Annotated in this window: 200 protein-coding genes, 2 tRNA genes, 1 other RNA gene and 1 pseudogene; 115 read left to right on the top strand and 89 right to left on the bottom strand. The window is 66.4% G+C overall.

The genetic code is table 11. From position 1 onward, the window contains the following. The coding region (locus CRM90_RS14140) for a cbb3-type cytochrome c oxidase subunit I (RefSeq protein WP_199189896.1) at positions 1 to 497 on the top strand (497 nt) is incomplete at its 5' end. A 123-nt stretch (positions 498 to 620) separates the two neighbouring features. Here the strand turns inward: CRM90_RS14140 and CRM90_RS14135 are convergent. Further along, positions 621 to 1,349: a TetR/AcrR family transcriptional regulator C-terminal domain-containing protein gene (locus CRM90_RS14135; protein ID WP_102807563.1), complete on the bottom strand. Its 729-nt coding sequence runs from the start codon at positions 1,347 to 1,349 to the stop codon at positions 621 to 623. A gap of 161 nt (positions 1,350 to 1,510) precedes the next feature. On the opposite strand from CRM90_RS14135, the gene CRM90_RS14130 reads away from it, so the two are divergent. The 6 genes from CRM90_RS14130 to mgtA all read left to right on the top strand — a co-directional run bounded on the left by CRM90_RS14130 (position 1,511) and on the right by mgtA (position 6,551). After that, positions 1,511 to 1,963: a hypothetical protein gene (locus CRM90_RS14130; protein WP_233209314.1), complete on the top strand. Its 453-nt coding sequence runs from the start codon at positions 1,511 to 1,513 to the stop codon at positions 1,961 to 1,963. Between the two features lie 65 nt (positions 1,964 to 2,028). Further along, a complete protein-coding gene (locus CRM90_RS14125) occupies positions 2,029 to 2,202 on the top strand; it encodes a CsbD family protein (RefSeq protein WP_102807562.1) in 174 nt (57 codons plus the stop codon). Between the two features lie 50 nt (positions 2,203 to 2,252). Beyond that, positions 2,253 to 2,432: a DUF6131 family protein gene (locus tag CRM90_RS14120; RefSeq protein ID WP_102807561.1), complete on the top strand. Its 180-nt coding sequence runs from the start codon at positions 2,253 to 2,255 to the stop codon at positions 2,430 to 2,432. Positions 2,433 to 2,570: 138 nt separating this feature from the next. Next, entirely contained in the window at positions 2,571 to 3,005 is a 435-nt protein-coding gene (locus tag CRM90_RS14115) for a hypothetical protein (protein WP_199189895.1), read from the top strand. Positions 3,006 to 3,214: 209 nt separating this feature from the next. Beyond that, positions 3,215 to 3,631, top strand: a complete 417-nt coding sequence (locus CRM90_RS14110; RefSeq protein WP_102807560.1) for a hypothetical protein — start codon at positions 3,215 to 3,217, stop codon at positions 3,629 to 3,631. Positions 3,632 to 3,908: 277 nt separating this feature from the next. After that, a complete protein-coding gene (mgtA, locus tag CRM90_RS14105; RefSeq protein ID WP_502693274.1) occupies positions 3,909 to 6,551 on the top strand; it encodes a magnesium-translocating P-type ATPase in 2,643 nt (880 codons plus the stop codon). A gap of 68 nt (positions 6,552 to 6,619) precedes the next feature. On the opposite strand, the gene CRM90_RS14100 is transcribed toward mgtA, so the two are convergent. Next, complete coding sequence (locus CRM90_RS14100; protein ID WP_102807558.1) at positions 6,620 to 7,141, bottom strand: DUF5994 family protein; 522 nt, start codon at positions 7,139 to 7,141, stop codon at positions 6,620 to 6,622. Positions 7,142 to 7,306: 165 nt separating this feature from the next. Next, on the bottom strand, positions 7,307 to 7,564 hold the full coding sequence (locus CRM90_RS14095) for a DUF3297 family protein (protein ID WP_102807557.1): 258 nt from the start codon (positions 7,562 to 7,564) through the stop codon (positions 7,307 to 7,309). 114 nt (positions 7,565 to 7,678) lie between these two features. On the opposite strand from CRM90_RS14095, the gene CRM90_RS14090 reads away from it, so the two are divergent. Then, positions 7,679 to 8,491 carry an ABC transporter permease gene (locus CRM90_RS14090; RefSeq protein WP_102807556.1) on the top strand — a complete coding sequence of 271 codons (813 nt, stop codon included), beginning with the start codon at positions 7,679 to 7,681 and terminating at the stop codon, positions 8,489 to 8,491. A 73-nt stretch (positions 8,492 to 8,564) separates the two neighbouring features. On the opposite strand, the gene CRM90_RS14085 is transcribed toward CRM90_RS14090, so the two are convergent. Beyond that, the gene (locus CRM90_RS14085) at positions 8,565 to 9,830 is read right to left on the bottom strand and encodes a COG4705 family protein (RefSeq protein ID WP_502693270.1); all 1,266 of its coding nucleotides are present in this window, start codon (positions 9,828 to 9,830) and stop codon (positions 8,565 to 8,567) included. A gap of 398 nt (positions 9,831 to 10,228) precedes the next feature. Between CRM90_RS14085 and CRM90_RS14080 the strand changes: the two genes are divergently transcribed. Next, positions 10,229 to 11,653 carry a sensor histidine kinase gene (locus tag CRM90_RS14080; RefSeq protein ID WP_502693269.1) on the top strand — a complete coding sequence of 475 codons (1,425 nt, stop codon included), beginning with the start codon at positions 10,229 to 10,231 and terminating at the stop codon, positions 11,651 to 11,653. On the opposite strand, the gene CRM90_RS14075 is transcribed toward CRM90_RS14080, so the two are convergent. The 6 genes from CRM90_RS14075 to CRM90_RS14050 all read right to left on the bottom strand — a co-directional run bounded on the left by CRM90_RS14075 (position 11,614) and on the right by CRM90_RS14050 (position 17,852). Continuing rightward, positions 11,614 to 12,303: a response regulator transcription factor gene (locus CRM90_RS14075; protein ID WP_102807553.1), complete on the bottom strand. Its 690-nt coding sequence runs from the start codon at positions 12,301 to 12,303 to the stop codon at positions 11,614 to 11,616. The genes CRM90_RS14080 and CRM90_RS14075 overlap by 40 nt on opposite strands. 262 nt (positions 12,304 to 12,565) lie before the next feature. Next, positions 12,566 to 13,204 carry a porin MspA gene (mspA, locus tag CRM90_RS14070; RefSeq protein WP_102807552.1) on the bottom strand — a complete coding sequence of 213 codons (639 nt, stop codon included), beginning with the start codon at positions 13,202 to 13,204 and terminating at the stop codon, positions 12,566 to 12,568. Positions 13,205 to 13,406: 202 nt separating this feature from the next. Further along, complete coding sequence (locus tag CRM90_RS14065) at positions 13,407 to 16,049, bottom strand: FtsX-like permease family protein (RefSeq protein WP_102807551.1); 2,643 nt, start codon at positions 16,047 to 16,049, stop codon at positions 13,407 to 13,409. After that, entirely contained in the window at positions 16,046 to 16,717 is a 672-nt protein-coding gene (locus CRM90_RS14060) for an ABC transporter ATP-binding protein (protein ID WP_102807550.1), read from the bottom strand. The genes CRM90_RS14065 and CRM90_RS14060 overlap by 4 nt, the downstream gene beginning before the upstream one ends. Beyond that, a complete protein-coding gene (locus CRM90_RS14055) occupies positions 16,714 to 17,385 on the bottom strand; it encodes an ABC transporter ATP-binding protein (protein ID WP_102807588.1) in 672 nt (223 codons plus the stop codon). Before CRM90_RS14055 ends, CRM90_RS14060 begins: the two co-directional genes overlap by 4 nt. Continuing rightward, positions 17,382 to 17,852 (bottom strand): hypothetical protein, encoded by a 471-nt coding sequence (locus CRM90_RS14050; protein WP_199189894.1) that lies wholly within the window; start codon positions 17,850 to 17,852, stop codon positions 17,382 to 17,384. Before CRM90_RS14050 ends, CRM90_RS14055 begins: the two co-directional genes overlap by 4 nt. A gap of 518 nt (positions 17,853 to 18,370) precedes the next feature. Here CRM90_RS14050 and CRM90_RS14045 point away from each other — a divergent pair. Beyond that, positions 18,371 to 19,291, top strand: a complete 921-nt coding sequence (locus tag CRM90_RS14045; protein ID WP_102807549.1) for an undecaprenyl-diphosphate phosphatase — start codon at positions 18,371 to 18,373, stop codon at positions 19,289 to 19,291. 121 nt (positions 19,292 to 19,412) lie between these two features. On the opposite strand, the gene CRM90_RS30240 is transcribed toward CRM90_RS14045, so the two are convergent. The 4 genes from CRM90_RS30240 to CRM90_RS14030 form a co-directional block, all read right to left on the bottom strand. Next, entirely contained in the window at positions 19,413 to 19,637 is a 225-nt protein-coding gene (locus tag CRM90_RS30240) for a hypothetical protein (protein WP_142391371.1), read from the bottom strand. A gap of 510 nt (positions 19,638 to 20,147) precedes the next feature. Continuing rightward, positions 20,148 to 21,419, bottom strand: coding sequence for an ATP-binding protein (locus tag CRM90_RS14040; protein WP_102807548.1), 1,272 nt, complete (start codon positions 21,417 to 21,419; stop codon positions 20,148 to 20,150). 323 nt (positions 21,420 to 21,742) lie between these two features. Next, positions 21,743 to 21,815, bottom strand: a tRNA-Ala gene (locus CRM90_RS14035). Positions 21,816 to 21,978: 163 nt separating this feature from the next. Further along, positions 21,979 to 23,241, bottom strand: a complete 1,263-nt coding sequence (locus CRM90_RS14030; RefSeq protein ID WP_102807547.1) for an MFS transporter — start codon at positions 23,239 to 23,241, stop codon at positions 21,979 to 21,981. A 20-nt stretch (positions 23,242 to 23,261) separates the two neighbouring features. Between CRM90_RS14030 and CRM90_RS30235 the strand changes: the two genes are divergently transcribed. Then, positions 23,262 to 24,035: a hypothetical protein gene (locus CRM90_RS30235; protein ID WP_142391370.1), complete on the top strand. Its 774-nt coding sequence runs from the start codon at positions 23,262 to 23,264 to the stop codon at positions 24,033 to 24,035. On the opposite strand, the gene pgm is transcribed toward CRM90_RS30235, so the two are convergent. Continuing rightward, entirely contained in the window at positions 24,021 to 25,655 is a 1,635-nt protein-coding gene (gene pgm, locus CRM90_RS14020) for a phosphoglucomutase (alpha-D-glucose-1,6-bisphosphate-dependent) (RefSeq protein WP_102807545.1), read from the bottom strand. The genes CRM90_RS30235 and pgm overlap by 15 nt on opposite strands. A 68-nt stretch (positions 25,656 to 25,723) precedes the next feature. Between pgm and crcB (CRM90_RS14015) the strand changes: the two genes are divergently transcribed. From crcB (CRM90_RS14015) to CRM90_RS14005, 3 genes are read left to right on the top strand one after another with little or no spacing between them, the layout of a single operon-like run. Beyond that, positions 25,724 to 26,122, top strand: coding sequence for a fluoride efflux transporter CrcB (gene crcB, locus CRM90_RS14015; RefSeq protein WP_102807544.1), 399 nt, complete (start codon positions 25,724 to 25,726; stop codon positions 26,120 to 26,122). Positions 26,123 to 26,145: 23 nt separating this feature from the next. Beyond that, positions 26,146 to 26,484: a fluoride efflux transporter CrcB gene (gene crcB / locus CRM90_RS14010; RefSeq protein WP_233209319.1), complete on the top strand. Its 339-nt coding sequence runs from the start codon at positions 26,146 to 26,148 to the stop codon at positions 26,482 to 26,484. After that, on the top strand, positions 26,481 to 27,542 hold the full coding sequence (locus tag CRM90_RS14005) for a DUF190 domain-containing protein (RefSeq protein WP_102807542.1): 1,062 nt from the start codon (positions 26,481 to 26,483) through the stop codon (positions 27,540 to 27,542). The genes crcB (CRM90_RS14010) and CRM90_RS14005 overlap by 4 nt, the downstream gene beginning before the upstream one ends. Positions 27,543 to 27,546: 4 nt before the next feature. Here CRM90_RS14005 and CRM90_RS14000 read toward each other — a convergent pair whose 3' ends face one another. From CRM90_RS14000 to CRM90_RS13990, 3 genes are read right to left on the bottom strand one after another with little or no spacing between them, the layout of a single operon-like run. Then, positions 27,547 to 27,879 (bottom strand): cupin domain-containing protein, encoded by a 333-nt coding sequence (locus tag CRM90_RS14000; RefSeq protein ID WP_102807541.1) that lies wholly within the window; start codon positions 27,877 to 27,879, stop codon positions 27,547 to 27,549. A gap of 23 nt (positions 27,880 to 27,902) precedes the next feature. Further along, on the bottom strand, positions 27,903 to 28,286 hold the full coding sequence (locus CRM90_RS13995; protein WP_502693273.1) for a hypothetical protein: 384 nt from the start codon (positions 28,284 to 28,286) through the stop codon (positions 27,903 to 27,905). 60 nt (positions 28,287 to 28,346) lie between these two features. After that, positions 28,347 to 29,201, bottom strand: coding sequence for an LLM class F420-dependent oxidoreductase (locus CRM90_RS13990; protein WP_102807539.1), 855 nt, complete (start codon positions 29,199 to 29,201; stop codon positions 28,347 to 28,349). A gap of 33 nt (positions 29,202 to 29,234) precedes the next feature. On the opposite strand from CRM90_RS13990, the gene CRM90_RS13985 reads away from it, so the two are divergent. Next, a complete protein-coding gene (locus CRM90_RS13985; protein ID WP_233209313.1) occupies positions 29,235 to 29,432 on the top strand; it encodes a hypothetical protein in 198 nt (65 codons plus the stop codon). A 5-nt stretch (positions 29,433 to 29,437) separates the two neighbouring features. On the opposite strand, the gene CRM90_RS30705 is transcribed toward CRM90_RS13985, so the two are convergent. Next, a complete protein-coding gene (locus tag CRM90_RS30705; RefSeq protein ID WP_199189893.1) occupies positions 29,438 to 29,815 on the bottom strand; it encodes a hypothetical protein in 378 nt (125 codons plus the stop codon). Positions 29,816 to 29,862: 47 nt separating this feature from the next. Between CRM90_RS30705 and CRM90_RS13975 the strand changes: the two genes are divergently transcribed. The 12 genes from CRM90_RS13975 (at position 29,863) to CRM90_RS13920 (ending at position 43,183) form a co-directional block, all read left to right on the top strand. Then, positions 29,863 to 30,369 (top strand): hypothetical protein, encoded by a 507-nt coding sequence (locus CRM90_RS13975; protein WP_102807537.1) that lies wholly within the window; start codon positions 29,863 to 29,865, stop codon positions 30,367 to 30,369. Between the two features lie 119 nt (positions 30,370 to 30,488). Further along, positions 30,489 to 31,700, top strand: a complete 1,212-nt coding sequence (locus CRM90_RS13970) for a PP2C family protein-serine/threonine phosphatase (RefSeq protein ID WP_102807536.1) — start codon at positions 30,489 to 30,491, stop codon at positions 31,698 to 31,700. After that, positions 31,697 to 33,289: a sensor histidine kinase gene (locus CRM90_RS13965; protein ID WP_102807535.1), complete on the top strand. Its 1,593-nt coding sequence runs from the start codon at positions 31,697 to 31,699 to the stop codon at positions 33,287 to 33,289. The genes CRM90_RS13970 and CRM90_RS13965 overlap by 4 nt, the downstream gene beginning before the upstream one ends. After that, the gene (locus tag CRM90_RS13960; RefSeq protein ID WP_102807534.1) at positions 33,286 to 33,738 is read left to right on the top strand and encodes a response regulator; all 453 of its coding nucleotides are present in this window, start codon (positions 33,286 to 33,288) and stop codon (positions 33,736 to 33,738) included. The genes CRM90_RS13965 and CRM90_RS13960 overlap by 4 nt, the downstream gene beginning before the upstream one ends. A gap of 293 nt (positions 33,739 to 34,031) precedes the next feature. After that, on the top strand, positions 34,032 to 34,745 hold the full coding sequence (locus CRM90_RS13955; RefSeq protein WP_102807586.1) for an MlaE family ABC transporter permease: 714 nt from the start codon (positions 34,032 to 34,034) through the stop codon (positions 34,743 to 34,745). 10 nt (positions 34,746 to 34,755) lie between these two features. Then, positions 34,756 to 35,610 carry an ABC transporter permease gene (locus CRM90_RS13950; RefSeq protein ID WP_102807533.1) on the top strand — a complete coding sequence of 285 codons (855 nt, stop codon included), beginning with the start codon at positions 34,756 to 34,758 and terminating at the stop codon, positions 35,608 to 35,610. 1 nt (position 35,611) lies between these two features. Continuing rightward, on the top strand, positions 35,612 to 36,994 hold the full coding sequence (locus CRM90_RS13945) for an MCE family protein (protein WP_102807532.1): 1,383 nt from the start codon (positions 35,612 to 35,614) through the stop codon (positions 36,992 to 36,994). Next, on the top strand, positions 36,991 to 38,019 hold the full coding sequence (locus CRM90_RS13940) for an MCE family protein (protein WP_102807531.1): 1,029 nt from the start codon (positions 36,991 to 36,993) through the stop codon (positions 38,017 to 38,019). Before CRM90_RS13945 ends, CRM90_RS13940 begins: the two co-directional genes overlap by 4 nt. Continuing rightward, positions 38,016 to 39,314 carry an MCE family protein gene (locus CRM90_RS13935; protein WP_199189899.1) on the top strand — a complete coding sequence of 433 codons (1,299 nt, stop codon included), beginning with the start codon at positions 38,016 to 38,018 and terminating at the stop codon, positions 39,312 to 39,314. Before CRM90_RS13940 ends, CRM90_RS13935 begins: the two co-directional genes overlap by 4 nt. Further along, positions 39,311 to 40,594 (top strand): MCE family protein, encoded by a 1,284-nt coding sequence (locus tag CRM90_RS13930; RefSeq protein WP_102807529.1) that lies wholly within the window; start codon positions 39,311 to 39,313, stop codon positions 40,592 to 40,594. The genes CRM90_RS13935 and CRM90_RS13930 overlap by 4 nt, the downstream gene beginning before the upstream one ends. Beyond that, positions 40,591 to 41,730: a virulence factor Mce family protein gene (locus CRM90_RS13925; RefSeq protein ID WP_102807528.1), complete on the top strand. Its 1,140-nt coding sequence runs from the start codon at positions 40,591 to 40,593 to the stop codon at positions 41,728 to 41,730. The genes CRM90_RS13930 and CRM90_RS13925 overlap by 4 nt, the downstream gene beginning before the upstream one ends. 1 nt (position 41,731) lies before the next feature. After that, positions 41,732 to 43,183, top strand: coding sequence for an MCE family protein (locus tag CRM90_RS13920; protein ID WP_102807527.1), 1,452 nt, complete (start codon positions 41,732 to 41,734; stop codon positions 43,181 to 43,183). Positions 43,184 to 43,194: 11 nt separating this feature from the next. Here the strand turns inward: CRM90_RS13920 and CRM90_RS13915 are convergent, their stop codons facing one another. Together CRM90_RS13915 and CRM90_RS13910 are read right to left on the bottom strand one after the other, a co-directional pair. Next, positions 43,195 to 44,052, bottom strand: coding sequence for an extracellular catalytic domain type 1 short-chain-length polyhydroxyalkanoate depolymerase (locus tag CRM90_RS13915; RefSeq protein WP_102807585.1), 858 nt, complete (start codon positions 44,050 to 44,052; stop codon positions 43,195 to 43,197). A gap of 36 nt (positions 44,053 to 44,088) precedes the next feature. Next, entirely contained in the window at positions 44,089 to 44,826 is a 738-nt protein-coding gene (locus CRM90_RS13910) for a ribonuclease T2 family protein (protein WP_233209312.1), read from the bottom strand. Between the two features lie 55 nt (positions 44,827 to 44,881). On the opposite strand from CRM90_RS13910, the gene CRM90_RS13905 reads away from it, so the two are divergent. Both CRM90_RS13905 and CRM90_RS13900 read left to right on the top strand, forming a co-directional pair. Beyond that, positions 44,882 to 46,990, top strand: a complete 2,109-nt coding sequence (locus CRM90_RS13905) for a hypothetical protein (RefSeq protein ID WP_233209311.1) — start codon at positions 44,882 to 44,884, stop codon at positions 46,988 to 46,990. Continuing rightward, the gene (locus CRM90_RS13900) at positions 46,983 to 48,317 is read left to right on the top strand and encodes a reverse transcriptase family protein (protein ID WP_102807525.1); all 1,335 of its coding nucleotides are present in this window, start codon (positions 46,983 to 46,985) and stop codon (positions 48,315 to 48,317) included. The genes CRM90_RS13905 and CRM90_RS13900 overlap by 8 nt, the downstream gene beginning before the upstream one ends. A gap of 180 nt (positions 48,318 to 48,497) precedes the next feature. Here the strand turns inward: CRM90_RS13900 and CRM90_RS13895 are convergent, their stop codons facing one another. Next, positions 48,498 to 49,013 (bottom strand): hypothetical protein, encoded by a 516-nt coding sequence (locus tag CRM90_RS13895; RefSeq protein ID WP_102807583.1) that lies wholly within the window; start codon positions 49,011 to 49,013, stop codon positions 48,498 to 48,500. Positions 49,014 to 49,193: 180 nt separating this feature from the next. On the opposite strand from CRM90_RS13895, the gene CRM90_RS13890 reads away from it, so the two are divergent. Next, positions 49,194 to 50,585: a glycoside hydrolase family 183 protein gene (locus CRM90_RS13890; RefSeq protein ID WP_102807524.1), complete on the top strand. Its 1,392-nt coding sequence runs from the start codon at positions 49,194 to 49,196 to the stop codon at positions 50,583 to 50,585. Positions 50,586 to 50,632: 47 nt separating this feature from the next. After that, positions 50,633 to 51,463 (top strand): GAF and ANTAR domain-containing protein, encoded by an 831-nt coding sequence (locus CRM90_RS13885; RefSeq protein ID WP_102807523.1) that lies wholly within the window; start codon positions 50,633 to 50,635, stop codon positions 51,461 to 51,463. On the opposite strand, the gene CRM90_RS13880 is transcribed toward CRM90_RS13885, so the two are convergent. Continuing rightward, positions 51,460 to 53,019, bottom strand: a complete 1,560-nt coding sequence (locus tag CRM90_RS13880) for a B12-binding domain-containing radical SAM protein (protein ID WP_102807522.1) — start codon at positions 53,017 to 53,019, stop codon at positions 51,460 to 51,462. The two genes, CRM90_RS13885 and CRM90_RS13880, sit on opposite strands and share 4 nt — an antisense overlap. A gap of 208 nt (positions 53,020 to 53,227) precedes the next feature. Between CRM90_RS13880 and CRM90_RS13875 the strand changes: the two genes are divergently transcribed. Next, on the top strand, positions 53,228 to 53,497 hold the full coding sequence (locus tag CRM90_RS13875; protein WP_102807521.1) for a hypothetical protein: 270 nt from the start codon (positions 53,228 to 53,230) through the stop codon (positions 53,495 to 53,497). Positions 53,498 to 53,507: 10 nt separating this feature from the next. On the opposite strand, the gene CRM90_RS13870 is transcribed toward CRM90_RS13875, so the two are convergent. From CRM90_RS13870 to CRM90_RS13860, 3 genes are all read right to left on the bottom strand, one after another. Then, a complete protein-coding gene (locus CRM90_RS13870; RefSeq protein ID WP_102807520.1) occupies positions 53,508 to 54,926 on the bottom strand; it encodes an SDR family NAD(P)-dependent oxidoreductase in 1,419 nt (472 codons plus the stop codon). Between the two features lie 45 nt (positions 54,927 to 54,971). Then, on the bottom strand, positions 54,972 to 55,892 hold the full coding sequence (locus tag CRM90_RS13865; RefSeq protein WP_102807519.1) for a cutinase family protein: 921 nt from the start codon (positions 55,890 to 55,892) through the stop codon (positions 54,972 to 54,974). 135 nt (positions 55,893 to 56,027) lie between these two features. Next, the gene (locus CRM90_RS13860; protein WP_158249017.1) at positions 56,028 to 56,639 is read right to left on the bottom strand and encodes a TetR/AcrR family transcriptional regulator; all 612 of its coding nucleotides are present in this window, start codon (positions 56,637 to 56,639) and stop codon (positions 56,028 to 56,030) included. Between the two features lie 80 nt (positions 56,640 to 56,719). Between CRM90_RS13860 and CRM90_RS13855 the strand changes: the two genes are divergently transcribed. The 6 genes and pseudogenes from CRM90_RS13855 to CRM90_RS13835 all read left to right on the top strand — a co-directional run bounded on the left by CRM90_RS13855 (position 56,720) and on the right by CRM90_RS13835 (position 62,141). Next, complete coding sequence (locus tag CRM90_RS13855; RefSeq protein ID WP_102807517.1) at positions 56,720 to 57,412, top strand: hypothetical protein; 693 nt, start codon at positions 56,720 to 56,722, stop codon at positions 57,410 to 57,412. Between the two features lie 3 nt (positions 57,413 to 57,415). Then, positions 57,416 to 59,362 carry a YhgE/Pip domain-containing protein gene (locus tag CRM90_RS13850; RefSeq protein WP_102807516.1) on the top strand — a complete coding sequence of 649 codons (1,947 nt, stop codon included), beginning with the start codon at positions 57,416 to 57,418 and terminating at the stop codon, positions 59,360 to 59,362. A 187-nt stretch (positions 59,363 to 59,549) separates the two neighbouring features. Then, a pseudogene (locus tag CRM90_RS31455) lies at positions 59,550 to 59,645 on the top strand (DUF2510 domain-containing protein); the annotation flags it as partial. A gap of 33 nt (positions 59,646 to 59,678) precedes the next feature. Continuing rightward, the gene (locus tag CRM90_RS13845) at positions 59,679 to 60,452 is read left to right on the top strand and encodes a hypothetical protein (RefSeq protein WP_233209310.1); all 774 of its coding nucleotides are present in this window, start codon (positions 59,679 to 59,681) and stop codon (positions 60,450 to 60,452) included. Positions 60,453 to 60,962: 510 nt separating this feature from the next. Beyond that, a complete protein-coding gene (locus CRM90_RS30495) occupies positions 60,963 to 61,205 on the top strand; it encodes a PASTA domain-containing protein (RefSeq protein WP_158249016.1) in 243 nt (80 codons plus the stop codon). 51 nt (positions 61,206 to 61,256) lie between these two features. After that, entirely contained in the window at positions 61,257 to 62,141 is an 885-nt protein-coding gene (locus CRM90_RS13835; RefSeq protein WP_102807513.1) for a DUF2510 domain-containing protein, read from the top strand. A 143-nt stretch (positions 62,142 to 62,284) separates the two neighbouring features. On the opposite strand, the gene ssrA is transcribed toward CRM90_RS13835, so the two are convergent. After that, positions 62,285 to 62,652, bottom strand: a transfer-messenger RNA (tmRNA) gene (ssrA, locus tag CRM90_RS13830). Between the two features lie 173 nt (positions 62,653 to 62,825). Between ssrA and CRM90_RS13825 the strand changes: the two genes are divergently transcribed. From CRM90_RS13825 to CRM90_RS13815, 3 genes are read left to right on the top strand one after another with little or no spacing between them, the layout of a single operon-like run. Then, positions 62,826 to 63,416 carry a TetR family transcriptional regulator gene (locus tag CRM90_RS13825; protein ID WP_102807512.1) on the top strand — a complete coding sequence of 197 codons (591 nt, stop codon included), beginning with the start codon at positions 62,826 to 62,828 and terminating at the stop codon, positions 63,414 to 63,416. A gap of 7 nt (positions 63,417 to 63,423) precedes the next feature. Then, entirely contained in the window at positions 63,424 to 64,503 is a 1,080-nt protein-coding gene (locus CRM90_RS13820) for a DUF1214 domain-containing protein (RefSeq protein WP_102807511.1), read from the top strand. After that, positions 64,500 to 65,681, top strand: a complete 1,182-nt coding sequence (locus CRM90_RS13815) for a sulfotransferase family protein (protein ID WP_102807510.1) — start codon at positions 64,500 to 64,502, stop codon at positions 65,679 to 65,681. The genes CRM90_RS13820 and CRM90_RS13815 overlap by 4 nt, the downstream gene beginning before the upstream one ends. Before the next feature lie 137 nt (positions 65,682 to 65,818). On the opposite strand, the gene CRM90_RS13810 is transcribed toward CRM90_RS13815, so the two are convergent. Genes CRM90_RS13810 through prfB form a run of 7 tightly spaced genes read right to left on the bottom strand, consistent with a single transcriptional unit; the run spans position 65,819 to position 71,316 of the window. After that, a complete protein-coding gene (locus tag CRM90_RS13810; RefSeq protein WP_502693272.1) occupies positions 65,819 to 66,664 on the bottom strand; it encodes an EamA family transporter in 846 nt (281 codons plus the stop codon). Beyond that, positions 66,661 to 67,149 (bottom strand): SsrA-binding protein SmpB, encoded by a 489-nt coding sequence (gene smpB, locus CRM90_RS13805; RefSeq protein ID WP_102807508.1) that lies wholly within the window; start codon positions 67,147 to 67,149, stop codon positions 66,661 to 66,663. Before smpB ends, CRM90_RS13810 begins: the two co-directional genes overlap by 4 nt. Positions 67,150 to 67,151: 2 nt before the next feature. Next, positions 67,152 to 68,045 (bottom strand): permease-like cell division protein FtsX, encoded by an 894-nt coding sequence (ftsX, locus tag CRM90_RS13800; RefSeq protein ID WP_102807507.1) that lies wholly within the window; start codon positions 68,043 to 68,045, stop codon positions 67,152 to 67,154. Continuing rightward, positions 68,046 to 68,735: a cell division ATP-binding protein FtsE gene (gene ftsE / locus CRM90_RS13795; protein WP_036339815.1), complete on the bottom strand. Its 690-nt coding sequence runs from the start codon at positions 68,733 to 68,735 to the stop codon at positions 68,046 to 68,048. It lies immediately after the preceding gene. Positions 68,736 to 68,775: 40 nt separating this feature from the next. Further along, a complete protein-coding gene (locus tag CRM90_RS13790; protein ID WP_102807506.1) occupies positions 68,776 to 69,255 on the bottom strand; it encodes an Rv3103c family proline-rich protein in 480 nt (159 codons plus the stop codon). Beyond that, positions 69,252 to 70,220 carry a mechanosensitive ion channel family protein gene (locus CRM90_RS13785; protein WP_102807505.1) on the bottom strand — a complete coding sequence of 323 codons (969 nt, stop codon included), beginning with the start codon at positions 70,218 to 70,220 and terminating at the stop codon, positions 69,252 to 69,254. Before CRM90_RS13785 ends, CRM90_RS13790 begins: the two co-directional genes overlap by 4 nt. Then, on the bottom strand, positions 70,207 to 71,316 hold the full coding sequence (prfB, locus tag CRM90_RS13780; protein WP_102807504.1) for a peptide chain release factor 2: 1,110 nt from the start codon (positions 71,314 to 71,316) through the stop codon (positions 70,207 to 70,209). Before prfB ends, CRM90_RS13785 begins: the two co-directional genes overlap by 14 nt. 195 nt (positions 71,317 to 71,511) lie before the next feature. Between prfB and CRM90_RS13775 the strand changes: the two genes are divergently transcribed. Further along, positions 71,512 to 72,885, top strand: coding sequence for an FAD-dependent oxidoreductase (locus CRM90_RS13775; RefSeq protein WP_102807503.1), 1,374 nt, complete (start codon positions 71,512 to 71,514; stop codon positions 72,883 to 72,885). Here CRM90_RS13775 and CRM90_RS13770 read toward each other — a convergent pair. Next, positions 72,882 to 74,072: an MFS transporter gene (locus tag CRM90_RS13770; RefSeq protein WP_102807502.1), complete on the bottom strand. Its 1,191-nt coding sequence runs from the start codon at positions 74,070 to 74,072 to the stop codon at positions 72,882 to 72,884. The genes CRM90_RS13775 and CRM90_RS13770 overlap by 4 nt on opposite strands. A gap of 91 nt (positions 74,073 to 74,163) precedes the next feature. Between CRM90_RS13770 and CRM90_RS13765 the strand changes: the two genes are divergently transcribed. Together CRM90_RS13765 and CRM90_RS13760 are read left to right on the top strand one after the other, a co-directional pair. Beyond that, positions 74,164 to 74,712, top strand: coding sequence for a TetR/AcrR family transcriptional regulator (locus CRM90_RS13765; RefSeq protein WP_102807501.1), 549 nt, complete (start codon positions 74,164 to 74,166; stop codon positions 74,710 to 74,712). 42 nt (positions 74,713 to 74,754) lie between these two features. Continuing rightward, positions 74,755 to 75,993 carry an MFS transporter gene (locus CRM90_RS13760; RefSeq protein WP_102807500.1) on the top strand — a complete coding sequence of 413 codons (1,239 nt, stop codon included), beginning with the start codon at positions 74,755 to 74,757 and terminating at the stop codon, positions 75,991 to 75,993. Here CRM90_RS13760 and CRM90_RS13755 read toward each other — a convergent pair whose 3' ends face one another. Both CRM90_RS13755 and CRM90_RS13750 read right to left on the bottom strand, forming a co-directional pair. Continuing rightward, the gene (locus CRM90_RS13755; RefSeq protein WP_036339837.1) at positions 75,994 to 76,401 is read right to left on the bottom strand and encodes a PPOX class F420-dependent oxidoreductase; all 408 of its coding nucleotides are present in this window, start codon (positions 76,399 to 76,401) and stop codon (positions 75,994 to 75,996) included. Between the two features lie 7 nt (positions 76,402 to 76,408). After that, positions 76,409 to 76,753, bottom strand: coding sequence for a hypothetical protein (locus CRM90_RS13750; RefSeq protein WP_102807582.1), 345 nt, complete (start codon positions 76,751 to 76,753; stop codon positions 76,409 to 76,411). Between the two features lie 23 nt (positions 76,754 to 76,776). Here CRM90_RS13750 and hisN point away from each other — a divergent pair, with 23 nt between their 5' ends. Next, entirely contained in the window at positions 76,777 to 77,571 is a 795-nt protein-coding gene (hisN, locus tag CRM90_RS13745; protein WP_102807499.1) for a histidinol-phosphatase, read from the top strand. Here the strand turns inward: hisN and CRM90_RS13740 are convergent. Then, entirely contained in the window at positions 77,568 to 78,806 is a 1,239-nt protein-coding gene (locus CRM90_RS13740; RefSeq protein WP_102807498.1) for a cytochrome P450, read from the bottom strand. The genes hisN and CRM90_RS13740 overlap by 4 nt on opposite strands. A gap of 214 nt (positions 78,807 to 79,020) precedes the next feature. On the opposite strand from CRM90_RS13740, the gene CRM90_RS13735 reads away from it, so the two are divergent. Further along, positions 79,021 to 80,403 carry an acyl-CoA dehydrogenase family protein gene (locus tag CRM90_RS13735; RefSeq protein WP_102807497.1) on the top strand — a complete coding sequence of 461 codons (1,383 nt, stop codon included), beginning with the start codon at positions 79,021 to 79,023 and terminating at the stop codon, positions 80,401 to 80,403. A gap of 33 nt (positions 80,404 to 80,436) precedes the next feature. Further along, a complete protein-coding gene (locus CRM90_RS13730) occupies positions 80,437 to 81,651 on the top strand; it encodes an acyl-CoA dehydrogenase family protein (protein WP_102807496.1) in 1,215 nt (404 codons plus the stop codon). Here the strand turns inward: CRM90_RS13730 and CRM90_RS13725 are convergent, their stop codons facing one another. Then, positions 81,652 to 82,503, bottom strand: a complete 852-nt coding sequence (locus tag CRM90_RS13725; protein WP_102807495.1) for an oxidoreductase — start codon at positions 82,501 to 82,503, stop codon at positions 81,652 to 81,654. A 186-nt stretch (positions 82,504 to 82,689) separates the two neighbouring features. On the opposite strand from CRM90_RS13725, the gene CRM90_RS13720 reads away from it, so the two are divergent. Continuing rightward, positions 82,690 to 83,061, top strand: coding sequence for a MarR family winged helix-turn-helix transcriptional regulator (locus CRM90_RS13720; RefSeq protein ID WP_286145633.1), 372 nt, complete (start codon positions 82,690 to 82,692; stop codon positions 83,059 to 83,061). 3 nt (positions 83,062 to 83,064) lie between these two features. Here the strand turns inward: CRM90_RS13720 and CRM90_RS13715 are convergent, their stop codons facing one another. Then, positions 83,065 to 85,347 carry a molybdopterin-dependent oxidoreductase gene (locus CRM90_RS13715; RefSeq protein WP_286145632.1) on the bottom strand — a complete coding sequence of 761 codons (2,283 nt, stop codon included), beginning with the start codon at positions 85,345 to 85,347 and terminating at the stop codon, positions 83,065 to 83,067. A gap of 39 nt (positions 85,348 to 85,386) precedes the next feature. Then, positions 85,387 to 86,052, bottom strand: coding sequence for an FMN-binding negative transcriptional regulator (locus tag CRM90_RS13710; protein ID WP_102807580.1), 666 nt, complete (start codon positions 86,050 to 86,052; stop codon positions 85,387 to 85,389). 97 nt (positions 86,053 to 86,149) lie between these two features. Between CRM90_RS13710 and CRM90_RS13705 the strand changes: the two genes are divergently transcribed. Then, positions 86,150 to 87,148 (top strand): oxidoreductase, encoded by a 999-nt coding sequence (locus CRM90_RS13705; protein WP_102807493.1) that lies wholly within the window; start codon positions 86,150 to 86,152, stop codon positions 87,146 to 87,148. A gap of 63 nt (positions 87,149 to 87,211) precedes the next feature. Here the strand turns inward: CRM90_RS13705 and CRM90_RS13700 are convergent, their stop codons facing one another. Beyond that, positions 87,212 to 88,195 carry an esterase family protein gene (locus CRM90_RS13700; protein WP_199189892.1) on the bottom strand — a complete coding sequence of 328 codons (984 nt, stop codon included), beginning with the start codon at positions 88,193 to 88,195 and terminating at the stop codon, positions 87,212 to 87,214. Positions 88,196 to 88,386: 191 nt separating this feature from the next. Between CRM90_RS13700 and CRM90_RS13695 the strand changes: the two genes are divergently transcribed. From CRM90_RS13695 to CRM90_RS13675, 5 genes are read left to right on the top strand one after another with little or no spacing between them, the layout of a single operon-like run. Next, positions 88,387 to 89,517: a homogentisate 1,2-dioxygenase gene (locus tag CRM90_RS13695; RefSeq protein ID WP_102807492.1), complete on the top strand. Its 1,131-nt coding sequence runs from the start codon at positions 88,387 to 88,389 to the stop codon at positions 89,515 to 89,517. After that, positions 89,517 to 90,701, top strand: coding sequence for an alpha/beta hydrolase family protein (locus CRM90_RS13690; RefSeq protein WP_102807491.1), 1,185 nt, complete (start codon positions 89,517 to 89,519; stop codon positions 90,699 to 90,701). Before CRM90_RS13695 ends, CRM90_RS13690 begins: the two co-directional genes overlap by 1 nt. Further along, positions 90,701 to 91,942 (top strand): CaiB/BaiF CoA transferase family protein, encoded by a 1,242-nt coding sequence (locus CRM90_RS13685; protein WP_102807490.1) that lies wholly within the window; start codon positions 90,701 to 90,703, stop codon positions 91,940 to 91,942. Before CRM90_RS13690 ends, CRM90_RS13685 begins: the two co-directional genes overlap by 1 nt. Further along, positions 91,939 to 92,844 (top strand): hydroxymethylglutaryl-CoA lyase, encoded by a 906-nt coding sequence (locus tag CRM90_RS13680; protein ID WP_102807489.1) that lies wholly within the window; start codon positions 91,939 to 91,941, stop codon positions 92,842 to 92,844. Before CRM90_RS13685 ends, CRM90_RS13680 begins: the two co-directional genes overlap by 4 nt. A gap of 14 nt (positions 92,845 to 92,858) precedes the next feature. Continuing rightward, positions 92,859 to 93,224 (top strand): RNA-binding S4 domain-containing protein, encoded by a 366-nt coding sequence (locus CRM90_RS13675; protein WP_102807488.1) that lies wholly within the window; start codon positions 92,859 to 92,861, stop codon positions 93,222 to 93,224. A 14-nt stretch (positions 93,225 to 93,238) separates the two neighbouring features. On the opposite strand, the gene CRM90_RS13670 is transcribed toward CRM90_RS13675, so the two are convergent. Beyond that, entirely contained in the window at positions 93,239 to 94,120 is an 882-nt protein-coding gene (locus CRM90_RS13670) for a cyclopropane mycolic acid synthase family methyltransferase (RefSeq protein WP_158249015.1), read from the bottom strand. A gap of 222 nt (positions 94,121 to 94,342) precedes the next feature. Between CRM90_RS13670 and CRM90_RS13665 the strand changes: the two genes are divergently transcribed. The 23 genes from CRM90_RS13665 to CRM90_RS13555 all read left to right on the top strand — a co-directional run bounded on the left by CRM90_RS13665 (position 94,343) and on the right by CRM90_RS13555 (position 116,059). After that, the gene (locus CRM90_RS13665; RefSeq protein WP_102807487.1) at positions 94,343 to 95,002 is read left to right on the top strand and encodes a TetR/AcrR family transcriptional regulator; all 660 of its coding nucleotides are present in this window, start codon (positions 94,343 to 94,345) and stop codon (positions 95,000 to 95,002) included. 17 nt (positions 95,003 to 95,019) lie between these two features. Beyond that, a complete protein-coding gene (locus CRM90_RS13660) occupies positions 95,020 to 96,264 on the top strand; it encodes an acyl-CoA dehydrogenase family protein (RefSeq protein ID WP_102807486.1) in 1,245 nt (414 codons plus the stop codon). A 1-nt stretch (position 96,265) separates the two neighbouring features. Continuing rightward, positions 96,266 to 97,237 carry a phosphotransferase family protein gene (locus CRM90_RS13655; RefSeq protein ID WP_102807485.1) on the top strand — a complete coding sequence of 324 codons (972 nt, stop codon included), beginning with the start codon at positions 96,266 to 96,268 and terminating at the stop codon, positions 97,235 to 97,237. Further along, the gene (locus CRM90_RS30970; protein WP_102807484.1) at positions 97,234 to 97,590 is read left to right on the top strand and encodes a DUF6285 domain-containing protein; all 357 of its coding nucleotides are present in this window, start codon (positions 97,234 to 97,236) and stop codon (positions 97,588 to 97,590) included. The genes CRM90_RS13655 and CRM90_RS30970 overlap by 4 nt, the downstream gene beginning before the upstream one ends. Next, positions 97,587 to 97,970 (top strand): nuclear transport factor 2 family protein, encoded by a 384-nt coding sequence (locus CRM90_RS13645; RefSeq protein WP_102807483.1) that lies wholly within the window; start codon positions 97,587 to 97,589, stop codon positions 97,968 to 97,970. The genes CRM90_RS30970 and CRM90_RS13645 overlap by 4 nt, the downstream gene beginning before the upstream one ends. A 15-nt stretch (positions 97,971 to 97,985) precedes the next feature. Beyond that, positions 97,986 to 98,516, top strand: a complete 531-nt coding sequence (locus CRM90_RS13640) for a YceI family protein (RefSeq protein ID WP_102807482.1) — start codon at positions 97,986 to 97,988, stop codon at positions 98,514 to 98,516. A gap of 73 nt (positions 98,517 to 98,589) precedes the next feature. Further along, positions 98,590 to 98,994, top strand: coding sequence for an Rv3143 family two-component system response regulator (locus tag CRM90_RS13635; RefSeq protein WP_102807481.1), 405 nt, complete (start codon positions 98,590 to 98,592; stop codon positions 98,992 to 98,994). A gap of 159 nt (positions 98,995 to 99,153) precedes the next feature. Then, positions 99,154 to 99,513, top strand: coding sequence for an NADH-quinone oxidoreductase subunit A (locus CRM90_RS13630; RefSeq protein ID WP_102807480.1), 360 nt, complete (start codon positions 99,154 to 99,156; stop codon positions 99,511 to 99,513). Beyond that, the gene (locus tag CRM90_RS13625) at positions 99,504 to 100,058 is read left to right on the top strand and encodes a NuoB/complex I 20 kDa subunit family protein (RefSeq protein ID WP_036339917.1); all 555 of its coding nucleotides are present in this window, start codon (positions 99,504 to 99,506) and stop codon (positions 100,056 to 100,058) included. Before CRM90_RS13630 ends, CRM90_RS13625 begins: the two co-directional genes overlap by 10 nt. After that, positions 100,055 to 100,750 carry an NADH-quinone oxidoreductase subunit C gene (locus CRM90_RS13620; RefSeq protein ID WP_102807479.1) on the top strand — a complete coding sequence of 232 codons (696 nt, stop codon included), beginning with the start codon at positions 100,055 to 100,057 and terminating at the stop codon, positions 100,748 to 100,750. The genes CRM90_RS13625 and CRM90_RS13620 overlap by 4 nt, the downstream gene beginning before the upstream one ends. Beyond that, positions 100,750 to 102,048, top strand: coding sequence for an NADH dehydrogenase (quinone) subunit D (gene nuoD / locus CRM90_RS13615; protein WP_102807478.1), 1,299 nt, complete (start codon positions 100,750 to 100,752; stop codon positions 102,046 to 102,048). The genes CRM90_RS13620 and nuoD overlap by 1 nt, the downstream gene beginning before the upstream one ends. A 7-nt stretch (positions 102,049 to 102,055) precedes the next feature. Continuing rightward, complete coding sequence (gene nuoE / locus CRM90_RS13610; RefSeq protein WP_102807477.1) at positions 102,056 to 102,790, top strand: NADH-quinone oxidoreductase subunit NuoE; 735 nt, start codon at positions 102,056 to 102,058, stop codon at positions 102,788 to 102,790. Further along, a complete protein-coding gene (gene nuoF / locus CRM90_RS13605) occupies positions 102,787 to 104,112 on the top strand; it encodes an NADH-quinone oxidoreductase subunit NuoF (protein ID WP_102807476.1) in 1,326 nt (441 codons plus the stop codon). Before nuoE ends, nuoF begins: the two co-directional genes overlap by 4 nt. Then, entirely contained in the window at positions 104,112 to 106,493 is a 2,382-nt protein-coding gene (locus tag CRM90_RS13600) for an NADH-quinone oxidoreductase subunit G (protein ID WP_102807475.1), read from the top strand. The genes nuoF and CRM90_RS13600 overlap by 1 nt, the downstream gene beginning before the upstream one ends. After that, positions 106,490 to 107,716, top strand: a complete 1,227-nt coding sequence (gene nuoH / locus CRM90_RS13595; RefSeq protein WP_102807474.1) for an NADH-quinone oxidoreductase subunit NuoH — start codon at positions 106,490 to 106,492, stop codon at positions 107,714 to 107,716. Before CRM90_RS13600 ends, nuoH begins: the two co-directional genes overlap by 4 nt. Further along, positions 107,709 to 108,227 (top strand): NADH-quinone oxidoreductase subunit NuoI, encoded by a 519-nt coding sequence (gene nuoI, locus CRM90_RS13590; protein WP_102807473.1) that lies wholly within the window; start codon positions 107,709 to 107,711, stop codon positions 108,225 to 108,227. Before nuoH ends, nuoI begins: the two co-directional genes overlap by 8 nt. Then, positions 108,224 to 108,970, top strand: a complete 747-nt coding sequence (locus CRM90_RS13585; protein WP_102807472.1) for an NADH-quinone oxidoreductase subunit J — start codon at positions 108,224 to 108,226, stop codon at positions 108,968 to 108,970. The genes nuoI and CRM90_RS13585 overlap by 4 nt, the downstream gene beginning before the upstream one ends. After that, complete coding sequence (gene nuoK, locus CRM90_RS13580; RefSeq protein ID WP_036339939.1) at positions 108,967 to 109,266, top strand: NADH-quinone oxidoreductase subunit NuoK; 300 nt, start codon at positions 108,967 to 108,969, stop codon at positions 109,264 to 109,266. The genes CRM90_RS13585 and nuoK overlap by 4 nt, the downstream gene beginning before the upstream one ends. Before the next feature lie 11 nt (positions 109,267 to 109,277). Then, a complete protein-coding gene (gene nuoL, locus CRM90_RS13575) occupies positions 109,278 to 111,161 on the top strand; it encodes an NADH-quinone oxidoreductase subunit L (protein ID WP_102807577.1) in 1,884 nt (627 codons plus the stop codon). Between the two features lie 5 nt (positions 111,162 to 111,166). After that, entirely contained in the window at positions 111,167 to 112,759 is a 1,593-nt protein-coding gene (locus CRM90_RS13570) for an NADH-quinone oxidoreductase subunit M (RefSeq protein ID WP_102807576.1), read from the top strand. Further along, a complete protein-coding gene (gene nuoN, locus CRM90_RS13565; protein ID WP_102807471.1) occupies positions 112,756 to 114,318 on the top strand; it encodes an NADH-quinone oxidoreductase subunit NuoN in 1,563 nt (520 codons plus the stop codon). Before CRM90_RS13570 ends, nuoN begins: the two co-directional genes overlap by 4 nt. After that, positions 114,318 to 115,076, top strand: a complete 759-nt coding sequence (locus CRM90_RS13560; RefSeq protein ID WP_199189891.1) for an enoyl-CoA hydratase — start codon at positions 114,318 to 114,320, stop codon at positions 115,074 to 115,076. The genes nuoN and CRM90_RS13560 overlap by 1 nt, the downstream gene beginning before the upstream one ends. Before the next feature lie 89 nt (positions 115,077 to 115,165). Further along, on the top strand, positions 115,166 to 116,059 hold the full coding sequence (locus tag CRM90_RS13555; protein ID WP_233209308.1) for a DUF4344 domain-containing metallopeptidase: 894 nt from the start codon (positions 115,166 to 115,168) through the stop codon (positions 116,057 to 116,059). A 24-nt stretch (positions 116,060 to 116,083) separates the two neighbouring features. Here the strand turns inward: CRM90_RS13555 and CRM90_RS13550 are convergent, their stop codons facing one another. Both CRM90_RS13550 and CRM90_RS13545 read right to left on the bottom strand, forming a co-directional pair. After that, positions 116,084 to 116,971 (bottom strand): SDR family NAD(P)-dependent oxidoreductase, encoded by an 888-nt coding sequence (locus CRM90_RS13550; protein WP_102807469.1) that lies wholly within the window; start codon positions 116,969 to 116,971, stop codon positions 116,084 to 116,086. A 13-nt stretch (positions 116,972 to 116,984) separates the two neighbouring features. After that, the gene (locus tag CRM90_RS13545) at positions 116,985 to 117,587 is read right to left on the bottom strand and encodes a TetR/AcrR family transcriptional regulator C-terminal ligand-binding domain-containing protein (RefSeq protein ID WP_102807468.1); all 603 of its coding nucleotides are present in this window, start codon (positions 117,585 to 117,587) and stop codon (positions 116,985 to 116,987) included. Between the two features lie 42 nt (positions 117,588 to 117,629). Between CRM90_RS13545 and CRM90_RS13540 the strand changes: the two genes are divergently transcribed. From CRM90_RS13540 to CRM90_RS13530, 3 genes are all read left to right on the top strand, one after another. Continuing rightward, positions 117,630 to 118,769, top strand: coding sequence for a phosphotransferase family protein (locus CRM90_RS13540; RefSeq protein ID WP_102807467.1), 1,140 nt, complete (start codon positions 117,630 to 117,632; stop codon positions 118,767 to 118,769). A gap of 6 nt (positions 118,770 to 118,775) precedes the next feature. After that, positions 118,776 to 119,888: an Rv3169 family protein gene (locus CRM90_RS13535; RefSeq protein WP_102807466.1), complete on the top strand. Its 1,113-nt coding sequence runs from the start codon at positions 118,776 to 118,778 to the stop codon at positions 119,886 to 119,888. 143 nt (positions 119,889 to 120,031) lie between these two features. Then, the gene (locus CRM90_RS13530; protein WP_102807465.1) at positions 120,032 to 121,372 is read left to right on the top strand and encodes a flavin monoamine oxidase family protein; all 1,341 of its coding nucleotides are present in this window, start codon (positions 120,032 to 120,034) and stop codon (positions 121,370 to 121,372) included. On the opposite strand, the gene CRM90_RS13525 is transcribed toward CRM90_RS13530, so the two are convergent. After that, positions 121,362 to 122,306 (bottom strand): alpha/beta fold hydrolase, encoded by a 945-nt coding sequence (locus tag CRM90_RS13525; protein ID WP_102807464.1) that lies wholly within the window; start codon positions 122,304 to 122,306, stop codon positions 121,362 to 121,364. The two genes, CRM90_RS13530 and CRM90_RS13525, sit on opposite strands and share 11 nt — an antisense overlap. A gap of 124 nt (positions 122,307 to 122,430) precedes the next feature. Between CRM90_RS13525 and bluB the strand changes: the two genes are divergently transcribed. Further along, the gene (bluB, locus tag CRM90_RS13520; protein WP_102807463.1) at positions 122,431 to 123,075 is read left to right on the top strand and encodes a 5,6-dimethylbenzimidazole synthase; all 645 of its coding nucleotides are present in this window, start codon (positions 122,431 to 122,433) and stop codon (positions 123,073 to 123,075) included. Between the two features lie 10 nt (positions 123,076 to 123,085). On the opposite strand, the gene CRM90_RS13515 is transcribed toward bluB, so the two are convergent. Then, the gene (locus CRM90_RS13515) at positions 123,086 to 123,490 is read right to left on the bottom strand and encodes a hypothetical protein (protein ID WP_102807574.1); all 405 of its coding nucleotides are present in this window, start codon (positions 123,488 to 123,490) and stop codon (positions 123,086 to 123,088) included. A gap of 203 nt (positions 123,491 to 123,693) precedes the next feature. Here CRM90_RS13515 and CRM90_RS13510 point away from each other — a divergent pair, with 203 nt between their 5' ends. Both CRM90_RS13510 and CRM90_RS31450 read left to right on the top strand, forming a co-directional pair. Beyond that, positions 123,694 to 123,978: a hypothetical protein gene (locus CRM90_RS13510; protein WP_102807462.1), complete on the top strand. Its 285-nt coding sequence runs from the start codon at positions 123,694 to 123,696 to the stop codon at positions 123,976 to 123,978. Positions 123,979 to 124,226: 248 nt separating this feature from the next. After that, a complete protein-coding gene (locus tag CRM90_RS31450) occupies positions 124,227 to 124,562 on the top strand; it encodes an STAS domain-containing protein (RefSeq protein WP_102807461.1) in 336 nt (111 codons plus the stop codon). A gap of 10 nt (positions 124,563 to 124,572) precedes the next feature. Here CRM90_RS31450 and CRM90_RS13500 read toward each other — a convergent pair whose 3' ends face one another. Both CRM90_RS13500 and CRM90_RS13495 read right to left on the bottom strand, forming a co-directional pair. Further along, on the bottom strand, positions 124,573 to 127,218 hold the full coding sequence (locus tag CRM90_RS13500; protein ID WP_142391368.1) for a LuxR C-terminal-related transcriptional regulator: 2,646 nt from the start codon (positions 127,216 to 127,218) through the stop codon (positions 124,573 to 124,575). A gap of 58 nt (positions 127,219 to 127,276) precedes the next feature. Further along, positions 127,277 to 128,476, bottom strand: a complete 1,200-nt coding sequence (locus CRM90_RS13495) for a serine/threonine-protein kinase (protein ID WP_102807459.1) — start codon at positions 128,474 to 128,476, stop codon at positions 127,277 to 127,279. A 357-nt stretch (positions 128,477 to 128,833) separates the two neighbouring features. Between CRM90_RS13495 and CRM90_RS30230 the strand changes: the two genes are divergently transcribed. Together CRM90_RS30230 and CRM90_RS13490 are read left to right on the top strand one after the other, a co-directional pair. Beyond that, the gene (locus CRM90_RS30230; protein ID WP_142391367.1) at positions 128,834 to 129,145 is read left to right on the top strand and encodes a hypothetical protein; all 312 of its coding nucleotides are present in this window, start codon (positions 128,834 to 128,836) and stop codon (positions 129,143 to 129,145) included. A 178-nt stretch (positions 129,146 to 129,323) separates the two neighbouring features. Then, entirely contained in the window at positions 129,324 to 130,535 is a 1,212-nt protein-coding gene (locus tag CRM90_RS13490) for a pyridoxal phosphate-dependent aminotransferase (protein WP_102807458.1), read from the top strand. A 32-nt stretch (positions 130,536 to 130,567) separates the two neighbouring features. Here the strand turns inward: CRM90_RS13490 and CRM90_RS13485 are convergent, their stop codons facing one another. The 9 genes from CRM90_RS13485 to CRM90_RS13445 are packed head-to-tail and all read right to left on the bottom strand — an operon-like array spanning position 130,568 to position 141,166. Continuing rightward, positions 130,568 to 131,872, bottom strand: a complete 1,305-nt coding sequence (locus CRM90_RS13485; protein WP_102807457.1) for a cytochrome P450 — start codon at positions 131,870 to 131,872, stop codon at positions 130,568 to 130,570. Further along, positions 131,869 to 132,609 (bottom strand): class I SAM-dependent methyltransferase, encoded by a 741-nt coding sequence (locus CRM90_RS13480; protein WP_102807456.1) that lies wholly within the window; start codon positions 132,607 to 132,609, stop codon positions 131,869 to 131,871. Before CRM90_RS13480 ends, CRM90_RS13485 begins: the two co-directional genes overlap by 4 nt. 14 nt (positions 132,610 to 132,623) lie before the next feature. Further along, a complete protein-coding gene (locus tag CRM90_RS13475; protein WP_102807455.1) occupies positions 132,624 to 133,730 on the bottom strand; it encodes a methyltransferase in 1,107 nt (368 codons plus the stop codon). Continuing rightward, positions 133,723 to 135,933 (bottom strand): MMPL family transporter, encoded by a 2,211-nt coding sequence (locus tag CRM90_RS13470; protein WP_102807573.1) that lies wholly within the window; start codon positions 135,931 to 135,933, stop codon positions 133,723 to 133,725. Before CRM90_RS13470 ends, CRM90_RS13475 begins: the two co-directional genes overlap by 8 nt. Beyond that, positions 135,927 to 137,537: an AMP-binding protein gene (locus tag CRM90_RS13465; protein WP_102807454.1), complete on the bottom strand. Its 1,611-nt coding sequence runs from the start codon at positions 137,535 to 137,537 to the stop codon at positions 135,927 to 135,929. The genes CRM90_RS13470 and CRM90_RS13465 overlap by 7 nt, the downstream gene beginning before the upstream one ends. Continuing rightward, positions 137,534 to 137,803 (bottom strand): acyl carrier protein, encoded by a 270-nt coding sequence (locus CRM90_RS13460; protein WP_102807453.1) that lies wholly within the window; start codon positions 137,801 to 137,803, stop codon positions 137,534 to 137,536. Before CRM90_RS13460 ends, CRM90_RS13465 begins: the two co-directional genes overlap by 4 nt. Beyond that, entirely contained in the window at positions 137,800 to 138,822 is a 1,023-nt protein-coding gene (locus CRM90_RS13455; protein ID WP_102807452.1) for a 3-oxoacyl-ACP synthase III family protein, read from the bottom strand. The genes CRM90_RS13460 and CRM90_RS13455 overlap by 4 nt, the downstream gene beginning before the upstream one ends. Continuing rightward, on the bottom strand, positions 138,819 to 139,472 hold the full coding sequence (locus tag CRM90_RS13450; protein WP_102807451.1) for a DUF8713 domain-containing protein: 654 nt from the start codon (positions 139,470 to 139,472) through the stop codon (positions 138,819 to 138,821). Before CRM90_RS13450 ends, CRM90_RS13455 begins: the two co-directional genes overlap by 4 nt. Then, a complete protein-coding gene (locus CRM90_RS13445; RefSeq protein WP_102807450.1) occupies positions 139,472 to 141,166 on the bottom strand; it encodes a thiamine pyrophosphate-binding protein in 1,695 nt (564 codons plus the stop codon). Before CRM90_RS13445 ends, CRM90_RS13450 begins: the two co-directional genes overlap by 1 nt. Positions 141,167 to 141,823: 657 nt before the next feature. Here CRM90_RS13445 and CRM90_RS13440 point away from each other — a divergent pair. From CRM90_RS13440 to CRM90_RS13395, 10 genes are read left to right on the top strand one after another with little or no spacing between them, the layout of a single operon-like run. Continuing rightward, on the top strand, positions 141,824 to 142,801 hold the full coding sequence (locus CRM90_RS13440; protein ID WP_502693268.1) for an MlaE family ABC transporter permease: 978 nt from the start codon (positions 141,824 to 141,826) through the stop codon (positions 142,799 to 142,801). Between the two features lie 8 nt (positions 142,802 to 142,809). Beyond that, positions 142,810 to 143,670: an MlaE family ABC transporter permease gene (locus tag CRM90_RS13435; protein WP_233209315.1), complete on the top strand. Its 861-nt coding sequence runs from the start codon at positions 142,810 to 142,812 to the stop codon at positions 143,668 to 143,670. A 3-nt stretch (positions 143,671 to 143,673) separates the two neighbouring features. Next, the gene (locus tag CRM90_RS13430; protein WP_102807448.1) at positions 143,674 to 144,726 is read left to right on the top strand and encodes an MlaD family protein; all 1,053 of its coding nucleotides are present in this window, start codon (positions 143,674 to 143,676) and stop codon (positions 144,724 to 144,726) included. Continuing rightward, positions 144,723 to 145,733 (top strand): MlaD family protein, encoded by a 1,011-nt coding sequence (locus CRM90_RS13425; RefSeq protein WP_102807447.1) that lies wholly within the window; start codon positions 144,723 to 144,725, stop codon positions 145,731 to 145,733. The genes CRM90_RS13430 and CRM90_RS13425 overlap by 4 nt, the downstream gene beginning before the upstream one ends. After that, positions 145,733 to 146,773: an MlaD family protein gene (locus CRM90_RS13420; protein WP_102807446.1), complete on the top strand. Its 1,041-nt coding sequence runs from the start codon at positions 145,733 to 145,735 to the stop codon at positions 146,771 to 146,773. Before CRM90_RS13425 ends, CRM90_RS13420 begins: the two co-directional genes overlap by 1 nt. Position 146,774: 1 nt before the next feature. Further along, positions 146,775 to 147,938, top strand: coding sequence for an MlaD family protein (locus CRM90_RS13415; RefSeq protein ID WP_102807445.1), 1,164 nt, complete (start codon positions 146,775 to 146,777; stop codon positions 147,936 to 147,938). Then, on the top strand, positions 147,935 to 148,981 hold the full coding sequence (locus CRM90_RS13410; protein WP_102807444.1) for an MlaD family protein: 1,047 nt from the start codon (positions 147,935 to 147,937) through the stop codon (positions 148,979 to 148,981). Before CRM90_RS13415 ends, CRM90_RS13410 begins: the two co-directional genes overlap by 4 nt. After that, positions 148,978 to 149,943: an MlaD family protein gene (locus CRM90_RS13405; protein ID WP_102807443.1), complete on the top strand. Its 966-nt coding sequence runs from the start codon at positions 148,978 to 148,980 to the stop codon at positions 149,941 to 149,943. The genes CRM90_RS13410 and CRM90_RS13405 overlap by 4 nt, the downstream gene beginning before the upstream one ends. Next, on the top strand, positions 149,940 to 150,674 hold the full coding sequence (locus CRM90_RS13400; protein ID WP_102807442.1) for a hypothetical protein: 735 nt from the start codon (positions 149,940 to 149,942) through the stop codon (positions 150,672 to 150,674). The genes CRM90_RS13405 and CRM90_RS13400 overlap by 4 nt, the downstream gene beginning before the upstream one ends. An 11-nt stretch (positions 150,675 to 150,685) precedes the next feature. After that, entirely contained in the window at positions 150,686 to 151,513 is an 828-nt protein-coding gene (locus CRM90_RS13395; RefSeq protein WP_102807441.1) for a hypothetical protein, read from the top strand. 3 nt (positions 151,514 to 151,516) lie between these two features. Here the strand turns inward: CRM90_RS13395 and CRM90_RS13390 are convergent, their stop codons facing one another. The 5 genes from CRM90_RS13390 to CRM90_RS13370 form a co-directional block, all read right to left on the bottom strand. Next, positions 151,517 to 152,359, bottom strand: coding sequence for a nitroreductase (locus CRM90_RS13390; protein WP_102807571.1), 843 nt, complete (start codon positions 152,357 to 152,359; stop codon positions 151,517 to 151,519). A 90-nt stretch (positions 152,360 to 152,449) separates the two neighbouring features. Then, positions 152,450 to 152,827, bottom strand: a complete 378-nt coding sequence (locus CRM90_RS13385; protein ID WP_102807440.1) for a hypothetical protein — start codon at positions 152,825 to 152,827, stop codon at positions 152,450 to 152,452. Between the two features lie 71 nt (positions 152,828 to 152,898). Next, entirely contained in the window at positions 152,899 to 154,119 is a 1,221-nt protein-coding gene (locus tag CRM90_RS13380) for an MFS transporter (RefSeq protein ID WP_102807439.1), read from the bottom strand. A 100-nt stretch (positions 154,120 to 154,219) separates the two neighbouring features. Then, the gene (locus tag CRM90_RS13375; RefSeq protein WP_102807438.1) at positions 154,220 to 155,089 is read right to left on the bottom strand and encodes a LysR family transcriptional regulator; all 870 of its coding nucleotides are present in this window, start codon (positions 155,087 to 155,089) and stop codon (positions 154,220 to 154,222) included. Positions 155,090 to 155,099: 10 nt separating this feature from the next. Next, entirely contained in the window at positions 155,100 to 155,693 is a 594-nt protein-coding gene (locus CRM90_RS13370; protein WP_102807437.1) for a TetR/AcrR family transcriptional regulator, read from the bottom strand. A 125-nt stretch (positions 155,694 to 155,818) separates the two neighbouring features. Between CRM90_RS13370 and CRM90_RS13365 the strand changes: the two genes are divergently transcribed. Both CRM90_RS13365 and CRM90_RS13360 read left to right on the top strand, forming a co-directional pair. Beyond that, entirely contained in the window at positions 155,819 to 156,895 is a 1,077-nt protein-coding gene (locus CRM90_RS13365; RefSeq protein ID WP_102807570.1) for a phosphotransferase, read from the top strand. Between the two features lie 11 nt (positions 156,896 to 156,906). After that, a complete protein-coding gene (locus CRM90_RS13360) occupies positions 156,907 to 157,284 on the top strand; it encodes a hypothetical protein (protein WP_102807436.1) in 378 nt (125 codons plus the stop codon). A gap of 103 nt (positions 157,285 to 157,387) precedes the next feature. Here the strand turns inward: CRM90_RS13360 and CRM90_RS13355 are convergent, their stop codons facing one another. Genes CRM90_RS13355 through CRM90_RS13345 form a run of 3 tightly spaced genes read right to left on the bottom strand, consistent with a single transcriptional unit; the run spans position 157,388 to position 159,943 of the window. After that, complete coding sequence (locus CRM90_RS13355; protein WP_502693271.1) at positions 157,388 to 157,897, bottom strand: lipoprotein LppJ family protein; 510 nt, start codon at positions 157,895 to 157,897, stop codon at positions 157,388 to 157,390. Between the two features lie 17 nt (positions 157,898 to 157,914). Then, positions 157,915 to 159,627, bottom strand: a complete 1,713-nt coding sequence (locus tag CRM90_RS13350; RefSeq protein ID WP_233209306.1) for an alpha/beta hydrolase — start codon at positions 159,625 to 159,627, stop codon at positions 157,915 to 157,917. Then, complete coding sequence (locus tag CRM90_RS13345) at positions 159,617 to 159,943, bottom strand: WXG100 family type VII secretion target (protein ID WP_102807435.1); 327 nt, start codon at positions 159,941 to 159,943, stop codon at positions 159,617 to 159,619. The genes CRM90_RS13350 and CRM90_RS13345 overlap by 11 nt, the downstream gene beginning before the upstream one ends. A 325-nt stretch (positions 159,944 to 160,268) precedes the next feature. Between CRM90_RS13345 and CRM90_RS13340 the strand changes: the two genes are divergently transcribed. Continuing rightward, positions 160,269 to 160,958, top strand: a complete 690-nt coding sequence (locus CRM90_RS13340) for a PAS and ANTAR domain-containing protein (protein WP_102807434.1) — start codon at positions 160,269 to 160,271, stop codon at positions 160,956 to 160,958. Here the strand turns inward: CRM90_RS13340 and CRM90_RS13335 are convergent. Both CRM90_RS13335 and CRM90_RS13330 read right to left on the bottom strand, forming a co-directional pair. After that, positions 160,955 to 161,248: a DUF4873 domain-containing protein gene (locus CRM90_RS13335; protein ID WP_102807433.1), complete on the bottom strand. Its 294-nt coding sequence runs from the start codon at positions 161,246 to 161,248 to the stop codon at positions 160,955 to 160,957. The genes CRM90_RS13340 and CRM90_RS13335 overlap by 4 nt on opposite strands. Further along, positions 161,245 to 162,150 (bottom strand): AurF N-oxygenase family protein, encoded by a 906-nt coding sequence (locus tag CRM90_RS13330; protein ID WP_199189897.1) that lies wholly within the window; start codon positions 162,148 to 162,150, stop codon positions 161,245 to 161,247. Before CRM90_RS13330 ends, CRM90_RS13335 begins: the two co-directional genes overlap by 4 nt. A 115-nt stretch (positions 162,151 to 162,265) precedes the next feature. Between CRM90_RS13330 and CRM90_RS13325 the strand changes: the two genes are divergently transcribed. Together CRM90_RS13325 and htpG are read left to right on the top strand one after the other, a co-directional pair. Next, on the top strand, positions 162,266 to 162,898 hold the full coding sequence (locus CRM90_RS13325; RefSeq protein WP_102807431.1) for a TetR/AcrR family transcriptional regulator: 633 nt from the start codon (positions 162,266 to 162,268) through the stop codon (positions 162,896 to 162,898). Between the two features lie 78 nt (positions 162,899 to 162,976). Then, positions 162,977 to 164,902 (top strand): molecular chaperone HtpG, encoded by a 1,926-nt coding sequence (gene htpG, locus CRM90_RS13320; RefSeq protein WP_102807430.1) that lies wholly within the window; start codon positions 162,977 to 162,979, stop codon positions 164,900 to 164,902. A 307-nt stretch (positions 164,903 to 165,209) separates the two neighbouring features. Here the strand turns inward: htpG and CRM90_RS13310 are convergent, their stop codons facing one another. From CRM90_RS13310 to CRM90_RS13285, 6 genes are all read right to left on the bottom strand, one after another. Beyond that, positions 165,210 to 165,875, bottom strand: coding sequence for a DsbA family protein (locus CRM90_RS13310; protein ID WP_102807429.1), 666 nt, complete (start codon positions 165,873 to 165,875; stop codon positions 165,210 to 165,212). A gap of 112 nt (positions 165,876 to 165,987) precedes the next feature. Next, on the bottom strand, positions 165,988 to 166,731 hold the full coding sequence (locus tag CRM90_RS13305; RefSeq protein WP_233209305.1) for a spermidine synthase: 744 nt from the start codon (positions 166,729 to 166,731) through the stop codon (positions 165,988 to 165,990). Positions 166,732 to 166,845: 114 nt separating this feature from the next. Next, positions 166,846 to 167,334, bottom strand: a complete 489-nt coding sequence (locus CRM90_RS13300) for a hypothetical protein (protein WP_102807428.1) — start codon at positions 167,332 to 167,334, stop codon at positions 166,846 to 166,848. A 128-nt stretch (positions 167,335 to 167,462) separates the two neighbouring features. Next, positions 167,463 to 169,124 carry an Rv0964c family protein gene (locus CRM90_RS13295; RefSeq protein ID WP_233209304.1) on the bottom strand — a complete coding sequence of 554 codons (1,662 nt, stop codon included), beginning with the start codon at positions 169,122 to 169,124 and terminating at the stop codon, positions 167,463 to 167,465. Positions 169,125 to 169,130: 6 nt separating this feature from the next. Further along, on the bottom strand, positions 169,131 to 169,460 hold the full coding sequence (locus tag CRM90_RS13290; protein ID WP_102807427.1) for a WXG100 family type VII secretion target: 330 nt from the start codon (positions 169,458 to 169,460) through the stop codon (positions 169,131 to 169,133). A 175-nt stretch (positions 169,461 to 169,635) separates the two neighbouring features. Continuing rightward, a tRNA-Met gene (locus tag CRM90_RS13285) sits at positions 169,636 to 169,712 on the bottom strand. Between the two features lie 173 nt (positions 169,713 to 169,885). Between CRM90_RS13285 and CRM90_RS13280 the strand changes: the two genes are divergently transcribed. After that, on the top strand, positions 169,886 to 170,515 hold the full coding sequence (locus tag CRM90_RS13280) for a hypothetical protein (protein WP_102807426.1): 630 nt from the start codon (positions 169,886 to 169,888) through the stop codon (positions 170,513 to 170,515). Here the strand turns inward: CRM90_RS13280 and CRM90_RS13275 are convergent. The 3 genes from CRM90_RS13275 to CRM90_RS13265 all read right to left on the bottom strand — a co-directional run bounded on the left by CRM90_RS13275 (position 170,512) and on the right by CRM90_RS13265 (position 175,561). Continuing rightward, positions 170,512 to 171,423, bottom strand: a complete 912-nt coding sequence (locus CRM90_RS13275; RefSeq protein WP_102807425.1) for a ribonuclease Z — start codon at positions 171,421 to 171,423, stop codon at positions 170,512 to 170,514. The genes CRM90_RS13280 and CRM90_RS13275 overlap by 4 nt on opposite strands. A 12-nt stretch (positions 171,424 to 171,435) precedes the next feature. Next, positions 171,436 to 174,435: a UPF0182 family protein gene (locus tag CRM90_RS13270; protein WP_102807424.1), complete on the bottom strand. Its 3,000-nt coding sequence runs from the start codon at positions 174,433 to 174,435 to the stop codon at positions 171,436 to 171,438. 103 nt (positions 174,436 to 174,538) lie between these two features. Further along, the gene (locus CRM90_RS13265; protein ID WP_102807423.1) at positions 174,539 to 175,561 is read right to left on the bottom strand and encodes a YlbL family protein; all 1,023 of its coding nucleotides are present in this window, start codon (positions 175,559 to 175,561) and stop codon (positions 174,539 to 174,541) included. 133 nt (positions 175,562 to 175,694) lie between these two features. Between CRM90_RS13265 and CRM90_RS13260 the strand changes: the two genes are divergently transcribed. From CRM90_RS13260 to CRM90_RS13250, 3 genes are read left to right on the top strand one after another with little or no spacing between them, the layout of a single operon-like run. After that, the gene (locus tag CRM90_RS13260; RefSeq protein WP_102807422.1) at positions 175,695 to 177,071 is read left to right on the top strand and encodes a zinc-dependent metalloprotease; all 1,377 of its coding nucleotides are present in this window, start codon (positions 175,695 to 175,697) and stop codon (positions 177,069 to 177,071) included. A 59-nt stretch (positions 177,072 to 177,130) separates the two neighbouring features. Beyond that, positions 177,131 to 177,937 carry a TOMM precursor leader peptide-binding protein gene (locus tag CRM90_RS13255; RefSeq protein ID WP_142391372.1) on the top strand — a complete coding sequence of 269 codons (807 nt, stop codon included), beginning with the start codon at positions 177,131 to 177,133 and terminating at the stop codon, positions 177,935 to 177,937. Between the two features lies 1 nt (position 177,938). Continuing rightward, entirely contained in the window at positions 177,939 to 179,306 is a 1,368-nt protein-coding gene (locus CRM90_RS13250) for a macrolide-binding ATPase MABP-1 (RefSeq protein WP_102807420.1), read from the top strand. Positions 179,307 to 179,325: 19 nt separating this feature from the next. Here CRM90_RS13250 and CRM90_RS13245 read toward each other — a convergent pair whose 3' ends face one another. Continuing rightward, complete coding sequence (locus CRM90_RS13245; protein WP_036340081.1) at positions 179,326 to 179,595, bottom strand: WhiB family transcriptional regulator; 270 nt, start codon at positions 179,593 to 179,595, stop codon at positions 179,326 to 179,328. Between the two features lie 134 nt (positions 179,596 to 179,729). Further along, the gene (locus CRM90_RS31325) at positions 179,730 to 179,858 is read right to left on the bottom strand and encodes a hypothetical protein (RefSeq protein ID WP_286145631.1); all 129 of its coding nucleotides are present in this window, start codon (positions 179,856 to 179,858) and stop codon (positions 179,730 to 179,732) included. Between the two features lie 342 nt (positions 179,859 to 180,200). On the opposite strand from CRM90_RS31325, the gene tpx reads away from it, so the two are divergent. The 3 genes from tpx to CRM90_RS13225 all read left to right on the top strand — a co-directional run bounded on the left by tpx (position 180,201) and on the right by CRM90_RS13225 (position 181,893). After that, on the top strand, positions 180,201 to 180,695 hold the full coding sequence (tpx, locus tag CRM90_RS13235; RefSeq protein WP_102807418.1) for a thiol peroxidase: 495 nt from the start codon (positions 180,201 to 180,203) through the stop codon (positions 180,693 to 180,695). 231 nt (positions 180,696 to 180,926) lie between these two features. Further along, positions 180,927 to 181,367, top strand: a complete 441-nt coding sequence (locus tag CRM90_RS13230) for a hypothetical protein (RefSeq protein WP_102807417.1) — start codon at positions 180,927 to 180,929, stop codon at positions 181,365 to 181,367. 85 nt (positions 181,368 to 181,452) lie between these two features. After that, a complete protein-coding gene (locus CRM90_RS13225) occupies positions 181,453 to 181,893 on the top strand; it encodes a hypothetical protein (protein ID WP_102807416.1) in 441 nt (146 codons plus the stop codon). Position 181,894: 1 nt separating this feature from the next. On the opposite strand, the gene CRM90_RS13220 is transcribed toward CRM90_RS13225, so the two are convergent. Continuing rightward, the gene (locus tag CRM90_RS13220; RefSeq protein WP_199189890.1) at positions 181,895 to 183,991 is read right to left on the bottom strand and encodes an ATP-dependent DNA helicase UvrD2; all 2,097 of its coding nucleotides are present in this window, start codon (positions 183,989 to 183,991) and stop codon (positions 181,895 to 181,897) included. Positions 183,992 to 184,054: 63 nt separating this feature from the next. Between CRM90_RS13220 and CRM90_RS13215 the strand changes: the two genes are divergently transcribed. Beyond that, the gene (locus CRM90_RS13215; RefSeq protein WP_036340096.1) at positions 184,055 to 184,306 is read left to right on the top strand and encodes a mycoredoxin; all 252 of its coding nucleotides are present in this window, start codon (positions 184,055 to 184,057) and stop codon (positions 184,304 to 184,306) included. Between the two features lie 68 nt (positions 184,307 to 184,374). Here the strand turns inward: CRM90_RS13215 and nudC are convergent, their stop codons facing one another. Then, positions 184,375 to 185,292 (bottom strand): NAD(+) diphosphatase, encoded by a 918-nt coding sequence (gene nudC / locus CRM90_RS13210; RefSeq protein WP_370508532.1) that lies wholly within the window; start codon positions 185,290 to 185,292, stop codon positions 184,375 to 184,377. Between the two features lie 4 nt (positions 185,293 to 185,296). After that, complete coding sequence (locus CRM90_RS13205; protein ID WP_102807413.1) at positions 185,297 to 186,373, bottom strand: potassium channel family protein; 1,077 nt, start codon at positions 186,371 to 186,373, stop codon at positions 185,297 to 185,299. Positions 186,374 to 186,436: 63 nt separating this feature from the next. On the opposite strand from CRM90_RS13205, the gene CRM90_RS13200 reads away from it, so the two are divergent. Further along, positions 186,437 to 186,847 (top strand): DoxX family protein, encoded by a 411-nt coding sequence (locus CRM90_RS13200; protein WP_102807412.1) that lies wholly within the window; start codon positions 186,437 to 186,439, stop codon positions 186,845 to 186,847. Here the strand turns inward: CRM90_RS13200 and CRM90_RS13195 are convergent. Further along, positions 186,822 to 190,055, bottom strand: a complete 3,234-nt coding sequence (locus CRM90_RS13195; RefSeq protein WP_102807411.1) for an ATP-dependent helicase — start codon at positions 190,053 to 190,055, stop codon at positions 186,822 to 186,824. The genes CRM90_RS13200 and CRM90_RS13195 overlap by 26 nt on opposite strands. After that, complete coding sequence (locus tag CRM90_RS13190) at positions 190,052 to 193,180, bottom strand: ATP-dependent helicase (RefSeq protein ID WP_102807410.1); 3,129 nt, start codon at positions 193,178 to 193,180, stop codon at positions 190,052 to 190,054. The genes CRM90_RS13195 and CRM90_RS13190 overlap by 4 nt, the downstream gene beginning before the upstream one ends. Positions 193,181 to 193,298: 118 nt before the next feature. On the opposite strand from CRM90_RS13190, the gene CRM90_RS13185 reads away from it, so the two are divergent. Together CRM90_RS13185 and CRM90_RS13180 are read left to right on the top strand one after the other, a co-directional pair. Continuing rightward, positions 193,299 to 194,084 (top strand): alpha/beta fold hydrolase, encoded by a 786-nt coding sequence (locus tag CRM90_RS13185; protein WP_199189889.1) that lies wholly within the window; start codon positions 193,299 to 193,301, stop codon positions 194,082 to 194,084. Between the two features lie 2 nt (positions 194,085 to 194,086). Then, entirely contained in the window at positions 194,087 to 194,383 is a 297-nt protein-coding gene (locus CRM90_RS13180) for an MGMT family protein (protein ID WP_102807408.1), read from the top strand. Here the strand turns inward: CRM90_RS13180 and CRM90_RS13175 are convergent. Genes CRM90_RS13175 through CRM90_RS13165 form a run of 3 tightly spaced genes read right to left on the bottom strand, consistent with a single transcriptional unit; the run spans position 194,380 to position 197,513 of the window. Beyond that, on the bottom strand, positions 194,380 to 195,234 hold the full coding sequence (locus tag CRM90_RS13175) for a TIGR02569 family protein (protein WP_102807407.1): 855 nt from the start codon (positions 195,232 to 195,234) through the stop codon (positions 194,380 to 194,382). The two genes, CRM90_RS13180 and CRM90_RS13175, sit on opposite strands and share 4 nt — an antisense overlap. 48 nt (positions 195,235 to 195,282) lie before the next feature. Beyond that, entirely contained in the window at positions 195,283 to 196,458 is a 1,176-nt protein-coding gene (gene moeZ, locus CRM90_RS13170; protein WP_102807564.1) for an adenylyltransferase/sulfurtransferase MoeZ, read from the bottom strand. A gap of 17 nt (positions 196,459 to 196,475) precedes the next feature. Beyond that, positions 196,476 to 197,513, bottom strand: a complete 1,038-nt coding sequence (locus CRM90_RS13165; RefSeq protein WP_102807406.1) for a DUF3152 domain-containing protein — start codon at positions 197,511 to 197,513, stop codon at positions 196,476 to 196,478. Between the two features lie 161 nt (positions 197,514 to 197,674). Between CRM90_RS13165 and fasR the strand changes: the two genes are divergently transcribed. Next, positions 197,675 to 198,349, top strand: coding sequence for an HTH-type transcriptional activator FasR (gene fasR, locus CRM90_RS13160; RefSeq protein ID WP_102807405.1), 675 nt, complete (start codon positions 197,675 to 197,677; stop codon positions 198,347 to 198,349). A 12-nt stretch (positions 198,350 to 198,361) separates the two neighbouring features. Here the strand turns inward: fasR and CRM90_RS13155 are convergent, their stop codons facing one another. Continuing rightward, positions 198,362 to 198,613, bottom strand: coding sequence for a DUF3107 domain-containing protein (locus tag CRM90_RS13155; protein WP_036340122.1), 252 nt, complete (start codon positions 198,611 to 198,613; stop codon positions 198,362 to 198,364). 197 nt (positions 198,614 to 198,810) lie between these two features. Here CRM90_RS13155 and CRM90_RS13150 point away from each other — a divergent pair, with 197 nt between their 5' ends. Next, on the top strand, positions 198,811 to 199,377 hold the full coding sequence (locus tag CRM90_RS13150) for an MmpS family transport accessory protein (RefSeq protein WP_102807404.1): 567 nt from the start codon (positions 198,811 to 198,813) through the stop codon (positions 199,375 to 199,377). Between the two features lie 13 nt (positions 199,378 to 199,390). Here the strand turns inward: CRM90_RS13150 and CRM90_RS13145 are convergent, their stop codons facing one another. Next, positions 199,391 to 200,074 (bottom strand): ferritin-like fold-containing protein, encoded by a 684-nt coding sequence (locus CRM90_RS13145; protein ID WP_102807403.1) that lies wholly within the window; start codon positions 200,072 to 200,074, stop codon positions 199,391 to 199,393. Positions 200,075 to 200,325: 251 nt separating this feature from the next. Here CRM90_RS13145 and CRM90_RS13140 point away from each other — a divergent pair, with 251 nt between their 5' ends. Continuing rightward, positions 200,326 to 201,855 carry a DEAD/DEAH box helicase gene (locus CRM90_RS13140; RefSeq protein ID WP_102807402.1) on the top strand — a complete coding sequence of 510 codons (1,530 nt, stop codon included), beginning with the start codon at positions 200,326 to 200,328 and terminating at the stop codon, positions 201,853 to 201,855. Positions 201,856 to 201,875: 20 nt separating this feature from the next. Beyond that, the gene (locus CRM90_RS13135) at positions 201,876 to 203,105 is read left to right on the top strand and encodes an Rv3212 family protein (protein WP_102807401.1); all 1,230 of its coding nucleotides are present in this window, start codon (positions 201,876 to 201,878) and stop codon (positions 203,103 to 203,105) included. Positions 203,106 to 203,161: the final 56 nt, after the last annotated feature.

Raw genomic sequence — 203,161 nt, 5'->3', positions numbered from 1 at the left:
TCGTGTTCGCGACCTACGCCGGGATCTACTTCTGGTTCCCGAAGATGACCGGCCGCCTGCTCGACGAGCGGCTGGGCAAGGTGCATTTCTGGCTGACACTCATCGGCTTCCACACCACGTTCCTGGTGCAGCACTGGCTCGGCAACGCGGGCATGCCCCGCCGCTACGCCGACTACCTACCCACCGACGGATTCACCACACTCAACATCATCTCGACCGTCGGTGCCTTCATTCTCGGCGTGTCGGTGCTCCCGTTCGTGTGGAACATCTTCAAGAGCTGGCGCTACGGCGAGGTCGTCACGGTCGATGATCCGTGGGGTTACGGCAACTCGTTGGAGTGGGCCACCTCGTGCCCGCCGCCGCGGCACAACTTCACCGAGCTGCCCCGAATCCGTTCGGAGCGACCGGCATTCGAACTGCACTACCCGCACATGATCGAGCGGATGCGCGCGGAGTCTCACGTCGGTAGCGCGCACGGTCCGCAAGCGGGGACATGACCCGGGCCGACGAGAACGTCCGCACCTAAGCATTGACTACTGTCCCAGCCGCTGGGCAGACCGAGCCCTCGACGGGAGGCAGCCGATCGTGCGCCTGCATCGACTCCGGGGCATCGGGATCGTTTAACCGCCTGGAGTGAGATTCACAGCCAACCCGTGAAGAAGCAGATCGAGGAAGCGGTCCAGTTCGGCGGCGCCGTCGTAGGAGGCCAGGGCGGGTGCGACTGCGCGTACAAGGGGGAATTCGGTGATCGCGAGCCGATGCAGACCGAGACGCAGTACGTGGTCGGTCTCCTCGGGTCGCTCGATGACCTCCTGCAACTCGTTGAGGATATGGCCGTAGAGGAAGCCGAACAGCAGCCGGTAGATGTGGAGCGCCTCGTCGCCGGTGAACCCGGCGGAGGTGAGCAGTGCGAGGACGTCTTCGAGAGGGCGCAGCATGCCTGGTGGTCGCTGTCCAAGCGGAGTGGCCAACGGTCGAGTGACCAGCAGCGGCACCACATTCGGATGGGTCAGGGCCAATTGCCGGAAGGAGTGCGCGACGGTGCGCAGTTGACCTGCCCAGTCGGGGTCTGCGGTGTCCACCGATAGCTGCGCGAGCACGATCTCGGCGACGCCGTCGAGCACCGCGGCTTTGTTGGGTACGTGCCGGTAGATCATCACCGGATCGCGGCCCAGTGCCTCGCTGAGGCGGCGCATGGACAATCGATCCACGCCGTCACGGTCGACGATCGCCTGCGCCGTTTGCAGGATCATCGACCGGGTGAGCTGATCGTTGTCTCGAGCGGCCGCCGGCGCGACCTGTTCGCCATCGCCAGCGCCTGCAGTTGGCTCGCCCGGCGGTCTCGTCATTGCCGTTGCACTTCCTTCCGCTTCCCGCATCGTCGTGGGGTCCTAAGGGGCATGTCCACGCTACAGGTCAACGACGTAAGTCAACACTGTGTTCACAGTGTTGACTTCAACGAACATGCAGCGTGTACTGGAGGTCTAACACCCGGATCAGAGGCCTCAACATGATCGTCATCATTGGATTGGTCGTTCTGCTCATCGCAGTGTTCGTGGGGTTCACCGGCGTACTGGCCAACGCGGGGGCTGCACATCCGTTGACCGAGAACTTCTCTGTGCTCGGCTATCACGTGACCGGCTCGACCGGGACGTTGTTTCTCTTCGGCATCGTCGTCGGCTTGGTAGCGATGCTGGGACTTTCAGTGTTACTCGCCGGCGCGCGACGCACTGCCGGCCGCGGCCGCGACGCCCGAAATCAACTCGCCAGGTCACAGCGCGAAACAGCGGTTCTCAACCACGAACGCGACGAAAGGGTTGAACGGCAGCCCATCGCTACGACCACCGGCCCAGAGACGAACCCCCAACCGGCACCGACCCGCCGCGCCAGGACTCGCCTGCTCAGTCGATTCTCGCGCGACACAAGATCAACCGAAACCCCACACGTCGCCGAACGCCGTTAACCGCTCACCCGAGCCGAATTCTGTTGCACACAATGGTTTTTGACCTACGAAAGAGAGACTCCGCAATGAGCATCGGTAAAAAGCTCGCACACAAGGCCCAGGCCGCCAAAGGTGCCACGAAGAAATATCTCGGCCGCGCCACCGGTAGCACCCGGCTGCGCACCGAGGGACGCGTCGATCAGTTCAAGGGCAACACCAAACAGGCAGGAGACAAAATCGTCGACGCCTTCAAACCATGACACAACAGCGCCTACGCCACAAACCGCCGCATCGAAATCAGGTAAACGTCATGATCGTCCTCGGAATCATCCTCATCGTGCTGGGGTTGCTGCTGCCCAGCCTCCTACCCACCTTCGCCTTCGCGCACATAGTTCTGGTCATCGGAGTCATCCTCCTGGTGGTCGGTTTGCTGCTCATGCTCATGGGGCGGATGGGACATGCGGTCGGCGGCCGACGTCACTACTACTGATCGGACCACTGAATCACCGGGGCGCAGAATCGCGCGACGACGAATTGCCAGATGCCCCAGCTCAGTTCAGAACGCCGAGACAGCTCCATCGCAATCGATGCCAACTAACGAACCACTCAACAAATTCAAGGAACCGCCATGACAACAAGCACCATCCTTCTGATCGTCGTCATCGTGGTCGCGGCACTTGTGCTCGTCGCCGCAATCGCGGTGGTGGCACGCAACAAACGCATCCAAAGCCGTCGAGCCGAAGCCGCAGACATCCGCGACAAAGCCACCGAGGACGCGCACATGGTCCGGCAACGCGAGGCGCTCGCCGATGAGATCGCCGCCAGGGGCCGTGTCGCTCAGGCCGAGGCCGACGCCAAAGCAGCTCATGCCGAGGGCCTGGAGCATCAAGCGCACATACGTCGCAATGACGCCAGCACCGCCCGCGACAAAGTGAATGAGGATTTCGAGCGCGCCGACAAGATCGATCCGGACACCCACCGCGACGACACACCGCGGGAGGACGCCGAATCCCAAGGCAGCGTTCGTGATATCCCCGCGTCAAGCAACGCAGCCCATCGGTGACCAGACTGCGTAGCCTCGTCAACCTCCGCTAGCCCGCCATGGCCCCACGCACCAAAATGTAGGGGCGTCTGGCAATTCCGGGGCTCGGCGCCGGACATCTTGGGCTCAAGGCGCTCAGTGACTCACCGAGGTGTTCCCCCAGATCAGCCGTGACTAACCGAGCCGATTAAGACCCAGCGACGACAAATAGACCACGGAAAGGACCAACGATGTCAGAAAAATGGGACATATCCAGAATTGGTAAGCCGGAGCTTGAAGTCGGTGAAAGCCTTCAGGAAGCGATCATTCGGCTTCAGATCCTGCCTCTCCCCCCGTTTGCCTGGACGGATTGCTTCCTGCAAACGGTTCGCGGACATCAAGTCACGATCACCGGGACAGAGAACCACCCCGACAAAATTGAGGCCGTCGCGCGTCCCGCGGATGTCGAGGAAGTCCTTCGAAAGATCGACTCCGCGATTGACAATGCCAACAAGTACGTGGAGAAGGTCGTGCACGCCAGGCGCCTCACTGACACTGGCATCACGGAGGTCGCGGCCGATGACAGGAAGAAGCTTCAATCTGAGCTCAACCAGCTCGCGGAGCGACTCGCCAAGCCTGAATATGCAGGTGTCACAGGCTCCGAGTGAGCGCATCAATTCTGGCGGACGGCCCCTGGAGGCACCGGGCCGTGGCTGCTGTGGACTACGGCCTGCGTCGTCGATTCCGCGGACTTGGAGCCCGTTGCGCGATGGATAGTCAAGATTAATTCGGCGGGAATCGGTTTGCCTGCAGATGGCATCGCGGTGAACGCCGAATCTTCGTGGCGCGGGCTGAACGATGAGGCTACAGTTCGCTCGGCGAGGCCAACTCGTTAAGACGCCTCACCACGTTCGTCAGCCGATCCTCGGGAGAGCTGCCATGTCGATGACGCCGAAGGCGCCCGTCACGGCACTGCCGGCGATGCTGACCGCCACACAGGTCGCGGCAGCTCCGGTCGATGAGGTCCTCGGCTGGCTGAATAGTTCCGCGCAGGGATTGTCCAGTGCGCAGGCCTCTGAGCGACTGCAGCGTTTCGGCCCCAATGCCGTTCGGACCCATCATGTCAACGCGCTCGCGGTGCTCGGCCGTCAGTTGCGCAGCGCGGTTCTGATCTTGTTGGCGGCCACCGCCGTTGTCTCGTATTTTCTCGGGGACAGCGTGCAGGCGATCATCATCGGCGTGATCTTGGCCGCCAGTGTCGGGCTGGGCTTTGTCAACGAATACCGCGCCGAGCGGGCCGCAGCGGCTCTGCACTCGGGTGTGCACCACACCGCGGTCGTTCGCCGCGACGGCATGTTCGCGGCGCTCGATGTCACCCAACTGGTGCCCGGCGATGTGATTCGGCTGTCGCTGGGCGAGGCCGTGCCTGCAGACCTGCGCATGATCGAGGCGACCGGTCTGGAATGCAATGAGAGCATCCTGACTGGGGAGTCAACAGGCTCGGAGAAGTCGCCCCACCCGGTGGCTGCCGATGCCGAGCTGGCCGAATCCACCGATCTGGCATTCATGGGCACGATCGTCAGCGCCGGCGAGGGAGTTGGGGTGGTGTATGCCACCGGGCGAAACGCCGAATTCGGCCGTATCGCGGCCGGTCTGGGTGAGCGGCAGCCCGAGACCGACTTTCAGGTCGGTCTGCGCCGGTTCTCCTATCTGCTGTTGCAAGTGGCGATCGCGTTGACGGTGCTGATCTTGGTCAGCAACCTGTTGCTGCGTAAACCGGTGATCGATTCAGTGCTCTTCTCACTCGCCATCGCTGTGGGGATCACTCCGCAACTTCTGCCGGCGGTCGTCAGCGCCAGCCTGGCGACAGGGTCACGCCAACTGGCCAAAGCCAGGGTGTTGGTCAAACGCTTGGTGTGTATCGAAGACCTCGGCGACATCGACATCCTGATCACCGACAAGACCGGTACGTTGACCGAAGGCCGGATCAGCCTGGTCGACGCAGTCGACCACGCCGGCACGCACAGCGACTCAGTCCTGCGTCTTGGGCTGCTCGCCACTGATGTCGACCCGACCTCGGGTGGGGTCAGCGCAAATGCGTTGGACGCCGCACTCTGGGAATCGCCCGAGGCCAAGGATCTGGTGGGCGCCGGAGTACGACGTGTTGGGAGCGTGCCCTTCGACCACATCCGCCGAGCCACCTCGGTATTGGTCGATGACAACGGCAAACAGATCGTGGTCCTCAAGGGTGCACCTGAGCAAGTGCTGGCCCGATGCCGGATGACCCCGCAGAACACACAGGGCACGCAGGAAACGCTTGACTCGTTGTTCGCCGCCGGCCGCCGGGTGGTCGCGGTGGCCGCCAAACCAGCGGCCGAACTGACCACGATCACAACTGACGACGAGTGCGATTTGACGTTGGCCGGGTTCGTCGTCTTCGCCGACGAACCCAAAGCCGCTGCGCGCCAGTCCCTGAACCAACTGGCCGCCCTGGGCATCGAGCTCAAGATCGCCACCGGCGACAACCCCCGGGTGGCCGAAAAAGTCTGCGCCGACTTGGGTTTGGCGTCCAAGGGCACCATCACCGGTGCGCAACTGGAGGCACTCGGCGCCGACGACTTCAGCGATGCCGCGCAGAATCACACGATCTTCGCCCGCATCTCCCCGGAGCAGAAGGCGCAGCTGATCACCTCCGCGCGGCGCACTGGTCGATCGGTCGGCTTCCTCGGGGACGGTGTCAACGATGCCTTGGCACTGCACGCCGCCGATGTTGGAATCTCGGTCGAAAGCGCCACCGACGTCGCCAAAGACGCCGCCGATGTGGTGCTGTTGGAGAAGGACCTCAGTGTGCTGGCAACGGGGGTGGCCGAGGGCCGGCGGATCTTCGCCAACACCATCAAATACGTGCTCATGGGCACCTCGAGCAACTTCGGAAACATGTTCAGCGCCGCCGCCGCGTCGGCCCTTCTGCCGTTCCTGCCGATGCTGCCCAGCCAGATCCTGTTGAACAATCTGCTCTACGACAGCTCACAGCTCGCCATTCCCACCGACCGCGTCGACGAGGACCAACTGCAGGCACCCTCACACTGGAACATCGGCTTCATCCGGCGATTCATGCTCACTTTCGGCCCGATCAGTTCGCTGTTCGATTTCCTGACCTTCGGCCTGATGTTGGGCGTGCTGCACGCAGGTGCCACCGAATTCCGCACCGGCTGGTTCGTGGAATCGCTTGCCACACAAACGTTGATCATCTTCGCGATCCGTACGCGCAGGGTGCCGTTCTTCCGCAGCCGGGCCAGTGTTCCTTTAACGCTCACCAGTGTCGCCGTGGTTGCAATTGGCATCCTGATCACGATTTCGCCGCTGGCGCGCCCCCTTGGCTTCGCCGCGCTGCCGCTGCAGTTCTTCGCCGCCCTCGGCGGGTTCGTCGTCGTCTACCTGATCCTGGTGGAGTTGACGAAGAAGTGGTTTTACGCCGAACAGACCCGCCTGGCCGAAAAGCCGCAGCGCACCCGCGGCCGCGAACATCGCATCCATCGAAGGGCCGCACGATTCAGTCACTCAGGCGCCATCAGCGCAAGCCCCTGAACGGTCGCATTCCCCAACCCCGAAAACGGCTTGACCGAACGTGCACCACAACCATTGAGCGCTGGAAGCTATTGCAGCGCACCACCTTCTGAATCCCAACGCTCCTGCGCAGCGGCTCTTTGGGTGCGAGATTCCCTATCTCGCAGGCTGATCATGAGAAGGCCATCGACGGTCGAGTCGTCGTCCGGGGCCGCCGCGGCCATCATGGCGGCATGCGCGCGGTCCGGCTGGGTGTGGGGCGGGACCACCAGCAGCACGATCCTGCTGCCGCCGAGTCCGAGAACTTCGACAGTATTGGGCGGCTGGAGACGGTATCCGTCGAGGTGTACGGCGCCGTCGGCCGTCCCGAACTTGGCGGGTGCATTCGCCCAGTCGCTGAACTTGTACAGCACCCGGTCGACGCGACCCAGTCGCACCGAGAGGACCGCGAGCAAATCGGGAAGCTCCGCGGCCAGGTCATCACTGTGCGGCCACCATGCCCCGTCGACATATCCACTGTGTGGCGCTTTGGGTTTTAGGCGTAGGCGCGGGGTGTGTTCGGGCGGTGTCGGGTGTCGACCCGCATCGGTTCGGAACTGTCGCGGCGTCATGGTGTCACTCCTGACGCAGAATCCCAGATTTCTCGCGGACCGCGATTCTGGCTCTGCATCTCCAGTAAACGCCGTTCTCGGCCGGTTGGGCGATGTCCTGGCGACGTCGTCAGCGCGGGCGATCAGGAACGACGAGAGTCATGCGGGTTGATATCCCCGCATCCGCTATTCCGCTTGGCGGAAATACGGCTCGACCGTGCCGCTGACCTTGACGACCATCGGATTGCCGCGGCGGTCCTTGGCGGTCGGGACTTCCACGCGCACCCAACCCTCGTCGACGTTGTATTCGTGAACGTTGGTCTTTTCGGCGCCGTTGAAGCGAATGCCCACGTCGCGCAGGAGCACCTCTTCGTTGTAGAAGGGGCTGCGCGGATCAATGGAGAGGTGATTCGGCGGAACGTCTGGGTTCTGATCCTCGGACATTATGGCTTTCGCTAAATCCTGCGTGTTGGTTTGACGTCCTAGAAACTACGCGCCGCTGACCGGCGCGACCAAACCAGCAGCCTCAGCGATCTCGTCTGCCGGAGAATCGACCGTGTGCAGCTGTCGCAACCCATCGTTAGCCCGACACTCGTCGTCATATGCCTGGTGATGGTGCTTGCCGCCGGCGCCGTGTACTGGTCAACGGCGCTCGGCTCGCCGTGGACAGTCCCGCGCGCCGCGGTGCGGGCAGTCCTACAGTTAGCCGCCGTCGCCGCCATCCTGACCACCGCACTGACCAACCTGCGGACGTCGCTCGCGGTACTGGTGGTCATGTTCGTCGCAGCAACGATCACTGCAGCGCGCCGCAGCCAATCCAACCGTTCCTGGCTGCTGGGGGCGGCACTCGCCACCGGCATGATCTCGGTAGTGCCATTGTTGCTCGCGTCCGGTCTGGTGCCCATGACTGGAGTCGCCATCGTGCCCATCGTCGGGATCCTGTTGGGCAGCACGATGACCGCCGTCGCGGTCGCAGCGCGGCGCGCGCTCGACACCCTCGGCACCCGCGCTGGTGAGGTCGAGGCGTTACTCAGCCTAGGATTCAGCGACCGGCTCGCGCGCATGGAAATGATTGGGCCCACGGCTGCCGATGCACTCCTGCCGAATCTCGACCAAACCAGAACGGTGGGTTTGGTCACGCTCCCAGGCGCTTTCGTCGGCGTGCTACTCAGCACAGGGTCGGCAATGCAAGCCGGCGCAGTACAAATACTGATCCTGCTGTCCATCCTTTTATCGCAAACCTGTGCGGTCGCCGTGACACTGGAGCTGATCGCGAGGGGCAATATCGTCCGCGACCATGGCGCACCGGTGCCAGCGCGGAGAGGGTTCTCGCTGCGACGCCGGTCATCCACGGGCGATACACGATCCTGAGGGCGGATAGTTCGGTCCCGGACCGGAGGCGGTCGGTGCGCTTGCCGCACGTCTCAACTACGGGCAAACCGCGTCACTGCAATAACTTGGAAAGCGCTGTCAGGCTTTGCACCTCGGTCGTTGGGTCGGGATTGTTCTTCCGTACCGCATGTAATGCGCTGTCGATCTGACTGTCGAGGTGGTGCCAAGCGGTTTCGTCCATCGGCCGCAACGTAGATTCGTCGGCGTCCCAAGCGGTTTCGAGGTCGGTGATTTGATTCTTCGCTCCGATTTGGTCGCCGGCCGTGACCTTGGCAAGGGTGTCATCCACGATCGAGCGGAGGCGAGCGATCTCGGGGGCTGGGAAGTGGGCGCTTGCTGGGCCTGCGTTCCCTGGTAGAGCAGGCGCACTCGCCACCGGACTGTCTGGCTCTTCGTCGCTGTTGGCGGTCTCGTGAGGCCGCATACCGGCCCAAGCCAGAACTGCGACGGTCACCACCGCGGCAACCAGGTAATAGCCGAGTAGAACACGCTCGCGACGGGGGGTAGTGGTGACCAGCGGGGCGTGGCTGCGGTCGTAATCCTCTACTACGTCGGTGCGGCTGAAAGTGAGGTAGCCGACGGTCGCGAGGATCGCGGCCAGAAAGACGATGCTGGTCACGGCGGTACCGATTCCAAGGCCACCCTGCGACCAGGGCGAGGCCAACCAGTCGCCGAGATTGGCACCCAGTGGACGGGTGAGGATATAGGCGAGCCAGAACGACAACACCGCGTTTGCACCCATACGCCAGCCAATGGCGATCACGACGATCAGGCTGGCGGGTAGGAGCACCGACATTCCTGGACTCCAGCCGGTGATTTCCAGCGTCCAGTCGCCTGCCGCCGTCCCAAGGGCGAAGGTGACCAGAACCGCAAGCCAGTAGAACAGCTCTCTAGGCAGACTCACGATGCTGTGTATCGAAAGCGTCCGTTCTCGGGCGTACCAGATGGCGAACACGACACCCAAGGTCAGGGCAAAGGTGCTGGTGCTCAGCACAAGTGGGACACCGAACTGGTCAGTGAGAATATCGGTGTACAGGGTGCCGGTCACCGAGAGCATCACGACGGCGAGCCAATACACAAACGGGACGTAGCTGCGCAGACTCAGTTGCCAGGCCAAGACGACGGCGAGGACTGCGGTAAAGATGAGCGCGGTGACGATCAGCCCGACGCCGAGCGTCATGTTGATCCAGTCGGCGAAGCTTTCGCCGACCGTGGTGCAGAGGATCTTGATAACCCAGAACCACACGGTGACTTCGGGAACCTTACTGAGCAGGTTGCGTCCGGTCATCGAACTAGTGGTGTCGGCCGTTTCTGTCACGACACGAACCGTAGGTAGCGCTCGCTGAGCACACGCTGAGAGGCAGTAAATACAACACCGTTCAATCTGCTTCGTTGAGGCTCACCGTCGTTATCGTCAGTCGGCCGGTACGACCGCAGTGAGCGAGAGTCATGTCAACCAGTCAGATCACCCTGCTCGGCGCCTTTGCCGGGTTCACCATCCTTCTCGGTCTGCCGATCGGGCGGTCATCGAGTTGCTCGGCGTCACCCGCACTGCCGATCTGAAGATGGTCACCACCCGGGGTGTGTTCCTCGGGTGCTCGAGGCGCCCTGAGGCCCAGCGCGGAGTCGCTTGTGATGCGTGATGAGTATCAGCTGGGAGCAGGCCAGGTAGTTTGTCGCGCCGCTGATTGCCCGAGACTGCTGCACAGTAGAGGAGTGAACGAGGCAACCTTGTCAAGGTCCGGACTATCGCGGCTGGGGTCTCGTCTGCGACTGCCGCACTGGAGCATTGCGGCCCGATCTGCCTTTATCGCAGGAACCGTCGTCTTTGTCGCGTACACCTTGACCGGCGCGGCGTTGACCGGCGTCTTTTATCGCTCGCTGATCGCCGGGGTCGATGCAGCCGCCGCGGCGAGGGTCCGAGACGTCTCTGCCGGCTTGATCGAGGACACGCCCGCTGATCTTGACGACCCACTGTTGGCGACCGACCAACGCATCGATGCGGTGCAGGTCATCAGTCGCGACGGCCTCGTTCTGCGTCGCTCTGACAGCGTCTCCGACACCCCGTTGATCCCTCTGCAACAGGTGAGCGCCACCCTGCGGACGGGGATGACCCCGACGTCCTCCCCCGACGGCGACATGCGGATAAGCGCCCAATCGATCACTACCCCCAAGGGCTCCTTCGTCGTCCTGGTCGGCGGTGGTGATGACGCGGCCGAAACCACCGTACGTACCGCAGTCATACTGCTGTTGCTGGCCGCGCCGGTGGTCGTCGCCGTCGCCGCTGGGGCGACGTATCGCTTGGTGCGACGATCTCTGAGTTCTGTGGACGCCATGCGCGCCCGGGTGGCAGCGATCAGCACCTCGGAATTGGCCGAGCGCGTGCCGGTTCCACCTGGCCGCGACGAGATCTCGGCACTTGCCCTGACGATGAACGACATGCTCGATCGCATCGAAGCGGGCCACCTGGCGCAGCGCCAGTTTGTGGGAGATGCCTCCCACGAGTTGCGCAGTCCTTTGACGGCGATCATCTCCGCACTCGACGTGGCGGTGGCTCATCCAGAATTTCTCGACATCGAATTAGCCAGGGACACTTTAGTTCCCGAGGCACAACGGATGCGCACACTGGTCGAGGATCTGCTGCTTCTGGCACGCGCTGATGAACGTGGCCTCGCATTTGACCGCGACCAGACCCGCCTCGACGAGATCGCCGCCGGCGAGGTTGTTCGGCTGAGGCGAAGCAGCACGCATACGGTGCATGTCGCCACCACTCCGGTCGAGGTATGGGGCGACGGTCCCGCGCTGTCGCGAGTAGTGCGCAATCTGCTCGACAACGCTGCCCGCCATGCTGTTTCAGCGATCGACGTGACAGTTGCCACCCGCAGCGGCCAAGCAATCCTGACCGTGGCCGACGACGGTCCGGGAATCCCGGCTGCTGATCGTCAGCGGGTGTTCAACAGATTCGTCCGCCTGGACACTTCCCGGTCGCGGGGCGGCGGCGGGAGCGGGTTAGGCCTGTCTATCGTCGCCGAGATCGTCGCCGCCCATCACGGCGATATCACCATCGCCGACCGGCCAGGCGGGGGCACTGTCATCAACGTTCAGCTTCCCGTTGCAAATATCCCAGATTCCAGCCGGTAGCCCACGCCGCGAATCGTCTCAATAGTGTTGGCTCCGAACGGTATATCGATCTTTCGCCTCACATAGCGGACGTATACCTCGACAATGTTGTCCGGGCCTTCGTAGTGTGGATCCCACACATTGTGCAGGATGTCAGCCTTGGTGCAGACTGCGTCTTTGTTGCGCATCAGATAGGCCAACAAACTGAACTCTCTGGGGCTCAGATCAATCGATGTACCGTCTCGCGCCACCACATGTCGAACCGGGTCGAGAGTCAGATCGCCGGCCGTCATGACGACCGGTCGTTCTGGCGCACCGCGGCGAGCCAGGGCGTGCAGCCGAGCGACGAGAACCACGAATGAGAATGGTTTGACGAGGTAGTCGTCGGCACCCAGATCGAAGGCGTCGGCTTGGTCGTATTCGCCGTCCTTCGCGGTCAACATCAATATCGGCGTCCATATGCCGCGAGCGCGCAGCCGACGCAGCACTTCGTAGCCACTCAGCTCGGGCACCATGATGTCCAACACGACCACGTCGAACCGGTTCTCGGTCGCCTGCCACAGGCCCTCGGTGCCGGTTGCGGCATGGACGACCATGAATCCTTCTGCACCTAAACCCAGTTTGAGGCTGGACGCGACGTGGGGTTCATCTTCGACGAGCAGAATTTTCACCCTGACACCCCTCTACTGGGTCATGGCAACGGTAGTGCAAGTATGCCGAACGGCCGGCGCGCCGCCGCTAGGTTTAGAGCATCCGCGCATCGGGGTCAACGAGAGCGCAACGGATCTCCACGGCGGCACGCCGGCCTCCATCGGCGGACCTAACGGGGTGCAGTCGCGCGACGGCGATGCCGCGCCGAGTCATTTCCGACACTGCACACGATGCCAGGAGTGCGCTGAGAATTCGCTGAGCAGGGGTCGCGGCCGAATTGTGTCAATTCATGTTCCAGGGTTCGCCGTAGGTGGTGACGCTGTCGCCGGCCTTGGAGATCAGGCGAGCGAAGGGGCGCAGCAGCACGCCGCCGGCCGCACCGGTGACGGTGCCGTGGGCGTTGGCCACCGCGACCGAGCCGTTGGGGCCCGAGACGTCGACGGAGAACGTGGCGACTTCCTGGATGCCGGGGCCGTTGCCCAGGTCAGCGGAGATCGACACACCCGGGAACAGGTTCGGGGTGATCACCTGGTTGAGCGGGGCGAAATTCCTCGGCGAGATACTGACGTCGTCGAGCAGGATGTTGGGGGTGGTGTAGCTGAAGTTGATGCCCACACCCAGCGACCACGGGAAGCCCACCTGGTAACCCAGCTCCAAGGTGCCCGCGAACTCATCGGCACCCGGGCCGACCACGCTGTAGACAGCCTTGCCGGAGTGGAACCACTCCCGAGTCAGCCGGTTGCGGTCCAGCGGGAACACCCCGTTGAGGAAGGTGTCCCACTGCTGAATCGTCATCGTGCGGCCACCGCCGTCGACCAGACTCAGCTCATTGTCCAAACCTGCGTGCGACGTGCCCGTCCCGACGAACAACGCCGCGACAGCAGCGATCACCGCCACCAGCAACCGACCGATAAGCCTCATATTCCTCCGTCACCCTTGCCGTGACCGCACTGGCAGCCGTGGCCACCGTGTGTGGAAATCGTCAGAGCCACGCCTACCGATCGCGAGCGAGCGAGCGGGTGGGTAGCTCGATATCCGGGCGCTCACCGCTGAACCGTCCGGGGCGGCGAGCATCGCACCAACGCGCTGAGAGGACGCTGAAAGCGGGCGCACTACTCCTCGGTTAGAGGCCCCGCAACGCCGCAAGGGGCGCTCGGCCCGCAGATTTGATCGCGACGGTGGCGGTAGCTGCGATCGTCACCATGATCGCGGCGACGAGGGCACCGAGATACCACCACGGGATCGCGAGGGCTTCCGGTGGTGGATCGAACACCCCTTTGAGCAGAGCGACCAACATTGCAGCGACAGCCCACATCACGGCCGACCCACACGCCAGACCGACTACCGCCACGAGCACGGCATCCGCGACCACGAAGGCTCGGAGCCGCTGTGGCCCGGCGCCCAGGGCGGTTGCGATCGCAAAATTGCGCCGCCGTTCGCCGAGGCGCAGCACGAGTACCAATGCGGCAGCTGCTGCCGCCAGCAACAGGCCGAAGCCAAGCTCGATGCGGCTCAACCCGCCCAGGTCGACCGCGGTGAGGCTGGACCCGACGGTGCCGCGCACAGTCGCGATATCGGTCACGATGGCACTGGTTCCGACCAGCGCCCGCACCCGGGCGGCTACCGCACCGGTGTCGCGACCACCGGTATCGATCAGAAAGGCTCCCACGGCGTCGCTTCCGGTGTGTGCGGCGACGTAGCTGCTGTTGGCGACGAAGAAGCTGTCCTTGGGCGCTGTGGGGAATTCGGAGACCACGCCGATATAGCGAAACGGCACCATCACAGGCTGATGGCTTTGGGTGTCGGTGAGTCGCAGATTTATTGTGTCGCCGGGACGCAGTTGGTAGTCCTTGACAGTTTCGGCGCTGACCAGAATCGAATTAGGCTGTGCAGCAAGCTGACTGAGTAGCCGCTTGGCGGTACCGCCTTGAAAGTAGTTGTTCTGCAGGGCCGTAACACTACCGATCGTGTCGGGGTTGACTCCGAAGAGATCCTGAAGGTCGGCACCGATGTAGGCGAAACGGTGTTGGATCCGTTCGACCCCACGTACACCGGGAATTGCGCTCAGCGAGGACGCGGTCTGTGCCGGCACCGAGGATGCCGGGGGTTCGGTCACCGTCACGTCGGCGCCATTGGTCAGCAGTGCATCCACCTCGGCTTGAGTGCGGTAGGTCGCGTTGAAGACGGCGGTCGACCCCGCGAATGCCGTGGCGAGAGCCAGCAGCACCATCGCCGACGCCAGGGAACGCCGTCGCCGTGCGATGGTGTTCGTGATGACCGGCGCGAGCGGGCCGGCCAGTGGCCGCAACGCGGCGCCGACCAGTCGCTTGCCGCGGCCCATCAGTAGATCGGCGAGCCGCCAGGTCAGCAGCGCGGCGCCGACCCACAGCAGCGCGGGCGCGGCGAAGGCCCAGTACGACACCGAAATCGTGGGTGTCCCTTCGGGTGCCAGCACCAGCTGGTAGCCGGCGTGGCGCAGTGCTAAGAACACCGCCACGCACGTCGCCAGGGCAACGATGTCCAGGCCCCACCGTGCCCACGCCGGCAGACCGGCGGGCGCATGGGTGGTCGGGTCGGCCGGTGCGTGGCTTCGCCGTAGGTCGCGCCAGGCCGGCAACACCATGGCCAGACCGGCGATGAGCATGCCTGCCAACACCGCACCCACCGTCCACCACAAGGTGCCACCAGTGCCGAATACGCCATGTCCGACGGCGACCGCGGCGCCCAGTCCGACGACCGCCCCGCCCACTCCGACGACTGCGGCTTCGGCCGTGGCGACGCGCAGCAGTTGTCGCGTAGTCGCCCCGCGGGCACGCAGCAAGGCTTGCTCGCCCCGACGTCGGGTGACGCCGGCGGCCACCACCGTCGCAGTGAGCATTCCGGCGAGCACAACCGCGGGCGCTCCGAGGAATAGGAACAGGATTTGCGCGTAGGCAGCGTCACTGCGGGCTGCGGCCAGCGTCGCGCCGAGATTGTCGCCGACCACAGCACCCCCGGCGCTGCGAGCCTCCAGATTATGCGCTGCCCCCGCCACCTGACGGTAGGCGGCACCAGGATCTGATGGCAGGTCATGCTGAATGGAGGCATGGATCTGGGTGAACACCAGATCCGGTCGCGCGGCCGCCAGCGGATCGAATATTTCGTGCCACTGCGGCCTTCCAACAAGCACGACGTTGTCCGGCGGCGCTGGCGACTGCGTACCCGGCGGGGCACCGACGTTCTGGAACAGCTGATCGGCGGTCGGCAGGTCGATGACTCCGTTGACGACTACGGCGACGGGCTGCAGGCCTGCGCGTCCAATCTGCACCGTGTCACCCGGCTTGACGTGAAGGTTCGCAGCGGCCTGCTGGGCGACGAGGACTCCCCTGTCGGCTCCCGCCAGTGGCCGGATCACCCCGTGAAAAAGCGACGAGTAGTCCGATGGAACGCCGAGGACCAGGCCGGGCCCCGTAGCCTGCGCCGTGTCGGAGGTCTTCGCTGTCAAGCCCGTGCTATGGGCGTAATCGACAGTCACCGCGGCGCGGACGATGGGTGTCGAGCGCACCTCGTTGAGCACGGTAGCGCCGGTGCCGGCCTGAGGTTGTACCTGCACCTGCCAATCGACGACACTGCGGGCCGCGGCGCGATGGGTCATGGTGGCCTGCGCCGAGGCGACGAACGAGCCCAGGGTGGCCAGCAATGCGACCGCGACGGCCACTCCGATGGCGGTGAATGTCAGGCGACCGCCGCGTCGCCGCAACAGTCCGCAGGTCCACAGGCCGATCACGATGCATAGTCCAGTCGCCCATCGCGCATGGTCCAGCGACTGGTCAAACGCGCCGCCACTGCGTCGTCGTGGGTGGCGATGATGATTGCCGCACCAGTGCTGTCAGCTGCGGCCAGTAGCGCAGTGATCACGCGCTCGCCGGTGCGGCGGTCCAGACGCCCGGTCGGCTCGTCGGCAAGGATCAGTTGAGGCCGGCCCGCCAGCACCCGAGCTACCGCGACGCGCTGAGCTTGACCGCTGGAGAGGTCCTCCGGCAGACAGTCGGCCAGCTCGGCAATGTCGACTTCCGCGAGCGCCAGGTGCGCGCGCCGGTGCGCATCGGTAGCCGAGATTCCTTCGAACAGCATTGGTAGACAGACATTTTCGACTACATCAAGGTCATCGAGGAGGCTTGTTCCCTGAAACACGACGCCGACGCCGGCAGGCCTGCCGCACTGTCCAATGCTCAGCGCAGGCCAGCGCACGGTCCCGCTAGTCGGGATGTCGAGGCCCGCGATGAGGTGCAGAAGGGTCGACTTGCCCGACCCGGAACGACCGGTCAGCGCAATGCGCGCGGCCGGCGGAACGCGGCAGGTGACATCGCGCACTGCCGCCACACCGCTTGCGTAGAGCCGATTTACATCTGCGCAATGCACCACGTCGGTGTCGGTGCGGTCATCGATGGTCACCCGACCATCCGCCCATCGCGTAGGCGGATCACTCGGTCGGCGGCATCCGTGACCGCCACGCTGTGGCTGGCGACCACCACAGCGGCACCCCGGTCGGCTGCCTGGCGCAGCAAGTCCAGCACCACCGCCTCGGTGACGCTGTCGAGCTCGCCAGTCGGCTCATCGGCCAGCAGCACCGCGGGATCGTTGACCAGTGCCGCCCCGAGCCCGGCGCGCGCGAGTTCGCCACCGGAGAGCTGGGACGGGTATGCGCCCGCACGTGCGCCTATTCCCAATCCGGTCAGCAGTTCATCGACTCGGTGGGAGTTCGTATTCTTAGCCAGTGCGCCGATGAGTGTCAGATTCTGCGTAATGGTCAGGTGCTCAAAAAGATTCGTCGATTGAAACAGCAACCCGATGCTGCTTGCTCGAATCGCGCATCGGGCACGCTCGGGCCGATGACTGATTCGCACGCCGGCGATATGCACAGAACCACCGTCGGGGTCGTCGGTGCCTGCCAGACATGACAGCAGGGTAGATTTCCCCGAGCCCGACGGTCCGGTGACGGCGACCAATTCCCCGCCGGCGACCGATAGGGACACTCCGCGCAGTGCCTGTGTTTCCTCGTCCTCGCTGCGATAGAACCGGTACAACTCGTGGGCAGTCAGAGCCGCGCACGGGTTCATCATTGCCACGCAAAGGAATTGATGATGGTGTTCCACGGGTCGACGTTGTCCGCACCAACGGGCCCGGACAGGGTGATCACGGCAGTGTGACCGTTGCGCCAGAACTCATAGCGCTGCACTTCGTCGGTCGCGCTCTTTCCGGTCACCGGGTTCGGTGTCCCGGTGGCTTTATAACTGGCCAGGATCGCCGGACCGGGCTTAGCCTGCACGACGCTGACCACACCCGGCTGATAGCCGGGCGTGGCAGCAGCAAGTGCGGGAAGTACCTGTGTGGTCACCGATTCGACGGTGGGCGCGCTCGGTTGCGTCCCAGTTTCCAGACGCACCATATTGGTCTTGTCCGTGAATACCGTCGCATCGCCCTGTGCGCTGCGTGCCCAACCTTCCGGCACCGACACGGTGAAAGTTCCAGCCGGAACAGTGAAAGGGACATAGGCCTGGGTATCGGGAATGTCCCCGGCAGGGTTCACCTCCGATACTGCCGCACTGGGCCCGCGCGCAGGCGGCCCCGATGGCGCACCGGCACAACCACTTAGCAGCACGAAAGAGGCGAGTGCCGCGACCCCGGCGGCGTGTCTCCGGACGTGCGTGCTGACCATTTCATCTCCCATCGCAGCCGCTTTGCTCATTCGAGGCTGCCGCTTCGGCGCTGAGGCGACGCTGAGAGTCACCGACGCAGGGCGCTCCGGGCGTATCCGAGTCCAATTGCTCCCGCGCCCGCCCGCGTGACCGCCGAGCAGCACGGGCAACCATGCTCTAAATCGCTTGGCTGCCAGGGCAGCCCCAATACGTGACGCACAAGCAGCTCGGTCAACCACAAGTCACGGTGGTGCACCGGCCACCGCGTAGGCCGGTGATGGATCCTCCGAACCACCGCTGTTGAGAGATCGCTGAGAAGCGTTGGCTCCACGACCGTCAGCGGGGTAGCGTGCCGCCGTGCACTACCCACACGACCAGACCCGATGACCACGCGAAGGTACCCCTCGCCGTGAATTCGCACCTGAGTTACGTCGAAGCCCTGCTGGTCGGTGCGCTTCAGGGTGTCACCGAACTGTTCCCGGTCTCCAGCCTCGGCCACTCGGTGCTTCTGCCAGCACTCGTCGGCGGGCGGTGGGCGGCCGACCTCAACGTCTCGTCGCACGAATCGCCGTACCTGGCGTTCATCGTTGGTCTGCACGTGGCCACCGCGGCGGCGCTGCTGGTGTTCTTCTGGCGCGACTGGCTGCACATCGTTTCAGGTTTCGTCACGTCCGTGCGGTATCGCCGGATCGAAACCCCGGCCGAGCGGTTGGCATGGTTGATCGTGTTAGCGACGATCCCGGTGGGCCTGTCCGGGCTGGCGCTCGAGCACGTGTTTCGCACGACTCTGGGCAAACCCGTCCCCGCCGCGATCTTCTTGATCCTCAATGGGCTGATCCTGTACGGCGGAGAGCGGATGCGCCGCCGCACGCCCGTACTGGTGTCTGCCGAGCACGCCGAGCACCAGGAACTGACCGGGTCGACGGGCAACGCCGTTGACGACCGCCTGGCCGGGCTTTCCCTGGCTCAAGGTGTTCTCATCGGCTGTGCGCAAATCCTGGCACTCTTGCCCGGCATCAGCCGCTCGGGTGTCACGATGGTCGCAGGCATGTGGCGTGGGCTGTCACACGAGGAGGCTGCACGATTCTCCTTCCTACTGGCCACGCCGATCATCCTGGCCGCGGGTCTCCTGAAGATCCCGGATCTGTTCGGCCCGCTGGGCACCGGGATACATGGCCAGGTATTGGCCGGCAGCTTGGCATCCTTCGCCGCCGCCTATTTCTCGGTGCGGTTTCTGACCCGGTACTTCGAAACACGCACGCTCACACCATTTGCCATCTATTGCGTGCTGGCCGGCGGAGCCAGCCTCTTGTGGCTGTCGTGTCGATAGCTCACCGGCATCTAGCGTTTCCCGGACCGTCGAAATCGGCGGAAGGACACCTCATCCTCGGTGGCGATCAAGCTCCCAAACAACCCGTCGCTGGGCGCCTCACGAATTCCTGCGAGGCTGGCTAGGACGTGACGCCGCCGGGGTGGGCTCGCGCGATGAGGTCCTGGATGACCTCGAAAGTCTTGCTGTACCAGGGTTCGCTCGACGGATCTGTCACGAGCGCCACCACAATCACCGCGGAGATCAGGAGGGTGACCACCGCCACCCGGGTCGACCAGCGCTCCCAGAACTCTTTCCGGGGCGGCAGAATCTGACCATGTGGCGCGGACCTTGGGTTTGACGACACAGCTTAAACATAGCTAGCCCTGCTGTGACGACGCTGAAGACAGCAGGTTTCGCCCGCATCTACACGCGAGTGTGGTTGGCACGTTCACCCTCGTAGTCGCTCGCCGCCCGGCCTGAGCAGCCAGAAGGATGTCTCGGCGGCTACCGACACCATGAGTGCCACATTGCCCGACCGACGCCGGAGGGACGAGATAGTCGCGAGACAATCTGAGGTGCCGCCACACTGTCGCACGTCAAATGGCTGTGCCGCGCGCCCGCAAAATTAGAACGTCGTGCCTGGTGGAGCTAAGGGGATTCGAACCCCTGACCCCCACACTGCCAGGACCGGGCAGGCTCCAGGACCAGGCAGTCAATGGCCAATTCGGCCCGTAGATCACGTCGTTTGCAGTCGTCACTGTCGTCAGCGTTGTCGTCAGGGCGCGACTTCCACACAGGTCGGCAAAGAACCAACGGCCGTCTCGGCTTTGCGGTCGGCTGGTCTTGATCGAACACGCTTCGGAGTTTCGATCCGCTACGGGCCAAGTAGCGCCAGCGGAACCACTCCAATGCCGTCGGGACGACGGTAGGCGTTGGGCCCGGTATTGATGATTACCGCGTCGAGCAGGTCCTCGCCGAGGTGGTCGGCCAGCCAGCGCAAGTGCGCGATATCTCGACCGTCGACCGTGGCGGCCAGCTTCACCTCGACCGCGAGCACTTTGCCGTCGTCGCGCACCAAAACCAGATCTATTTCGTGGTCGCCGTTGCGTGTCCGGAGATGACCCACAGTGGCCTCGACGGCCTGGGCAGCAACCCGTACACACAGTGTGACCAGGGATTCGAAGAGATGTCCGAGCATGCCACCGGCCTGAGGCCCGATCGGCCTACCTTCACCGTTGAGGAGCGCATCCACGGACAAGCCGAGTAGACGCGCCGCTAACGCCGGATCGGCCAGGTGATGCTTCGGCGATTGAGCCAAGCGCGCCAACGGGTTTCCCGCGGGACCCCAAGCAGGCACCCGGTCCAGCAACCATAGCTGGGTGAGCACATCTCGGTACGAGATAGTCGTTGAACGTGCCGGCTTGTCACTGACTCCGCCGGTGGCTGCGTCAAGGATCGCAGAGTAGCTGGCAGTCGTGGATGTCGCTGCCGCGTAGGCGCGCAGCCACCCCAACATCGCGTCAGGCTTGCGAACCGCGAGCCCTTGCTCCGGCACATCTCGGTCAACGGCATTGCGCAGATATGAATCAAGCTGAAACTTCAGGGCCCTGGCACTGAGGTTCCGCATGCCCGGGAAACCCGAAGCGACGATCTCATGCGCGTAATCGACCAGCCGAACGTCCGTCACCCCGTCGAGCGGCAGCGCGCTGCCAGTGAGCAGTTCGGCGAGACTCACTGTAGGTGAGGCGATCCCCCGCTCCGACAGCGTCATCGGACGCATGCGCAACCGCCCAATCCGTCCCGCGCCGGAATGAGCCGTCGCCCCAGGACGGGGTGAAGCACTGCCGGCAAGTAAAAACTGACCGCCAGTCGGGTCGTCATCGACAGCACGCCGCACGACATCCCATACCTCTGGAACCTTCTGCCACTCGTCGATAAGCAGCGGTCGCGGTCGACGCAACAGCAGACTCGGGTCAGCGTGCACCGCTTCACGGTTGGGCTTTCCGTCGAGCCTCAGCAGGCCGAGGGCCCGTTGCTCGGCTGTCGTCGTCTTCCCCACAGCCTTCGCGCCGTCGATCGCGATGGCCGGTATCTGCCCGAAGAGCTCATCCAGTTCATCATCGATGATGCGTCTGGCGTAGCGCATGCGTCGATCATACATTTAGCACGGCTTGAATCAGTCAGATAGCAGACACTGAATCAGTCAGTTCGCATTACTATCAGTCAGCCGCGCACACGCGGGATGCTGGTCCCAGTTCGGCGATCTCAACCGCGACGTGGAAGTGGCGCCGACGGCACTGCGCCAGACAACCCGAACACCATCGTGTCCCAACACCTCGATGTGGGGGAACTCGAAATCAACCCACGTTCATCAACGAAGCCACCATTGTCGTCACATCTTGACTGGCCCGATCCGACCGAAAACCAGGAAACCCGCCCCGACCGAAGTCGGAGCGGGTTTTCCAAAAGTGGAGCTAAGGGGATTCGAACCCCTGACCCCCACACTGCCAGTGTGGTGCGCTACCAACTGCGCCATAGCCCCAGGTGTGCCCACCGAAGTTACACCACGGGCGCCCGCGCCTCAAAATCGCTGCTCAGAGCAGGCAGCGGCCGGCACCACGCGGCGAGACGGCGTCGAGATTGAACTCACGCAAACGCCTACTCGCGCTTTCCTGCCTCAGTGCAATCTCACTGAGGCCACCGCGCTACGGCAGCTCACCGGCGGCCTCCGGCCCCAGCGGCCGGGGTGGGGTGTGCTCCAACGGCGGCCGGTCCCGCGTCTCCGGCGCCAGCAGCCACCCGATCGACGCCAACACCAGGATGGCGCCGCTGACCGCGAATGCCCACTCGAACGACAGGTGCTGGGCGATCTCCCCCACACCAAGCGATCCGACGATCGACCCAAGATCCGACATCATCTGGAATGTCGCCACCGCCGTCCCACCGCGAGCCTTGCCGATGATGTCGGCCACCGCTGCCTGCTGCGGCGCGGTGAATACGCCGGTGCCCGCTCCGGCGATGAATGCGCCGATCAGAAATACCGGCAGCGACGTCGCAGCCCCGACCACCGCCGTCGTCAACCCGGACGCCGCCAGTCCGATGATCAGCAGCGGTCGCCGACCGGTCCGGTCCGACAATCGCCCCGACGGAATCACCGCCGCGACATTGCCGGCGGCGAAGGTGGCCAGTGCCGCGCCTGCGACACCCGGCCCGCGGTGCAGCGCCTCGGTGATGAACAGGGGCACCAGCGCCACCCGCAGCCCGAAGGCCGACCACCCGGTCGCGAAGTTCGACAGCAGCGCCGCCCGGTAGGCCCGGTGCCGCAGCGCCACCCGGAGAGTCACCGTCAGTTCGTCGGCGGGTGCCGGGGCGGCCAGATGCGAGTGCCGCAGGTTGATGAACACCACCGCCGCCGCGATCAAGAGTGCGGCTCCATAGATAAGGAACGGCGCCGCCAGGCCGAGACCCGCGGTCAGGCTGCCGAGCAGCGGGCCGGCTACCGAGCCGACCAGGAACGCCGATGAGAACATGCCCGCCACCCGGCCGCGGGCGTTGTGCGGGCTGATCCGAATCATCAGTCCCAGCGCGGAGACGAAGAACATCGTCGAGCCGATTCCGCCCATCGCCCGGAACACCAACAGCTGCCAGTAGGTGTGCGCGAACGCGCAGGCCCCGGTCGACAAGGCCACGATCAGCAGACCGCTGACATAGATCCGGCGCTCCCCCAGCTTCTGCACCAACATGCCCGACGCGGGGGCGAAGCACAGCCGCATCAACGCGAACGCGGTGATCACGAAGGTCGCGGCGCTGATGCTCACGCCGAAGTTGCGGGCGAACTGCGGCAGCACCGGCGCCACCACGCCATAACCAAGGGCGATCACCGCGTTGGCGGCGATCAGAACCCAGACCTCCCGAGGGAGCGTGGCCTCGGCTTCCGAGGAGCAGTCACCCTCCGCGACAGAACTCACGTTATGACTGTAGTGACCGGGTGAGACGGCAGCGCGGCGGTGTTGCGCGGGCCGTATCGATCTGCCTGAAACCTGAGAAAATCCTGATAAAGTCCGCGCCTATGCGGATGGCACCTCGTCAATCGGTTTGCGCTCTTGGGATTTCGGCCGTGCTGATTGCAGGTGTGGTGGCGGCACCTCCGGCCGTGACAACCCGCGCAGAGCCTGTTCACGTGGTGCGTGTCAGCGATGTGACCTTGGCCGCGGTTTCTTCGGCGTCACCAACGGCCACTGCGGTCAACCCCGCGGGTCTGGTGCTGGTGGCTCTGGTGAAGACATTCACGTTCGTGGAGCTGTGGGCAATCGTGGCGGTCGACATCGTCGCTGCGCCCGTGCTCGCGCCGTTGTACTGGTTTGCCTCATCGTTCATCGGCTGGGGCCCGCGCAACCCGGTCGACGCAATTTCCCGGTACCTGGACGTGGTCGCACAAGATGTGGTGAGAGCGATTCAATACCCGTTCACGGGCATCAGCGGAGCGGCGGCCGCCACGGGAGACAACAATCCGACGTCGGCGCCCGTAGCGTCACAGAAGTCTCGCTCCGCCGTCTCGACGTCCGACAACCTGGGCGGACGCGACCTCCCTCGGGCAGGTACGGGAAAGGGTCACTCAGCGTTGGCAGTTCGTCGCGGCGCATCGACGCCCACCGCCAGCACAACGGCCGGCACGCGCAAGACCGCAACCAGCTCCACGGCCGAACATCGATCCCCTCGGGGACACGGGGCACGCGTCCACGCGAACTCACGAGATGACTGAGTTCACCACTTCACGGGCCGCTTCCTGCACCTCGGCCAGGTGCTCAGGCCCCTTGAATGACTCGGCGTAGATCTTGTAGACGTCCTCGGTGCCCGACGGCCGCGCGGCGAACCAGCCGTCGGCGGTGGTCACCTTCAGCCCGCCCAGCGGCGCGCCGTTGCCCGGCGCGGTGGTCAGCTTGGCAGTGATCGGCTCACCGGCCAGTTCGGTGGCGGTGACCTGTTCCGGGGACAGCTTGGCCAGCCGCGCTTTCTGCTCCCGGTTGGCGGGGGCGTCGACGCGGGCATAGACCGGTGCACCGTACTTGCCGGCCAGCTCGGCGTAGCGCTGTGACGGCGACGACCCGGTGACCGCCTGGATCTCCGACGCCAGCAGGGCCAGGATGATGCCGTCCTTATCGGTGGTCCACACCGAGCCGTCGCGGCGCAAGAACGACGCTCCTGCCGACTCTTCGCCCCCGAAACCGATTGTGCCGCTGATCAATCCGTCGACAAACCATTTGAAGCCCACCGGCACCTCGAGCAGCTTGCGGCCCAGCCCGGCCACCACCCGGTCGATGATCGACGAGCTGACCGCCGTCTTGCCGACGGCCACACTGGCCGGCCAGTCCGGCCGGTGCGAGAACAGGTAGTCGATCGCCACGGCCAGGTAGTGGTTGGGGTTCATCAGCCCCGCATCCGGGGTGACGATGCCGTGCCGGTCGGAGTCGGCGTCATTGCCGGTGGCGATTTGGTAGGCGTCCCGGCTGGCAATCAGCGAGGCCATCGCGTTCGGCGAGCTGCAGTCCATCCGGATCTTGCCGTCGGTGTCGAGCGTCATGAACCGCCACGTCGCGTCGACCAACGGGTTGACCACGGTGAGGTCGAGATCGTGGCGTTCGGCGATGGCCGCCCAGTAGTCCACGCTGGCCCCGCCCAACGGGTCGGCCCCGATGCGGATCTTCTCGGCGCGGATCGCGTGGATGTCGACGACGTTGGGCAGATCGGCGACGTAGGCGTCGAGGTAGTCATGGCGCTGCGCGCTGTGCAGGGCCCGGGAAAGCGGCATCCGCTTCACCTCTTTGAGACCACCGCGCAGAATCTCGTTGGCACGCTTGGCGATCGCCCCGGTGGCATCCGTGTCGGCCGGACCGCCGTTGGGCGGGTTGTACTTGAACCCGCCGTCACGCGGCGGATTGTGCGACGGTGTGACGACGATACCGTCGGCCAGACCCGAGCTCAGTCCGCGATTGAAGGTCAGGATGGCATGGCTGACCGCCGGGGTCGGGGTATAGCGGTCGGCCGAATCGATCATCGCCACAACGTCATTGGCGGCGAGCACCTCCAACGCCGACACCCAGGCCGGTTCGGACAGCCCGTGGGTGTCGCGTCCGATGAACAGCGGCCCGGTGGTGCCCTGCGCGGCGCGGTACTCGACGATCGCCTGGGTGGTGGCCAGGATGTGCGCCTCGTTGAACGCCCCGTCCAGGCTGGAGCCGCGGTGCCCCGACGTGCCGAACACCACCTGCTGGTCGATGTCGTCGGGGTCGGGGTTCACCGCGTAATACGAGGTGACCAGATGGGGCAGATCGACGAGGTCTTCGGGGAGCGCCGGCTTACCGGCGCGGGGGTTAGCCGCCATGGCGCCAATTCTGCCTTCCCTAGGGTGATACTTGCTCGCGGATTCATCGACGGTTAAGGGGATTGCCCGTGTTCGGTCATGACAACCGGGAACTGGCGGCCGTTTTCGTCGGCGGCGCGGTGGGAACCCTCGCGAGGGCCATCCTCGCCACGGTCTTCGCCGACGACCCGGCGCGCTGGCCGTGGGCGACATTCGGGGTCAACATCGTGGGCGCGTTCCTGCTCGGTTACTTCACCACCCGCCTGCTCGAACGACTCCCGTTGTCGAGTTACCGCCGACCACTACTGGGCACCGGCCTCTGCGGTGGGCTGACAACCTTTTCGACCATGCAGGCCGAGACCCTGAAGATGATCGAGCACCACCACTACGGCCTCGCGGCCGCCTACAGCACGGTCAGCATCGTCGCGGGACTGCTGGCCGTCTACGTTGCGACAGCGCTGGTCCGCCGGGTCAGGATCCGCGCGTGACCGTCGCGATCTGGGCCGGCGTGATGCTGATCGGCGGGCTCGGCTCGGTGGCCCGGTTCATGGTCGATCGCGCGGTCGCGCGCCGGGCGGCACGGTCGTTCCCCTTCGGCACCCTGGCGGTCAACGTCACCGGCGCGGTGCTTCTCGGCTTCGTCAGCGGGCTCACCCTCAGCCAGCACGTCGCGCTGCTGGCCGGCACCGCCTTCGTCGGGGCGTACACCACGTTCTCGACCTGGATGCTGGAGACGCAACGGCTCACCGAGGAACGCCAGCTCTGGCTCGCGATAGCCAATCTCGTCGTCAGCGTCATCCTGGGTGTCGCCGCGGCGATGCTCGGCCAGTGGATTGCGGGGCTGCTGTGAACGACACCTATCTCAAGCTGACTGCGTTCTTCGGCGAGCGCCAGCGTGCCGGTTCCCGCTTCCTGGCCGAGGCGATGCTCGACCTGTACGCGCACCGCCAGGTCGCCGAAAGCGTGATGCTGCGCGGCATCGCCAGCTTCGGCCCGCGGCACGTGATCCGCAGCGACCAATCCCTGACGCTGTCCGAGGATCCGCCGATCGCGGTGGCCGCCGTTGACACCGCGGAGACCATCGGCGGGCTGATCGACGATGTCATCGCCATGACCAAGCGCGGCTTGATCACCCTGGAGCGGGCCCGGCTCTATAGCGGTGAGCTGCCCGACGGAGACGACGGGGTCAAGCTCACGATCTACGTCGGCCGACGGCGCCGGATCAACGGCGCGGCCGCCTTCTACGCGGTGTGCGATCTGCTGCACCGCCACCGTTTCGCCGGCGCGACGGTGTTCCTCGGCGTGGACGGCACCGCGGACGGCCGGCGGCGCCGCGCCCGCTTTTTCAGCGGCAACACCGACGTGCCGATCATGATCGTCGCGATCGGCACCGCTGAACAGGCGCGGCGCGCTCTGCCCGAACTCGAAGGACTGATGGATCAGCCGCTGGTGACGGTGGAACGCGTACAGATCCTCAAACGCGACGGCCAGCTGCTGGCCCGTCCGCCGGCTCTGCCTGCCGTGGACGCGCACGGCCGCGAACTACGCCAGAAGCTGACGATCCACACCGACGCATCCACCCATCACGACGGCGTCCCCGTCCACCGGGAACTGGTGCGACGGCTGTGGGAATCCAACACCGCGGCCGGCGCCACCGTCCTACGCGGCATCTGGGGCTTCCACGGAGACCATAAACCCCACGGCGACAAGCTGATTCAGTACGGCCGCCAGGTGCCGGTGACCACCATCGTCGTCGACACCCCGGAGGTCATCGCCCAATGCTTCGACCTCATCGACGACGTGACCGGCCGCCACGGATTGGTCACCTCCGAGATGGTTCCGGCACTGTTGCTGCTCGACGGCGACATCCGCCAGGGCGCCACCGATCTGGCCGACTACCGGTACTGACCACTCAGCTGTCGGCCAGCACCGTCAGCAGGATCACCGAGTCGTCGAGGGCCTGCAAGCCGTGCCGATCCCGCGGGACCACCAGCAGGTCACCTGCCTGGCCTTCCCAGGCGTCGTCGGGGGTGGCCAGCCGGACATGGCCGCGAAGCACCTGCAACGTCGTCTCGCCCGGCGTGTGGTGCTCACTGAGTTGATGGCCACTGGCCAGGGCGATCAGCGTCTGCCGCAGCTGGTGATCGTGGCCGCCGTGCACGGTGTGCGCGGCCCGGCCGCTGTTCGACGAGCGGGCCGCGGTGAGCTGTTCGTCGGCGAGCTGGTTCAGCGAGATCGATTCCATGATTCCTCCATCAGCTTCCTCTATCAAAAGTTGAGCAGCAGAACGCCACTGGACAGCAGCGCCGCCACCTTGACGACTTCCAACACGACATAGACGTAGTGCGCGCGCGACCGTCCGCTCTCGGCCTGGCCGGCGTCGGCCAGGACGGCATCCGAGCGCCGCGTCAGCGCGGGACGCACGCCGGCCACTTGAATGACCAACGCTGAGGCGGCCACCAGCACCCCCACGACGACACCCGGACCGGGGCTACCGACCACCAACGCGACGGCGACGACCACCGCCAGCACCGCTTCGCAGATGTTGAGAGCCCGAAACACAAGCCGGCCGATACCCAGGCCGAGCGGAATCGTGACGCCGGGGGCCCGGAATTTCAGCGGCGCCTCGAGGAATGAAATGGCGAGCACCATCCCCAGCCAGACGAACACCGCCGCAACCGCGACTGCAGTCCAGTGATTCACCGCGCTCCCTCACTGCCAATCCGCGGCTAGGTCAGCCACCCAGTCGGCGACGGCAGCCGGATCCTGCGGCGGCGAGGCGACCAGAACCAGCTCGTCGACACCCAACTCTGCCAGACGCCCGACGTCTGACGGCCTCGAATCGCGCAGCGCTACCGCCAGTCGCAGCTCACCAGGGTCACGCCCGGCGTGCCCACACATCTCACGCAGCATCGACACCCGGGCCGCGACGTCGTCGGGGTGAAGATTGAAGCCGTACCAGCCGTCCGCCCACCGTGCGACCCTGCGCAGCGCAGCATCACTGTTGCCGCCGCACAGGACCGGGATGCGCCGCTGTCGCGGTTTCGGGTTCACCCTGATCGCGTCGAAGTCGACGAATTCTCCTGCGTACGAAGCAATATCGTCGCGCCAGATAGTGCGCATGGCAGCAACATAGTCGGCGGTGCGGGCGGCGCGCCGTTCGAAGGGAACTCCGAGAGCATCGAATTCCTCACGCGACCAACCGATTCCGATGCCGAGCGAGAATCGGCCGCCGCTGATCTTGTCCAGGCTGGCCGCCTGTTTGGCCACGATCACCGGATTGTGCTCGGGCAACAACAGGACGCCGGTGCAGAGCCCGATTGTCGTCGTGGCCGACGCGGCGAAGGCCAATCCGATCATCGGGTCGATCCAGTCCGCGTCGGCGGGCACAGCGATCTTGCCGTCGTCGGAGTACGGATACTCCGAGTCCGACTTGTCGACCATCACGACATGCTCGCCGGCCCACAGAGTCGCGAATCCATGGCGCTCGGCCGCTGCGGCCACCGCTCGGATCACCTCGGGCTCGGCGCCTGCGCCGATACCCAGGGCGTGCAACCCGAGTCGCATCCGTGCATCCTCCCACGAGCCATGATGGTGGCCATGAGTGACTGCGACGACCCGGTGGCGGTCCTACAGCGGTGGGAGGACGCCGGTGCACACTGGGCAGTGATCGACCGTCACGCTCATTCGGTGACGGTGGCGCTGTACCGGTGCGACGGCGGCGAAGAGGTCGACCGATTCACCTCCGACGACCCCGCGCTGGCCGCATTCGTGCGGGGTCGTGAGAGCAGTTTCTAGATCCGCTACAGCGCGATGAAGCCGCCGTTCCACCACACGCCCCAGGCCGGGAGATCCGCGTTCCAGACCACCGGCAGCCACGGCGCCCACGGCGGGGGTGGCGGCGCAGGCGGAGCCCAGACGGGCACGACATTGTCGTAATCGCCGCGGTGTCCCGGCGGGGGCTGGTAACCCTGGCCCGGTGGCAACGGGTTGCCCGGCGGACCGGCGTTCACACCAGGGCCTGGTGGACCCCAGGGCGCCGGTACGGGCGGGCCCGGTGGCCCGGGTGGGCCCGGAGGCCCTGGTGGGGCGGCCGCGGCAAAGCCCGCTCCCGCCATCAACGTCACGGCGAACGCGACGCTCGCCAGCGCCGCCTTGGCGGTCAACTTGGTGATTGTCATGATGCAAAGCCGGTACCCGCCGGGCGCGCTGCGGTAAACAGTGGGTGATGCGCAGCAGGGCGTGGGGCATGGTGATCGGCGTTGCGATCACCGCGGCCGCCGGCTGCGCTGGACGGGCCAACATCCCCTCAGCGCCCACCACGACGACCCTGCCCACCTCGACGCATGCCGCCCAGCCGGCCGAACCGGCGGCGCAAGCCCGGGCAGTGAAGTGGGTGGACCTCAAGGCCGGTGACTGTCTGGCCGACCCGCCGCCCGCCGATCCCGCCATCGTCCAGGTCACCGTCGTCGACTGTGGCCAACCCCATCTCGCCGAGACGTACCTGCGTGTGCCGATCCCGGTGAACGCCGCCCTCGACGATGTCGCCACCCGCGATTGCGCGACCGGCTTTGAGCGCTACACCGGCGCCGCTGCCGCGGCAGGGCCGTACACCACCAGCTACCTGATCGACTCCGAGCAGGACCGGACGTCGGACAATCCTTATCCCAGCACGGTAATTTGCCTGCTGCAGGGCGCTCACGGCCAATCGCTGACCGGCTCGGCACGCCGTTGACCTGCGTCGCGTCCTACCAGGCTTGGGTACGACGGGAGTCAGCCGGTAGGGTCGATATGTTGTCTAACGATTACCTAGGTCAAAGCGCGGCCGATCTGAACTTAAGGATCTGATCTTTCATGCGCGCACCCTATGACCCACAGGTGCTGAATCCTGCCGGTTTTGCCGGTGCCACAAAGCGACCGATTTCGTTGCTGCTGATCGAGGACGACGAGGGCGACGCCATCCTGGTCGAGGAACTGATCTCCGAAGCCGGCGCCGATATCAGCGTGGAGTGGGCCGCATCGATGGCGATCGCCCAGGAGAAGCTGGCCGTCCATCGCCCCGATTGCGTCCTGCTGGATCTCAACCTGCCCGACGCCAATGGTGTGGCCGCCGTGGACCGGGTGGCCAAGCTGGACGCGGCGCTGCCGATCGTCGTGCTCACCGGCCTCAACGACCAGCACTTCGGCATGTCGGCGATGGCGTCCGGCGCCCAGGACTACCTCGTCAAGGGCCACGTCGAACCTGAGACTCTGCACCGGTCGGTGCTGTACGCCATCGAACGCAAGCGCACCGAGCTGACCGCCGTCGACCTGCACACCAGCCAGATGCGCGCCCAGGAGAACGCCCGTCTGGAGCGCGCATTACTGCCGCTGCCACTGCTCGACGACGACCCGGGCGTCGAGATCGTCATGCAGTACCGGCCCAGCCGGGAGAACGCGCTGCTGGGTGGCGACTTCTACGACATGGTGCAGACCCCGGACGGGACCGTGCACGTCATGGTCGGCGACGTGGCAGGCCACGGCCCCGACGAAGCTGCGCTGGGTGCGGCCCTGCGCATCGCCTGGCGGGCATTGACGTTCGCGGGCCTCCGCGGCAATGACCGGATGCGCCGCCTCGAGCAGGTCCTGCGCGCCGAGCGCGCCGGCACCGGGATCTTCGCGACTGTGCTCAGCATCGCGATGTGGCCCGACTCGCGAGGCTTCACCGCCGTCCGCGCCGGTCACCCGGGAATGCTGCTGCACGGGCCGGGCACCGTCGAATGGATCGAACCGCCGGCCGGACCAGCTCTGGGTCTGGGCGCACAGCAGTGGCCGCTGAACGAATTGGAACTGCCCGACGGCCACGGGCTGGTACTGCTCACCGATGGCCTGTTCGAGGGGCATTCGGGTATCGGCGAGAAGCGACTCGGTGAAGAGGGTCTGCTCGAACTCGCCCGCTCGATCGCGGACCTTCCCGGCCCCGAATTCGTGGCGGGTCTCATCGAAGGCGCCGAAGCACGCGCCGCATCGCACGGGGGCATGACCGACGACATCGCCGTGCTGCGCGTTGAGCGGACCCGCCGATGAAAGAGGTCGCAGGCACCCGGCTGTCCGGTATGACGGTGCGGGGCTGGCTCAGCGTCGTGCTGTTGGCGCTCGGCGTCGTGGTGTTCGGCGGCGCACTGGTCGCCGCGGTGCTACTCAACCGAACCGATGAGACGAGCAGGCAGCTGATCGAAGAGATCCAACCCGCGCGGGTCGCCGCGTATCAGCTGCAGGCCGCGTTACGCGATCAGGAGACAGCGGTCCGCGGCTACGTCATCGCCGCCGACACGCAATTCCTGGCGCCCTACTCCGACGGTCAGCGAACCGAACAGGCTGCGGCGCAGTCTATTCGGAGTGACCTGGCTGGGCGGCCGGAGTTACTTGCGGACCTAGACGCCATCGAGAACGCGGCCGCGGCCTGGCGCAATGAGTACGCGGATCCTGTGATCGCCAGCGTCACACCGGGCTCACCGAGCGTGTTGACGAGAACGAATGCGGAGGCCGGTAAGTCGAAATTCGACTCCCTGCGAGCGCTTTTCGACGCCCAGAACAGCCATCTCGCCGCCGTTCGCACCGAAGCGGTACACGAGCGCGATACCGCACGAGCGTGGCGCGACCGCGCCTCCGCCGTCGTGATCGCCGCATTCCTGATCACCGGTGTGGCGATCACGATCCTGGTTCGCAATGCGGTCACCCGGCCCATGGAGGCGTTGGCATCAGCCTGCCGGCGGATCACCAACGGAAGCTTCGACGAGCGGATCGTTCCGGAGGGCCCCAAGGATATTCGTTCGATCGCCGCCGACGTCGAGGACATGCGACGCCGCATCGTCGAAGAACTCCAGGCGTCCAGCGACGCGCGCGCACAACTGGACGAGCAGGCCGCCGAGCTGCGACGCTCCAACGCCGAGCTTGAGCAGTTCGCCTACGTCGCGTCGCACGATCTGCAGGAACCGCTGCGCAAGGTCGCGTCGTTCTGCCAGCTGCTGGAGAAGCGCTACGGCGACCAGCTCGACGAACGTGGCCACCAGTACATCGATTTCGCCGTCGACGGCGCCAAGCGGATGCAGGTTCTGATCAACGACCTGTTGACGTTCTCGCGGGTCGGCCGGCTGCACTCCACTCAGGTCGACGTGAACCTTGATACGGTGCTGGACGCGGCGATCGCCAATGTGGCGACGGCGATCGAGGAAACCGGTGCCGAGATCACCCGTTCCGGCCCGTTGCCCACCGTGACGGGCGACCCGACACTGCTGACCATGTTGTGGCAGAACCTGGTCAGCAATGCGGTGAAGTTCCGCCGCGACGGCGTTGCCCCGCGCATCACCATCACCTCCGAAACCGGTACCGGGGAAGACGATGGACAGTGGGTATTCACCTTCTCCGACAATGGAATCGGAATCGCCGACGAATTCGTCGACAAAGTATTCGTGATCTTCCAGCGCCTGCATGGCCGGGATGCCTACGCGGGCACCGGAATAGGCCTGGCCCTGGTCAAGAAGATCGTCGAACACCACGGCGGCACCATCGCGATCGACACCGCCTACGACGGCGGGACCCGGTTCCGCTTCACCCTGCCCGCCCCTATCGCACAAGCAACACAAGCCTTGCAACTGGAAGGAACCGCTTCATGAGCGACAGCACTCGCGCCATCGACGTCCTGCTCATCGAGGACGACCCCGGAGACGAACTGATCACCCGGGAGGCGTTCGAGCACAACAAGCTCAAGAACACCCTGCATGTGGTGCACGACGGGGAGGAAGGCCTGGATTATCTGTACCGGCGCGGCCCGTTCGCCGATGCCCCCCGGCCGGACCTCATCCTGCTCGACCTGAACCTACCCAAATATGACGGGCGTCAGCTGCTGGAGAAAATCAAGTCCGACGACGACCTCAGCACCATCCCGGTGGTCGTGCTCACCACCTCGTCGGCCGAAGAGGACATCCTGCGCAGCTACAAGCTGCACGCCAACGCCTATGTCACCAAACCGGTCGACCTCGATCAGTTCATGAGCGCGGTCCGCCAGATCGACGAATTCTTCGTGCAGGTGGTTCGCCTGCCGGGGGGCTCCCAAGCCCGGTGACACCCGGTTCGCAGCAAATCTGAGCGGGGTCCGCCGACCGTGTGCGGTGGACTGAGGCGCTCAGCGTGATTCGCCCCCGAGACGGCTCCGCAACTGCGGCTAACTCTTTGGGGGTAGGAATTCGCCCCCATTGAGGAGCAGCCGCTGCAGCAACGCTCACGATAGCGTTCCGCCATGCCGCCGGTCGTCATGGTCGAACCCGGGCCGACGAACCCGTCGGTACCGGGCGGGAACCCGTGACCGCGACGTATCCACTGACCAAGCCGGTACGCGCATTCGGCGGGTTCATCGCCATGTCGCTGGACACCTTGGTCGCCATGTTCCGGCCCCCGTTCGCCTGGCGTGAATACCTGCTGCAGACCTGGTTCGTCGCCCGCGTTTCCGTGCTTCCGGCGCTCATGCTCACCCTGCCCTACTCGGTGCTGCTGGTATTCACCTTCAACATCCTGCTCGGCGAATTCGGTGCCACCGATTTCTCCGGGACAGGCGCCGCGATCGGCACGGTCAACCAAATCGGACCCATCGTCACGGTTTTGGTCGTCTCGGGTGCGGGCGCCACTGCCATGTGCGCCGACCTGGGAGCTCGCACCATCCGGGAGGAGCTCGACGCGCTGCGGGTGATGGGCATCAATCCGATTCAGGCACTGGTGGTTCCACGTGTGCTCGCGGCCACCACCGTTGCGCTCGCGTTGTCGGCGACCGTGATCCTGGCGGGGCTGACCGGCGCCTACATCTTTTGCGTCTACATCCAGCACGTCTCCCCCGGCGCATTTGCAGCCGGCATGACCCTGTTGACCGGCATGGGTGACGTGATCGTCTCGCTGACCAAGGCAACCCTATTCGGCCTCTCCGCCGGCCTGATCGCGTGCTACAAAGGCATCTCGGTGGGAGGCGGCCCGGCCGGTGTCGGCAACGCGGTCAACGAGACCGTTGTGTTCACCTTCATGGTGCTGTTCGCGATCAACGTGATCGTGACCGCCGTGGGCATCCAGTTCACGGTGGGATGAGGGTGTCCCGATGAGTGTCAGCACGCCCAGCGGATTGCACCCGAAGCTGCTCAGCGGCGTGCAGAGCGCCGCCACGGGCTGGAAGCGAATCGGCGCCCAAACCCGGTTCTACGTCACGACTTTGGCGGCAACTCCGGAGGCGGTCACCCGTTATCACAAGGAGCTGCTGAGACTCATCGCCCAGATGGGTCTCGGGGCCGGTGCCCTCGCGGTCGTGGGCGGCACCGTCGCGATCGTCGGATTCCTGACCATGACCACCGGCGCTCTGGTCGCCGTACAAGGCTATAACCAATTGTCCTCAGTCGGTTTCGAGGCGTTGACCGGTTTTGCGTCGGCCTTCTTCAACGTCCGCCTGATCGTGCCGGGGACCGTGTCTGTGGCGTTGTCCGCCACGATCGGCGCCGGGGCGACCGCACAGCTGGGTGCGATGAGGATCAATGAGGAGATCGACGCGCTCGAGGTGATCGGCATCCGCTCGGTCACCTACCTGGCGTCGACTCGCGTGCTGGCGGGCGTGATCGTCGTTGTCCCGCTGTACTGCATCGCCGTGATGATGGCGTTTCTGGCGGCGCGCACCGGAACGGTGGCCATCTACGGGCAGGGTTCAGGCGTCTACGACCACTATTTCAACACCTTCCTCAATCCCACCGACGTGATCTGGTCATTCATGCAATCCGTGGCGATGACCATCGTGATCATGCTGGTGCACACCTACTACGGCTTTACCGCCAAGGGCGGCCCGGCCGGTGTGGGTGAGGCGGTCGGGCGCGCCGTGCGCACGTCGATGGTGGTGGCGGCGGTCGAGATCGTGATGATCTCCCTGGCTGTCTACGGCCAGTCGGGCAACTTCAACCTGGCCGGGTGACATGGATACCCGACCCGGCGAGAACCGTCTTCCCGACGGCTGGTGGACCGTCATCCTCCTGGCGGCGATCGGCGTCTTCTTCTTCGTGACCGGAACAGCTTTCGCCGGGACGTTTCGCTCCTACGTGCCGGTCACAATGACCTCGGACCGAGCCGGACTCGTCATGGAAGCGGGCGCCAAGGTGAAGATGCGTGGAGTGCAGGTCGGACGCGTCGCCGACATCGGCGGCGGGCACGGTCCGGCGAGTCTGCGACTCGAGATCGATCCCGGCCAGATCCGTTACATCCCGGCCAATGTCGGTGCGCAGATCAGGTCGACCACCGTCTTCGGCGCCAAGTTCGTCGACCTCGTCTACCCCGAGGATCCGAGCCCGCAGCGCTTGGCCGCCGGCGCGGTACTGCGCTCGGCCAACGTCACCACCGAGGTGAACACTGTCTTCCAGAACGTGGTCAACCTGCTCGGTATGGTCGACCCCGCCAAACTGAACGCCGTGCTGACGGCGGTCGCCGACGGAGTTCGCGGGCAGGGCCCCCGGATGGGCCAGGCCACCACCGACCTCAACCAGGTCCTTACAGCGCTCAATGAGCGCAGCGACACCATCCGCGCTGATTGGCGTTCCTTCAAGAATTTCAACGACACCTACGCCGCGGCCGCCCCCGATATCGTGGCCATCCTCAACTCCGCCAGCACCGTCAGCGCAACCGTCACCGACCGATCACAGGCATTGGACACGTTGCTGCTCAACACAATCGGGTTCGCCCAGTCCGGCCACGACCTGCTGGACAGCAGTGGCGCAAACCTGGTACGCGCGGCGAACATCCTGGAACCCACGACGGCATTGCTGCTCAAGTACAACCCGGTCTACACCTGCTGGCTGCAGGGCGCGACCTGGACGCTGAAGAACGGCGGCTACGAGGCCTGGGGTGGCAAGGACGGCAAGTCCGCGGTGTTTGACGTCGCCCTGCTGCTGGGCAACGACCCCTACCAATATCCGGACAACCTGCCCGTCGTCGGCGCCAAAGGCGGTCCCGGTGGAAAGCCCGGCTGCGGGTCGCTGCCGGACGTCACCAAGAACTTCCCCGTGCGCCAGCTCGTCACCAACACCGGCTGGGGAACCGGCCTGGATATCAGGCCCAATCCCGGTCTGGGACATCCGTGTTGGGCGGATTGGTTCCCGGTGACCCGCGGCAATCCGCGGCCGCCCAGCATCCGGCAGTGCCTGCCCGGGCCCGCTCCGGGTCCGGACCCGGGTCCAGGCATGCCCCCCTACGGCGCGGCCTGGTACGGCCCAGGTGGCGTGCCCCTGTGGCCGGGTGTGCCGCCCGCACCGGAACCTGCTGCAGCGCAACCGCAACCGAGTCCACCGACGGAGGGTCAGCCGTGAAGGACAACCTTGCGGGCGCTGTGTGGCGTCTCGGCATCTTCCTGACGGTGTGCTTCCTCGGCGCGTTCGCTCTGCTGGCCATCTTCGCTCAGTTCCGCTTCACCACCGGCACGGTCTACAACGCGGTGTTCACCAACGTCACCGGCCTGAAGAAAGGGGACTTCGTCCGGGTCGCCGGCGTCGAGGTGGGCAAGGTCGAAGACATCCGAATCAACCGCGACGCGACCGTGCGAGTCGAATTCTCGGCTACCGACACGCTGGTGCTCACCGAGGGAACTCGGGCGATCATCCGCTACGACAACGTCATCGGCGGCCGGTTTCTGGCGCTCGACGAAGGTACGGGCGGGATCAAACGCCTGTCGGCGGGCCAGACCATTCCGGTCGACCGTACCGCCCCGGCATTAGACCTCGACTCGGTGATCGGCGGCTTCAAGCCACTGTTCCGTGCCCTGAGTCCGGATCAGGTGAACGCACTGAGTTCACAGCTCAACCAGGCTTTGCAGGGCCAGGGCGCGACGATCGGCTCGTTCCTCAATCAGGCTGCGGTACTGACCAATACCCTGGCCGACCGCGACCAGTTGATCAGTGAGGTCATCACCAACCTCGACGCGGTGCTGGGCGCCCTGGGCAGTCAGAGCGCCCAACTCGACAAAGCCGTCACCAATCTGACGGGTTTGGTTCAGGCCCTCGAGGCCCGCCGGAGCGACGTCGCCGCCGCATTCACATCCACCAGCGCGGCAGCCGGCAGCGTCGCCGATCTGCTCGCAGGCGCCCGCGCACCGTTTCAGAAGGTGGTCCACGAAACCGACCGGGTCTCGTCGATCGCGGTGGCCGATCACGAATACCTGGAGAAGCTGATCGACACATTGCCGGACAAATACCGCGCCCTGCAGCGGCAGGGCATGTACGGCGATTTCTTCAGCTTCTACCTCTGCGACCTGATCCTGAAGTTGAACGGCAAAGGCGGACAACCGGTTTTCGTCAAGGTGGCCGGACAGGACACCGGGCGGTGCACGCCGAAGTGAAGTCTTTCTCCGAACGCAACCCGGTCATCCTCGGGGCCGTCGGCGCCGTCGTCATCGCCGGCATCGTGATGGGCGCCCTGAATTGGCAGAGATTGCCGTTCCTCAATCCCGGCCGCAACTACTCCGCGTACTTCGCCGAAGCGGGCGGCCTGTTCACCGGGGCTACCGTCGAGGTGTCGGGCTTGCCGGTCGGCAAGGTATCCAGCATCGAACTCGACGGCCCGCAGGTCTTGGTGGCCTTCCGGATCAACGGCGACGTCCACCTCGGTGAGCGCACGCTGGCCGCCATCAAGACGAAGGGACTGCTGGGCACCAAGATGCTCGACGTCACTCCGCGCGGTGACGGTCCGCTGTCCGGACCCATCCCGCGGGACCGAACCACCTCGCCCTATCAGCTCCCCGACGCTCTCGGCGACCTGACCACCACCATCAGCGGGCTTGATACCCAACAGCTTTCACAGTCCCTGTCGACGATGGCCGAGACGTTCGCCCACACGCCGTCCGACCTGCATCGGGCGGTGGCCGGGGTGTCCCGGTTCGCCGACACCCTCGACAAGCAGGACGCCCAGTTGCGCAACCTGTTGGCCAATGCGGCCAAGACCACTCAGGTCCTCGCCGAACGCACCGACCAGATCGTCGAACTCGTGCGTCAGACCAACTCCCTGCTGATCGCGCTCAACGCCCAAAGCGCGGGCCTCGATCAGCTCTGGCTGAAGCTATCCGACGTCTCCCGGCAACTCAAAGGATTCATCGCCGAGAACCGCACCCAGCTGAAACCGGCGCTGGAGAAGCTCAACGGCGTCCTGACGATCGTCGACGACCGCAAAGGCCGCGTGCAGGAAGCGATCAAGCGGCTCAACAGCTATGCGATGTCATTGGGCGAGTCGGTGTCGTCCGGACCGTTCTTCAAGGCGTACCTGGCCAACCTGTTTCCCGGACAGTTCGTGCAGCCGTTCATCGACGCCGCCTTCTCCGATCTCGGCGTGGACCCGGCGACCCTGCTGCCGTCGCTGCGGACCGACCCACAAGTCGGCCAACCGGGCACACCGGCGCTGCCGGTGCCCTACCCGCGGACCGGCCAGGGCGGCGAACCGCACCTCAATCTCCCCGACGCCATCACCGGTAAGCCGGGCGACCCGCGCTACCCCTACCGCGAGCCGCTGCCCGCACCGCCACCCGGTGGGCCGCCACCCGGCCCGCCCGCCGCGGCGCCGCCCGGCATCGCCTCCACCCCGGACCCGACGCCGGCACCGGTGTACGTACCTGCCCCCGGCGAGCCAGGAGCCGCCCAATGACCAAGCCACGCAGAGCCCGTACCGCACTCGCGATCGTCCTGGTGCTGATCCTGGCCGGCGGCGTGCTGCTACGCACCGTCGGACACGGTAACCGCGTCGAGGTCGTCGGCTACTTCGACAACAGCACGGCACTATTCCCCGGTGACGACATCCGCATCCTCGGCGTGCCGGTGGGCCGGGTGACCGCCGTCGAGCCGCATCCCGACGGCGTGAAGATCGCGTTCTGGTTCGACCGAAAGTACAAAGTGCCCGCCGACGCGATGGCCGCGATTCTCTCGCCGATGCTGGTCACCGGCCGCGCCATTGCGCTGACACCGGTCTACACCGGCGGGCCGACGCTGCGCGACGGCGCCGTCATCCCCCGCAGCCGTACCGCGGTTCCGGTGGAGTGGGATGAGGTGCGGGTGCAGTTGCAGCGGCTCACCGAACTGCTCAAACCGACGGCCCCGGGCGGTGTCAGCACACTGGGCTCTTTCATCAACACCGCCGCAGACAACCTGCGCGGGCAGGGCGGCACCATCCGCGAGACGATCGTCAAACTGTCCCAGGCGATGTCGATCCTGGGCGACCACAGCGGCGACATCTTCGCGACGTTCAAGAACTTGTCCATCCTGATCAGCGCGTTGCGCGGCAGCAGCGACGTATTGGGACAGCTCAACCAGAATCTCGCCGCGGTGACCGGGCTGCTGGCCGATGACCCGACGAAGATCGGTACCGCGTTCGCCGATATGAACTCGGTGATCGGCGATGTCAGAGACTTCATCGAGGACACCGGCGACACCATCGGGACCACCACCGAGAAGCTGGCGTCGATCAGCACCGCGCTCAACGAGAGCCTCGACGACATCAAACAAACCCTGCACATCGCGCCGACCACCGTCGCCAACTTCACCAACATCTACGAGGCGTCCAATGGTGCCTTCACCGGTGCGCTCGCGGTCAACAACTTCGCCAATCCGATCTCGTTCCTGTGCGGGGCAATTCAAGCGGCGTCACGACTGGGCGCCGAACAGTCCGCGAAGCTGTGTGTGCAGTATCTGGCGCCGATCATCAAGAACCGCCAGTACAACTTCTTGCCGATCGGCGAGAACTTTCTGGTCGGTCCGCAAGCCCGGCCCAACGAGGTGACCTACAGCGAGGACTGGATGCGTCCCGACTACGTACCGCCCGCCGCACCCGCGGCGGAGCCCTCCCCGCTGCCCGTCGAGGAACCGGTGGTGACCACCGACCCGACCGCTGGACTGACCGGGATGATGACCCCGACCGGAGGCGGGTCATGAACGCCCGTCGCGCGGCCGGGGTCGCGATGCTGCTCGTCGTCGTGGCCGCGTCGTCCGGCTGCGACGTCGACAACTGGCAGGGAATCAACTCATTACCGCTGCCCGGCACGCAGGGCGGCGGGCCCGGATCGTTCGTGATCCAGGCAGAGATGCCCGACGTCAACAACATTCAGCCCAACTCCAGGGTCAGGGTCGGCGACGCCACGGTGGGACACATCACGAAGATCGAGTTGGAGGGCTGGCATGCGGTGGTCACCATGCGGCTCGACGGTGATGTCGAGCTGCCCGCCAACGCCGTTGCCACGATCGGTCTCACCAGCATCCTGGGTTCACAGCACATCGAATTGAGCGCGCCCGAAGACGCCCCGCCGCAGGGCCGGCTGCACGCCGGCTCACGCATCCCGCTGTCCCATACGGGGTCCTACCCGACCGTCGAACAGACCCTGGCGGCAGTCTCCACCGTCCTCAACGGCGGCGGGCTGGCACAGGTTCAGGACATCACCGAGGCATTCAGTACGGCATTCCGCGGCCGAGAACAGGACCTGCGCAGCCTCATCGGTCAACTCGACACCTTCGCCGGAAGCGTCAACGACCAGACCGACGACATCATCGCCGCCACCGACAGTCTCAACCGGCTGACCGGGGTGCTCGCCGCGAACCGGCCGGTGCTGGACCAAGCACTCAAGACGGTGCCCGAGGCGCTCGCGGTGCTCAACAACGAACGCGACAATCTCGTTGAGGCCGCCGCCCAACTCGGCAGGTTCAGCAACCTGGTTGTCAGCTCGGTCGGACAGAGTAAAGCGGATCTGATCAAGGAGCTCAAAGACATCGGGCCGGTGCTGGAGTCGCTGGCCAACGCCGGGCCCAGCATGACGCGCGCGCTGAGCCTCATCCCCACCTTCCCGTTCCCGAACGAGACCATCGAGAACTGGCAGCGCGGCGATTATGCGAACATGACCGCTGTCGTCGACCTCACGCTGAGCCGTATCGACCAGGGCCTGTTCACCGGAACCCGATGGGAGGGCAACCTGACCGAGCTCGAGATGCAGTGGGGGCGCACGATCGGGCAGTTCCCTAGCCCCTACACCAAGAGCAACCCGCTGGTCGCGCCGTACAACTTCGACCAAGGTCCCTAGTATGCATCTGACCCGCAGGATGCTGATCCAGCTGGCCGTCTTCGCGGTCATCGCACTGACCGCGATCGCGGTGATGGGTCTGCACTTTCTCAAGCTGCCGGCCAAGTGGTTCGGTGTGGGGCGCTACAGCGTGACCATGCAGCTGCCGGAAACCGGCGGCCTGTACAGCACCGGCAACGTCACCTACCGGGGCGTCGAGGTGGGCCGGGTTCAATCAGTTCGATTGAGTGACAGCGGAGTTGACGCAGTCTTGTCGTTGAAGTCGGGCATCGATATCCCGTCAGACCTGCGCGCCGAGGTGCACAGCCAGTCCGCCATCGGCGAACAGTACGTCGATCTGATCCCCCGCGACGGCACCGCACGGGCGCTGCGGGACGGCGATGTCATCCCCCGCGACCACACCTCCGTACCACCCGACATCAACGCGCTCCTCGACGCCGCCAACTCCGGATTGCAGGCGATCCCACGGGAGAACCTCAGAACCGCGATCGACGAGGCCTATACGGCTGTCGGCGGCCTGGGACCGCAACTATCCGACATCGTCAAGGGTTCAACCACTTTGGCGATCGACGCGCGTGCGAATCTCGATCCGCTGATCGACCTCATCGACAACGCCAAGCCGGTGCTCGACTCGCAGGTGCAGACGTCGGTGGCGATTCAAGCCTGGGCCTCGCACATCGCGACCGTGACCGGTGAACTGAAAGCCGACAACGATGCCGTGGCCGGCGTGATCGACCAGGGTGGCCTCGTCGCGACAAATGAACAGGCGCGCAACCTGATCGAGCGGCTCAAGCCCACGCTGCCGGTCATCGTCGCCAACCTCGCCAGCATCGGACAGGTCGCCGTGACCTATCAGAACGACATCGAACAATTGCTCGTCCTGCTGCCGCATGCGGTGTCGGAAGGTCAAGCGACTTTCATGGCCAATGCGAACACCAACCAGGCCTACCGCGGCGAATACCTGTCGTTCAACCTCAACATCAACCTTCCACCGGCCTGCACCACCGGCTTCCTGCCCGCCCAGCAGCAGCGCATCCCGAGCCTGGTCGACTACCCCGAGCGGCCACCCGGTGACCTGTACTGCCGCACCCCCCAGGACTCGCCGTTCAATGTCCGTGGCGCACGCAACATTCCATGCGAGACGGTGCCAGGTAAACGCGCACCCACGGTCAAGCTCTGCGAGAGCGACCAGAATTACGTTCCTCTCAACGACGGCTACAACTGGAAAGGCGACCCGAACGCGACGCTGTCCGGGCAACCGGTGCCCGATGTTCCGCCCGAAAGTCCCCCGGCCGACGTCCCCCCGCCGGCGCTGGTGGCCGTCAGCGAGTACGACCCCGCGACAGGGCTGTACGTCGGCCCCAACGGGCGGGAATACACCCAATCCGAACTGGCCCAACCCGCCAAGCAGAACAGCACATGGCAGTCGATGCTGCTGCCTGGGCAGCCGTGATCAATCCGGGCTCACCCGCCGTGCGCGACGAAGAACTGAGCGCTGGCCTGTGATGCATCGAACGCGGTCTTCGGTGGCAACGGCCAGGTGTGACCCCACCCGTCGATGGTGACGAACGTGACCTCGGTGCCATCGGCGCAACCGAAGGCGACCAAGCGTTTTCCGCCATCGATCGATGTGGATGTCGCGGGTGGACAGCGGTCGAATGCCAACCACCGGTCCACCATCGTCGGCGCAGACACGACGGCGCTGGCTCCGCCGCGTCCGATCATGCGGCCACCTCTGTAGGGCACCACCTTGTCTGCGGTGCCGTGAATCGCCAGCACCGACACGGGCTTGGACGGATTGCAGTGGACGTTCACGCCGAGCGTGCTTGACACCGGGGCTATCGCGGCCACCAGATCCGCTCGCTCGCACGCCAGCCGGTTGGCCATGAACCCGCCCGCCGACATCCCGGTGACGAAAACCCGATCGCGCGGAATGTTGAAGTCACGGGTGAGCCGGCCGATCAGCGTCGCCAGGAACCCGACGTCATCGACCCCCTGGCGGTCCGGGGCTGCCGCGCCGCGCCCATCGGCCCAACTGAAGTCGATGCCGTTGGGATAGGCGACAATCCAACCGTGTTGGTCGGCGATCGCGTCGTAATTGGTCGCGGCGGCCTGCTTGCGGCCGGTCTGGCTTCCGCCGTGCAAGTTGAGGACCAGGCCCTTGGGATGCGTCAGTCCGGTGGGCACGTGCAACACGTACGTCCGCTGTACGCCACCGAAGGTCAGCGCGCCGGGCGGATCGCCGGTGGCGTGGGCGTGCTTGGCGGGCAACGTGAACAGAAGCAGGAGGGCGACAACGAGTGCTGTCGGACGGCGGCTCACGGGTTGATTGTGCACTGGCGTAGGTCCCGGGCGACGTCAGGATACGAGCCCACGTCGGCAACCCGCCAAGATCGTCGGCCCCTTGTCCAGCAGCTCACCCAACGACGCGTTCGACGAGCTCCGCAGGTCCGCAACCGGCGGGAGCGACAGATGCAACTCGTAGACGATCATCCCGCTCCCGGCCGCCTCGCGGCAGTTCATGCCGACCCGGTCGCCGGTGTGGGCACCGAATGCGGCATCGAACCGACCTCGCACCGTGCTCAGTGACACGTTGCCGCCCTCCGCATTCCGGAAAACCGGGTTGAGGACAGCCGTCACCTGTTCGGTGAGCTTCGTGGCAATGGTGAAGTAGTCAGCCGGTGGGAGCCCCGAGCAGGTGCCGTGCGCAGACCATTCGTGGGGTGCCATGACGCCGGCATCAGACATCATCGATTGAAGATCCGTCTGCACGTCCTGGGGCAGCTTCAGCTCCGCCAAGCTGGGGTTCCGGCCCCCTTTCGGCACTCCACAGAACTGCTGGGTCGGCGGTTGCGGCCAGAGGCCGTGCAGGATGAATGCCGGTCCCAATGAGCCGACATGACCGCTTCGGCAGCCCGGGTTGGGAGGGTCGACCTTGCAGAGCGCAGGGCCCCACGTCACCACAAGCAGACTCGAGTTGCTGTTGGTCTCCGCGTCCCTGGACGGCTCGCGTGGACGATCGACGACGAGGACGCTGACGACCACGGCCGCGACGACCACTGCCCCCAGTGCGGCCGATATGGACAATACGGCCACGTCACCTCGCCGCATGCGGTACAGCTTGTCACGACCACGCGTCAGCGTTGACGGATTGCGGAAGGTCACGCCAGATGCCGATGCCGAGATTCGCCCGACCGTGAACGACATCCATCGCTGGTTCGAGCGCACCGCCCGTGGGCACAACCGGGTGCCTTCGCTCTATGCGAGTCTCCTCACGGGCAGGGTCTTCAGGTACCTGGCGTACCGGCTGCGTTACCCGCTCGTGCTCGCCACGGTGCAATTCGCGGTCCACGTCGCGGAGTTCTTCTTGATCCTCGCCAGCCTCGGCGGCATGGCGGCGTTCACGGTCATGATGCTTCGCGCGGGCAGCCTGATCGTCGGCGGCGCGTGGTGGGGCCTTCTGGAGATCATGCGCGAGCGCCTTCGTGACTTCTCTCGGTCAGGTGAGCGTGACGCCGCCGGGTACGAGATCGGCCGTTGGCTCGTGCTCGCGGTGGCCCTCACGATCGCGATGACGATCGGTGGCGGCGTCGCGCTGCTGGTGCTGCGCCCGTCGGGCAACGATCCCGTCGCGCACCTGTACGCCTTCCTGGTCGTCGTCGAACTCGCCGCCAATTTTCCGGTTCGGGTCCTGCATTCCGGTGTATATGCGACCCGCCGGGTCTACCGACCGCGTTGGTCGATATTCCTTTCCCCCGCAGTGCAACTTGCGGTGATCACCGGGGGGTTCTACTTCTATCCCACGGTCGCCATCATCATTGCGATCGTCGCGTCGAACGCCATCGCCATCGCGATCACGATTCATTACTCAGTGGAGACCTACCGGCTGATCGGCCTGCGGCCGCGGCTACCGTCGCCCCGCCGTCCAGTCAGCCGGCTGCTGCCGAAAATTCCACCCTGGCTTGGTATCCAGACCACGGTGTCGGGTCTCGGCCTGCGGCTGGATGCCGTGTTGGTTCTCGCGATCGTCGGCATCTATGGCACCAACACCCGCTCGTTCGAACTCACCGCCGCCGTGGCGTCGTGGCGCCACGTGGATACCTTCCGATTCTTCTATCTGGTGCTACCGCTGTTTCGCGGCTCGTACGAGTCTGCCGGTATCTTCTATTTCGACTTCGTACGGCTGCGCAGCGTGTCGGCTCTGCACGAATTGCGGCGGGTGTTCTTTCACCGCCTGCTGTGTGTGGCGCCGCTTGCCTCGCTGTACTTCTGGGCGCTGGGCGCGGCCCTCGGAATGCTTGTGCTGAAAGATGTTCCGCTGACGTTCCTGCTTGCACTGGTACCGCTGTTCGTGGTGCGCAGCGTCATCGGGATCTATCAGATCCGGCTGTTCGCCGAAGGCCGGTTCGGTATCCACCTCATCACCATGCTGTTTCTGGTCGTGCTCTTGTGGCTGGTCTGGATCAAGCCCAATCCCGCCTCCGACCTCATCCAGATCACGGCCGCGATGATCCTGCAGCTGATCCTTCTGATCAACCTGCAACACCTGCGCGATCGTCGTTACCCGCCGTTGCCGACCGTGCTGAGCGTCGGCGACTGGCTACGCCGCCTGGCCCGGGAGCCGGCCGCGGTGCGCGTCGGCGACGTCACAATTCCGAGATCGACGACGGCGAAGCAACGCTCTGCCGCGTTGAAGCTGATTCGCCAATCATTCGATGGCACCGGGCATGTGGCGTTCGGTTCCCCGACGAAGGTCATGTATTACCAACGTGCGCAGGAGGATACGGTCGACGCCTCACCTCACCTCGTGTTGCAAACCGTCAGCGGCGGCGTCGTGACCCGGGGCAGCTCGTCGCAACAGCCGATTGCCGACGGATGCGAGGCGTTCCGGTTGTGGCGGTCGTCCAGCGCACGTGGCTCTGCCCCAATTGATTTGACTGACCTGGTGCGTGCGTTTCATTCGCTCTTCCGGGCTGGGATCGCCCTGGATCTGCAAACCCTGGACGGAACACGCGATATGCGGGGTCTGGACCAGAACTTCCTGGTGGCAGCCGTGCCCGCCGTGGCGCGCAGTGTCGATGAGGGATCCACCCTGGTGGTGGTGTGTGATCGCCGGCTCGCCCCCATCTACCGACACGGAACACTTCGGATGCTGCTGGTATGTCCGCCCGACCCAGAGCGCGAAAAACTGACGAGCTTGGTCACGCTCATCCGGGAGTGGGAAATCGGCCAGGCCGCAAGGGGCGTCCCCGATGGCTGATCCGATCGACATCGACCGGCTGCTGGTCGATCCAAAGACCTACGAAGACACCATCCTTCGGATCTTCTCGAAGAAGAGACAGCGTGGACTGACGTTCGGTCAGCTCAGCGACAGCGACCTGACGTACTTCGACACCGCCATCAATCGCCGGTCCCTTGCCCGCGCGATCGCGCACAGCGTGGCCAGCGATCAGTATCAGCCACTGCCGGTTGATCTGTGGATCTTGGACAGCAACGGCAAGCGCCGTGCCGCGCACATGCCCGCTTTCACCGACCACGTCGTAGGATCGGCGCTGTTCCAACTCATCTCGCACAACGCGTGCTGCTTCGGCTTGCCCGGTGTCTACTCGTACCTGCCCGGTGTGACCAATGTCGGCGCAATGCGCGCCCTCGCCGAATTCGTTCGCGCTCATCGCGCACGGGTCGGGCCCAAAGGCCCTCCCCTGTATGTTCTGCAATCCGATTTCGAACATTACGGCGACAATCTGCCGGTCGGCCCGGACGCCGCGCTGTGGCCGATTCTGCGCGAGGTTGTCTCGCTGGGCAGCCCGACCGGCGCGGTGTCAACCCGGGTCTGGAACCTCATCACAGGGCTGACGCGGCCCGTCGTGCGGGACGGGGACGGCGCACAATTCAGCCGGTTGCGCGGTGTTGCCATGGGCACTCCTCTTGTCCCGATTTTGGCTGACCTCGCCGTGGTGCCCATGGACAAAGCGATTTTGGCCATCGACGGCATCTTCTACGCCCGTTACAACGACGATTTCTTGATCGCTCACTCGGATCTGTCCGCGCTGCACGAGGCCGATATGCGCATCGATGCGCTGCTGGGCGAGTTGGGCGTCAAACGCAAACTCGGGAAGGAACTCCGAACCGCGCTGAGCGCGACCGGCCGACCGTCTGCGGAGGATCCCGCCTACCTCGGCCGCGGGCGCATCGATTCGTTGGGCCTCTCGGTCGGCTACGACGGCAGCATGGCGGTGGCACCACATCGGCTGCGCCGCTTCGTCGGCCGCGTCGCCGCACGGCTCGACGGAGTGGCGGCCGCCTTGGGTCCGCTGTCGGTTCAGGACCGGGCACATCAGCTGGTGATGGCGACCAACGTAATGCTCGATTTGACGAATCCCTTTGCAGTGCCGGGCTTGTCGTCGTTGTTGGATACCACCACAGATCGCAACACGTTGAAGGACCTCGACTTCCGGATTGAGCGCAAGATCGCCCAGTGCGCAACCGGGCGGCCGGGGGTCCGCGGCTTTCGCCTGGTGCCTCCCGCGATGTTGCGTGGCGAGCTTGGTTTGGTGTCACTCGTGAGGCTGCGCAACCTACGCTGATCGCAGATGGCGGGCAGCCACGAAGGATCTTGCGGGCATCACGGAAATGCGATTCAATCCTCGGTGAGGACGCGGATCCCGCCAGGTGCGGATTTTTCGAAGGACCACAGAGGCTGTGGCTTTCAGTCCTTCATTTTTTCGTTTTTCCCCGCGTCCTCGCCTGCCCGCCGGACGCCGACGCTAGCGGTCGCCGCGGCTGCAATTGGGGCTCGCGGGCTTGGTAGGCCACGCGCAGACGTCGAGGTAGGTGTTGGTGCTGTAGCCGCCACCGTCGAACACGCCGTAGGCGCCGCCATTGGTTCCGGTATAGGTGGCGCCGCCCCCGCCCTGGCCACCTGAGGTGACCATGGTGGTCACTGTCCAGCCCTTCTCTTCCAGCGCTGCCTTGTAGGCCGTCATGACATCGGTGGGCGACCCGGTGACCTGAAAGTACAGGTGGATTCCGCCGTCGGCGATGTTGTCCGGCCCCTTGGTCGTCTGGCTGTTCGCCGGCGTCGGCACCAACGAGGGCAGCTTATCGGCGGCCACCGGGGCCGCATCCGCCGTCGTCGTCGCATTCGCCGTCGTACTCGCCGTCGTCGCCGTCGAACTCGCGGAAGCCGGTGCCTTGCTGCCGGAGTCGGAGTTGCCACAGGCGGTACCGGTCAGTGCTACCGCTACGGCAACGGCTGCCGCCGCAGAGAATCCACGTCTCATCTGTGCCTCCTGTGTCGGGCGAATCATGCGCACAGTAACCCACCGAGGACCCCCTTGGTTGCGACACGGTCACGGATACGTACCTATCGCTGCAGCGCCGGTCGCAAACGACACACGGGTCCCTATCGTCACAAAGGTCAACAGACGTCACAGCGACGTCCCGCCTCCGAAAGGTGAGTCGTGTCGCCGCGCCCCCGCATTCCCTCGCTGTCGCTGGCCTCGACGCTGGTCGTCGGCCTCTGCGCGGCCACCGGAGTCGCGCCGCCTGCAGCCGCCGATCCGTGCGAGGGCGCATCCGCGGCAGCCCAGCCCGCCGCCAACCAGGCCTTTCAGATTCCGCAGCCGTCAGCGATAGCGCCGTTCGATCGCCCGATCGGTCACAAACCGGTCGGCGCCAACGACCAGGCGCCGCTGCCGACATTGGGCAAGATGCTCATCAACGCGTTGATGCCCAACGCGGGACAGGTGCAGAAGCAGGCGGCAGTCGCACCGACACCGAAACCTGCTCCCGCCCAACCCCAACCGGCTCACGCGGCAGCGCAACCGGCACCGTCGACCGCACCCCCGGGCACCTCGGTGGTCGGCTGGGTGACCGGACCCGACAGCCCGAACCAGACTGTTCAGAAGTTCGCGATCACCGGCACCGATCTCGGAATCATGTGGGACAACGGCGATCCCAGCCATCGTCAAGTCCTGTTGGCGTTCGGCGACACAAACGGTTTCTGCATGATTCCCGGCAAGCAGTGGCGCTACAACACGCTGATGCGCAGTACCGACGGATCGCTGGCCAACACCGTCGCGGTTCCCGACGGTGTCGTCGGCAACAAGTACTCGGGGTCGCCGGTGTGGCGACCCGGCATCGCCAAGCAGGTCATCAACAGCATCAACGGTGCGCCGCAGGAGACGGGCATCATCCCGACCTCCGGCGTCGCCGTCGGGCCCAACCAGTTCTTGAACTTCATGTCCATCCGGAGCTGGGACAACTACGGCGCATGGACCACGAACTACTCGGCGATCGCGACCTCGACCGACAACGGCGAGACGTGGGGCGTGTACCCGGGCACTGTCCGTCAGCCGTCCAACGGCAACGAGAAATTCCAGATGGGTGCGTTCCTCAAACCCGGCCCCGGCGATCCGTACATCTATTCGTTCGGCACACCCAACGGGCGAAGCGGATCGGCGTACGTGTCGCGGGTGTCCCCTGGGCTGATCCCGGACCTGACGAAGTACGAGTACTGGAATGCCGACAGCAACACCTGGGTCGCGGGCAGCCCGGCGGCGGCCACCCCGGTGATCCCCGGACCGGTCGGCGAGATGTCGGCCCAATTCAACAACTACTTGAAGCAGTACCTGGTGCTGTACTGCAACGGGAACAACGACGTGGTCATGCGGACCGCGCCGGCACCGCAGGGGCCGTGGGGGCCCGAACAGATGCTGGTGTCGTCGATGCAGATCCCCGGCGGCATCTATGCGCCGTTCCTGCATCCCTGGTCGACGGGCCGCGAGCTGTACTACAACCTCTCGCTGTGGTCGGCCTACAACGTGATGCTGATGCACACGGTGCTGCCCTAGATAGCCCTTACAGCAACCGGAAGTCCCGAAGGTGGGACACTCACCCCATGGAGCACAGCGACCCGCGCGTCGAGGACTCCATCCCGGCCGAGCCGCTGGATGGAACCGACGCTGAGCAGGCGGCCGAGGTTGTCATCGAGGCCGCCACCCGCAACGCCATGTCGGCCGCCCAGCTGGGCCGTCTACTGGTCGACGCCGGTCGCAGCGTCAATGACGAGGACGAGCTGCTGTCGCTGCTGCAGCGCGTCGCCCCGATCGCACAGGAAGCCATCCAGGGTGCCGATTGCACGGGGATCACAATCGACCTGGGCGGGCTGACCTACACCGCGGTGCACACCGACGAGCGCACCCTGCGAATCGACACCGAGCAGTACGACGCCGGCGAAGGCCCCTGCCTGCATGCCTCACGCACCCGCACCACCGTGCAGCTGGATTCCGAAGAGGCGATGGCCGCGTGGCCGCGCTTCGCGAACGCCGCCCGCGAGGAGGGCATCCACAGCTTCCTGGCGGCACCGCTGTTCACCGACGACCTGACGCTGGGCTCGTTCAACCTGTACGGCAGGGCGTTTCACGCTTTCGACGGCCTCGACGCCGAGATCCTCGACCTGCTGACCAAGGCGGTGTCTCGGGCGATCGGCGACTTCGCCCGCTTCAAAACCGCCCGCGACACCGCGGAGTCGATCCAGCGGGTGCTGCAGAGCCGGGCACCGATCGAGCAGGCCAAGGGCGTGCTGATGGCCATGCACGGCATCGACCCCGACGCGGCCTTCGACGTGTTGCGCAAGCAGAGCCAGCAGACGAACGTGCCCGTCCGGGTGTTGGCCGTCCAGTTCCTGGAGCAGATCGCCGGCAGCAACGGCCAGCAGCCCCAGAACTAGAACGTATTGACCAGCGTCCGGCGCTCGGACATCTCCCGCGACATCGTGTAGTGGTGGTAGTGCGTCGCGCACTTGACCACGCTGACGAACAAGACACCGGGGTTCGGGCGGCTGCGGAGCATTTTCCACATCCGGCGTCGGTAGATGTGGCGTAGCTGCGCGTCGGGAACGTTCTTCATCAGCAGCAGGAACAGTCCGAATGCCCGTGCGGCGTCGAAGAGCTGGGCCTGCCTGCGTCGCCAGGGATGGCGGCGCAGGTACTCATTGCGAGCCCGCCCGAAATCGAATTCCCTTGTCAGATAGAGGCTTTCAAGACGATCGAAGTAGAAGTCGGGATCATAGAGCTCGCGCATCAGACCGATGTAGCCGTCGCGCAGCTCGTCTCGGCTCATGTTGAGCGGTATGACGTTGGTGCCGAAGGTCTGCTCGTCGTCGAGGTCGAGGCGGCCGTCACCCTTCAGCCGCGCGTGGAGCGGCGTCTTGGGGATCGCGGCGAGCATGCCCACCATGGCGTGCATGATGTCGGTCTGGCCGATGAAGTCGGCCTGCTCCTTGAAGATTCGGGTGTCGTCGTTGTCGAAGCCGACGATCATGCCGCACCAGACTTCCAGCCCGGCGTCTTGCACCTTGCGGACGCGATCGACGATCGTGCCGCCCTTCTTCACGTTCTGATACTTCTTGGCCTCTTTCAGCGAATCCTCGTTGGGGCTCTCGATCCCGATGAACACCACCGTCACGTTGGCGGCGACCATCAACTCCATCAGCTCGTCGTCTTCGGCCAGGTTCAGCGACGCTTCGGTGAAGAACTGCAACGGATAGCCTTCACGCTCCTGCCAGGCGTGGACGTCCTGCAGCAGCACCTTCACGGCGGCCTTGTTGCCGATCAGGTTGTCGTCGACGATGAAGCCGATCGACAGTCCGGCCGCGCGCATCGCTTCCAGTTCGGCGATCACCTGGGCGCTGGTCTTGAGCCGCGGCTTGCGGCCGAAGGTGACGATGATGTCGCAGAACTCGCATTGGAACGGACATCCCCGGCTGAACTGGACACTGCCGAATACATAGTTCTTGGTCTTCAGCAGGTCATAGCGCGGCACCGGCACGGTCGTCATGTCGGTGCGCTCGGCCTGCTCGTAGCGGTACTGATGGCGGCCGTGCTTCCAGTCATCGAGGAATTGCGGCCACGTGGTCTCGGCCTCGCCGACGAAGATCGCGTCGGCCAGACCGTCGAAGTAGTCCTCCTGCACGCTGACCCACGGACCGCCGACGACCACGAACACGCCGCGGGCTTTGAGCTCGTTGATGATCTCCAGCATCCGCCGGCGTTGCACGATCATGCCGGTGAGCCCGACGATGTCGGCCTGCGCCAGCGTGTCGAAGTCGATCTCCTCGACGTTCTCGTCGACGAGCGTGACGTGATGCTCAGGCGGCGTCAGGGCAGCCAACAACGGCAGGCAGGCGGTCGGGACATTGCACTTCTTGCCGAGCAGCGGCAGTGCGTGTTCCAAGCCCCAGTAGGACACCTCGAAACGAGGGTTGACGAGGACAATGTTGGCCATATCGTCTGCTCCGAATCGGACTCGTAGACGGGGTCCGCGCTGCTTGCCAAGCCGGAGCCTAGCCAAGACGGCCTGACCGAACGAGCCATTCACACATAGTCTCCGACGGAACTCGGATCCGAGTTCCTAACCAATTGACGGTAACGCTAGGTATTCGGTTCGGTCACGACCTTCTCCTCACCCATGCGGATGTGGCACAAACGATGGTGTGATCGTTCCCGTGGACGCGGTTGGGCTGATGATCGTGGTGGTCTTGACGACCGCCGCGCTCGCCGCGGTCTGCGGTTACGTCGCCGGGCTGCGGCGCGAGGCCAACCGGCGCAGCCGGGGGTATTTCGTCCTGGGCGTCCTCGCCGGGTTCCTGGGTCGCTCGGTGGTGCGCCGGCGACTGCGGCAGCTTCCGCTGTTCGAGAACCCGGTCACAATCGCGGCGTTGCACCTTCGGCGCAGGCTGAGCCGTACCGGTATCGCCCGTTAGCGGGTAGGTGTCACCAGTCGCTGGGCGCGTAATTCTTCACGAAACAGCCGTGCAGATCTTCGCCCGACTCGCCCCGGACGATCGGGTCGTACACCCGGGCGGCGCCGTCGACGAGGTCGAGCGGCGCATGGAATCCCTCGTCGGCAAGCCGCAGCTTGGTCGGGTGCGGTCGCTCGTCGGTGATCCAGCCCGTATCGACGGCGGTCATGAGAATGCCGTCCTGCTCCAGCATTTCACCGGCGCTGGTGCGGGTGAGCATGTTCAGAGCAGCCTTCGCCATGTTGGTGTGCGGATGCCCGGGACCCTTGTACGCGCGGCTGAACTGCCCCTCCATCGCCGACACGTTCACGACATATTTCCGGCGGGCCGGTGACGACGCCAGCGCCGGGCGCAGCCGGCTCACCAGAATGAACGGCGCAGTCTGGTTGCACAACTGAACCTCGAGCAGTTCCATCGCGTCGACTTCGTGCACGCGCTGCGTCCAACTGTTGATCGCCGCGGTGTCGGGCAGCAGGCCACCGGCGTCGATGGCGGTGCCTGCCGCGATCCGCTCGGGCGACGCGCTGCGCGCGGTGAGGGCTAACTCTGTCAACGCGTGCGGGCTCTGATGGTCGGCGAGACTGCCGGCGAGCGCGGCGGGGTGGGCGTCGCTCACCCGGTCGAAGGTGACCACGTCGACGAGTTCGGGCGCCGGGGCCCGCTCCGCCTCGACGAGTGCCGCATACGAGCCAGGGGCTCGGCGCACCGTCTGGGCGGCGTTGTTGATCAGGATGTCCAGCGGACCCTGCGCGGCCACGCTGTCCGCGAGCGCGACGACCTGAGCCGGGTCGCGCAGGTCGATGCCGACGATGCGCAGCCGGTCGATCCAGTCGGCGCTGTCGGGCATCGCGGCGAATCGGCGCACGGCGTCGTTGGGAAACCGGGTGGTGATCGTGGTGTGAGCCCCGTCGCGGAGTAGCCGCAAGGCGATGTACATGCCGATCTTGGCCCGCCCGCCGGTGAGCAGTGCGCGTCGGCCGGTGAGGTCGGTGCGGGCGTCGCGCTTGGCGCGGTTGAGCGCCGCGCACTCCAGGCAGAGTTGGTGATAGAAGGCGTCGACGACGGTGTGGTGGGTTTTGCAGATGTAGCAGGCCCGAGACCGGAGCAACGTGCCCGCCGAGGCCCCTGCCGCCGTTGACACCAACGGCAGGCCGGCCGTCTCGTCGTCGATCCGGCCGGGCGCACCGGTCGCGGTAGCGGCGATGACGGCGCGGTCGGCGGCCGCGACTTCGTCGCGTTTCGCTTTGCGGCGAGCTTTCCTGACCGATTTGAAGATGCCCGCGGTGGCCCGACGGACGGCAACGGCATCGGGGTGCTCGGGCGGCAGCGACTCGACGTCGGCCAACACCTGCAGGCAGGTATTGAGCTTGTCGGGGTCAATCGCGTTCACGGTGGAAGAGTACGGCGCTATTCGCGCACGTCGTGAATCGAGGAGTTACACGAATCCCGTGCCGGACGACGGCGAGCTGGGTGCGACCGTCGTCGGGCTGGTCGTGGGTAGCTGCGACGGATAGCTCGGCACCTCCGCGGGATAACGAGGCAGTGGCCCGGGCAGCGAGGTCGCGGGCCCGGATCCGGGCAGCGGCGCGTACATCGAGTCCGGCCCGTAGGGCGACGTCGGGCCATATCCGGGCGCGCTGCCGTAACCCGGCATGTGCTGACTGATCCCGGCGAGCAGCTTGGCCGCGACGAACGAGGCCGCCTGGTTGGTGTAGCCGGGGACGTAGCCCTCGGTGTGGCCGCTCCACTCGTTGCCCGGGCCCGCGTGGCAGATCGGGTCAGCCGGATTACACAGGTCGATGGCTTTGGCGCCGAGCAGCGCACTCGTGGTTGGCAGCGCTTGATTCGTGCGGGTCGCCACATTGCCGAAGGTCGCGACGGCGACGACGTTCTTGACGTACTCCGGCGGCAGCGAACTCCCCCAGGGGATGCCGCCCACCGGAACGCCGGCAACGATGTCGATCACGCTGGCGCCTTGTGAGTATCCGCCGAGGACGATCTTGGTATCCGGGCAGGACGACACCGTCGATTTGATGTGTGAGATCACGTCGTTGGCGCCGTCGCCGCCGTGCAGTTGCAGCTTGGTGGCCTTGTAGTTGACCGCGTAGGTGTCGATGTTCAGGCTGGGCGCCTGCTTGCGCAGCGCGTCGACGAGTGCGTCGCCGACCCGGCCCATCCCGGCAGGCTCGTCGGTGCCGCGGGCGAAGACGACCTCGGCGTCAGGACAGTCGGCAGCGGACGCCAGTGGTGGCGCGACAGGACCGACGAGCAGTGCGCTCGTGACGAACAATGGCGAAGCAACCAGCCCGACCCAGCGACCGGCTGACCGGTCGCTCCCCACCGGGTGCCCACGCATGCAGCGAATAGGCATGCTTCAATCTAACCCCTCCGCCGGCCTGATGAGCTGCGAGGGTGCCGCGGTCATGCGTTGATAAGATATTGACAGCAAAGAAAATACGGCGGAAATTGCGGCTTGAGCTGGGCGCCCTCGTCAGGCCGACAGTCCTTCGACCACGGCCAGCGCGGTCAGGTAGCGGACTTCTTCGGTGGCGGCACGATCGCTGAGGAACTGGCCGGACGCGCCGGCCTGGGCGGCCATCAGCGCACGAGTGAAAGCCTCCGGAGTGACGGTCATGGTCCGGCCGGTCTTGGCGATCAGCGCGACGAAGATCCCTTGCAGGCCTTCACGGAAGCGTTCGACCTGTGCGTCCAGGGCGTGGGCGATCTCTGGCTGGTGGGCAGCACGAGCCACCAGCGCGGCATGCAGGGCGATGCGCGGTTGATCGGCGACGCCCGCCTTCAGCAATTGGCGCACCACACGGTCGGTTTCGAGAACGCCCTCGGTTCGCAGCAGGGGCGCGGCCGTCCTCCGCAGCCGCTCCACAAGCGCGTCGTTCTGGTGCTCGTACACCTCGAAGAGCAGAGCTTCCATGTCGTCATAGCTCGAGTAGAAGGCCCCACGGGTGTAGCCGGCGGCCCGGCACACCTCCTCGACGCTGAACCAGGTCCGGCCACTGTCCCGGATGAGTTCGTCGGTGGCCTCGATCAAACGGGCCCGGGTGTTCGTGCGCCGCCGGGTTGTCCGCGCCTCTGTGACCTTCACCGCAAATCGTCCTTCAGACTCGATACATTCCGTATTGGATGCATATCGTATTGAATCATGTACACATCCCGGAGGCAACCATGAGCCGACGCACCGCGGTCCCTCCTCAGCTGGTTCTTCCCGAGGGCGAGGCGATCATCGTGTCGCGCGGATTGACGGTCGACGGTGAGCACAGCCCGCTGTTCAGCGATGTCGACATGGACCTCGGCCCCGGCCTGCACGCGGTGCACATGCCCGGCGGCCACAGCCAGAAGGCACTGCTGCTCACCTTGGCCGGCCGGCTCAAACCGAGCGCAGGCACTGTCGCCGTGTTCGGTGAGACCGCGCCGCGGGCGATCCGCAAGCACTGCGCGATCGCGGCCTTCGGCGACATCGACGATCTGGACGAGGCCGTGACCGTGGGAACGGTCGTGACCGAGCAGCGCCGGTGGCTCGCTCCCCTGTTCCGGCGGTCGAGTGCCGATGCCGACCGAGATGTACTGGCTTTGGCGTTCGGCGACATCGAACGCCCGAAACCGACCGACTACATCGGGGACCTGGGCGACTTGGAGACGTTCCTGCTGCAGATCGCCCTGGCGCTGTGCTCGGACCGACCGGTGCTGGTGGTCGGTGACCTCGAACAGGTTCGTGACAACGGACGACGGGCGCAGGCGGTGCAACGTCTTGGCGCCATCGCCGCCGACCGTCTGGTCGTTGTGGGCGTGACGAATTCGCTCGGCGAGCAAGCACCCGAGCATGACGTACATATCCCGAACATCGCGGGAAAGGACTAGGAGATGGTGGGCGGACTTGCCCTGGGGTCGGAGATCAAACGCTTCGCCCGCAATCGGATGACACGGATCGCCGTCGTCGTCCTGATGCTTATGCCGCTGACCTACGGCGCGCTCTATCTGTGGGCGTACTCCGATCCGTTCGGCCACGTGAACAAAATGCCTGTGGCACTGGTCAATTCGGACCGGGGCACCACCGTGTCCGGAGAGCGGATGAACGTCGGTTCCCAGATCGCCGACAGCCTTACCGACGACGCAAGCCTGGACTGGCACCTGGTCGACGATGCCGAGGCACGCGACGGGGTGGCGCACGGCAAGTACTACTTCATGCTGGAACTGCCGCCGGACTTCAGTGCGGCCATCGCCTCGCCCACCACTGGCAGTCCCCGCAAGGCGCAGCTGATCGCCGAATACAACGACGCCAACAACTACATCTCGTCGAGCATCGGCCACACCGCGTTGGAGCAGGTGCTTAACGCCGTATCGAGCAGGATCTCCGGGCAGGCGGTCAACCAGGTGCTGTCGGTGATCACCACCTCGGGGGCCGGCATCAAACAGGCGGCCGACGGAGCGCGTCAGCTCTCTGACGGAGCGGCCCAACTCGACACCGGCGCAGGCCAGTTGGCGAGCGGCCTCGATACCGCCCGCAGCGGGTCCGCGGAGCTGGCCGCCGGCTCGCGCACGCTGTCCGATGGCATCAACACCGCCACCGATCCGCTGCTGAAGATCACCAATCTGTTGGCGCAGATCGGCACTCAGAGCGATCAGGTCAACGGCCAGGTGCAGGACAGCTCGTCAGCACTGACGGATGCGTCCAACGAGCTCGACACCATCGCCGGGGCGCAAGACACTGCCGCCCAGTCGCTTACCTCGATCATCGACAACCTGTCCGCCAACCAGGATCCGGTGTCGGTGATTGCCACCGCGAAACTGCGGGACACCCGCGATCAACTGCTGGCCCACCAGCGGACCGCGGACATCCAGGCGAAGCTCGACAAGGCACGTGCGGCCGCCAACGGGGGCGGTCCCGTCGGTTCCGCGCTCACCGATATCTCGGCCAAGGGCAAGGAACTCACCGACAAACTCAACCAACTGCGCGACGGCGCCCAGCAGGTGGCGTCGGGCAACGCACAGCTCAACGCCGGCATCGTCAAACTCGACGACGGTGCCCGGCAGCTGAAATCCGGCACGGCACAATTGAGTTCCGGGGCGAATGAGCTGGCGACCAAGCTCTCCGAGGGCGCGCAGAAGGTTCCCGACTGGAGTCCCCAGCAGAAGGACGCCATCGCCGACACGATCGGCGGTCCGGTTCAGCTGACCAGTTCACACGAGAATTCGGCGCCCAACTTCGCCACCGGGATGGCACCGTTCTTCCTCACGCTCGCGCTGTTCTTCGGCGCGATGCTGTTGTGGATGGCGTTCCGCCCGTTGCAGAACCGCGCGATCGCCGCGGAGATCAGCCCGCTCCGCGTGACGCTGGCCAGCTACCTGCCGGCCGTCTTGATCGGGATCCCCCAGGCGGTGATCCTGTACTGCGTCGTGCATTTCGCGCTGCGTGTACACGCCGAACATCCGGTGGCCATGCTGGGATTTATGATGCTGGCGTCGTGCGCCTTCATCGCGGTGGCGCAGGCGATCAGCGCCCTGCTCGGCCCGGTGCTGGGCAAGGTGCTGCTGATGACGCTGCTGATGCTGCAACTGGTCAGCGCCGGCGGGCTCTATCCCGTCGAGACCACCACCAAGCCGTTCCAGGCTTTCCACCGGCTCGACCCGATGACCTACGGCGTCAACGGACTACGCCAGTTGATCCTCGGCGGCATCGACGGCAGGCTATGGCAGTCGCTGATCTTCATGGCCGGCCTGTGGTTGGGATCAATACTGCTGACCTCACTGGCGGCCCGGCGCAACCAGTTGTGGAACCTGACCCGGCTGGTGCCGAGCTTCAAGATGTAGTGACGAAAGCAGGTGGGGAAGCAATCTCACGAATTAAGGCATCGCATGACTCTCGGACCTGGTGCGACTTGACGAAACCCAGCGAAGCGTGGACGCGGTCCACACGGACGTGTCACGACTGTCGATCCCTCTGTCCGCAGCCTCACAGGGGCGTAATCTCTGGCACCAGAACGTGTCAGGGGGTCGGATGTCTCAGCCAGCGGGGTGGTATCCCGATCCGTCGGGTGGGCCGGCGGCACGTTACTGGAATGGCACCGGCTGGGACGGATCGGCCCAGGAATACCCCGAGCCGGCGTCGCCGACGACCGAGCCTCATGTGGTCGAGCCGAGTCGTCGGTGGTTGTGGACGCTGGGCGTTGCGGTCACAGCGGTCGGCGCAGCCGTTGGAGCGACACTTCTAACTCTGCAATTCAGCGAGAAGCCGACGGCCGCTCCCCCGGTGCCGGCCACCGTCACGTCGATCGCGCCAGCCCCCTCGCCGCAGCAGTCGTCGGCTGAAAAGGCCGCAGCAGACGTAAAAATATCGATGCAGCACAAGCTCGACACCGACCCAGACTTCGCAAGAGCAAGGTTGACGGTTATCGACGTGACCCTCGTTCAGAAGTCCGGCAACGAGTACAAAGGCATTGCCACAGTGCGGAGCCGCGACGGCGCCGATCATCAAGTGCCGGTCGACGTGACGTCCGACAGTGCCAACACCCTGTGGGAAACCCCGCCGGGGGCATTCCTCTTCGCCGCCCCGTTCAATCAACCGCCGCCAGCGCCGACGTTTCCGGTTCCCGGCGCAGACGACGCTGGTTTCCTCGCCGGTCCACGCTGCATGGACACAGCACCATTGATCGTCCTCACAGCACAGTCGAGAGTTGTCATCTGTCCCGACGACAGCCCAGCAGAAGTCTACGAATACCGAGGCCTCCGAATATCAGACGGCGGCCAGATCGAGCTCCCCGCAAAACGAACTGAGACAGGTGGATTCATCGCCGTGAACCCGGCCGACGGAACGCGATATGTCGTGACACGGGACGGCCTCAAGATCATCACGCCCGGAGGTGAGACGTACTCCGAAGCCGCGGTCGCCGTTGGCCCATGAATTACGGGTGGCTTTGCAGAAGTTAGCGCAGCTGCTTGATAGCACCGCCAGTGTTCGCGGCGTACTGCTCAGCCCCGGCACTTTCAGTGCCGGCGGAGACTGGCTATTGGTCCCTGACCAACCCACAACAAGCCCTTCTCGACGTCGACCCCGACCAACGCATGTCGCTGGCCGCCGGAGCAATGAAGAGGTGATCCGCGCGCTCGGCCTGGACCAGGCGGGCTAACACCAAATGCTCGACCAGGTCATCGTGACCGCGTCGGCGCTGGACTAGGCCGCGGTTGCGGTGAACCTGCTCTGCAGGATTCGCTCAGCCAGCTCCCAGCAAGACGTTACGATCCGCTGATGAAAATTCGGGGGAATCTCGCCATCGTCGCTGTCTCAGTCTCATTGTCATGTTTGGCTCTGACAGCTTGCGGTTCGACCAGCACACCAGCCCAAACCGTCACGGTGACATCGACTCGTCCTGCGCCGGCAACCGCACAGGCCCCATTGACTTCACTCCCTGCCGTGACAGCAACCACCGCCGCGTCCGCGGACATTACCATTCCCGACGTCACGGGTCAGAATGCCGAGATCGCACGGGCACAGCTTGAAGGTTTGGGCCTGACGAACGTTGAACTGGCGTCGGCGAACCCGAAGTACTCCATGGTGCTGTTGGCCAAGAATTGGACGGTCGTCAGTATCGAACCCGCACCCGGCGCCACAGTGGCGAGCGGGTCCCCCGTCATCGTCAAGGTTTACAAGGACTAGGCCGATGCGCGCACCTCGTTGGTTGATCACGACGGTCGGCGAGCACTGGAAATGACTGAGCCAGGCTGGTATCCCGACCCGCTCGGTGGTCAGGGCGCCCGTTACTGGGACGGCAGCCGGTGGGACGGCGCAATTCAACCGGGACCACCCACTGGAGCCCAGGAGTTCCCAGAATCGTCGCCGACTGCGCCGCACACGACAGAGAAGTCGCGACGCTTCTGGCCGCTATGGGTACTCGGCCTGGCTGTCGTAATCGCCGTCGGCTCAGCGGTATTCGTATTGTCGACGCCCTCCGGGGAAGGCATAAAGGCCGCGCCGACGATTACACCGACCACGACGGCTGCGCCGAGGGCGGCCCAGGCCGACCAGGTCGCCGCGGAAGTGCAATCCTCGATGCAGTCCAAGCTAGACACAGATCCAGACCTCTCGCCGTTGCACCTCATGGTGGTTCACGTCGACCTTGTCAATAAGGCGGGCAACGAATACAAGGGCATCGCGACTGTGAAGACCTCGCGCGGGACGTCACACGACGTACCAATCGACGTCACTTCAGACGGAGACAAGACCCTGTGGGAGGCCGCACCCGGCGCGTTCCTGTTCGCGGTTCAGGACATGCCGACACCCACCCCTGTCGCACCGCCGCCACCTGCGCCACGCCCAGCCCCAGTCCCTGCTCCGAGCACTGTCGAGAACTTCCGAATCTGCCCCTCAGGCTTGACTGGTGTCGCCACCGACGAGACCAGTTGCGCTTTCGCAGACAGCGTCCGGGCGGCGTGGTACTCGCAACCAGGCACCACCGTATTGGCCTACAGCCCGGTGACCCACCAGTCCTATCTGATGACCTGCATAGAGTCGGCGACCAACGTGTGGCCGGGATCGAAGCGCTGCTCCGGCGTGAATGCCCAGGGCACAGTCTTGATCGTGTACATCGACTAGCCACAGCCACATTCACTCGCCAATCCGGACCGCCAATACGTGCTGGCCCGTTGGACTCGCAGTCACGTTGGCGAATACGTGGAGTGCAATGCGGACGTGACATGGAAAAGGCCCCCGATCTGGGGGCCTTGACCAGCATCTTTCGGTGGAGCTGCCGGGAATTGAACCCGGGTCCTACGGCATTCCCTCAAGGCTTCTCCGTGCGCAGTCCGCTATGTCTCTACTTGGATCTCCTGATCTCGCGAACAAGTCAGGATGACGATCCCAGTCGCTGTTTGATGTCCCCACGGGTTCCGCGACCGAACCCGTGGGTGGGTCCCTCTAGATGACGCCAGGGTCCGGGTCGAGGGCAGTCCCGGTCTGACGGATTAGCTTCGCTTAGGCAGCGAGAGCGTAATCGCGCTGATTGGAATCGGCGCTTAATTGGTTGCAACGACGCTTACGGTGGTCTCTTGCCTGCACCGGCACGCTTCCCTTGATTCGATGCGCGAAGTCGAAACCGATCAGCCCCTCGCACCCCGGCCGAGGTACGGCCGGACAATCCATGTTACGCGAGGTGTAACCCCGAACTGAAGTGCATTAATCCCGCGTCCAGATCGACGTTCTGCAGCGATCTACTCACACTTCCCCGGTGGTTTGTCGGTTTGGGCGAACAGAAAATGAGACTTTGTCTACAGTGAGACGATGTCTGAAAGTCTGCGCGTCCGGAAACGGCAGCGCACGCGGGAGCGAATCGCCACCGCGGCCGCCCAGCTGGTCATGCACAACGGGCTGAGCGCGACGACTGTCGAGCAGATCGCCGAAGCCGCCGACGTGGCCCGGGCGACGTTCTTCCGGTACTTCGAGTCCAAGGAGTACGCCGTCGCCGAGGGCTTCACCTCGACCTGGATCGCCGCCATCACCGACGCCTTGCGCCGCCAACCAGCCGACCTGTCCGTCAACGACGCACTCAGCGCCGCGTTCGCCGAACTCACCCCCGGCTTCAGCGTCGTCGAGAGCAGCATCGCCGAAATCGAACGCCAGACCCGAGACTCGCTGACCCTGCGGGCCTGGACGCTGCTGTGCTACCTCAACTTCGAAACCGCCATCGCCGAAGCGATCGCGCCCCGGCTGCCCGACCTGACCGTCGATGACCCGCGCCCGCGTCTCATCGGCGCCCTCGCGATGGCGTCGGTGCGGATCTCGCTCGACGACTGGCTGCGCGACGGCGGATTGCTATCAGACCGAATCTCCCGCGCGGTCAACTCCATGACCCCGTGCCCGATCAAGAATTGAGGACCGCATGAGTGCCGAAAAGTCGCTGGAAGCATGGGGATTCGTCCGTAGAGTTCTTGACGATCTGACCGCCCAGATCACCGAGGACGCCCGCGACGAGCGCGAAATGCTCGAGGGACTGCGCGTGCTGAACCGGGTGACCGCGCTGTGCACCGAGCTGTCGGTGGACATCGACCCGGACCATCCGCATTTCGTCGACATGTGCACACCCTCGCGCTTCGTCGGCGGCCCCAACCCGCACGGCGCCTATCCGCTGGCCATGATCAGCGGTGACCGGGCCTACCGCGTCACCGGCACCAGGGGCACGTCGACCTACCTCGGCATCCAGGTCCTGGCCGGCACCGGGATGAATCCACGCCGGATGAGCAACTACCTCTCCGACCGCGATCTGGTCCTCGACGCCCACGGCCGGTTCAACATTGTCTTCGCCGCCACCCGCCCGACCGACGACCTCGCCGGAGCACAGTTCATCGAGGTCCCCGGGGACGCGACGTCGATCGTGGTACGGGACTACATCGCGGATCCGGCCACTGAAATCCCTGTGCAGCTTGATATCTCGTTGCTTGGCGAGGCTCCCCCGCCGGCGCCACTGAGCGACGAGGCCCTGGCCGCACAGCTCACGGCAATGGGCTGGACCATCGTCAAGCTGACCACCCTGCACCGCACGGTGCGCCCCGACCTGCTGGACACCCCCAACATTCTGATCACCTCCGGCGCGGAGAACCTGGGCGGTGAGAACACCACACCGGACAACCTCTACATGCTCGGCATGTTCGATCTCGAGCCACATCAGAACCTGCAGCTGACCTTCCTCCCGCCCGAAACCCGTTACTGGTCAGTGACTTTGGAAAGTATCTGGCATGAATGCCTGGAGCCGCTGCTACGCTCCAGCTCGGTGACCAACAAGGGCGTCTCCCCCGATCCCGACGGATACGTCCGGCTCACGATCGGGGCGCAGGACTCCGGCGAGGGCCATTGGTTGGATACCGGTGGACGTCGACGCGGTTTCATCGTCGTCCGCTGGCTGGACAACCCGAATGCCCCGGATGTGACAGTTCGTCTGCTGGACAAGGAGGTTCAGAAATGACGAGTGCGGTGCAAGCCCGCCTTGACCCCGCCAAGCTGATCGAGCAGGCCTGCGAACTGGCCGGCAGCGACGACTTCGGCGCCGACGACGGCTGGCGGGAGAACCTGTCGCGGATGGTCGACGACCTGGTCGCCGAAGCGGACCTCTCGCCGCTCGGCGTGGAGATCGCGGCCGCCGATGTGATTGTGCCGCTGCGCAACCGCCTGCAGATCACCGCGTGGCGGGCCGAACATCCCGAGATCGCCGAGGAGCGGATCACCCAACCCATCTTCATCCTCGGCCAGCCCCGCACCGGCACGACGATCCTCTACGACCTGCTCAGCCAGGATCCCGACCTGCGGGCGCCGCTGACGTGGGAGGTCGATCACCCCTTCCCGGTCCCCCAGCCGGAGACCTACCTGACCGACCCGCGCATCGACGAGACCCAAGCCCAGCTGGAAATGACCGAGCAACTGATGCCCGGTTTCATGAAGTTCCATCCCATGAGCGCGCGCGGCGGCCAGGAATGCGTCCGGATCACCGCAGGCACGTTCTGCAGCATGATCTTCCCCACCCAGTACCGCCTGCCGAACTACCAGCACTGGCTGATGTACGAGGCCGACCATGCGCCCGCCTACCGCTACCACCGTCAGTATCTGCAGCACCTGCAGTCCGGGGTGCCGGGCCAGTGGCTGCTGAAGAGCCCCGCCCACCTGTGGACCCTGGACACGCTGCTGGCCGAGTATCCGGACGCGATCCTGGTGCAGACCCATCGCGACCCGCTGGTGGTGATCTCCTCGATCAGCGCGTTGATCGCTCACCTACAGAAACTGGCCAGCGACAACGCGACCGTCCAGCGCGCGGCCGCACAGTGCGCGGCGGAGAACATTCTGGGACTCGACCGGCTGATGAAGTGGGTGGACGACGGCGTAATCAGCCAGGATCGCGTCGTCAATGTGCGGTTCGTCGATTTCATGCAGGACCCGTTCGCCACCATCGGCGCGGTCTATGAACGCCTGGGCCGTGAGCTGACCCCGGTCGCCGAACAGCGCATGCGCGCCCATCTTGCGGCGAACCCCGGCGACGGCGGCGGCAACCGCTACACCTGGGCCGACACCGGGCTCGATGCCGCCGAATTACGGGAGCGGGTCCGGGCCTACCAGGACCGCTACGACGTGCCGAGCGAGACGCTGCGGTAGCTGTCGCGTGTAACGCGGCCGGCGCCGGGCACGATTTCCCCTATCGGAAGCGCACTTCCTGCAAGTGAGCGATCAGGGGCGGCCCGAAAGGGACCACACGTCTGGAAGGTGCGGGCAGAGGTCGGGACGGACGAGAACTATCGGACCGAGATCATCCCGACGGCGACCAACGCCATCACCATGCCCAGCACCTGCCAGCGGGTGACCCGCTCACGCAAGACGACGATCGCCAGCAGCACTGTGGCCGCCGGATAGAGAGCCATCAGCACGCTGGCCAAGGACAGCATCGTCGCCTGCAGCGCCAGTAGCGTCGCGACGTTGGAGACGGTGTCCAGCAGCGCGGCAAACACCGCCATCTTGAGCGGAAATCCCCGTGGTGCATGAAAATTACCGCTGAACGCGGCGACCAGCAGGACGATCGCGGTCGCCGAGACCCGGGCGAAGAACAACGGCCACAGGTGAGCGTCGGCCGGAGCCTGGTGCAGCAGAACGAAATTCAAGCCGAACGCCAGACCCGAGCCCACCGTCAACCACGCCACCGCCGCGGTGAACTTGTGCGGCCGGACATCCTCGTCGGTGGCTTGCCTGCTGACCAGGACCACGGCGATCAACGCCAGCACCGTCCCCACCCCGGCGATCACACCGGGCTGCTCCCCCATCGCGAGTCCCACACTGACCGGCACTGCAGCCACCAGAACCGCGGTCAACGGCGAGACCACCGAGATCGGTCCGGAGCCCAGCGCGGCGTAGAACCACCACACCCCGAACGCCTGGCTCACGCCGCACAGCAGACCCCAGACCACCGCCGGAGTCGATATCGTGCCGCCGAACACCACTGCCAGGATGCCGAGCAGCACCATCGCCACCGGGTAGGACACCAAGACCACCCGCAGAGCGGCGACCCGTCGCGCCGCGATACCGCCGACGAAATCGCTGACGCCGTAACCGATTGCCGATGCCAGCGCGAGCAGGATCCCGATCAGAGCTTGCCCTTGGCCCGGCGGCCCAGCTCCCGGATCACTTCTCGCTCCGCGTCACGCTTGGCCAGGTCCTGCCGCTTGTCGTGCGCCTGCTTACCGCGGGCCAGCGCCAGTTCGACCTTGACCTTGCCGTCGGAGAAATACAACGACAGCGGAACCAGGGTCAGGTTGCCGTCACGGATCTTGCCCACCAGGTTGTCGATCTGGCTGCGGTGCAGCAGCAGCTTGCGGTTGCGCCGCGGCGCGTGGTTGGTCCAGGTGCCGTGGTGATACTCCGGAATGTGCAGGTTGCGCAACCAGATCTCGCCGTCGTCGACGGTGGCGAACGCATCGGCCAGCGACGCGTGGCCCTCCCGCAGGCTTTTGACCTCGGTGCCCTGCAGGACGACGCCGCACTCGTAGGTGTCGAGAATCGAATAGTTGTGCCGTGCCTTGCGATTGGTGGCGACCACCTTGTGGTCGGGCTTCTTGTCCGGATTCTTGGCCACCGCTACCGCCGGACGTACAGGCGCAGCGTGACGTAGCCGGTCAGACCGGCCATCAACACGCCGACGCCGAACATGATCGGCGATATGTAGAGGATGTCGGCGTAGTCGATCCGGGCGATCAGATTGGCTTGGTAGAACTGGTTGAGCGCGTTCTCCAGGAACGCCGCCCGCACCACGATCAGCCCGACGATCGCTATCACCACACCGATCGTCGCCGCGAGCACCGCCTCCAACAGGAACGGCAGCTGGGTGTACCACCGGGTGGCACCCACCATTCGCATGATGCCGATCTCTGTGCGTCTGGTGTACGCGGCGACTTGAACCATGTTGGCGATCAACAGGATCGCACCGATCGCCTGCACCATCGCGATCGCGAACGCCGCCGCGGACAGCCCGTCGAGCACCGCGAAGAGCCGATCGATCAGCTCCTTCTGGTTCAGCACATTGAGCACACCGGGCTGGCCCGTCATGGCCGCGTCGAAGTCCTTGTGCTGCTCGGGGTTGTCCAACTTGACGACGAACGACGCCGGGAACGAATCCTTACTGGCGACGTCCTTGTACTGCGGGAACTTACGGATCGCGTCGTTGTAGGCGTCGTCGCGGTTCAGGAACCGGACCGACCGGACATCGTCGCGGGCTTCGATCTTGGCGCGCAACGCCTTACAGGGGTCGGCGTCGCAGGTCGGGTCGTTCGCCGAGACGTCGTTGGTCAAGAACACCTGGGTCTCGACGCGGTCGAGGTAGATGTTGCGCGAGTGGTCCGCCAACCGGACCACCAGCAGGCCGCCACCGAACAGGCCGATCGAGATGGCCGTCGTCAAGATCATGGCCACCGTCATGGTGACGTTGCGGCGAAGTCCGGTGAAGACCTCGTTGATGAGAAAGCCGAAGCGCACTTAACGATCCATTCCGTAGACACCACGCTGCTCATCGCGAACGAGCCTGCCCAGGGACAGCTCCACCACACGCTGGCGCATGGAATCGACGATGTGGTGGTCGTGGGTGGCCATCAACACGGTGGTTCCCGTGCGGTTGATCCGCTCGAGCAGATCCATGATGTCCTTACTGGTCTCAGGGTCCAGGTTGCCGGTGGGCTCGTCGGCCAGCAGCACCAGCGGCCGGTTGACGAACGCGCGCGCGATCGCCACGCGCTGCTGCTCGCCGCCGGACAGCTCGGCAGGCAGCCGATTGGCCTTGCCGGACAGGCCCACCATCTCCAGGACCTCGGGCACCACGCGATTGATGGTGTCGGGCTTCTTGCCGATCACCTCCAGGGCGAAGGCGACGTTCTCGAACACCGTCTTCTGCTGCAGCAGCCGGAAGTCCTGGAACACGCAGCCGATCACCTGGCGCAGCTTCGGGACCTGCCGGCCCGAGAGCTTGTTGACGTGGAACTTCGACACCTGCAGGTCACCGGACGTGGGTGTGTCCTCGGCCAGCAGCAACCGCATGAACGTGGACTTGCCGGAGCCGGACGGGCCGATGAGGAAGACGAACTCACCCTTGTCGATCTTGACGCTGACATTGTCGAGGGCTGGCCGTGCCGACGACTTGTACTGCTTACTGACATGGTCGAGGGTGATCATCACGGCACGCCAGTGTAGCCGTCCGGCGGGCGGGACCCGGTTACTGCGTCGGAGCCGCGGGTGTGACCATCGGCCCCTGACCCGGTGCCGGCGTGGGAACCGGGGCAGGTGACGGGGTCGGAGTGGGCAGCCCGGGGATCTGGAACGGCAGCGGGCCAGGCGGGGTGGTCGACGTCGTCGGGCTGGTCAGGCTCGTCGTCTCCGTCGGCGTCGTGGTTTCCGTCGGCGACGTGGTCTCGGTCGTGGTGGTGGTCGTGGTGGTCGGCGGTGTCGTCGTTGTGGTGCGCCGTACATCGGTGCGCGGGACCCAGGTGTACGACGGGTCGGGCACGTAGCCCGGCGGCACCACCTGGTTCGCGGGAACCGGCGGCTGGGCCGGTGGCTGGAAGTTCTGATACACCCAGAACAGCGCGATGAATGCCACCAGCAGCACCGCGGTGGACGTGCGAAGGCGCCCGCCCGGAAGATATTTCGGCCAGCCGCGGTCGTCACGCTTGGACTTGCTCGATTGATTCGTCACTGCGCTTTGTCCTGACTGCGCGCTACATCGTCGCTGGTGCCCGACGGAGTCATCGCGCCCAGTGTCGGGGTTCTCTCCGCCGGGGTGGTGATACCCGCCTGAGCTAGCGCGGCGATCACCATGACCCGCAGTCGGCGGCCGACGTCGAACTGTTTGCCGGGCAGGGTTCGGGCCACCATCCGCAGATTGACCGAGTCGACCTCGAGGCTCTCGACGCCCATCAGGGCCGGCTTGTCCAGCAGCAGCTTTCGCAGATCCTCGTCGAGCATCGCGTCGTTGCACACGGTGTGCAGCACGTCGTTGACGCGGTTGAGGTCAGCGGAGGTGGGCACCGGGACATCGACGACCGCTCGCGCCCAGTCCTTCGACAGGTTGAGGGATCTGACGATGTTCCCGTTGGGCACGGTGTACATCTCGCCTTCCGGCGTTCGGAGCTTGGTCACCCGCAGGGTGACCTCCTCCACGGTGCCGAGCGAGTCTTTCGGGGCGCCGACCATACTCAGCTGCACCAGGTCACCGAAGCCGTACTGGCGCTCGGTGATGATGAAGAAGCCGGCCAGCATGTCCTTGACCAGGTTCTGCGCACCGAAGCCCAAGGCCGCGCCCAGCACCGCGGCCGGGGCGGCCAGCGAGCTGACCGGTATCGACAAGACGTCACCGATCTCGACGACGACCATCACGAACAGCAGAGCGATCGATACCCAGGACACCACCGAGGCCACGGCCTGCTGATGCTTGGCGCTCTCGGTGCGGACGATCTGGTCGGTCTGCTGGTATTGGGCGTCGATGCGCCGGGTGATCCGGCGAGCGAGCCAGTTGATGAAACGTGCGGCCAACAGCCCGCCGATCAGCAGCAGCGCGATGCGGACGCCTCTGGTCACAATCCACACGCCGTACTGGCCGTGCCAGAAGCTGCTCCAGTGCTCGGCCACGCCCAGTGCCAGGTAGGTGTTAGTCGTCGTCATCTCGCCGGTTGCGCCACCGGATCCCCGCTTCCAGGAATCCGTCGATGTCCCCATCCAGTACCGCCGCGGGATTGCCGACCTCGTACTCGGTGCGCAGATCCTTGACCATTTGGTAGGGGTGCAGAACGTACGAGCGCATCTGGTTGCCCCAGGAACTACCGCCGTCGCCCTTGAGGGCGTCCATCTCGGCGCGTTCTTCCTGGCGTTTGCGCTCCATGAGCTTGGCCTGCAGCACGCGCATCGCGGACACCTTGTTCTGCAGCTGCGACTTCTCGTTCTGACAGGTGACGACGATGCCGGTCGGGATGTGGGTCAGCCGGACCGCCGAGTCGGTGGTGTTGACCGACTGACCGCCGGGCCCGCTGGAGCGGTAGACGTCGACGCGCACGTCCTGCTCGGGGATGTCGATGTGGTCGGTGGTTTCCACGACGGGGAGTACCTCGACGTCGGCGAACGACGTCTGGCGCCGGTTCTGGTTGTCGAACGGGCTGATCCGCACCAGCCGGTGGGTGCCCTGCTCCACCGAGAGGGTGCCGTAGGCGTAGGGGGCGTGCACCGCGAAGGTCGCGCTCTTGATGCCGGCTTCTTCGGCGTAGGAGGTGTCGAAGACCTCGACGCCGTAGTCGTGCTGTTCGGCCCAGCGGATGTACATCCGCATCAGCATCTCGGCCCAGTCGGCGGCATCCACACCGCCGGCGCCGGACCGGATGGTCACCAGCGCCTCGCGTTCGTCGTACTCGCCGGACAGCAGGGTCCGGACCTCAAGCTGTTCGACTTCGGCTTGCAGCGCCTTCAGTTCGGCGTCGGCTTCGGCCACCTCGTCCTCGCCACCTTCTTCGGCGGCGAGCTCGTAGAGCACCGGCAGATCCTCGAGACGGCTGCGCAAGCCTTCGACGCGGCGCAGCTCGCCCTGGGCGTGGGACAGCTCGCTGGTGACGCGCTGGGCGTGGCTCTGGTCGTTCCACAGATTCGGGTCGGCGGCTTCGTGTTCGAGTTTCTCGATCTTGGCGCGCAGACCGTCGACGTCGAGCACTCGCTCCACCGTGGTGAGGGTGGTGTCGAGTGCGGCGATATCTGACTGACGATCGAGGTCCACGGGTCCTCAGGGTACCGGCGTCGCGACACGTTGTGATCCACGGCGACTCCTGAGACTTCTGGGGCTGCCCCGCCGTTGCGCGTCTAACATCACTTTCGTAACCAGGATGTGGCGTCGCACAGCCCAGAGCGACGCTGCTCGACTGCGACGCGACAGCCCCTTGCGCGCAGCCGGGTCCGGACAGAAAGCGCGAGGATGCGTCCTTACTATGTCGCGATCGTTGGTGCAGGCCCCTCCGGATACTTCGCGGCGGCGTCGCTGCTGAAGTTCGCCGACAGTTCCGTCGCCGCCGGCGGTCCGGATGTCCACGTCGACATGCTCGAAATGTTGCCCACTCCCTGGGGTTTGGTGCGCTCCGGGGTGGCACCCGATCATCCGAAGATCAAGACCATAAGCGCCCAGTTCGAGAAGACTTCGCTCGACGAGCGGTTCCGTTTCTTCGGCAACATCCGAGTCGGTCAGCACGTACAAGCCGAGGAGCTCAAGCAGCGCTACGACGCCGTCGTCTACGCCACCGGCGCGCAGTCGGACCGTCCGCTCGGGATTCCCGGCGAGGAACTCGAGGGCAGCGTCGCCGCCGTCGACTTCGTCGGTTGGTACAACGCGCACCCGCACTTCGAGGAGATGACGCCGGACCTTTCGACCGGGCGCGCCATCGTGGTCGGCAACGGCAATGTGGCCCTCGACGTCGCGCGGATCCTCGTCAGCGATCCCGGCGAGCTCGCCAAGTCCGACATCGCCGACCACGCGCTGGAACTGCTACACGCACGGGGTGTCGACGAGGTCGTGGTCATCGGCCGCCGCGGCCCCCTGCAGGCCACCTTCACGACGATGGAGCTGCGCGAGCTGGGCGATCTGGAAGCCATGGCCGACGTAGACGTCATCGTCGACCCCGCGGACTTCGACTCCATCACCGACGAACAGCTCGAGGCGGCGGGAAAGACCGTGAAGCTGAACGTCAAGGTGCTGCGCGGCTACGCGGAGACCGAACCGCGAGGAGCCAAGCGGCGCATCGTGTTCCGGTTCCGCACCTCGCCGATCGAGATCAAGGGTGACGGCCGTGTCGAGTCGGTGGTGCTGGGCCGCAACGAGCTCGTCGACGAGGGCGGCCGCATCGTCGCCAAGGACACCGGCGTGCGCGAGGAGCTGCCCGCCCAGCTGGTGGTCCGCGCTGTCGGCTATCGCGGCATCCCGACTCCGGGCCTGCCGTTTGACGAGCGCTCAGGCACCATCCCGCACTCCGACGGCCGTGTCGAAGGCAGCGACAACGAGTACGTCGTCGGCTGGATCAAGCGTGGCCCGTCGGGCGTCATCGGGAGCAACAAGAAAGACTCGGCGGACACGGTTGCGACGTTGGTGGCCGACCTCGACGGCCGCGAGCTCGGCGCGTTCGCCGACGACCACGGCGAGACGCTCGTCGAGTGGCTGCTGTCGCGTCAGCCGATATTGGTCACCGACGACCACTGGAAGCTGATCGACGCGCACGAGCGCGGCGCGGGCGAACCGCACGGCCGGCCGCGCGTGAAGCTCACCAGTGTTGCCGAACTGCTGCGCATCGGGCACGGCTAGAGGGCGCAGGTCTCCGGCTCACGCTCCCGGGACAGCCCGCCGACCGGGCCTGCGGTGCGTGCGATCAGCGGTGTGATGGCGGCGGACATCGCCAGCGCGGCCGACACCATGATCACCGCGAAGGGGCTGTAGCGGTCCACCACGACGCCGCCGATCGCGGTGCCGATGGCTCCGCCGACGAGGGCACCGCTGTTGAGCCAGCCGAATGCTTCGGCGGTCGAATGCGCGGCGATCTGGTTGGAGACCATGACGTAGAGCGCCGCCAGCGCAGGCGCGAAGCCGAGCCCCGAGGCGAACAACGCGGCGAGCTGCAGGCCGTAGCCGTCGGCCAGACCGAACAGCACGGTGCCGGCGGCGACAGTCGCCATCGACAGGGACAGGCCGCGGACACCGAGATGGCGGTGGCCGAACAGCACGCCGCCGAGCAGTGACCCGACGCCGGTTGCCGCGAGCGCGATGCCAGCCGACAGGTTCTGGTTGCCGTACAGGGCGAGGACGCCCACTTCCAGTGCCGTGAACGACGCGACCAGCGCGAGGCTGGCGACCATGGCCAGGATGACCGCATGGTTGGCCAGTACCTTGCCGAACGCGACCGTGCTGCTGACGATCGTCGGCCGGAACTGGCGGGCGCTGAGCAGGAACCACACGGTCCCGACGATCGTGACCGCGGCGGAGAACAACAGCGGAATCGCCGTCGAGATCGCGGAAGCCAGGAACGTCGCAGCGACCGGACCGATCACCCAGATGAGCTCCTGGGCGGTGGTGTCGAGCGCGAACAGCGCCCGCAGGCCTTGGCCGGGGACCATCTGCGGGTACAGCGCACGCACCGCAGGCAGCAGCGGCGGTACCGAGGCGCCGATGAGGAACCCCAGCACCATGAGGAAGGTCGCGGGGACGTGGACGAAGGCCAGCGCCAACATGCTGACGCCGTTGATCAGGGCAGCCGACACCAGCGTCGGCATCATTCCGATCCGGCCGAGGAGGCGCGCCGTCATGGGCATGGCCACCGCTTCACCGATGCTCGTGCACGCCACGACGGCGCCGGCCACCGCGTACGACCCGGTCCGGGCCTGTACGTGCAGCAGGATCGCCAGCGACAGCATGCCCAGCGGCAGCCGCGCGAAAAGCTGTGAGGCGGTCACATTGACGACGCCTGGAACTCGAATGAGCTCTACGTAGGCGCGCACGGTTATCTCTCCATCGAATGAGGTCTACTGGTTTGAGCTCCTCAACTGTACCGTCCGGACGGTACAGTCCGAAAGTCGATAAACTCGGCCGATGACGACCTCGCGCGAGCGCATCCTCGATGCCTACGCCGACGCGCTGGCCGTCGACGGCGAGCGTCTCGCCACGCTCGACGCGGTGGCCGCCAAGGCCGGAGTCTCCAAGGGCGGACTGCTGTATCACTTCCCGTCCAAGGACCAACTCGCCGAAGCACTGTGTGAGCGGCTGATCGCGCTGGCCGCCGACGACGTCGAGAAGATGCGCAACGCCGCGGACGGGCCGGCTCGCCACTACATCCGCACGTCGCATTACGCCAACACCCCGCTGGACCGCACCCTGGTCGCGGTGGCCCGGCTCCAGCAAGCCGGTGACCCGCGCGCGCGGGCGGCCATCGAGATGATCTCCGATCAGTGGCTGAGCGTGCTGACCGAGGCGCTCGGCGACCGTGACGTCGCGCGCACCGTCAAGCTCATCGGCGACGGCCTGTACCACCACGCGCTGTTCAGCGTGCTCGGCGGACCACCGCGCACGGAACTCGACGAGGGACTGCTGGCGGTCATCGATCGGCTCATCGACCAGAGTTCGAACGCGCCGCGAGCCTGAGTACCGGGAGCCAGACAGGCACGGTCGGCAGAATGTGACTCAATGGCGAGCAACGATCGGCGACCATCGACACGATCGCTGCGCGCGCTCGATGGGCTGAACTTCTTTCTCGCCGATGTGCGCGACGGCCTCGGCCCGTATCTGGCCATCTACCTGCTCGCCACCCGCGGTCCCGCACACGGCTGGGACGAGGCCACGGTCGGCAGCGTGATCACCATCGCCGGTCTGGTCGGCCTCGTCGTCCAGACGCCCGCGGGCGCGCTGATCGACCGAATCCCGCACCGCCGAATAATTCTCATCGTCGCGGCCGTCGTGGTGACGGCCAGTTGCCTGTGCCTGCCGGCGGTGCACGGCTACGTTGCGGTGACAGCGACCCAATCAGCCGCGGCCGCCGCCGCGACCGTCTTCGGCCCCGGCATCGCGGCCATCAGCCTCGGACTCGTCGGCGCCAAGCTGCTGACACCGAGGATCGCGCGCAACGAGGCGTTCAACCATGCGGGCAACGCCGCGTCCGCGGGCGTCGCCGCCCTGCTGGCCATCCAGTTCGGTCCGGTCGTGGTGTTCTGGCTGATGGCGGTGCTCGCTCTGCTCAGCGTGGCCTCGGCCGCACGCATCAAGGATTCGGAGATCGACGAAAGCCTGGCGCGAGGCCTGTCCGCCGACCACACGGTCGACAGCCACGCCAGCAGCTGGTCGGTGTTGTTCAAGAGCCGAAGCCTGGTGGCCTTCGCCGCCGTCGTGTTCGTGTTCCACCTGTCGAACGCGGCGATGCTGACCTCGGTCAGCCAGCTCCTCGTTCGGGTCGCGGGGAAGAACAGCGCGACGTCGCTGACCGCGCTGTGCGTCCTCGCCGCGCAGCTCGTCATGGTTCCGGTCGCGCTCGTCGTCGGGCGCACCGCCGACTCGTGGGGCCGAAAGCCGATCTTCGTCGCGGGTTTCGCCGTGCTGGCCGTGCGCGGCGTGCTCTACACCGTCTCGGACAACCCGGTGTGGCTGGTCGCGGTGCAGACCCTCGACGGCGTGGGCGCCGGCATTTTCGGGGCCTTGTTCCCGGTCGTGATCGCCGACCTGACCGCGGGCACGGGTCACTTCAACGCGACCCAGGGCGCTCTCGCCACCGTTCAGGGCGCGGGCGCCGCGATCAGCGCCGGACTGGCCGGGGGGTTGATCGTCACCGCCGGCTATCACACGACGTTCATCACGCTATCCGCCATCGCGGTCGCCGGGCTGGTTCTCTACGTTGCCGCGGTCCCGGAGACCAGGGCGCCGGCGCAGAACTAATCAGTCGCGGGCCGGTGGGGTGATCGATTCGGCCGCGATGGTGACGATCACGCGAGTCTCGTCGGGATTACCGGAGAAGTTCGGATAAGGGATGCCGAGGTACTTCTGTGAAATCTCATCGATGCTTGCGCGACCACCCACTGTCGTCGTCGACAACACGCGACCTCGAACTGCGTAGTACCGAGTGACGTTGTCGGGGTCGACGACGTTGACGGCGATGCGAGGGTCGCGGGACAGATTTCGCGCCTTCTGCATGCCATCGACGATGTTGATGACGATGTGCTCGCCGTCGGTGGTCACCCACGTCTCGGTCAGCTGGGGTGAGCCGTCGGGCATCAGCGTTGCCACGAAGCAGGGACTGGGGCGCTGTAACAGCGCGAGCAACCCGTCGGGAAGCGGTTGGGACATCGAATTCCTAACTCGGGGGCTGCAGAGGCGGCGGCTGGTCGGGCGGTGCGAAGGACCAGTTGTCCGGATTCTTCTGCGAGTACACCACGGGGATGAGTTGGCCCATGGTCGGCCAGTTGTTCACGTCGACCGCCATCCGCTGGTACACCACGTGCTCGTTGACCGTGGGGCCGTTGATCACCCCGCTGATCGTGACGAACTGGTCGCCGGTGGCGTCGGGGCGCGGACTGACCCCGGTCACCAGCAGCGTGCCCTGTAAGACCTCGCCGCGCGGGCCGCGGCGCATCAGGCGCGGAGCCAAAACCAGGACCAGCGCACCGACGATGAGCAATATCACCGCAAATTCCCACATGCGGCCATGGTAGGACTGCATGCATGAGCGGCCGGGATGTACAGGCAGACCTGACGGTGGCGTTGCAGCTGGCCGAGCGTGCCGATGTGATCACCCTCGACCGATTCGGGGCGCTGGATCTGCGCGTCGACACCAAACCGGACCTCACGCCCGTCACCGACGCCGACGAGGCGGTTGAGGCCGATGTGCGCGCGGCGCTGTCCCGCGAGCGCCCGGACGATGCCGTGCTCGGCGAGGAATACGGCGGCACCGCCGAATTCCAGGGCAGGCAATGGGTGATCGACCCGATCGACGGGACCAAGAACTTCGTTCGCGGCGTACCGATCTGGGCGACCCTGATCGCGCTTCTCTCCGACGGCGTGCCGGTCGTCGGTGTGGTCAGCGCCCCAGCCCTGAACCGGCGGTGGTGGGCCGGTCGGGGACTGGGCGCCTTCGCGCACACCGGGGACGGGCCGGCCCGGCCGTTGTCGGTTTCCGGGGTTGCCGAACTGGGATCGGCCAGCCTGTCATTCTCCAGCCTGTCCGGTTGGGCCGACATCGGGCTGCGGGACCAGTTCATCGGGTTGACCGACGACGTATGGCGGGTGCGCGGCTACGGCGACTTCTTCTCCTACTGCCTGGTCGCCGAGGGCGCCGTCGATATCGCCGCCGAACCCGAGGTGAAGCTGTGGGACCTGGCGCCGCTGGACATCCTGGTCCGCGAGGCCGGCGGCCGCTTCACCAACCTCGACGGACAGCCCGGCCCGCACGGCGGCCATGCCGTGGCCACCAACGGCCTGCTGCACGACGCGACCCTGGCGAGTCTGGCCAGGCGTTAGCAGCCGGCGTTGAATTCGACGGGCAGCGTCGCGGGTCCGCTGAGCCCACCCAACGGCTTCCACGGGGCAGGCCCGGTCCGCCGGATATTGGGCATGCGCCGGGACATGACGGTCAGCGCCTCGGTCAGCTCGAGGCGGGCCAGGTTCGACCCGAGGCAGTAGTGCACACCACCGCCGAAGGTCTGCATCGGCAGCACCGTGGCACGGGTGATGTCCAGGCGATCCGGATCCTCGCAGACACTCGAATCCCGGTTGGCGGCAGCGGAATTGAGAATGACCACGGTGCCCGCCGGAACGACGTATCCCGCTACCTCGACATCGTCGACCACGGTGCGCAAGGTGCCGAACACGATCGGCGAGTGGCGCATCGTTTCCTCCACCGCGTGGGCGGCGAGCTCGGGTTGCCGCGCCAGCAAGGCCCATTGTTCGGGATGGTCACACAACACCGACACCGACGCTGCGAGCTGGTTTCTGGTGGTGTCGGTCCCGGCCATCAACAGCCCGGCCACCAGCATGCGCAGTTCGGCGCCGGTGAGCCGGTCACCTTCGACTTCGGCGCGGATTAGGTCGGACACCAGGTCATCGCCGAGCCTGTGACGCCGCTCGGCGACCATCTCGTCGACGTAGTCGTCCAGTTCCTCCCAGGCGACCAGGATCGACGACACGTTCTCGGCGACGTTCCAGCTGAAAGCCTTGAAGAACTCGTCGGTCCACGCCGCGAACTGCTCCCAGTCCCCACCTGGAACACCGAGCAGGGCACAGATGATCGGGATCGGGTAGTGCCGGGCGATGTCGGCGACGACGTCACATCGACCCTCGGCAGAGCAGTTGTCGATCAGTCCGTTGATGACCTCGGTGACCGTGGCGCGCAGCCTGTCGGTCGCCCGCGGCGTGAATGCCTTGCACACCAGGCGCCGCAGCCGATGGTGTTCGTCACCGTCCATGTTGATGATGGTGGCAATCATTCTGTCCCACAGCGGACCGGAGGTTATGCCTTGGGGCGCCAAGAACATCCCTTGTGGCACAACGAATCTCCGATCGCGCAGCGCTTCATGGACGATGTCGTAGGCCAGGAATTCCGGGCCGTGCGGGCCGAGTGCGATCGGCGCCTTTTCGCGTGCCCGCCGCAACGTCGCCAGCGCTTCGTAGGGGTCCGTCTCGGTGTCGTAGTCGATCGACGGCAACCCGGCATCGAACACACTCGGCATCCGCGGCGCGTCCACTGTGATGGTCATGTCTGCCCCCCAGACGTGCTCGAAAACTCTCGAACGCCAGTCTCGAACGCCGCTGAACCAGGTATGCGAGTAGAGCGCTACCCGATCTCGAGCCGGTGTGACCGACCCAACACAAGCCGCGGCTCGCGGGGGCTCCGGTATCTACCTTACTTTGGAGTAAGATAGGCTCCAGCGAGATCAGACCAGCACGCCCACCATCGACGAGGCTGCCACCATGACCAACACCCTTCCCCCCAAATCCGCCAGCGCACGCGCCCGCGACAGCGCGATCGGGCAGTACAAACACAAGCGCTCCCTCACCGACATCGGCCTGGCGCTGGTCACCCCGCTGATGGGGCAGGACTTCCTGGACCGCTATCACCTGCGCGACCCGCTGAACCGCGGCCTGAAATACGGGGTCAAGCAGGCGTTCTCCACCGCGGGTGCGGCCACCCGGCAGTTCAAGAAGGTCCAGAGCATCGGTAAGGCGCCTGCCCGGCTGCGACCCGGCGGCGCAGACTATTTCGACCTCACCCCCGACGACGACCAGAAGATGATCGTCGCGACGGTCGACGAGTTCGCCGAGGAAATTCTGCGTCCGGCCGCTCACGACGCCGACGACGCCGCGACGTATCCCGCCGATCTGATCGCCAAAGCCGCCGAGCTCGGCATCACGGCCATCAACATCCCCGAAGACTTCGACGGCATCGCCGAGCAGCGCACCACCGTCACCAACGCGTTGGTGGCCGAGGCACTCGCCTACGGCGACATGGGCCTTGCGCTGCCGATCCTGGCGCCCGGTGGCGTGGCCTCGGCACTGACCCACTGGGGCAGCGCCGACCAGCAGGCCACGTACCTCCGCGAATTCGCCGGCGCGAACGTGCCGCAGGCCTGCGTGGCGATCGCCGAACCGCACGCCCTCTTCGATCCGACCGCGCTGAAGACCACCGCGGTACGGACTCCGAGCGGCTACCGCCTCGACGGCGTGAAATCGCTGGTTCCCGCCGCCGCCGATGCCGAATTGTTCATCGTGGCAGCACAACTCGACGGCAAGCCGGCGTTGTTCATCGTCGAGGCCTCGGCTGCCGGCCTGACCGTCACCGCCGACCCCAGCATGGGGATCCGGGCCGCGGCGTTGGGCCGGGTGGCATTGGACAAGGTGTCGGTGCCTCTGTCGGCCCGCCTCGGCGAGGACGGGGCGTCCGACGCGGACTATTCCGAAGCAATCGCGTTGTCCCGCTTGGGCTGGGCAGCGCTGGCGGTCGGCACCTCACACGCGGTGCTCGACTATGTCATCCCCTACGTCAAAGAGCGCGAGGCATTCGGCGAGCCGATCGCCCGCCGCCAGGCCGTCGCGTTCATGTGCGCCAACATCGCCATCGAGCTCGATGGCCTGCGGTTGATCACCTGGCGCGGCGCCGCCCGGGCCGAGCGTGGCCTGCCGTTCATCCGCGAGGCCGCACTGGCCAAGAAGCTGGGCACCGATAAGGGCATGCAGATCGGCCTGGACGGGGTGCAGCTACTCGGTGGCCACGGCTTCACCAAGGAGCACCCGGTGGAGCGCTGGTACCGCGATCTGCGGGCCATCGGCGTCGCCGAGGGTGTCGTCGTCCTCTAACCGCCCACCGGCCAACGAACGGAAAAGACTGACATGGCAATCAATCTCGAACTGCCGCGCAAGCTGGAAGCCGTGATCGAGAAGGCGCACCAGGGCGCCGCGGAGATGTTGCGGCCGATCTCACGCAAGTACGACGTCGCCGAACACGCCTACCCCGTCGAATTGGACACCCTGGCGACGTTGTTCGAGGGAATCTCCGAAGCCAACACGATCTCGTTCGCGGGCACGGAGGCATTCCGCGACAGCGACGACGGCCCGAAGGGAAACATCAACGGCGGCAACATGTCCGCGTTGCTCAATGCCCTCGAGATCTCCTGGGGTGACATCGCGCTGCTTTTGTCGGTGCCCCGCCAGGGCCTCGGCAACGCCGCGATCTCCGGAGTGGCCACCGACGAGCAGTTGGAGCGGCTGGGCAAGAACGTCTGGGCCGCCATGGCGATCACCGAGCCGTCGTTCGGTTCAGACTCGGCGGCGGTATCGACGACGGCGGTGCTCGACGGCGACGAATACGTGATCAACGGCGAGAAGATCTACGTCACTGCCGGCTCCCGCGCCACCCACATCGTGGTGTGGGCGACGCTGGACAAGTCCAAGGGCCGGGCGGCGATCAAGTCGTTCATCGTGCCGCGCGAGCACCCTGGGGTCACCGTCGAGCGTCTCGAGCACAAGCTCGGCATCAAGGCCTCCGACACCGCGGCCATCCGGTTCGAGAACGCGCGCATCCCCAAGGAGAACCTGCTGGGGAGCCCGGAGATCGAGGTGGAGAAGGGATTTGCCGGGGTCATGGAGACCTTCGACAACACCCGGCCGATCGTGGCCGCGATGGCGGTCGGGGTGGCCCGCGCCGCCCTCGAGGAACTGCGCACGATCCTGACCGAGGCCGGTGTGGAGATCTCCTACGACAAGCCCGCCCACGCCCAGAGTGCCGCCGCTGCGGAATTCCTTCGCATGGAAGCCGACTGGGAGGCCGGTTACCTGTTGACCGTGCGCTCGGCGTGGCAAGCCGACAATGCGATCCCGAACTCCAAGGAAGCGTCCATGGGCAAGGCCAAGGCCGCCCGCGTCGCCAGCGACATCACTCTCAAAGCTGTCGAATTAGCCGGGACGGCAGGCTATTCCGAGCAGACGCTGCTGGAGAAGTGGGCTCGCGATTCGAAGATCCTGGACATCTTCGAGGGCACGCAGCAGATCCAACAGCTGGTGGTCGCCCGCCGACTGCTCGGACTGTCCTCGACCGAACTCAAGTAGTCACGCGACAGCGGTCAGCTCTCGCTGGGTCTGCTCGTCGAGTTCGATACCGGCGACGGCGAGGTTCTCCTCCAGGTGGTCCAGCGAGGACGTGCCGGGAATGAGCAGCACGTTGTCGGCGATGCCCAGTGTCCACGCCAGTGCGATCTGCGCGGGCGTGCGACCGAGCCGTTCAGCCGCGCCGGTGACGAGGGGATGCGACAGCACCGGATTCACCTCGTGGAACGCCGAGCCGAGTGGAAAGAACGGGACGAACGCGATGCCTCGGGCCACGCATTCGTCGAGTACGGGCTGCGAGGACCGGTCCACCAGATTGAACGGATTCTGGACGCACACGACATCGGTGAGTTCCAGCGCGTGCAGCAGCTGCTCGTGAGTGACGTTGCTCAGTCCGACACCGGCGATCAGCCCGTCGTCGCGGGCGGTGATCATCGCACCGAGCTGATCGGTGAACAGCGCATCGGGTTCTGACTCCATCACCCGCAGGTTGACCGCGGCCAGCCGCTCGACACCGAGGGTGCGCAGATTCTCCTCGATGGCGGCGCGCAACCGGTGCGGCTCGGCGTCGGGAAGCCACGCCCCCTGATCGTCGCGCCGTGCGCCCACCTTGCTCACCAGCGCGAGATTGTCGGGATACGGGTGCAGCGCCTCGCGGATCAGCTCGTTGGCCACATCGGGCCCGTAGAACTGCGAGGTGTCGATGTGATCGACACCGGCGTCCACGGCGCGGCGCAGCACCGCCAGCGCCTGCTCGCGATCCTTGGGCGGCCCGAATACGCCGGGACCGGGCAGCTGCATCGCACCGAATCCGACGCGGTGGACCTGATAGCCGGCCAACCCAAAACGTGTCATGGGAAATCCTCCACTCACCGAGAATAGATTGACATCAAATTGTTTGATCTCAAACTATCTTGCTGGCGCGTTACGCTTCCTGTCAACCCAGGGAGGTGAAGCCACATTCCACACTCAGCACACGACGCCGAATCCCGTCAGCGCGCCGCCGCCCTCGCCGACGCCTTCGGCCGCGCCGGCAAGACGCTGGTCCGCGCCCTCGACGAGCGGCTCGGTGACCACGGTGTCTCCACCCCCCGATCCAAGGTCCTGTTCGAGGTGGATCGCTGCGGACCGGTCCGGCTCACCGACCTGGCGCGCACCGTCGGCATCACCCAAGGCACCGCCTCCACCCTGACCGACGCGCTCGTCCGGGAAGGCTTGATCCAACGCTGCGCCGACGACTCCGATCGCCGGGTGACCCTGCTGAGGACCACACCCACCGGCAGCCAGCAGGCGCAAGCCTGGGCCGGCGCGTACACCGCCGCGGCAGAGGAACTGTTCGGAATCCTCTCCGGCGAGGAGCAACTGGCACTCACCGAACTGCTGCAGCGCCTTGCCGACTCGATCGACGGCTGAACCTCAACCCGCTGCCCGAACCTGACACGGCACCCCGTTGACGACCTGAGTGTTGCTGGGGACGTCGAGCAGGTCAGGCGGGTTGAGCAGGTTGGAGTTCACGCCGGGATGATCGTTGGCGATGCCGAGCCGGCTGCCCGGCACACCGTGTCCCCAGCCGTGCGGCAGTGACACCACCCCGGGCATCATGTCGTCGCTGACCTCAACGGGCACAGCCACTTTCCCTTCCGACGTGCTGACCTCGGCCAGCTCGCCGTCGCCGACCCCGACGCGGCGGGCATCGTCCGGGTGCATCAGCAGCGTGCATCGGTCGCGGCCCCGCATCAGCGCGGGCACATTGTGCAACCACGAGTTGTTCGACCGCAGATGTCGCCGACTGGTCAGCAGCAGCGACTCCTCGGCTCGGTTCATCCGCGCCCGCAATCGAGGCATGTCGTCGACGAACAGGTCATGCAGCAGCTCGATGGCTCCCGACGGCGTGGTGACCGCCGAGTCGAGCCGGCCGCCCTCCAATTCGCCGAGTCGCAGGCCGTCGGGGTGCGCGCGCACCTCGTCGAGGGTCAGGCCGCCGGGGTTGGCGCCCAGTCCGTCGCCCCAGGGGCCAAGCCGGATGTAGAGGTCGTATAAGCGTTCGGGCCCTTGGCCTTTCAGCCCGCCCATCACCTCAGCCGGGTCGCGTCCGCTCAGTGGAGTCCCCGGCTGGGTGCACATGGTGGCGACCAGTCCCCCGGTGTAGAGGTCGTCCATCGCCGGGACGTCGACATCTGTCATCGGGGTTCCCAGCAGGGCGCCCGAAAGGCGCAGCAGCACTTCCCATTCGGCCGGCCGCGAAGGATCCGGCGCAAACAGCGGCTCCGACCACTTCAGGCAGGAGGCGACAGCGTAGATCCAGTACAGGTCGTCGGCGTGCGGACGTTCCAGCGGTGAGAGCCCGGGGAAGATGACGTGGGCGTGCCTGGTGGTCTCGTTGAGCCAATTATCCACGCAGACAAGGGCGTCTAGGGAGGCCAGCGCCTCGTCGAGGCGGCCCGCCGCAGGCGCCGAGATCGCCGGGTTGCCCGCGACCGAGATCATCGCGCGGATGCGTCCGTCGCCCGGGGTGAGGATCTCCTCGGCCAGGCAGCTCACCGGGAATTGGCCGAGCACTTCCCCGACGCCGCGCACGCGCGAGGTGAAGCGGCCGAACTCCCAGCGCGGGCCGGGCTGATCGGGCGGCTTCATGAACATCGGCGAGTACACCGCCGGGGTGGGGAACACCGCTCCCCCGCGCCGGTCGACCGCACCGAGCGCGGTGTTCAGCACGAACACCAGCCAGGTGGCCAAGGTGCCGAATTCCTGCGTACAGGCCCCGATCCGGCTGTACAGCACGGGATTCGACGCGGATGCCAGGTCGTGCGCGAGTGCGCGAATGGTCTTGGCGGGGATGCCGCTGGGTGCTGCCACGGCTTCCGGGGTGAATGGTTCGGCCAGGGCGATCACCTCGTCGAGTCCTTGGACCCGGCCATCGAGATGCGGATGGGCGCGCAGCAATCCGTCGGCGGCCAGCGTCCGCAGCACCGCGAAGAGCACCAGGGCGTCGGTGCCCGGGCGGATCGGCAGCCAGTCGGTGGCGCGCTGCGCGGTCTCGGTGCGGCGGGGATCGATGACCACCACCCGACCCCCGCGCTTGCGGATGCCGGTCAGGTGGCCGACGACGTCGGGAGCCGAGAGCATCGATCCCTGCGAGGCCGCGGGGTTCGCGCCGATGACGACGAGGTGATCGGTGCGGGCCAGGTCCGGGATCGGCGCGTTCCACATTCCGCCGAAGAGCAGCGTGCCGACGACGTTCAGCGGCCACTGGTCGACCGTGCCCGGCGAGTAGTACGCGCCCATCCCGGCCGCGGCGCCCATCCCGACGAGGGCGCCGATGTAGGAACTCAGGCCCAGGTTGTGCGCCACCGGGTTGCCGACGTACACCGTGACCGCCCGCGCACCGTCGCTGTCCAGCACCGGTCGGAGTACCCGCTCCGCTTCGGCGAACGCCTCGTCCCAGGAGACGGCGACGTGGGTCCCGTCCGGCTGCCTCACCAGCGGCGACCGCAACCGGTCCGGGTCGTCGTGCAGCTGCCCGAGCACCGTGCCCTTGGGGCAGATGTGCCCTGCCGACCACACGTCGTCGGGGTTACCGCGGATGTCGGTGACCCGGTCGCCGTCGACGGTGACCCGTAGCCCGCACATGGCTTCGCAGAGCGGGCACGTCACGCGGCGGACGGCGCCGTAGACCTCATCCGACTTCTGTCTGGACACCTGTCCATGTTAGGGGCGGGCACGGGCCGGGCACAACGGTCAGGAGTCGGACCGGCGAGCCCGCCAGTCGCCGATTGCCGACAGCCGCCGCCGCTGCTGGGCGGCGGCGCCGGCGTCCAGACCGCGATCGCGCTCCTCGAGTCGGCCGATCACCCGCTCTCGATGCTCGACGGGGTTGCCGTCGTCGTACTTGAACTTCGCTTCGACCCGCTCGACGGTGAGTCGCACGCCGCGGATGCCCGGCAGCATCCGGCCGTACGGGTCCTGCCCTTCGGCCACCTCGGCATGGCGGCCTTCAGGCTGGAAGTCGGCAAGCTGAGACCGCAGTATCTCCACCTTGCCCTGCGGATCGTCGATGATCGTTGGGCGACAGACGAATTGGACAGAGGCGTAGTAGCTGGTCGGCACTCCGTCCTCGTCAGGGCCGCCGGCCTTCGCACGCCAGTAGGTCGGGATGTAGGCATAGTCACCGATCACCGCGACCCGCACCTCTGCGGCCGCTTCCAGGTGCGGCCAGACCGGATTGGGCCGCGCGAGGTGGATCAGCAACTCCTCGCCTGCCACCGTGAAATGGGTGGGCACCAGCACAGGGGCCTGCATGGGGTCGACGTTGTTGACCGCGAGGACGCCGAACCGGTCGGTCGAGGCCAACCAATCCCGCCATTCGGCGCTGTCCAGCGCGGCATCCCAGGGATGGATCAGCATGTCGACCATTTCATCAGGCAGGGCAAGAGATTTACGGCTACGAGGCGAGCCGTCGGTAGCCCGTCTGTGGCCCATCGGTGGGCGCTACCGTCTTGGCATGGATTCTTATCAGGCACTGCTGGCCCGTCAGGACGGCGATCAGATCACCGCATCGATCGAGACACTCGACGCCTCCGAACTTCCGCCCGGCGATGTGACGATCCGGGTCGCCTATTCCAGCGTCAACTACAAGGACGCGCTCGCGCTGACCCCGCGCGGCGGAGTCGTCCGGGACTATCCGATCGTGCCCGGCATCGACCTTACCGGCGAGGTCGTGGAGTCCGGCTCCCCCGACTTCGCCGTCGGCGATCAGGTCCTGGCGCACGGCTACGCGATCGGCACCGGCCACCACGGCGGCTACGCCGAATACGTCCGGCTGCCCGCCGACCAGGTTGTCGCGTTGGGCGCGCTGACGCCGCGGGAAGGCGCGGCGATCGGAACCGCGGGCTTCACCGCCGCGCTGAGCGTGGAGGCGCTGATCGCCCACGGCATCACCCCCCAGGACGGTCCGATCGTCGTCACCGGCGCCACCGGGGGCGTCGGGTCGGTCAGTGTGGACCTCCTCGCCGCCGCCGGATTTCAGGTGGTGGCCTCCACCGGCAAGGCCGAGGCGGCCGACCATCTCAAGGCCCTCGGCGCAGCAGACGTCATCGCACGGCTGCCCGAGGACCCCGACGCCAAGCCGCGCCCGCTGGGCAAGGCGCGCTGGGCGGGTGCCGTCGACTGCGTCGGTGGGGCCACCCTGGCCGATGTGATCAGCACTCTGGAATATGGCGGCGCCGTGGCGGCCAGCGGGCTGACCGGTGGCCCGGCGCTCAATACGACGGTGTTGCCGTTCATCCTGCGCGGGGTGTCACTGCTGGGCATCGACTCGGTGCTGCTGCCCATCGGTCCGCGCCGCGCGTTGTGGGAGCGTCTGGGCGGTGAGCGCAAGCCTCGCCACCTCGACGACGTCACCCACGAGGTCGATGTCAAGGACGTCATCGACGTGATCGACCAGGTGCGGGCCGGCAAGTACTCGGGCCGTGCGGTGGTGCGGGTCGCCGGCGGCTTCTGAACCGAACAACAAAGCGGGCCACCGGTTTTCACCGGTGGCCCGCTTCGTTGACATACGTCCGCGTTACGCGGCGCCCAGGTACTTCTGCAGGTCGGGCTTCATCGCCTGAAGCTCACGACCCCAGTAGGCCCAGTCATGGGTGCCGTTGTCGGGGAAGTTGAACACGCCGTTCTTACCGCCCGCGGCGAGGTAGTTGTCGCGGAAGGTGATGTTGGTACGGATCGTCAGGCTCTCCAGGAACGTGGCCGGCAGGTCGCCGTGACCCAGCTCGTTGGGAGTGCCGTTACCGCAGTAGATCCAGATGCGGGTGCCGTTGGCGACGATCTTGGGGATCTGCACCATCGGGTCATTACGCTTCCAGCCGCTGTTCGGATCCTGCGTCGGACCCCACATGTCGTTGGCTTTGAAACCGCCCGCGTCACCCATCGAGATGTTGATCAGGAACGGCCACGAACCCTCAGACGGGTTCAGGAAGCCCGACATCGAGCCCGCGTAGATGAACTGATCCGGGTGGTACACCGACAGGATCAACGAGGCCGAGCCGGCCATCGACAGGCCGATGACGGCGCTACCGGTGGGCTTGACGTCCCGATTCGCGGCAAGCCACTGCGGCAGCTCCTGCGTCAGGAAGGTCTCCCACTTGTAGGTCTGGCAACCGGTCTTGCTACAGGCCGGCGAGTACCAGTCCGCGTAGAAGCTGGACTGCCCACCGACCGGCATGACGATCGACAGACCGGACTGGTAGTACCACTCGAACGCGGGGGTGTTGATGTCCCAGCCGTTGAAGTCGTCCTGCGCACGCAGGCCGTCGAGCAGGTAGACCGCCGGAGCGTTCGCGCCGCCGCTTTGGAACTGGACCTTGATGTCGTGGCCCATCGAGGGCGACGGAACCATCAGGTACTCCACAGGGAGCCCCGGACGGGAGAACGCGCTCGCCGTTGCCGATTCTCCGACCAGGCCGATCAAGCCCGGAAGAACCGCCGCCGCGACTGCGGCGACTGCCAATCGACGCGGCCAGCCGCGCACCTTGTCAAACAAGGACTTCACCAATCCACCCCAGCTTTCTATGACCCCGGTTATCGGATTCAGAGTTGAGTAAAACACGTCGTCTCGAACCTGTGAAAGTCCGCCACGTTACCCAACTCGTTGGTTGGGGGTTGTCACGGGGTCAAACAAAAACTAATGTCACTTTTAGTTTTCCGCTTGCCCGTACCTCGACGCCGATCTCGGGAGATTCCATGGAATCGTTCACTCACCTGCGCAAAGGCACAACCCCGCGGCGAATCCACGCCGATCTCGACGGCCTCAAAGACGACGAATTGGGCCGGGGCGGATTCACCGGCCGCACCGCCAACATCTACCGCCGGAACGATCCCACGACATTTCGGGCCAGCGGCCCCCTGCGTCCGCTCGATCTGTTGTCCAGTGAGCTCAAACCGAGCGATGCGACCGACCCCACGGGCGCTCCCCTGCTGCTTTTCTCCAATGACGACTGCCGCATCTCACTGAGCCGGCGCTCGGCAGCCATGCCGTTCTATACGCGCTACGTCGACGGCGACCTGCTGTCCTTCGTCCATCAGGGCAGCGGTCGCCTGGAAACCGAATTCGGCCCGTTGGACTACCGCACCGGCGATTGGATCTACATCCCGAAGGCGTGCACGTGGCGGCAGGTGCCCGACTCGGGGACAGAACCAGCTGACAGCACCTGGCTGATGATCGAGGCCACCGACGAGTTCCGGGTCCCACCCGCCGGCCCACTGGGCCGGCACTGGCCCTTCGACCCGTCCCAGGCGGTCGTACCGGACCCGGAGCCCATCGACGACGGCGACGGTCCCCACACCGACGGTGAGTACGAGGTGCGGCTATATCACCGCCCGATCGACGGCGTGGAGACCACGACCCTGCGCTATCCACACAACCCGATCGATGTCGAAGGCTGGCGCGGCGACAACTACGCCTTCACCTTCAACATCGACGACTACAACGTCATCACCTCCGACAGCGTGCACCTGCCGCCGATGGTCCACCTGTTCATGGAGGCGACGGGTGTCTACGTGTGCAACTTCCTGCCGAAGCCGGCCGAATCGGTGCCCGGCACCGAACGCACGCCCTGGTACCACCGCAATGTCGACTTCGACGAGATCGCTTTCTTTCACGGCGGCTCGCTCTACGGCATCCCGATGCCACCCGGACTGATCAGCCACGCCCCGCAGGGCGTGCACCACGGGGCTCCGGAGAAGGCCCGCGAACGCGCGCGGCGAAAGTTCGACGATTTCACCCGCGTGGATTGGAAGGTCATCGCGATCGACACCCGGAGGCGTCTGGTGCCGTCACCCGAAGTTCTGGCCAACGATTTGGGGCAACACTGATGGTCACGCCGGTCAAGCGCGCCTACGAGCGCATCCCGTATCTGATCGCCTACCAGAACACGTCCGCTGTCCGGGACGTCTACGGCGGGGTCGCGGAGCTGGTGGTGCTGGAAAGCTATCTGCTCAAGCCGACCACGCCGTCGGATACCGTGCTGGTCTTCATGCACCCGATCGGCGGCGGCGCCTACCTGCCGATGATCAACGCACTGGCACGCGCCGGGCATCACGTCATCTACTGCAACAGCCGGTTCCGGGGCACCGACTCAGGGCTGCTGATGGAGAAGGTGGTCGAGGATCTCGGCGAATGCATCAAGGACGCCAAGAATCGGCTGGGCTACTCCAAAGTGGTCCTGGCGGGGTGGAGTGGCGGTGGCTCGCTGTCGGTGTTCTACCAACAGCAGGCCCAGCACCCCACGATCACCGCCAGCCCGTCCGGTGACGGTCCGGATCTGACCACACTGGGCCTGCTGCCCGCCGACGGGATCATGCTTCTGGCCGCGCACATCAGCAGGCACGGCACGATGACCGAGTGGATGGACGCCTCCATTCTGGACGAGAACGACCCGACCAAGCGGGATCCCGAACTCGACCTGTACAACCCGGACAATCCCAATCAGCCGCCGTACACCCCGGAGTTCCTGGAGCGCTACCACCAGGCGCAGATCGCCCGGAACCGACGAATCACCAAGTGGGTCAAGGAAAAACTGGCGGCCCTCAAGGCCGACGGACGGCCGGACGACGAATTTTGTTTCGTCGTGCACGGCACAATGGCCGACCCACGCTGGCTCGACCCGACCGTCGACCCCAACGAGCGCGCCCCCGGCACCTGCTATCTGGGCGACCCGCAGGTGGTCAACATGAGCCCCGTCGGGCTGGCACGGTTCTGCACCCTCCGCAGCTGGCTGTCACAGTGGAGCTATGACGACGCCAACGGTGACGCCGTGAAGGCCGGCCCGGACATCGCGGTGCCGGCACTGGTCATCGGCAATCTCGCCGACGACGCCTGCACACCCAGCCATACCCGGCGGCTCTTCGAGGCCATCGGGCATCCCGACAAGGAGATGCACGAAATCCCGGGCGCCAACCACTACTACTCCGGGCCCGACCAGAAGGAGACGCTGCGCCAGGCCGTCGGGATCGTCACCGATTGGCTGGTTCGGCACGACTTCGCGAAGGCCGATTGATGGCCCCTACCGGAGGGCAGGAGCGCAGCGACCCGGGAAGGGTCACAGGTCCGCTGGACGGCATTCGCGTCATCGAGGTCGGCACGCTGATCTCCGGACCGTTCGCGGGCCGGCTGCTCGGCGACATGGGCGCCGAGGTGATCAAGATCGAACCTCCTGGCGCTCCCGACCCGTTGCGCACCTGGGGGCAGGCCGAACTCGACGGCCACCACTTCTTCTGGACGGTGCACGCCCGCAACAAGAAGGCCGTCACCCTCAACCTGCGGGAAGCCCGGGGCCGCGAGCTGTTCCTCGACCTGGTCGAGCGCTCCGACATCATCGTCGAGAACTTCCGGCCCGGCACGCTGGAGAAGTGGGGCCTCGGTTACGACGTTCTGCGCCAACGCAATCGGGGCATCATCCTGGTCCGGGTGTCCGGCTACGGGCAGACCGGTCCGGAGTCGACGAAGGCCGGCTACGCCTCGGTCGCCGAGGCGGCCAGTGGCTTGCGGCACATGAACGGCTTCCCCGGCGGGCCGCCGCCCCGGCTGGCGCTGTCGCTCGGCGACAGCCTGGCCGGGATGTTCGCCGCGCAGGGCGCGCTGGCCGCACTGTACCGGCGGACCGTCACCGGTGAGGGACAGATCGTCGACGCGGCGCTGACCGAATCCTGTCTGGCCGTGCAGGAGTCGACGATCCCCGACTACGACGTCGGCGGCGTGGTCCGCGGACCGTCGGGCACCCGACTGGAGGGCATCGCCCCGTCGAACATCTACCGCAGCGCCGACGGCAGCTGGGTGGTGATCGCCGCCAACCAGGACACCGTCTTCCGGCGATTGTGCGCAGCCATGGGCCGGCCCGAGCTGGCCCAGGATGACCGCTTCGTCAATCATGTTGCGCGCGGCCGTAATCAGGACGAGCTCGACGCCATCATCGGCGACTGGGCGGCGGCCCGCGAGCCCGCCGACATCATCGAGACGCTGAGTGAAGCGGGCGTCATCAGCGGACCGATCAACACCGTCGCCGAGGTCGTCACCGACCCGCAGCTGCTGTCGCGCGGCATGATCGCTGACCACTGGGACGAGCGCATCGGGCGCAATGTGAAGGGCCCCGGCGTGGTTCCGGTGTTGTCGGAGTCCCCCGGCACCATCCGATCCGCGGGCCCGTCGCGACCGGGACAGCACAACGGTGAGGTGTACGGTGAACTCCTGGGCCTGCGGTCGGAGGAGATCGCTGAGTTGGAGTCCCAGGGAGTGCTATGAGCCAGCTGCCCGGCCACGTCACGATCCGCGAGGTCGCCCTGCGCGACGGCCTGCAGATCGAAGATCCGATTCCGTTGTCCGCCAAGCTCGAATTGCTCGCGGCGATCGCCGCCACCGGAGTACGGGAGGTGGAGGCGACGGCCTTCGTATCGCCGTCGAAGGTGCCCGCCCTGGCCGACGCGCCGGAGCTGGCCGCCCATCTCGGCGACTACCCCGACATCGAATTCTCTGCCCTGGTGGCCAGTCCGAACGGCGCCAAGCGGGCCATCGCCGCCGGGCTGCGTTCCGTTGAGTACGTGGTGTCGGCGGCCGACGCCCACAGTCACGCCAACGTCGGCCGCAGCAGCGCGGACGCCACCGCGCAGATCGCCGATATCGTCGCGATCGCCCACGACTCGGGAGTCAGCGTCGAGGTCATCATCGCCACCGCCTGGGACTGCCCCTTCGACGGGCCGACCCCGCCGCAGCGTGTCCTCGACATCGTCGACGCCGCTTGCGAATTCGGTGCGGACCGGCTGGCCATCGCCGACACCATCGGCACCACCACGCCGGGCCGGGTCACCGCGCTGATGACTCAGGTGAAGCCCCGCATCGGCGATCTGCCGCTGGGTGCTCACTTCCACAACACCCGCGGCGCCGGGTTGGCCAGCGCGTACGCGGCGGTCGCCGCCGGCGTGACGCGGCTCGACTCGTCGGTGGGTGGGCTGGGCGGCTGCCCGTTCGCGCCGGGGGCGAGCGGCAACATCGCCACCGAGGATCTCGTTTACCTGTTGCGCGACAGCGGAATCGGTGTCGACATCGACCTGCCTGCGGCGATCAGCGCGGCAGCCGTCGCGAGGTCGGTGGTCGGCCACGATCTGCCCAGCGCACTGCTGCGCGCCGGCGACCGGATACTGAGCTGAGCTGACACCGCCTCATGGAATCGACTCGGGTGGATCGGTGGCTGTGGGCGGTCAGGCTGGCGAAGACCCGCCCGGATGCCGCCGCGGCGTGCCGAGGCGGTCACGTCCGGGTCAACGACCGGTTGGCCAAGCCCTCGACGACCATCTCCCCCGGTGACGAGGTGCGCGCACGCGTCGGCGACACGACGAGGATCGTCGAGGTCGTCCGGGTTATCGCCAAGCGGGTCGGGGCCGCCGACGCCGTCACCTGCTACCTGGACCGCACGCCCAAGCCGCCGAGTGTTCCGGCCGTGCCGGTGGCGGCGCGTGATCGCGGAGCCGGCCGACCGACGAAGCGGGACCGCCGAGCGCTCGACAAGTGGCGTGCGAGTCAGTGGTGAGCTGAGCCGCCGCGCTACTTACTCAGGGTGAATTGGCAGACGTCGGTGTAGTGGTTGCGGAACAGGTCCGCGCAACCGGTCAGGTACTTCATGTAGCGCTCGTAGACCTCTTCGGACTGGATCGCGATCGCGTCATCCCGGCGTGCCTCGAGTGCGGCCGCCCACAAATCGAGGGTCTTTGCATAGTGCTGTTCCAGCGATTGGACACGTTCGGTTATGAAGCCGGCCTTGCCGGCCAGGTCCTGGACGATCTCGCGGGTCGGCAGGTGGCCGCCGGGGAAGATCTCTACCGAGATGAACTTGAAAAATCGCAGCAGGCTCATCGTGATGGGCAGCCCGCGTGCCTCCATCTCGGCCCGCGGGATCTGCATGATGGAGTGCAGCATCATCACGCCGTCGTCGGGCAGGACGTCGTAGGCGAAGTCGAAGAACGCGTTGTAACGGTCCGCCCCGAAGTGCTCGAAGGCCCCGATCGACACGATCCGATCCACCGGTTCGTCGAACTGCTCCCAGCCGCAGAGCAGGACGCGGCGGCTGCGCGGCGTGTCCATCTCGGCGAACGCGCGTTCGGCGTGAGCCTGCTGATTGCGGCTCAGGGTCAGGCCGACGACGTTGACGTCATACTTCTCGATCGCACGGCGCATCGTGGCGCCCCAGCCGCAGCCGACGTCCAGCAGGGTCATTCCGGGCTCCAGCCCCAACTTGCCGAGCGACAGATCGATCTTGGCGAGCTGCGCCTCCTGCAGCGTCAGATCGTCGCGCTCGAAGTAGGCGCAGCTGTAGGTCTGCGTCGGATCGAGGAAGAGCCGGAAGAAGTCGTCGGACAGGTCGTAGTGCGACTGAACGTCCTCGAAGTGCGGCTTCAGGTGTGAGGTGGTGCTTGCTGGGTGTGACAAGGAAGGGCCTTTGACTTTTCGGCTGACATTCGTGCAGCTCCATTTGCTCAAGAGCCTCCCCGACCACTCGTAAGAGTACGCAACGATGTCAAGTTGTCGTTGCCAGGAGTGGCGTTGGGGCAGGTCAGCTCGAAATTCGCCGTCGCGAGAGGTCTTGCCAACCGTCAAAACGAAAAGTAACGTCAGCTTTAGTTTCCCTTCCGAAAGCACGGGGGCCAGCCCATGGAACCGTCCAGCCGTTCGCGCAAAGCGGACGGGGCCGCCGACGGCCCGCGCGAACTGAGCTCCAAGGGGCGCCAAACCCGCCAAGCCATCGAGGACGCCGCCCGAAAACTGTTTGCCGAACGGGGTTTCCACGGCACCACCCTGGTCGACATCACGTCGGCCGCGGGTAGATCCCCCGCGGTGTTCTACCGCTACTACGACGACAAAGAGGACCTGTTGGCCGCATTGGCAGGTTCGTTCCTGCACGACGTCGTGCTGCCGTCCGGTCTGCGACTGCACCTCCCGGAATCCCCGGACGACACCCACTTTTTCGTGACCGTCGTCAGCGCCTATTGGGACATGTTCAAGCAGAGCATCGGCGTCATGGTCGCTGTCGACCAACTCGCCGCCACCGAACCCCGGTTCGCCGCCCTGCAGAACCAGTTCCGTCAGTTCGGCATCGACATCGTCGCCGCGTCGGTGCTGCGCGCCCAGGAACACGGGTACGCGGCCGGCCTGCAACCCGAGCACACCGCCTTGGCGATCGCGCTGTTGTTCGAACAGTTCACCACCGTGTGCCTGCGTCCCGACAGCGCGGGCCTGGGTCTGCGCCTGTCGGACGACGACGCCGTGGCGACCCTGTCTACTATTTGGAAAAAAACGCTCTACGGCTTTTGATTGATTAGGAGATCAGCGTGGATTTCTCTCTGCCCGAACATCTTACGACTCTGCTGGACGAAATGGATGCGTTCATCGAAGCCGAGATCAAGCCCCTCGAGCGTGAACACATCCAGTACTTCGATCAGCGTCGCGAGTTTGCCCGCACCGATGTCGAGAACGGCGGTATCCCTCGTCGGGAGTGGGAGGATCTGCTCGACGAGATGCGCCGGCGAGCCGACAAAGCGGGGTGGTTGCGGTACGGCCTGCCGTCGAAATTCGGCGGCCGGGATGGCACCAATCTCGATATGGCGGTGATTCGGGAACATCTGGCGCACAAGGGACTTGGTCTGCACAACGATCTTCAGGACGAGTCGTCGATCGTCGGGAACTTCCCACAGGTCATCATGATGGACCGGTTCGGCACCGACGATCAGAAGAGCGAGTGGATCGAGGCGATGCTGACCGGCACCCGGTCCATGGCATTCGGACTGACCGAACCCGACCACGGCTCGGACGCCACCTGGCTGGAGACCCGCGCCGTTCGCGACGGTGACGACTGGGTGATCAACGGCAACAAGCGGTGGAACACCGGTGTGCACCGCGCCACCCACGACCTGGTCTTCGCGCGCACCTCCGGCGAGGCCGGGCAGGCGCGTGGCATTACCGCGTTCCTTGTTCCGTGCGACGCGGACGGGTTCGAGGTGCCGTACTACTGGTGGACGTTCAACATGCCCACCGACCACGCCGAGGTCGTTCTGCGCGACGTGCGGATCCCCGCCGATGCCGTCCTCGGCGAAGTGGACCACGGTCTTGAGGTCGCCCAGACCTTCCTGCACGAGAACAGGATTCGGCAAGCGGCAAGCAGCCTCGGTGCCGCCCAGTACTGCATCGACCGCGCCGTCGACTATGCGGGCAAGCGGGTGACGTTCGGCAAGCCGCTGGCAGTCAACCAGGCCGTCCAGTGGCCGCTGGTCGAGCTGCAGACCGAGGCCCAGATGGTGCGGCTGCTGGTGCGCTACGCGGCTACCGAACTCGACCGCAACCATCACCTCGAGGTGTCCGACAAGGTGTCGATGGCCAACTACCGCGCCAACCGGTTGGTGTGCGAGGCGGCCGACCGGGCCATGCAGGTGCACGGCGGAGTCGGCTACAGCCGCCACGAACCGTTCGAGCACATTTACCGGCACCACCGCCGGTACCGCATCACCGAGGGCGCCGAGGAGATCCAGATGCGTCGCGTGGCCCAGCGGATGTTCAAGTTCGGCAAGCCGGCTCGCTGACGTGGCCGCCGAGACACTGGCCGCGGATCTGGCCGACGTGTTGCGCCCGCTGCTCGGTCCGCAGACCGACGTGGACAACTTGCGCGCGCTGACCGGTGGGGCCAGCCGCACCACCTGGGCGTTCGACGCGGTGACCGGATCGGCGCGCCGTGCACTGATTCTGCGCACCGGGCCGCCGGATGACGTCCACGCCGGAATGGAACTGGAGGCAGCCGTCCAGGCGGCCGCCGCCGCGGCCGGTGCGCCGGTGCCCGACATCCTGGTTGCGTCCGATTCCGTTGAGCAGCTGGGCAATCCGTTTCTGATCTGCGGTGAGATCGCCGGCGAGACCATCGTGCGCCGTATCCAGCGCCACCTCGACGACGACGGCCGGGCGAAGCTGCTGCGGCAGTGCGCACAGGCGCTGGCGGCGATTCACCGTGGCGCGGCCGACGCGCCCGGGCTGGCCGAGCAGGACCAGATGACGGAGTGGCACCAGCGCCTCGACGAAATGGGCGACACCACAGCGACATTCGAGTGGGCGTTCCGATGGTTGGAGGCCCACCGGCCGCCGCCGTCGCCGCTGCGGCTTGTGCACGGCGATTTCCGGATGGGCAACCTCATCGTGGACGGTTCGGACCTGGCGGCCGTCCTGGACTGGGAACTGGTCCACATCGGCGAGATCTACGAAGACCTCGCCTGGTTCTGCATTCGGGCCTGGCGGTTCGGCGCCCCGTCCAGCATGGCGGCCGGCGGTCTGGGCAGCATCGACGATTTCGTCGCGGCATATGAGGAGGCCGGCGGCGCGCCCGTCGACCGCGCGACGTTGCGGTGGTGGCTGGTGCTGGCCACCCTTCGCTGGGGAGTAATCTGCCGTTTCCAGGCCGAACGGCACCTGAGCGGCCAGACCCGGTCGGTCGAGCTGGCCGCGATCGGCCGGCGGGTCTGCGAGACAGAATGGGATGTTCTCGACCTACTGGAGGGCGCCTCGTGACCGGACTCAACGGACGGCCCACCGCCGCCGAACTCGTCGCTGCCGTCGCCGAATTCCTCGCCGGTGACGTCCGGTCCAGCACCACCGGGTCGGTCAATTTCCACGCCCTGGTCGCGGTCAACGTCTTGCGCACCGTGGAACGTGAGTTGCTCGACGAGACCGCCGCCGAACCGCAGGCCGCACTCGAGGGACTCGGCTATCGGGACGAAGCCGCACTGGCCGCGGCGATCCGCGCCGGGGACCTCGACGGCCGCGACGATGAGGTGATGAGGTGCCTTCGCGCCGTGGTCAAGCACCGGGTGGCCATCGCCCACCCCGGATACGACTCACCCGAGGGCGGTTCACCGGCATGACCACCGAAAGCCAGATCCTGCAGGCCGCCGACCGGCTGTTCGCCGCGATCACGCAGGGCGATGTCGCCGCGGTGGCGGAGCTGTGGGCCGACGATGTCACCGTCTGGCACACCGGCGATGAGCGCGACAGCGACAAGACGCGCGCTCTCAAGGTGATCCGGTGGTACGTCGGCGCCACCACCTACCGGCACTACGACGTGCTCGACCGGCAGGTGTTCGACGGCGGATTCGTCCAGCAGCACATTCTGCGGTGCACCAACACCCGCGGTGAAGACGTGGCCTTGCGGGTATGCCTGATCGTGAAAGTCGGAGACGACGGCCTCATCCGGCGAATCGACGAATACCTCGATCCCGCCGACCTGGCACCGCTGCTGTCCTGAGAGAAGGCACATCACATGTCCGCACTGCACGCGTTACTCAACGACCCCGGGGCCGCCGGAGTGTGGCAACTGGTTCCCGCGCGCTCCTCGGTGCGGTTCAAGAACAAGACGTTCTGGGGGTTGGCCACCGTCACCGGCACATTCGGCGATGTGAGCGGCACCGGGCAGGTCGGCGCGAACGGCGCGGTGTCGGGGCGGCTGGAGATCGGTGCGTCGTCGCTGAAGACGGGCATCGGAAAGCGTGACGAACATCTGCGCTCGGCCGACTTCTTCGACGTCGAGAACCATCCCGAGATCCGCGTCGAGGTGACCGGGCTGGAACCCACCGGCGCGGACACGGCCGGTCTCACCGCCACGCTCACCGTCCGAGGAGTCAGCACTGCACTGCCGCTGTCGGTCACGATCACCCCGCTCGGTGACGGCTCTGTGCAGCTGACCACCACGGCGACGGTCGACCGCACCGAACTCGGTGTCAGCGGCAACATGATCGGGATGATGCCCCCGACCACCACCCTGCTGGCCGACGTCGTCTTCGCCAAAGAGTGACCTGGGCGCGCGTTCGTTCGCCCAGCGAACGTTTCCGCGCCGAAATCACAGATGCGGCAGTAGCATCGGCTGCGTGTCTCGCCCGGGCGAACAGCCCCTCCACGTGCTGGTCTACAGCAGCAACGCGCGCACCCGTGATGAGGTGCGCCTGGCTCTGGGGAAGCGCGTCCACCCCGAACTCCCGGATCTCATTTACACCGACGTGGCGACCGGACCGATGGTGATCCAGCTGATGGACGCCGGCGGATTTGATCTGGTGATCCTCGACGGCGAGGCGGCGCCCGTCGGCGGGATGGGCATTGCCAAACAACTCAAAGACGAGATCGACGACTGCCCGCCGGTGCTGGTGCTGACCGGCCGATCCGACGATGCGTGGCTGGCCAACTGGTCGCGCGCCGAGGCTGCGGTGCCTCACCCAATCGACCCGGTGCGACTCGGCGAGGCGGTCGTGGGTTTGCTGCGCACATCCGTGCAGTGACTTAAACGCCAAATACGCTGTCGCCCTTGCCCTCTCGACCAGAGATGGACCGCGCTCAGCTATTCAAGCCATCCTAACGAAATCGCGACAGCGAGTCTCAAGATCGCTAGGCTGTGTCGTAGCTCACATCTCCAGCCCAGCGAGGAGTGACACAGCTCTATGAATTTGTATCTGCCCATCCTGGTGTTGGGTGTCATCGCGGCCGCGTTCGCGATCGTGTCGGTGGTGATCGCATTGGTGATCGGTCCGCGGCGGTTCAACCGGGCCAAGCTGGAAGCCTACGAGTGCGGTATCGAACCGGTGGCCGGAGAGTCGGCTGGTCAGCGCTTCCCGATCAAGTACTACCTGACCGCGATGTTGTTCATCGTCTTCGACATCGAGATCGTGTTCTTGTATCCGTGGGCGGTCTCCTTCGATTCGTTGGGGACGTTCGCGCTGGTGGAGATGCTGATCTTCATGGCGACGGTGTTCGTCGCGTACGGGTACGTGTGGCGCCGGGGCGGTCTGGAATGGGATTAGAAGAGCAGCTGCCGGGCGGCATTCTGCTGTCGACGGTGGAGAAGGTCGCCGGGTTCGTGCGCAAGGGGTCGTTGTGGCCGGCGACGTTCGGGTTGGCGTGTTGTGCCATCGAGATGATGGCGACGGCGGGTCCGCGATTCGATATCGCCCGGTTTGGCATGGAGCGGTTTTCGGCCACACCCCGGCAGGCCGATCTGATGATCGTGGCCGGCCGAGTGTCGCAGAAGATGGCGCCGGTGCTACGGCAGGTGTATGACCAGATGGCCGAACCCAAGTGGGTGCTGGCCATGGGGGTGTGCGCCTCCAGCGGCGGCATGTTCAACAACTACGCGGTGGTCCAAGGGGTGGATCACGTGGTGCCGGTGGACATCTATCTCCCCGGGTGCCCGCCGCGGCCGGAGATGTTGTTGAACGCGATCTTGGCGTTGCACGCCAAGATCGCCGAGATGCCGTTGGGGGTGCACCGCGCCGAGGCCGTCGCCGCCGCCGAAAAGGCCGCGCTGGCCGCGCCGACCACCTTGGAGCTCAAGGGTCTGCTGCGGTGAGCGATCAGGAGCGAAGCGACCCGGCGACAGACAGTGGCGGCGAGGTCATCGGTGTGCGCCGAGGCATGTTCGGCATCAGTGGCAGTGGCGACACCTCCGGGTATGGCCGACTCGTCCGCGAAGTCGCCCTGCCCGGCAGCACACCACGGCCCTATGGTGGTTATTTCGACGACGTGGTCGACCGATTGGCCGAGGTACTGGGCGACGACGAATTCGGTGCGGCCGTCGAGCGCATCATCGTCTTCCGCAACCAGCTCACCATCGAGGTCCGCCGTGCACACCTGCTGACCGTCGCCCGGGCGTTACGCGACGACGAGCGGTTGCGCTTCGAATTGTGTTGCGGGGTTTCAGGTGTGCACTACCCGCAGGATGCGGGCCGGGAGCTGCACGCGTTCTACCCGCTGCTGTCGATCACGCACAACCGCCGGGTGCAGGTGGAGGTGGCCTGCCCCGACTCCGATCCGCATGTGCCGTCGTTGTTTTCGGTGTACCCGACGGTCGACTGGCATGAGCGTGAGACGTATGACTTCTTCGGCATCGTCTTCGACGAGCATCCCGGTCTGACCCGGATCGAGATGCCCGATGACTGGGTGGGACACCCACAACGCAAGGACTATCCGCTGGGCGGTGTGCCGGTCGAGTACCACGGCGCCCAGATTCCGCCGCCCGACGAACGCAGGTCGTATCACTGATGACCACCGACGAGAACGTGATCGTCCTGGGCGGCCAGGACTGGGAGGAAATCGTCGCCGCCGCCCGCCAGGGTGAGGCCGGCGAACGCATCGTGGTGAACATGGGTCCGCAGCACCCCTCCACGCACGGGGTGTTGCGGCTGATCCTGGAGATCGAGGGCGAGACAGTCACCCAGGCGCGCTGCGGGATCGGCTATCTGCACACCGGGATCGAGAAGAACCTCGAATACCGCACCTGGACCCAGGGCGTCACTTTTGTGACCCGAATGGACTACCTGTCACCGTTTTTCAACGAGACCGCCTACTGCCTGGGCGTGGAACAGCTGCTGGACATCACCGATCAGATTCCGGAACGCGCGAGCGTGGTGCGGGTGATGATGATGGAACTCAACCGCATCTCAAGCCATTTGGTGGCGTTGGCCACCGGCGGCATGGAGCTCGGCGCGATGACGCCGATGTTCTTCGGCTTCCGCGAGCGCGAGCTGATCCTGTCGGTGTTCGAGGCGATCACCGGATTGCGGATGAACAACGCCTACATCCGCCCGGGCGGGCTGGCCACCGACCTGCCCGACGACGGGCCCCAACGCGTGCGCGATCTGCTCAAGATCCTGCCGGGCCGGCTGCGCGAGCTCGAAGACCTGCTGACCCAGAACTACATCTGGAAGGCCCGCACCCAGGGCATCGGCTATCTGGATCTGACCGGCTGCATGGCGCTGGGCATGACCGGACCGGTGTTGCGCTCCACCGGACTGCCGCACGACCTGCGCAAGACCCAACCCTATTGCGGCTATGAGAATTACGACTTCGACGTGATCACCGATACCGGGGCGGACTGCTACGGCCGCTATCTGATCCGGGTCGGCGAGATGCACGAATCCCTCAAGATCGTCGCCCAGTGCCTGGACCGCCTGGAGCCGGGTCCGGTGATGATCAGCGACAAGAAGCTGGCCTGGCCGGCCGACCTGCAACTCGGCCCCGACGGTCTGGGGAACTCCCCCGCCCACATCGCCAAGATCATGGGCACTTCCATGGAAGGACTGATCCACCACTTCAAACTGGTCACCGAAGGGATCCGGGTGCCGGCCGGCCAGGTGTACATCGCGGTGGAGTCCCCTCGCGGCGAGTTGGGGGTGCACATGGTGTCCGACGGTGGCACCCGCCCGTACCGGGTGCATTACCGCGACCCGTCGTTCACCAATCTGCAAGCGGTGGCAGCGATGTGCGAAGGCGGCATGGTCGCCGACGTCATCGCCGCCGTCGCGTCCATCGACCCGGTCATGGGAGGTGTGGACAGGTGAGAGCTCGATGACGATTGATTTGGTGTTGGGTCCGCGCCCCGATGAGCCCGGCCCACCGATCGGCGGCCACAGCGCCTACCCCGCCGCAGTGACCGAGCGGCTGAGCGCCGATGCGGCGGACATCATCGCCCGCTACCCGCAGCCCCGTTCCGCGCTGTTGCCGCTGCTGCACCTGGTGCAATCCGAGGACGGCTATCTCACCGGAGCTGGAATCACCTTCTGCGCCGGACAACTCGGGCTGACCGAAGCCGAAGTGACCGCCGTGGCCACCTTCTACTCGATGTACCGCCGTACCCCCACCGGCGACTACCTGGTCGGCGTGTGCACCAACACCCTGTGCGCCATCATGGGCGGTGACGCCATCTTGGACACCCTGGAGACCGAACTCGGCATCCACGCCGGGGACACCACCGCCGACGGGCGTATCACCCTCGAGCACATCGAATGCAACGCCGCCTGCGATTACGCCCCGGTGATCATGGTGAACTGGGAGTTCTTCGATAACCAAACCCCCTCCAGCGCACGACAACTCGTCGACGACATCCGAACCGGCGAGCAGCCCCAGGCCACCCGCGGATCGCGGGTGTGTTCGTTCCGGGACACCGCGCGAACGCTGGCCGGGTTGTCGGGCGGGGGCGACTCGGGCGGCGGTGCGCCTGGTGAGGCGACCCTGGCAGGCCTTCGGGTGGCCCGCGAACTGGACATGTCAGCGCCTCCGTCCAGAGAAAGCGAGCGGCAATGACACCGGCAACCCCGCTGACTCCGGTACTCAGCCGCTTCTGGGATGAGCCCGAACCGTGGACGCTGCAGACGTATCTGCGCCACGGCGGCTACCGGGCCCTGCGAACGGCGCTGAGCATGACGCCCGACGCGGTGATCGCCACGGTCAAGGAATCCGGGTTGCGCGGCCGCGGCGGCGCGGGGTTCCCCACCGGTACCAAGTGGTCATTCATTCCACAGGATGACACCGGAGCCGGGGCCAAGCCGAAGTACCTGGTGGTCAACGCCGACGAGTCGGAACCCGGTACGTGTAAAGACATTCCGCTGATGCTGACCACGCCGCATTTCCTGGTCGAGGGTGTGATCATCGCCGCCTACGCCATCCGCGCCCGGCATGCGTTCATCTATGTGCGCGGCGAGGTCGTGCCGGTGCTGCGCCGACTGCAGGCCGCGGTGGCCGAGGCCTATGAGGCCGGGTACCTCGGCACCGACATCGCGGGTTCGGGATTCGATCTGGATCTGATCGTGCATGCCGGCGCGGGGGCCTACATCTGCGGTGAGGAAACCGCCCTGCTGGACTCGCTGGAGGGCCGTCGCGGTCAACCTCGCCTGCGCCCGCCGTTCCCCGCCGTCGCGGGCTTGTACGCCTGCCCGACGGTGGTCAACAACGTCGAATCCATCGCCAGCGTGCCGCCGATCCTGCTGAACGGCGTCGACTGGTTCAAGGAGATGGGCTCGGAGAAATCGCCTGGCTTCACGCTCTATTCGTTGTCGGGCCACATAACCAATCCCGGTCAGTACGAGGCCCCGTTGGGGATCACCTTACGAGAGTTGCTCGAGTACGCCGGCGGTGTCCGCGCCGGCCACGAGTTGAAGTTCTGGACTCCTGGCGGATCGTCGACCCCGCTGCTGACAGCCGAACATCTCGACGTGCCGCTGGATTACGAAGGCATGGCCTCGGTCGGCTCGATGCTGGGCACCAAGGCGCTGCAGATCTTTGACGAGACCACCTGTGTGGTGCGGGCGGTGCGGCGCTGGACCCAGTTCTACGCCCATGAATCCTGCGGCAAGTGCACGCCGTGCCGGGAGGGCACCTACTGGCTCAGCCAGATCTATGAGCGGCTCGAGACGGGCCGCGGCACCGAGGACGACATCGGCAAACTGCTCGACATATCGGACACCATCTTCGGAAAGTCGTTCTGCGCGTTGGGTGATGGCGCCGCATCACCGATCATCTCCTCGATCAAGCATTTCCGCGACGAGTACGAGGCCCATCTGGGCGGCAGCTGCCCGTTCGACCCGTACGCCTCGATGCTCTCCGCACCGGAAGGGGTGGGTGCCTGATGACGCAGATCTCGGAGACCGGGACCCCCGAGGCGCCTCCGGTGGAGATGGTCAGCCTTGTCATCGACGACGTCGAGGTGGCGGTGCCCAAGGGCACGTTGGTGATTCGGGCCGCCGAGTTGATGGGCGTGCAGATCCCCCGGTTCTGCGACCACCCGTTGCTGGATCCGGTCGGGGCGTGCCGGCAGTGTCTGGTGGAGGTGGAGGGTCAGCGCAAGCCGATGGCCAGCTGCACCACCACGGTGTCCGACGGCATGGTGGTGCGCACGCAGTTCACCTCCGAGGCCGCGGACAAGGCGCAGCACGGGGTGATGGAGCTGCTGCTGATCAACCACCCGCTGGACTGCCCGGTCTGCGACAAGGGCGGGGAATGCCCGCTGCAGAACCAGGCCATGTCCAACGGCAGGGTCGAAACCCGCTTCGAGGACATCAAACGCACCTTCCCCAAACCGATCAACCTGTCCAGCCAGGTGCTGCTGGACCGGGAACGGTGTGTGCTGTGCGCGCGCTGCACACGGTTCTCCGAGCAGATCGCCGGGGATCCGTTCATCGCCCTGCTGGAACGTGGTGCGCTGCAACAGGTCGGTATCGGTCCGGGTGAACCGTTCGATTCCTACTTCAGCGGCAACACCGTGCAGATCTGCCCGGTCGGTGCGCTGACCGGAACTGCCTACCGGTTCCGGGCCCGCCCGTTCGATCTGGTGTCCAGCCCCAGTGTCTGTGAACACTGCGCCTCCGGGTGTGCCCAGCGCACCGATCACCGCCGCGGAGTGGTGTTGCGCCGGCTGGCCGGCGACGACCCGGAAGTCAACGAGGAGTGGAACTGCGACAAGGGCCGCTGGGCCTTCACCTACACCCGGGTCGGCGATCGCATCACCACCCCACTGGTGCGCGACGAGAACGGTGCACTGCGGCCGGCTTCCTGGTCGGAGGCCATCGCGGTGGCCGCAGCGGGCCTGCGGTCCGGACGCGCCGGTGTTCTGGTGGGCGGCAGGGCGACCGTCGAAGACGCCTACGCGTACGCCAAATTCGCACGGATTGCACTGGACACCAACGACATCGACTTCCGCTCCCGCCCGCACTCGGTCGAAGAGCAGGACTTCCTCGCCGAGCACGTGGCCGGTCGCCGTGACGTCAGCTATGCGGATCTGGAAGGCGCACCCATGGTGGTGCTCGCCGGGTTCGAGCCCGAGGATGAATCCCCGATCGTGTTCCTGCGGTTGCGCAAGACGGTCCGCAAGCACGGCCTGCGGGTCGTGAGCGTCGCGCCGTTGGTGTCCCGCGGGTCGGAGAAGCTCGCCGCACGGGTGGTGCTCACCGCCCCCGGCCACGAGGCGCCCGCCCTCGATGCGCTGGCCGACGAGCTGCCGTCGGGGGCGATCATCCTGGTCGGGGAACGGCTCGCCACCAGTGCCGGTGCGCTGTCGGCGGCGGCGCGCCTGGCCGAACGCACCGGAGCCCGGCTGGCCTGGATCCCCCGGCGCGCCGGTGACCGCGGGGCCGTCGAGACCGGCTGCCTGCCAAACCTGTTGCCCGGCGCCCGGCCGGCCTCGAATGACGTTGCACGACAACAGTTGGCTAGCGCATGGCATGTCGACGATCTGCCATCAGAAGAGGGTCGCGACGCAACCGAGATCCTCACCGCCGCGGCCGGCGGTGAACTCGACGCACTGCTCATCGGCGGTGTCGACGCCGACGACCTGCCGGACCCGCCGGCGGCACTGGCGGCGATCGAGTCGGCCGGCTTCGTCGTCAGCCTCGAGTTGCGGGAGTCCGCGATCACCGCGCTTGCCGACGTGGTCTTCCCGATATCCCCGGTCGCCGAGAAGGCCGGTTCATTCCTGAACTGGGAGGGCCGGATTCGTCCGTTCGAGCCCGCACTGGCCTCCAACGCCTTCCCCGACCTGCGGGTGTTGCAGATCCTGGCCGACGAGCTCGGCGTGGACCTCGGGTTCCGCACCGTCGAGGAGGCCCGCGCCGAGCTGCTGACACTAAATCGGTGGGACGGTGAACGGCCGGCCGCGCCGTCGGTGGAGCCGAAACAGCCGCCGCCGCTGGATTCTGACGAGGCGGTGCTGGCCGGCTGGCGGCTGTTGCTCGACGACGGCCGATTGCAGGACGGCGAGCCGTTCTTGGCGGGGACCGCGCGCCCGGCCGTCGTGCGGTTGTCGGCGGCCACGGCCGCCGGGATCGGCGCGGTCGACGGCGAGGTGGTCAGTGTGTCGACAGGTCGTGGCGATATCGCTCTGCCACTGGTCATCACCGAGATGGCCGACGGCGTGGTGTGGCTGCCGCTCAACTCGCCCGGCAGCGTGGTCTACCGGCAACTCGGCGTCACCCCGGGCACCGTCGTACGCATCGAGCGGGAGGCCGGCAGATGAGCTACCCGGATCTGAATGTGTTCGGCCACGATCCGTGGTGGTTGATCCTGATCAAAGCGGTTGCGGTCTTCGCCTTTCTGCTGCTCACCGTTCTGGTGGCAATCCTGCTGGAGCGCAAGATCCTGGGCCGCATGCAGATGCGCTACGGCCCCAACCGGGTCGGGCCGTTCGGCATCCTGCAGTCCCTGGCCGACGGCATCAAGCTGGCGCTCAAAGAGGGGCTCACCCCGGCCGGGGTGGACAAACCCATTTACCTGATGGCGCCGGTCATTTCGGTGATCCCGGCGATCATGGCGTTCGCGGTGATCCCGCTAGGTCCGCTGGTCTCGGTGTTCGGCCACCGCACGCCGCTGCAGCTGACGGATCTGCCGGTGGCGGTGCTCTACATCCTGGCGGTCACCTCGATCGGGGTGTACGGGATCGTGCTGGCGGGCTGGGCCTCGGGCTCCACCTACCCGCTTCTGGGTGGGCTGCGGTCCAGCGCCCAGGTGATCTCGTACGAGATCGCGATGGCGCTGTCGTTCGCGGCGGTGTTCCTCTACGCCGGCACCATGTCCACGTCGGGGATCGTCGCCGCCCAGGAACACACCTGGTATGTGTTCCTGCTGCTGCCCAGTTTCGCGGTGTACGTGACGTCGATGGTCGGCGAGACCAACCGGGCCCCGTTCGACCTTCCCGAAGCTGAAGGCGAACTGGTGGGCGGGTTCCACACCGAATACTCCTCGCTGAAGTTCGCGATGTTCATGCTCGCCGAATACGTCAACATGACCACCGTGTCGGCGCTGGCCACCACCTTGTTTCTGGGCGGCTGGCATGCGCCGTGGCCGATCAGCCTGATCGACGGTGTCAACACCGGTTGGTGGCCGCTGATCTGGTTTGTGGCCAAGGTGTGGACGTTCCTATTCGTCTTCATGTGGCTGCGCGCCACCCTGCCCCGGCTGCGCTACGACCAGTTCATGGCACTGGGATGGAAGCTTCTCATCCCCGTCTCGCTGGTGTGGATCATGATCGTGGCCGTCCTGCACAGCATCGGCCACACCGGCATCATTCCCAACCTGATCGCCGCAGCGATACTGCTGCTAGCCGTGCTGGGTGCGAACTCGCTGCGACACAAGCTGATCCAGCGCAACACAGCGCCGCCTCCCGCTGCGGTCGAAGGATCGTTCCCGATACCTCCGCTGCCCGGTTCGCCGGCACCGAGCAAGGAGAAAGCAGATGCCTAAGTTCCTCGACGCGGTCAAGGGTTTCGGCGTGACGTTCGGGACCATGTTCAAACACCCCATCACCGAGGAGTACCCGGAGAAGCCGGGCCCCGTGGCGCCGCGCTACCACGGCAGGCACCAACTCAACCGCTACCCCGACGGGCTGGAGAAGTGCATCGGCTGCGAGCTGTGCGCCTGGGCGTGTCCCGCCGACGCCATCTATGTCGAAGGTGCGGACAACACCGAGGAGCAACGCTTTTCGCCCGGCGAACGCTACGGGCGGGTCTACCAGATCAACTATCTGCGCTGCATCGGCTGCGGACTGTGCATCGAGGCCTGCCCCACCCGCGCGCTGACGATGACCAATGTCTACGAGATGGCCGACGACAATCGCTCTGATCTGATCTACGACAAGGACAAGCTGCTGGCCCCGTTGCAGCCCGGCATGGAGGAACCGCCGCACGCGATGGCGCCGGGGGCCACGGACGACGACTACTACCTGGGACACGTCACCCCCAAGGAGGTTCGGTGACGATCACGCTGCTGGCCGCCGAAACCCTCACCCGCACCTCCACTCCCGAAGCCATCGCATTCTGGATTCTTGCCGTCATCGCGGTGGCCGGCGCGATCGGAGTGGTCACCGCACCGAAGGCCGTCTATTCGGCGATCTTCCTCGCCACCACGATGATCGCGCTTGCCATGATGTATGTCGCGCAGGATGCGTTGTTCCTCGGGGTCGTGCAGGTGGTGGTCTACACCGGCGCGGTGATGATGTTGTTCTTGTTTGTGCTCATGCTGGTCGGCGTCGACTCCTCGGAGTCGTTGGTGGAAACCATTCGGGGACAGCGGGTTGCCGCGATCATCGCGGGTCTCGGATTCGGCGTCCTGCTGATCGCCGGGATCGGCAACATCGCCACCACCGGATTCGTCGGGCTCACCGAGGCCAACGCCGGCGGGAATGTGCAAGGTCTGGCGACGCTGATCTTCACCCGCGATCTGTGGGCGTTCGAGTTGACCAGCGCACTACTGATCACCGCGGCGCTCGGAGCGATGGTCTTGGCCCACCGGGAGCGCTTCGAGCGGCGAAAGACGCAGCGCGAGATGGTCGTCGAACGCTTCCAAACGGGGGCGCGGGCGACGCCGCTACCCAACCCCGGTGTCTTCGCCCGCCACAACGCCGTCAACACGCGCGCTCGCCTCCCCGACGGCACCGACGACGAATCGTCGGTCAGCACCATCCTTCGAACCGACGGGAACGGAGACGGTCCGCGATGAACCCGGCCAACTACCTGTATTTGTCGGCGTTGCTGTTCACGATCGGCGCCGCGGGGGTGTTGTTGCGCCGCAACGCGATCGTCATGTTCATGTGCGTCGAGTTGATGCTCAACGCCGCGAACCTCGCGTTCGTGACGTTCTCGCGTATGCACGGCCATCTGGACGGGCAGGTGGTGGCGTTCTTCACGATGGTGGTCGCCGCCTGCGAAGTGGTGGTCGGTCTGGCCATCATCATGACGATCTTCCGGACCCGACGCAGCGCCAACGTCGACGACGCCCACCTGCTACGGCATTGAACGGCACCGCCATGCAGACCTTCCTCCTATTGACCATCGCCCTGCCCTTGGCCGGCGCGGTGATCCTGCTGCTGGGCGGTAAGGCCACCGACGCGTGGGGGCATCTTCTGGGCTGCGCCGCGGTGATCGGCGCGTTCGCCTGCGGCGCGGTGTTGTTCACCCACCTACTCGGTCTGCCCGGTGAAGACCGGGCCGTGCACGAGGTGCTGTTCTCCTGGGTGCCGGTCGGAGTCCTGCGGGTGGACTTCGGCCTGCAACTCGATGCGTTGTCCATGTGCTTCGTGCTGTTGATCACCGGCGTCGGGGCGCTGATCCACATCTACTCGATCGGCTACATGAAAACCGATCCCGGCCGCCGGCGGTTTTTCGCCTACCTCAACCTGTTCGTCGCCGCGATGTTGTTGCTGGTGCTCGCCGACAACTACCTCGGTCTCTACATGGGTTGGGAGGGTGTGGGTCTGGCGTCGTACCTGCTGATCGGGTTCTGGTCGTACAAGCCGAGTGCGGCCACCGCGGCGAAGAAGGCGTTCGTGGTCAACCGGGTCGGCGACATGGGTCTGGCGATCGCGTTGATGGTCTTGTTCGCCACGCTGGGCTCGGTCACCTTCAGCACGGTGTTCAGCGCGGTTCCGCAGATGACATCGGGTGTGTTGACCGCCGTCGGTCTGCTGCTGCTGCTGGGGGCGTGCGGCAAGAGCGCGCAGGTGCCGCTGCAGTCCTGGCTCGGTGACGCCATGGAGGGCCCCACCCCGGTGTCCGCCCTGATCCACGCCGCCACGATGGTCACCGCCGGTGTCTATCTGATCGTCCGCTCCGGCCCGATCTTCACCGCCGCGCCCGCCGCGCAGACCGCCGTCGTCACCGTGGGGGCGGTGACCCTGTTGTTCGGGGCGATCATCGGCTGCGCCAAAGACGACATCAAAAAGGCTCTCGCCGCCTCCACCATGAGTCAGATCGGCTACATGGTGCTCGCCGCCGGACTCGGCCCTGCCGGCTATGCGGTGGCCATCATGCATCTGCTCACCCACGGCTTCTTCAAAGCCGGCCTGTTCCTCGGCGCCGGCTCGGTCATGCACGCGATGGACGGCGAAACCGACATGCGTCGCTTCGGCGGCCTGCGGACGCTGCTGCCCGTCACCTTCGTCACCTTCGGGCTGGGGTATCTCGCCATCATCGGTGTCCCACCGTTCGCCGGGTACTTCTCCAAAGACGCGATCATCGAAACCGCCCTCAACACCGGTGGACTCGAAGGATTGCTCCTCGGCGGCGCCGCCCTCCTCGGCGCCGGGATCACCGCGTTCTACATGACCCGGGTGATGCTGCTGACGTTCTTCGGGCAGCGGCGCTGGAAACCCAACACCCACCCGCACGAGTCCCCCGTCTCGATGACGGCACCGATGGTCGTCCTCGCGGTCGGCTCGGTCGGCGCCGGGGCGCTGCTCGCCGTCGGCAACACCCTGGAGCGCTGGCTCGAACCCGTGGTCGGCCATCACGAGGCCACACACGTCTTTCCGGCCTGGATCGTCACCGTCACCGCCTTGGGTGTCGTCGCGATCGGCATCGCGGTGGCGTACCGGCAGTACGCGAACCACAAGGTTCCCGAGTCCGCGCCACTGGACGTTTCCGCGTTGACCGTCGCGGCGCGCAACGACCTCTACGGTGACGCGTTCAACGAGGCCGCGTTCATGCGCACCGGCCAGGAACTCACCAAAGGCCTTGTCGCCATGGATGAGAAGGGCGTCGATGGGGTGACGCAGGGGCTGGCATTCGTGGTCGGCCGGTTCTCGGACCGCCTGCGCCAGGTGCAGACCGGGTATGCCCGCTCCTATGCGTTGTCCATGTTGGCCGGTACGGCGCTGGTGGTCGCCGCAGTCCTCTTCACGGCGTGGAGGTGAGTGGCATGATTCCCTGGCTGACCATTCTGTGGGCCATCCCGGTCATCGGCGCGGCCATCATCATCCTGCTGCCTGCCTCGCTGCGGCAGTTCGCGAAGTACGCCGGTGTGGTGGTGTCCCTCGCGGTTCTGGCGCTGTCGCTGGTGCTCGCGGTGCGGTTCGATCCGACCGGTCAACAATTCCAGTTCGTCGAAAATCACCCGTGGATACCGTCATTCGGCACCGGCTACATCCTCGGCCTCGACGGGATCGCCCTGGCTCTGGTGGTGCTCACCGCCGTGCTGGTGCCGATCCTGCTGATCGCCGGCTGGAACGACGCCGACGACCGACCGGGGTTGTCCGGCCGCGCATCGCACAGCTACATCGCACTGATCCTCGCCGTCGAGGGCATGGTGATGATGTCGCTGGTCGCCCTGGACATCCTGCTGTTCTATGTGTTCTTCGAGGCCATGCTGATCCCGATGTACTTCCTGATCGGCGGCTTCGGCGGCGAGGAAAGATCCAAAGCCGCGGTGAAGTTCCTGCTGTACAACCTGTTCGGCGGGTTGATCATGCTGGCCGCGGTGATCGGTCTCTACGTGGTGACCTCCGCCAGCAAGGCGTTCGAGGCGGGAACATTCGACTTCCGCGCGATCGCCGACGCCGTGGCCACCGGGAAGTTCACCATGAGCCCCGGCATCGCCAACGCGTTGTTCCTCGGGTTCATGTTCGCTTTCGCGGTGAAAGCTCCGCTGTGGCCGTTCCACCGGTGGCTGCCCGACGCCGCCGTCCAGGCCACGCCCGCATCGGCGGTATTGATGATGGCCGTGATGGACAAGGTCGGCACGTTCGGCATGCTGCGGTACTGCCTGCCGCTGTTCCCCGATTCCGCAACGTATTTCCGCCCGGTCATCATCGCCCTGGCCGTGATCGGCATCGTCTACGGGGCCGTCCTGGCGATCGGTCAGACTGACGTCATGCGGCTGATCGCCTACACCTCGATCAGCCACTTCGGCTTCATCATCCTCGGCATATTCGTGATGACCAGCCAGGGTCAGGCCGGCTCCACGCTGTACATGGTCAACCACGGAATCTCCACGGCCGCACTGTTCTTGATCGCCGGGTTCCTGGTCAGCCGCCGCGGCAGCCGCCTCATCGCCGATTACGGCGGAGTCCAGAAAGTCGCACCCGTGCTGGCGGGCACGTTCCTGGTGGCGGGCCTGGCGACGCTGTCGCTGCCGGGCCTGGCGCCGTTCATCAGTGAATTCCTGGTCCTCATCGGCACATTCACCCGCTACCCGACTTTCGCCGTCATCGCGTCGGTGGCGCTGGTGCTCTCGGCGATCTACATCCTGTGGCTCTATCAGCGGATGATGACCGGTCCCGTCACCGATGGAACCGACCGCGTGCGGGATCTGCGGCCACGGGAACTGCTCGTGGTGGCACCGCTGATCGCGCTGTTGATCGGCCTCGGGGTGTACCCGAAGATCGCGCTGGATGTCATCAATCCCGCGGTGACCGCAACACTGACATCGATTCATGAACCCGACCCGGCGCCGACGGAGGCCGCATTGTCTTCGCGCGAGCGCTCATCCCCAGCGCAAGGGGCCCGCCCATGAACGCGCCCAGCATCGAATACAGCCAAGTCGCGCCGATGTTGATCGTCCTCGGCGTAGCCGTCGCGGGGGTGCTGGTCGAGGCATTCGCGCCCCGCAAGAGCCGCTACCCAACCCAAGTCACCCTGAGCCTGGCGGGCCTGGTGGCCGCGTTCGTCGCCGTGGTTCTGCTGGCCCGCGATCTGCACGGGGTGGGTCAGTCCGCGGTGGTCGGCGCCGTCGCGGTCGACGCTCCCGCGCTGTTCCTGCAGGGCACCATCCTGCTGATCGGTGTGCTCGGCGTGTTGTTGATCGCCGAACGCCGCACGCCGGCCGAATTCGAGGACAGCTCAGCCACGTTGGACGCTTTCACCCCCGATGCGTCAACGGTGCCGGGCAGCGTCGCGGAGAAGATCGCCACCAAGGCGGCGCTGGTACAGACCGAGGTGTTCCCGCTGACCATGTTCGCGGTGGCCGGGATGATGCTGTTCCCGGCGGCCAACGACCTGTTGACAATGTTCGTGGCGCTGGAAGTGTTCTCGCTGCCGCTGTACCTGATGTGCGGGCTGGCTCGCCGCCGGCGGCTGCTGTCCCAGGAATCGGCGCTGAAGTACTTTCTGCTGGGCGCGTTCTCGTCGGCGTTCTTCCTGTACGGCATCGCCCTGCTGTACGGCTACTCGGGCACCTTGAGCCTGCCCGGCATCGCGCGCGCCATCGCTGCCAATACCGACAACTCGACCCTGGCGCTGATCGGCACGGCCCTGGTCGCCGTCGGTGTGCTGTTCAAGGTCGGCGCGGTGCCGTTCCACTCCTGGATACCCGACGTCTACCAGGGCGCCCCCACCCCGATCACCGCGTTCATGGCGGCTGCCACCAAGGTGGCTGCCTTCGGCGCGATGTTGCGGATCTTCTACGTCGCGCTGCCCGGCCTCAACCACGAATGGCGGCCCGTCCTGTGGGCGGTGGCGATCCTCACCATGGTCGTCGGCACCATCACCGCGGTGACCCAGACCGACGTCAAGCGCATGCTCGCGTATTCGGCTGTGGCGCATGCGGGTTTCATCCTGACCGGGGTGATCGCCGCGAACCCGCCAGGGCTGTCGGCCACGCTGTTCTATCTCTTCGCCTACGGGTTCTCCACCCTGGGTGCCTTCGCCGTGGTGAGCGTGGTCCGCGACGCGACCGGGGCCGAGGAAGCCGACATGTCCCGCTGGGCGGGGCTGGGACGACGCTATCCCCTTGTCGGCGTGGTGTTTTCACTGTTCTTGCTCGCGTTCGCCGGTATACCGCTGACCAGCGGATTCGTCAGCAAGTTCGCGGTGTTCAAGGCGGCCGGGCAGGGCGGCGCGATCCCGCTGGTGGTGGTGGGCGTGATCGCCTCCGCGATCGCCGCGTACTTCTACGTACGGGTGATCGTGCTGATGTTCTTCACCGACCCGCCGCAGGACCCCCCGGAGGTCGTCACGCCCAGCTCGTTGAGCGTCGCGACCATCACCGTGACCGCGGCCATCACGTTCGCGCTCGGTGCGCTGCCCCAGCCGCTGCTCGATCTCGTCGACCATGCGGCTAGATTCCTGAACTGATGATTCTTCTCAGCGATGACCGCGGCGCAGTGCGGGTTTTGACGATGAACCGCCCCGAGGTGCGCAATGCGTTGAGCACCGAGTTGTTCGAGGCGCTCTATGCCGCACTCGGTGCGGCCGACGCCGACGACTCAGTGCGTGCCGTGGTGCTCACCGGCGCCGATCCGGCGTTCTGCGCCGGTGTCGACCTCAAACAGGCGCAGAGCCTGGGCATGGACTATTTCGGGCGGTTCGACAAGATGAATTGCATGAACGCGATCGTCGAGCTGAGCAAGCCGGTCGTCGGGGCGATCAACGGTGCGACGTTCACCGGTGGTTTGGAGATCGCGCTGGCGTGCGACTTCCTGATCGCCTCGGAGCGTGCGGTTTTCGCCGACACCCACGCCCGGGTCGGAATCCTGCCGGGCGGTGGGATGACGGCGCGGCTGCCGCGGCTGGTCGGATCCGCGATGGCGCGTCGGCTGTCGATGACCGGCGAGGTGGTCGACGCCCAGCGGGCCGAGAAGATCGGACTGGTCACCGAAGTCGTTGCCCACGAACACCTTCTGCCGCGTGCGCTCGACCTCGCCGGCCAGATCGCGGAAGTGCCCTCCCCCACCATGTCGGGTCTCAAGGAGATCTACCGCACCGGGACGGCGGCGGTCACCGGGCCTGCGTTGAAGGCGGAACGAGCGGTGGCCGCCGACGCCCATGTCAGCATTGAGGAGTTGGCCGCGCGTCAGCGTGAGGTCGCCGAGCGCAACAAGCGGCAGATGTAGCTCTCGCCCAAACCGACACTCCGCAGCGAATGTGCGAGTAAATCGCAGCAGAACGTCGATTTCGGCGTGTGAGTGATTCAATACTCCCTGTGACAGACTGCGGTCGCTCCGGTGCGGCTCTCCTCGGCTTGGTGGTACTGCTCAGCGGGTGCGGCAGCGCGGGATCACATCCCGATCAGCTTCACGAGTCCACCGCCAGTCCCTCGACGGCCGAGGCGAGCCCGGCGCAGTCGGGCCACCCGGGCGAGCCATCCGAGGCAGGCAATGACGATTCGCCGGGCTCGATGATTCCGAGGTACGACGAGGCCACCTCGCCGGAGGCCAAGACCGGCCGCGATATCCAAAAGCAGGCCGACCTCCTGAACCATCTCTCGAACAGCGTCAACAACACACTCAAACTGCCGCACGACATCCAGTTGGTCGGTAAGCAGTGCGACACGGCCAACGCGTGGTGGGATCCGGGCGACAACTCGGTGACGCTCTGCTACGAGGAGGCGACGGAGGGTCTGGAGATCTACACCAAAGCCGGTGACGCCGACCCGAGGGCGTCCACGGTCAACGGTGAGATCGCCACCTTCTACCACGAGCTCGGTCACATGGTGATCAGCCTGTACGACCTGCCCATCACCGGCCGCGAAGAGGATGTCGCCGACCAGCTTTCGGCCTACATCTTGTTGACGCCGGGGCCGGACGGCAAGGTGGACCCGGCCAATGTGCAAGCCATCAAAGACTCGGCCCGCGAATTCCAGGGCTACGCCGAGGCCGCCGGTGAACTCGATGACACCGACCTCGCCGGTGGCCATTCGCCGAACAAGGTCAGGGCCTTCAACATGGAATGCTGGCTCTACGGGTCGAACCCGGCCGCCAACGGCGACCTGGTCGGCGACGGCCATTTACCGCAGAGCCGGGCCGAGCTGTGCGACGACGAATGGGACAAGCTGAGCCACGCGTGGAGCCAGTTACTGGGCCCGCACCTGAAGTAGCCGCGGCATCAGCGTCGTTCCCCGCTAACCCAGCGCGGACTCAGTGTTGGTGAACGGCGCGAAACTGCCGTCGAGCGCTTCGAGATGGCCGATGGTGCGGCCCGTGACGACGTTCGGGTCGACGAGGGCCAGTTCGACTGCGGCACGGGCGAACTCGTCCTCGGGCGACACGCTCGCGAATTCATTGCGGTAATAGGACAGGCCCGGTGTCGGGATCGGCCGCGACGGGGCCAGCGCGTTGACCGCGATGTTGTGCCGCTGCAGATCGTAGGCCGCGCACCAGGTCAGGTGCTCCAGCGCGGCCTTGGCTCCGCCGTAGCCGGGCAGCACCCCGCCGGTGAAGTTGTGGTACGGACCGTCACCGGGCACCCGGGATGCCACCGACGTGACGTTGATGATCGAGCCGATACCGGCGGCGAACATGTCGGGGCACACCAGCTGCATCAGCTCGTAGGAGGCGAACACACCGATCTCGAAATGCCGTCGATAGGCAGTGAACGGAATCGTCACGAAGCCGGGCCATTCGGCGTTGGAAGCCGCCGGCGCGCTCGTGGGCTTCGGCACCCGCGGCGCGGCGTCCGGCTTGGGCGGACGTCCCGGTGCGGTGAACGCGGCGTTGTTCACCAGAATCGTGATGGGCCCCAACGCTGCCCGGGTTTCGTCGACCAGGCGGGGAAGGTCGTCACGATCGAGCAGGTCGGCGGCAATCGCCACGGCCTGTCCGCCGGCGGATTCGATGGCCGCGACGGTGTCGCCGATGGTGCCCGGCAGCCGGTCGTCCCACTGCTGTTGGGTTCGCGCCACCACCGCCACCGCGGCGCCCTCGGCGGCCAGCGCCAGGGCCGTCGCGCGGCCGAGCCCACGGCTCGCGCCGGTGACGATGGCGGTTCGGCCGGCAAGTCGTCCGGTCATCGCACTCCTGAAGTCATAGCGCCACCCCGTGGACCAGGATGGCCGCGGTCTGGTCCACCCAGCTCTCGTCGAGAACGTCGTCTGGGCTCAAAAGTAACCGCATCATCGTCGCACCACCGATCAGTTCGATGAGGCGTTCCGGCTCGACGTCGGCGTGCACTTCGCGGCAGTGCACCGCTTCGGTCAGGCGATCCCGAACCGCGGCGAACAATTCGGTGAACCGGGACATCACCCGGGCGTTCAGCGCCGCGTCGGCGCTCATGTCCGCGATCAGCCCGGGCAGCGCGGCGCGCACCACCGGGCTGGTGAACACGTCGCGAGTGGCCGAGAGCATCGCGCGGACATCGGCTGAAATGTCGCCGGCCGGCGTGCTCAACGCCGTCGGCGCGGTCGGGAACGCCGCCTCATGGACCAACTCGGCCTTGCTCGACCAGCGACGGTACAGCGCCGTCTTCGTCGTGCCCGCCCGCTCGGCGACAGCCGCCAAAGTCAGATTCGGATAACCGATTTCGACAAGGAGCTCCGCGGTGGCACGCAGTATGGCAGCGTCGATACGCGGATCGCGGGGCCTCCCCGGGACCACGGTCTTGTCAAGCGAAGACGGGTCTGCTTTCATAACGCTACCCACCGTATCGTAATAGGGTTGGAGAGGACAAAGGTGACCAACCAACCGTCTGTGGAGACCGACGTCGAGCGGTTACAACGTTCCGGTCGTGACGTCAGCACCGTTCCCGCGCTGCTGTCGGAATGGCTGTCGACCGTCATGCCCGGCGGCGTGAAGCCGGAGGTGACCGTCGAAAGCGGCATCGACTCCAACGGCATGTCGTCGGAGACGATCATCCTGACCGGCCGCTGGGTGCAGGACGGCAAACGGGTCGAGCAGAAGTGGGTCGCCCGGGTGGCACCCACCACCGAAGACGTCCCGGTCTTCATCACCTACCGGATGGACCATCAGTTCGAGGTCATCCGGCTGGTCGACGAACTGACCGATGTGCCGGTGCCGAAGGTGCGCTGGATCGACCCGACGGGCACGGTGCTCGGCGCCCCCTTCTTCCTGATGGACCACGTCGACGGCACCGTCCCGCCCGACGTGATGCCGTATACGTTCGGCGACAACTGGTTTGCCGACGCACCGGCCGAGCAGCAGCGCGCTCTGCAGGACGCGACGGTCGAGGTGTTGGCCAAGCTGCACTCGATTCCCAACGCTGCCGACACATTTGGTTTCCTCGCCGAAGCCGTGCCCGAGGGCGACACCCCACTGCGTCGCCAATTGAACTGGCTCAAGGGCTGGTACGAGTTCGCGGTACCCGATATCGGCCGCTCGCCGCTGGTCGAGACCGCGCTGACGTGGCTGGAAGACAACTTCCCCGCCGATGTCGCGGCCGGCGAGACAGTGCTGGCATGGGGCGACTCGCGGGTCGGCAACGTGCTCTACGAAGACTTCCGGCCGGTCGCGGTGCTGGACTGGGAGATGGCGACGCTGGGTCCACGCGAGCTCGACGTGGCGTGGATCATCTTCGCGCACATGGTGTTCCAGGAACTCGCAGGCCTGGCCGGGATGCCCGGCCTGCCGAACGTGATGCGCGAAGAGGACGTTCGCGCCACCTACCAGAAGCTGACCGGCGTCGAACTCGGCGACCTGCGCTGGTTCTACGTCTACTCCGGGGTGATCTGGTGCTGTGTGTTCATGCGCACCGGTGCGCGCCGCGTGCACTTCGGCGAGATCGAAAAGCCAGAGGATGTCGAGTCGACGTTCTACCACGCCGGGCTGCTGCGCCGGCTCATTGAGGAGGCATAGCCGCCAATGCTCGGACCGCTCGACGAATACCCCGTCCACCAGGCGCCGCTGCCCATCGCCTGGCCGAACTCCTCGGACCGAAACTTCTACGACCGCAGCTATTTCAACGCCCACGACCGCACCGGGGAAATCTTCTTGATCACCGGCATCGGCTACTACCCCAATCTCGGGGTCAAGGATGCCTACGTACTCGTACGGCGGGGTGACACGCAGACCGCGGTCCACGTGTCCGACGCGATCGACCAGGACCGGCTCAACCAGCACTGCAACGGTTACCGCGTCGAGGTGATCGATCCGCTGCAGAAGGTGCGGATCGTCATGGACGAGACCGAGGGCATGGCCGTCGACCTCACCTGGGAGGGGTTGTTCCCGGTCGTTCAGGAGCAGCCGCACATCATGCGTCAGGGCAACCGGGTGACGCTGGACGCGCAGCGGTTCGCCCAATTGGGTTCCTGGGCAGGACATATCGTCATCGATGGCGAGGAGATCGCCGTCGACCCGTCGGTGTGGATCGGCAGCCGCGACCGGTCGTGGGGTATCCGTCCGATCGGTGAGGCCGAGCCCGCCGGTCGCCCGGCCGACCCGCCGTTCGAGGGCATGTGGTGGCTGTATGTCCCGATGGCCTTTGACGACTACGCGATCGTCATCATCATCCAGGAGGCGCCCGACGGCTTCCGCTCGCTGAACGACTGCACGCGGATCTGGCGCGACGGACGGGTCGAGCAGCTGGGCTGGCCACGGGTCAAGATCCACTACCGCTCCGGCACCCGCATTCCGACCGGCGCGACGATCGAGGCCACTGATTCCACGGGTGCGTTGCTCCGTTTTGACGTCGAGTCGAAGCTGCCGGTCCCGATCCACGTCGGCGGCGGCTACGGCGGCGACTCGGATTGGATCCACGGCGTGTGGAAGGGCGAGAAGTTCGCCGAGCGGCTCACCTATGACATGACCGATCCGGCCATCATCGGACGCTCCGCGTTCGGTGTGATCGACCACGTCGGGCGCGCGGTGTGCCACGACGGCACCACGTCGGCCGAGGGCTGGGGCTTGTTCGAACACGGCGCGCTGGGCCGCCACGACCCGTCGGGCTTCGCCGACTGGCTGACGGTCGCGCCGTAACCACACCGTGAAAGTTCTGACGCTGGCCGAGATCGTCGACGAGCTGGCCCGGTAGTCGCCGAAGTCGACGTTCTGCAGGCCACCACTCGCCTTTTCGCGGCCAAACGTTGGTTTGGGCGAAAGGGACAGGCAACACTGGTGGGGTGGCGGGTTACGACGTAGTGGTGATCGGCGCGGGCTTCGCAGGCCTGGCAGCCGCACGTGAACTGGTCAAACACGGGCACGAGGTGCTGGTGCTGGAGGGCCGCGACCGCGTCGGCGGACGCTCGAGCACCGCATCGCTGGCCGGTGTGCCCGTCGACCTCGGCGGCACCTTCGTGGGCCCCACCCAGGACGCGGTGCTCGCGCTGGCCACCGAACTCGGGTGTCGCACCTCCCCCACCTACCACGACGGCGCCAATCTCATCCGGTGGCGCGGCAAGGTGCGGTCCTACCGCGGCACGATCCCCAAGCTGTCGCTGATCGGCCTGCTCGACATCGGCCGGATCCAATGGCAGGTCGAGCGGCTGGGCCGCGGCATCGACGTCGCCCGACCCTGGACATCGGCCAAGGCCACGCAGCTCGACGCCACGTCGCTGGGCGGCTGGTTGCGCTCGGTGGGCGCGACCGCGTCCTCGCACGACCTGATGGCCATCATGTCGCGGGTCACCTGGGGTGCCGAGCCCGACGAGGTGTCGATGCTGCATGCGGTGCGCTACGTCAAGGCGGCCGGGGGTTTGGACCGCATGCTCGACGTGGTCGGCGGCGCCCAGCAGGACCACTTCCCCGGCGGCACACAGCAGATCGCCGACGCGATGGCCGCCGAACTGGGTGATCGCGTCCGGCTCAATGCGATAGCCACCCGAATCGAGTGGTCCGATGCCGCGGTTGCGGTCACGTCGTCGGCCGGCGTCGTCGAGGCGCGACGTGTCATCGTGGCGATCCCGCCGGCGCACCGGCTGAACATCGACATCGCCCCGCCACCCCCGATCGGCTACCAGCAGCTGGCCCAAAGCTGGCCGCAGGGTGCCCTGAGCAAGGCGTACGCCGCCTATCCACGGCCGTTCTGGCGCGACAAGGACCTGTCCGGGCAGGCGCTGTCCGACGAAGGGCCGGTGTTCATCACGTTCGACGTCAGCCCCGGCGACGACGGCCCGGGAATCCTGCTCGGGTTCGCCGACTCCCGCGGATTCGACGCACTCGGCGCCGAGGAGCGCCGCAAGCACGCACTGGCCTGTTTCTCGGCGTTGTTCGGCCCGGACGCCGAGAACCCCATCGATTACCTCGACCACTGCTGGGGCGCAGAGACTTTCGCACCTGGCGGCCCGACGGCGGCGGTTCCGCCGGGCGCCTGGACGGAGTTCGGCCACCTGCTGCGCGAACCGGTTGGACCGCTGCATTGGGCGGGCACGGAGACCGCCGACGAATGGACCGGCTTCCTGGACGGCGCGGTGCGGTCAGGCCGACGCGCGGCAGCGGAAGTCGTTGCGGCGCTTAGGAACTGATGCGCTGCTCGGTCACAGCTGAGACCAGCGTCCGAAGATGCCCATTCACGACGTCGGGATGCTCCAGGATCGCGCAGTGTCCGCCCGGCGTCTCGACCAGGTCGACCAGGTTCGGAACAGCGTCGGCGATCTTGCGGGACTGGCACATCGGCAACAGCCGGTCCTCGGTGCTGCCGATCACCAGCGTGGGCACCGTCAAACCGGTGAGGTCGATGTGTCGGGCATTCATCTCGTCGACAAGCACCCGCGCCCACGCACCGCGGCCACCGGCCGGGGTCTCGGCGAACAGGTCGTGAACCAGCTTGCCGATCGCGGGATCGGCGCCCGCACCGACGGCCATCATCGTGACGAACCAGCGGCTGCCGGGCTGGGCGCCTCGCACCAGCGGCGCCCCGCCGAATGTCCTGATCAGGTGGCGTGCGGCGAGGGATCGGCCGGCGGCCAGCAGCGCGGGCACCCGCAGCAGGTTGATCTCTTTCAGCAGGTCGCCGGTGGTGGTGTTGATCAGCGCGACTGCGTCGGCACGCTGGGCAACGCGGTGCCGGTAGCGGTCGGCCCAGGAACTGATCGCGATACCGCCCATCGAATGCCCGGCGATCACCGCTCGTTCGCCCGGACGCAGGGTCGCCGTCAGTACCGAGTCGAGGTCCCCGGCCAGGTGGCCGAGGCTGTAGCCGGACCGGCGGGGTACCCCGCTGCGGCCATGCCCGCGGTGGTCGTATGCGATCACCCGGCAGTCGCGGGACAGATCGTTGATCTGCTGATGCCAGACCCGCAGTGCGCAGGTGATGCCGTGCGCCAGCACGATCGGGTAGCCGTCGTCGGGGCCGAAGACCTCGGTGTGCAGGCGGGTGCCGTCGGCGGCCCTCACCTCAACCGTCCGGCTCGGCGGCAGGTCGACACCGTTTTTGACGGCCGTCCGGGACGCTGACATGGCCCCCTCCTCGCTCGGGACGGCGCCACTGCCGCTCCGGGATCCCTAGAGTAACCACCGCGAACCCAATCGAACCGTCGCACCGCGCCGGTCGTTATCGCACCGTGCCTCTTAGGATGACCCGGTGACCGAGCACGCGTTCACCGACGCCGAGCGCCGGGCCGTCTACCGCGTCATTCACCAGCGCCGGGACATGCGCCGGTTCACCCCAGAGGCGTCGGTACCCGATGCGGTACTGGCCCGGTTGCTGGCGGCCGCACACGCCGCCCCCAGCGTCGGCCTGATGCAGCCCTGGCGGTTCCTGCGCATCACCGACACGGGGTTGCGGCACAAGATCCATGCTCTGGTCGATGAAGAGCGCAGGCATACCGCCACGGCCCTGGGTGCCCGGGCAGAAGAATTCCTCGCGCTCAAGGTGGAAGGCATCCTGGATTGCGCCGAATTGCTGGTGGTGGCGCTCGACGAAGGCCGCGAGAGCCACGTCTTCGGGCGCCGCACGATGCCGCATATGGACCTGGCTTCGGTGTCGTGCGCGATCCAGAACCTGTGGTTGGCAGCGCGAGCCGAGGGCCTCGGAATGGGCTGGGTATCCATTTTCGATCCGCAGCAACTTGGCGAGCTGCTGGGGATTCCGGCCGGCGGTGAGGCGGTGGCCGTGCTGTGCCTCGGCCCGGTGCCCGATTTCCCCGATCGTCCGGCGCTCGAACTCGACGAGTGGACGTTCGGGCGTCCACTCGCCGAATTCGTCAGCGAAAACCGTTGGAGCTAGCCAGATTCAATTAGCCGACGGAGGCGCAACCCACGTACGGGATGCATCCGGTGGCCCCGCCGGGCCCGGCCGAGCCGCTGGGACCGTTCGGGATCCCGCCGCTGGCGCCGCCACGGTCCGCGGTACCGCCGGGGCCATAGGGAATCGATCCGCTGGCGCCGTCGGGACCGGCTGCGCCGACGGGACCATTCGGGATCGCACCGGACGCACCACCCGGGCCTGCCACGCCGCCCGGACCACCGGGAATGACGCCGGACGCGCCATTCGGGCCGGCGGTGGCGACCGGGCAGGGGCTGCCGTCAGGGTTGACGCAGCCCGGCGCGGGATCGGCGGCAGCGAGTGGGGCGACCGCGATCGCGGCAGCTGCCGCACCGGAGAACAGAACTGATGTCAAAGAGAGTGTTTTCAGTGCCATGCAGATTTCGTACCCGAATTGACGGATCAGCAATCGTGGTGTGGCCGAGCCCTCTGGGGCGTCGACTCTGCCTGGCCACCATTACATTTCGCAGTCCGGGCTCCCCCATGTGCGCGAGGGCGCCGTGCGGGCGGCCGACGCGAGCCGGCCCAATGCGGCCGAAACCCGCCTCAGCACGGTCCCGGGCGGGTAAAAACAGTCCGATGAAGACACTTTTCGCCGTCGTGGTGGTGGCTGCGGCACTGGTGGTGGCACCCTCGCCGGCTCGGGCCGACGATTGCGGCGCAGCGGCTGCGGCGCAGGACGCCACGGGATGCGTCGCCGTCAGCCCGGATGTGATGGTCGGTCCCGGCATCGAGCTGAGCCCCGGAGTGGTACCGCCGGTCGCCTCGCCCGACGATGCGGCAGCTCAAGCCGCAGCCGGGCGCCCGCCGTGTCTGACCGGCAACGGGGTGCCGTACTACACCCCGGCCGACATGCCCTGCTGACAGTTTCCCGACAAGGCCGGCACTGTTGCCGGCAGCCTTGGGATCTGATTGCCCCCGACCGCCTCAACAGCTGGTATTCGCCAAGCTAGGCCGTGGCGTGCCGTCGGGTGTAGGGTCGAAGCAGGTTGAATTTCCAGCCTCGGTATTCGTCGCAGGCGAGCGGTGCATGTTGCACCCGCAATGCGAGCCTTTCGGGCGCGTCCCACACACACTTGTTATTTCCTCCTAGTGCTCATTGGAGCCATTCGATGCATTTGATCACGTCTAATTCGACCGTTGACCCGCCTACAGACCGACTGCAACTCTTTGCAGAATGGTCCAACACCACTGACGTTCGCGTCACCGCGGTTGGCGACGTCGACATGTCCACCGCCCGTGAATTCACCGCCTACGTTTTCCGCCGTGCGGGTAACTGCCGACACCTCACTCTGGACATGACCCGGGTGACATTCTTTGACTGCGCTGGGATTTCAGCGCTCGAGTGCATCGAAGAACGCTGCGGCGAAGCCAACGTTTCGCTGGAAATAGCACCGGCACAGTGCGTTTCGCGTGTCATGACGCTTTGTCACTCCTTGTGCGCGTGACGGCGCCACACTAGTAACCGCCGGTTGCAGGTGCATCCGGATCGACAGTGCGGATCAGACCGACGAGCTGCTCGCGATCGTTGATACCAAGCTTGTTGTAAACGCGGTAGAGGTGTCCCTCCACAGTACGAACCGACACCACCAGTCGGTCGGCGATCTGTCGGTTTGACAGCCCGTCGGCAACCAGAGCTGCGATCTCCCGCTCCCGGTCGCTCAATGGCAGTGGCATTCCAGTGACCGCAGTCGCCGGAGTGTGTAGCCCGGAAGTGCTCACCAGCCAATGAGCTCGTGTCGAGGATTGCATTGCCAGCAGACGAGCACCCGCGCGCCGGTGTGCGACTGCCGCGGCAGCGAAGGTGTCTGCCGCGTGCGCCCTCATCCGCAGTGATTCCCAACCTCCGGCCACCCGGTCGAGGCCTACCCCATCGTGAGCGGCAACCGCCTTGGCGTGCGCGGCGGCGAGCTCAGCGACCGGGCTATTCAATTGTTCGGCAAGCGCTTTGAAGCGGGAGACATCAGGGGCCATACCGAACCGCAGCCCGGTGTGCAGCGCCTCCAACTCGCCGACGATCATCCCCGAGCGGGCAGCGGCATCCGCAGAACGGCCGACGTAGGTGTGTGCCGCTGCGAAATCGCCGGAGGCCGCACTCAGGTAGGCCCTGGCCACTTCGAGAAGCGGCCGGAACACCTCGACTGCGGGCGCCCAACTAGCCTCAGCCGTGCGCAATGCCCGCGCTGCTGCTGCTGAATCACCGCGCAGCACCTCGGCCTGCACGGCCCACGTCGCCACCAGATTCACCCACCCGCCGGACAGCGTCGACACCATGGCCGACAGCGCCCGCTGCAGCCAGTCACTGGCAGCCTGGGCGTTGCCGGCCGCGAGCTCGACCCGCCCGGCCATCGCCGCGACGATGGCCTCGGCGTGAGGCGCGCCATAGGTCTGGTGTCGCTGCCGCTCCACGATCCCCAGGGCCGAGACAATGTCGCCTTGGTTGAGCGCCGACAACGTCTCCGTGAGTGAGATGGCGTACCGCTGAGGTCCAGACGCGCAGTGCCGCGCCGCATCGTGGCCTCGGCTGGCCGCCGCGGCAACATCGTCCGGCCTACCGCGAAAGTTGGCCACGGCCGCAGCCGGTACTGCTGCCCACAACACCGCCATCGGCATCGCCTCGGGGTCGGCGATGACGGCGGAACTGGCGGCCGCAGCGGCATCGAGGTCACCGGAGAAGTACGCGATCGAAGCCTCAACCGCCAGGGCGTAGCTGCGCAGAACGGTCAGCGTGACGCGGGACCGGACGGTACCCAACACCTCTTCAGCCATCGCACGTTGACCGCACCCGAAGAACAAGTTGGTTGCCCGTAAGCAGCCCCACCGAACGAGCATGACCTCATCGCGCGGATCGAAGGCCGCCAGCAGTTCTTCAGCCTCGTGATTGCGACCCTGCCAAGCCAGGGCGTCGGCGAGTGGGATGGCGGCGCGCAAACCGCCGCCGTTGTCGTAGGCGGACCGCGCCAGCTGCTCAGCCAGCGCCAGACTCGACATCGCCATCGCGCTTTCGGCGGCATCGGTCACCAGGCTGACGTCCGGCGTCGCGTCACTGTTCATCATCAAACGCGCATACTCGATGACCAGTCGCGGATCTCTGGCCGCGCCGCCGTCATCATCGTTGTTGATCAGTGCCCAGAAGTGCTGTGCCAGAGTGGTATTGATCTGCCGTAGCCGTGCTGCCCCGCACCGTTTGCGCACCACGTCGGCCAGCGCCGGATGGGCCACCTGGACACGCACGCGTTGCGGATCGTTGATCACCTCAATGACCGCGCGTCGTTCCGCATCGCTGATCGCGTCGGCATCGCACATGGTACGCAGCGCATCCCAGTCCAATACCTCGGCAGCCGAGATGATTTCGAGGACTTCCCGCTCCGCCGGCGGCAGGCCGCGCACCCTCGCGTCGAATAGTTGCTCGACGTCGGAGCCCAGCCGCGGCATCTGGGTCAGTCGCCACCAACCGGTGTCGTCGGTGAGCAATCCGTCGTCACTTGCGGTGTCCAGCAGGCTGCGCAGCAGCAGTGGATTGCCCGACGACAGTTCATGAAGCTGGTCGACAAGCGTGCCGGACACCGGGCCACCGAGCACCTCGATTATCAACCGTTCGGTCTCTTCACGCGACAGCGCACCTACGTCGATGCGGCGCAGATAGTGGTCCTTCCACAGCGCGGTTATGGCGTCTGGCACCTCGACTCCCGCGCGCATGGTGACGATCAGCGTCGCAGATCCGCGCACCGCGAGCTGATGGACGACGATCGCCGAAAGCGGGTCGAGCAGATGGGCGTCGTCGACGACAAGCAGCAGGTCGTGAACATCGTCGAGCGCCTCGTGGGCCGCGGCGAGCAGGCCAATCGGCTCGAGGGCGCTCGGGATCCGCACGATGCCGGCGAAAGCGGCAAGCGGCACATCGCGGGAGGTCTGAGTGGCAAGAACAAAGTGGGTCTGCATTCCCCGCCCGCCGAGCCGTTCGCCAACCTGGCGCGCCAGCGCGCTCTTGCCGACACCGGCCTCCCCTGTGAAGACCACTCCACTGAACGAGGAACCCTCGACGGCTTCGAGAGCGAGCTCGATCTCAGCCGCTCTCGCTACGAATGGCCATTCCAATGGCACAACACGTTCCTCCCCCAGGCTCTCCAGCGCAGCGCAGGCCTCCCGTGGCCAGTCGATATTAGCGCCGCATCGTCGAGCGGGGCGGGTGATCTAGCCCCGCTTCTTGTCGCCCTTTCCATGCCCCCGACCGGCGGGTCCCCCCCGGCGCAGGTTGCTCGGGGGCAGGCTGCTGGACGACGGGGCTCGGCGGCGGTGCGATGCTCGGCGCGGGACCGACGGGGGTGCTGGTGCCGACTGGTTGCGGTGCCGGCGTCGACGATGCCGGATCCATCGCCAATGCGAACGCCGAGACGGCGAGAACACCGAGGACGCCGGCCGCAATTCCGTACGTGCGCATCCGCTTCCGAGGTCGCCGCGGCAGGTAGGGAGCGGCCGGAATCGGAGGTCCTTCCAGAACTTTGGTTGCCGGTCGCGGTCTCGCAGAGGCGACATCGCCGCGCAGCGCCTGCTGATCGCCAGCCAACGCAGCGCGCATGTGTTCAGCACTAGCGAAGCGCTGCAACGGATTTCGGGCGACGGCGCGGTCGATGACAGCGGCTAGCACCGGATCCACATCGCTACGCACCGCCGCGACGGGCGCAGGTGTGTTGTCCATGATCGCATGCGCCAGCGCCGCGGGGTTGTCTTGCGGGAACACCCTTCTGCCCGCGAGCGCTTCATAGCCCATCAGGCCGACGGCGTAGAGATCGTCGCTGATGGACGCCGGAGCCCCGGCGACGCGCTCAGGACTCATGTAACTCATCGTTCCGACGATCCGCCCGGTCATCGTGTGCGCGGCGCCACCGGTCTTGGCGATACCGAAGTCAGCCACCTTCATCGAGTCACCCGGGGCCGACACCAGGATGTTGCCCGGCTTGATGTCCCGGTGCAGCAGCCCGGCCGCATGGGCCACGCCGAGACCGGCAAGGACATCGTCGAGTATGGAGCGAACGTGCGACGCAGGCATCGGGCCGGCGGCGATGATGTCGGCCAGCGTCTGCCCCGGCAAGCGTTCCAGCACGATGAACGGGGTGCCCTGGTGGTCGCCGAAGTCGTAGACGGTGACGATGTTCTGGTGGCAGAGCCGAGCAGCTGACCGGGCTTCGTCCTCGAACCGGCGCCGAATGCCCGGGTCGCCACTCAGCGTCGGATGGAGCAGTTTGATCGCCACCGGCCGATTCAGCCTGGTGTCCCATCCGTCGCGAACCTCAGCCATGCCTCCGCGGCCGAGAACACCGTGAATTGCATAGCGGTCCACGAGCATCTCGTGGCCGGTCATAACTTCTCCATAGCCACGATGACGGCGACGCAAACCGGGCTCAACCGAGCCGACCGCTCGTCGACGAGGTTTCTCGAGTGACTCATGGTGCGAATGAGCCTAACCGCATCGGAGACTCTGCTGGTGCCAGCCTTTCCAGGCGCTGGGGACCGACGAAAGTTGAAGCAGCACAAAGCAATGGTACGGATCGGGCCGGTAACGCGGCGGTGCGGCACAGCGATATGGATAGCAACAACAGGCTCGATAGTCCTGCAGATCGCCGGTTCAGAGGTATCACCGTGCCGGTGTCTTGCCAAGCAGCGACACACACGTCCTACGACGGTAGCGGCCGGTGTTGCCAGACCTTAGGTCAAATTCATGCCACGCATCACTCGCGGCGGCCTCGTATTGGGGGCCGTGGTGTTCTCGTCCGCCGCCGTACTGTTCCTCGGCGGACATCGGTTCTGGACCGAGAACCGTTCGGGGACGCCACCTTCGGTCGCCGCAGCGGACGCATCGCTCGCGGCGCCCACGTCCGCCCACGCTGTTCCACTTCCCAAGTCAGCGGCAAATGCCCGGGCCATGCCGTTGACGGCTCAACGGGCGCGAGAGCAGGCTATTCCGGCGGCTGTGGTCTTGATCATCGCCGTCGTCTCCGTTGCCGTGCTCTTGAAGCGCGGACGGACGTAGCGGGACGCGGGCCTGCCGCCGGCGGCCGATAACCACCATCTTCGCTGGTAAGGCTAACCAATGCTGCAGCTCACCCGTTCACCTGATCGCTCGGTCAGTCGACGATTGGACGCTAGGCTTTTGACGCCTCGGTTAATACACCGCCCCGCGACCCGGGATGACCCTGCGAAGGAACCGTATGAAGTTCGCGCAGTCGAGCAGGTTGTCCAACCTCTCGCACGAAGCGCCGGGGCCCATCGCCGAGCAAGTGTCGCGACTCGAAGCAGCCGGAAACCGGGTCATGCGGCTCGATACCGGAGACCCGTACCCGTTCGGCTTCGCGGCGCCCGCTGAGCTGGTTCGCCAGATCGCCGAGGCCCTGCCGACATCGGCCGGCTACAGCCCCACCAAGGGTTTGCTGCCGGCCCGCAACGCCGTCGTGCAGTACTACTCCGTCCGCGATGTCCCGGGCATCGACGTCGAGCATGTGTTCCTGGGCAACGGCGCCTCCGAACTGATCGTGATGGCTATGACGGCCTTGCTCGACGAGCGCGACGAGGTCCTGGTGCCCGCGCCTGACTTCCCGGTGTGGACCGCCGCGGTGAACGTCAACGGCGGACGCGCCGTCCACTATCGGTGCGACGAGTCGTCGGACTGGTATCCGGACATCGCCGACATCGCAGCGAAGGTCACCGCACGAACCAGGGCGATCGTCATCATCAACCCGAACAATCCGACCGGCGCGGTGTACCCACCCGAGGTGCTGACCGGCATTCTCGACATCGCGCGCGAGCACAACCTCATCGTCTGTTCCGACGAGATCTACGACAAGATCCTCTATGACGACGCCGTTCACACCACGACGGCCTCGTTGGCGCCGGATCTGTTGTGCCTGACCTTCAACGGGCTGTCAAAGGCTTACCGCTGCGCGGGATTTCGGGCCGGGTGGCTCGCCGTGTCCGGACCCACGGATCACGCGGTGAGCTACCTCGACGGACTGACGACCGTCGCCGGTCTACGCCGATGCGCGAATGTGCCCGGCCAGCAAGCGATTCAGATCGCACTGGAGGCCGATGGGTCCGGGCACGAGCTCACACTTCCGGCCGGCGCGCTGCGCGAGCAACGCGACCGCGCCTGGGAGGCGCTGAATTCCATTCCCGGTGTCTCGTGCGTCAAACCCCGAGGTGCGCTGTACGCGTTCCCGAAAATCGATCTGAACGTGTATTCGATCCGCGACGACGAGCAGTTCGCCCTGGACCTGCTGCTGCAGGAGAAGATCCACATCATTCCCGGCACCGGCCTCAGTTGGCCTGACCCCGACCACATCCGGATCGTGATGCTGCCGCGGGCCGATGAGCTGGAAGCCACCATCGGGACGATCGGGCAGTTCCTGACGACCTATCGCCAATGACCACCGACAGCCTCCACGCGCGACGCCGGTGACTAACGGCGGGCGATCACTTCCAAGGTGATTTCGCGGCTGGGCTTGGTCGCGATCCCGCGCGCCACCGCGCGCGGCGGTCGCCCGCGCTGTACAGGCGCCAGCTCGAGCCGCTTCATCATCGTGCCGATCGCGACAGCCAGCTCGTCGAGCGCGAAGGCCGCACCGATGCACCGGCGGTAGCCCCCGCCGAACGGCGCGTACTGGAATGGCGACGGCCTGGCATTCAGAAACCGTTCGGGGTCGAAGGTGTTCGGGTCGGCCCACAGGTCAGGGTTGGCATGCAGTGCGGGCAGCGCGATTCCCACCACGTCATCGGGTGCGCAGGCAACACCGGCGACGGTGAGCGGCCCGGTGAGCCTGCGCAGGACGATCGGCACTGTCGGATGGATGCGCAGCGTTTCCTGGATGACCGCTGCGAGGTACGGCAGAGCGGCCATCTCCGCCGGTGTGTCGACGGTGGCGAGTTCGTCCAGCACGCGGGTGCGGACATGGTCCTCGCGGTGGATATGGTGCAGCGCCCACGCCAGCGACGTGGAGCTGGTTTCGTGTCCGGCGGCCAACATCGTCCGCAGCTGGTCGCGCACCATCTCATCGGTCAGACTGTTGCCCTCGTCATCGGTGGCGTCGAGGATCAACGCCAGCACATCGCCGCCGCGCTCACCGCCGCGCCGTCGTTCGTCGATCTGCTCGGACAACAAGTCGTCGAGGTGGGTTCGGAAGGCAACGAGGCGGGCCCACGGCCCCCGGCCCGCGATATCGCGGCGCAGCCAGGGAACCAGCATCAGCGCCGCGCCACCGGATCGGAGCAACTGCGTTGTCACCGAGGAGAACTCGCGACGCCGGGCATCGTCGGTGACCCCGAACACCACCCGAATCACCACGTCCAGGGTGATCGATTGCGCGGTGCGGCCCACTAGCAGGTGATCGCCCGGCCGCAACGCCGCGATCTCCCGCTCGGCCGCCTCGGCGATCAGATCGACGTAGTCGCGCATGAGCTCGCCGCGAAACGGTGGCGCCAGGACACTTCGGGCCCGGCGATGTGCCTCACCGGAGAGCAGGATGAGAGAGTTCTTGCCGACGACCGGCTCGATCGGGTTGGGCAGCGGCGCCCGGCACAGTGCGCCTGGCGCGCTGAGAATGTCGCGCGCCCCGTCCATGGTGGTGAAGAACAACACCTCACCCAAACCGGGAAAGCGCACCGTGAACGGTGCGCGGTCGGCGGCGTGGCGGCGGAAGAAGCCCTCCGGGTCGATGCCGGCCCACGCCGCACGCCCGAGTGCGGCTGCCGTCGCCGGCGGTCTCACGGCAGCCTCGTGCGCCGCGCCAGCACAACCTGGTTGCGGCCCAGGCGGCTGAACTCGAGGCTGATGGCCGGATCGGCGTGGGCGGCCAGCGAACGGAATGCCGAAGGGCTGTAGGCGCGTAGTGAACTGATCAGACCGTCGTGCGCGAATGGCAGCAGTACGAACGGCAGCATCGACGCCAGCCGCAGGAGGTGCACGGGCGCCGACGGCCGATACAGATCGCAGATCAGCACCGTGTCTGCGACGCGGGTTCCCTCCGAAAGCACGCGCGCGGCCTGAACCGGCAGCAGATGATGAAACGACAGGGCGAACAACGCGAGATCGTAGGACTGATCGGGGGCGTCGATATCGGTGGCGTCGACGCGGCGGACAACTGCCCTCGGGTCGCTGCCGAGATCACCGGCGGCGATGGTGGCCACCGATACCGGATCGATGTCGGTAACCGTCACACGCGCGTCGGGGCGCAGTGTGAGCACAGCGCGCGACAGCGCCCCGTGACCTGCCCCCAACTCCAGGATTCTCGGCTCGCTGATGTTCGCGACGAGCGGCAGCGCCCGGGCGGCGAGGTGCTCATGATCCCGCAGGATCCGGCCCATCCAGTCGAGGGACCAGATCACCTGCCGCTTGACGCGGTCATCGACATCGTCGCGGTCCAGGTATTCCAGCCGGCCGGTCTGCAGACGTCGATCCAGCCAGGAGGCGTCGAATCCGGCGCGCGGCATGGTCGCGATATCCATCCGAGGCTCCTCGACTAGCCGGGCAGCGCGTCGTCGACGACGGCCTCCACCACGCAGAGTGGCGACGCAGTCGTCACCACCCGCGTCATCCGGAAACCGGCATGTGCCAACAACATTCGGTACTCGTCGGCGGTCCGTTCGCGGGACCCGAGGTTCAGCAGCATCTCCAGATCCACCCAGTTCTCCGGTCCGTCGCGCCCGTTGTCGCGGATGACCATCTCGACCAGCAGCACGGTGGCGCCCGGGACTGCGGCCGACCGGACATTGCGCAGGATGTGCAACGCCTTGTCGTCGGCCCAGTCGTGAATGATGTTCTTCAGCAGATACGCATCGCCGCCGCCGGGAACCTGGTCGAAGAACGAGCCCTCGACGATCTGCACCCGGTCGGTGACACCGTTGGCGCGCAACAACTCCGGTGCACCCGCGACGACCCGGGGCACGTCGTAGAGAACGCCTCGCGACCGCGGCGCCTTCGCCAGGATGGCGGCCAGCATCGCACCTTGTCCCCCGCCGACGTCGACGATCGTGCGGTGCGCGGCGAAGTCGTAGCTGGCCACCACGACAGCCAGCGTCATCTGGGCGAGACTGGTCATGGTCTGATCGAAAAGCTTGGCATGCTCCGGTATCTCGATGAGGTAGTCGAAACCTTCCATGCCTCTCAGGGCGGGGACGATCGACTCGCCGGTTCGGACCGAGTCGGTCAGCAGTGTCCAGCGTTCACGTTGCTCTTGCGAGCCTTGGAACATCGCCGCACCTCGCAGCGAGATCGCCGCGTCCGAGCGAAGGGTATCGGCAAGGGAATTCAGCGCGTACCGGCCGTCGCGGCGGCGTCGGAAGATGCCCCGCCCGATCAGTGCCCGCATGAGCCGTCGCAGCGCATCGGGGTCCGCGCCCACCCGCGCGGCGAGCTCGTCGATCGGCAGCGGTCCGTCCGCCAGCGCGTCGGCGATGCCCAGTTGCGCGGCCGTGGTGATCGCCTGCGCAGGCCAACCCGACACCACCAACTCCATCATCGCCATCGGTGCGGGCAACATCCGCTGATGGAGCAGCAACAGGTGGTGGCGCAGCCATTCGACGGCGCGCGCCAGTCCGGCCGGCGGCACCATGGCGTTCCTAGGCATGCGAGGCCTCCCTGATCCCGAACCGATCGTGCAAGCGCGCCAGAGGCTTTGGCGCCCACCAGTTGAACCGGCCCATCACGTGCATGAAGGCGGGCACGAGCAGGACACGGACCAGCGTGGCGTCGGCGAGGATCGCCAGCGTCAGACCGACGCCCAGCATCCGCAGGAAGGACACCTGAGCACCGGAGAGCGCCGCGAACGTGATCGCCATGATCAGCGCCGCGGCCGTGATCACCCGCGCGGTGTGGGCGAGCCCCAGCGCGACGCTCCTGTCGTTGTCGGCGGCGGTCTTGCCGCTCGCCAGCCAGAACTCGCGGATGCGCGATACCAGGAACACCTCGTAGTCCATCGACAGGCCGAAGGCGATGCAGAACAACAACACCGGGATGCTGATCGCCAGGGTGCCCGTCGAGGTCGTGCCCAAAGCATCGAGGTTGCCGTCCTGGAAGATCCACACCAGCGCACCGAACGCCGCGGTCAACGACAAAACGTTGAGGATCAACGCCTTCAGCGGAACCACGACGCTGCCGGTCATCAGGAACAGCAGCACGAACGTGATTGCGGCGATGATCGCCAGAACCATCCCCAGCCGGGAGGCGATGGCGCCGGCGGTATCACGGTTGACCTGGGGGGTCCCGCCGATCAACACCTGGTGACCGGCCGGGGTGGGCACGGCGTGTAGCTGATCGAGCAGCGTCTCGGATGCCGGGGAGTACAGCGGTGTGGTGCTGGTGACGGTGAGGAACGCGCTGTTGTTTCTGATCGCGGTCGCCGCCGTCGGCGGACCCACCGAGGCGCCGCCGACGAACGTCACGCCGGGCGAGGAGACCGCGGACACGCCTGACACCCGGGACAGCTCAGCGGCATAACCGTCGAGCTGTGCGGGGGTGACGCCACCGAGATCCGGTATGACGACGGTCAGATTCTTGGCCAGGTCCGCGGCGAACTGTGTACGCAGCTGGTCGCCGACCAGGTGCGCCGAACTCGACGTCGGCAAGACACGGTCGTCGGGCACTCCCCATCTGACGCCGAGGAACGGCGCGCCGAGCAGTCCCAGTAGCGTCACGATGACCAGACCGACCGGCACCGCCCTGCGCATCGAGAACATCGCCAGCCGATACCAGCCGCCGTCCTCCACCGGCCCGGCAGCCGCGACCGGGCGTCGCAGCCACCGGCGCAGGTCCAGTGACTCGAGCCGGTCACCAAGCACCACGATGGCCGCGGGCGTCACGAAAACCGCGGCAAGCGAGGCGAATGCGACGACAGCGACACCCGCGTAGCCGAACGACTTGAGGGTGTAGATCGGGAACAGCACCATCGCCGACATCGACAGCGCGACGGTCATCGCCGAGAACAACACCGTCCGGCCGGCGGAGGTCATGGTGCGGATCAGGGCGCGGTCGCGGGGCGCACCGGCCGCCAGCTCGTCGCGGAACCGGCTCAGCAACAGCAGCGTGTAGTCGATCGCCAACGCCAGCCCAAGGGCCACAGCGAGATTGAGGGCGAAGATCGACACATCCGTAACGAAGGTGATCGCATGCAGCACGGCCATCGCGCCGAGGATCGCGACCGCGCCCACGGCCAGGGGCAGCGACGCAGCGACCAGACCGCCGAACACCCACACCAGCACCAGGAAGCTCAGCGGAATCGCAACGCCTTCCATGACTTTCAGGTCTTCTTCGCTCTGCTGGTTGATCTCCAACATCATCGCCGACTCGCCCCCGGCCCGCACGGTCACGTCGCCGCGGTCGTGCACCACCGTGCTGATCAGTGCCCCGGCATTCTTCGGCGCGCTGTTGTCGCCGCCGGTGATGCCGGCGACGATGACGCCGATCGTGCCGTCCTTGCTGACCAGCGAGGTCGCTGCCGACGGCGGCGCGGTCCAGGGCGAGGTGACCGTCGCAACCGTCGGCGACTGAGTCAGTGTCCGCACGATGTCGGTGCCCACCGTGCGCGCAGCCGCTGAATTGACCCCATCGGGTGAGCTGACAGTGATCAGCAGCGGCATGTCACCCTGGCCGAAAGTGCTGGCCAACAGCGCTTTCACCTGTGACGACTGGGCACCGGGATCGGTGAGACCGCCCGCGGAGAGCCGGGCCGCCACCGGAATGCCGAATGCCGCCGCACCGGCGACGACGAGCAGCGCGAGCGCGATCATCCGTCGGGGAGCACGCATCGCAAGCCGCGCGATCCCGGCTAACACGGCGACAAGGTCCCCGCCAGCCACTGGGTGCGCGCTTCGATGCGGCGCATCTTCCCGCTCGACGTCCGCGGCAGGGCGCCCGGTGCCAGCAGCTCGACGTGTCCGACAGCGATGCCGGTGTGCTGCAGCACCCGGGCCGCGACATCGCTCGCCAGATCCTCGGGAGCGTCCGCGGTGGTCTCGACGAGCATCGCCAGCGCCTCATCCTCCGTGTCGGCGGGAACGTATCCCACCGCGACCGCACATCCGGCGCGGACACCGGCCAGCCCGTCGAGGGCGGCCTCGAAATCCTGCGGTGCGTGGTTGGCGCCGCGGATGATCACGGTCTCCTTGGTGCGGCCGCAGACGAATAGCTCACCGTCGTGGACGAACCCGACGTCGCCGCAGTCCAGCCAGCCGCCGGACAGCACCTGCGCGGTGAGGTCGGCACGGCCGAAGTACCCGGTCATCACGCTGGGTCCACGAACGAAGATGTGGCCCACTTCGCCGTCGGGCAGCGGCCGGGCGTTGTCGTCGCGGATCGCCACCTCGACGCCGGCCAGCGGACGGCCCGTGCTCACCAGTTCCCGGTCGCCGAGCCGGTGCACACCGAACATGCTGCCCGCCGGCTTGAACGTGACTGCCAGCGACGCCTCGGCCAGTCCGTAGACCGGGGTGAACGCCCGCGCATCGAATCCCCACCGCCCGAACCGCTCACTGAATCGGCGCTGGACCTCGGCGCTGGTCAGCTCGGCGCCGTTCAGACACAGTCGCCACGAGCTCAGGTCGACACCGTCGAGTTCGTCGTCGCGGATCCGCTTGAGGCACAGTCCGAACGCGAAGTTCGGTGCGGCGGTGACGGTTCCGCGGTGCCGCGAGATCGCGCGCAACCAGGCCGCGGGGACGGCCAGGAACAGTTCGGGCGGCAGCAGCACCAACGGCCGCGGCAGATAGAACGCGCTCAGCAGATTCCCGATCAGTCCCATGTCGTGATAGAGCGGCAGCCACGTGACACCGACCTGGTCGGGCATGCCCGCCGCTGCGAAGTAGTCCGCGATCGCGGCGAGGTTGGACAGCAGGTTGCGGTGGCTGAGTGCGACGGGTTTCGGGTCATGGGTGGTGCCGGACGAGAACTGGATCAGCGCAACGTCATCGGCGGACACATCGATGTCGCGGCGACCGGCCCCGTCGAGTTCGGCTGCTGTTCGGCACGTCGCCCCTGCCGCTTCGAGCAGCGGACGTATGCGATCCTCGGTGACCACCAGGACGGCGTCGACCGCCTGCAGCATCGCGGCGGTGCGATGCCGGTATTCGTCGAGCTTGCCGAGGCGCACCGGCGGGTACAGCGGTACCGGGATGGCGCCCGCGTACAGGGCACCGAAGAAGCAGGCGACGAATTCCGGACCGGTGGGCAGTACCAGTGCCACCCGGTCGCCGGGCTGAACCCCGTTGTCGTGCAGGCCCGCCGCCACCGAACGCGCCCGCCGAGCGATGTCGGCCATCGGAACGTCGGTGTCGACCTCGTTGCGGTCGACGAAGATCAGACTGTGGTTGCCCAGCGCTGCCGCGTCGAGCATCTCGGTGAGCGTCTCGAACTTGGGCCGGATCGCCGGGGTGCTGATCATGGGCGTTCCTGGATGCGACGCAGCACGAGCCGGGCCAAGTCGCCGACGGTGCGCAAGTCGTCGCCGTCCTCGGCGTCCAGTTCGATGTCGTAGCGGGCTTCGATTCGGAACACCAGCGACAGCACCCGAGCAGAGTCCATGCCCGCGTCTTGGAGTCCCGAGTCTGCGGTCAAGGTTGCGGCACTGTCGGTTTCGGCCTGGATCAGGGCGATGATGTCGTCGACGACGGTGTTGATCGACGCCGGTTGGCCGTCGGCCGCCGTCATGTGCGGCTTCCGCCCCACTGGATGGCGGCGGCGCCTGCGAAGTCCCCGGCGTGCGCGAACCCGGCCATCATCACGATGTCGCCGGCACCGATCTGGCCGTCGAGGACTGCCGCCTCCAGGTTCACCGGGATGGCGACGGCGAACAGGTTGCCACATTCCTGGAATGTGTCGCGATGCCGATCCGGGGAAATCCCCAGTGCCTCATTCCAGTTCCGCAACAGCAGTCGATTGGGCTGATTGGTGACCAGCAGGTCGAGGTCGCCCGGCTTCACGCCGATCCGGTCGCACACCGCACGCACCACCTGGGGTACCTGCCGGTTGCCGCGGGCGAGGACCTTGATGATCTTGCCTTCGTTGAATCCGACGTAACCCTGACCGGGCCCGGCCTCCCACCAGCGCCGCGCGGGATCGGCGGCCAGCGTCATGTCGGTCGCGTTCTCGCCGAAGTAGCGGCATTCGATGTCGAGCACCGGTGAGCTGTCCGACACGGTGACCAACCCGACCGCCGCGCCGTCGCCGGGCACCGACGCCTGGGCGAGCTTGCGTACCTGGTCCTGCTCGAAGATCTTGCCTGCGGCGTTCTGTGCGACCGCGATCAGCGCGGTCCGCCCGGCACCGCTCGCCAGCAGCTGGCGAGCGAGCTTGAGCATCAACACGAATGCCGCGCAGCCGCCGTTGTGGACGTCGATGATCCACTCGGGATTGATGCCCAGCCGCTTGGCGACTTCGCCGCCGGCGCCGAGGATCGGCAGATCGGGCAGCTGGGAATGGGTCAGCAGCACATCGACGTCGTCGAGCACAGCGGGCCCGTGCCGGTCGATCAGTGCGCCGACGGCACGCTGGATCATGTCGACATTGGACTCGTCATCGGCGGCATGGTGACGGAAGTCCGGCGGCCGGAACATGGGGTTGTCTCGCATGTCGTCGTCGCCGCTGAATCGGGTGTACCACTCTGCGGGAACCCGGTTTTCCGGCAGATAGGTCGCGACGTCGATCAGGCTTACGGTGGGCTGGCTCATGATTCGCGCATCCAATCCGGAGTGATCGGCAGGCCGTTACGGTGGCGGTATTCGGCGATCGCCTTGAGATTCTTCAACTCCAGAAGGTGCCCGGCGCCGAACATGTCCCAGAAGTCCCCCACCCAAACCGGCCGCTGCGGCGGGGCCGCGTCCGGGTACGGGTTCTCGTCGTAGAACGGGTGGTGGCAGTTCGTCCACAACACCACCGAACCCGGCTTGTTGAGCACTACCTGCGCGTCGACCACCCGCATCAGGTAGATCATCCACAGGTGCTTGCCCTGATCCCAGGCGCAGTGGTAATCCACGGTGCGGGCCTCCCGGTTGGCCACCGTGCGGGTGTAGATCTCGGTTTCGGTACCCAGCCGGTCGTAGGCCAGCCAGAGGCCGTCCTCCTCGGTGCGGGTGAATCCCCGCAGACTGTAGGTCCATTCCTCCAGGGACCGGGTGTCCGCCAGATAGTCGAAGAGTTCGTCGGGCGGGCAGTCGATGTAGTCGTTGACGGTGCAGAACTCGCCGAAGACCTCGTCGTGCGGATACACCGCGTGGATCATCTCCATCAGGACCGGGGTGGCTTTCTCCCGGGGCGAGGTCTCGATGCGCATCAGCCCCGGAATCGGGTCGGCGATGTCCTCGAGCGCAGGCAGTGTCATCAGCGTTCCCTCGAATCTGGCTGGGGCGATCGACCCAGCTGTGTTGTGGCACCCAAAAATGCTGTGAAGGGCGGTATTTCGTCGGCCGAGCATTCCACCGACACCACGGATGGGCCATCGGCGTCGAGCGCTGCTGTGACGGCCACGCCGAGTTCGCCGATGCCGCTGACATCCACCGACGGCAGGGCGGGGAACATGGCCGACAGCCCCGCACCCAGCCGGCTGGGGCCGAACCGGTTGTAGCTGTAGCGGTCACCGTAGAACAGCTGCTCGCGAGTCACGCACATGGCGTGCGCGTGGTTGTCGAACAACAGGAACGTCACCGGAAGCCGGTAGTGCAGCGCGGTGTGAATCTCCATGCCGTGCATGAAGAACGAGCCATCGCCGGCGATGACGACGGTGCGGCGATCTCGGGCGAAGGCCATACCGATGCCGGCGCCGAAGCTGTAGCCCATGCCGCCCATTCCGAGGGCGACCAGGAAACGGCCGTCGCGCCGGGCCGGCAGCCAGTGGATCGCCGCCGCACCGATATTGCCTGCGTCCACGACGATGTCGGCATCCTGCGGCAGCAGCCCGTCCAATGCGCGCATCGCGGCGCGGTAGCGCACTCCCGCGCCGGCATGCTCTGGTGGCGTCAGCTCTCCCCGGACGGGCTGCGACGCAGGCACCCGGCTCGCCGTGTCGCACAACGCCGTCGCCAGCTGGGTCAGTGAGCTACGGAGGTCGCGGCTTTCGACGTGCGCACATGGCAGGTAGGGAACCTCGGCACCGATCGACGCGATCGGCAGGGAGTCCAATACCGTGTCCAGACCGCCGCGGGCCATCAGCGGCAGCCGGGTGCCGATCACCAGGCACAGCGCGCTGTCGCCCAGTGCCGCAACCACTGCCGGATGACCCATCACCCCGACGACGCCCAACGACTCAGCTGAGACATCTTTCGCGTCGGGCACCGTGGCCACGTTCGCCTGCAGGACCGCGCGCAGCGTCTCCAGCTCGGCCCGGGCGTTGTCGCGGCCAACCTGGTCACCGGCGATGATCGTCACCGGCCCGTCGGTGTCGCGCAGCAGCTGCACCAGTTCCTCGATGTCCCCGGCCGCCGCTGGCGCGTCGGCGGGATCATCATGCATGGGCTCCACCACGGCCTGCTGAATGTCCTTGGGCAACAGCAGGACCGCCGGCCCACCGAGGCTCGTCGCTGCTGAGATCGCCCGAGGCAGTGCGGTCACAATGTCGTCGGCCGTCACAACCCGTTCGCAGAACACCGACACCGCCGTGAACAAGGCCTCGCCGTGTAGGGCTCCGTTGACGCCGCTGGTGTCCTGGAATGAGCCGAGCCCGTCCGACGCGGTCGGCGGTTGGCCGATCAACGCCAGCACCGGCACCCGGCCTGCGAACGACTCCCCCAATCCCGGGATCGTGTTGAGGGCGCCGCCGCCGGAGGTGGCGCACACGACGCCGATACCGGCGCCGGCCCGGCTGTAGGCATCGGCCATCGCCGCCGCGGAGAACTCGTGCTTGGCCACCACCGCGGTGAGGTCCGGACAGAAGTGCGCGGCGTCGTAGAAATCCTCGATATTGGCGCCGTCCACGCCGAACACATGGCGAACGCCGCGGCGAACGAGGCGCTCGACGATGTAATCGACTACTCGCGTGCGCCCATCCCCCGCGCCGTTGCGGTCAGAGCCGACCGGCATGTCGTTCGAGCGCAATCGCCCCCGGCACGTGTCCAGAAACAGCGCTCGCCATGACCCCCACCTAGTGTGTCTAACTTGCACGCACCGTAATGCAGGTGCGCCGCACTTCGCCGGGGTTTGGGGATCTCACAGACAGCCATGGCGACATTTGCCCGGACCGCCCCTCGGCGACGCCCACGCGAAATGTGAACACCGCGGTGCGCGGTACCGCTACCGATCGACGGGCCCGAGTTGGGCGGTCAGAGGCGCGGTCGCCACTGCTCCTCGCAGATAGCCGCGCAGCAATTTGACCGGCTGGCAAATTCCTGTGCATTTCCCGGGTACACGGACCGCCGATGCGGCGCGGAGCGCCGAGCACCAATCGGGTCAAACCCCAGTCCGTGCTGCGAACTTGCCGCCGCCGGCGGGCTGACGGCGAATCCGCGCACGTTATTGACCCTTCCGCAGGAAAGTGGCGCCCACAGTCGTCCGGAGGCGACGCACGCAGGGCTTGACGGTCAAATGTGGCGTACGTCACACTGATCTTCTTTCTGCGAACACATGCCTGCCGCCGCTGGTACAACGCACGTACTCGTACCGCTGGTAAACGCGCGACAACCAAGCTCGAACTTTGCTGGGGGAACTGGCCGTACCCAGCGATTAAGGAGGTGCCTGCCGTTGACCGCAGGTGTCGATGACGCGACTGCGGCCCAAGCAGCGACCGAGACAGAAGCCAGCGAACTTGAATGCGTCGATATCGACGCATTCGTGGCAGCCGCCACCACCGAGCCGCCCGTCGATCCCCCGGCCTCCGCGGAAGCACCGTTGGGCCGCCAGGTCGCCGACATCTTGAGCCGGCCCTTCCGGCGCTTCCTGTCCCGAACGGATTCCTCACTGCAGACTTTGGGCCGGTTCTTCGGCCTCGGCGCGCAAGCCCTCGGCTTCCTCGTCACCGACCTCGTCAGGTTGCGCCATCCCTGGCGAGACACCCTCAACCAAGCCTGGTTCATCATCAGCGTCACGGCGATCCCGGCGCTGTTGGTGTCCATACCGTTCGGCGTGATCGTGGCCGTGCAGGTCGGCAACTTCATCCAGCAGGTCGGGGCTTCCTCGGTGTCGGGCGCCGCCGGCGGTCTGGGCGTGATCCGGCAGGGCGCACCGATGGTGGCGGCATTGCTGCTCGGCGGGGCGGCCGGTTCGGCAGTGGCCACCGACCTCGGCGCCCGCACCATCCGCGAAGAGGTCGACGCGCTGCGGGTGATGGGCGTCGATCCGGTGCAGCGACTGGTCACCCCGCGCCTCGCCGCGATCGTGTTCGTCGCGCCGGTGCTGTGTGCCTTCATCATCTTCATGGGCCTGGCGGCCGGCTACGCGATCAACGTCGGCTTCCAGTCCGGCACACCCGGCAGCTACATCGCGTCCTTCGCCTCGTTCGCCAGTGTCAACGACGTCATCGTGGCGATGTTGAAGACGTGGTTGTTCGGTGTGGTCGTGATCCTGGTGGCCTGCCAGCGCGGTCTGGAGGCCACCGGCGGTGCGCGCGGCGTGGCCGACGCCGTCAACGCGTCGGTGGTCATCGGTGTGGTGGCCGTGTTCGTCCTCAACCTGATCATCACCCAGGGTGTCTCGATGTCGATGCCGCTGAGGATGGGCTGATGGCCCGGGTGTCGACGCCGTCGCGGCACATTCCCAATGCGTTACGCGCGCCGTTGTGGATCGCCGACCAAGGTGACTCGCTGGTCCAGCGCCTCGGGCATCAGGTCAGCTTCCTGGCCCAGGTGCTCGGCGCGATCCCGCACACGCTGCGGCACTACCGGCATCAGACCGGGGTGCTGCTTGTCGACGTGATGTGGGGCAACGGATCACTGATCGTCGGCGGCGGCACCATCGGTGTGCTGATCTTCATGGGCACCGCGGTCGGCGGCTCGGTGGGAATCGAGGGCTACAGCGCCCTCGACATGGTCGGGATGGGCCCGCTGACCGGATTCGTCTCCGCGTACGCGAACACCCGGGAGATGGCGCCGATGATCGCCGGGATCGGCTTCGCCGCGCAGGCCGGCTGCCGGATGACCGCCGAGATCGGCGCCATGCGGATCTCCGAGGAGATCGACGCGCTGGAAGCGCTTGGTATCCGGTCTATCCCGTTCGTCGTCACCACCCGGGTGATCGCCGGCATGCTGACCATCATCCCGCTGTATGTGGTGACGCTGGCGCTGAGCTACGTGTCGTGCGCGCTGGTGGTCAACGTGATGCACGGCCAGTCGTCGGGCACCTACTACCACTATTTCGACTCCTTCATCCAACCCTCCGACGTGGTGTTCTCGGTGCTGAAGGCCGTCATCTTTGTGACGCTGATCATCGCCATCCACGGCTACCAGGGCTACTACGCCGTCGGCGGTCCCGAAGGCGTCGGCCGCGCGTCCGGACGGGCCATCCGGGCCAGCATCGTCACGGTCGTCGCCGCGGATATGGTTCTGACACTGCTGTTCTGGGGCAACAGCCCCGGGATTCGGATCTCGGGATAGGGCATGTTCGCATCTGCCGACCAGGGCGGGCGCAGGCCCACGTCGCGCGCGCTGCGCATCCGCGGCCTCATCGCCGCGATCGTGTTGCTCGTCGCGGGCACTGTCCTCTATCACCTCGGAACCGGCGGCTACGCCGACACATTCAAGCTGACGGTGATGGCCGACAAACTCGGCGAAGGCCTGACCCCGGGTGCGGAAGTGAAATTCCGCGGCCTGACCATCGGGTCGGTGAAGACGTTGCAGTCGGCCGGCTTCAACAAGCAGAAGATCACCCTCGAACTCGAGCCGCGCCAGGCAGCAGCCCTGGCGGCCGACACCACCGCGAACTTCACCTCGTCCAACACCTTTGGCCTGGCCGCCGTCGAGTTGGCCAGCAGCGGCACCGGCCCGCGGCTGGGGTCCAACCAGACGCTGACCGTCGACACCACTGTGCGCTCGGCGTCCATCACCGGGCTGCTGCGCCAGGGTCAGAAGTTCGGCCGGATCATGGACTCGCCCGACATCGACCACATCATCGCGATCGTGCGGAAGCACGCCGACCTCACCGAGCCGGTCACCCGGTCCTACTTCGACCTGATCAAGATGGTCACCGACTCGCAGAAAGTGCCGTTCTCACAATCGCTTTCGGTGCTCGCCTCGGTGGTCAACGGGGTCAGTGACGCCGTTCCGCTGGTCAGCCTGGCCTACGACCTGCTCAACGGGATGGAATTCCTGGCGCACCCGGACGGCGTGGACCGGATGAACCTGATCATGGACCAGCTGGCGAAGCTGCTCTTCACCACGGACGGGATCTTCGCCAATCACATCTCGTGGCTCGTCCCGCTGTTCGGCGGCATCATGAGCGTCTTTGTGCCCTACGCGTACATGTACGGAAGCATGTCGCCGGCCTACGACCGGATCTCCGGTCTGCTGGACCGCACCAGCACGGCGTTTCCGATCATCAACGGCAAGGTCCGGTTGAATCTCGAACTGACCCTGGACACCATGCCCGGGCTGGCCGCCGCCTTGCCCGCCGAGGCCCCCACCCCGGCGCCCCCGCACGGCGGTGGCCGGTGAGAAGCGTTACCAAGTCGGTGTTCTGGCTGACGGTGTTCACGGCGGTCGCGGTGGTGTGCACGCTCATCGTGCTGACGGCCCTGCGCAGTCCGGTCACCGGAGCGTTGTCCGGGTACACCGCCACGTTCTCCGATGTGTCGGGCCTCTACGTCGGTGACGACGTCCGCATATCCGGGGTTCAAGTCGGCAAGGTGCAGACCATCCGGCTCGACGGGCGGGTGGCCAAGGTCGATTTCACCGCCCAGGCCGACCATCCGCTCTACACCAACACCGTGGCCGCGGTCCGGTATCAAACCCTGATCGGGCAGCGCTACGTGGAGCTCGTGCAGCCGGCCAAGCCCGACAACCGGCTGCCGGACGGGGGCACCATTCCCATCGGGCAGACCATCCCATCATTCGATGTGGCCAAGCTGTTCAACGGATTTCAGCCGATCTTCCAAACCCTCGACCCCGCCCAGTTCAACCTGCTGGGCGAGAACCTGCTGCGGCTCATTCAGGGTGACGAATCGGGCATCGGTCCGTTCCTCCACGACCTCGACGAAATCTCCACCCTGGCGGTGGACCGCCAGCTCGTCATCACCACGATGATCCGTAATCTCAGCGCGATCTCCCAAGATCTGGGTGGCAAGTCCGGACAGCTGTTCCAGCTGATCTCCCAGCTCAATGTGGTGCTCGCTCAATTCGGCTCCAAGGCAGAGGAATTCCGTCAGTCGCTGGACAGCGGGCTGCCGGTCCTGCGGAACACCACCCATGTCATGCAGTACTTCGAGCGCACCTTCGACGGCACAACCGGCCCGCTCTACGACCTGAGCAGCCGGATGTGGCCACAGACCCCGACCATCATCGCGGGCCTCTCGCTCGCGCCATCGTTGATCCAGGGCATGCGGGACTGGCTGGTCGACGAACAGCCGGCCACCCCGACGTTCTCCTGCTCCCGCGGCGAGGTCACGCTCCCGGGGATCGGCGAGGTCTCCTTCGCGCAGCAGAACCTGGTGGTGTGCAAGTAATGCAACTCGACAAGCACCTCACCACCTTGCGCGCCACAATCGGTGGACGCCAAGGCGCACGCGACGAACGCGCCACCGCCAACCGCAACCGCCGCAACGGGATCATCGGTGTCGTCGTCATCATCGCCGCGCTCGCCGGCACCGCGATCGCCTACCTGAATCCGGCCGACGAGGCGGGCTACACCGCGCACATGCCCAACTCCGCGGGGCTACGCGCCGGCGACCAGGTGCGGGTGGCCGGCATCGCGGTCGGCAAAGTCACCAGCGTCCGACTCGACGGCGCCTTGGTCGAGATGACGTTCGACGTGCAGAACTCGGTGAAGGTCGGCTCGGACTCCACCCTCAACATCAAGCTACTGACCCCGCTCGGCGGTCACTACGTCGCGCTGGACCCCAAGGGAACAGCTCCATTGGGCCGCAACGGCATTCCGCCGCAGCGCGTCACCCTGCCGTTCGAGGTCAACGACATCATCCAGGCCGCCACCCCGGTGGTGAAAGAGGTCGACGGCCAGGTCATCCACGACACCTTCGCCGAAGTCGCCAACGCGGCCAACCGCTACCCCGACGCCGTGCGCAACCTGCTGCAGTCCGCCGACCGGTTGACCGAATCGATGAGCAGATCCACCACCGACTTTCATCGCGGCCTCGACTTCGTCAACGACGGGCTGCGAGCCATGACGGCCGGGCGCGCCCAGCTCATCACGCTGTTCGAGCAGTTCGACATCCTCGGCAAGATGTACACCTCCAAGGCCGTCGACATCGTCGAATTCTTCGCTCTGATCAAGGAATTGACCCGCGTCCTCGACCGGCTGACGATGTGGTACGGCAAAGACGTCATGCCCATCGCCGAGGGAATCGAAGACATCAGCGACACGCTGGCGGCCCACCCGGAACGCTGGGGCATGGCCCTGGACGGTCTCGGCCAGACACTCAACATCATCGGGCCCATGCTCAGCGGCAATGGTGTCACCTTCGATCAGCACAACCGGCTGGTCCCCGGTCAGGACCTCTGCCTACCCAACATCATGAAGACCTGCTGACATGACGAAAGCATCGAGCGTCGGCGCGCGACTGCGGTCACGTCGTGGGATCGCCATAGCCGTGGTGATCCTCACCGTGCTGGCCGTCGCGGTGGCGGTCGGCATCAAAGTACTGGCCCCGAAGATCAACCCGACCCGGGCGATGTGCGCCGAATTCACCGACGCGGTCGGTCTCTACCCCGGCAACAAGGTCGCGCTGCTGGGTATCGAGATCGGCTCCACGACCGCGATCGTCAACAAACCCGACCATGTCGAAGTGGACTTCACCGTGCCCGCGGACCTGGTCCTGCCTGCCGATGTCGGCGCGGTCACCTACTCGCAATCCATCGTCACGGATCGCCACGTCGAGCTGACCAAGCCCTACACCGGCGGCCCCAAGTTCACCGGGCCGGGCTGCATCAAACTCAAGTCCACCAAGACGCCGATCAGCGTCAGCGAAACGTTCTCCGCCATCGGCAGTCTCACCGATGCGATCCTGGGATCCCAACCGGGCCAGGATCCGTCCACGGCGCCCGGCGTGCAGGCGATCAACGACAGTCTCAGCGCGGCAAGCAACTCCCTTCAAGGCACCGGGCCCGGGATCAACAAGACGATGCGCAACCTGCGCACCATGCTCGCCGACCCGTACAAGGCCGACGCCGACTACCGCCAGCTGTTCGAGAACGGCGAGATCCTCAGCTCCGACTTCCTCAAGAACTGGGACAGCTTCGCCTCGGTGATTCAAACGCTGCCGGTCACCGCCCAATTGATGGAAGGCCTGTCGGACAACTTCGGTGCGGCGATGGCCAATGTGTCCCACCTGCTGCCGACGCTGATCGAGGCGCTCAACCGGTTCGGCCCGCGGTTCTACGACAAGTTCGACAAGCGGTTCGGTGGGCTGCGTGATCTGTTGAACCGGCACATCCCGGCGATCACCGCGATGATCAACTCCTGGCCGCAGTTCAGCAACTGGCTCGCCGACATCTACGAGCCGGCGTGGGGCACCCACAACGTCACCTACATCCCGCCGCAAGTGTCGATCGCCCCGACGCAGGCCGGCGCGATCTGCCAAGGACTCACCGAACGCAACATCCCCGGAGCCGCGGCTGCGTGCGCGTCGGGCACCCCCACCGACCCGGTGACGCTCGGATTGACCAATCTCGTTCTGGGAGCGGCGCTGCCATGACCCGACGCCCGATGCGCGCGGTCAGCGCACTGTTGTTCACCGTCACCATCGGACTCACCGCGGCCTGTTCACTGGATCCGACCCGGCTGCCGGTCCCGGGCGCCTACAGTCCGCGGCACTCCTACGACATCAACATCGAGTTCGCCAGCGTGCTCAATCTGCCGGCCCGGGCCAAGGTGGACTCCGGCGGCGTTCAGATCGGCGTGCTCGACAGCGTTCGGCTCCAGGGCACCACCGCGGTCACGACTGTCGAAATCGCCGGTGACACCAAGCTTCCCGTCGCGACCCGTGCGGAACTGCGTCAGGCCACCCCGCTCGGCGACATCTACATCGCCCTATTACCGCCGGAGGACAAGTCCGGGCCGGTCCTGCGTGACGGTGACACCATTCCGCTGGGCAACACCTCACCGGCCGACAACGTCGAGGATCTGCTGCGCTCGATGTCGAACCTCGTCGCCGGTGGCGCGATCGGCACCCTGCAGACCACCGTGGTCAACGTCAACAAAGCGTTCCCGCAGGATCCGCACGAGCTGACCCGCATGCAGCACACGGTCGCCGGGGTGCTCAACGACCTGGCCACCAATCAGGACACCATCGACCAGATGCTCGACGGCATGGAGAACATCACCTCCGGATTCGCGGCCAACACTGCGGTGTTCAACCGGCTGGTGACCGAAGGTCCGGCGAAACTCCACGGGCTGTCGGCGGTCACGATGGCCATCCTGAATGTCGTGGGCGCCTCGAAGGACGTCGGCAAGCTCGGCGGCGATCTGATCAACCCGATCGCCGGCGACCTGATGCAGATCCTGTCCTACATCACGCCGATGATCCACACGATGGCCACCGCGGACACCACCATCCCGGTGATCGCCGACAAGTTCGTGGCGCTGCTGCGCTACAAGCTGCTCGGGTGGTTCCGCGACGGTGGTCCGAAGTACACCATCACCGAACTCCACGCGCCCACCGGGCACGAAGGGGTCGATCCCGCCGACAAGGCGAACCAGGCTGTCGAAGCCATGCAGACGATGGGGCTGGTGCCATGAAGTTCAGCGCGCGCACCACCCTGGTGATCCTGGTGGTGATGACCCTGGCCGGCGCGGCCTACATGTCGTTCGGCGTGCTCGACATGGGGCCGACCAAACAGGTCACGCGACTGACGTTGCTGCTCAACTCTTCCGGTGGTTTGATGCCCACCTCGGAAGTGACGATGCGCGGCATCAAGGTCGGCCGGGTGACCGGCATTCAGACCACCGCAACCGGACTCGCCGTCTCGATGGACGTCGACCGCAAGTACCAGGTTCCGGCCGACAGCGCGATCAGCGTGGAGAACCTGTCGGCGGCCGGCGAACAGTACATCGACTTCCGGCCGACGTTGATCGCGCCGCCCTACTTCGCCGACGGCGCCGTGATCCCGCCAGACCGGGTGGCGCCGATCGTGACCGCCAGCGACTTGCTCACCCGGGCCAATGTTCTGTTCACGGCGCTGAACCTCGACCAGATCCACGGCATCATCAACGACATGTCCGCGGCATTCAAGGGCAGCGACGAGACGATCGACTCGCTGGCCGTCACTGCCGGTCTGACCGCCAAGGTGATCCGCGACGACAAGGAACTGTTGAACACGTTGTTCAGCAATGTGTCGACGTTCACCACCAACTTGGGCGACATCCATGCCGGCGAAATCATCAGCGAGACAGGAAAGATGCTGCCGAAGTCGGTGCCCGCCTTCTTGCAGCTGGTCCACCAGATCGAGATCCTGTCACACACCGGCATCGGCGTGATCGGCCCGCAGGACCCGGCGGGGATCCTGGTCGCCAAGTTCGGCGAATGGCTCGACATGCTGGCCGGCCCGCTGGGTACGTTCGCCACCATCCTGCAGCCCGCGATGGCACCATTACACGACATCAAGATCGACGCCGGGCACTGGCTGGACTTCTGGGAATCGACGTTCAACGACACCGGCGGCGTTCGGGTGCAGCTCAACGTACCTGAGTGGCATCAATGACCGACAGCGACGGCAACAGCGAGGACAGCTCTGACATGACCGATTCACCTGTCGGCGAGGACGACAAGGTCGACGACGCCGTGAGCGAGACCGCCGCGGTGGACGAGGTTACGCCCGGCCCGCGGCGGGCCCGCAGCTTCTGGGTGGCGATCGTCTTGGCGGTGCTGCTCGTCGGCGGCGGCGCGTTCGGCATCGTCAAGTACCGCGAGGTGAACGGCCAACTCGCCCAGGCACGTCAAGCTCAGGCCGACCGTGAGGCCGCCGCACAGCTGGCCCGCGACTACGCGATGAAGTCGCTCACCTACAGCTTCGAAGACCCGGACGCGTTCTTCCGCTCCGTCGAAGACGGTGTGTCACAACAACTCAAGGACAAGTACGTCAACGCCACCGACTTACTCAAGGCGGTAATGCTGCAGGCACAGGTCAGCTCCACCGGCGAAGTGCTGGCCACCGATCCGGTCCTCACCCCGGACGGGTCGTACGAAGTGGTGGTGTCCGCCCATCAAACGACCCGCAATCTGCAGAACCCGACGCCGAAGGTGTCGATCATCCTGCTGCGGGTCACCGTGAACAAGGTCGGAAACGGCTGGCAGGTCACCGATATCGGCCCGAAGACCGGCACCAAGGCACCCGAGGAGCAGCAGCTTCCCGGTGCTGCGCCCGCTCCCCCAGCACCACCCGTTCCCGCTGCCCCCGCCCCGGCCCCGGCCAAACCGGCACCGCGTCCGTGAGTGTGGGTGTTATGCACGGAATTTGCCCGAAATCGGTGCATAACACCCACAGTCGACACGCATTCAGGCGCTTGTCGGCGCTGCTGGCGTCGCTGACGGTAGCGACGGCCGGCGTGACGTGTCCGCACGCAGCCGCAGACACCGCGCTGCCGCCCTGTCCGCAGTCGAACCCGGTGATCACACCGTCGGGTACCTCGCCGCAAGTCGACTGCGCCTTGCACTCCGGCGATCTCGACTTCGCCGTGAACTACTGGCGGGTGCCCGAATTGCCGAAGCCCGGGGCGGTCAAGGTCACCGTGACGGACCGGTCGGGCGCGGTGGTGCAGACGATCGACGAACTCCTGGAGTCGTCCACCCCGGGCGGCGTCGGGCTGCAGGACATCGACGGCGACGGGCGTGAGGAACTGATCATCCCGATCTCGCGGAATCTGCTCAACGGCGCCAATCCGAATACGCGGTTCGCGGTGTGGCGTGCCCACGACGACAGTCGGCATTACGAGCGCACCCAGATGGTCGGACAGGCCGTGTATCCCAGCGGCGACGGCTATGTCGTCAGCAATGGCGGCGGCCCGGCCAGTCGGGACCTGACCTTCTATCTGCCGACCGGCGCCGGGTACACCCTCGTCGTGGTGTTGACCATCGAAGTGCTGGAAGCCGACCCGGCCACCAACAAGGCGTTGACCGTCAACTGCCGCGCGCACCAGGAAGACGGCCTGCACGCGGTAGACATGAGCATTCGACAAGCTGAGGACTATTTCTGCAATTCACCTGCCGCCAAGGCGATTTGGCCCGACGCCGAGCGCGTCCAGATCAAGCGCTGGGGTGTGTTCGGTAACTGAGGGCTATCGATTGGTCCACACGGTGATATCGCGGGCCGCTCGACGGTCGGTCGGGGGCAGCGGCTCGGCATCGTCCAACGGGTGTCCGACACGGATCAGGGCTTGCGGATACGTTGCTCCGTCGAACACCTCGCATGCCAGCGCAAGTCGGCTTTTGGTGTCGTTCAACGGCTCGGTCAGCGGGCAGCTCGCGAAACCCATCGCGGTGGCCGTCAGCGTCACGAGGCTGAGCGCTTCCCCGGCTCGCAACCGCATGTCGTCACCATCGCTGCGAGTGCCCAGAACCAGCAGCACTGCGCCATCGGGTGATTCCTCGGACCGCTCGCCGGCGCCCGTTGGGTAGCGAAGCTCGACGGCGCCGTCGTCCAGTCGAGTCCACCGCGACGTCGGGACAACCCGCACATCCACATCCAGCCGCCTGGCCCGGATGTACAGCAACTCGAGCGTGCCGGGCGCTATCGGACGAGAGCCGTATGGACGGCGGTCGGCGCGGCGCCGCGGTATCGCCGAGGCCAGCTCGCGCCACCCACCCTGAGGCGGCTGCTCGACCACTTCCAGGATCGCCAGATGGCTATTGTCTGCACGGTCGGGGAACCGCCGGACACTCGGGTGCCAGCCCGCGGCCGCCATCGCGACGACGCAGTGATCGAGAACCGCCCCGCAGCCGAGGAGGACGTCGCGCCGGTCCGCCGGGGCGTCACCGGCCCGCCGACCCCAGTCCGCATACAGGTGCACGGCCTCGCCGTCGACCTGCCAGCGCCACGGCTGCAGGTTGCGCAGGGACGGGGCGCGGGCAGCGACGTCGAGCACTGTCTCCAGCGTCGCCGCGTCGGGCAAGGAACTCACCTGCCGTGTCACCTCCGTCCATCGCGTCGTTCCCGATTATCCTCGGGTCGGCTCGCAACAAGGACAAGAGTGCTCGTCGCGCAGGCGACGTCAGGGCGCACACCAGTCACGGACTGCGACGAGCAAGTCCCTGGCCTTGGCGAGATCGCCGGCGAGTCGCTCCGGTGTCGCCGGGCGGTACGGGTCGCCGTTGTCGATCTGCGACGCCACCATGTTGGACCGGATCCGCAGATCGATCCCGGGCGGACTGCTCAGATTGTGCAGCGGGCTCAGCGGCGCCCGAACCTGAGCGGCGACCCACGGCGGTGTCCCTGTCGGTGTGATCTCGTTGAACGCCGCTTCCAGTTGGTCCGCCGCGGGCAGCAGCAGCGCGCAGTCATTGTCGCCGGCCGCCGCCGTGGGCGCACCGATCAGGCCCATCAGCACCGTTGTGGCCAGCAGCGGCACACCGAACATTCCTCGACGCATCGGCTCTACCTTCGCATTACAGCGCTACTTGAGTGGCCATCTTCGCCGGATCCAACGTCTCGGATGACCCCCTAGCCTTCCCGCAGTGCCAGGGCCGCAAGCGATCCGGCGACGCCGGTCAGCACCAGGATGGTGACGGCGACCGCCGTCCACCCGTGCTCATCGAACGCGACACCGCCCAGCCAGCCGATCGCGCTGGAGCCGCCGTAGTAGAAGAGGTTGTACAGCGACGACGCCTGGGCTTTCCCGGCGGGTGCGGCCTGCCCGGTCCATCCGGCGGCGGTGGAATGCGCGCCGAAGAACCCGGCCGTCGCCACCACCAACCCGATCAGGATCGCGATCACGTTGGCGCTCAACGTGATCGCGACTCCCACCATCATGATGACGACCGAGACGAGCAACACCCGCCTGCGTCCGAAGCGGGCCGCCTCGGCCCCGGCGCGCGACGACGCCCACGTTCCGGCCAGGTACGCCAGGAACACCAGACTCACCACCGACGCGGGCAGTCCGAACGGCGCGGCAGTCAGGCGGTAGCCGAGGAAGTTGTAGAGCGCCACAAAACCGCCCATCAACAGAAAGCCCTGCGCGAACAGGACGAGCTGACGCGGCGTGCGCAGGTTGACGGCAAGCCGATGCGCGAGACTGCCGTCAGGGTTGGCGCCGCGGTGCGACGCCGGGGTGAAACCCTGCGGTTCGGGAGCCAGTTTGACGAAGCCCATCGCCGCCATCCCGCAGATCACCGCGACGGTGAAGACCCCGATGCGCCATCCGGCGAACTCAGCCACCGGGCTGGACACCAGTCGTCCGAGCAGACCGCCGATCGTCGTTCCGGCCACAAAGGTGCCGGCCGCCCGAGCGGCGTGCGCACGGTCGACTTCCTCGGTCAGGTAGGCCACCGCGATGGCCGGCACCCCACCGACCAGCAGTCCCTCGATGAACCGGCCGGCCATCAGCAGCCCGAACGTGGGCGCAAACGGCACCAGCATCCCCACCAGGGTGGCGCCGGAGACCGAGACCGTGATGGCCCTGACCCTGCCGATCCGGTCGGCCAGCGCCGACCAGGGGATCACGCCGATCGCCAAACCGACGGTGGACGCCGAAATGATCAGTGCGGCATGGGCAGCACCGACGCCCAGGTCCGCGGAGATCAGGGGCAGGACGGCCTGCGGCGAGTACAGCTGCGCGAACGTGGCCACGCCCGCGCTGAACAGCGCCGCCAGTAGTCGCGTGTAGGCGGTCGATCCTCGGGTGTGCCCAGTCCAGGCGCGTTCCTGGGATTGGTCAATGGTCACTGAGTGCACGGTAGGAACACGCTAATGATGTGTCCAATGCATAGACCAATGCTTAACCATGCACCGAGAGCATGACGCCAGGTGGGCGGCCCCCGTGGGCTCAGCCGTCGGCGAGGAAATCCACAAAACGCTGGCTGGGTGGCGCCAGCGGACGGTGGCGCGCCCAGGCCAAGCCGACCTCACGTTTGGCCCGGCTGTTCGACAGGGGCACATGAACCACCCTCGCATCGGCGCCGTCCCGGGGTACCGGCACCACCGCCACGCCGAACCCCGCCGCGACCAGACCTTCCATCGTCGGGATCTCGGAGGCCTCGAACACGATTTGTGGGTCGATGCCGGCCTCGACCCACAACTCGTCGGTCAACTGCCGCAACCCGAATGGCTTCTCGAGCGCGACGAACGGTTCATCGGCCGCCACCGACAGGCTGACCCGGCTGCGCCCCGCGAGCCGGTGCTCCACGGGGACTGCCAAGCACAGTCGCTCGACGTAGAGGCGGCGCCAGGAGAAGTCGGCCGGGTCGGGCCGTGGTGAGGTGATGGCGATGTCAGACCCGCCGTCGAGGATACTGCGGGCGATCTCATGCGCGGCGCCCTGAAACAGGTCGAATTGGATCTTCGGCGCGGTTTCCCGGAACTGCCGAAGCTGTTCGGGCACATACCAATTGGCCAGTGAATGCAGGAAAGCCAGCCGTACGCGACCGGTGTCGGGATCCCGCAGGGCCGCAATGCGATCCAGAGCCGCCTGCACTTCGGCGAGACTGCGGCGGGCGTGCTCGAGCATGATCCGGCCGTATTCGTTGAGGTGGAGTCGGCGCCCGACTCGATCGAACAGCGGGACACCCGCGTTCTGCTCGAGTCTGCTCAGGGCGCGCGACAGCGTGGGTTGACTGACCCCCAGTTCGGCCGCGGCCTCGGTGACGTGTTCGGTTTCGGCCAGCACCACGAACCACTGCAATTCCTCGAGATGCACGTGAACGACCCTAAGCCGAGCTGACGCCGCTCAACAGGGCATCCACCAGAGCCCCGTACCGGCCCGCCGCTTCCTCGCCGCCCACCGGGCTGCTCATGACCTGCAGGAGCAGGGTGCCCATCAGCGCGTTGGCGATGGCGTCGGGCTCGACGTCGGGGCGCACGGCACCGCTGTCCACCGCGCGGCGGACCCTGTCCACGAGTCCGTTGCGCTGCGGCACGCTGAGTTGTTCGTAAAGCGCTTCGGTATCACCGGAATTCGCGGCCGCCGCAGCGACGAGCGCACGGATGAGCTTGGCGTTGGCGGGTTCGGCGATGAACTCACCGTGCTCGATCAGCCAGCGCTGGAGGTCCGCTCCGAGATCGCCGGTATCGGGCACGTCGAACGAACCGCCTCGGCCATAGGCGTCCAGCACCGCCTCGGCGACCAGCGGAGCCTTCGACGTCCACCGCCGGTAGAGCGTCTTCTTGCCGACCTGCGCCCGCGCGGCCACGCCGTCCATCGACAGCTCGGCATAGCTGGATTCCATCAGCACCTCGCGCGCGGCATCGAGGATCGCCGCGTGCAGCGATGCGTCTCGGGGCCGGCCGGGCGGTTGGGACATGTCGCGAGCTTAACTTCGCCGATTCCCGACGGCCGTCCGCGACGGTGCGGTACCTTTCCGACTATTACGACACACTTCGTGTCGTAATAGTTCAGACGAGTCGCACCCGAGGAGTGCCCGCCGACATGAGCTCACCCGCATTGTCAGTGCCCGCCGATTTCGCCGAGGTGTCGCCGGGTTGGATGACGGACGCCCTGGCCGCCCACTACCCCGGCGCCACAGTCAGCGACGTCGCGATCGACCTCCGCGACGACGGAACCAATCGTCGTGCGCGCCTGCGATTGTCCTACTCCGCGGGCACCGGCCCGGCAACCGTCTTCGTCAAGGCCGCCGACCCCGACCACAAAGAGCTGATCCGGATGACCAGCGGCATGTTCCACGAGCCGCGGCTGTTCAGCTCGGGCGTCGCACTCCCGCTGGAGCATCCCATCGTCTACGCGGCGCTCATCGACGAGGAGGCTTACGACTTCTGCCTCGTCATGGAAGACCTCGCCGCGCGGGGTGCGGATCCGCGGGATTCCCTGCGCCCGCTGACAATCGAGCAGGCACGTTCCGGCATGCGCGGGCTCGGGCGACTGCACGGACGGTTCTGGGGCGATCGCGTGCTGCAAGAGCCGGCATTGGGCTGGCTGGAACCCTTCGAGCCGTTCGACGGCCTGCAGTACGCGCCGTTGCCGAGCGCTTTGGAACAGCTCGACGACAGCACCCCCATTGAGGTGCTGTCGCTGTCGATCGACCAGCTGGTCGAGGAAGTGTGGAAGCCGTACATCCGGACGTTGACCACCTCACCGCAGACCCTGCTGCATGGCGATCCGCACATCGGCAACACCTACGTCACGCCGGACGATGAGGTCGGTTTCCTGGACTGGCAGGTCGCTCGACGCGGCAACTGGTCACTGGATGTCGGGTACTTCCTGCAGGGCGCACTGACCGTCGAGGACCGTCGCGAGCACGAGCGGGCGCTGCTGGAGGAGTACCGCGATGCGCTCGGCCTGCCCGCCGAGGAGCTGCCATCGTCGGAGGAGGTGTGGCTGCGCTACCGCGCGTCGGTCGCGCATGGACTGGCGCTGTGGCTGGCGACCGCCAGCAGCGGCGGCGGGCTGTGGCAGCGCCTCGAAGTCGCCGTCGCCCTGGCGCAGCGCTACGCCAATGCCTATGGCGATCTGGACACTCCGTCGGCGATCGCGGAGATCACCTCGTAACGTAGTGAACCGTGCCTATCGTTCGCGTTAACTTCGTTCCAGGGTTCTATCTGGGAGATGACGCGGTGCTGTTGACCCTCGATGGCAGCGGTGTTGATCTCATGAAATCGGCTATCGACGAGGCGCGGGCCAGCAGTTCGTCACTGCTTCTGCACGACGGCATTAGGCAGGAGTTTGTCATTGAACCCGGCACGGCTGCTATAGAGCTGCAGCCGACCCACGTTGTGTGGCAATTCGATACCGCCAAAGCGGCTGAAATCGCCGACAATTTGGCGGCGCTGGGCGCCGCCGGGCACTTTTACGTCGACATCACGAGCCCGGCGGAAACCCTCCTCATTTCTCGCGACGAGTACACCGACGTCGTCTACCCGTGGATATCACCGCGCTAGCGCCCCCGAAGGGTCACTCTCCATACGCCTGCACGCGATTCGCGTGCCGTAAGTGGCTACTCGGCACGGATACTCGGTGCTGCACCGCAGCACATCTGAGCACTCAGGGCAGCGTGACGCGCTCCACCCGGCCCTTGGTGTCCTTGGTCGTGGTGGTATCACGGCATTCGCCGAACAGTTCGATGTCGCGGTTCGGGTTGCTGACGTTCTGCGGCCCGAAGACAGCCACGACGTTGCCCTTGCTCAACGCCGTTCCGTGCGTGTGGAATCCGGGATCGGATGCCCAGCCGGTGTTGCGGAGTTGCTGGACCATCTGGGCGATTTCGGTGTCGGACGCGGCGAACGACGCCGCGGGTGGATACGCGATGCGCATCTGCCCGCGAAAAGGCGGATCACCCTGGTCGTTACACGATGCGTGCCAGAATGCCGCTTCCACGACATTGATGTTCAGCGTCGTGACGATGTCGTGCGCGGCATCCATGACCTGCGCCTTGGACTGCTCGGGGGTCAGCGGGTTGGAGACTCGGTCAGCATCGGATTGCATGATTCCACATCCTGATAGTGCGGCGGCAACCATCACGGTCACCGCGAGCGGGATTCTCTTGCGCGGCAGGATCACTCGGCTCCGTCCTAGTGGTAGTGGCCTGATGTCGGGGCACGATACAGCTCGGGATCGGACGGCAGCATGCCGATGTCGGTGAGGATGCTGTCGCTGCGATGCTGTGCGGTCATACCGTCGAGAGCGAGGGCGTCGCCGTGGCCGGAGACGATGTCGGACATGCTGAACAGCGACTCGGTGCCACGCTCGAAGTAATGGCTGTGGTCGTTGATCGTCCAGCCGGGGACTTCCGCTTTGAAACGCGTCGAGCCGAAACCGTCCATCGCCGGATCCGCGCCGAGCGCGAGATTCACGCCGGTACCAGGGATGTGCACCTGCGGAAGACCGCCGAGCTGGGTGACCGGATCGGTCGATGCCGACCCGACGAAGACATGCCCACCCGGCGCGAGGTGGAAGTCGGAGGCGCTCTTGGCCATATCGGTTCCGGGGCAGCCGATGAGGATCACGTCATTGGTGTGCATCCCGTAGCCCGCTGCCGCGTCGGCCACGGTCGTCGAGCCGTAGGAGTGCCCCATCACGGTCATGTGTGACGGACCCGGACCGTGAGTGACGTTCAGGCCGTTGACGTCTGCCGCGAGCATCGCGCCGCCCTGGTGCGCCAGCGACGTTTGGGCGACCTGCGGGTCGGTCAAGCTGTTCGGTGCGTCATAGCCCATCCAGGCGACGACGGACGCCGATCGGCTCGGGTCGGCCTTGACGGCTTCGTTGTACAGGTTGCTGGCATCGCTGGCGCTGAGCCAGCCTTCGGTGACGCTGTGACTGGTACCGGGCACCACCACCGTGGTGTTGGCGGCTTTGTCCGGATTGCCGATCGCGATCGCCGCGCGACCCTGACCGTCGAACTTCGTCGGCTGATAGACCTGAAGGAATGTCTTGGCGCCGGTTGCGATCTGATCGTCTTCGAGTGCCTGTTGCACCTTGACCGCATTGGTGTAGCGCGTGACGTCGTCCGGGGTGCAGCCGTAGCGGAACGGGTCGTTGACCACATCCTGCGCCGAGACACCGTGCCGGCTGGCGGCTTCCTCGATGTTCTCGATGTCGGTGCGCATGGCGGTTTGGTTCGCCACGTCACGGGCCTCGACGGGAATCCCGTTGAGGTTGCCCATATATGGTGGGTTGTCACGCAATTCGGCCTGCTGCTGTTCGGGTGTCAGCGAATCCCACCACTTTTTGACGTCCTCGGGCGGGGTTGATTCCGGCGGTGGCGGCGGAGTGGGTTGGGCGTCGGGTATCGGAAGCTTGCCGTCCGCCATGTTGATCGCCGCGGCCAATTCGGCGTCAACGCCGTTGGCTTCGACCAGTATTGCGTTCAACCGCGCCTGCAGGTCGGCGATCGTCGCCGCCAGATCCGCGGCCGTCCCGGTGAATCCCGGACCCTTCACCACCGAGTTCGTCGCTGGATCGATGTCCAACCCCTGGCTTCTCGCGTCGTCTTTGAGCTCGCGGAGTTCGATCTTCACCTTCTCGATGTCTTGTGCGGCCTTCTGCGCGGCCTGGGCTACCGCGAGAGCTTCACGGGCATGAGCGTCGAGGTCCACCCGCGTCTTGTGTATCGCGTCGCGGGCGGCGTCCGCCGAAACGCCACCCCAGGACTCAAATGCCGGGAGCTGTTCGGACGCCCGTGCCGCGTCGGTGGAGGCTCCGCTGCGCGCGGACGCTGCGTGAAAAACTTCCCGGACGGCCTCTGGATCCCACCGCTCGATGTCTGCGACGCTAAGCGTCACGCGCCTGACCGTTCGGCCGATAAACGTCGGCGAGTTCCTCGGCGTCGCGCTGATCCATCGCAGCGAACGTCATACCGCTCACCCGCAGACCTTCGGCATGCTCGTAGAGGCGAGTGGTCAGGGTCGTCGTCACCGTGGACCAGGCGGCAGCTTTCGCCGCCAGCGCGGACTGCGACTGTCCCACCCAGCTGAACAATGACGACTCGATGGTCTGGTCCGCCTGCGTGTGGGTGGCGAACACGTTCTGCGAGTGCTGATCCAACACTCCGCCCGAAGTGACCAGCGACTCCGGATTGACCTTCAGCGGCTCGGCCATGGCCCGCCTCCTCGCCCCGCGCAGCAAACTGTTCGAACCGCCAACTTACCACCAAAGAAGCATCGGGCGTCTTCACCCGGCAATATCGCGCACGCCCTCTCGGAGCGCACTCGGATGCCAAGGCGCACAGCGCGACTCCGCCGCCGACGACCGGCCCGGCCACCGGCCGGGCGTCAGCGAGTGCCCACCAGTTGTGAAGGAACGATGACGCCGTCCCGATGACACGAAAGATGCACGTCAGCGGCGGTTGCAGCGATTAAAATAGACGACGACAATTGCTGACAGCCGGTCATAATTGACGCAGATTTGCCGAAAGGTATGGGACATGTCGGGGCGGCCAGATGAGCGGCGGGGTGAACGCAGCCGCGGTGGTGGCCCGCGGCCGCCCGAAGCCGGCTCGCTGTCGCGGATCGGGTGGGTCAAGTACTTCTTCACCGACGACCGCTGGGAGTGGTCGGACGAGGTCGCCCGCATGCATGGCTACGAGCCCGGCTCCGTCACTCCGACAACCGAATTGATGCTCTCCCACAAGCATCCGGAGGATCGCGACGAGCTTCGCGAGTTGCTGCAGCGGATACGCCACAGCCTTGCGCCGTTCAGCACGCGGCACCGTATCCGCGACACTGAAGGACGAACCCACCATGTGGTGGTCGTGGGCAACCAGATGCGCAACGACGCCGGTGAGGTGATCGGCAGTGACGGCTTCTACATCGACATGACCGGCGACCTCCGTAGCGCGCAGGAACAGGTGAGCAATGAGGTCGAGGACATCGCCGCCCGCCGGTCTCCCATCGATCAGGCCAAAGGGATGCTGATGATGGTGTACACCATCAGCGCGGACGCGGCCTTCGACCTGCTGCGCTGGCGTTCACAAGAGACCAACGTCAAATTACGAGACCTCGCCCAGCAGGTCGCCACCGATTTTCAGGGTGTGGCGCACGACGGCGCCATGCCGGAACGATCGGTGTACGACGGACTGCTCATGACCGCGCATCTACGGGTCGGCCAGGATTAAGCCGACAGCAGGTCGTAGGGCGGTGAGCCGACGCCGCTGATCATGAGTTGACCGGATGGAACTCGTTCGACGAGTTTCACTGCGACACTGCGGTTTCCGATCGTGAGCTGGGCGGGCGTGCCTGCCGTGACGGTATCGGGCACGCCGTATGCGAGGCCTTGCCAGTGGTACTGCCCGTCGATCGGGTTGAGGTGTCCAGCGAGGCGAACCCGGACGGGACAGGGCACGCCGGCGACGTCCAACTCGGCGTCGCCGTCGAAGACACCGCTGTCGTCGGCCGCGGCCGTCACAGGAAGTTGCTCCGCTTCCACATCCGCCGGCTGATCCGGTTCATCAGCCCGACCTCCTCGAGGAATGCCGCCAGCGGCGCGAATCCGGTTCGCGTGGTCTGGTGGAAGTACGGATTGGCACGTGCCTGCCGTCGACCTTCATGCCCGTCGAGTCCGACGCGGCGGTAGACGGCGCGGTTGGTGAACAGGTAACGATAGAACGGCCCGCCGGCGCCATGGATCGTGGCCAGCAGGAAGCGGTTTCGACGCTTCATGTTGGGCACGTCGCGGCGAGCGCCGTCGCGGGCGAACTGGATGTGGCGCGCTTCCTCGGTGACGTGAATTCGCATGACGCGGCGCACAATCGGCTGAATCTCGGGATCGTCGAGGATCTCCCGCTGCAGCGCGTCGAAGATCTCCTCCCCCACCAGCGCAGCGATCCAGAGCACGGTCTTCTGGAACACCAGCGGCAGCAGGTTGATGGTCATCCGCTGAAGCCGACTGGGCTGGAACGGTTTACCGTCGACGGCCGCGATGGCGCGGCCGAACATGACCATGTGGCGAGTCTCGTCGCCGAGTTCGGTGAGCGAGTAGTGGGTGGAGGCCGCGGTGACGTCGGCATGCATGAGACCGCGCAGCAGCGCCTGGTTGAGGATGTTCTCGAACCAGACGCCGGCCGAGAGCAGGTTGATGAACTCCTGCCGGGACAGCTCGATCTGCTGTTCGCGGCTCATCTCCTCCCACATCTGTGTGCCGTAGAGGGAGACCACCCGGGGTGGAAGGAAGTACTTGTCGGGCACGACGGGGGTGTCCCAGTCGATGTCGACGACGGGTGCGTAGGACTTGCGGGCCGAGCCTTTGAGCAGGCGGTCGGAGAACTCCTCTCGACTCGGTGGCGCTGCCGTCCTGGTCGAAGCAGCCATCGAAAAAGCGGCAGCCATGTCGAGCCTCCTAGATCGCGGTTGAGCCGGTGAAACCGAAGATACATTCTGAGTTTGTTTGTATCAATAGCGTGCGAGCAGGCCTTACACTGCAGCAATGAAGTACAGCGGCCTGCTCGCCAAAGCGGTGCAGCGGTTCGGGTCGCCGACGGTGGAGGGCAACGCCGAAAAGATCCTGGACGCGGCGCTACGGCAGTTCGAGCTGTTCGGGATTCGCCGGTCCACGGTGGAGGACATCACCAAGCGTTCCGGCCTGGCGCGGGTGACGCTGTACCGGACGTTCGCGAACAAGGACGCGATCGTCGAGGCCGTGCTGCTGCGGGAGCTCGAACGGTTCCTCTCCGAGTTGGTGGCCGAGGCCGGCGGCTACGACGAAGCCGAAGACAAGCTGGTCGAGGGGTTCGTGTTCACGCTGAACACCCTGCGGGGGCATGCCCTTCTGCAGCGGCTGCTCGCGACCGAACCGGAGACGGTGCTGCCGTTCCTGACGACTGAGGGCGACAGCGTGGTGCGGACCGCGTCATCGTTTCTGGCGCATCAGCTGGCGGTCGCGCTGCCCGATGATCGCCGAACTCAACTCGAACTGCTCGAAGTCGCCGAGGTGACGGTGCGGATCATCGTGTCGTTCGTGCTGACGCCGTCGCAGAACGTCGCCCTGGGTGACGACGACGCGCTGCGGTCATTCGCCCGGCGGTATCTGGTGCCGCCGCTGCTGGGGTTGGCGGGATAGTCACCACCCGCGCCGGCGGCCAATGAAGGATCACTATTATCGCCGGCATCAACTGTCGTCATCTCGAACGGATTCACCATGACTGAACATGTCGAGCAGCTGGAGTTTCAGGCCGAGGCCCGCCAGTTGCTGGATCTGATGATCCACTCCGTGTACTCCAATAAGGACTCATTCCTGCGGGAGTTGATCTCGAACGCCTCCGATGCGCTGGACAAGCTGCGTCTCGAAGCCTTCCGGAACAAGGACCTCGATGTCGACACCTCCGACCTGCACATCGAGATCGACATCGACAAGGCCGCGCGCACGCTGACGATCCGCGACAACGGGATCGGGATGACCCGGGACGAGGTGGTGGGCCTGATCGGAACGCTGGCCAAGTCCGGCACCGCCGAAGTGCGCCAGCAGCTGCGAGAGGCCCAGAATGCCGCTGCGTCCGAGGAGCTGATCGGCCAGTTCGGGATAGGTTTCTACTCGTCGTTCATGGTCGCTGACAAGGTCACGCTGCTGACCCGCAAGGCGGGCGAGAGCTCGGCGACCCGTTGGGAGTCCAGCGGCGAAGGCACCTACACCGTGGCCGATGTCGGCGATGCCCCGCAGGGCACCGCGGTCACCTTGCACCTCAAGCCGGAGGACACCGAGGACGAGCTGCACGACTACACCTCTGAGTGGAAGATCCGGTCGCTGGTCAAGCAGTACTCGGACTTCATCTCCTGGCCGATTCGGATGCAGGTCGAGCGCCGCGGCCCAGCCGCCGAAGAGGGCGGTGAGGAGCAGGTCACTATCGAGACCGAGACGGTTAACTCGATGAAGGCCCTGTGGACTCGCCCGAAAGACGAAGTCTCCCAGGAGGAATACACCGAGTTCTACAAGCACATCGCGCATGCCTGGGACGACCCGCTGGAGGTCATCCCGATGAAGGCGGAAGGCACATTCGAGTACCAGGCGCTGTTGTTCATCCCCTCGCATGCGCCGTTCGATCTGTTCCAGCAGGACGCACGAGTGGGCGTGCAGCTGTACGTGCGGCGGGTGTTCATCATGGCCGACTGCGAAGAACTGCTGCCGCCGTACCTGCGCTTCGTCAAAGGTGTTGTCGACGCGGCGGACATGTCACTCAACGTGTCTCGCGAGATTCTGCAGCAGGACCGCCAGATCAAGGCGATCCGCCGACGACTCACCAAGAAGGTGCTGTCGACGATTGCCGAGATGCAGAAGGAGCGGCCCGACGAGTACCGCACGTTCTGGGTGCAGTTTGGCAGAGTCCTCAAAGAGGGCCTGCTCTCGGACGCCGACAATAAGGACACGGTGCTGGCGGTGTCGTCCTTCGCCTCGACGCACAGCGACGAGGAGGCCACCACACTGGCGCAGTACGTCGAGCGCATGAAAGACGGTCAGGACCAGATCTTCTACGCCACCGGCGAATCCCGTCAGCAGTTGCTGAGTTCACCGCACCTGGAGGCGTTCAAAGCCAAGGGCTATGAGGTGCTACTGCTCACCGACCCGGTTGACGAGGTCTGGGTGGACATGGTGCCCGAGTTCGACGGCAAGCGGCTGCAGTCGGTGGCCAAGGGTGAGGTGGACCTGTCTGTCGAGGAGGAGGCCAGCGAGGCCGAGCGCTCCCAGCTGGAGCAGGAGTTCGCCGGTCTGCTCGAGTGGCTGAAGGAAACTTTGTCCGAGCATGTTAAAGAGGTGCGGTTGTCCACCCGGCTGACGGAATCACCGGCTTGCCTGATCACCGACAGTTTCGGCATCACACCGGCGCTCGCGCGCATGCTGGCGGCCTCGGGGCAGTCGGTCCCCGCCGAGAAACGCATCCTCGAACTCAACCCGGACCATCAATTGGTGGTGGGTCTGCGCGATGCGTTCGCCGGCCGGGGCGGCGACGCCGAGCTGGCCGAGACCGCCGAACTGCTCTACGGCACAGCACTTCTGGCTGAAGGTGGCACGCTGGAGGATCCGGCAAAATTCGCTGGGCTTCTGGCGGAGCGGTTGGCGCGCACCATGTGAGGGTCTGGCCGGCGGCAGCCGACGATGGTTTGAACATCCGCACACCCGGGAAGGATCAGAACATGAAATCACTTCGTCGTCGCGCGACGGTCGCCGCCGTCGCAAGCGTTTGCATCGCCGCAGCCGCGCCGTTCGGTGTGGGTACAAGTGCTGCTGAGCCGTTGAACTGTGTGAACGGGCAATTTTGGGACCCGATCACGAATACGTGCCAGACGCCGCGGCAAGCCGAAAACTGCGGGCCGGGTCAGTACTGGAATGCCCTGTCCAATGTCTGCCGGCCGCTGGGACAGCTTTAACCCCTGTCGGCTCAGCCGGGAAGCTGCGCCAGCCAGTCCGAATCTTCGTCGACCGGCTGGCCGTTGATGACGACGAGCGGGACTCCCGGCTCGGGAAATTGGTGCAGCACATCGAGATTGTTGGCAGCGATCACCTGCGAGTCGAAGCCGATCGGTAGGCCCACTCGAATGAGGTCTTGGGCCAGCGCAGGCGCACCGACCCGGTTGGCGATGTCAGCAAGCTGGTCGTTGCTCAGATCGGTGGGACCGCCTTCCTTGGGCTGGGTGTCCTTGGCGTAGATCGCCTCGATGAAGCGCCACGTAACGTCGCTCGATCGCGATTGGTCGGCCACCACATACGCCGCATAGATCGCTCTGCGGTCGTATGTGCCACTGGCGGAGTACTTGTCGAGGAAGTCGACGAACCGCACGTTGACGCGCAGTGCGCCGTTCTCCACGCGTTTTCCGATCTCATCACCCTGTGTCCGCACGAACTTCCCGCTGAAGGGGCAGAGCGGATCGACGTAGAGATCGATCTGGCCCAGTGCGTCGGGGTCGCCAATCGACAGCGCATCACCGGCTGCTGCCGCTGCCGCCGCGTGCGCGACGCCGGTCGGTGCGGAGACCAGCAGCGCCATCAGGAGGGCCAGCACCGCCCCGACGAGTCGACGCGGCCGGTGGGTTGATCGTGCACTCATAGGACCATCATGCCGTCCCGGTCGATGACGACGTACAACCCGGCGATGCCCGCGCTCGAATCGGCTGTCGCACAACACTTTCAACCCTTGCGAACCGCACCGTCGGCGGCAGCTACCGTGCGACGTAGACCGTGTTGGTCGAGTATCCGCCGGTCACCGGGTTGGGGAACCGGATGACGGAGGCCTCGGACTGGCCGAAGACTTCGGCGAGGACGGCCTCGAACTGAGCGTCGGGTGGATCATCTGACCACAGTGCGAAAACCCCGCCGGGATGCAGGTGCCCGACGAGCTTCCGCAGCCCCGCGGGTGTGTAGAACGCGGAGTGGCTGGGGTGCAGGACGTGTCGCGGCGTGTGATCGATATCGAGGAGCACGGCGTGAAAGCGCCGGCCGGGTGTCTGCGGATCGAAACCGGCTTCGCTGCCGGCCATGGCGAAGAAGTCGCCCCGTTGCAGGCGCACCCGCGGATCCGACACCAGGTCGGCGGTGTTGGGTAGCAAGCCGCGCTGATGCCAGCCGATCACCTCTTCGAGTGCCTCCACCACGACGAGTGAGCGAATGCGGGGATCCTCCATCGCCGTCTGGGCGGTGTAGCCGAGCCCCAATCCCCCGACGACGACATCGAGGTCGTCATCGACCGCCTGGGCCAGGCCGAGGCGCGCGAGAGCTACCTCGGCCGCCGTGAACAGGCTCGACATCAGGAACTCGTCGCCGAGCTTGACCTCGTACACATTGACGTTCAAGGCCGGCTCGATGCGTCTGCGCAGGCTGATCACCCCCATGGGGGTCTCGGACCAATCGAGTTCCTCGAAACGTGCACTCACGACGCCCACCGGCCCGCCCGCAATGTCCTTCACCGAGAGCATCTCGGCGAACGAAGCCTACAGATAACCAGCGGGTCGGCGCGGGCGTCCGCTGCCTGCGCCCAGCTTTCCGAATCCCACGGCCATGCCAGTAGCGGAGCCGCCTTGCTACTGCTGCGGAGCCTGCTGGATGATGGCCGGCCTAGACACGTTGCCGCTCTTCAGATTTCCGGAGAAACACGGCGAGGACCCCACCAGCGACGGCGCGAATTTGGGATCAGGACGCGCTTCAATTTGCAGGATGTAACCGTCCGGCGCGTAGCCGAAACGGTTTGGTTTGGTGAAGCCGTCACGCTCGATGACCTTCCAGCCCCATTGCTTCCAGATGTCGCCGGTCTGGCTGATGATGGCGGCGAAATCAGTACCAGGCGGCAGTTCCATATCTCGCCAATCCTCAACATGCACCGGCGCATCCGGGCCGCTGGGGTTGTCCTCGCAATACGCGGTGCCGTCGCCCACGATGTAGCGCGTGCCGTCGAGACTGGTGCCCTTCGGCAGCGCATCGACCGTCTTCTGCAGATAGCCGGTCAGGGTGTCCTGCGCTTCCTGTTGACTGGTCGGGATCTTGGGCGAGGCAGGAACAGGCAGCGACTCCATGGGGCCTCCTGGGATGGCGGTGGCGCCGGTCGGCGACGGGGGTCCAAGCGATGGCGATGACGACGAACAGGCCACCACTGCTGCGGCGGTAAGCGCCAGCGCGGCAACAAGGGATGCGCGCCTGGCGGTCATGGGGTGAACCGCGGCGGGGTGACGGTCGTCTGTCCGGCAATAATGCGCCCCATGTTATCGAGTGCCGGGTTGCCGGCACTCCAGTAACTGCTGTGTGCGTCGATAGTCGGCAGCCCCAAGGGTCCGGCAGGGCCCGGCGCGGCCTCGAATGGGATGCCACCGAACTTCGATGACATGGGGTCGGGGCCCAGCGATGCGTAGGTGGCGATACCGATGATGTCGTTTTCCGCGCGGGTCGCGAAGACGTGTGCACCCGGCGCGAGGCTCAGGTCGCTCGCGTGGCCGGCCAGTACGCCTGGGCTCCCCACCGCCACAACGCTATTGGCGTCAAGGGTGTGGCCGTCGAGGCCTGCTGCGCCGACCAACGTCGACCCGTAGCTGTGTCCGATCACCGTGTTGATCGACGCTCCGCCGGCGGCCACATCGTTGTGCGAGGCACGCAAACCGGCCTGGAAGTCATCGAGCGCCTGGGCGCCGTTATGGGCGTAGCTGGTCGACGGTGCGTCGGTGATGACGCTCATCGGACGGTCATAGCCCATCCACGTCGTCACCGAAACATCGCCCGGCTTCAGAGTCGGGTCGGCGCGCAGGGCAGATTGGAGCATCTGCTGCGACTTGCTGGTGCTGAATTCAAGCCGGCTCAAGTCCTGGCCGGTGCCTGGGACGAACGTGGCGGTTCGCCGCGCAGTATCGGGGTTGTTGATGGCAATGGCGGCGTGCCCCTTGTCGTCGAGGAGGCCCAGCATGCGCGGCAGACCGTCCTGCGAGTTCAGTCCCTGACGCACCTGCGAGTATTCGGCCTGGTGGTGATTTACACTGTCCCACTGGGCTTTCCAATCCTTGTATTCGTCCGACAGCATGAAGGGCGCATCACCTCGTGCCCAGTCGGGATGTGCGGCGCGCAACCTGTCGAGGTTGGCTTGGTTGGTGTGCAGGAGATCGTCGAGGTGCAGCCGGTTGTAGTAGTCCTTGCCGCCGCCGTTCGCATCCTGGCCCCAACTCATGCCCGGGTGATTGCCGATGTTGTGGTCGCGGCTGTAGAGCAGGTCACGGTCCTCCTTGGACAACTTCTCCCACAGATCGTGAAACTGCTTGGGGTCATCAGGCAGTGGAGCGCCGTTGAGAACGTTCTGGACGTCGGGGTCACTGGCATGCAGTGTCGGCGGGATCGGTGTCTTGCCACTTGCCATGTTGATGGCGTTGGCCAGAGCCATATCGACCGCGTTGGCTTCCGCCACAATCTTGTCCACCCGGGGTTGCAGCTGCATCTCCTTGAGCTCGGCCTCCATCGGATTGCGGACCGATGGCCCTGGCACGACGGTCCCCGCTACCGGGTCAATCTCCATGCCAAGCGAGGCGGCGTCAGCCTTCAGCGTCGCGAGCTTCGATTTGATGCGCTCAATCTCGTCCGCGGCGTTGCGGGCGGCATTGGCGACGACGAGCGCTTCGTCACCGTGCGCGTCGAGATCCTGACGCGTTTCTCCGATGGCGTCCTTGGCAGCGTCGGCCGCGTGACCACCCCACGTCTCGAAAGCCGGCAGTGTCGCGAGGCCGTCGGCGGCATCCTTGGCCGCTTGTGCGCGGCTGGAGGCGGCGTGGAACACCTCACGTACGTCGCCCGCGTTCCAGCGCTCGATATCCTGGACGGTCAGGGGCACCGGGGCTCACATGTTCGTCTGGCCGGCGATGGCGTTCGCCGCCTGCGCTGGTTGTTCCAACGCCTGGCTGCTCCGCTGCTCCATTTCGGTGAAACCGAGCGCGCTGGCATGCAGGCCTTCTGCGTGATCGCTCAGACGCGTGACAAGCGCACTGGTGGTCGTCACCCACTGCTCGGAGAGCAGGGCCACCGCCGCTGCGGACGCGCCCTGCCAGCCGGCCTGGGCGGCATCGATCCGGCTGGCCGCCGCCGCGTGCTTCGCCGCCACGTCCTCGCCATGGCATGCGACCTTTGTGCCGGACGCGGCCAAATGCTCGATGTTGACCCGAAGCGACATGCCATCCCCCTTCAGACCTGCTGGTTTATGAATACCAGCGAAGGGTGGCGGGCCGCCAGTCTCCACGGCCGGCGGGCATGTCTGGTCCGCTTTTGGTCGTTGACGGCGCAAGGGCCGCCTAGCGAAAAAACGAACCACGGCCCTTGAAAAGGACCGTGGTTCGATCAATCAACTTTGGTAGCGGGGACAGGATTCGAACCTGCGACCTCTGGGTTATGAGCCCAGCGAGCTACCGAGCTGCTCCACCCCGCGTCGGTGAACGCAACGTTACCCAACGTCGACCAGTGCTTCCAAATCGGGTGCTCAGAGGCATATTCGTTGCCCTGGGAACGATGTCACGAACGCTGAGCCCGCCGTCACGAGTTCGTCACACGCCCCCCGTATTCACTTGCGTCTCAGACCGGAAGTCGACAGGCTCGTTGGAGATGAAACGAAAACACACCCGCCGCGTCGCCGCGGCCGCGATGGTCGCCGCGGTCGCCCTCGGTACGACAGCCTGTGACAACGAATCGGGCCTGGACACAAGCAAACCCGCCGCGTCGGTACCCGCCCTGCCGGGTGTCACCGCGACCACGAGCACCAAGCCCAAGGCCGCCCCCGTCGACTACACCCGCCTGCTGCTGCAGGCCGGCGACATTTCCGCCACCGGCGACGCCTTCGTCGACCAGCCGCCGACCCCCAACCCGGACAGCCGGCCCGGCGCCGAGGTGCTGTTCGTCAACGAGGAGCAGACCAAGGCCGTCAGCATCCTGCTGGTCGCCCTCGACAACCCCGCCGCCGGACCCTCCGCCCTCGCCGAGGCCCAGGCCAGCCTGCAGAAGGCCGTCACACCCGGCCCTCCGCAGCCCTCGATCGTCGGCACCGGCGGCACCGTGGTCGCCGGCAACTCCCCCGACGGCAAGAAGTCGGTGAGCGTCCTGCTCTTCACCGAGAGCTCCACTCTGGCGCGCATCGAGTTCGACGGCCTGCCCGGACAGCCTGCCGCGGCCGACTTCGTCACCAACGTCGGGCAGAAGCAAGCCATCGCCCTGCGCGTCGGTCTGCCCACGCCCTAACGGCGCGCCGGCACCGGCACCCGCATCAGATCCTCCGCCACCACCAGCTCGCCGGAGAACACCGCGGCGGCCTCATCGGCGTACCGCGCTGCGGCGCCGACATAGCGCTGTGAGAAGTGCGTCAGCACCAATGTGCCCACCCCACACTCCGACGCCACCGCGGCCGCCTGCCGCGCCGTCAGGTGCCCGTACCGGTGCGCCAGATCCTCGTCCTCAGTCAGGAACGTCGCTTCGATCACCAACATGTCGGCGCCGTCGGCGAGCGCGTACACCCCATCGCAGAGCCGGGTGTCCATCACGAACGCGAACCGCTGCCCCGGCCGCGGCTCACTGACTTGCGCCACATCGACCACCCGGTCCCCCACCCGCAGCGATCCCGCGCGTTCCAACTCACCCACCAACGGCCCGCTGATCCCGAAGCGGGACAACAACTCCGGAATGAACCGCCGACCGTCCGGCTCGACCAGCCGGTAGCCGAACACGTCGGTCGAATGCTCCAACGCGGTAGCTTCGAGCACACCGAACGGGCCGGTCGCAACAACACCGTCGGCAGAGACCGGCTGCTCGCGCACCTCCACCCGGTCGTAGAACACCGAGGCGTGCCGCAACCGGTCGAAGTATTCGCGGCCCGATGCCGGAAAGTGTGCAACCAGAGGGTGATCCACCTGATCGAGTGACGCCCGCTGGATGATGCCGGGCACCCCGAGACAGTGGTCGCCGTGGAAATGCGTGAGGCACAACCGGTTCACCGCACTGACCGACACCCCGGCCAGCATCATCTGGCGCTGGGTGCCCTCGCCGGGATCGAACAGGATGCCCTCGTCGTCCCAGCGCAGCAGATAACCGTTGTGGTTGCGGTAGCGGGTCGGCACCTGACTGGCGGTGCCGAGCACTACCAACTCACGCATGCGGCACCTTCGCTACTTGGCGGCCTCGTACTTCTTCATCGCGTCGTCGAGGCGTTGCAGCGCATCACCGTAATCGGCGAAGTTGCCGTTCTTTTGGGCTTCCTGCACCGCGCCCAGCGCCGTCTCGACGTCGTTCAGCGCCGCAGACTTCGACGGTGACAACGTCGTCGGGACACCCGGCGTGGCCGGCACCCCCGCCACCGGCGTCGGCACCTCAGGCGCGCTGCCCGGCGCCGGTGCCGGAGCAGCAGGCGGTCGGGAGCCCGGTGGCTGACCGCCCGGTGGACTGGCCGGGGCCGGACCGGTGGCTGTCGCACCCGCGCCGGCACCGAAGATGCCGTCCAGCGCGGTGCTGACCGTCGGGCCATAGCCGACCTTGTCGTTGTACATCATCGCCACGCGGATCAAACGCGGATACGACGACGCGGCATCACTGCTGCCCGGTGAGGCATACACCGGCGACACGTAGATCAGGCCGCCCTGCCCGACCGGCAGGGTCAGCAGATTGCCCCACCGTATTCGGTTCTGATTGTCGCGGCCGATCACGCCGAGGTCTTGGCTGACCGCCGTATCAGTGCTGATCGCGTTGAACGCCAGCTTCGGACCGTTGACCTGACCCGGAATGGTCAGCACCGTGATGCGGCCATACGTGTCGGGGTCGGAACTGGCGCTGATGTAGGCGGCCAGGAAGTCCCGCCGGAACCGGTTCATCGCGCTGGTCAGCTGGAACGACGCCGTATCGGTATTGCGGGCAAGGTCTTTGGCGACGATGTAGTACGGCGGCTGGTAGCTGCTGGCGGTCGGGTTGGGGTCCAGCGGCACGTCCCAGAAATCCGAGGTGGAGAAGAACGTCACCGGGTCGTCGACGTGGTACTTGGCCAGCAGCATGCGCTGAACCTTGAACAGGTCCTCCGGATAGCGAAGGTGCGCAGCCAGATCCGGCGTTATGTCGCTCTTGGGCTTGACCGTGCCCGGGAACACCGCCATCCACGCCTTCAGCACCGGGTCGCTCTCGTCCTGGGCGTAGAGCGTCACGGTGCCGTCGTAGGCGTCGACGGTGGCCTTGACCGAGTTGCGGATGTAGGACACCTGCTTGTCCGGCGCCAACCGGTTGACGGCCACCTCGTTGGAGTCAGCGGTGGCCGACGACAGCGAGGTCAACTCCGAGTACGGGTAGTTGTCCAAGGTGGTGTAGCCGTCGATGACCCACACCATCCTCTTGTTGACGATCGCCGGGTACACCGTGCTGTCGGTGGTCAGCCACGGCGCCACCGCCTCCACCCGCTGTGCGGGGTCGCGATTGAACAAGATCTTGCTGTTGTTGCCGATCACGTTGGAGAACAAGAAGTTCCGCTCGGCGAACTTGGCGGCGAACACGCTGCGCGCCAGCCAGTTGCCGATCGGCACACCGCCGGCTCCGGTGTAGGTGTAGTTCTTGGTCTCGGTGTTGGTCTCGTAGTCGTACTCGCGGTCGGCGCCGTTCTTGCCGACGATCGCGTAGTCCGCAGCGGTGTTGGAGATGACCGGGCCGAAGTACACCCGCGGCTGATCCAGCGGTGCCGGGCCGGGCGAGACGACGTTGCCGTTGGCCCCGACCACGCTGGCCAGGAACTCCGGATAGCCGCCATTCTGGTTGGGGTCGTTGGCGATTCCGCGCACCGTATTGGCCGGCGAGGCGATGAAGCCGTTGCCGTGGGTGTAGACGGTGTGCCGGTTGATCCAGTCCCGCTGGTTGTCCTGCAATCGGTCCGGGTTGAGTTCGCGGGCGGCGACGACATAGTCGCGCAACTGCCCGTCAGGACCCTGATAGCGGTCGATCGAGAGCTGGTCGGGGAAGTAGTAGAAGTTCTTGCCCTGCTGGAACTGGGTGAACGCCGGGCTGATGATCGTGGGATCCAGCACCCGAATGTTGGAGGTGGTCGCCCGGTCGGAAGCCACCTGCTGCGCGGTGGTCGGCGCGGTGCCGCTGTAGTCCCGGTACGTCACATGGTCGTTGGTCAGCCCGTACGCCTGCCGGGTCGCGGCGATACTGCGACTGATGTATTCGCTTTCCTTCTGCGCGGCATTGGGTTTGACGCTGATCTGCTCGACGACCAGCGGCCAGCCCGCCCCGACGATCAGCGAGCTCAGCAGCAACAGCACCAGGCCGATCGCGGGGATTCGCAGATCCCGCAGCACGAGAGCGGAGAACACCGCGGCCGCGCAGATCAGGGCGATGGCCAGCAGGATCAGCTTGGCGGGCAGCACAGCGTTGATATCGGTGTAGCCGGCGCCGGTGAACGGCTTACCACCGCGGGTGTGGCTGAGCAGTTCGTAGCGGTCCAACCAGTAGGCGAAAGCCTTGAGCAACACCAGCGTCCCGATCAGGGCCACCAGCTGAATACGGGCGGGGCGGCTCAGGACGCCGCTGCGGCCGGCCAACCGGATCCCGCCGAAGATGTAATGACTGACCAGGTTGGCCAGGAACGCCAGGAACAGCGCGACGAACAGGTAGGACAGCACCAGCCGGTAGAACGGCAGATCGAACGCATAGAACCCGAGGTCCTTGCCGAACTGCGGGTCGGTGATGCCGAAGTCACCGCCGTGCAGGAACAACTGCACCCGTGCCCAGTAGCTCTGCGCCACCGCCCCGGACAGCACACCGATGACGACGGGAATCCCGAAGCCGAACAGCCGAAGCCGGGCCATCACCGCGGTCCGGTAGCGCGCCACCGGATCATTCGGCCCGACCGTCGGCACGAACACCGGCCGGGTGCGGTAGGCCAACGCCAGTCCGGCGAAGACGATCGCGCCCACCGCCAGGGCGGCCACCAGGAACACCACGAGGCGGGTGACCAGCACGGTGGAGAACACCGAGCGGTAGCCCAGCTCGCCGAACCACAACCAGTCCACGTAGGTGTCGACCAATCGTGGCCCCACCAGCAACAGCACGACGACTGTGAGCGCAATACCGATCAGAATCCGGCTGCGCCGAGTCAGCTTCGGCATCCTGGCGCCGGGCCGCATACTCACCTGTCAGGCTCCTGAGTCTTGTCGGGCGGCCGCGCCGCGCCGAGGCAGCAGTACGGCCACAACTCTACGCATCGCAAGAACGATGCGGTCCTGCAGCAATGAGCTAGCAGCTGGGCGGACGCCCACCGGAGGTCAGCGCGTGCAACGAATCGACCGCGGTGCTCAACGTGTCGACCTTCACCAATTCCATCCCGTCGTCGCGCATGGACTTGGCCTCATCGCAGTTCTCGGCGGGCACCAGGAACACGCTCGCGCCGGCCTCCTGAGCAGCCAGCATCTTGTGGGTGATGCCGCCGATCGGGCCCACCTTGCCGTCCGCGCTGATCGTTCCGGTGCCGGCGATGAACTTCGATCCGTTCAGATCACCGGTGGTCAGCTTGTCGATGACGGCGAGGCTGAACATCAATCCGGCGGACGGGCCGCCGATGTTCGCCAGGTTGAAATCGATCTTGAACGGGGCCCACGGCGCGTCGAGCACCGCCACCCCGAGGTAGCCGTAATCACGATCTTGGTTGTGGCCCAAGGTGATTCGCGCGACGCCAGGCGGGGCGTTCTTGCGCCGGTAGTCGATGGCGATTTCCTGGCCGGGCTTGGTGGCCTTCAGCAACGCGGTGAACTCGGCGATGTTCGCTACCGGCTTACCGTCGACGGCGGCGATCGCGTCGCCGTCCTGCAGTTTTCCTGCCGACGGCCCCGGATCGTTGACCTTCTCCACCCGCACCGCCGAGGGGTACTTCAGGTATCCCAGCGCCGCGTACTCCGCGCTGTCCTCGGACCGCTTGAAGTCGGCGTCCTGGTCCTTCTCGACGTCCTCGCGCGACTTGTCCGGCGGGAACACCAGATCCCGCGGAACCAGCTGCTCACGACCCGACACCCACAAGGTCAGCGCCTGCCCCAGCGTCAGCCCGTCGCGCTGCGCGACGGTGGTCATGTTCAGGTGCCCCGAGGTGGGATGGGTCTCGGTGCCGTCGATGGCCACCACCTCCTTGCCGTCGACCTCACCGAGGGTGTTGAACGTCGGCCCCGGGCCCAGCGACACGTAGGGCACCGTCACGACCGCCAGCAGCACACCGAAGACGACAATCGGCACGAGCGCCGTCAGCAGCGTCAGAATCCGCCTGTTCACGCCGCCAACATTAGATGCGGCGGGCAGGAGCGCAGCGACCCGGGGAAATAGCCGGAGCCCCTGGCGGCCCCGGTTCACTGACAGCGTGATCGCCGGTTACGCGCCGGCGATCCAGGATGAGTACGGTTGAGACATGTCTGACCTGCCGTTCGGCTTCTCCGCGGGAGACGACCCCGACCGAGACAAGCCGAAAAAGGATCCGAACCCCGGCCCCGGTGACCCGTTCGGCTTCGCCGGCGGCGACTTCAACATGGCCGACCTCGGTCAGATCTTCACCAAGCTCGGCCAGATGTTCAGCGGCGCCGGTAACCCGATGGCCGGCGGTTCGGGACCGGTCAACTACGACGTGGCCCGCCAGCTCGCGTCGAGCTCGATCGGCTTCGTCGCTCCCATCCCGTCGGCCACCAGCACCGCCGTCGCCGACGCCGTGCACCTGGCCGACACCTGGCTGGACGGGGCGACCGCGCTGCCCGCCGGGGCGACCAAAGCCGTCGCATGGACCCCCAACGACTGGGTCGACGGCACGCTGGACCGCTGGAAGCGCCTGTGCGACCCGATGGCCGAGCAGATCTCGTCGGTATGGGCGCAGTCGTTGCCCGAGGAAGCCAAGGCGATGGCCGGTCCCCTGATGGCGATGATGACCCAGATGGGCGGCATGGCGTTCGGTTCGCAGCTGGGCCAGGCGCTCGGGAAGCTGTCGCGCGAGGTGCTGACGTCCACCGACATCGGCCTGCCGCTGGGACCGACCGGCGTCGCCGCCCTGCTGCCGGAGGCCATCGAGACGCTGTCCGAGGGTCTCGAGCAGCCGCGCAGCGAGGTCATGACGTTCCTGGCCGCGCGCGAGGCGGCTCATCATCGGCTGTTCAGCCATGTGCCGTGGCTCTCCAGCCAACTGCTCAACGCCGTCGAGGCCTACGCCAAGGGCATGAAGATCGACATGAGCGGCCTCGAGGAACTGGCGCAGGGCATCAACCCGGCCGCACTGACCGACCCGGCCGCCATGGAACAGCTGCTCAGCCAGGGCATGTTCGAACCGAAGGCCACCCCGGAGCAGACCGCGGCGCTCGAGCGGCTGGAGACCATGCTGGCGCTGATCGAGGGCTGGGTGCAGACCGTGGTCACCGCCGCACTCGGTGAACGCATTCCCGGCACCGCCGCGCTCTCGGAGATGCTGCGACGCCGCCGGGCCACCGCCGGACCTGCGGAACAGACCTTCGCGACGCTGGTCGGGCTGGAACTGCGGCCCCGCAAGATGCGGGAGGCCGCGGCGCTGTGGGAGCGGCTCACCGACGCCGTCGGCATCGACGCGCGCGACGCCGTCTGGCAGCATCCGGATCTGCTGCCCAGCTCCGCCGACCTCGACGAGCCGGCCGGCTTCATCGACCGGATCATCGGCGGGGATACCAGCGGCGTGGACATCGACTCGGCGATCGCGGAGTTCCAGAAAGCAGAAGACGAGAAGGCCGAAGCCGAGGACAAGAAGCCAGACGACGGCCCTGTGGATAGCTGAGCCGGGCGGCGCCCTCGTGGTGCCACAGTCGGCAGGTGCTTTACGCGCTGGACCCGGCGATGCCGGTGCTGTTGCGACCCGACGACGCGGTGCAGGTCGGCTGGGATCCCCGCCGCGCCGTGCTGGTTCGCCCACCTGACGGAGTGACACCCGCCGCGCTGGCCAGCCTGCTGCGCGGCATGCAGGTTCCGCTCGGTAAGCCCGAACTGCAGCGACTGGCCGCCACGCACGGACTCGCCGACAACCTCGACCAACTGTTGGACGCGCTGGAAACCAGCGGCGTCGTCCGCGGCCGGGCCCGGCCCACCGCTGCGCGCGCACTGTCGATCCGGGTGCACGGCAGTGGGCCCCTGGCCGATCTTCTGCTCGAGGCGCTGCGCTGTTCCGGGGCGCGGATCGCGCAGACCAGTCACACCGGCGCCGCGCTGTCGACGGCCCGCGCCGACATGGTGGTGCTGACCGATTACCTGGTGGCCGATCCCCGGCTGGTGCGTGACCTGCACACCATCGGGGTCCCGCACCTGCCGGTACGGGTGCGCGACGGCGCCGGGCTGGTCGGCCCGCTGGTGATCCCCGGGGTGACGAGCTGCCTGGCCTGCGCCGACCTGCACCGCACCGACCGGGACGGCGCCTGGCCCGCGGTGGCCGCTCAGCTACGGGACGTGATCGGTACCGCCGACCGTCCGACCGTTCTAGCAACCGCTGCGGTCGCGCTCGGCCAGTTACAGCGCATCATCACCGCGGTGCGCGGACAGGAAGCCGCCGGCGCTCCCCCGACGACCCTGAACACCACCCTGCAGGTCGATGTGAGTAACAACACGATCACGGCTCGCCGCTGGTCACGGCATCCACGCTGCGAATGCTGACATCCATGGTTGCCAGGAGACCGCCGTCAGGGATGATGGTCTGGTGGCAGACATCAAGCGAGGCCGCGCGGCCCGCAACGTCAAGCTGGCGACCATCCCGGTCGGCTTCGCCGGCAGGGCGGCGCTGGGCTTGGGCAAACGACTGACCGGTAAGTCGAAAGACGAGGTCCAGGCCGAGCTGTTGGAGAAGGCTGCCAACCAGTTGTTCACCGTGCTCGGTGAGCTCAAGGGCGGAGCCATGAAGGTCGGCCAGGCGCTGTCGGTGATGGAAGCCGCCATCCCCCCGGAGTTCGGCGAGCCGTACCGCGAGGCCCTGACCAAGCTGCAGAAGGACGCTCCGCCACTGCCGGCGGCGAAGGTGCATCGCGTGCTCGACGGCCAACTCGGCACCAAATGGCGTGAGCGCTTCCAGTCTTTCGACGACACCCCGGTCGCGTCGGCCAGCATCGGCCAGGTGCACAAGGGGGTGTGGTCGGACGGTCGCGAGGTGGCGGTCAAGATCCAGTACCCCGGCGCCGACGAGGCACTGCGCGCCGACCTGAAGACCATGCAACGTCTGGTCAGTGTGTTCAAACAACTCGCGCCGGGCGCCGATGTGGAGGGCGTGGTCGACGAGCTGATCGAACGCACCGAGATGGAGTTGGACTACCGGCTCGAGGCCGACAACCAGCGCGCCTTCGCGAAGGCCTATCAGGGCCATCCGCATTTCGTCGTGCCGCACGTGGTCGCCAGCGCGCCGAAGGTGATGATCTCCGAGTGGATCGACGGCACCCCGATGGCGCAGATCATCCGGGATGGCACGCCCGACGAGCGAGACCTGTGTGGCACACGGCTTATCGAGCTCACCTTCGACGCACCGGCACGGCTCGGCATGATCCACGGGGACGCGCATCCCGGAAACTTCATGATGCTGCCCGACGGCCGGATGGGCGTCATCGACTTCGGCGCGGTCGGCCCGCTGCCGGATGGGCTGCCCGTCGAGATCGGTCAGATCATCTGTCTGGCCCGCGACAAGAAGTACGACGAACTGCTGCCCGCGATGGAACGCGTCGGCTTCATCCAGAAGGGTGAGCAGGTCTCGGTCCGCGAGATCGACGACATGCTGCGCCAGTACGTCGAGCCCATCGAGGTCGACGTCTTTCACTACACCCGCCGGTGGCTGCAGAAGATGGCAGCGGCGAATATGAACGTCTCAGCGGAGCAGATCAGGACCGCCCGGGCGATGGATCTGCCGGCCAAACTGGCAATCCCGCTGCGGGTGATCGCGTCGACCGTGGCGATCTCGTGTCAGCTCGACGCCCACGTTCCGACTCGGGAGCTGGCTGCGAAGTTCGTGCCAGGATTCGTCGAGCCCGAGCCGGCGCACTAGCCGGCTCGGACCCGACCCGCTAGGCCGCGATCACGTCCTTGCGCGGACGCCCCCGTGGCCGCTTGCGCTCCACGATGCTGCCGCGCTCGATGATCTCGCCGCCCCAAACTCCCCACGGCTCACCGCGGTCCAACGCGGCGGCAAGGCATTGCCGCCGGATCGGACAGTCCCCGCAGAGCACCTTCGCGCGCTCCAGCTCCATGGGACTCTCGGCGAACCACAAGTCGGGATTCCCGTCGTGGCACGGCAACACCGGCAGCTTCTCCTCGCGGACTGTCGATGTCGACATGTCTCGCTCACCTGCTTCCTGGTCGAAAGGCTCTATCTCTACTTCGGATCCGGGCCAGGAATCGGGTGGAATCACAAAGGCCACGGATCCTTTGACTTCGGGTCCGTGGCCAGTGGCTGTGTCTGGGAGCTTTCCTAGATGAAGCTCCTGTCCACGGACGCGATCGTCGGGGCGGCGTTGACGCGACGCTTACGCTGCGCCGAAATAGCGGCGGCCGCGTGGGCGGCGTAAGCAGCGAAAGCCTGATGCGTGGGGGTCGCCATGACGGCACGGAAGGACCACGCACGACGCGCAACTGCGGCTACGCCAAAGTTCGTGGTGCTGCTGATCATCGTCGGTCCCTCCTTTCCTCACGCCGCCCTGTAGCCATCGATCGGCTCAGGATTCGTTTCAGAGGCTAAACCCTAACACCGTTTCGCTACAAGCGATTTTCTGACCTGCGGTTTTAACCCTGTAGGACCTCCCGGCAGCTCGCCGAGGTTGAACTCACGCTGACCGCTACTCGAACAACCGCTGCGTGGTTTCAATCTGGCAGGACAACCGGCGAAGCCACCGGGGCTGACCCGCTCTGCAGCCGCAACGCCGGTCCTGAGAAACTAATTCCCATGGCACAGATAACCCTGCGTGGAAACCCGATCAACACCGTTGGAGACCTGCCCGCCGTCGGCGCCCAGGCCCCCGCCTTCACTTTGACCGGCACCGACCTCGGCGACCTGGCCAGCAGCCAGTTCGATGGAAAAGCCTTGGTGCTCAACATCTTTCCCTCCGTCGACACCCCGGTGTGCGCCACCAGCGTGCGGACGTTCAATGAGCGCGCGGCAGCCACCGGCGCGCCGGTGGTCAACATCTCCAAGGACCTGCCGTTCGCGCTGAAGCGATTCTGCGGGGCCGAGGGCATCGAGAACGCTGTGGCCGCGTCGGCGTTCCGCAGCAGCTTCGGTGAGGACTTCGGCATCACCATCACCGACGGGCCGATGGCGGGCCTGCTGGGCCGCGCGGTCGTGGTCGTCGGCGCCGACGGCAAGGTGGCCTACACCGAGCTGGTCCCCGAGATCGGTCAAGAACCCGACTACGACGCCGCCATCGCCGCACTGGGTTGATGCAGGGTCTCCGCGACGGCACCGCCGTTGCGGTCTGAAGACCTTTTCCTTCACACGCAACTCCGCGATACCGCAGCTCAACGCCGCGGTATCGCGGAGTAGTGCTTTCTGCACCGGACCTCCGGGCACTTAGCTGAAGGCTTAATTACAACGACGGGAGGGCTTAGCGGCGTAGCCTCAGGCACATAGCACACCAATACGGCTAAATACCGAACGGAAAGGTGCCTGAAGATGAACAAAAAGCAAATCATTGCTGTGAGCTGTGCGCTGGCCTGGGCCGCGGCGATCCCGATGAGCAGTGCCTTCACGGCATCCGCGGCGCCCGATTGGGCACCGGCCGATGGCGAATCAGGCGCAGTGACCGGCGCCGGGGGCGGACCGTCCCTCGGCGTGGGAGGCACATCCAGCTACACCGGCGGATCCACGTCCTCCGGCTTCTGCGGCGACCCGTCGACGTACACCGGCACCTCCACGGCCGCGATCTGCTCGGGCGCGTCGGTCGGAGTCGGCGGGCCGTCCAGCTATACCGGCGGCTCCACGGCCAACAATGCGCAAGGCACCGCCAGTTTGGGGGTCGGCGGAGTCAACAGCTACACCGGCCAGGGCACGTCCGGAACCACTCTCAACGGCACCAACACGACCACGCGGACAGTCAATTACGGCCCGGGATAACGGAACCCGGCTTGCCCGACAGGCGCACATTTGACTTCACTATGAGTCTCGTGACCCGGTCGGGTTCCGCGGACATGCTTGAGGCATGAAATTTCTCGCTCGAAATGACCTCAAGCACAGTCTGATTCGGCGCCGCCGAAATCTTCAACTGGTCGGCTGCGTAACCCTCTTCGCGGCGACCGCGCTGAGCGGCTCCCCTGTCGCCGCCGCGGAGGACCCGACCGGTGGTGAATCGGGCGCGATCGCCGGCGCCGGGTTCGGACCCAGCGCAGGTGTCGGCGGACCGTCGAGCTACACGGGCGGTTCAACGTCCAACGACCTGTGCCACCAGCACTGCACCGGGGCCAGCGTCGGAGTGGGCGGCCCGTCGAGCTACACCGGGGGCGCCACCGCCAACCACCCTGGCGGCTTTGCAAGCCAAGGTGTCGGGGACGTCAGCAGCTACACCGGACAGGGCACCTCCGGACACGCGGAGAACGGGACCAACGCGACCACCCGGACCGGGAACTACGGCCCGGGCCGCTGACCTACTGGCGGGCGCGCACCAGCTCGAGCACGTCGGGTCCGAACTGCTCGAGCTTGCGCGCCCCGATGCCGGGGATCGCCACCAGCGCCGCATCGTCGGCGGGCAGCGACTCGGCAATCGCGATCAGCGTGTTGTCGGTGAAGACAACGTAGGCAGGCACTTTCAGTTCCTTGGCGGTCCGCAGCCGCCAATCCTTGAGCTGGCCGAGGAGTTCGTCATCGACGTCGACCGAGCAGGTTTCGCAGCGGCGCAACATGATTGACGGCGCCGTACTCAGCACCGCGTTGCAGACCCGGCAGCGCGGTGTCGCGCCCTTCTGCCTGCGGGGCCGGCTCGGCGTCGGCTCGGCCTGGGTCTGCGGTGCGATGCCGTTGAGGAATCGGGACGGACGCCGACCCTGCCGGCCGCCCGGCGTTCGGGCCAGTGCCCAGCTGAGCTCCAAATGCATTCGGGCGCGGGTGATTCCGACGTACAGCAGGCGGCGCTCCTCCTCCACCGCCTCACTGTCGGGGCCGTGCGCCAGCGCGTGCGAGATCGGCAGCGTGCCGTCGGCGAGGCCGACCAGGAACACCGCGTCCCATTCCAATCCCTTGGCGGCGTGCAGCGAGGCCAGCGTCACACCCTGCACCACCGGTGGGTGGCGGGCGTCGGCGCGCACCCTGAGCTCGGCGACCAGCGCAGGCAGATCCAACTGCGGGCGGGCGGCGACCTCGTCATCGACCAGGTCGGCCAGCGCGGTCAACGCCTCCCAGCGCTCCCTGGCCTTGGTGCCGGCCGGCGGTTCGTCGGTCAGGCCGAGCGGTTCGAGGATCTGGCGCACGATCTCGGGTAGCGGGCCTTCGGTTTGGCGTTCAGCGGCTCGCTGCAGCGCCAGCAGCGACTGCCTGATCTCCTGGCGGCTGAAGAACCCCTCACCGCCGCGCACCTGGAACGGGATGCCGGCCTCGGTGAGCGCCTCCTCGTACGCCTCGGATTGCGCGTTGATGCGATACAGCACCGCGATTTCGGCTGCGGGCGTTCCGGATTCGACCAGACGCTTGATCGATCGCGCGACGGACGCCGCTTCGGCGACCTCGTCGGGATGTTCGTGGAACGTCGGTGACGGGCCGGGTTCGCGCTGACCGATCAGGTGCAGCTTGCTGCCCGCCACCCGGCCGCGCGCCGCCGCGATCACCCGGTTGGCCAGTGACACCACCTGCGGGGTGGAGCGGTAGTCCCGCTCGAGGCGGACCACCGTCGCATCGGGGAACTGGCGGGAGAAATCGAGCAGGTAGCGCGGCGAGGCGCCGGTGAACGAGTAGATGGTCTGGTTGGCGTCGCCGACGACGGTCAGGTCGTCGCGGTTGCCCAGCCACGCGTCGAGCACCCGCTGCTGCAGCGGTGTCACGTCCTGATACTCGTCGACGACGAAGCAGCGGTAGCGGTCCCGGAACTCAGCGGCCACCGCCGCGTCGTTCTCGATCGCGCCGGCGGTGTGCAGCAGCAGGTCGTCGAAATCCAGCAGCGCGATGCCGTCGCGGTTGGCTTTGAGCTTCTCGTAGCCGGCGTAGACGGTCGCGACCTTCGCGGCGTCCAGCGGGATGTCGCGCTGGATCTTGGCCACCGCGGCGGCGTAGCCCTCCGGGCTGATCAATGAGGCCTTGGCCCATTCGATTTCGCCGGCCAGGTCACGCACGTCATCGGTACTGACCTGCAGCCGGGCCCGGCTGGCGGCCTGCGCGACGACGGAGAACTTGGTGTCCAGCAGCTGCCAGCCCGTGTCACCGACCACCCGCGGCCAGAAGTACCGCAGCTGACGTAGCGCGGCGGCGTGGAACGTCAGCGCCTGCACCGATCCGACCGGGGCACCCATGTTCTGCGCGTCCATGGCACGCAACCGGGAACGCATCTCCCCCGCGGCGCGCGAGGTGAACGTCACCGCCAGGACCTGACCGGCGGCGACATGACCGTTGGCGACCAGGTGCGCGATCCGGTGGGTGATCGTGCGGGTCTTACCGGTGCCGGCACCGGCCAGCACACACAACGGCCCCCGGGCGGCCAGCACGGCCTCGCGCTGTTCGTCGTCGAGGCCGGTCAGATGGTCGACGGTCACCGGCATGCGCTCCATCTTGGCAGGGGGTGGGGACATTGCACGTTTGGCGCTGAAGATAGGTTCGAGCCCATGAGTGGCAACGATCCCCAGCTCACCATGTACTCCACCGTGTGGTGCGGCTACTGCAAGCGCCTGAAGACCGCGCTGAAATCGGCGGGCATCGCGTTCACCGAAGTCGACATCGAGCACGACCCGGACGCCGCCAAGTTCGTCATGTCAGTCAACAACGGCAACCAGACCGTCCCGACCGTGAAGTTCTCCGACGGTTCGGCGCTGACCAACCCGAGCCTGAAAGACGTACAGGCCAAGCTGGCGTCGTAAGCCCGCGCCGAGATCGACGGATTGCAGCGTTCTTCTCGCACTTTCGCTGCCAATCGTCGGTTTGGGCGCTAGGTGGCGTGCGCCCAGGATTCGATGATCTCGCGAGCGATCGAGATCGAGCCGGGCAGCAGCAGTTTCGACGATGAATCGCTGCTCCAGTCGCCGTGCTCGAGCGCTTCGCGGACCTCGGCTCGGGTGAACCAGGCCGCCTCGGCGATCTCGCCGTCGTGGAAGACGAACTCCTGCTCGGGATCGCCGATGGCGTGGAACCCCACCATCAGTGACCGCGGGAACGGCCACGGCTGACTGCCCAAATACTCGACGTCGCGCACCGAGAGGCCGATCTCCTCGTTGACCTCGCGCACCACGCAGCTCTCGAACGACTCCCCCGCCTCGACGAAGCCGGCGAGCAGCGAGAACAACCGCTGCGGCCACACGGTCTGGCGGGCCAGCACCGCCCGGTCATGACCGTCGTGAATCAACACGATGATCGCCGGGTCGATGCGGGGGAACTCCTCGTGGCCGGTGAGCGGATTCAGCCGCGACCAACCCGCTTTGACCGCTTTGGTCGGTGACCCGTCCACAGCGCTGTACCGGGCGTGCTCGTGCCAGTTCAGCAGGGCCAGCGCGGAGGCCAGCAATTGAGCGCTGACGTCGTCGATCTGCTGACCGCCACGGCGCAGATCCGACACCTCGCCCTCACCGTGCTCGGGGGCCTCCAGGGCGGCGCGCACCGCCCATACGTGCCGGCCGTCCTCCAGGCGGCCCAGGAACACCGCATCGGGCGGCGGCGCATCGGCGTGCTTGGCCGCCGCCGTCAGCGACACCCGGCCGTCGGCGACCATCACCTGGTTGCGGTGGTCGACGCGCAGCAGCGCGGCATCGGCCCAGCCGGCGATGGCGGCGTCGACGTCGGTACGCAGATGATCGGCACGGTCGGCGCCAACCCGGGACAGCAGCGGAACGTTACGAAGTCGGAAAGCCACGCTGTCAGTCTTCTCCGGTGGCGCGAACGTAGAGCAGCCGGTCGGTGGTTTCCAGGGCATCGACGTCCGGATCGTCGACGCGCAGCAGCTTCCCGCCGCGCACCACGCCCAGCACGATGTCGGGCAGGTGGCGCGGAGAGCCGCCGACCTCCTTGTGCTCGACCTCGCGCTCGGCGATCGCGAAGCCGGCATCCGGGGTCAGCAGGTCTTCGATCATCTCGACGACGCTGGGCGTGGTGGTCGCGATGCCCAGCAACCGGCCTGCGGTCTCCGAGGACACCACCACCGAGTCGGCGCCGGACTGACGCAGCAGATGCTGGTTCTCGGCTTCCCGCACCGCGGCGATGATCTTGGCTTTCGGGGCCAGCTCGCGTGCGGTCAGCGTGACCAGCACCGCGGTCGGATCGCTATTGGTGGCCACGATGATCGAATTGGCGTGCTGGGCGCCGGCCAGCCGCAGCACATCGGACTTGTTGGCGTCCCCGCGTACGGTGACCAGTCCGGCGGCGTTGGCCCGGTCGAGCGACGGTTGATCGGTGTCGACGACGACGATGTCGGCCGGCGCGACACCGTCGCCGATCATCGCGGCCACCGCCGTCCTGCCCTTCGTCCCGTAGCCGATGACGACGGTGTGGTTGCGCACGCTGTTCCTCCAACGCTGGATCTTGAGAGCCTGCCGCGACGCCGTGGTCAGGGTTTCGACGGTGGTACCGACCAAGACGATCAGGAATGCCACCCGAAGCGGGGTGATGACCAAGACGTTCACCAGACGCGCGGTCTCGGTGTACGGGGTGATGTCGCCGTAGCCGGTGGTCGAGAGCGAGACGGTGGCGTAGTACAGGCAGTCCAGGAAGGTCAGCGGCCCGTCGCGGACGTCCCGGTAGCCGTCCCGGTCGAGGTAGACGATGAAGACCGCCAGGAACAGCGCGGTCAGGGCGTAGATCAACCGACGGGCGATGCGGCGGCCCGGACTGACGAACTTCTCCGGGATGTGCAGGTAATCGACGAGTGCGCTGTCGGGCTTGGCTGCCAGGTTCTCGTCGATCGCCTCGAGCCTGCGCCGCAACCTACCCTTGGCCACGCGACTCCGTCGTCAAGCCCAACCCTCTCGTCGTGAGCGCCACCACTCCAGCATTATGTACCCATGCCGACGACGACTACCGAACTCGAACCTTCACGCAGCCCCAGCCAGCTGCCTGCCTACCGCGCCGCGCTGATGCTCATCGGCATCGGCGTCGGGCACTTCGTGGCGCCCAAGCCCTTCGATGAGATCGTGCCCGCGGAGCTCCCGGGCGACGCCCGGTTCTACACCTACGCCTCCGGAGTGGCCGAGGTCGGCATCGGGACCATGCTGCTGGTGCCCCGGACTCGTCGCGCTGCCGCGCTGTTCGCGATCGCGTTGTATCTCGCGGTGTTCCCGGCCAACGTCAACATGTGCCGGTTGTGGAAGGACAAGCCGTTGCCGATGAAACTGGTGGCGCTGGCCCGGTTGCCGCTGCAGATTCCGATGATCACCCAGGCGTTGGCCATCAGGCGCAACGCTCCCCGCTACTAGCTTCGGCGAGCAAGGCCACCAATTCCTCTGGGCCGGAAAGGTTTTCCGGCGTCACGGTGACACCGGCACGCACATAGTGGAACACCGCCCGGACGTGCGACTCCGGGCAGCTCTTGATCGCCGCCCACGCCAGGCGATAGACCGCAAGCTGCACGGCCGCGTGTCTTTTGGCGTCGTCGTCGGCCGGCGGTTCGCCGGTCTTCCAGTCGACGACGGTCATCCCGCCATCGGCATCGGCGAACACCGCGTCGATGCGTCCGCGCACCACCGTGTCGCCGATCGCCATCTCGAACGGCACCTCGACGTCGACCGGAGTGCGCGCCGCCCACGGCGATTTCGTGAATGCGTCCTGCAGAACGGTCAGCTCCGCGGTCTCAGTGGCGGCGCCGTCGACGGCTCCCGGCAGGTCGTCGAGGTCGAAGAGCCGCTCGGCGCCGTAGAAGCGCTGCACCCATTCGTGGAATGCAGTGCCCAGGATCGCGTGCGGATCGGGCCGCGACGGCAGCCTGCGGGTCAGCCGGCGCAGCGCCGCCGGATCGCGGTCGAGTTCGACCAGTGCGCTGACCGACAGCTGCCCGGGTAGCTGCACCGGCGGCGGCGCGGCGATCCGCGCCCGTTCGGCCAGCAGCGCGTCGACGTCGGCGGCCCAGTTCTCCGGGTCCTCGCCGGAGTCCGGGATTGCGCCGGCCAGCGCCGACCGGACCAGCGCGGCGCCCTGCTCGATGTCGGGGCGGGTGCGGCCGAGCGGGTCGGCGGGCCAGACCGCTTCCCGGACGCTGTCGCGCAACGGGTTTCGTTCACCGTCAGCAGGCTCTGGGGCCCACTGTTCCACCACGCCGCACGGTTGCCCCGCCGCATCGGCGGCGTCGATGATGTCCTTGATCTCGTGCAGGAAATCCGACGGCCCGCGCGGTGTGCTTTCCGTGGAACCCCAGTGGTGCCCGGACAGCAGCAGGGTGTCCTCGGCTCGCGTGATCGCGACGTAGAGCAGTCGGCGTTCCTCATCGAGGCGGCGCTGCTCGAGCTGCTTCTTGTGCGCCATGATGCTGTCGGCCAACGCTTTTCGATCGTTGACGTGTTCGGTGTCCAGCACCGGCACACCATGCAGACCGGCGGCAGCCCGATCCCCGCGCAGCAGCGGCGGCAGGTCGGCCGGGTCGGAGAGCCAGGTCCGCTTGGAGGCGGTGGACGGAAACACCCGCGCGGACAGGTGCGGGACCGCCACCACCTGCCATTCGAGTCCCTTCGCGGCGTGCACGGTCAGCACCTGCACGCGCCCGGTGGCCACGTTGACCTCGGCAGGCGCCAGACCGTTCTCCACGACCGCGGCCGCATCGAGGTAGGCCAGCAGCCCGCTGATGCATGCCCCGGGCCGGGTCGCATAGTCGGCGACCACGTCGGCGAACCGGTCGAGGTGCTCGGCACCGGCCCAGCCCGCGGCGACGGGCCGGGTGGCCCGCACCTCAACATCGACGCCGAGGACGCGCCGCACCTCGCCGACGAGTTCGGTGACCGGGTGGCCCAATAGCGTTCGCAGTCGGGCCAATTCACCGGCGAGATCGGTGATACGACGGTGTCCCTCAAGCGAGTACGCCGTGGCCGGACCCGGGTCGGCCAACGCGTCGGCCAAGCTCGCGGTGTCGGCATCGGGCGCGGCGGAGGCAATGATCTCTTCAGCGGTGACAGCCGCCTGCCGAGCCCCGTCGATCGCCATGGCGCGCCGCCACAGCGCGGCGAGGTCGGCGGCGCCGAGTTGCCAGCGTGGACCCGTCAGCACCCGCATCGCCGCCGCGCCGGCGGCCGGATCGGCGACCAGTCGAACCATCGCCGCCACATCGGCGACCTCCGGGATCGACAGCAGACCGGCCAGACCGACGACTTCGACGGGCATGCCGCGGGCGCTGAGCGCCTCGGCGATCGGGCCGGCGTCGGCGTTGCGCCGCACCAGCACCGCGGCGGTCGGCGGCTCAGCGTTGTCTGCCGCCGCCTCGGCGTAGCGCGCCGCGATGTGGTCGGCGACCCACTCCCGCTCGGAGGCCACGTCGGTGAGCAGCGCGCAACGCACCGCGCCGGCCTCGGCGCCGGGGCGGGCCCGCAGCGCTCGGACTGCGACCGAGCGACGGCGGGCTTCGGCGGAGATCTCGTTGGCGATGTGCAATGTGGTCGGCGGGTTGCGCCAGCTGGTGCGCAGTTCGAGTGTGGGCGCCGGGGACCCGTCGGCCTGCGGGAAGTCGGTGGTGAACCGCGGCAGGTTGGTCGCCGACGCGCCGCGCCAACCGTAGATCGACTGGATCGGATCGCCGACCGCGGTCAACGCCAGGCCTTCGTCGGCGCCGGCCCCGAACAGCGACGACAGCGCGATTCGCTGGGCGTGGCCGGTGTCCTGATATTCGTCGAGCAGCACAACGCGGTAGCGGGCGCGAAGCTGCTCCCCCACCTGCGGGCAGGTCGAGGCCAACCGCGCCGCGGCCGACATCTGTGCGCCGAAGTCCATCACCTTGTCGGCGCGCATCCGTGCATGGAGCGCGTCGATCAGCGGTACCAGGGCGGTTCGCTCGGTCTGGGTGGCCAGCATGCCGAGCAGGAACTGGCTCGGGCCGCGATCACGTTGATACCGCCCGGCCGGCAGGTGATGCACCAGTCGGTCGAGTTCGAGGTGGGTGCCCAGCAGCTGGTCGGTATCGACCAGGTGCTCGGCCAGTTCGCCGGACAGCTTGAGCACCATCGCGGTGACACCGGCCGGGTCCTTGGTGGTGTCCAACGGCCCGGGGTAGCTGCTGACCACGTCGAAAGCCAGTTGCCACAACTCGGTTTCGGTGAGCAGCCGGGCGTCAGGTTCCACCGGAAGCAGCGGTCCATACTCGCGCAGCAACGCACCGGCGAAGGCGTGGTAGGTGCTCACCGTCGGCGCTCCCTGCGGCGCGGCGCCTCCGAGGTGACCCGCCAGGCGGGCCAGCCGGGACCGCACCCGGCGCAGCAGCTGCCCGGCCGCCTTGCGGGTGAAGGTCAGGCCGAGCACCTGACCGGGATCGGCGAATCCATTGGCCACCAGCCACACCACCCGCGCGGCCATGGTCTCGGTCTTGCCCGCACCGGCGCCGGCGATGACGACGAGCGGGCCGGGCGGGGCAGCGATGACCGCGGCCTGCTCCTCGGTTGGCGTCGGAAGACCAAGGGCCTCAGCGAGTTCGACGGGGCTGTAGGTCATGACGACTCCGTTCCCGGTGCGGTGTGCGCAGGGCAGGACGGGCGCATGGGGCAGTGTGCGCAGCCGTCATTGACCCGGGCGATGAACTGCGGTCCCGCCGTCGCGGCCGCCGCCTGTTGCACGGTCTGGTGCCACTGCGCTGTGCTGTCCGCGGTGAGTGCGGACTGTTCGCGTTCGGTGGCGCCTGATGCGTTCGGTTTGGCGACGTAGACCAGCCGGCCGCCGCCTGGACGGTCCCCGTCGGCCAGTGCCCCTTCGGCGATGGCCAGCTGGTACAGCCCGAGTTGGGCGTGGCGCTGCGCGTCGTCCTTGGTGACGGGGCTCTTCCCGGTCTTGACGTCGACGATCACCAGCCGGCCCTCCGCGTCGCGCTCGAGCCGGTCGACCCGCCCGCGCACCCGCACCCCAGGCTGACCTTCGCCGGGCTCGGCGATCACACCGTCGACGGCGACCTCGGTACCGATCTCGGTCAGCTCGTGGCGGGTCGCCGAACGCCACGCCACGAACGCCTCGAGCATGGCGCGGTGCCGATCCAATTCATTGTCGGCATACCAGGCCGAGTCGAACGGAATTGTGCTCCAGAGCTTTTCCAGCTCAACCACCAACTGCTCCGCGCCGGTCGCCGACCCGGCGATCAGGGCGTGCACCACCGACCCCAAGGTCGAGCGCAGGTCGCGGCGTTCCGTGCCGCCGTGCCGTTCGGCCAGCCAGCGCAGCGGGCAGTCGGTGAGCGTCTGCACGGTCGAGGGGCTCAGGGTGACGGTGTGCTGATCATCGCTCCACAGCGGTTCGGCGGTGCTGACCGAGGTCATCCCGTACCACTGTGCCGGGTCGGCACCGGCCACACCGTCCGCGGCCAGCCGTGCCAATTGTTGTGCAGCGGTGGCGCGTTCACCGTCGCTGACCGTACCCGCGGGCGCGCACACCACCGCCCGCAGCCGGCCGACGACGGCCGACGGTGCCAGCACCGGCGGGGCGACGACCGGCTGGGCGGGCCGCACGTCATCCGCGCATGCGTACGCCTCGAGCTCGGCGACGAACGGCGAGGGCAGCGCCGCATCGTCACCGGCATCGCTGTCGACGGCCGTGATCAGCAGCCCCCGCCGGGCACGGCCCATCGCGGCGATGAGCAGTCTGCGTTCCTCGGCCAGCAGCGGCGCCCGCGCCGACACGTCGTCTCCCAGACCGTCGAGGACGTCCAGCAGCCGCTGAGTGCCCAGCACGCCACCGCGGGGTGTGGTGTTGGGCCACAGGCCGTCCTGCAGGCCGGCGATCACCACCAGGTCCCAGTCACGCTCGAGCGCCGCGTGCGGACTGAGCACCGCGACGGTCTCCGATGCCGGCTGTCCGTCGCCGCTGACCGGTGGAAGTTGCAGGCCCGCAACATGATCCACGAACCCCCGCAGCGACGCCCCGGTGGTGCGGGTGACGTAGTCGTCGGCGATGTCGAACAACGCGGTGACCGCGTGCAGGTTCCGGTCGGCCAGCGCGCCTTCGGTTCCGCCGCGCTCGGCCGTCGACAGCCAGCGGCGCTGCAGCCCGCTGCGCTCCCACGCCTGCCACAGGGTGTAGCGCGGGTCGCGGTGCCCGCGATGTCCGCGGGCCGCCGCCGTCAGCACCGCACGCACCCGGTTCACCGGGCGCGCCAGTGTTGCCGGCAGATCTACCGGACCGGTGGTGAGCGCCGCGACCAGCTGCTCGCCGAATTCGCCGGAACCGCCGCGGAGCAACGCCCGGCGCAGCTGGCGCAGGGTCACCGGGTCCACCCGGCCGATCGGGCCGGTCAGCAGCGACACCGCCTGCTCGCCGGTCAGACCGTCGGCGGTCGCCGCCAGCACACCCAGCAGCGCTTGCGCCGCAGGCTGTTCGGCGACGGGTCCGGCCAGCTGAGCCGCATCGACCGGAACACCGGCACCGGCCAGCGCACGCGGCAGGGCCGCGGCCGCCGACGGCGACCGGACGATGACGGCCAGCTGCGACCACGGCACACCGTCGACGAGATGCGCGCGGCGCAGCGTGTCGGCGATCAACGCCGCCTCGGCGTGCGCCGAACCGGCGATACGCACACTGACCGATCCGTCGTCACCGGCATTGCCGTCGAGCACGCGCCACGCGCTGTTGCCCGGCAGCCCGGCGGCGATCCCGCTGATCGCACGGGCCACCGCGGGCGCGCACCGGTGTGAACGGCCCAGCTCGACCACCGGGGTCTCGGCTGCCGTCAGCACAGCCGGGTCGGCGCCGCGGAAGCCGAAGACTGCCTGATTCGGGTCCCCGGCAAGCAGAGTCAGTTCCGTGCCGGCCGCCAACACCCGGACCAGCCGCGCGGCCTGCGGGTCGAGGTGCTGGGCATCGTCGATGAGCAGCAACCGGATTCGAGACCGTTCGGCCGCCAGCAGTTCGGGATCGGATGCCAGCGCCTCCAGCGCGGCACCGACCAGCTCTGCCGCGCCGAGCGCAGGCACCGTGGCCTGTGGCGCGGCGGTGCCCACGGCCGCGCGCAGCAGCATCACCTGTTCGTACTGCTGGGCGAAGCGCCCCGCGGCCGCCCACTCGGGCCGCCCGGATAACCGGCCGATGCGTTGCAGGTGCTGCGGATCCACTCCCCGCTCGGCGCAGCGGGCCAACAGATCCCGAAGCTCGTTGGCGAACCCGCCGGTGGTCAGCGCGGGGCGGAGGACCTGCGGCCACCGCGACGCCGACGTGTCACCGTCCTCGAGATCACCGGCCAGCAATTCGCGGATGATGCCATCCTGCTCCGCCCCGGTGACCAGCCGCGGCGGCGGGTCACCAGCGCGGGCGGCGGCCTGCCGCAGGACCGCGAAGGCGTAGCTGTGCACCGACCGGACCAGCGGCTCCCGCACCACCGCGCGGCACGGCTCAGCCGAGCGAGCCGCGAGCAGCCGGGCGGTCAGCGCGCTGCGGGTGGCGCCGGCCAAGCGGCCCGAACCCGTCAGCAGCAGAACGGATTCCGGGTCGGTCCCCGCGGCGATGTGTGCCGCGGCCGCCGCCACCAGCAGAGTGGTCTTGCCGGTGCCCGGGCCGCCGACGATACGAACCGTGCCACGCAACTCCGGGCGCAGCACATCGGCAGGTTCGGTCGCCCGGGCCAGCAGTGCGGAGGTCATGCGGGTATGTCACCACGCACCACCGACAAAACCTGCAAATCCCCGGGTCGCTGCGCTCTCCCCCTAGCCTTCGGCGGGGGGTGCCCCCAGCCCGCTCCTAACTGGCAGCATGGGACCCGTGACCCACGATCTTCACGTCCACCGTTTCGGGCCGCCCGGACCGATCCGGATCCTGGCCATCCACGGTCTGACCGGCCACGGCCGTCGCTGGCGCGCGCTGTCGGAGAACCACCTGCCGGAGTTCGCCATGGCCGCACCCGATCTGATCGGGCACGGCCGGTCGTCGTGGTCGGCCCCGTGGACCATCGACGCCAATGTCGCGGCGCTGGCGAGCCTGCTGGAGGACGACGCCGACGGGCCGGTGCTGGTGGTGGGCCACTCCTTCGGCGGTGCGATCGCACTGAATCTCGCGGCCGCCTACCCGGACCTGGTGTCCGGGTTGGTGCTGCTGGATCCCGCGATCGGCCTGGACGGGCAGTGGATGCGCGAGATCGCCGACTCGATGCTGTCCTCCCCCGACTACCCCGACCGCGACGAGGCCCGCACCGAGAAGTTCAGCGGCTCATGGGCCGACGTGGACCCGGCCGAACTCGACGAGGATCTCGACGAGCACCTGATCGAACTGCCGAACGGCCGCTTCGGCTGGCGGATCTGTGTGCCCGCGATGATGTCGTATTGGAGTGAGCTCGCTCGCGATATCGTGCTGCCACGTACCGGGACTCCGACGACGCTGGTACGCGCGCAGTGGACGGATCCGCCGTACGTCAGTCCGGAATTGCTCGACGGCCTCGCAGGCCGGCTCGGCGACGATTTCACCGTGGCCGACTTCGCGTGCCAGCACATGGTGTCGCACGCCAAACCGGAGGAGACCGCGAAGGTCATCCGGGATCTGCTGGAGCCGTAGCGATGGCCCCGATCACCGACGCGCAAGTCGAGCGGGTGCGTGAGCTGGTCGCGGCCATCCCTCCAGGCCGGGTCGCGACCTACGGTGACATCGCTTCGGCGGCACAGCTTTCCAGTCCGCGCATCGTCGGCTGGATCATGCGCACCGATTCCTCTGACCTGGCGTGGCATCGGGTGATCACCGCGTCCGGGCGTCCGGCCGCTCATCTGACGACCCGTCAACTCGAATTGCTGCGCGCCGAAGGTGTACTGGCCCACGACGGCCGGATCGACCTGGCGCAGACCCGACACACGTTCTAGAGAACCAGCCGGATCAACGCGGCGGTACGGGCCAAACCGGGGAACGCGGCCGCCGTCGAGCGTGGATGCAGTGCATGTACGGCGAGCCGGAACATCAACGCGCGCAACAGCATCTGCGGCCACTCCGGCAACGCGTCCCACCGCTCGATCAGACCGTCGTCGGCCTCACCCCACGCCAGCGCGTCGACGACGACCACCCCGGCCGCCCACGATGCCGGCCGCCAATAGGGGGTGATGTCGGTGATGCCCGGTGCCGCCGTTCCCGCGAACAACACGGTGCCGTACAGATCGCCGTGCACCAGCTGGTTGGGACTCTTGGTGGGCTTACGCAAGCCGGCCAGCTGATTGATCAGTTCCACCGACCGCTCGCCGTCGGCCGATCCCGGAGCCACCAGCGCGCCGGGCGGCAGTGAATGCAGCGGACGTTCCTCCCACGCGGCCCGGTCGGCGGCGATGAACACGTCGACATCGCTCCACGGAGCGACCGGCGCCTGGGTCAGGAACCTCGGCCGTTCGAGTTTGGCGGTCGCCTCGTGCAACCGCACCCCCGCCGACACGACCTCGTCGTGGCGGGGCTCCGGGCTACCGGCGACGAATGTGTCTGCCCGCCAACCCGAGACCACGTAGCGTCCGTCGGTCGACCGCACCGGCCGCGCCAGCCGGACCCCGTCGACGAACAACGTCTCGCGCGCTTTCGCCGACCAGGCGGCCCTGGCGTGGTCGGCGATCACCGACAGCACCACCTCGCCGCACTTGAAGCCACCTTCCCAACCCGCCCCCAGCGGTTCGGGATCGTGGCTCTTGAGACCGAACGCGGCCAGTACATGCTCAGGCGGGCGCTCATCACTCACCCCGTCAGCCACCCCGACAGCCTAAATTGTCGCGACGCAAAGTAGCCGTCAGTAGAGCACCATGTCGGGATCGATTTGCTTCGCCCAGGCCACGATGCCGCCCTGCAGGTGCATCGCATCGGCGAAACCCGCCTTCTTCACCACCGCCAGCATTTCCGCGGAGCGAACCCCGGTCTTGCAGTACAGCACCGGTGTGCGGTCGTGTGGCAACCTCGACAGGCCCTCGCCGGACTCGATCGCCGACTTCGGGATGAGCTCGGCGCCGGCGATGTGATTGATCTCCCACTCGACCGGCTCGCGGACGTCGATCAACGCCACGTTCTTCCCGGAATCGAGCAGCTCACGCAGTTCGCGCGGGGTGACGGTGGAATCCTGCGCGGCATCGACCGCCGCGTCGGACACCACGCCGCAGAACGACTCGTAATCGATCAGCCCGGTGATCTTCGGGGTCTCCGGATCCTTGCGGATGGTGATCGTGCGGTACGTCATGGCCAGCGCGTCGTACATGATCAGCCGGCCCAGCAGCGTGTCGCCGATGCCGGTGATGAGCTTGATGGCCTCGGTGCCCATGATCGAGGCGATCGACGCGCACAGGATGCCAAGCACGCCGCCCTCCGCGCAGGACGGCACCATGCCCGGTGGCGGCGGCTCGGGATAGAGGTCGCGGTAATTCAAGCCCAGCCCGTCCGGAGCGTCCTCCCAGAACACCGAGACCTGACCTTCGAAGCGGTAGATCGAACCCCATACGTACGGCTTGTGCGCGAGCACCGCGGCGTCGTTCACCAGATAGCGGGTGGCGAAGTTGTCGGTGCCGTCGAGGATCACGTCGTACTGCTCGAACAGCTGCACCGCATTGTCGGGTTCCAGCCGCTGCTCGTGCAGGCGGACGGTCACCAGCGGGTTGACCTCGAGGATGGAGTCCCGTGCGCTGTGGGCCTTGGAGCGGCCGATATCGGACTGGCCGTGGATGATCTGGCGCTGCAGGTTGGACTCGTCGACCACGTCGAACTCGACGATGCCGATCGTGCCGACGCCGGCGGCCGCCAGATAGAGCAGCGTCGGCGAGCCGAGCCCGCCCGCGCCGATCACGAGCACCCTGGCGTTCTTCAAGCGCTTCTGACCGTCGACACCGAGATCCGGGATGATCAGGTGTCGGCTGTACCGCGCGACCTCGTCGCGAGTGAGCTCGGCGGCTGGCTCGACCAGCGGCGGCAACGAGGGCACCGGCACTCCTAGGATCGTCAGGCGATCGGATACGGCCAGGGATTGAACCGGCAGGTCTTGCCGTCGGCCTTGACGTACTCCGGATCGAAGCGCGACGCGTCGTCGTCGGCGGTCGAGAAGGTCTGCTGCATCATCACCGGCGCCAGGCCACCGCTGTCGGCGCAGGGCTCGTGATGTTGGTAACCGATCGCGTGGCCGACCTCATGGTTGATCAGGTATTGCCGGTAGGAGCCGATGTCGCCCTGGAACGGCACCGCACCGCGCACCCACCGCGCCTCGTTGATGAAGACACGCGGTTGCGCGTCCGGGCCGTAGGCCGGGTTGTAGCAGGACGACTCCAGCGGGATCTCATAGCCGCAGCCCTCACGCACCGTCATCGGCGACGTCAGCGACACCCGGAAATCCGGCTTGACGTCCGGGGCGTCGACCCGCTGAAAGGCGAACTGCGGATTGTGAATCCAGCTCTTGGGGTTGCCCAGCGTCTCGGAGACCATCCGGGCGAATCCTTCGTCACCGCCGAACGACGCGGTGTCGACACCGTCTTCGACCTCGACGGTGTAGGTGAACGTCTTCGCGGTTCCATCACCGACCTTCGGCGTCGTACCCGGCACGATGTGCCACGTCTTGGCGCCGGCCTCGGTGAACGCCCCGCCCTCCGGCAGGATCCCGGTCGGTAGGTTGGCGTCGAACTCGGTGAGCCCACGGGGTGGCGCACCGATGATCGCCGTCCCGCTCGACCCGATCGTCGGCGGGCCCTGCACGGGGCCGTGGGCGATGTCTTGAGCCGCGGGAGCGGCGGTGCCGGTGATCGTTTGGTAGAGCACCACTCCGGTGACCACGACCAGAACGGGCAAGGCATACGCGCGCCAGCCGTAGGTCGATATGAACCGGCCCAGCCAGCTCTGCTTACGCAATTGACGATGCTGATCCCGGTTGGATCTGGCCCGGCCCGACTCCCCCGCCAACGGGTCGCGCAACGCGCGCAGCGGCTCCCGCCACTCGTCGCGCAGCACCGGCACCCGACCGCCGCCGCGGTGCCCCGGGTCGTAGGTCACCGCCCCAGGATGGCACAACAGCCCAACACGGGAGTTCCGGCGCGCCCGCGCCCGCCGGACGCAGCTACGGGCGAGTAACCCCAGCCGGGTAGTAATGTCGACGCGACGGGCCGGTAGCGCGGGGGCACGGCGACCGGCCACAGAACCAGATTGAGGACTCGATGAGCGAACTCGCCGACACGGCCGAGCGGAAGTCCGCTCGAACAGCCAGTGGCGACCGTCCCGCCGCCGCGCCGCGGCGCGGAAGCCGCTTGCCGCGCGACGAGCGCCGTGGCCAGCTACTGATCGCGGCCAGCGAGGTCTTCGTCGACCGCGGCTATCACGCCGCCGGAATGGACGAGATCGCCGACCGCGCCGGTGTCAGCAAACCCGTTCTGTACCAACATTTTTCGAGCAAACTCGAGCTCTATCTGGCGGTCCTGAACCGGCACGTCGAGAACCTGGTGTCCGGGGTCCGGCAGGCCCTGCGGACCACCACCGACAACCGGCAGCGACTGCGCGCCGCGGTGCAGGCCTTCTTCGATTTCATCGAGCACGACGGCCAGGGCTACCGGCTGATCTTCGAGAACGACTACGTCACCGAGCCGCAGGTCGCCTCGCAGGTCAAGGTGGCCACCGAAGCCTGCACCGACGCGGTGTTCGACCTGATCAGCCGCGACTCCGGGCTGGATCCGCATCGCGCCCGGATGATCGCGGTGGGCCTGGTGGCGATCAGCGTCGACTGCGCCAGGTACTGGCTGGACGCCGACCGCCCGGTCTCCAAGGAGACCGCGGTCGACGGGACGGTGCAGTTCGCCTGGGGCGGACTGTCACACGTCCCGCTGACGCGCTCCTAGCGGCCCCAACGGCTACGCGCCGGCAGCACCGCCCGCGCCGATCCCGAATCCGACCCGCCGCACGTCGGCGACACCGATCTCGACATAGCTGATCTTGGCGGTCTGCACCAGGAAGCGGCGACCCTTGTCGTCGCTCAGGCTCAGCACATCCGGGCCGTCCTTGGCGAACGCCGAGGTCACCAGCTCTTCGACCTCAGCGGGCGTCTGGGAGCTGGCGAACACGAGCTCACGCGGACTGTCCGTGACACCGATCTTGACCTCCACGCTGGCCCCTTCTCTCTCGTCTGCGTCGTGTGCGCATCTACCCAAGGAAGGCTAGTGGACGCCCCGAAACAAAGACGGTCCACGGTCGCGGCCAGCCGTTCGCGGTTAGCGAATAGGGCGTCAAGCTGCGATAACAGCATGGCAACGGACAGGCGCGCCGCGCCGTGGCCAGGCGCGCGCGTCCATAACCTTTTCTCGTGAGCGACACCTTGCGCCGGAAGCGGCTGGTCCAGTGGCCCCGTGTGGCGCTGACCGTCGGCGGCGTCCTGGTCGCCGCCACCGCGACGACGTTCGTGGTGCGGACCGGGGACGCCGCCAGCACCATCGCCGATTCCAGCACCACACCCACCCGCACCGTGGTGGCGATTCCCGGTCCCCGGACGTCGACGCCGCCGCCGGCGCCGGTCACCGTCACCGTCCCCGGCCTGCCTGTCGAGACACCGGTCATGGTCCCGCCGCCGAGCGCGGCGGCCGCCCCGATGGCCCAGGCGACGGTCGATCCCGCCGAGATCGTCTACACCGTGGCGGGCAATCAGCGCCCCGACGACCCGGTCACGATCACCTACGCCGACGAGGTGGGCGCCCTGCGCACCGTCGAGAACGTCTCCCTGCCCTGGCGGCTGACCGTCGTGCCGACCGTGCCCGTCAACTACGTGACCGCCAGCAGCAACGGAAGTCAGCTGAACTGCTGGATCACCGACGCGCGGGGGGCGACCGTGGCCGCCGCGACCGACAACACGATCTCGGCGACCTGCAACCGTTAAGTCAGGCCCAGTTCTAGGTCAGGCCCAGCTCGCCCATCCGCTCGGCGTGCGTGCGCTGCAGCCGGTCGAAGAAATCGGCGACCTGCCCGAGGCCACCCGGACCGGCCAGCACCAGATCGACGAGTTCGTCACGCTCGGCCAGCACGTACTGAGCCTGGGTGATCGCCTCGCCGAGCAGTCGGCGCGACCATAGCGCCAACCGGCTGCGCTGGCGTCCACTGCTGGTCACAGCCTTGCGAACCTCGGCGACCACGAACTGCGAATGCCCGGTCTCGGACAGCACCCCGCGCACCACCGAGGCCACCTCGTCGGGCAGCACGTCGGCGATCTCGAGGTAGAAGTCCGCCGCCAGCGCGTCACCGACATACGTCTTGACCAACGCCTCGAGCCAGGTGCTCGGCGTGGTCAGCCGGTGGTAGTTCTCCAGCGCCGACGCATACCGCGTCATCGCCGGCACGACGTCGACACCGCGCGCTTCCAGCGCCTCGCGCAGCAGCTCGTAATGCGCCATCTCGGCAGCGGCCATGCTGGCCATGTTGATCCGGCCGCGCAGGTCCGGAGCCATCCGGGCTTCCTCGGTGAGCCGGTAGAACGCGGCGACCTCGCCGTAGGCCAGCAGCGCGAACAACTCGTTGACGCCGGGGTGGTCGGCGGTGATCCGCGCCGGTGACTCCGAGGCGGGCTGGGGGGCCGTCATGGCCGTCACTGTAGTCCCGGCTGGAGCGCCGATCAGTCCCGGAGACCGCGACCAGCTATGATGAGGTCTGACGAACGCCGTGAGGCGTGGTCAAGGAAATGTGCGTGCATGCAGTGGGCCCGCTCCCTCAGTGCAGGGCCCGGCGATTCGGGGCATCGAAACTCGTTTGCCCGAGTCCATTCCGAAGTCAGAACTCGTGCGCGCGTGACAACGCATTCGAGGACCGACTACGGAAGGCACAACGCCACCACATGACCCCACTGACCATTCATCCCCAGATCTCATTCGCCCAGCTCGGAGTACGTGACGAGATCGTCCGGGCGCTGTCCGAAGAAGGCAAGGAATTCGCCTTCGCCATCCAGGAGCAGACCCTGCCGATGGCGCTGGCCGGCGACGACCTGATCGGCCAGGCCCGCACCGGCATGGGCAAGACCCTCGCCTTCGGTGTGCCCCTGCTGCACCGCATCACCACCGACACCACGCGGCCGCTGACCGGCACCCCGCGCGCGCTCGTCGTGGTCCCGACCCGTGAGCTGTGTTTGCAGGTCCACGGCGACCTGGTCGCCGCATCGAAGTACCTGAAGGCCGATGAGTCGCGCAAGCTGACCGTCACCGCCATCTACGGCGGCCGCCCGTACGAGCCGCAGATCGAGGCGCTCCAGAACGGCGTCGACGTCGTCGTCGGCACCCCGGGCCGGTTGCTCGACCTCGCCCAGCAGGGCCACCTGCAGCTCGGCGGCCTGTCGGTTCTGGTGCTCGACGAGGCCGACGAAATGCTGGACCTGGGCTTCCTGCCCGACATCGAACGGATCCTCAAGCAGATCCCGACCGAGCGCCAGGCCATGCTGTTCTCGGCGACCATGCCGGACCCGATCATCACGCTGGCCCGCACGTTCATGAACCAGCCCACCCACATCCGCGCCGAGGGTGTGCAGGGGGCCGCGACCCACGACAGCACCGAGCAGTTCGTCTACCGCGCCCACGCGCTGGACAAGGTCGAGATGGTCAGCCGCATCCTGCAGGCGCAGGGCCGCGGCGCGACGATGATCTTCACCCGCACCAAGCGAACCGCACAGAAGGTGTCCGACGAGCTGGCCGAGCGCGGGTTCAAGGTCGGTGCCGTGCACGGCGACCTGGGCCAGATCGCCCGCGAGAAGGCGCTCAAGTCGTTCCGCAGCGGCGACATCGACGTGCTGGTGGCGACAGATGTGGCAGCTCGAGGTATTGATATCGACGACATCACGCATGTGATCAACTACCAGATTCCCGAGGACGAGCAGGCCTACGTGCACCGCATCGGCCGTACCGGCCGGGCAGGCAAGACCGGCATCGCGATCACTCTGGTGGACTGGGATGAGCTCGACCGGTGGTCGATGATCAACACCGCGCTCAAGCTCGACTGCGCCGATCCCGCCGAGACCTACTCGAACTCGCCGCACTTCTACGAAGAGCTCGGCATCCCCACCGACGCCGGCGGCACGGTCGGCGCCGCGCGCAAGTCGCAAGGCGCCAAATCGCAGGGCGCCAAGTCCCAGAGCGCCAAGTCCCAGGACGGCACGCGGATCAGCTCCGCCGATTCCAACCGGGAGCGGCCCAGCCGCAACCGTTCTCGCCGGCGTACCCGCGGCGGCGAGGGCGCCAACGGACACACCGCCACGCAGTCCGAGGTCTCCGCAGACGTCGACCAGCCGGTCGAGGGTGGCGACGACAGCCCGGCCCGCAAGCGCCGTCGCCGGCGTCGTCCGCGCAACGCCGCCGAGGCCCCCGCAACCGCAGGCTGACGACCGCTATCGTCGCCTAGATGGTCAGACCCGAGCGCCGCACCAAGGGCGATCTCATCGCCGCGGCGACGATCGCACTTGTCGTGGCCGTCATCGCCGCGCTGTTCTGGTGGAACAGCTCCGCGCGGGCCACGATCAGCCGGCCCGCCACATCGCCGGCGCCCAATCCGGTCCCGGCACGGGTCGTTCCCGCCACGCTGCACCAGTTGTGGACCGCGAGCAGCCCGCGCACGCTGAGCCCGATCGTCGTCGGCGGCACGGTGGTGACCGGCGACGGACGGACCGTCGATGGGCATGACCCGCAGAGCGGTCAGATCCGCTGGACGTTCGCCCGCGATACGAACCTGTGCGGGGTGTCCTACGTCTACGACCTTGCTGTCGCGGTGTATCCGGATTCGCGTGGCTGCGGACAGGTCAGCAGCATCAACGGCGGCACCGGCCAACGCGGACCGACCCGCACCGCCTACGCCGACAAGCAGGTGGTGCTCAGCTCCAACGGCAGCGCCGTGCTGTCGGCCGGTCCCACCCGGCTGGAACTGTGGCGCTCAGATCTGGTGCGCATGCTGTCCTACGGCGAGATCGATGCCCGGGTCAAACCGGTCAACCAGGGCATCGGCACGGGCTGCACCCTGATGTCGGCGGCAGCCAGCGACGAGGCCGTCTCGGTCATGGAAGCCTGCCGCGACCAGAAAGACCTGCGCCTGACGCTGCTCAAGCCGGCGAAGGAAGAAGACGAGCCCGACACCAAGAACGTGCCGCTGCCCGGCGTCAGTGCCGACTCCGAGGCCCGCGTGCTGGCGGTGTCGGGCACCACCACCGCGGTGTACCTGCCGTCCCCCCAACCGCAGATCGCCGTGTACGACGACACGGGCACCAAGATCGCCAGCACTCTTCTGAAAAAGGCTCCGGTGCTTGCCAATCCGGCCCAGGCCGTCACCCACGCCGGCGACTTGTACACCTGGTGGACCGGCGACAGCGTGGAAGTGTTCGATGCGCGGCTGTCCTACCGTTACACCATCGAAGCGTCGGAAGCGGTGGCCCCGCTGGGCCCTGGCGCGATGATGGCGGGCCGGCTGCTCATCCCGCTGACCAACGGCATCGGGGTGTACGACCCGACCAGCGGCACCAGCGAGCGGATCATCGCCGTCACCCATCCGGCCGGCACGGGACCGGTGGTGCCCGCCGTCACGGGCTCGACGGTGATCGAGCAGCACGGTGACGCGCTGGCCGTGTTCGGCCCGAAGACCTAGATGTATCCGGCCATGAGGTTGGTAGCGGGCGTGTTGGCTTGATGTGAGGAGAACCT

This window comes from Mycobacterium sp. ENV421, assembly GCF_002887815.1.
Classification (GTDB): Bacteria; Actinomycetota; Actinomycetes; order Mycobacteriales; family Mycobacteriaceae; genus Mycobacterium.
This window is presented reverse-complemented; position numbering and strand designations above follow the sequence as displayed.

Excerpts from the sequence above, each read along its gene's own strand:
- CRM90_RS14135 (WP_102807563.1), bottom strand. The coding sequence starts at position 1,349 with ATGACGAGACCGCCGGGCGAGCCAACTGCAGGCGCTGGCGATGGCGAA.
- CRM90_RS14130 (WP_233209314.1), top strand. The coding sequence starts at position 1,511 with ATGATCGTCATCATTGGATTGGTCGTTCTGCTCATCGCAGTGTTCGTG.
- CRM90_RS14125 (WP_102807562.1), top strand. The coding sequence starts at position 2,029 with ATGAGCATCGGTAAAAAGCTCGCACACAAGGCCCAGGCCGCCAAAGGT.
- CRM90_RS14120 (WP_102807561.1), top strand. The coding sequence starts at position 2,253 with ATGATCGTCCTCGGAATCATCCTCATCGTGCTGGGGTTGCTGCTGCCC.
- CRM90_RS14115 (WP_199189895.1), top strand. The coding sequence starts at position 2,571 with ATGACAACAAGCACCATCCTTCTGATCGTCGTCATCGTGGTCGCGGCA.
- CRM90_RS14110 (WP_102807560.1), top strand. The coding sequence starts at position 3,215 with ATGTCAGAAAAATGGGACATATCCAGAATTGGTAAGCCGGAGCTTGAA.
- mgtA (WP_502693274.1), top strand. The coding sequence starts at position 3,909 with ATGACGCCGAAGGCGCCCGTCACGGCACTGCCGGCGATGCTGACCGCC.
- CRM90_RS14100 (WP_102807558.1), bottom strand. The coding sequence starts at position 7,141 with ATGACGCCGCGACAGTTCCGAACCGATGCGGGTCGACACCCGACACCG.
- CRM90_RS14095 (WP_102807557.1), bottom strand. The coding sequence starts at position 7,564 with ATGTCCGAGGATCAGAACCCAGACGTTCCGCCGAATCACCTCTCCATT.
- mspA (WP_102807552.1), bottom strand. The coding sequence starts at position 13,204 with ATGAGGCTTATCGGTCGGTTGCTGGTGGCGGTGATCGCTGCTGTCGCG.
- CRM90_RS14055 (WP_102807588.1), bottom strand. The coding sequence starts at position 17,385 with ATGATGAACCCGTGCGCGGCTCTGACTGCCCACGAGTTGTACCGGTTC.
- CRM90_RS14040 (WP_102807548.1), bottom strand. The coding sequence starts at position 21,419 with ATGCGCTACGCCAGACGCATCATCGATGATGAACTGGATGAGCTCTTC.
- pgm (WP_102807545.1), bottom strand. The coding sequence starts at position 25,655 with ATGGCGGCTAACCCCCGCGCCGGTAAGCCGGCGCTCCCCGAAGACCTC.
- crcB (WP_233209319.1), top strand. The coding sequence starts at position 26,146 with ATGCTGATCGGCGGGCTCGGCTCGGTGGCCCGGTTCATGGTCGATCGC.
- CRM90_RS14000 (WP_102807541.1), bottom strand. The coding sequence starts at position 27,879 with ATGGAATCGATCTCGCTGAACCAGCTCGCCGACGAACAGCTCACCGCG.
- CRM90_RS13995 (WP_502693273.1), bottom strand. The coding sequence starts at position 28,286 with ATGGTGCTCGCCATTTCATTCCTCGAGGCGCCGCTGAAATTCCGGGCC.
- CRM90_RS13990 (WP_102807539.1), bottom strand. The coding sequence starts at position 29,201 with ATGCGACTCGGGTTGCACGCCCTGGGTATCGGCGCAGGCGCCGAGCCC.
- CRM90_RS13985 (WP_233209313.1), top strand. The coding sequence starts at position 29,235 with ATGAGTGACTGCGACGACCCGGTGGCGGTCCTACAGCGGTGGGAGGAC.
- CRM90_RS30705 (WP_199189893.1), bottom strand. The coding sequence starts at position 29,815 with ATGACAATCACCAAGTTGACCGCCAAGGCGGCGCTGGCGAGCGTCGCG.
- CRM90_RS13975 (WP_102807537.1), top strand. The coding sequence starts at position 29,863 with ATGCGCAGCAGGGCGTGGGGCATGGTGATCGGCGTTGCGATCACCGCG.
- CRM90_RS13970 (WP_102807536.1), top strand. The coding sequence starts at position 30,489 with ATGCGCGCACCCTATGACCCACAGGTGCTGAATCCTGCCGGTTTTGCC.
- CRM90_RS13965 (WP_102807535.1), top strand. The coding sequence starts at position 31,697 with ATGAAAGAGGTCGCAGGCACCCGGCTGTCCGGTATGACGGTGCGGGGC.
- CRM90_RS13960 (WP_102807534.1), top strand. The coding sequence starts at position 33,286 with ATGAGCGACAGCACTCGCGCCATCGACGTCCTGCTCATCGAGGACGAC.
- CRM90_RS13955 (WP_102807586.1), top strand. The coding sequence starts at position 34,032 with ATGTCGCTGGACACCTTGGTCGCCATGTTCCGGCCCCCGTTCGCCTGG.
- CRM90_RS13950 (WP_102807533.1), top strand. The coding sequence starts at position 34,756 with ATGAGTGTCAGCACGCCCAGCGGATTGCACCCGAAGCTGCTCAGCGGC.
- CRM90_RS13945 (WP_102807532.1), top strand. The coding sequence starts at position 35,612 with ATGGATACCCGACCCGGCGAGAACCGTCTTCCCGACGGCTGGTGGACC.
- CRM90_RS13930 (WP_102807529.1), top strand. The coding sequence starts at position 39,311 with ATGACCAAGCCACGCAGAGCCCGTACCGCACTCGCGATCGTCCTGGTG.
- CRM90_RS13925 (WP_102807528.1), top strand. The coding sequence starts at position 40,591 with ATGAACGCCCGTCGCGCGGCCGGGGTCGCGATGCTGCTCGTCGTCGTG.
- CRM90_RS13920 (WP_102807527.1), top strand. The coding sequence starts at position 41,732 with ATGCATCTGACCCGCAGGATGCTGATCCAGCTGGCCGTCTTCGCGGTC.
- CRM90_RS13900 (WP_102807525.1), top strand. The coding sequence starts at position 46,983 with ATGGCTGATCCGATCGACATCGACCGGCTGCTGGTCGATCCAAAGACC.
- CRM90_RS13895 (WP_102807583.1), bottom strand. The coding sequence starts at position 49,013 with ATGAGACGTGGATTCTCTGCGGCGGCAGCCGTTGCCGTAGCGGTAGCA.
- CRM90_RS13885 (WP_102807523.1), top strand. The coding sequence starts at position 50,633 with ATGGAGCACAGCGACCCGCGCGTCGAGGACTCCATCCCGGCCGAGCCG.
- CRM90_RS13880 (WP_102807522.1), bottom strand. The coding sequence starts at position 53,019 with ATGGCCAACATTGTCCTCGTCAACCCTCGTTTCGAGGTGTCCTACTGG.
- CRM90_RS13865 (WP_102807519.1), bottom strand. The coding sequence starts at position 55,892 with ATGCGTGGGCACCCGGTGGGGAGCGACCGGTCAGCCGGTCGCTGGGTC.
- CRM90_RS13855 (WP_102807517.1), top strand. The coding sequence starts at position 56,720 with ATGAGCCGACGCACCGCGGTCCCTCCTCAGCTGGTTCTTCCCGAGGGC.
- CRM90_RS13850 (WP_102807516.1), top strand. The coding sequence starts at position 57,416 with ATGGTGGGCGGACTTGCCCTGGGGTCGGAGATCAAACGCTTCGCCCGC.
- CRM90_RS13835 (WP_102807513.1), top strand. The coding sequence starts at position 61,257 with ATGACTGAGCCAGGCTGGTATCCCGACCCGCTCGGTGGTCAGGGCGCC.
- CRM90_RS13825 (WP_102807512.1), top strand. The coding sequence starts at position 62,826 with ATGTCTGAAAGTCTGCGCGTCCGGAAACGGCAGCGCACGCGGGAGCGA.
- CRM90_RS13820 (WP_102807511.1), top strand. The coding sequence starts at position 63,424 with ATGAGTGCCGAAAAGTCGCTGGAAGCATGGGGATTCGTCCGTAGAGTT.
- CRM90_RS13815 (WP_102807510.1), top strand. The coding sequence starts at position 64,500 with ATGACGAGTGCGGTGCAAGCCCGCCTTGACCCCGCCAAGCTGATCGAG.
- ftsE (WP_036339815.1), bottom strand. The coding sequence starts at position 68,735 with ATGATCACCCTCGACCATGTCAGTAAGCAGTACAAGTCGTCGGCACGG.
- CRM90_RS13785 (WP_102807505.1), bottom strand. The coding sequence starts at position 70,220 with ATGACGACGACTAACACCTACCTGGCACTGGGCGTGGCCGAGCACTGG.
- CRM90_RS13775 (WP_102807503.1), top strand. The coding sequence starts at position 71,512 with ATGCGTCCTTACTATGTCGCGATCGTTGGTGCAGGCCCCTCCGGATAC.
- CRM90_RS13765 (WP_102807501.1), top strand. The coding sequence starts at position 74,164 with ATGACGACCTCGCGCGAGCGCATCCTCGATGCCTACGCCGACGCGCTG.
- CRM90_RS13760 (WP_102807500.1), top strand. The coding sequence starts at position 74,755 with ATGGCGAGCAACGATCGGCGACCATCGACACGATCGCTGCGCGCGCTC.
- CRM90_RS13755 (WP_036339837.1), bottom strand. The coding sequence starts at position 76,401 with ATGTCCCAACCGCTTCCCGACGGGTTGCTCGCGCTGTTACAGCGCCCC.
- CRM90_RS13750 (WP_102807582.1), bottom strand. The coding sequence starts at position 76,753 with ATGTGGGAATTTGCGGTGATATTGCTCATCGTCGGTGCGCTGGTCCTG.
- hisN (WP_102807499.1), top strand. The coding sequence starts at position 76,777 with ATGAGCGGCCGGGATGTACAGGCAGACCTGACGGTGGCGTTGCAGCTG.
- CRM90_RS13740 (WP_102807498.1), bottom strand. The coding sequence starts at position 78,806 with ATGACCATCACAGTGGACGCGCCGCGGATGCCGAGTGTGTTCGATGCC.
- CRM90_RS13735 (WP_102807497.1), top strand. The coding sequence starts at position 79,021 with ATGACCAACACCCTTCCCCCCAAATCCGCCAGCGCACGCGCCCGCGAC.
- CRM90_RS13730 (WP_102807496.1), top strand. The coding sequence starts at position 80,437 with ATGGCAATCAATCTCGAACTGCCGCGCAAGCTGGAAGCCGTGATCGAG.
- CRM90_RS13725 (WP_102807495.1), bottom strand. The coding sequence starts at position 82,503 with ATGACACGTTTTGGGTTGGCCGGCTATCAGGTCCACCGCGTCGGATTC.
- CRM90_RS13710 (WP_102807580.1), bottom strand. The coding sequence starts at position 86,052 with ATGCTGATCCATCCCTGGGATGCCGCGCTGGACAGCGCCGAATGGCGG.
- CRM90_RS13705 (WP_102807493.1), top strand. The coding sequence starts at position 86,150 with ATGGATTCTTATCAGGCACTGCTGGCCCGTCAGGACGGCGATCAGATC.
- CRM90_RS13695 (WP_102807492.1), top strand. The coding sequence starts at position 88,387 with ATGGAATCGTTCACTCACCTGCGCAAAGGCACAACCCCGCGGCGAATC.
- CRM90_RS13690 (WP_102807491.1), top strand. The coding sequence starts at position 89,517 with ATGGTCACGCCGGTCAAGCGCGCCTACGAGCGCATCCCGTATCTGATC.
- CRM90_RS13685 (WP_102807490.1), top strand. The coding sequence starts at position 90,701 with ATGGCCCCTACCGGAGGGCAGGAGCGCAGCGACCCGGGAAGGGTCACA.
- CRM90_RS13680 (WP_102807489.1), top strand. The coding sequence starts at position 91,939 with ATGAGCCAGCTGCCCGGCCACGTCACGATCCGCGAGGTCGCCCTGCGC.
- CRM90_RS13675 (WP_102807488.1), top strand. The coding sequence starts at position 92,859 with ATGGAATCGACTCGGGTGGATCGGTGGCTGTGGGCGGTCAGGCTGGCG.
- CRM90_RS13665 (WP_102807487.1), top strand. The coding sequence starts at position 94,343 with ATGGAACCGTCCAGCCGTTCGCGCAAAGCGGACGGGGCCGCCGACGGC.
- CRM90_RS13645 (WP_102807483.1), top strand. The coding sequence starts at position 97,587 with ATGACCACCGAAAGCCAGATCCTGCAGGCCGCCGACCGGCTGTTCGCC.
- CRM90_RS13640 (WP_102807482.1), top strand. The coding sequence starts at position 97,986 with ATGTCCGCACTGCACGCGTTACTCAACGACCCCGGGGCCGCCGGAGTG.
- CRM90_RS13630 (WP_102807480.1), top strand. The coding sequence starts at position 99,154 with ATGAATTTGTATCTGCCCATCCTGGTGTTGGGTGTCATCGCGGCCGCG.
- CRM90_RS13625 (WP_036339917.1), top strand. The coding sequence starts at position 99,504 with ATGGGATTAGAAGAGCAGCTGCCGGGCGGCATTCTGCTGTCGACGGTG.
- nuoD (WP_102807478.1), top strand. The coding sequence starts at position 100,750 with ATGACCACCGACGAGAACGTGATCGTCCTGGGCGGCCAGGACTGGGAG.
- nuoE (WP_102807477.1), top strand. The coding sequence starts at position 102,056 with ATGACGATTGATTTGGTGTTGGGTCCGCGCCCCGATGAGCCCGGCCCA.
- nuoF (WP_102807476.1), top strand. The coding sequence starts at position 102,787 with ATGACACCGGCAACCCCGCTGACTCCGGTACTCAGCCGCTTCTGGGAT.
- CRM90_RS13600 (WP_102807475.1), top strand. The coding sequence starts at position 104,112 with ATGACGCAGATCTCGGAGACCGGGACCCCCGAGGCGCCTCCGGTGGAG.
- nuoH (WP_102807474.1), top strand. The coding sequence starts at position 106,490 with ATGAGCTACCCGGATCTGAATGTGTTCGGCCACGATCCGTGGTGGTTG.
- nuoI (WP_102807473.1), top strand. The coding sequence starts at position 107,709 with ATGCCTAAGTTCCTCGACGCGGTCAAGGGTTTCGGCGTGACGTTCGGG.
- nuoK (WP_036339939.1), top strand. The coding sequence starts at position 108,967 with ATGAACCCGGCCAACTACCTGTATTTGTCGGCGTTGCTGTTCACGATC.
- nuoL (WP_102807577.1), top strand. The coding sequence starts at position 109,278 with ATGCAGACCTTCCTCCTATTGACCATCGCCCTGCCCTTGGCCGGCGCG.
- CRM90_RS13570 (WP_102807576.1), top strand. The coding sequence starts at position 111,167 with ATGATTCCCTGGCTGACCATTCTGTGGGCCATCCCGGTCATCGGCGCG.
- nuoN (WP_102807471.1), top strand. The coding sequence starts at position 112,756 with ATGAACGCGCCCAGCATCGAATACAGCCAAGTCGCGCCGATGTTGATC.
- CRM90_RS13560 (WP_199189891.1), top strand. The coding sequence starts at position 114,318 with ATGATTCTTCTCAGCGATGACCGCGGCGCAGTGCGGGTTTTGACGATG.
- CRM90_RS13550 (WP_102807469.1), bottom strand. The coding sequence starts at position 116,971 with ATGACCGGACGACTTGCCGGCCGAACCGCCATCGTCACCGGCGCGAGC.
- CRM90_RS13545 (WP_102807468.1), bottom strand. The coding sequence starts at position 117,587 with ATGAAAGCAGACCCGTCTTCGCTTGACAAGACCGTGGTCCCGGGGAGG.
- CRM90_RS13535 (WP_102807466.1), top strand. The coding sequence starts at position 118,776 with ATGCTCGGACCGCTCGACGAATACCCCGTCCACCAGGCGCCGCTGCCC.
- CRM90_RS13525 (WP_102807464.1), bottom strand. The coding sequence starts at position 122,306 with ATGTCAGCGTCCCGGACGGCCGTCAAAAACGGTGTCGACCTGCCGCCG.
- CRM90_RS13515 (WP_102807574.1), bottom strand. The coding sequence starts at position 123,490 with ATGGCACTGAAAACACTCTCTTTGACATCAGTTCTGTTCTCCGGTGCG.
- CRM90_RS13510 (WP_102807462.1), top strand. The coding sequence starts at position 123,694 with ATGAAGACACTTTTCGCCGTCGTGGTGGTGGCTGCGGCACTGGTGGTG.
- CRM90_RS31450 (WP_102807461.1), top strand. The coding sequence starts at position 124,227 with ATGCATTTGATCACGTCTAATTCGACCGTTGACCCGCCTACAGACCGA.
- CRM90_RS13495 (WP_102807459.1), bottom strand. The coding sequence starts at position 128,476 with ATGACCGGCCACGAGATGCTCGTGGACCGCTATGCAATTCACGGTGTT.
- CRM90_RS30230 (WP_142391367.1), top strand. The coding sequence starts at position 128,834 with ATGCCACGCATCACTCGCGGCGGCCTCGTATTGGGGGCCGTGGTGTTC.
- CRM90_RS13490 (WP_102807458.1), top strand. The coding sequence starts at position 129,324 with ATGAAGTTCGCGCAGTCGAGCAGGTTGTCCAACCTCTCGCACGAAGCG.
- CRM90_RS13480 (WP_102807456.1), bottom strand. The coding sequence starts at position 132,609 with ATGGATATCGCGACCATGCCGCGCGCCGGATTCGACGCCTCCTGGCTG.
- CRM90_RS13475 (WP_102807455.1), bottom strand. The coding sequence starts at position 133,730 with ATGCCTAGGAACGCCATGGTGCCGCCGGCCGGACTGGCGCGCGCCGTC.
- CRM90_RS13465 (WP_102807454.1), bottom strand. The coding sequence starts at position 137,537 with ATGATCAGCACCCCGGCGATCCGGCCCAAGTTCGAGACGCTCACCGAG.
- CRM90_RS13460 (WP_102807453.1), bottom strand. The coding sequence starts at position 137,803 with ATGACGGCGGCCGACGGCCAACCGGCGTCGATCAACACCGTCGTCGAC.
- CRM90_RS13455 (WP_102807452.1), bottom strand. The coding sequence starts at position 138,822 with ATGAGCCAGCCCACCGTAAGCCTGATCGACGTCGCGACCTATCTGCCG.
- CRM90_RS13450 (WP_102807451.1), bottom strand. The coding sequence starts at position 139,472 with ATGACACTGCCTGCGCTCGAGGACATCGCCGACCCGATTCCGGGGCTG.
- CRM90_RS13445 (WP_102807450.1), bottom strand. The coding sequence starts at position 141,166 with ATGCCGGTCGGCTCTGACCGCAACGGCGCGGGGGATGGGCGCACGCGA.
- CRM90_RS13430 (WP_102807448.1), top strand. The coding sequence starts at position 143,674 with ATGTTCGCATCTGCCGACCAGGGCGGGCGCAGGCCCACGTCGCGCGCG.
- CRM90_RS13420 (WP_102807446.1), top strand. The coding sequence starts at position 145,733 with ATGCAACTCGACAAGCACCTCACCACCTTGCGCGCCACAATCGGTGGA.
- CRM90_RS13415 (WP_102807445.1), top strand. The coding sequence starts at position 146,775 with ATGACGAAAGCATCGAGCGTCGGCGCGCGACTGCGGTCACGTCGTGGG.
- CRM90_RS13410 (WP_102807444.1), top strand. The coding sequence starts at position 147,935 with ATGACCCGACGCCCGATGCGCGCGGTCAGCGCACTGTTGTTCACCGTC.
- CRM90_RS13405 (WP_102807443.1), top strand. The coding sequence starts at position 148,978 with ATGAAGTTCAGCGCGCGCACCACCCTGGTGATCCTGGTGGTGATGACC.
- CRM90_RS13400 (WP_102807442.1), top strand. The coding sequence starts at position 149,940 with ATGACCGACAGCGACGGCAACAGCGAGGACAGCTCTGACATGACCGAT.
- CRM90_RS13395 (WP_102807441.1), top strand. The coding sequence starts at position 150,686 with ATGCACGGAATTTGCCCGAAATCGGTGCATAACACCCACAGTCGACAC.
- CRM90_RS13385 (WP_102807440.1), bottom strand. The coding sequence starts at position 152,827 with ATGCGTCGAGGAATGTTCGGTGTGCCGCTGCTGGCCACAACGGTGCTG.
- CRM90_RS13370 (WP_102807437.1), bottom strand. The coding sequence starts at position 155,693 with ATGTCCCAACCGCCCGGCCGGCCCCGAGACGCATCGCTGCACGCGGCG.
- CRM90_RS13365 (WP_102807570.1), top strand. The coding sequence starts at position 155,819 with ATGAGCTCACCCGCATTGTCAGTGCCCGCCGATTTCGCCGAGGTGTCG.
- CRM90_RS13345 (WP_102807435.1), bottom strand. The coding sequence starts at position 159,943 with ATGGCCGAGCCGCTGAAGGTCAATCCGGAGTCGCTGGTCACTTCGGGC.
- CRM90_RS13340 (WP_102807434.1), top strand. The coding sequence starts at position 160,269 with ATGTCGGGGCGGCCAGATGAGCGGCGGGGTGAACGCAGCCGCGGTGGT.
- CRM90_RS13330 (WP_199189897.1), bottom strand. The coding sequence starts at position 162,150 with ATGGCTGCTTCGACCAGGACGGCAGCGCCACCGAGTCGAGAGGAGTTC.
- CRM90_RS13325 (WP_102807431.1), top strand. The coding sequence starts at position 162,266 with ATGAAGTACAGCGGCCTGCTCGCCAAAGCGGTGCAGCGGTTCGGGTCG.
- htpG (WP_102807430.1), top strand. The coding sequence starts at position 162,977 with ATGACTGAACATGTCGAGCAGCTGGAGTTTCAGGCCGAGGCCCGCCAG.
- CRM90_RS13310 (WP_102807429.1), bottom strand. The coding sequence starts at position 165,875 with ATGAGTGCACGATCAACCCACCGGCCGCGTCGACTCGTCGGGGCGGTG.
- CRM90_RS13300 (WP_102807428.1), bottom strand. The coding sequence starts at position 167,334 with ATGGAGTCGCTGCCTGTTCCTGCCTCGCCCAAGATCCCGACCAGTCAA.
- CRM90_RS13290 (WP_102807427.1), bottom strand. The coding sequence starts at position 169,460 with ATGTCGCTTCGGGTCAACATCGAGCATTTGGCCGCGTCCGGCACAAAG.
- CRM90_RS13280 (WP_102807426.1), top strand. The coding sequence starts at position 169,886 with ATGAAACGAAAACACACCCGCCGCGTCGCCGCGGCCGCGATGGTCGCC.
- CRM90_RS13275 (WP_102807425.1), bottom strand. The coding sequence starts at position 171,423 with ATGCGTGAGTTGGTAGTGCTCGGCACCGCCAGTCAGGTGCCGACCCGC.
- CRM90_RS13260 (WP_102807422.1), top strand. The coding sequence starts at position 175,695 with ATGTCTGACCTGCCGTTCGGCTTCTCCGCGGGAGACGACCCCGACCGA.
- CRM90_RS13255 (WP_142391372.1), top strand. The coding sequence starts at position 177,131 with ATGCCGGTGCTGTTGCGACCCGACGACGCGGTGCAGGTCGGCTGGGAT.
- CRM90_RS13245 (WP_036340081.1), bottom strand. The coding sequence starts at position 179,595 with ATGTCGACATCGACAGTCCGCGAGGAGAAGCTGCCGGTGTTGCCGTGC.
- CRM90_RS31325 (WP_286145631.1), bottom strand. The coding sequence starts at position 179,858 with ATGGCGACCCCCACGCATCAGGCTTTCGCTGCTTACGCCGCCCACGCG.
- tpx (WP_102807418.1), top strand. The coding sequence starts at position 180,201 with ATGGCACAGATAACCCTGCGTGGAAACCCGATCAACACCGTTGGAGAC.
- CRM90_RS13230 (WP_102807417.1), top strand. The coding sequence starts at position 180,927 with ATGAACAAAAAGCAAATCATTGCTGTGAGCTGTGCGCTGGCCTGGGCC.
- CRM90_RS13225 (WP_102807416.1), top strand. The coding sequence starts at position 181,453 with ATGAAATTTCTCGCTCGAAATGACCTCAAGCACAGTCTGATTCGGCGC.
- CRM90_RS13220 (WP_199189890.1), bottom strand. The coding sequence starts at position 183,991 with ATGCCGGTGACCGTCGACCATCTGACCGGCCTCGACGACGAACAGCGC.
- CRM90_RS13215 (WP_036340096.1), top strand. The coding sequence starts at position 184,055 with ATGAGTGGCAACGATCCCCAGCTCACCATGTACTCCACCGTGTGGTGC.
- CRM90_RS13200 (WP_102807412.1), top strand. The coding sequence starts at position 186,437 with ATGCCGACGACGACTACCGAACTCGAACCTTCACGCAGCCCCAGCCAG.
- CRM90_RS13195 (WP_102807411.1), bottom strand. The coding sequence starts at position 190,055 with ATGACCTACAGCCCCGTCGAACTCGCTGAGGCCCTTGGTCTTCCGACG.
- CRM90_RS13190 (WP_102807410.1), bottom strand. The coding sequence starts at position 193,180 with ATGACCTCCGCACTGCTGGCCCGGGCGACCGAACCTGCCGATGTGCTG.
- CRM90_RS13180 (WP_102807408.1), top strand. The coding sequence starts at position 194,087 with ATGGCCCCGATCACCGACGCGCAAGTCGAGCGGGTGCGTGAGCTGGTC.
- fasR (WP_102807405.1), top strand. The coding sequence starts at position 197,675 with ATGAGCGAACTCGCCGACACGGCCGAGCGGAAGTCCGCTCGAACAGCC.
- CRM90_RS13145 (WP_102807403.1), bottom strand. The coding sequence starts at position 200,074 with ATGACGGCCCCCCAGCCCGCCTCGGAGTCACCGGCGCGGATCACCGCC.
- CRM90_RS13140 (WP_102807402.1), top strand. The coding sequence starts at position 200,326 with ATGACCCCACTGACCATTCATCCCCAGATCTCATTCGCCCAGCTCGGA.
- CRM90_RS13135 (WP_102807401.1), top strand. The coding sequence starts at position 201,876 with ATGGTCAGACCCGAGCGCCGCACCAAGGGCGATCTCATCGCCGCGGCG.